211 protein-coding genes, 6 tRNA genes and 11 pseudogenes (1 of these 228 only partly in view) are annotated in these 230,686 nt (G+C 56.4%); 99 read left to right on the top strand and 129 right to left on the bottom strand.

The features are described 5' to 3' along the window. The first annotated feature begins 24 nt into the window (after positions 1-24). A complete protein-coding gene (locus MME58_RS07780) occupies positions 25-678 on the top strand; it encodes an HAD family hydrolase (RefSeq protein WP_054987917.1) in 654 nt (217 codons plus the stop codon). An 18-nt stretch (positions 679-696) separates the two neighbouring features. Here MME58_RS07780 and MME58_RS07775 read toward each other — a convergent pair whose 3' ends face one another. Further along, positions 697-1,659 (bottom strand): NAD(P)H-quinone oxidoreductase, encoded by a 963-nt coding sequence (locus MME58_RS07775; RefSeq protein WP_055005480.1) that lies wholly within the window; start codon positions 1,657-1,659, stop codon positions 697-699. A 138-nt stretch (positions 1,660-1,797) separates the two neighbouring features. Here MME58_RS07775 and MME58_RS07770 point away from each other — a divergent pair, with 138 nt between their 5' ends. Continuing rightward, positions 1,798-3,879, top strand: coding sequence for a carboxy terminal-processing peptidase (locus MME58_RS07770; RefSeq protein ID WP_174518979.1), 2,082 nt, complete (start codon positions 1,798-1,800; stop codon positions 3,877-3,879). 117 nt (positions 3,880-3,996) lie between these two features. Further along, positions 3,997-5,766, top strand: coding sequence for a bifunctional diguanylate cyclase/phosphodiesterase (locus tag MME58_RS07765; RefSeq protein ID WP_055005508.1), 1,770 nt, complete (start codon positions 3,997-3,999; stop codon positions 5,764-5,766). A 17-nt stretch (positions 5,767-5,783) separates the two neighbouring features. On the opposite strand, the gene MME58_RS07760 is transcribed toward MME58_RS07765, so the two are convergent. From MME58_RS07760 to MME58_RS07740, 5 genes are all read right to left on the bottom strand, one after another. Beyond that, positions 5,784-6,155 (bottom strand): hypothetical protein, encoded by a 372-nt coding sequence (locus tag MME58_RS07760; RefSeq protein WP_054987920.1) that lies wholly within the window; start codon positions 6,153-6,155, stop codon positions 5,784-5,786. After that, positions 6,152-6,493 (bottom strand): helix-turn-helix domain-containing protein, encoded by a 342-nt coding sequence (locus MME58_RS07755; RefSeq protein WP_055005481.1) that lies wholly within the window; start codon positions 6,491-6,493, stop codon positions 6,152-6,154. The genes MME58_RS07760 and MME58_RS07755 overlap by 4 nt, the downstream gene beginning before the upstream one ends. Before the next feature lie 100 nt (positions 6,494-6,593). Continuing rightward, the gene (locus MME58_RS07750; RefSeq protein WP_055005482.1) at positions 6,594-7,046 is read right to left on the bottom strand and encodes a YkvA family protein; all 453 of its coding nucleotides are present in this window, start codon (positions 7,044-7,046) and stop codon (positions 6,594-6,596) included. A 366-nt stretch (positions 7,047-7,412) separates the two neighbouring features. Continuing rightward, complete coding sequence (locus MME58_RS07745; protein ID WP_055005483.1) at positions 7,413-8,183, bottom strand: BamJ family beta-barrel-assembly machinery protein; 771 nt, start codon at positions 8,181-8,183, stop codon at positions 7,413-7,415. Positions 8,184-8,389: 206 nt separating this feature from the next. Continuing rightward, positions 8,390-9,799, bottom strand: coding sequence for a DUF4329 domain-containing protein (locus MME58_RS07740; RefSeq protein WP_054987924.1), 1,410 nt, complete (start codon positions 9,797-9,799; stop codon positions 8,390-8,392). A gap of 259 nt (positions 9,800-10,058) precedes the next feature. Between MME58_RS07740 and MME58_RS27580 the strand changes: the two are divergent. Further along, positions 10,059-10,578 (top strand): annotated as a pseudogene (locus tag MME58_RS27580) (hypothetical protein). 9 nt (positions 10,579-10,587) lie between these two features. On the opposite strand, the gene MME58_RS07730 reads toward MME58_RS27580, so the two are convergent. Further along, positions 10,588-11,508: a LysR family transcriptional regulator gene (locus tag MME58_RS07730; protein ID WP_054987925.1), complete on the bottom strand. Its 921-nt coding sequence runs from the start codon at positions 11,506-11,508 to the stop codon at positions 10,588-10,590. A gap of 135 nt (positions 11,509-11,643) precedes the next feature. Here MME58_RS07730 and MME58_RS07725 point away from each other — a divergent pair, with 135 nt between their 5' ends. Both MME58_RS07725 and MME58_RS07720 read left to right on the top strand, forming a co-directional pair. Continuing rightward, positions 11,644-12,699 (top strand): tartrate dehydrogenase, encoded by a 1,056-nt coding sequence (locus MME58_RS07725; RefSeq protein WP_054987926.1) that lies wholly within the window; start codon positions 11,644-11,646, stop codon positions 12,697-12,699. Between the two features lie 105 nt (positions 12,700-12,804). Further along, a complete protein-coding gene (locus tag MME58_RS07720; RefSeq protein ID WP_055005484.1) occupies positions 12,805-14,148 on the top strand; it encodes a dicarboxylate/amino acid:cation symporter in 1,344 nt (447 codons plus the stop codon). A 76-nt stretch (positions 14,149-14,224) separates the two neighbouring features. Here the strand turns inward: MME58_RS07720 and MME58_RS07715 are convergent, their stop codons facing one another. The 3 genes from MME58_RS07715 to MME58_RS07705 form a co-directional block, all read right to left on the bottom strand. After that, positions 14,225-14,614, bottom strand: coding sequence for a VOC family protein (locus MME58_RS07715; protein ID WP_054987928.1), 390 nt, complete (start codon positions 14,612-14,614; stop codon positions 14,225-14,227). A gap of 55 nt (positions 14,615-14,669) precedes the next feature. After that, a complete protein-coding gene (locus MME58_RS07710; RefSeq protein ID WP_055005485.1) occupies positions 14,670-15,860 on the bottom strand; it encodes a CaiB/BaiF CoA transferase family protein in 1,191 nt (396 codons plus the stop codon). 126 nt (positions 15,861-15,986) lie between these two features. Next, the gene (locus tag MME58_RS07705) at positions 15,987-16,382 is read right to left on the bottom strand and encodes a hypothetical protein (protein WP_054987930.1); all 396 of its coding nucleotides are present in this window, start codon (positions 16,380-16,382) and stop codon (positions 15,987-15,989) included. Positions 16,383-16,668: 286 nt separating this feature from the next. Between MME58_RS07705 and MME58_RS27575 the strand changes: the two are divergent. Further along, positions 16,669-16,925: pseudogene (locus tag MME58_RS27575) on the top strand (isocitrate lyase/PEP mutase family protein); the annotation flags it as partial. Between the two features lie 196 nt (positions 16,926-17,121). Here MME58_RS27575 and MME58_RS07695 read toward each other — a convergent pair. Together MME58_RS07695 and MME58_RS07690 are read right to left on the bottom strand one after the other, a co-directional pair. Beyond that, positions 17,122-17,198, bottom strand: a tRNA-Asp gene (locus MME58_RS07695). Positions 17,199-17,219: 21 nt separating this feature from the next. Beyond that, positions 17,220-17,295: transfer RNA gene (locus tag MME58_RS07690), tRNA-Val, on the bottom strand. Between the two features lie 171 nt (positions 17,296-17,466). Between MME58_RS07690 and rdgC the strand changes: the two genes are divergently transcribed. Beyond that, positions 17,467-18,387, top strand: coding sequence for a recombination-associated protein RdgC (gene rdgC, locus MME58_RS07685; RefSeq protein WP_054987931.1), 921 nt, complete (start codon positions 17,467-17,469; stop codon positions 18,385-18,387). Between the two features lie 87 nt (positions 18,388-18,474). Further along, positions 18,475-19,434 (top strand): bile acid:sodium symporter family protein, encoded by a 960-nt coding sequence (locus MME58_RS07680; protein WP_054987932.1) that lies wholly within the window; start codon positions 18,475-18,477, stop codon positions 19,432-19,434. A gap of 183 nt (positions 19,435-19,617) precedes the next feature. Here the strand turns inward: MME58_RS07680 and MME58_RS07675 are convergent, their stop codons facing one another. After that, on the bottom strand, positions 19,618-21,492 hold the full coding sequence (locus MME58_RS07675) for an MFS transporter (RefSeq protein WP_055005486.1): 1,875 nt from the start codon (positions 21,490-21,492) through the stop codon (positions 19,618-19,620). Between the two features lie 242 nt (positions 21,493-21,734). Between MME58_RS07675 and MME58_RS07670 the strand changes: the two genes are divergently transcribed. Further along, the gene (locus MME58_RS07670) at positions 21,735-25,208 is read left to right on the top strand and encodes a hybrid sensor histidine kinase/response regulator (RefSeq protein ID WP_055005509.1); all 3,474 of its coding nucleotides are present in this window, start codon (positions 21,735-21,737) and stop codon (positions 25,206-25,208) included. A gap of 55 nt (positions 25,209-25,263) precedes the next feature. Here MME58_RS07670 and MME58_RS07665 read toward each other — a convergent pair whose 3' ends face one another. After that, positions 25,264-26,202 carry an aspartyl/asparaginyl beta-hydroxylase domain-containing protein gene (locus MME58_RS07665; RefSeq protein WP_054987935.1) on the bottom strand — a complete coding sequence of 313 codons (939 nt, stop codon included), beginning with the start codon at positions 26,200-26,202 and terminating at the stop codon, positions 25,264-25,266. A 176-nt stretch (positions 26,203-26,378) separates the two neighbouring features. Next, positions 26,379-27,353 (bottom strand): cysteine synthase A, encoded by a 975-nt coding sequence (gene cysK, locus MME58_RS07660; RefSeq protein ID WP_054987968.1) that lies wholly within the window; start codon positions 27,351-27,353, stop codon positions 26,379-26,381. A 127-nt stretch (positions 27,354-27,480) separates the two neighbouring features. Here cysK and MME58_RS07655 point away from each other — a divergent pair, with 127 nt between their 5' ends. Then, complete coding sequence (locus MME58_RS07655; protein ID WP_055005487.1) at positions 27,481-28,548, top strand: DUF748 domain-containing protein; 1,068 nt, start codon at positions 27,481-27,483, stop codon at positions 28,546-28,548. A 529-nt stretch (positions 28,549-29,077) separates the two neighbouring features. On the opposite strand, the gene MME58_RS27765 is transcribed toward MME58_RS07655, so the two are convergent. From MME58_RS27765 to MME58_RS27570, 7 genes are all read right to left on the bottom strand, one after another. After that, a complete protein-coding gene (locus tag MME58_RS27765; protein ID WP_395514294.1) occupies positions 29,078-29,500 on the bottom strand; it encodes an HNH endonuclease in 423 nt (140 codons plus the stop codon). A gap of 184 nt (positions 29,501-29,684) precedes the next feature. Beyond that, positions 29,685-30,671 carry a hypothetical protein gene (locus MME58_RS07650; RefSeq protein ID WP_055005488.1) on the bottom strand — a complete coding sequence of 329 codons (987 nt, stop codon included), beginning with the start codon at positions 30,669-30,671 and terminating at the stop codon, positions 29,685-29,687. Positions 30,672-31,031: 360 nt separating this feature from the next. Continuing rightward, on the bottom strand, positions 31,032-31,889 hold the full coding sequence (locus MME58_RS07645) for a hypothetical protein (RefSeq protein ID WP_055005489.1): 858 nt from the start codon (positions 31,887-31,889) through the stop codon (positions 31,032-31,034). Positions 31,890-31,900: 11 nt separating this feature from the next. After that, a complete protein-coding gene (locus MME58_RS07640; RefSeq protein ID WP_147465850.1) occupies positions 31,901-32,161 on the bottom strand; it encodes a hypothetical protein in 261 nt (86 codons plus the stop codon). Between the two features lie 47 nt (positions 32,162-32,208). Continuing rightward, on the bottom strand, positions 32,209-32,568 hold the full coding sequence (locus MME58_RS07635) for a hypothetical protein (RefSeq protein ID WP_122243419.1): 360 nt from the start codon (positions 32,566-32,568) through the stop codon (positions 32,209-32,211). Positions 32,569-33,098: 530 nt separating this feature from the next. After that, positions 33,099-33,656 (bottom strand): recombinase family protein, encoded by a 558-nt coding sequence (locus MME58_RS07630; RefSeq protein ID WP_054987943.1) that lies wholly within the window; start codon positions 33,654-33,656, stop codon positions 33,099-33,101. 603 nt (positions 33,657-34,259) lie between these two features. Continuing rightward, on the bottom strand, positions 34,260-35,708 hold the full coding sequence (locus MME58_RS27570; protein ID WP_055005491.1) for a DUF6538 domain-containing protein: 1,449 nt from the start codon (positions 35,706-35,708) through the stop codon (positions 34,260-34,262). A gap of 285 nt (positions 35,709-35,993) precedes the next feature. Here MME58_RS27570 and MME58_RS07625 point away from each other — a divergent pair, with 285 nt between their 5' ends. The 3 genes from MME58_RS07625 to MME58_RS07615 all read left to right on the top strand — a co-directional run bounded on the left by MME58_RS07625 (position 35,994) and on the right by MME58_RS07615 (position 38,974). Beyond that, on the top strand, positions 35,994-36,839 hold the full coding sequence (locus MME58_RS07625; protein ID WP_055005492.1) for an AAA family ATPase: 846 nt from the start codon (positions 35,994-35,996) through the stop codon (positions 36,837-36,839). Between the two features lie 38 nt (positions 36,840-36,877). Next, positions 36,878-38,056, top strand: a complete 1,179-nt coding sequence (locus tag MME58_RS07620) for a vWA domain-containing protein (protein WP_054987947.1) — start codon at positions 36,878-36,880, stop codon at positions 38,054-38,056. Between the two features lie 201 nt (positions 38,057-38,257). After that, positions 38,258-38,974 carry a WbqC family protein gene (locus MME58_RS07615; protein ID WP_054987948.1) on the top strand — a complete coding sequence of 239 codons (717 nt, stop codon included), beginning with the start codon at positions 38,258-38,260 and terminating at the stop codon, positions 38,972-38,974. Positions 38,975-39,015: 41 nt separating this feature from the next. Here MME58_RS07615 and MME58_RS07610 read toward each other — a convergent pair whose 3' ends face one another. The 3 genes from MME58_RS07610 to MME58_RS07600 form a co-directional block, all read right to left on the bottom strand. Next, positions 39,016-39,540: a DUF2937 family protein gene (locus MME58_RS07610; RefSeq protein ID WP_054987949.1), complete on the bottom strand. Its 525-nt coding sequence runs from the start codon at positions 39,538-39,540 to the stop codon at positions 39,016-39,018. A 46-nt stretch (positions 39,541-39,586) separates the two neighbouring features. Further along, the gene (locus tag MME58_RS07605) at positions 39,587-40,387 is read right to left on the bottom strand and encodes a class II glutamine amidotransferase (RefSeq protein ID WP_054987950.1); all 801 of its coding nucleotides are present in this window, start codon (positions 40,385-40,387) and stop codon (positions 39,587-39,589) included. 76 nt (positions 40,388-40,463) lie between these two features. Then, complete coding sequence (locus tag MME58_RS07600) at positions 40,464-40,940, bottom strand: hypothetical protein (protein WP_055005493.1); 477 nt, start codon at positions 40,938-40,940, stop codon at positions 40,464-40,466. A 132-nt stretch (positions 40,941-41,072) separates the two neighbouring features. On the opposite strand from MME58_RS07600, the gene MME58_RS07595 reads away from it, so the two are divergent. The 7 genes from MME58_RS07595 (at position 41,073) to MME58_RS07565 (ending at position 47,929) form a co-directional block, all read left to right on the top strand. Continuing rightward, positions 41,073-43,133 carry a S9 family peptidase gene (locus MME58_RS07595; protein ID WP_055005494.1) on the top strand — a complete coding sequence of 687 codons (2,061 nt, stop codon included), beginning with the start codon at positions 41,073-41,075 and terminating at the stop codon, positions 43,131-43,133. Between the two features lie 80 nt (positions 43,134-43,213). Continuing rightward, positions 43,214-43,690, top strand: coding sequence for a cyclic nucleotide-binding domain-containing protein (locus MME58_RS07590; protein WP_055005495.1), 477 nt, complete (start codon positions 43,214-43,216; stop codon positions 43,688-43,690). A 66-nt stretch (positions 43,691-43,756) separates the two neighbouring features. After that, positions 43,757-44,131, top strand: a complete 375-nt coding sequence (locus MME58_RS07585; RefSeq protein ID WP_003317410.1) for a YajD family HNH nuclease — start codon at positions 43,757-43,759, stop codon at positions 44,129-44,131. An 86-nt stretch (positions 44,132-44,217) separates the two neighbouring features. After that, positions 44,218-45,996: a copper resistance system multicopper oxidase gene (locus tag MME58_RS07580; RefSeq protein WP_054987954.1), complete on the top strand. Its 1,779-nt coding sequence runs from the start codon at positions 44,218-44,220 to the stop codon at positions 45,994-45,996. 8 nt (positions 45,997-46,004) lie between these two features. Beyond that, entirely contained in the window at positions 46,005-46,904 is a 900-nt protein-coding gene (locus MME58_RS07575) for a copper resistance protein B (RefSeq protein WP_371913015.1), read from the top strand. A 66-nt stretch (positions 46,905-46,970) separates the two neighbouring features. Continuing rightward, positions 46,971-47,471, top strand: coding sequence for an RNA methyltransferase (locus MME58_RS07570; RefSeq protein WP_055005496.1), 501 nt, complete (start codon positions 46,971-46,973; stop codon positions 47,469-47,471). Positions 47,472-47,548: 77 nt separating this feature from the next. Then, on the top strand, positions 47,549-47,929 hold the full coding sequence (locus MME58_RS07565; protein WP_055005497.1) for a YgaP-like transmembrane domain: 381 nt from the start codon (positions 47,549-47,551) through the stop codon (positions 47,927-47,929). A 4-nt stretch (positions 47,930-47,933) separates the two neighbouring features. Here MME58_RS07565 and MME58_RS07560 read toward each other — a convergent pair whose 3' ends face one another. After that, positions 47,934-48,383: a YcgN family cysteine cluster protein gene (locus tag MME58_RS07560; RefSeq protein WP_054987956.1), complete on the bottom strand. Its 450-nt coding sequence runs from the start codon at positions 48,381-48,383 to the stop codon at positions 47,934-47,936. Between the two features lie 211 nt (positions 48,384-48,594). Between MME58_RS07560 and MME58_RS07555 the strand changes: the two genes are divergently transcribed. Beyond that, complete coding sequence (locus tag MME58_RS07555) at positions 48,595-49,188, top strand: nitroreductase family protein (RefSeq protein ID WP_055005498.1); 594 nt, start codon at positions 48,595-48,597, stop codon at positions 49,186-49,188. A gap of 66 nt (positions 49,189-49,254) precedes the next feature. Here the strand turns inward: MME58_RS07555 and MME58_RS07550 are convergent, their stop codons facing one another. The 8 genes from MME58_RS07550 to mntA form a co-directional block, all read right to left on the bottom strand. Next, complete coding sequence (locus tag MME58_RS07550) at positions 49,255-50,187, bottom strand: D-2-hydroxyacid dehydrogenase (RefSeq protein ID WP_054987958.1); 933 nt, start codon at positions 50,185-50,187, stop codon at positions 49,255-49,257. Positions 50,188-50,257: 70 nt separating this feature from the next. After that, positions 50,258-50,551 (bottom strand): YcgL domain-containing protein, encoded by a 294-nt coding sequence (locus MME58_RS07545; RefSeq protein WP_055005499.1) that lies wholly within the window; start codon positions 50,549-50,551, stop codon positions 50,258-50,260. Further along, positions 50,548-51,681 (bottom strand): ribonuclease D, encoded by a 1,134-nt coding sequence (gene rnd, locus MME58_RS07540; RefSeq protein WP_054987960.1) that lies wholly within the window; start codon positions 51,679-51,681, stop codon positions 50,548-50,550. The genes MME58_RS07545 and rnd overlap by 4 nt, the downstream gene beginning before the upstream one ends. 184 nt (positions 51,682-51,865) lie before the next feature. Continuing rightward, positions 51,866-53,509 (bottom strand): phosphoethanolamine transferase, encoded by a 1,644-nt coding sequence (locus MME58_RS07535; protein WP_055005500.1) that lies wholly within the window; start codon positions 53,507-53,509, stop codon positions 51,866-51,868. 234 nt (positions 53,510-53,743) lie between these two features. Next, positions 53,744-55,435, bottom strand: coding sequence for an NAD-dependent malic enzyme (locus MME58_RS07530; RefSeq protein WP_054987962.1), 1,692 nt, complete (start codon positions 55,433-55,435; stop codon positions 53,744-53,746). Positions 55,436-55,746: 311 nt separating this feature from the next. After that, entirely contained in the window at positions 55,747-56,229 is a 483-nt protein-coding gene (gene gvpU / locus MME58_RS07525) for a gas vesicle accessory protein GvpU (RefSeq protein ID WP_055005501.1), read from the bottom strand. 124 nt (positions 56,230-56,353) lie between these two features. After that, the gene (gene hepT, locus MME58_RS07520; protein ID WP_055005502.1) at positions 56,354-56,782 is read right to left on the bottom strand and encodes a type VII toxin-antitoxin system HepT family RNase toxin; all 429 of its coding nucleotides are present in this window, start codon (positions 56,780-56,782) and stop codon (positions 56,354-56,356) included. Then, positions 56,772-57,167: a type VII toxin-antitoxin system MntA family adenylyltransferase antitoxin gene (mntA, locus tag MME58_RS07515; protein ID WP_055005503.1), complete on the bottom strand. Its 396-nt coding sequence runs from the start codon at positions 57,165-57,167 to the stop codon at positions 56,772-56,774. Before mntA ends, hepT begins: the two co-directional genes overlap by 11 nt. Positions 57,168-57,939: 772 nt before the next feature. Here mntA and MME58_RS07510 point away from each other — a divergent pair. Both MME58_RS07510 and MME58_RS07505 read left to right on the top strand, forming a co-directional pair. Then, the gene (locus MME58_RS07510) at positions 57,940-58,236 is read left to right on the top strand and encodes a hypothetical protein (RefSeq protein WP_055005504.1); all 297 of its coding nucleotides are present in this window, start codon (positions 57,940-57,942) and stop codon (positions 58,234-58,236) included. Positions 58,237-58,592: 356 nt separating this feature from the next. Next, positions 58,593-60,149: an ATP-dependent nuclease gene (locus tag MME58_RS07505; protein WP_055005505.1), complete on the top strand. Its 1,557-nt coding sequence runs from the start codon at positions 58,593-58,595 to the stop codon at positions 60,147-60,149. Positions 60,150-60,171: 22 nt separating this feature from the next. On the opposite strand, the gene MME58_RS07500 is transcribed toward MME58_RS07505, so the two are convergent. Together MME58_RS07500 and tnpB (MME58_RS07495) are read right to left on the bottom strand one after the other, a co-directional pair. After that, positions 60,172-60,294, bottom strand: a complete 123-nt coding sequence (locus MME58_RS07500) for a DUF4113 domain-containing protein (RefSeq protein ID WP_082427241.1) — start codon at positions 60,292-60,294, stop codon at positions 60,172-60,174. A 71-nt stretch (positions 60,295-60,365) separates the two neighbouring features. Further along, positions 60,366-60,596: an IS66 family insertion sequence element accessory protein TnpB gene (tnpB, locus tag MME58_RS07495; protein WP_055005506.1), complete on the bottom strand. Its 231-nt coding sequence runs from the start codon at positions 60,594-60,596 to the stop codon at positions 60,366-60,368. 189 nt (positions 60,597-60,785) lie between these two features. On the opposite strand from tnpB (MME58_RS07495), the gene MME58_RS07490 reads away from it, so the two are divergent. Beyond that, positions 60,786-61,592, top strand: coding sequence for a hypothetical protein (locus tag MME58_RS07490; protein ID WP_055005507.1), 807 nt, complete (start codon positions 60,786-60,788; stop codon positions 61,590-61,592). A 296-nt stretch (positions 61,593-61,888) separates the two neighbouring features. Here the strand turns inward: MME58_RS07490 and MME58_RS07480 are convergent. The 4 genes from MME58_RS07480 to MME58_RS07465 form a co-directional block, all read right to left on the bottom strand. Further along, a protein-coding gene (locus MME58_RS07480) for an IS3 family transposase (RefSeq protein WP_103715205.1) occupies positions 61,889-63,051 on the bottom strand; the annotation gives its coding sequence in 2 pieces (ribosomal slippage) (positions 61,889-62,796 and positions 62,796-63,051; 1,164 coding nt in all). A gap of 211 nt (positions 63,052-63,262) precedes the next feature. Further along, positions 63,263-63,670 carry a hypothetical protein gene (locus MME58_RS07475; protein WP_055005558.1) on the bottom strand — a complete coding sequence of 136 codons (408 nt, stop codon included), beginning with the start codon at positions 63,668-63,670 and terminating at the stop codon, positions 63,263-63,265. A 252-nt stretch (positions 63,671-63,922) separates the two neighbouring features. Next, the gene (locus MME58_RS07470; RefSeq protein WP_055005559.1) at positions 63,923-64,237 is read right to left on the bottom strand and encodes a hypothetical protein; all 315 of its coding nucleotides are present in this window, start codon (positions 64,235-64,237) and stop codon (positions 63,923-63,925) included. A gap of 2 nt (positions 64,238-64,239) precedes the next feature. After that, a complete protein-coding gene (locus MME58_RS07465; RefSeq protein ID WP_055005560.1) occupies positions 64,240-64,494 on the bottom strand; it encodes a hypothetical protein in 255 nt (84 codons plus the stop codon). A 1,609-nt stretch (positions 64,495-66,103) separates the two neighbouring features. Here MME58_RS07465 and MME58_RS07460 point away from each other — a divergent pair. Then, complete coding sequence (locus MME58_RS07460; protein ID WP_055005561.1) at positions 66,104-66,592, top strand: hypothetical protein; 489 nt, start codon at positions 66,104-66,106, stop codon at positions 66,590-66,592. Between the two features lie 118 nt (positions 66,593-66,710). Here the strand turns inward: MME58_RS07460 and MME58_RS07455 are convergent. The 5 genes from MME58_RS07455 to dapA all read right to left on the bottom strand — a co-directional run bounded on the left by MME58_RS07455 (position 66,711) and on the right by dapA (position 70,405). Then, positions 66,711-66,800: transfer RNA gene (locus tag MME58_RS07455), tRNA-Ser, on the bottom strand. A gap of 91 nt (positions 66,801-66,891) precedes the next feature. After that, positions 66,892-67,602, bottom strand: a complete 711-nt coding sequence (gene purC / locus MME58_RS07450; RefSeq protein WP_003430849.1) for a phosphoribosylaminoimidazolesuccinocarboxamide synthase — start codon at positions 67,600-67,602, stop codon at positions 66,892-66,894. A gap of 28 nt (positions 67,603-67,630) precedes the next feature. Further along, complete coding sequence (locus tag MME58_RS07445; RefSeq protein WP_054985000.1) at positions 67,631-68,389, bottom strand: MBL fold metallo-hydrolase; 759 nt, start codon at positions 68,387-68,389, stop codon at positions 67,631-67,633. After that, positions 68,390-69,508: an outer membrane protein assembly factor BamC gene (gene bamC, locus MME58_RS07440; protein ID WP_055005562.1), complete on the bottom strand. Its 1,119-nt coding sequence runs from the start codon at positions 69,506-69,508 to the stop codon at positions 68,390-68,392. Positions 69,509-69,526: 18 nt separating this feature from the next. Next, the gene (gene dapA / locus MME58_RS07435; RefSeq protein WP_055005563.1) at positions 69,527-70,405 is read right to left on the bottom strand and encodes a 4-hydroxy-tetrahydrodipicolinate synthase; all 879 of its coding nucleotides are present in this window, start codon (positions 70,403-70,405) and stop codon (positions 69,527-69,529) included. 325 nt (positions 70,406-70,730) lie between these two features. Between dapA and MME58_RS07430 the strand changes: the two genes are divergently transcribed. Together MME58_RS07430 and MME58_RS07425 are read left to right on the top strand one after the other, a co-directional pair. Continuing rightward, the gene (locus MME58_RS07430) at positions 70,731-71,294 is read left to right on the top strand and encodes a glycine cleavage system transcriptional repressor (protein ID WP_003317383.1); all 564 of its coding nucleotides are present in this window, start codon (positions 70,731-70,733) and stop codon (positions 71,292-71,294) included. Positions 71,295-71,303: 9 nt separating this feature from the next. Then, the gene (locus tag MME58_RS07425) at positions 71,304-71,777 is read left to right on the top strand and encodes a peroxiredoxin (RefSeq protein WP_054985003.1); all 474 of its coding nucleotides are present in this window, start codon (positions 71,304-71,306) and stop codon (positions 71,775-71,777) included. Between the two features lie 54 nt (positions 71,778-71,831). Here MME58_RS07425 and MME58_RS07420 read toward each other — a convergent pair whose 3' ends face one another. Both MME58_RS07420 and MME58_RS07415 read right to left on the bottom strand, forming a co-directional pair. Continuing rightward, positions 71,832-72,902: an AI-2E family transporter gene (locus MME58_RS07420; RefSeq protein WP_054985004.1), complete on the bottom strand. Its 1,071-nt coding sequence runs from the start codon at positions 72,900-72,902 to the stop codon at positions 71,832-71,834. Positions 72,903-72,938: 36 nt separating this feature from the next. Continuing rightward, complete coding sequence (locus MME58_RS07415) at positions 72,939-73,190, bottom strand: sulfurtransferase TusA family protein (protein WP_054985005.1); 252 nt, start codon at positions 73,188-73,190, stop codon at positions 72,939-72,941. Positions 73,191-73,330: 140 nt separating this feature from the next. Between MME58_RS07415 and MME58_RS07410 the strand changes: the two genes are divergently transcribed. Beyond that, positions 73,331-74,764, top strand: coding sequence for a M48 family metalloprotease (locus MME58_RS07410; RefSeq protein WP_055007067.1), 1,434 nt, complete (start codon positions 73,331-73,333; stop codon positions 74,762-74,764). 51 nt (positions 74,765-74,815) lie between these two features. Here MME58_RS07410 and nadA read toward each other — a convergent pair whose 3' ends face one another. Continuing rightward, positions 74,816-75,874 (bottom strand): quinolinate synthase NadA, encoded by a 1,059-nt coding sequence (gene nadA, locus MME58_RS07405; protein ID WP_055007068.1) that lies wholly within the window; start codon positions 75,872-75,874, stop codon positions 74,816-74,818. A 395-nt stretch (positions 75,875-76,269) separates the two neighbouring features. On the opposite strand from nadA, the gene MME58_RS07400 reads away from it, so the two are divergent. Both MME58_RS07400 and pilM read left to right on the top strand, forming a co-directional pair. Further along, the gene (locus tag MME58_RS07400; RefSeq protein WP_054985008.1) at positions 76,270-77,868 is read left to right on the top strand and encodes a glycoside hydrolase family 28 protein; all 1,599 of its coding nucleotides are present in this window, start codon (positions 76,270-76,272) and stop codon (positions 77,866-77,868) included. Positions 77,869-78,142: 274 nt separating this feature from the next. Further along, positions 78,143-78,391, top strand: a pseudogene (gene pilM, locus MME58_RS07395) (type IV pilus biogenesis protein PilM); the annotation flags it as partial. Between the two features lie 570 nt (positions 78,392-78,961). On the opposite strand, the pseudogene MME58_RS07390 reads toward pilM, so the two are convergent. Next, positions 78,962-79,824 (bottom strand): annotated as a pseudogene (locus MME58_RS07390) (tyrosine-type recombinase/integrase). 242 nt (positions 79,825-80,066) lie between these two features. Here MME58_RS07390 and MME58_RS07385 point away from each other — a divergent pair. From MME58_RS07385 to MME58_RS28005, 3 genes and pseudogenes are all read left to right on the top strand, one after another. Further along, a protein-coding gene (locus tag MME58_RS07385; RefSeq protein ID WP_241409120.1) for an IS3 family transposase occupies positions 80,067-81,217 on the top strand; the annotation gives its coding sequence in 2 pieces (ribosomal slippage) (positions 80,067-80,301 and positions 80,301-81,217; 1,152 coding nt in all). A gap of 21 nt (positions 81,218-81,238) precedes the next feature. Beyond that, positions 81,239-81,460 (top strand): annotated as a pseudogene (locus MME58_RS28010) (recombinase family protein); the annotation flags it as partial. A gap of 9 nt (positions 81,461-81,469) precedes the next feature. Then, on the top strand, positions 81,470-81,604 hold the full coding sequence (locus tag MME58_RS28005) for a helix-turn-helix domain-containing protein (protein WP_443096886.1): 135 nt from the start codon (positions 81,470-81,472) through the stop codon (positions 81,602-81,604). A 49-nt stretch (positions 81,605-81,653) separates the two neighbouring features. Here MME58_RS28005 and MME58_RS07375 read toward each other — a convergent pair whose 3' ends face one another. After that, positions 81,654-82,523: a hypothetical protein gene (locus MME58_RS07375; RefSeq protein ID WP_054986935.1), complete on the bottom strand. Its 870-nt coding sequence runs from the start codon at positions 82,521-82,523 to the stop codon at positions 81,654-81,656. Between the two features lie 47 nt (positions 82,524-82,570). Here MME58_RS07375 and MME58_RS07370 point away from each other — a divergent pair, with 47 nt between their 5' ends. Further along, a complete protein-coding gene (locus tag MME58_RS07370; protein WP_055005983.1) occupies positions 82,571-82,912 on the top strand; it encodes a hypothetical protein in 342 nt (113 codons plus the stop codon). A 316-nt stretch (positions 82,913-83,228) separates the two neighbouring features. On the opposite strand, the gene MME58_RS07365 is transcribed toward MME58_RS07370, so the two are convergent. Then, positions 83,229-84,122 carry an alpha/beta hydrolase gene (locus MME58_RS07365; protein ID WP_054986937.1) on the bottom strand — a complete coding sequence of 298 codons (894 nt, stop codon included), beginning with the start codon at positions 84,120-84,122 and terminating at the stop codon, positions 83,229-83,231. Positions 84,123-85,211: 1,089 nt separating this feature from the next. After that, positions 85,212-86,543 (bottom strand): annotated as a pseudogene (locus tag MME58_RS07360) (IS4 family transposase). Between the two features lie 412 nt (positions 86,544-86,955). On the opposite strand from MME58_RS07360, the pseudogene MME58_RS07355 reads away from it, so the two are divergent. Beyond that, positions 86,956-87,455, top strand: a pseudogene (locus MME58_RS07355) (IS5 family transposase); the annotation flags it as partial. A gap of 337 nt (positions 87,456-87,792) precedes the next feature. Next, positions 87,793-88,635: a DUF1460 domain-containing protein gene (locus MME58_RS07350; protein ID WP_054986946.1), complete on the top strand. Its 843-nt coding sequence runs from the start codon at positions 87,793-87,795 to the stop codon at positions 88,633-88,635. Positions 88,636-88,769: 134 nt separating this feature from the next. On the opposite strand, the gene MME58_RS07345 is transcribed toward MME58_RS07350, so the two are convergent. After that, on the bottom strand, positions 88,770-89,750 hold the full coding sequence (locus MME58_RS07345; RefSeq protein WP_054986938.1) for a tyrosine-type recombinase/integrase: 981 nt from the start codon (positions 89,748-89,750) through the stop codon (positions 88,770-88,772). Between the two features lie 544 nt (positions 89,751-90,294). Next, positions 90,295-90,555 (bottom strand): hypothetical protein, encoded by a 261-nt coding sequence (locus tag MME58_RS07340; RefSeq protein WP_233590925.1) that lies wholly within the window; start codon positions 90,553-90,555, stop codon positions 90,295-90,297. A gap of 296 nt (positions 90,556-90,851) precedes the next feature. On the opposite strand from MME58_RS07340, the gene MME58_RS07335 reads away from it, so the two are divergent. From MME58_RS07335 to MME58_RS07290, 10 genes are all read left to right on the top strand, one after another. Next, positions 90,852-93,149 (top strand): DNA topoisomerase, encoded by a 2,298-nt coding sequence (locus MME58_RS07335; RefSeq protein ID WP_371913016.1) that lies wholly within the window; start codon positions 90,852-90,854, stop codon positions 93,147-93,149. A 195-nt stretch (positions 93,150-93,344) separates the two neighbouring features. Continuing rightward, positions 93,345-95,138 (top strand): hypothetical protein, encoded by a 1,794-nt coding sequence (locus MME58_RS07330; RefSeq protein ID WP_055006892.1) that lies wholly within the window; start codon positions 93,345-93,347, stop codon positions 95,136-95,138. A 210-nt stretch (positions 95,139-95,348) separates the two neighbouring features. Beyond that, on the top strand, positions 95,349-96,059 hold the full coding sequence (locus MME58_RS07325) for a hypothetical protein (protein ID WP_055006891.1): 711 nt from the start codon (positions 95,349-95,351) through the stop codon (positions 96,057-96,059). 8 nt (positions 96,060-96,067) lie between these two features. Continuing rightward, the gene (locus tag MME58_RS07320; RefSeq protein ID WP_054986942.1) at positions 96,068-96,814 is read left to right on the top strand and encodes a TIGR03759 family integrating conjugative element protein; all 747 of its coding nucleotides are present in this window, start codon (positions 96,068-96,070) and stop codon (positions 96,812-96,814) included. Continuing rightward, a complete protein-coding gene (locus MME58_RS07315; RefSeq protein WP_055006890.1) occupies positions 96,799-97,356 on the top strand; it encodes a lysozyme family protein in 558 nt (185 codons plus the stop codon). Before MME58_RS07320 ends, MME58_RS07315 begins: the two co-directional genes overlap by 16 nt. Then, complete coding sequence (locus MME58_RS07310; RefSeq protein ID WP_055006889.1) at positions 97,353-97,859, top strand: integrating conjugative element protein; 507 nt, start codon at positions 97,353-97,355, stop codon at positions 97,857-97,859. Before MME58_RS07315 ends, MME58_RS07310 begins: the two co-directional genes overlap by 4 nt. An 11-nt stretch (positions 97,860-97,870) precedes the next feature. Next, positions 97,871-100,036 (top strand): type IV conjugative transfer system coupling protein TraD, encoded by a 2,166-nt coding sequence (traD, locus tag MME58_RS07305; RefSeq protein WP_055006888.1) that lies wholly within the window; start codon positions 97,871-97,873, stop codon positions 100,034-100,036. A gap of 39 nt (positions 100,037-100,075) precedes the next feature. Next, the gene (locus tag MME58_RS07300) at positions 100,076-100,825 is read left to right on the top strand and encodes a TIGR03747 family integrating conjugative element membrane protein (protein WP_055006887.1); all 750 of its coding nucleotides are present in this window, start codon (positions 100,076-100,078) and stop codon (positions 100,823-100,825) included. 9 nt (positions 100,826-100,834) lie between these two features. Then, positions 100,835-102,298, top strand: a complete 1,464-nt coding sequence (locus MME58_RS07295) for a UvrD-helicase domain-containing protein (RefSeq protein ID WP_055006886.1) — start codon at positions 100,835-100,837, stop codon at positions 102,296-102,298. A 60-nt stretch (positions 102,299-102,358) separates the two neighbouring features. Next, positions 102,359-102,607 carry a hypothetical protein gene (locus MME58_RS07290; RefSeq protein WP_055006885.1) on the top strand — a complete coding sequence of 83 codons (249 nt, stop codon included), beginning with the start codon at positions 102,359-102,361 and terminating at the stop codon, positions 102,605-102,607. A 167-nt stretch (positions 102,608-102,774) separates the two neighbouring features. Here MME58_RS07290 and MME58_RS07285 read toward each other — a convergent pair whose 3' ends face one another. Further along, complete coding sequence (locus tag MME58_RS07285) at positions 102,775-104,688, bottom strand: methyl-accepting chemotaxis protein (RefSeq protein WP_054988089.1); 1,914 nt, start codon at positions 104,686-104,688, stop codon at positions 102,775-102,777. Positions 104,689-105,300: 612 nt separating this feature from the next. Between MME58_RS07285 and MME58_RS07280 the strand changes: the two genes are divergently transcribed. The 9 genes and pseudogenes from MME58_RS07280 to MME58_RS07240 all read left to right on the top strand — a co-directional run. Next, positions 105,301-105,663, top strand: coding sequence for an integrative conjugative element protein, RAQPRD family (locus MME58_RS07280; RefSeq protein WP_082427593.1), 363 nt, complete (start codon positions 105,301-105,303; stop codon positions 105,661-105,663). Then, complete coding sequence (locus MME58_RS07275; protein WP_055006882.1) at positions 105,660-105,899, top strand: TIGR03758 family integrating conjugative element protein; 240 nt, start codon at positions 105,660-105,662, stop codon at positions 105,897-105,899. Before MME58_RS07280 ends, MME58_RS07275 begins: the two co-directional genes overlap by 4 nt. Before the next feature lie 19 nt (positions 105,900-105,918). Beyond that, positions 105,919-106,284, top strand: coding sequence for a TIGR03745 family integrating conjugative element membrane protein (locus MME58_RS07270; protein WP_054988087.1), 366 nt, complete (start codon positions 105,919-105,921; stop codon positions 106,282-106,284). A 15-nt stretch (positions 106,285-106,299) separates the two neighbouring features. Continuing rightward, complete coding sequence (locus tag MME58_RS07265; protein WP_054988086.1) at positions 106,300-106,692, top strand: TIGR03750 family conjugal transfer protein; 393 nt, start codon at positions 106,300-106,302, stop codon at positions 106,690-106,692. Continuing rightward, positions 106,689-107,357, top strand: coding sequence for a PFL_4703 family integrating conjugative element protein (locus MME58_RS07260; RefSeq protein WP_054988085.1), 669 nt, complete (start codon positions 106,689-106,691; stop codon positions 107,355-107,357). Before MME58_RS07265 ends, MME58_RS07260 begins: the two co-directional genes overlap by 4 nt. After that, a complete protein-coding gene (locus tag MME58_RS07255) occupies positions 107,354-108,277 on the top strand; it encodes a TIGR03749 family integrating conjugative element protein (RefSeq protein WP_054988084.1) in 924 nt (307 codons plus the stop codon). Before MME58_RS07260 ends, MME58_RS07255 begins: the two co-directional genes overlap by 4 nt. Further along, positions 108,267-109,751, top strand: a complete 1,485-nt coding sequence (locus tag MME58_RS07250; protein ID WP_054988083.1) for a TIGR03752 family integrating conjugative element protein — start codon at positions 108,267-108,269, stop codon at positions 109,749-109,751. The genes MME58_RS07255 and MME58_RS07250 overlap by 11 nt, the downstream gene beginning before the upstream one ends. Further along, a pseudogene (locus tag MME58_RS07245) lies at positions 109,729-110,161 on the top strand (TIGR03751 family conjugal transfer lipoprotein). The gene MME58_RS07250 and the pseudogene MME58_RS07245 overlap by 23 nt, the downstream one beginning before the upstream one ends. After that, positions 110,161-112,491, top strand: a pseudogene (locus tag MME58_RS07240) (conjugative transfer ATPase); the annotation flags it as partial. The pseudogenes MME58_RS07245 and MME58_RS07240, both read left to right, overlap by 1 nt. 327 nt (positions 112,492-112,818) lie before the next feature. On the opposite strand, the gene gspD reads toward MME58_RS07240, so the two are convergent. The 6 genes from gspD to MME58_RS07210 form a co-directional block, all read right to left on the bottom strand. After that, positions 112,819-115,098, bottom strand: a complete 2,280-nt coding sequence (gene gspD / locus MME58_RS07235) for a type II secretion system secretin GspD (RefSeq protein WP_055006881.1) — start codon at positions 115,096-115,098, stop codon at positions 112,819-112,821. Beyond that, entirely contained in the window at positions 115,095-115,619 is a 525-nt protein-coding gene (locus MME58_RS07230; RefSeq protein WP_054988080.1) for a hypothetical protein, read from the bottom strand. The genes gspD and MME58_RS07230 overlap by 4 nt, the downstream gene beginning before the upstream one ends. Continuing rightward, positions 115,616-116,227 carry a type II secretion system protein GspM gene (gene gspM / locus MME58_RS07225; protein ID WP_054988079.1) on the bottom strand — a complete coding sequence of 204 codons (612 nt, stop codon included), beginning with the start codon at positions 116,225-116,227 and terminating at the stop codon, positions 115,616-115,618. Before gspM ends, MME58_RS07230 begins: the two co-directional genes overlap by 4 nt. Continuing rightward, a complete protein-coding gene (locus tag MME58_RS07220) occupies positions 116,202-116,414 on the bottom strand; it encodes a hypothetical protein (RefSeq protein ID WP_122239087.1) in 213 nt (70 codons plus the stop codon). Before MME58_RS07220 ends, gspM begins: the two co-directional genes overlap by 26 nt. A 213-nt stretch (positions 116,415-116,627) precedes the next feature. Further along, positions 116,628-117,323, bottom strand: a complete 696-nt coding sequence (locus tag MME58_RS07215; RefSeq protein ID WP_199727363.1) for a hypothetical protein — start codon at positions 117,321-117,323, stop codon at positions 116,628-116,630. Between the two features lie 202 nt (positions 117,324-117,525). Continuing rightward, positions 117,526-118,014 (bottom strand): hypothetical protein, encoded by a 489-nt coding sequence (locus MME58_RS07210; protein ID WP_054988078.1) that lies wholly within the window; start codon positions 118,012-118,014, stop codon positions 117,526-117,528. Between the two features lie 754 nt (positions 118,015-118,768). Here MME58_RS07210 and MME58_RS07205 point away from each other — a divergent pair. Continuing rightward, positions 118,769-119,734: a helix-turn-helix transcriptional regulator gene (locus MME58_RS07205; protein WP_055006880.1), complete on the top strand. Its 966-nt coding sequence runs from the start codon at positions 118,769-118,771 to the stop codon at positions 119,732-119,734. A 208-nt stretch (positions 119,735-119,942) separates the two neighbouring features. On the opposite strand, the gene MME58_RS07200 is transcribed toward MME58_RS07205, so the two are convergent. Next, the gene (locus MME58_RS07200) at positions 119,943-120,839 is read right to left on the bottom strand and encodes a LysR family transcriptional regulator (RefSeq protein WP_055006879.1); all 897 of its coding nucleotides are present in this window, start codon (positions 120,837-120,839) and stop codon (positions 119,943-119,945) included. A gap of 136 nt (positions 120,840-120,975) precedes the next feature. Here MME58_RS07200 and MME58_RS07195 point away from each other — a divergent pair, with 136 nt between their 5' ends. The 5 genes from MME58_RS07195 (at position 120,976) to MME58_RS07175 (ending at position 125,704) form a co-directional block, all read left to right on the top strand. Beyond that, on the top strand, positions 120,976-121,722 hold the full coding sequence (locus MME58_RS07195; protein WP_055006878.1) for an SDR family oxidoreductase: 747 nt from the start codon (positions 120,976-120,978) through the stop codon (positions 121,720-121,722). Positions 121,723-122,419: 697 nt separating this feature from the next. Further along, positions 122,420-122,893: a TIGR03757 family integrating conjugative element protein gene (locus tag MME58_RS07190; protein WP_082427592.1), complete on the top strand. Its 474-nt coding sequence runs from the start codon at positions 122,420-122,422 to the stop codon at positions 122,891-122,893. Continuing rightward, positions 122,890-123,828, top strand: a complete 939-nt coding sequence (locus MME58_RS07185; RefSeq protein WP_055006876.1) for a TIGR03756 family integrating conjugative element protein — start codon at positions 122,890-122,892, stop codon at positions 123,826-123,828. The genes MME58_RS07190 and MME58_RS07185 overlap by 4 nt, the downstream gene beginning before the upstream one ends. Further along, complete coding sequence (locus tag MME58_RS07180) at positions 123,825-125,216, top strand: integrating conjugative element protein (protein WP_055006875.1); 1,392 nt, start codon at positions 123,825-123,827, stop codon at positions 125,214-125,216. Before MME58_RS07185 ends, MME58_RS07180 begins: the two co-directional genes overlap by 4 nt. A gap of 11 nt (positions 125,217-125,227) precedes the next feature. Then, positions 125,228-125,704, top strand: coding sequence for a conjugal transfer protein TraG N-terminal domain-containing protein (locus MME58_RS07175; RefSeq protein ID WP_259642106.1), 477 nt, complete (start codon positions 125,228-125,230; stop codon positions 125,702-125,704). Between the two features lie 308 nt (positions 125,705-126,012). Here MME58_RS07175 and MME58_RS07170 read toward each other — a convergent pair whose 3' ends face one another. Beyond that, positions 126,013-126,237: a hypothetical protein gene (locus tag MME58_RS07170; RefSeq protein WP_054984765.1), complete on the bottom strand. Its 225-nt coding sequence runs from the start codon at positions 126,235-126,237 to the stop codon at positions 126,013-126,015. A gap of 119 nt (positions 126,238-126,356) precedes the next feature. Here MME58_RS07170 and MME58_RS07165 point away from each other — a divergent pair, with 119 nt between their 5' ends. Next, positions 126,357-126,824 carry a hypothetical protein gene (locus MME58_RS07165; protein ID WP_055006873.1) on the top strand — a complete coding sequence of 156 codons (468 nt, stop codon included), beginning with the start codon at positions 126,357-126,359 and terminating at the stop codon, positions 126,822-126,824. A gap of 83 nt (positions 126,825-126,907) precedes the next feature. Here the strand turns inward: MME58_RS07165 and MME58_RS07160 are convergent. The 5 genes and pseudogenes from MME58_RS07160 to MME58_RS07140 form a co-directional block, all read right to left on the bottom strand. After that, positions 126,908-127,027: pseudogene (locus tag MME58_RS07160) on the bottom strand (transposase domain-containing protein); the annotation flags it as partial. Continuing rightward, positions 127,005-127,193: an IS66 family insertion sequence element accessory protein TnpB gene (gene tnpB / locus MME58_RS27760; protein WP_054984764.1), complete on the bottom strand. Its 189-nt coding sequence runs from the start codon at positions 127,191-127,193 to the stop codon at positions 127,005-127,007. The gene tnpB (MME58_RS27760) and the pseudogene MME58_RS07160, both read right to left, overlap by 23 nt. After that, positions 127,190-127,522 carry an IS66-like element accessory protein TnpA gene (tnpA, locus tag MME58_RS07150; RefSeq protein WP_233590926.1) on the bottom strand — a complete coding sequence of 111 codons (333 nt, stop codon included), beginning with the start codon at positions 127,520-127,522 and terminating at the stop codon, positions 127,190-127,192. Before tnpA ends, tnpB (MME58_RS27760) begins: the two co-directional genes overlap by 4 nt. A 316-nt stretch (positions 127,523-127,838) precedes the next feature. Continuing rightward, positions 127,839-129,338 carry a cysteate racemase gene (gene cuyB, locus MME58_RS07145; RefSeq protein WP_055006872.1) on the bottom strand — a complete coding sequence of 500 codons (1,500 nt, stop codon included), beginning with the start codon at positions 129,336-129,338 and terminating at the stop codon, positions 127,839-127,841. 10 nt (positions 129,339-129,348) lie between these two features. Then, positions 129,349-130,632 carry a dicarboxylate/amino acid:cation symporter gene (locus MME58_RS07140; RefSeq protein WP_054984762.1) on the bottom strand — a complete coding sequence of 428 codons (1,284 nt, stop codon included), beginning with the start codon at positions 130,630-130,632 and terminating at the stop codon, positions 129,349-129,351. Positions 130,633-130,860: 228 nt separating this feature from the next. Here MME58_RS07140 and MME58_RS07135 point away from each other — a divergent pair, with 228 nt between their 5' ends. From MME58_RS07135 to MME58_RS07115, 4 genes and pseudogenes are all read left to right on the top strand, one after another. After that, positions 130,861-131,790, top strand: coding sequence for a LysR substrate-binding domain-containing protein (locus tag MME58_RS07135; protein ID WP_054984761.1), 930 nt, complete (start codon positions 130,861-130,863; stop codon positions 131,788-131,790). A 166-nt stretch (positions 131,791-131,956) separates the two neighbouring features. Beyond that, a pseudogene (locus MME58_RS07130) lies at positions 131,957-132,197 on the top strand (isocitrate lyase/PEP mutase family protein); the annotation flags it as partial. Positions 132,198-132,630: 433 nt separating this feature from the next. Then, positions 132,631-134,541: a TraI domain-containing protein gene (locus MME58_RS28000; RefSeq protein WP_162491472.1), complete on the top strand. Its 1,911-nt coding sequence runs from the start codon at positions 132,631-132,633 to the stop codon at positions 134,539-134,541. Positions 134,542-134,733: 192 nt separating this feature from the next. After that, complete coding sequence (locus MME58_RS07115) at positions 134,734-134,940, top strand: hypothetical protein (protein WP_054984759.1); 207 nt, start codon at positions 134,734-134,736, stop codon at positions 134,938-134,940. 2 nt (positions 134,941-134,942) lie between these two features. Here the strand turns inward: MME58_RS07115 and MME58_RS07110 are convergent. The 17 genes from MME58_RS07110 to MME58_RS07030 all read right to left on the bottom strand — a co-directional run bounded on the left by MME58_RS07110 (position 134,943) and on the right by MME58_RS07030 (position 148,605). Beyond that, positions 134,943-135,018: transfer RNA gene (locus MME58_RS07110), tRNA-Lys, on the bottom strand. 62 nt (positions 135,019-135,080) lie between these two features. Next, a complete protein-coding gene (gene queC / locus MME58_RS07105; protein ID WP_055006870.1) occupies positions 135,081-135,770 on the bottom strand; it encodes a 7-cyano-7-deazaguanine synthase QueC in 690 nt (229 codons plus the stop codon). Between the two features lies 1 nt (position 135,771). Continuing rightward, positions 135,772-136,419: a 7-carboxy-7-deazaguanine synthase QueE gene (gene queE, locus MME58_RS07100; RefSeq protein WP_054984767.1), complete on the bottom strand. Its 648-nt coding sequence runs from the start codon at positions 136,417-136,419 to the stop codon at positions 135,772-135,774. Positions 136,420-136,590: 171 nt separating this feature from the next. Then, positions 136,591-137,409 (bottom strand): tol-pal system protein YbgF, encoded by an 819-nt coding sequence (gene ybgF, locus MME58_RS07095; protein ID WP_055006869.1) that lies wholly within the window; start codon positions 137,407-137,409, stop codon positions 136,591-136,593. 6 nt (positions 137,410-137,415) lie between these two features. Then, the gene (gene pal / locus MME58_RS07090; RefSeq protein ID WP_002554651.1) at positions 137,416-137,916 is read right to left on the bottom strand and encodes a peptidoglycan-associated lipoprotein Pal; all 501 of its coding nucleotides are present in this window, start codon (positions 137,914-137,916) and stop codon (positions 137,416-137,418) included. 52 nt (positions 137,917-137,968) lie between these two features. Continuing rightward, on the bottom strand, positions 137,969-139,219 hold the full coding sequence (gene tolB, locus MME58_RS07085; RefSeq protein ID WP_216597196.1) for a Tol-Pal system beta propeller repeat protein TolB: 1,251 nt from the start codon (positions 139,217-139,219) through the stop codon (positions 137,969-137,971). Positions 139,220-139,266: 47 nt separating this feature from the next. Next, the gene (tolA, locus tag MME58_RS07080) at positions 139,267-140,337 is read right to left on the bottom strand and encodes a cell envelope integrity protein TolA (protein ID WP_054984756.1); all 1,071 of its coding nucleotides are present in this window, start codon (positions 140,335-140,337) and stop codon (positions 139,267-139,269) included. Next, positions 140,337-140,801, bottom strand: a complete 465-nt coding sequence (tolR, locus tag MME58_RS07075) for a protein TolR (RefSeq protein WP_002554654.1) — start codon at positions 140,799-140,801, stop codon at positions 140,337-140,339. Before tolR ends, tolA begins: the two co-directional genes overlap by 1 nt. A gap of 14 nt (positions 140,802-140,815) precedes the next feature. Then, positions 140,816-141,511, bottom strand: coding sequence for a protein TolQ (gene tolQ, locus MME58_RS07070; RefSeq protein WP_002554655.1), 696 nt, complete (start codon positions 141,509-141,511; stop codon positions 140,816-140,818). Further along, positions 141,501-141,968 carry a tol-pal system-associated acyl-CoA thioesterase gene (gene ybgC, locus MME58_RS07065; RefSeq protein WP_055006868.1) on the bottom strand — a complete coding sequence of 156 codons (468 nt, stop codon included), beginning with the start codon at positions 141,966-141,968 and terminating at the stop codon, positions 141,501-141,503. The genes tolQ and ybgC overlap by 11 nt, the downstream gene beginning before the upstream one ends. Positions 141,969-142,100: 132 nt before the next feature. Beyond that, entirely contained in the window at positions 142,101-143,162 is a 1,062-nt protein-coding gene (gene ruvB, locus MME58_RS07060; protein WP_054984754.1) for a Holliday junction branch migration DNA helicase RuvB, read from the bottom strand. Next, complete coding sequence (gene ruvA, locus MME58_RS07055; protein WP_004657901.1) at positions 143,163-143,771, bottom strand: Holliday junction branch migration protein RuvA; 609 nt, start codon at positions 143,769-143,771, stop codon at positions 143,163-143,165. 84 nt (positions 143,772-143,855) lie between these two features. Further along, complete coding sequence (gene ruvC, locus MME58_RS07050; protein ID WP_003364732.1) at positions 143,856-144,380, bottom strand: crossover junction endodeoxyribonuclease RuvC; 525 nt, start codon at positions 144,378-144,380, stop codon at positions 143,856-143,858. A gap of 130 nt (positions 144,381-144,510) precedes the next feature. Beyond that, positions 144,511-145,257 (bottom strand): YebC/PmpR family DNA-binding transcriptional regulator, encoded by a 747-nt coding sequence (locus tag MME58_RS07045; protein WP_054984753.1) that lies wholly within the window; start codon positions 145,255-145,257, stop codon positions 144,511-144,513. A gap of 115 nt (positions 145,258-145,372) precedes the next feature. Next, entirely contained in the window at positions 145,373-147,148 is a 1,776-nt protein-coding gene (gene aspS / locus MME58_RS07040; RefSeq protein WP_002554661.1) for an aspartate--tRNA ligase, read from the bottom strand. A 297-nt stretch (positions 147,149-147,445) separates the two neighbouring features. Continuing rightward, positions 147,446-147,790, bottom strand: a complete 345-nt coding sequence (locus MME58_RS07035; protein ID WP_082427589.1) for a ribbon-helix-helix domain-containing protein — start codon at positions 147,788-147,790, stop codon at positions 147,446-147,448. Positions 147,791-148,131: 341 nt separating this feature from the next. Further along, complete coding sequence (locus MME58_RS07030; protein WP_003314356.1) at positions 148,132-148,605, bottom strand: Dps family protein; 474 nt, start codon at positions 148,603-148,605, stop codon at positions 148,132-148,134. 457 nt (positions 148,606-149,062) lie between these two features. On the opposite strand from MME58_RS07030, the gene MME58_RS27440 reads away from it, so the two are divergent. Further along, the gene (locus MME58_RS27440) at positions 149,063-149,671 is read left to right on the top strand and encodes a cold-shock protein (protein ID WP_055006867.1); all 609 of its coding nucleotides are present in this window, start codon (positions 149,063-149,065) and stop codon (positions 149,669-149,671) included. 62 nt (positions 149,672-149,733) lie between these two features. Here the strand turns inward: MME58_RS27440 and MME58_RS07020 are convergent, their stop codons facing one another. Together MME58_RS07020 and MME58_RS07015 are read right to left on the bottom strand one after the other, a co-directional pair. After that, positions 149,734-149,940, bottom strand: coding sequence for a SlyX family protein (locus MME58_RS07020; protein WP_054984751.1), 207 nt, complete (start codon positions 149,938-149,940; stop codon positions 149,734-149,736). Beyond that, a complete protein-coding gene (locus tag MME58_RS07015; protein ID WP_055006866.1) occupies positions 149,937-150,368 on the bottom strand; it encodes an HIT family protein in 432 nt (143 codons plus the stop codon). Before MME58_RS07015 ends, MME58_RS07020 begins: the two co-directional genes overlap by 4 nt. A gap of 865 nt (positions 150,369-151,233) precedes the next feature. Between MME58_RS07015 and MME58_RS07010 the strand changes: the two genes are divergently transcribed. The 3 genes from MME58_RS07010 (at position 151,234) to MME58_RS07000 (ending at position 155,469) form a co-directional block, all read left to right on the top strand. Then, positions 151,234-152,556 carry an OprD family porin gene (locus tag MME58_RS07010; protein WP_055006865.1) on the top strand — a complete coding sequence of 441 codons (1,323 nt, stop codon included), beginning with the start codon at positions 151,234-151,236 and terminating at the stop codon, positions 152,554-152,556. Positions 152,557-152,727: 171 nt separating this feature from the next. Continuing rightward, the gene (locus MME58_RS07005; protein WP_055006864.1) at positions 152,728-154,443 is read left to right on the top strand and encodes a proline--tRNA ligase; all 1,716 of its coding nucleotides are present in this window, start codon (positions 152,728-152,730) and stop codon (positions 154,441-154,443) included. Positions 154,444-154,512: 69 nt separating this feature from the next. Further along, positions 154,513-155,469: a hypothetical protein gene (locus MME58_RS07000; protein WP_055006863.1), complete on the top strand. Its 957-nt coding sequence runs from the start codon at positions 154,513-154,515 to the stop codon at positions 155,467-155,469. 35 nt (positions 155,470-155,504) lie between these two features. Here the strand turns inward: MME58_RS07000 and dinB are convergent, their stop codons facing one another. Continuing rightward, entirely contained in the window at positions 155,505-156,566 is a 1,062-nt protein-coding gene (gene dinB, locus MME58_RS06995; protein ID WP_055006894.1) for a DNA polymerase IV, read from the bottom strand. 257 nt (positions 156,567-156,823) lie between these two features. Between dinB and MME58_RS06990 the strand changes: the two genes are divergently transcribed. The 4 genes from MME58_RS06990 (at position 156,824) to MME58_RS06975 (ending at position 161,660) form a co-directional block, all read left to right on the top strand. Beyond that, positions 156,824-156,900: transfer RNA gene (locus MME58_RS06990), tRNA-Met, on the top strand. Between the two features lie 356 nt (positions 156,901-157,256). Next, positions 157,257-157,333: transfer RNA gene (locus tag MME58_RS06985), tRNA-Met, on the top strand. Positions 157,334-157,683: 350 nt separating this feature from the next. Continuing rightward, the gene (gene mprF, locus MME58_RS06980; protein ID WP_055006862.1) at positions 157,684-160,326 is read left to right on the top strand and encodes a bifunctional lysylphosphatidylglycerol flippase/synthetase MprF; all 2,643 of its coding nucleotides are present in this window, start codon (positions 157,684-157,686) and stop codon (positions 160,324-160,326) included. Continuing rightward, positions 160,326-161,660 (top strand): virulence factor family protein, encoded by a 1,335-nt coding sequence (locus tag MME58_RS06975; RefSeq protein ID WP_054984530.1) that lies wholly within the window; start codon positions 160,326-160,328, stop codon positions 161,658-161,660. Before mprF ends, MME58_RS06975 begins: the two co-directional genes overlap by 1 nt. Positions 161,661-161,744: 84 nt before the next feature. On the opposite strand, the gene MME58_RS06970 is transcribed toward MME58_RS06975, so the two are convergent. Further along, positions 161,745-163,640: a potassium transporter Kup gene (locus tag MME58_RS06970; RefSeq protein WP_054984531.1), complete on the bottom strand. Its 1,896-nt coding sequence runs from the start codon at positions 163,638-163,640 to the stop codon at positions 161,745-161,747. Positions 163,641-163,959: 319 nt separating this feature from the next. Here MME58_RS06970 and MME58_RS06965 point away from each other — a divergent pair, with 319 nt between their 5' ends. The 6 genes from MME58_RS06965 to tsaA all read left to right on the top strand — a co-directional run bounded on the left by MME58_RS06965 (position 163,960) and on the right by tsaA (position 169,327). After that, positions 163,960-165,051: a catalase family protein gene (locus MME58_RS06965; RefSeq protein WP_054984532.1), complete on the top strand. Its 1,092-nt coding sequence runs from the start codon at positions 163,960-163,962 to the stop codon at positions 165,049-165,051. Between the two features lie 341 nt (positions 165,052-165,392). Then, complete coding sequence (gene rimO / locus MME58_RS06960) at positions 165,393-166,736, top strand: 30S ribosomal protein S12 methylthiotransferase RimO (RefSeq protein ID WP_054984534.1); 1,344 nt, start codon at positions 165,393-165,395, stop codon at positions 166,734-166,736. Positions 166,737-166,838: 102 nt separating this feature from the next. Continuing rightward, entirely contained in the window at positions 166,839-167,279 is a 441-nt protein-coding gene (locus MME58_RS06955) for a GNAT family N-acetyltransferase (RefSeq protein WP_055006860.1), read from the top strand. A gap of 92 nt (positions 167,280-167,371) precedes the next feature. After that, complete coding sequence (locus MME58_RS06950) at positions 167,372-168,082, top strand: rRNA pseudouridine synthase (RefSeq protein WP_055006859.1); 711 nt, start codon at positions 167,372-167,374, stop codon at positions 168,080-168,082. Positions 168,083-168,160: 78 nt separating this feature from the next. After that, the gene (locus MME58_RS06945) at positions 168,161-168,622 is read left to right on the top strand and encodes a YehS family protein (protein WP_054984537.1); all 462 of its coding nucleotides are present in this window, start codon (positions 168,161-168,163) and stop codon (positions 168,620-168,622) included. A 12-nt stretch (positions 168,623-168,634) separates the two neighbouring features. After that, complete coding sequence (gene tsaA / locus MME58_RS06940) at positions 168,635-169,327, top strand: tRNA (N6-threonylcarbamoyladenosine(37)-N6)-methyltransferase TrmO (protein ID WP_054984538.1); 693 nt, start codon at positions 168,635-168,637, stop codon at positions 169,325-169,327. Between the two features lie 79 nt (positions 169,328-169,406). Here tsaA and fpr read toward each other — a convergent pair whose 3' ends face one another. After that, entirely contained in the window at positions 169,407-170,186 is a 780-nt protein-coding gene (gene fpr / locus MME58_RS06935) for a ferredoxin-NADP reductase (RefSeq protein ID WP_002554680.1), read from the bottom strand. 123 nt (positions 170,187-170,309) lie between these two features. Between fpr and MME58_RS06930 the strand changes: the two genes are divergently transcribed. Then, positions 170,310-171,236, top strand: coding sequence for a LysR family transcriptional regulator (locus MME58_RS06930; protein WP_054984539.1), 927 nt, complete (start codon positions 170,310-170,312; stop codon positions 171,234-171,236). 7 nt (positions 171,237-171,243) lie between these two features. Here the strand turns inward: MME58_RS06930 and MME58_RS06925 are convergent, their stop codons facing one another. The 3 genes from MME58_RS06925 to MME58_RS06915 all read right to left on the bottom strand — a co-directional run bounded on the left by MME58_RS06925 (position 171,244) and on the right by MME58_RS06915 (position 173,298). After that, positions 171,244-171,609 carry a diacylglycerol kinase gene (locus MME58_RS06925; RefSeq protein WP_055006858.1) on the bottom strand — a complete coding sequence of 122 codons (366 nt, stop codon included), beginning with the start codon at positions 171,607-171,609 and terminating at the stop codon, positions 171,244-171,246. Between the two features lie 83 nt (positions 171,610-171,692). Beyond that, a complete protein-coding gene (erdR, locus tag MME58_RS06920; RefSeq protein WP_054986349.1) occupies positions 171,693-172,340 on the bottom strand; it encodes a response regulator transcription factor ErdR in 648 nt (215 codons plus the stop codon). Between the two features lie 247 nt (positions 172,341-172,587). Further along, positions 172,588-173,298, bottom strand: coding sequence for a tRNA-uridine aminocarboxypropyltransferase (locus MME58_RS06915; RefSeq protein WP_055006857.1), 711 nt, complete (start codon positions 173,296-173,298; stop codon positions 172,588-172,590). Between the two features lie 278 nt (positions 173,299-173,576). On the opposite strand from MME58_RS06915, the gene MME58_RS06910 reads away from it, so the two are divergent. Together MME58_RS06910 and MME58_RS06905 are read left to right on the top strand one after the other, a co-directional pair. After that, a complete protein-coding gene (locus tag MME58_RS06910) occupies positions 173,577-173,993 on the top strand; it encodes a quorum-sensing-regulated virulence factor family protein (RefSeq protein WP_002554685.1) in 417 nt (138 codons plus the stop codon). 192 nt (positions 173,994-174,185) lie between these two features. Further along, positions 174,186-175,307, top strand: coding sequence for an LOG family protein (locus MME58_RS06905; RefSeq protein ID WP_055006856.1), 1,122 nt, complete (start codon positions 174,186-174,188; stop codon positions 175,305-175,307). Between the two features lie 4 nt (positions 175,308-175,311). Here the strand turns inward: MME58_RS06905 and recX are convergent, their stop codons facing one another. From recX to MME58_RS06890, 3 genes are all read right to left on the bottom strand, one after another. After that, a complete protein-coding gene (recX, locus tag MME58_RS06900) occupies positions 175,312-175,779 on the bottom strand; it encodes a recombination regulator RecX (RefSeq protein ID WP_055006855.1) in 468 nt (155 codons plus the stop codon). 5 nt (positions 175,780-175,784) lie between these two features. After that, positions 175,785-176,849, bottom strand: a complete 1,065-nt coding sequence (gene recA / locus MME58_RS06895) for a recombinase RecA (RefSeq protein ID WP_024644417.1) — start codon at positions 176,847-176,849, stop codon at positions 175,785-175,787. Between the two features lie 93 nt (positions 176,850-176,942). Next, on the bottom strand, positions 176,943-177,443 hold the full coding sequence (locus MME58_RS06890) for a CinA family protein (RefSeq protein ID WP_082427595.1): 501 nt from the start codon (positions 177,441-177,443) through the stop codon (positions 176,943-176,945). 484 nt (positions 177,444-177,927) lie between these two features. Between MME58_RS06890 and mutS the strand changes: the two genes are divergently transcribed. Continuing rightward, positions 177,928-180,495, top strand: coding sequence for a DNA mismatch repair protein MutS (gene mutS, locus MME58_RS06885; protein WP_162838982.1), 2,568 nt, complete (start codon positions 177,928-177,930; stop codon positions 180,493-180,495). A gap of 248 nt (positions 180,496-180,743) precedes the next feature. Then, positions 180,744-181,067 (top strand): ferredoxin FdxA, encoded by a 324-nt coding sequence (gene fdxA / locus MME58_RS06880; RefSeq protein ID WP_004657930.1) that lies wholly within the window; start codon positions 180,744-180,746, stop codon positions 181,065-181,067. Positions 181,068-181,582: 515 nt separating this feature from the next. Here fdxA and rpoS read toward each other — a convergent pair. From rpoS to MME58_RS06840, 8 genes are all read right to left on the bottom strand, one after another. Next, complete coding sequence (rpoS, locus tag MME58_RS06875; RefSeq protein ID WP_054986414.1) at positions 181,583-182,590, bottom strand: RNA polymerase sigma factor RpoS; 1,008 nt, start codon at positions 182,588-182,590, stop codon at positions 181,583-181,585. A gap of 103 nt (positions 182,591-182,693) precedes the next feature. Continuing rightward, positions 182,694-183,560 carry a peptidoglycan DD-metalloendopeptidase family protein gene (locus MME58_RS06870; RefSeq protein WP_061447428.1) on the bottom strand — a complete coding sequence of 289 codons (867 nt, stop codon included), beginning with the start codon at positions 183,558-183,560 and terminating at the stop codon, positions 182,694-182,696. A gap of 208 nt (positions 183,561-183,768) precedes the next feature. Further along, a complete protein-coding gene (locus tag MME58_RS06865) occupies positions 183,769-184,404 on the bottom strand; it encodes a protein-L-isoaspartate(D-aspartate) O-methyltransferase (RefSeq protein WP_002554702.1) in 636 nt (211 codons plus the stop codon). Positions 184,405-184,445: 41 nt separating this feature from the next. Next, positions 184,446-185,195, bottom strand: coding sequence for a 5'/3'-nucleotidase SurE (surE, locus tag MME58_RS06860; RefSeq protein ID WP_054986416.1), 750 nt, complete (start codon positions 185,193-185,195; stop codon positions 184,446-184,448). Further along, positions 185,183-186,241 carry a tRNA pseudouridine(13) synthase TruD gene (gene truD, locus MME58_RS06855; protein WP_055006853.1) on the bottom strand — a complete coding sequence of 353 codons (1,059 nt, stop codon included), beginning with the start codon at positions 186,239-186,241 and terminating at the stop codon, positions 185,183-185,185. Before truD ends, surE begins: the two co-directional genes overlap by 13 nt. Beyond that, a complete protein-coding gene (gene ispF, locus MME58_RS06850; protein WP_055006852.1) occupies positions 186,238-186,711 on the bottom strand; it encodes a 2-C-methyl-D-erythritol 2,4-cyclodiphosphate synthase in 474 nt (157 codons plus the stop codon). Before ispF ends, truD begins: the two co-directional genes overlap by 4 nt. A 53-nt stretch (positions 186,712-186,764) precedes the next feature. Continuing rightward, on the bottom strand, positions 186,765-187,610 hold the full coding sequence (gene fghA, locus MME58_RS06845) for an S-formylglutathione hydrolase (protein WP_055006851.1): 846 nt from the start codon (positions 187,608-187,610) through the stop codon (positions 186,765-186,767). A gap of 75 nt (positions 187,611-187,685) precedes the next feature. Beyond that, positions 187,686-188,798, bottom strand: coding sequence for an S-(hydroxymethyl)glutathione dehydrogenase/class III alcohol dehydrogenase (locus MME58_RS06840; protein WP_054986420.1), 1,113 nt, complete (start codon positions 188,796-188,798; stop codon positions 187,686-187,688). 109 nt (positions 188,799-188,907) lie between these two features. Here MME58_RS06840 and MME58_RS06835 point away from each other — a divergent pair, with 109 nt between their 5' ends. Next, complete coding sequence (locus MME58_RS06835; RefSeq protein WP_199727365.1) at positions 188,908-189,798, top strand: LysR family transcriptional regulator; 891 nt, start codon at positions 188,908-188,910, stop codon at positions 189,796-189,798. A 1-nt stretch (position 189,799) separates the two neighbouring features. On the opposite strand, the gene ispD is transcribed toward MME58_RS06835, so the two are convergent. The 23 genes from ispD to rpsB form a co-directional block, all read right to left on the bottom strand. Beyond that, on the bottom strand, positions 189,800-190,510 hold the full coding sequence (gene ispD, locus MME58_RS06830; protein ID WP_055006849.1) for a 2-C-methyl-D-erythritol 4-phosphate cytidylyltransferase: 711 nt from the start codon (positions 190,508-190,510) through the stop codon (positions 189,800-189,802). A gap of 13 nt (positions 190,511-190,523) precedes the next feature. Next, a complete protein-coding gene (gene ftsB, locus MME58_RS06825) occupies positions 190,524-190,802 on the bottom strand; it encodes a cell division protein FtsB (protein ID WP_003314315.1) in 279 nt (92 codons plus the stop codon). 190 nt (positions 190,803-190,992) lie between these two features. After that, a complete protein-coding gene (eno, locus tag MME58_RS06820) occupies positions 190,993-192,279 on the bottom strand; it encodes a phosphopyruvate hydratase (RefSeq protein ID WP_055006848.1) in 1,287 nt (428 codons plus the stop codon). A gap of 139 nt (positions 192,280-192,418) precedes the next feature. Next, positions 192,419-193,264 (bottom strand): 3-deoxy-8-phosphooctulonate synthase, encoded by an 846-nt coding sequence (gene kdsA, locus MME58_RS06815; RefSeq protein WP_054986424.1) that lies wholly within the window; start codon positions 193,262-193,264, stop codon positions 192,419-192,421. 14 nt (positions 193,265-193,278) lie between these two features. Then, positions 193,279-194,910 (bottom strand): CTP synthase, encoded by a 1,632-nt coding sequence (locus tag MME58_RS06810; RefSeq protein WP_032616036.1) that lies wholly within the window; start codon positions 194,908-194,910, stop codon positions 193,279-193,281. Positions 194,911-195,173: 263 nt separating this feature from the next. Then, complete coding sequence (gene tilS / locus MME58_RS06805; protein WP_055006847.1) at positions 195,174-196,511, bottom strand: tRNA lysidine(34) synthetase TilS; 1,338 nt, start codon at positions 196,509-196,511, stop codon at positions 195,174-195,176. A 136-nt stretch (positions 196,512-196,647) separates the two neighbouring features. Continuing rightward, on the bottom strand, positions 196,648-197,595 hold the full coding sequence (gene accA / locus MME58_RS06800; protein WP_054986426.1) for an acetyl-CoA carboxylase carboxyl transferase subunit alpha: 948 nt from the start codon (positions 197,593-197,595) through the stop codon (positions 196,648-196,650). Positions 197,596-197,723: 128 nt separating this feature from the next. Continuing rightward, positions 197,724-201,245: a DNA polymerase III subunit alpha gene (gene dnaE, locus MME58_RS06795; RefSeq protein WP_055006846.1), complete on the bottom strand. Its 3,522-nt coding sequence runs from the start codon at positions 201,243-201,245 to the stop codon at positions 197,724-197,726. A gap of 67 nt (positions 201,246-201,312) precedes the next feature. Further along, positions 201,313-201,966, bottom strand: a complete 654-nt coding sequence (gene rnhB, locus MME58_RS06790) for a ribonuclease HII (RefSeq protein ID WP_055006845.1) — start codon at positions 201,964-201,966, stop codon at positions 201,313-201,315. Positions 201,967-201,977: 11 nt separating this feature from the next. After that, positions 201,978-203,120 carry a lipid-A-disaccharide synthase gene (gene lpxB, locus MME58_RS06785; RefSeq protein ID WP_055006844.1) on the bottom strand — a complete coding sequence of 381 codons (1,143 nt, stop codon included), beginning with the start codon at positions 203,118-203,120 and terminating at the stop codon, positions 201,978-201,980. Positions 203,121-203,122: 2 nt separating this feature from the next. After that, complete coding sequence (gene lpxA, locus MME58_RS06780; protein ID WP_054986430.1) at positions 203,123-203,899, bottom strand: acyl-ACP--UDP-N-acetylglucosamine O-acyltransferase; 777 nt, start codon at positions 203,897-203,899, stop codon at positions 203,123-203,125. After that, on the bottom strand, positions 203,896-204,336 hold the full coding sequence (gene fabZ, locus MME58_RS06775) for a 3-hydroxyacyl-ACP dehydratase FabZ (RefSeq protein WP_054986431.1): 441 nt from the start codon (positions 204,334-204,336) through the stop codon (positions 203,896-203,898). The genes lpxA and fabZ overlap by 4 nt, the downstream gene beginning before the upstream one ends. Before the next feature lie 109 nt (positions 204,337-204,445). Next, complete coding sequence (lpxD, locus tag MME58_RS06770; protein WP_054986432.1) at positions 204,446-205,501, bottom strand: UDP-3-O-(3-hydroxymyristoyl)glucosamine N-acyltransferase; 1,056 nt, start codon at positions 205,499-205,501, stop codon at positions 204,446-204,448. 2 nt (positions 205,502-205,503) lie between these two features. Continuing rightward, entirely contained in the window at positions 205,504-206,007 is a 504-nt protein-coding gene (locus MME58_RS06765) for an OmpH/Skp family outer membrane protein (RefSeq protein ID WP_003364839.1), read from the bottom strand. A 45-nt stretch (positions 206,008-206,052) separates the two neighbouring features. Continuing rightward, positions 206,053-208,440: an outer membrane protein assembly factor BamA gene (bamA, locus tag MME58_RS06760; protein ID WP_054986433.1), complete on the bottom strand. Its 2,388-nt coding sequence runs from the start codon at positions 208,438-208,440 to the stop codon at positions 206,053-206,055. Positions 208,441-208,514: 74 nt separating this feature from the next. Further along, the gene (gene rseP / locus MME58_RS06755) at positions 208,515-209,867 is read right to left on the bottom strand and encodes a sigma E protease regulator RseP (RefSeq protein WP_055006843.1); all 1,353 of its coding nucleotides are present in this window, start codon (positions 209,865-209,867) and stop codon (positions 208,515-208,517) included. Positions 209,868-209,978: 111 nt separating this feature from the next. Beyond that, a complete protein-coding gene (gene ispC / locus MME58_RS06750) occupies positions 209,979-211,169 on the bottom strand; it encodes a 1-deoxy-D-xylulose-5-phosphate reductoisomerase (protein WP_054986435.1) in 1,191 nt (396 codons plus the stop codon). Further along, on the bottom strand, positions 211,166-211,981 hold the full coding sequence (locus MME58_RS06745; protein WP_054986436.1) for a phosphatidate cytidylyltransferase: 816 nt from the start codon (positions 211,979-211,981) through the stop codon (positions 211,166-211,168). Before MME58_RS06745 ends, ispC begins: the two co-directional genes overlap by 4 nt. Then, a complete protein-coding gene (gene uppS, locus MME58_RS06740; protein WP_054986437.1) occupies positions 211,981-212,736 on the bottom strand; it encodes a polyprenyl diphosphate synthase in 756 nt (251 codons plus the stop codon). The genes MME58_RS06745 and uppS overlap by 1 nt, the downstream gene beginning before the upstream one ends. A gap of 16 nt (positions 212,737-212,752) precedes the next feature. After that, the gene (gene frr / locus MME58_RS06735) at positions 212,753-213,310 is read right to left on the bottom strand and encodes a ribosome recycling factor (protein WP_054986438.1); all 558 of its coding nucleotides are present in this window, start codon (positions 213,308-213,310) and stop codon (positions 212,753-212,755) included. Next, positions 213,307-214,050: a UMP kinase gene (gene pyrH / locus MME58_RS06730; RefSeq protein WP_002554728.1), complete on the bottom strand. Its 744-nt coding sequence runs from the start codon at positions 214,048-214,050 to the stop codon at positions 213,307-213,309. The genes frr and pyrH overlap by 4 nt, the downstream gene beginning before the upstream one ends. A gap of 205 nt (positions 214,051-214,255) precedes the next feature. Next, entirely contained in the window at positions 214,256-215,119 is an 864-nt protein-coding gene (tsf, locus tag MME58_RS06725) for a translation elongation factor Ts (RefSeq protein WP_055006842.1), read from the bottom strand. A gap of 190 nt (positions 215,120-215,309) precedes the next feature. Then, on the bottom strand, positions 215,310-216,053 hold the full coding sequence (rpsB, locus tag MME58_RS06720) for a 30S ribosomal protein S2 (RefSeq protein WP_002554730.1): 744 nt from the start codon (positions 216,051-216,053) through the stop codon (positions 215,310-215,312). 313 nt (positions 216,054-216,366) lie between these two features. Between rpsB and map the strand changes: the two genes are divergently transcribed. The 4 genes from map (at position 216,367) to MME58_RS06700 (ending at position 222,133) form a co-directional block, all read left to right on the top strand. Further along, entirely contained in the window at positions 216,367-217,149 is a 783-nt protein-coding gene (map, locus tag MME58_RS06715) for a type I methionyl aminopeptidase (protein WP_054986440.1), read from the top strand. 62 nt (positions 217,150-217,211) lie between these two features. Next, the gene (locus MME58_RS06710; protein WP_055006841.1) at positions 217,212-219,908 is read left to right on the top strand and encodes a [protein-PII] uridylyltransferase; all 2,697 of its coding nucleotides are present in this window, start codon (positions 217,212-217,214) and stop codon (positions 219,906-219,908) included. Positions 219,909-219,959: 51 nt separating this feature from the next. Then, positions 219,960-221,153, top strand: coding sequence for a succinyldiaminopimelate transaminase (dapC, locus tag MME58_RS06705; RefSeq protein ID WP_055006840.1), 1,194 nt, complete (start codon positions 219,960-219,962; stop codon positions 221,151-221,153). 131 nt (positions 221,154-221,284) lie between these two features. Continuing rightward, the gene (locus tag MME58_RS06700) at positions 221,285-222,133 is read left to right on the top strand and encodes a matrixin family metalloprotease (RefSeq protein ID WP_054986443.1); all 849 of its coding nucleotides are present in this window, start codon (positions 221,285-221,287) and stop codon (positions 222,131-222,133) included. A gap of 155 nt (positions 222,134-222,288) precedes the next feature. Here MME58_RS06700 and MME58_RS06695 read toward each other — a convergent pair whose 3' ends face one another. Beyond that, the gene (locus tag MME58_RS06695) at positions 222,289-222,519 is read right to left on the bottom strand and encodes a hypothetical protein (RefSeq protein ID WP_054986444.1); all 231 of its coding nucleotides are present in this window, start codon (positions 222,517-222,519) and stop codon (positions 222,289-222,291) included. 233 nt (positions 222,520-222,752) lie between these two features. Here MME58_RS06695 and MME58_RS06690 point away from each other — a divergent pair, with 233 nt between their 5' ends. The 4 genes from MME58_RS06690 to MME58_RS06675 are packed head-to-tail and all read left to right on the top strand — an operon-like array spanning position 222,753 to position 225,851. Continuing rightward, complete coding sequence (locus MME58_RS06690; protein ID WP_054986445.1) at positions 222,753-223,100, top strand: ArsC family reductase; 348 nt, start codon at positions 222,753-222,755, stop codon at positions 223,098-223,100. Between the two features lie 47 nt (positions 223,101-223,147). Next, positions 223,148-224,182 (top strand): 2,3,4,5-tetrahydropyridine-2,6-dicarboxylate N-succinyltransferase, encoded by a 1,035-nt coding sequence (gene dapD, locus MME58_RS06685; protein ID WP_055006839.1) that lies wholly within the window; start codon positions 223,148-223,150, stop codon positions 224,180-224,182. A gap of 59 nt (positions 224,183-224,241) precedes the next feature. Next, positions 224,242-225,447, top strand: coding sequence for an aminotransferase class V-fold PLP-dependent enzyme (locus tag MME58_RS06680; RefSeq protein WP_241409119.1), 1,206 nt, complete (start codon positions 224,242-224,244; stop codon positions 225,445-225,447). Further along, a complete protein-coding gene (locus MME58_RS06675) occupies positions 225,444-225,851 on the top strand; it encodes a SufE family protein (protein WP_055005336.1) in 408 nt (135 codons plus the stop codon). The genes MME58_RS06680 and MME58_RS06675 overlap by 4 nt, the downstream gene beginning before the upstream one ends. Here the strand turns inward: MME58_RS06675 and tcdA are convergent. Beyond that, a complete protein-coding gene (gene tcdA, locus MME58_RS06670) occupies positions 225,842-226,672 on the bottom strand; it encodes a tRNA cyclic N6-threonylcarbamoyladenosine(37) synthase TcdA (RefSeq protein WP_054986713.1) in 831 nt (276 codons plus the stop codon). The genes MME58_RS06675 and tcdA overlap by 10 nt on opposite strands. Positions 226,673-226,883: 211 nt before the next feature. Here tcdA and dapE point away from each other — a divergent pair, with 211 nt between their 5' ends. The 4 genes from dapE to plsB all read left to right on the top strand — a co-directional run. Beyond that, entirely contained in the window at positions 226,884-228,035 is a 1,152-nt protein-coding gene (gene dapE / locus MME58_RS06665) for a succinyl-diaminopimelate desuccinylase (RefSeq protein ID WP_054986712.1), read from the top strand. Further along, positions 228,035-228,844: a putative RNA methyltransferase gene (locus MME58_RS06660; protein ID WP_055005335.1), complete on the top strand. Its 810-nt coding sequence runs from the start codon at positions 228,035-228,037 to the stop codon at positions 228,842-228,844. Before dapE ends, MME58_RS06660 begins: the two co-directional genes overlap by 1 nt. Before the next feature lie 19 nt (positions 228,845-228,863). Next, complete coding sequence (locus tag MME58_RS06655; RefSeq protein ID WP_054986710.1) at positions 228,864-229,241, top strand: hypothetical protein; 378 nt, start codon at positions 228,864-228,866, stop codon at positions 229,239-229,241. Between the two features lie 171 nt (positions 229,242-229,412). Beyond that, positions 229,413-230,686: the 5' portion of a glycerol-3-phosphate 1-O-acyltransferase PlsB gene (gene plsB / locus MME58_RS06650; protein ID WP_055005334.1), read on the top strand. 1,216 nt of this gene lie beyond the right edge of the window; the window shows 1,274 of its 2,490 coding nt (coding positions 1-1,274); it begins with the start codon at positions 229,413-229,415; the stop codon falls past the right edge of the window.

The raw sequence follows: 230,686 nt of genomic DNA, 5'->3' as shown, positions 1-230,686 counted from the left end.
ACAACCCTCTAAGGAGAAGCACACATGCCCTTGGCAATTTTCGACCTGGACGAGACCCTGATCGGTGGCGACTGCGCCACTCTCTGGAGCGAGCAGATGGGTCGCCTGGGCTGGGTCGACTCAACCTCGTTCATGCAGCGCAATGACGAACTGATGGCCGCCTACAGCGCGGGCGAGCTGGCCATGGAAGACTACATGGCGTTCAGCCTCGAACCCATGGCGGGCCGTACACCTGAAGAAATAGACCATCTGGTCGGCCCTTGGGTAGAGGACGTCATCGAACCGATCATCTACAGCGACGCCTGCACGTGCATTGCAAAACACCGCGCCAGAGGCGACCGTATTCTGGTCATCTCCGCTTCGGGGGTGCATCTGGTCAAGCCCATCGCCGAGCGCCTCGGCATCGACGAAGTGCTGGGCATCGAGCTGGATGTGCAGCATGGTGTTTACAGCGGTGCCACCGTCGGCGTACTGACTTACCGGGAAGGCAAGATCACGCGCCTGATGGAATGGCTGGACGCCGAAGGTGAAAACCTCGAGGGAGCGAGCTTCTATTCGGACTCGCGCAATGACCTGCCGTTGCTGCTCAAGGTCGACCACCCCAACGTGGTCAACCCCGATTCGGTGCTGCTGGAACATGCGCAGAAAGCAGGCTGGCCGGTGCACAACTGGAGCTGAGCCCAGCGGCTTACCGGGTCAGACCAGGCTTTCGTCGATCACCAGTACGATCTTGCCGGACACCTTGTTGGTCGCCAGCTCTTCGAATGCTGCCTCGGCATCCTTGATCGCAAACGATTTTGCCAGCTGCGGCTTGAGGCGGCCTTCGGTGAACAACGGCCAGACGTGCTGGCCCAGATCGCTGATCAGATCAGCCTTGAACGTGTCGTCGCGACTGCGCAAGGTCGACCCCATCAACTGGATACGCTTGCCCAGCACGTGCTCCAGATCCACTTGAGCCTCGCGTCCGCTCATGACGCCGATCAGCACCCAGCGACCATCCAGCGCCAGCAGTTTGACGTTGAGTTCGGCGTAACTTGCGCCTACCGGATCAAGGATGACGTTGAACGGAGCAAAATCGTTCAGGCCTTCGAGACTTTCACTGCGCACTACGCCGCCCTGCGCCCCCAGTTCGACGCAATAGGCCAGCCGTTCGGTCGAACCGACGCTGACCCAGACCGGGTTGCCGAACGCCTTGCAAAGCTGAATGCCGGCTGAACCAACCCCACTTGCGCCAGCGTGCAACAAAACCTTCTCGCCAGGCTTGAGGCTTGCAAGCTCGAAGAGATTGAGCCAGGCCGTGGCATACACCTCGGGAATGGCGGCCGCCTCGTGCAGCGACAGCCCCTCGGGTACTGGCAAAACGTGTCGCCCGTCGACGACCACCTCTTCGGCCATCGCCCCGCCCGCCAGCAGCGCGCAGACACGGTCGCCAACCAGCCAGGAGGTTCCCGGACCGACTTCGGTGACCACTCCGGAGCACTCCAGGCCCAGTGTCGCGGTCACGCCAGCCGGCGGCGGATACTTCCCGGCGCGCTGTAACAGATCGGCCCGATTCAAACCTGCCGCAGCCACTTTGATACGTACCTGTCCCACATCAAGGGCCGGCGTCGGCTCCTCGACCCATTCCACATGTCCTTCAACGCCTTGCAATGCCTTCACGGTGCCTCCATAGTGAGTCCAGACTGAGCCCGTGGCTGTTTTGCCCGGGCTTTTGCATTATGCGGCCGGGTCCAAAGGAACCGGCGACCTCACAGACGGCCTAATATGCGTTATCAATTGTCCTCGCGTCGAATCAGCATGAAGCAATTATTCCCCAGCACTGCCCTCGCACTGTTTGTCGGCCTCAGCGTTTTGCCGATGTCAGCCAGTACCTTAGCCGCCAACAGCTGGGATAATCTTCAGCCAGACCGCGACGAAGTGATTGCCAGTCTCAACGTGGTTGAGCTGCTCAAACGACATCACTACAGCAAGCCGCCCCTGGACGACAAGCGTTCAGCCATTATTTATCAGAGCTATATCAAGCAACTGGACCCTGCGCGCAGCTATTTCATGGCCAGCGATATTGCCGAATTCGACAAATGGCAGTTTCAGTTCGACGATTTTCTCAAAAGCGGCGATCTGAACCCGGGGTTCACGATCTACAAGCGCTACCTGGACCGCATCAAGGCGCGTCTTGATTTCGCGCTGGCCGAATTGAGCAAGGGCGTCGACAAGCTCGACTTCAATACTAAGGAAACCCTGCTGGTGGACCGTAAGGACGCCGCATGGCCCAAGGATACCGCCGAGCTCGACGAGCTGTGGCGCAAGCGTATCAAGGATGAAGTCCTGCGCCTGAAGATTGCGGGCAAGGATCCGGCGAAGATTCAGGAAACCCTGACCAAGCGCTACAAGAATCAGCAGGCCCGCCTGGGTCAGACCCGCGCCGAAGATATTTTCCAGGCGTACATCAACACCTTCGCCATGTCCTACGATCCGCACACCAACTACCTGTCACCAGACAGCGCGGAAAACTTCGACATCAACATGAGTCTGTCGCTGGAAGGCATTGGTGCCGTGTTGCAGAGCGATAACGACAATGTGAAGATTGTGCGCCTGGTCCCGGCAGGCCCGGCAGCCAAGACCAAGCAGGTCGCACCGGCGGACAAGATCGTCGCCGTTGCCCAGGGCGACAAGGAAATGGTCGACGTGATCGGCTGGCGTCTGGACGAAGTGGTCAAGCTGATCCGCGGTCCGAAAGGCTCTGTAGTCCGTCTGGAAATCATCCCGGCCAGCAATGCGCCGAATGACCAGACCAGCAAGATAGTCGCCATCACCCGTGAAGCGGTAAAACTTGAAGAGCAGGCGGCCAAGAAGTCGATTCTGCACCTCAAACAGGATGGCAAGGACTACAAACTCGGGGTCATCGACATTCCGGCGTTCTATCTGGACTTCAAGGCCTACCGTGCCGGCGATCCTGAGTACAAGAGCACCACCCGTGACGTGAAGAAACTGCTCACCGAGCTGCAGGCCGAGAAGGTCGACGGCGTGGTGCTGGACCTTCGCAACAACGGGGGCGGTTCGTTGCAGGAGGCAACCGAGCTGACCAGTCTGTTCATCGACAAGGGCCCGACGGTGCTGGTGCGCAATGCCGACGGCAAGGTCGATGTGCTTGAAGACGAAGCCAAGGGCGCGTTCTACAAAGGCCCGATGGCACTGCTGGTCAACCGTCTGTCTGCCTCGGCTTCAGAGATTTTTGCTGGTGCAATGCAGGATTATCACCGCGCGCTGGTGATTGGCGGTCAGACCTTCGGCAAGGGCACCGTGCAGACCATCCAGCCGCTCAACCATGGCGAACTGAAGCTGACCCTGGCCAAGTTCTACCGGGTTTCCGGCCAGAGCACACAGCATCAGGGCGTAGTGCCTGACATCACTTACCCGTCGCTGATCGACACCAAGGAAATCGGTGAGAGCGCCCTGCCCGAGGCCATGCCGTGGGACAGCATCAAACCGGCGATCAAACCGGCCATCGATCCGTTCAAGCCGTTCTTGGCCCAGCTGCAGGCGCGTCATGAAGCACGTTCGGCAAAAGATGCCGAGTTCGTGTTCATCGAAGATCGCCTCGCGCTGGCCAAGAAGCTGATGAATGAAAAAACCGTCAGCCTCAATGAAGCCGATCGCCGTGCCGAGCATGCTTCCATCGAGAGCAAGCAGCTTGCACTGGAAAACACCCGCCGCAAGGCCAAGGGTGAAGAGCCACTCAAGGAGTTGAAGAAAGAAGACGAGGACGCGCTGCCGGTGGAAGACGAGAAAACCAAACCCGAGGACGATGCCTACCTGGCAGAGACAGGGCGTATTTTGATCGACTACCTGGGCCTGAGTGCTGCCGTGGCCAAAAAGTGAGGCAGGTTCATTGATGGCCATTTAGCTTCAACGTCATCAAACAGTCATGAAGCTGTCGTGAAATACGGGGCTGAACGCGCAAGCGCTCAGCCCTTTTTCATTCTCTTCGAGACGACCATGACCATAACCGAACAGCTGAGCGCACTGAGTTCAATTCTGGCTCGTGGTGATTTGCACAGCTTGTTCCAGCCCATCGTTTCGCTGTCGGAACGCAGGATTCTGGGCTACGAGGCCTTGACTCGGGGCCCGTCCAATAGCGCGCTGCATTCGCCCCTCAACCTGTTTGCCATCGCTCGGCAGGCAGGCCGCCTGAGTGAACTGGAACTGAGCTGTCGTGACAGTGCCTGTCGTCGCTTCAGTCAGCAGAAGTTGCCGGGCAAGCTGTTTCTCAATGTATCTCCTGAGTCTCTGCTCGAAACCTCACACCCGCCGGGGCGTACCCTGGAAATGCTGCGTCGCTACCGGATTGCGCCCAAGGACGTGGTCATTGAGCTGACCGAGCAGATGCCGACCGACGATTTCGACCTGCTGTACAACGCGCTGCACCATTATCGCGACATGGGTTTTTCCATTGCGCTGGACGATCTCGGTGCGGGTTATTCAAGCTTGCGGCTGTGGTCTGAGCTACGCCCGGACTACGTGAAAATCGACCGTCACTTCATAGACGGGATTCATCAGGATGCCGTAAAGCGCGAGTTCGTCGGCTCCATGCTGCAAATGGCCAAGGCTTCCCGAGCGACCGTGATTGCCGAAGGCATCGAATTGCCGGAAGAGCTGGCAGCGTTGAAAGACATGGGTGTAGATCTGGTTCAGGGCTATTTGCTGGCCCGCCCGCAGGAGCGACCGCCGCGCGACACCCGCGCCATGCTGCCCAAGGCAGAGACCACCAGCGCGCCGCTCAACGAAGAAGCCGCAGACCTTTCTGCCCTGCTCAACCCGCAACCCTCGGTCAGTCAGTCCACGCCCACGGCTGAGGTACTGGAAGCATTCCGCAGACAAGCCAATCTCAACTCGCTGGCGGTACTGGACGACGACGCCAGACCGTGCGGCATCGTCCATAGGCATTCGTTGTCCGAAGCCCTGCTCAAGCCATTCGGTACCGAACTGTTTGCCCGCAAGCCGATCAGCCGTCTGATGAGCGATGACTTTCTGGCTGTAGAAGTCAGCCAGTCACTGCAGCAAGTCAGCCGATTGTTGACCAGCCGCGCCCGGCAGCGCATAGAAGAGGACTTCATCATTACTGCCAACGGCGTCTATCTGGGTCTGGGACGGGTGATCGATGTCCTGAAGCTGATTACCGAAATGAAGATCCAGCAGGCCCGTTACGCCAATCCACTGACCCTGCTGCCAGGCAATGTTCCGATTCAACAATGCCTGACTCGTCTGCTGCAACAGGGCCGCGAGTCAATGATCTGCTACGTGGACATCGACAGCTTCAAGCCTTTCAACGATATCTACGGGTACGCCCGTGGCGATGAAGTGCTGCTGTGTCTGGCGCAGTGCCTCAACGACCGTGTCGATCCGAGCCGGGATTTTGTCGGGCACATCGGCGGCGATGATTTTCTGATGGTGCTGGGTTTCGAGGACTGGGAACGGCGCCTGAAAACCTTGCTGGATGATTTCCAGAATCAATGTCGCCGCTTCTACCGCGCGGAACACCTGGAAGCCGGTTGCTTCGTAGCCCTCAACCGTCAGGGTCAACGCCAGGAGTTTCCGCTGTTATCACTGTCGGTGGGCGTGGTGCACCTGCACGAAGAAAGCTGCACGCGGGTCGATGCCAGCCAGCTGGCCGACCTGGCTTCACAAGCCAAACACTTTGCCAAGGACGTTGCTGGCGCGAGTATTCATGTGATCGATTCGACGCGGCTGGATTTGTTGGAGGCGTAAGGGCCAGCCTGGCGGCCCTACTGCGTGTGCGCATCCGGATAGCTGTATTCGAACACACGAACCACTTCGGCGGCATGCCACGATGCGGCGGCGACGCCATCCGAAGGGCCGGTAAAGCGTCCAAGACGCTCTGCACACTCGAAGAAGCCAGGACGCGGCAGACGGCTGGCACCCTGGCTGATCACCAGCGAGCTGCGCAAAGGCTGCTCTGCGCGGGCGTCCATGGTAGCCAGGTGCTCAAGGGCTGCAGTCAGCGTCTGCATCGCCGGGCTGGGCAACTGCAAACGTTCCACCAGGGCACGATAGGTCAGCAAATGGCGCTGCCGGCGCGCCTGATCGAGCTCATTCAGCAATCCGTCCCAATGCTGGCGACTGATGCGCACGCTCACGACTCACCTCGCCAGCCCGGCACTCCAAGCTCCCATGCCAGACTGCGTTTGATTGCGCCGTCCGGTTGACGCGTACCGCTTTCGATCAACTCCAGATAGGACGGGCTGATACCGACCGTACGAGCCAGAATGGCCACTTCAAGACCTTTGGCCTCACGCAGCGCACGTAACTCATCGAATCCGGGAAGCTCGCTTTCAGGGGTGCCGGAAGCCGATGCTGTCGGCTCCAGAGGCGGCTTGCCGACCAGGCCGGCAGCCTTGAGCAGTGCCTGGTACTGAGCCCAGGGAAGCACTGCATATTCCGGCTCCCCGTCGCGGGATATCACTTGAAGATCCATAGCGTCACCTTGTACTACACGACCGCAGACTGATCAGGCTTGATTCATACGCTGGCATCTTAACAGTGGAACGCTACGGCGGGTGTTCAATCCTTGAGACTTACACCTTGCCTCGCTCTTTTTCCAGCAACGCCTGAGTCTTGGGCAGTTGCTCGACCACGATCAGCTTCTCGGGCGATTGCTGCGCACGCCAGGCGCGAAATGCATCCAGTTCATCGCTCAGGTGCTTGGTGACCCACGCCAGCACTGCGATGTCATCAAGCATTCCCAAGCCCGGAATCCAGTCGGGAATCGCGTCCAGCGGGCTGAGGAAGTACATCAAACCAGCGACAATGGACAAAATCGCCTTAGGGCTGATACTTCGGTACTCGCCACGCCAGTACGCCAGGCACAGGGCCTGAAGCAAACGCAGGTCTTCCTTGAGCTTGCCCAGACGATTACCTTCACTGTTGCCCTTGCGCGCCACCGCAAACAGCAGTCCAGGCAGTCGCCCGGCTGCCAGCAGACGCCGGGCTCCGGGCAGATAACGGATCAAATTCCACGGTGCTTTCATACCCACTCCCGTTCAGCAAAATGTCTCTCGATGAAGCAGGTTCTGTAAACCTGCATGGCCGGCGTCACAAGGTTATCCACAATAATTGTGGATAACCTTGTGAACAGCAGCTTTTTTCAAGCCTGAACTCCCCGTTTTCGGGGGGCCACAGTCAAATCGGGCGTTTTTTACTCACAAAAAAAACCACAAAAGCATTGACTGGATACGCCCGTCTGGACGCATGCATTGATCTTGCCGGACTGTCTGACAATATGCCTGCATACCGCCATGATAGTGGGACTGCCCGAATGGCCAAGCGTTCGGGAAATAAGCCGGACACAAAAACGCCCTGTCGAGACAGGGCGTTTTCTGTAGCCAGGTGTAACGTTACTTCTTGGCCGGAGCCGAAGCGGCAGGAGCTGCCTCTTCTTCATCGGCATCGGCGCCAGCCGCCGGTGCCGCTGCTGGGTCCTTGATACCGAGCAGTTCCAGATCGAACACCAGTACCGAGTTGGCAGGGATGGCCGGGCTCGGGCTCTGCGCGCCGTAAGCCAGATCACTAGGGATGAAGAGTTTGATCTTCTCGCCTACGTGCATCAGTTGCAGACCTTCGACCCAACCCGGAATGACGCCACCGACCGGCAGGTCAATCGGGCTGCCGCGCTCGACGGAGCTGTCGAACACCTTGCCGTCAATCAGCTTGCCTTCGTAGTGAACAGTCACAACATCGGTAGGCTTGGGCTGAGCGCCATCAGCTTTCTTGATGATCTGATACTGCAAACCGGAAGCCGTGGTGACCACGCCATCCTTTTTGCCGTTCTCTTCGAGGAATTTCTTGCCTGCGGCAGAAGCCTCTTCGCTCATCTTCGCCAAACGCTCTTCGGAGCGCTTTTGCAGCGCGGAGAAGGCTTCAACCAGCTCTTCGTCTTTCAGTTTCTGATCTTTCTTGCCGACAGCGTCTTCGATACCCAGAGCTACAGCCTTGGAATCCAGATCATCCATGCCTTCCTGAGCCAGGCTTTTGCCCATGTTCAGACCGATGCCATAAGACGCTTTTTGTGCCGGAGTTTTCAGCTCTACGGTGCTGGCTTGCTTGTCACAACCTGCGAGTACCAGACCGACCAGGGCAATCGCCGCTGCCAACCGATGCTGTTTCATGCTAATTCCTTGTTCATGCGCCAAAAGGGCAAACGAGTAAAGCCGCGAGCTTATCAGGCCGCCGCGATCAATGGCTACCGGCATGAGAGGGAGAAAACGCCGATAAGTTCAGGTATCCAAAGGTTTTCCCGGATCGGCACCGCATCGTTCAGTTGCAGTTCAGTTTGTGATTCCCATGGGCAACACGCAGGTTTGCTGCAGAGAGTTCAAGGCACAGGGCTGATCACACCGGCCTCAGGCCAGCGCGCGCTCGTCTGCAGCACCCGAAGACGCCCCGCGCGCGCGACTCTGCGTACAAAGTCGGGCACGCTCATGGCACCGGCTGAGAGCTGCGCCTGGATGGACTGGGTCCCCGAGTACACACGCGATACGCTTTGCAACAGTTGAAACTCCTCATCGGACTGGCTGGGCGTGTACCCAAGCAACGCACCATCGGCTGCCGAGAAATAAACCACCGACATCTCGAAGCCATAGCGAATCGGCAAGCCTTTACGACGCGGTACGGGCTTGTGCCGATAACTGAACATGCGATGCAAGTCGTCCGCTTCGAAGAAATCGCTGACTACTTCGCGCCCACCCTCCGCTGCAAGGTTGGCAGAGGAAAAATACATGCCGTCAATGCGATAGCCGTCAGGTAACGCAGGTCGATAGTACGCATCGGGGTGAAACGCCGAACAGGGCGCGTAAACCGGAGTGCCATCGTCAAGAAACGGCTCCGCAATCCGGTAGGCGCGTGTCACCGGGTTGAACAGCAGGAAGCCGATGATTTGCGAATGAATGCGAGTGCCGATCTGGCCGTGGGCGTAACCTGCAGCCTCATCGGCACTGCCAAACGGCGTACTCAGGCGCAGAGCCCTGGGTGGCCACTGCGCGGTACAGCTTGCGGGCGGTGTCATACGCGCTGCGCGAGCAGCCCTATCGTCCGGGTAAGGATGCCAGTCAGTCGACACTTTCCCGGCCCGCCCCCACAGACGGCTGGGCACTATCACTTCCAGATTTCCGGCACCTGCCAGCAACCGGACCACATCACTGGGCATCAGGGTCAGGTTCTGCAGGGCCTTGTGGATCTGGCTGAGTTCACTCAGGTGCGGCATGTTCGGCGGGCCGGCAACACGTGCAAACAAAGTGTCTTCGGCGGCAGAACGGGACAGCGTGTATTTGATCAGCGAACCGTCAGGCCCGGAAAGGTAGGTCGCCGGACAAATCTCCTGATCGTCGATCACCGCATAAATATCACCCGCTGAAAAACTGTTCGGGTAAGTGACCTTTTCACTCTCCGGCCACTCATCGAGCCCGGCCTGGAGTGAAGGGTGAGAATGGTAGACCGCATAGTCGTCATGCCCTTGCGGGTAGAGCACATAACCGTCTTCTTCGTTGCGTGGAAAGACTTCATTGGGGTCGAAGCTGAAGTGACTGCCGCTCATGGGCTCGGTCGCAACGTACTTGCCGTCCTGGCGAACCAGAATGAAGCCACCGTACTCGCGGTCACGGCGGTTGCCGATCCGCTCGTGAGCATAACGTGCTGCCTCGTCCGGATGATCGAACGGCGGGCTGAACGCAGGCATGCCGGAGTGATGATCAATGGATCGTTTTTCAAGCCTTTTTCTGTGGTGCATTCGGGGCTCCTGGAAGCCTGACTGATTGAGTCAGCAGCGTAAGGAAACCCGAGGCGGTGAATGACATAGATGAATATCACAACACGTGGACAAGCCGACGCTTGGCAGCGTGAAACTGGCAACATGAAACTAAAGATAATTTTTAACCGTTAATGAACGGTGATTCGATCCACGGCGTGGGCGATTCAGCCCAGCCCCTGATCGATCATCGCGACTGACAATCAGGGCTCATGCAGTTTGTCGTGCTCAGGAACGTTTTATGCATCCGAACAATCGTTTTCGCCCAAAGCGCTCGACGAGTCGTCATTTGGCAAGCCTGGCCGTAATTGCTGCAACAGTCATGTTGCCGCTCAGCGCCGCTTACGCCATCAAGAAGCCGCCCATCATTGTGACCGAGGGTCATCAAGGCATATCGGCTGTGCACAGGCCCCGACAACCTGTCACATGTCATCGAAGGCTCGATTGATCAGAAGGCCATGACCGATGTCAGTGCCCTGCACTTCAAGGAAACCCCGGCGCACTCTACTTATGAGTGGCATCCGGCACCCGAAGAGCAATATGTGATTACCTTGTCCGGCACACTCGAATTCTCCACCACTGGCGGAGAGAATTTTGTACTGCACCCTGGAGAAATATTGCTGGCGCAGGACACCACCGGTCCCGGCCATCGCTGGAAGCTGATCGACGGCCAGCCTTGGCGACGTGCTTACATCGTCACCAAACCAGGCGACAAGACTGCGTTCGTACCGAAGGACGGAGCTGTTGCGAAGGGCTGCTGACACTGAGGCTCATTGCGGGTCTTGCAGCGGCACAACCCGATCCAGACTGGCAAAACGCTCCACCAGAAAATCGATCAGACAACGCACCCTGGCGGACAGATGCAACTGCTGCGGATACACCGCGTAGACATCCGCCCGGGTGGGCGTCTGGTCTTCAAGCACCAGGCGCAAACGGCCGCTGCGCACGTACCGGGCAATGTCCCACTCAGCGCGCAGCAAGATGCCGAACCCTTCCAGCGCCCAGTTAAGCGCGACTTCACCGTCATTGCAGCCCAATGCGCCATGCACCTTGACGTTCTGTGTACGACCTCCGCTGTTGAAACTCCAGACGCCATAGGGCGTTTCGTTCTGACGCAGAAAAATACAGTTGTGGTGCTGCAGTTCTGCCAGCCGGGTCGGCGTACCGTGCTTTTCCAGATACAGCGGCGATGCACAGAGCAGACGTCGGTTAGACGCAATCTTGCGCGCATGGAAGGCTGCGTCAGGAAGACTGCCGAAACGAATGCCCAGATCGAAGCCGTGAGTCGCCAGGTCCAGCGGATGGTCACTGATTTCCAGCTGGATCTGCACCTCGGGGTAACGGGCAAAGAAAGCCGCCAGCGCAGGACCTATGTGGCGGCGGCCGAACCCCAGTGAGGCGTTGACCCTGATCAACCCTTTGGGGCTGGCAGAACTGCTGGTAATCAACTGTTCGACCTCATCGATCTGAGTCAGGATCCTTGCTGCATGGCTGAAGTACAGCTCGCCCTCGGCAGTCAGGCTCATGGATCGCGTGGTGCGATTCACCAGTCGTGTGCCGAGCCGTGCCTCGAGCTGACTCAAGCGCTTGCTGACGGCAGGCGGCGTGACGCCCAGTTCCCGGGCTGTCGCAGCAAGGCTGCCCTGCTGGGCCAACAGATGAAAAAAAGACAGGTCCTGTGTCTGGCTCATTGATAACCCAAAGTTAATTATGTAGTGATTTAGAGTAACTCATGCGCTTTGACTCACTACATATACTCCGTCCACACCCTGGCGAACAGCGCGTTCGCAGGCACAACAAAAAGCACCAGAACAGTGGAGTGGAGCATGAGCAGTTACAACATTGCAGCAGTACCCGGCGACGGCATCGGCGTGGAAGTGATCGCCGCAGGTGTCGAAATCCTGCAGGCCCTGTCAAAGACATCCGGTTTCGACCTGACCTTCAAGCATTTTGACTGGAATTCCGCCAATTACCTGAAGAACGGCCACTACATCCCTGACGGCGGCCTGGCCGAACTCAAGACGTTCGATGCGATTTTCTTCGGTGCCGTGGGTGCCTTGAACGTACCGGATCATATTTCCCTGTGGGGGTTGCGCCTGCCGATCTGCCAAGGGTTCGATCAATATGCCAACGTACGTCCGGCTCGCGTTCTGCCCGGCGTGAAAAGCCCGCTGCACAACGGCCACGAAATCGACTGGGTCGTCGTTCGGGAAAACTCCGAAGGTGAGTACTCCGGCAATGGCGGGCGCGTGCATCGCGGCTTGCCGGAAGAAGTCGCAACCGAGGTTTCAGTATTCACTCGGGCCGGTGTAGAGCGTATTCATCGCTTCGCTTTCGAACTGGCGCGTACTCGCCCACGCAAGCAACTGACCATGGTCACCAAGTCCAACGCGCAGCGTCATGGCATGGTGTTGTGGGACGAGATTTTCTACGAGGTGGCCAAGGACTTTCCGGATATCAGGATCGACAAGGAACTGGTCGATGCCGTGACCACGCGCATGGTGCTCAAGCCGTCGTCGCTGGATGTGATCGTCGCCACCAATCTGCACGCCGACATCCTCTCCGATCTGGCAGCCGCGCTGTCGGGCAGTCTGGGCATCGCGCCCACCGCCAATCTCAATCCAGGTCGCAACTTCCCGTCGATGTTCGAACCGATCCACGGCTCAGCCTTCGATATCACCGGCAAAGGCGTCGCCAACCCGATTGCCACATTCTGGACCGCCGCGATGATGCTCGAGCACCTGGGTGAATCGGCGGCAGCCAACACTCTGATGTCGGCTATCGAGGCGGTCACGGAAAGCGGTCTGCATACCCCGGATCTAGGCGGTACAGCCACCACCCGGCAGGTCACCGATGCCGTACTGCAACTGATCAATCGCTGAGGGGTATTCGCCAGATCATTGCGGTATCGCGGTACAACGCCACGGAGACCGGTCAGCCGAGTCTCCGGGCATTTCCTGACAACAATAAAAACTCAGGACCCGGTCATGAAAAGTATTCTAGGCAAGCTGTACGTACAGGTGCTACTCGCCGTCATTCTCGGCGCAATCGTTGGCGTCGTGGCACCGGAAACCGGCGCATCGCTCAAACCCATCGGTGACGCCTTCATCAAACTGATCAAGATGCTGCTCGCACCAGTGATTTTCCTCACTGTCGTGTCCGGCATTGCGCGCATGGAAAACATGAAAGAGCTGGGCCGCGTCGGGTTTCGGGCACTGATCTATTTTGAAGTGGTATCGACTCTCGCGCTGGTCATCGGCCTCGTTGTAGTGGATGTATTCAGACCGGGTGCGGGGATGAACATCGACGTGGCAACGCTGGATTCGTCCAGCCTTGGCACCTACACCAGCGCCGCAAAACATTCGTCGTTTATGGACTTTCTGATGGGCATCATCCCCGATACCATCATCGACGCCTTCGCCAAGGGCAATATTCTTCAGATCCTGCTGTTCTCGATCCTGCTCGGGGTCGCTCTGGCGCAGACAGGTCCACGCGCCAGGCCCTTTATCGATGCGCTGGACAGCCTGATGCAAGGCATGTTCAGAATCGTCAATATGGTCATGCGCCTGGCACCGCTCGGGGCATTCGGTGCGATCGCCTTCACCATCGGCAAATACGGTTTCGGCTCACTGTTTTCCCTGGGCAAACTGATGGCGTGTGTCTACCTGACCTGCGCAGTGTTCGTGATCTTCGTGCTCGGGCCGATATGCCGCTACAGCGGTTTCAGCCTTTGGAAATTCCTGCGTTTCATCAAGGAAGAACTGATCACGGTGCTGGGCACCAGCTCATCGGAATCGGTGCTGCCACAGATGATCTCGAAAATGGAGAAAGCCGGCGTATCAAAACCGGTTGCCGGAATGATCATTCCGTCCGGCCTGACCTTCAATCCGGACGGTCAGGCGATCTACTACACAATTGCCGCTATCTTCATCGCCCAGGCGACCAACACGCCGTTATCCCTGACCGACCAGTTGATCGTACTGGTGGTGTTGATGTTCACCTCCAAGGGTTCGGCGGGCGTCACGGGCTCGGGGTTCATCATTCTTGCCGCCACGCTGGCGTCTCTGGGCACCATTCCGGTCGCGGGTATGGTGCTGTTGCTGGGCGTGGACCGCTTCATGTCCGAAGCGCGGGCAATCACCAATACCATCGGCAACGGCGTCGGTACCATGGCCATTGCCAAATGGGTCGGCGCGCTGGACACGGAAAAGATGCACCGGGCGCTCAATGGCGAGGACGAGCCGAGGCAGCCCGATACATTGCCCCAGGCAAAAGACGGTCCAGCCAGACCCGCCACCATCAGGGACGGGATCACGCCCTCACCGACCTGAATCAGATTGGCTCTGATTGAAGTAACGTCCTGCCGATGATCAGTGGTCGGCAGGAATTTCTCTCAGAGCGCCTGGATCAGACGCCGGGACCTGCCAGCTCGGAGATTTCGATGAGGTTCAGATCAGGATCGCGTACATAAACCGAACGAATAGGCCCCGTGGCACCGGTACGCTCGACCGGGCCTTCCACAATAGGCCAGTCCTGCTCCTGCAGGTGCTCAATCACCTGCTCCAGCGGAATGCTGGCAATGAAACACAAATCCAGCGCACCAGGTACAGGCAGATGGGCCTTGGGCTCGAACTCTTTGCCACGCTCATGGACGTTGATTTTCTGATTACCGAAGCGAAACGCCAGGCGGCCCTGGCGAAAGCGTTCAGGGGCCATACCCATGATGCGTACGTAAAAGTCCTTGCAGGCATCGACGTCGGAAGTGGTCAATACCAGATGGTCCAGATGATCAATCACGGGATCAGCTCCGTTTGGAATAGAGTTCGTTTTACGACAACATTTACGATTCGGATCAGATGATGCCTAGTCGACGCCATTCGGCACGGGTGGCAGCGTCGATACCATGCGCTTCAAGAATGGTATCGGTGTGTTGGCCCAAGGTCGGCGCAGGCGTTCTTACCTGACCCGGCGTGCCTTGAAGTTTAGGCACAATCCCCGGGAGTGTAACGGGCGTACCGTCATCCAGAGCGCTCTGCAACAACATGTCCCGCGCCTGATAATGCGGGTCTTCGGCGATGTCGGCGGCATCATAGATCTTGCCGGCCGGGATACGCGCCTCGTTGAGCGCAGCGAGAACTTCGTCCAGCGAGCGTTCGGCGGTCCAGGTCGAAATGGCGGCATCAATGCGCGCCACATGCCTGACCCGCCCGTCGTTGTGCTCAAGCTCAGGGTCATTGGCCAGATCCATGCGACCTATTTTTTCCATCAACCGGCGGTAGATACTGTCGCCATTGCCCGCAATCAGCGTGTACTTGCCGTCGTTGCAGCGATAGGCGTTGGTCGGCGCGATGCCCGGCATGCTGCTGCCAGCGGGCTCACGGACCACATTGAATACTGAGTATTCAGGAATCAGGCTTTCCATCACATTGAACACGGACTCGTACAACGCAACATCGATCTGCTGCCCTTCGCCGTCATTCTGCTCGCGATGACGAAGCGCCAGCAGGACGCCTATCACGCCATGCAGGGCCGATAACGAATCGCCGATCGATACACCGACTCGCACCGGTGTGCGCCCGGCCTCGCCCGACAAATGCCGCAAACCGCCCATCGCCTCGCCAATGACGCCAAAACCCGGTCTGTCGCGATATGGACCCGTCTGCCCATAACCGGAAACGCGCAACATGATCAGTTTCGGATTAAGAGCATGCAGTTCTTCCCAACCCAGGCCCCAGCTTTCAAGCGTGCCGGGGCGGAAGTTCTCGATCAGCACATCGGCATCACGGATCAGCCGCCGAGCTATCTCCTGCGCCTGAGGCTGGTGCAGATCAAGCGTCACCGATTGCTTGTTGCGTGACTGCACCGCCCACCACACGGACGTGCCTTTATGTAGCAAGCGCCATTTGCGCAGAGGATCACCGGTCAGCGGCGGCTCGACCTTGATGACCTCGGCACCGAACTCGGCAAGGATCTTCGCCGCAAAAGGCCCGGCAATCAGCTGGCCCAGTTCCACCACCTTGATGCCCTGAAGAGGCAGGCTCATGACACGTCCTTTTCTTGTTGGGGAGTCAGGGTGATGATCTGCGCAAACGCAGAAGATGAACAGCCGGACAATGCAGGAAGTGGGCGGGTCACCGTAAAAAACCCCGCATCGGCGGGGTTCATTGGATCAATTGCTGCACGCCAACTGGAAACTCATCGAGGAATCACCCGAGGCACCGCGCTTGCCCACCAGAAGTCCCAATACATTGACTTCTTCTGCGGTAGCAGCGCCACCTAACTTGGCGTGGCCGTAGAACAAACGTTCATAGTCACTGGTATCAATGGACGATACCGAGCAAAAACCCGGTGCCTGTTTAAAGAGGCCGTCATTGAAAAGCACTTTATAGGTTGCGAAATAGTCATTCTGGCTACTGTAATTCACGGATTTTATCCAGGGAGAAGATTGCGCGACGACAACGCCGTGCTGATCGATGGTCGCGGTATGCAACGCCGTCGAGGCCAACGCGCTGACGGAGGTGGCCATGACAGATGCAGCCATTAACAGTTTAAGACGATTGCTCATACAAATTTCCTTATATATAACATTCAACCGCCTTGACCGGGCGATTGCATAGAATTCAAATAATCAGGCATTCGGCCGGCACACTAACGCTCCCAACCGATATAACCAGCTAATACCAGCAAAGATGAGAAATCAAGGACTTGACCCGACTAAATAAAGAGCGAGTCAGGAATTTCAACAAACAAGGAAATAACTTACATTAAAAAAGAGAACGTCTTACCTGGTGCTGTATTGATGCATACGACACTGCATCGCGTCAGGGGCAGTGCTTCTTGTGCAACAGCCAAGCGACATCAGCACTGCCTGCCTTGAACGCAAATTACCGGTCAACCTGCTGTTGCGGGAGGGGCTGCCATTGATACGCGAGCTGAAGCGTCTGGGTGCCCGGCGCCGGAGTGCGGGCTCCGGTATCGCCGAGTTTCTATAAGGCGCCATGGGAGTATTGGTCCGCAGTTTCCTGAACAGCGATAACTCGATGCCCCTGCGTTGAAAGCGCATACCTGCGGTGAGGTGAATGCCTTGATGGCCACTAAAACCGAATGATGCCTGGACGCTCTGAAGGCGAACCGCCAGCCACAACAGAAGACGTGAGGCAGGGACAGCCCCCGAAGAACCGATTCTTGCCCGCCGTCCTACGCTGAACGGACACTTCTCTTTTCAGGACAACAGAAAGCAGAAAGCCCGCACGAGGCGGGCTTTCTGTTTGCTTCAAGGAGTTCAAGGGCCTTGAAGAGAAATATGGCGCAGCGGACGGGACTCGAACCCGCGACCCCCGGCGTGACAGGCCGGTATTCTAACCGACTGAACTACCGCTGCGCGTAACACTAAAAGCGAGTTTGGTGGGTGATGACGGGATCGAACCGCCGACCCGCTGCTTGTAAGGCAGCTGCTCTCCCAGCTGAGCTAATCACCCTTCACTCTCGGTGTGGCGCGCATTCTACGGAGCGACCCGAACTCTGGCAAGCACTTTTTTAAATAATTTTTATAATCCTTCCAAAGGCTTACAAACGCTCTATGCAGGGTTGGCCGGAGCCGCCGAGGAGCGAATAATGCCCGCCTTTGTATAGAAAGAGAGACTCACCTCATGTGGTTCAAAAACCTGCTTGTCTATCGCCTGACCCAGGACGTGCCTTTTGATGCCGAAGCGCTGGAAACAGCACTGGCAACCAAACCGGCTCGTGCCTGCGCCAGCCAGGAGGTGGCCACCTATGGTTTCGTCGCTCCTTTCGGCAAGGGTGAAGACGCTCCATTGGTACACATCAGCCAGGATTTCATGCTGATTGCTGCACGCAAGGAAGAACGCATCCTGCCCGGCAGCGTCGTGCGCGACGCGCTCAAGGAAAAGGTCGACGAGATCGAAGCCGAGCAGATGCGCAAGGTCTACAAGAAGGAACGCGATCAACTCAAGGATGAAATCATCCAGGCCTTTCTGCCGCGTGCGTTTATCCGCCGCTCCGCGACCTTCGCTGCCATCGCGCCAAAGCAGGGCCTGATTCTGGTCAATGCTTCCAGCCCGAAACGTGCCGAAGACCTGCTGTCGACCCTGCGTGAAGTGATCGGCTCGTTGCCGGTACGTCCATTGACCGTCAAGGTTTCGCCGAGTGCGACCATGACCGACTGGGTCAAGACCCAGAAGGCGGCCGACCACTTCTTCGTGCTGGACGAATGTGAACTGCGCGACACCCACGAAGACGGCGGTATCGTGCGGTGCAAGCGTCAGGATCTGACCAGCGACGAAATTCAGCTGCACTTGAACACGGGCAAGGTAGTTACCCAACTGTCGCTGGCCTGGCAGGACAAACTGTCGTTCGTGCTCGACGACAAGCTGGTGGTCAAGCGCCTGAAGTTCGAAGACCTGCTGCAGGATCAGGCTGAACAGGACGGCGGCGATGAAGCGTTGGGCCAGCTGGACGCAAGCTTTACCCTGATGATGCTGACCTTCGGCGAATTCCTCCCGGAACTGTTCGAAGCGCTGGGCGGAGAGGAAATCCCTCAGGGGATCTGATAACGCCTGCTACTGTCTGCAACACCGCGCCGTCTCGTCAGACGGCGCATTCATTTCACACCCGTCATTTACAAAAAGGAACACGCCATGCGCGCGTTGGCAGCCTTGAGTCGGTTTGTCGGTAATACCTTCGCCTATTGGGTATTGCTGTTCGCCATCCTGGCGTTTCTGTTTCCACAAGCCTTCATCGGCCTGAAAAGCTGGATCGTGCCGCTTCTGGGCTTGGTCATGTTCGGCATGGGCCTGACCTTGAAGCTGGAAGATTTCTCTGAAGTGGCGCGCAACCCGTGGCGCGTTGCGCTCGGCGTGGTCGCGCATTTTGTGATCATGCCCGGTGTGGCCTGGTTGCTGTGCCAGGTGTTTCAACTGCCCCCGGAAATTGCAGTGGGCGTGATTCTGGTCGGCTGCTGCCCGAGCGGCACGTCATCCAACGTCATGGCCTGGCTGGCCAAAGGTGATCTGGCGCTGGCGGTGGCCATTGCGGCGGTGACTACCCTGTTTGCCCCGCTGCTGACCCCGGCCCTGATCTGGTTCCTCGCTTCGGCGTGGCTGCCGGTGTCCTTCCTCGATATGTTCTGGTCGATCATGCAACTGGTCATGCTGCCGATTGTACTGGGCGTGATTGCCCAGCGCCTGTTGGGCGCGCGGGTGAGCTATGCGGTAGATGTGCTGCCGCTGGTGTCAGTGGTCAGTATTGTGATGATCGTCTGCGCTGTGGTCGCCGCCAGTCAGGCGAAAATCGCTGAATCCGGTCTGCTTATCATGGCCGTGGTGATTCTGCACAACACGTTCGGTTTTCTGCTGGGTTATTTCACTGGCAAGGTCTTCAAGCTGCCATTAGCACAACGCAAGTCGCTGGCGCTGGAGGTCGGTATGCAGAACTCGGGGCTGGGCGCTGCACTGGCCAGTGCCCATTTCTCGCCGCTGGCAGCGGTGCCGAGTGCGCTGTTCAGTGTCTGGCACAATATTTCCGGTGCGTTGCTGTCGACGTATTTCAGGAAGATGCCGGAGGAAGAGAATACGTTCAGGTCGCAGCTCAGGCGCTGAGGACTATCATGGTCACGCTCTATACATGGCATGCAGTTCGTGACGCTCTGCGTCACACAGCGGTTCTGGGATGTCAGGGAGATTGGGTTTCGACTCGGGTCGGCTTTTGACCATCATGCCAACGCGGAGTGATTGATTATCGTGCCAACGCGGAGTGATTGGCACGTCAGTCATACGGGCGCGCTACTGCACTTTTCCTCTCAGCGCTTTCACTTCTTCACGCACATCCACGGGTGTTGCCACATCGGCTGCAATGGGCGAACCGGCAACCAGTACGACGCGCGACCACAGGCGGCGAAACAGGGTCTTGCTCGGATCACGGCTGAAGAAGCTGCCCCACAGGCCTTGCAATGCCAGTGGTATGACCGGCACCGGGGTCTCCTGGATAATGCGGCTCATGCCACTCTTGAAGCCGCTGATTTCGCCGTCGGTCGTCAGTTTGCCTTCAGGGAAGATGCACACCAGTTCGCCTTCCGCAAGGTACCGGGCGATGCGTTTGAACGACTTCTCGTAGATGTCCATGTCTTCATTACGCCCGGCAATCGGGATGGTTCCGGCGGTGCGGAAGATAAAATTGAGGACCGGCAACTGGTAGATCTTGTAGTACATGACAAAACGGATCGGACGTCTCACCGCACCGGCAATCAGCAATGCATCGACAAAGGACACATGGTTGCAGACCAACAGAGCAGCGCCCTCATCCGGAATCCGGTCCAGGTCGCGGTGTTCGACGCGGTACATGGAATGGCCCAGCAGCCAGATCATGAAGCGCATGGTGAACTCGGGGACGATCTTGAAGATGTAGATATTGACCGCGATGTTCATCAGCGACACCGCCAGAAACAGCTGCGGAATCGACAGTTTGGCGAAGCTCAGCAGCAGGATCGAAACAATCGCCGAAACCACCATGAACAGTGCGTTGAGAATGTTGTTGGCGGCAATCACGCGAGAGCGCTCTTTCACCGGCGTACGCGACTGGATCAGCGCGTACAGCGGCACGATATAAAAGCCGCCGAACACACCGATGCCCAGAATATCGAACAACACCAGCCAGCCCTGTCCGTAGGAAAGGACCGCCAGCCAGTCGTTGGCCCGCACGGTCTGCGGGAAAGCACCGGAATGCCACCACAGCAGCAGACCGAAAATCGTCAACCCCATCGAGCCGAAGGGCACCAGCCCGATCTCGACTTTATGTCCGGATAACCGCTCGCAAAGCAGCGAGCCCAGCGCGATGCCAATGGAGAACACGGTCAGGATCAGCGTAACAACCGTTTCATCGCCATACATCCACTCCTTGGCGTAAGCAGGGATCTGCGTCAGGTAGATAGCACCGACAAACCAGAACCAGGAGTTGCCGACAATCGAGCGCGACACGGCGGGCGTCTGCCCCAGCCCCATGCGCAGGGTCGCCCACGACTGGGTGAAAATATTCCAGTTGAGTTTCATCTCAGGCGAGGCGGCAGTCGCGCGCGGAATACCGAAGCTGGCAACGAACCCCAGGCAGGCGACCAGCACGATAGCGGCCGCAACCACCCAGGCATAGTGCGAAGAAGACATCATCACGCCCGCACTGATGGTGCCAGCCAGAATGGCCAGAAAGGTGCCCATCTCGACCAGCGCGTTACCGCCGACCAGCTCGCTCTCGCGCAGGTGCTGCGGCAGAATCGAATACTTGACCGGTCCGAACAGCGCCGAATGCGTGCCCATGGCGAACAGCGCCGCCAGCATCAATTCAAGATGATTGAACAGAAAACCCGCAGCGCCGACCGCCATGATGACGATCTCTCCGAACTTGATAATGCGGATCAACGTGTCCTTGGGATACTTCTCGCCAAATTGCCCGGCCAGCGCCGAGAACAGAAAGAACGGCAGGATGAACAGCAAAGCACACAGATTGACGTAGATCGAACGGTCGCCGTCGATGCTGAGCTTGTAAAGGATGGCGAGGATCAATGACTGCTTGAAGATATTGTCATTGAACGCCCCGAGGGACTGCGTGATGAAAAACGGCAGGAAACGGCGTTTCCCGAGCAAGCTGAATTGCGACTGTTGGCTCATCGTCCGTGGTCCTGAGAGGCTGGGGCGAACTGACGCAGCCGCCAATCCGAGGCACATTGAAGACGTAACTCTGCCGAATGTCGATAGGACATTTCTTTTTACAAAACGCCAATGCGCTTTTTTTATCGATCTGGGCGTTGTGCAACGTCTGCGACACCCTGCCACGCTCGACCTTGGTCGACAAAGACGAAGCGCGGCCATCGTGCGAGACTGCGCGCTATCGATACGGTGTGGATTTTTATATGTCGCTGTCCAGCGGGCTGATTGCGGCCGTTGCCCTTACCTATATGGCCATCATGTTCGCCATCGCCTTTTACGGCGACCGGTACAGCGCATCGCTGCGCCCGACCATGCGCGCCTGGGTCTACAGCTTGTCGCTGGCGGTTTACTGCACCAGCTGGACGTTTTTCGGCGCAGTAGGCCAGGCCGCCGAACAGCTGTGGTCGTTCCTGCCGATCTATCTGGGCCCTATCGTGCTGATGGTGCTGGCGCCCTGGGTGTTGCAGAAGATGGTGTTGATCAGCAAGCAGGAAAACATCACCTCGATTGCCGACTTCATCGCAGCACGCTACGGAAAATCCCAGCCACTGGCGGTCATGGTGGCGTTGATCTGCCTGATCGGCATGCTGCCGTATATCGCGCTGCAACTGAAAGGCATCGTGCTGGGCGTGAATATTCTCATTGGTGCGGTGGCCGACTCCACCGGCACCCGCGCTCAGGATACCGCGCTGGTGGTGTCGCTGATCCTTGCGTTGTTCACCATCGTCTTCGGCGCGCGCAATCTGGACGTCACCGAACACCATCGCGGCATGGTGCTGGCCATTGCCTTCGAGGCGCTGGTCAAGCTGTTTGCGTTCATGGCAGTCGGCGTGTTCGTCACATTCGGTCTGTATGACGGGTTTGACGACCTGTTCAATCAGGCCAGACTAGCGCCGCGCCTGGAGGAATACTGGCAAGACACGATCAACTGGCCGTCGATGTTCGTGCAAACCGGTGTGGCGATGATGGCTATCGTCTGTCTGCCTCGGCAGTTTCACGTCACAGTGGTAGAAAACATCGAGCCTCAGGACCTTAATCTCGCCAAATGGGTGTTCCCGGCCTATCTGGCGCTGGCCGCGTTGTTCGTCGTGCCGATCGCACTGGCCGGGCAGATGTTGTTACCAGCGTCCATGCTGCCCGACTCGTTCGTGATCAGCCTGCCACTGGCACACGCTCACCCGTCACTTGCCCTGCTGGCCTTCATCGGCGGTGCATCGGCGGCAACCGGCATGGTAATCGTTGCCTGCGTGGCGCTGTCGACGATGGTCTCCAACGACATGCTGCTGCCGTGGCTGCTAAGGCGCAAAAACACCGAGCGGCCGTTCGAAGCGTTTCGTCACTGGATGCTTTCGGTAAGGCGCATCAGCATTGTGATGATTCTCCTGCTGGCCTATGTCAGCTACCGAATGCTGGGGTCGACAGCCAGTCTGGCGACCATCGGCCAGATCGCCTTCGCCGCGATCACCCAGCTGGCCCCGGCCATGTTCGGTGCGCTGTACTGGAAGCAGGCCAATCGGCGTGGCGTATTTGCGGGACTGGCGGCGGGAATCTTCATCTGGTTCTACACCCTGGTGCTGCCGGTCGCGGCGCATGGCATGGGTTGGTCACTGAGCAATTTCCCGCTACTTTCCTGGCTGCACAGCAACCCGTTCGATCTGCCGATCTCGCCAATGACTCAAGGCGTCGTACTGTCGATGGCCGGCAACTGCACGCTGTTCGCCTGGGTGTCGATGTTGTCACGCACGCGAGTGGCGGAGCACTGGCAAGCGGGTCGTTTCGTTGGCCAGGAAACCCAGGGGCGCGACTTCAGCCGTCCGCTGCTGGCTGTCCAGATAGACGATCTGCTCAGCCTCTCGGCACGCTTTGTCGGTGAAGACCGCGCGCGCCAGAGCTTCATTCGCTTCGCCTACCGACAAGGCAAGGGCTTCAATCCCAGCCAGAATGCCGACGGTGAATGGATCGCGCACACCGAGCGGCTGCTGGCAGGCGTACTGGGCACCTCTTCGACGCGCGCCGTGGTCAAGGCGGCTATCGAAGGTCGTGACATGCAACTGGAAGACGTCGTACGCATCGCCGACGAAGCGTCAGAAGTTTTGCAGTTCAACCGTGCGCTGCTGCAGGGAGCCATTGAAAACATTACCCAAGGCATCAGTGTCGTCGATCAGTCCTTGAGGCTGGTGGCCTGGAATCGTCGCTACCTTGAGCTGTTCAATTATCCCGAAGGGCTGATTGGCGTCGGCCGGCCGATTGCCGACATCATCCGCTACAACGCAGAACGAGGTCTGTGCGGACCGGGAGAGGCCGAAGTTCATGTGGCGCGACGCCTGCACTGGATGCGCCAGGGCCGCGCTCACACCTCGGAGCGGCTGTTTCCCAATGGCCAGGTGATCGAGCTGATCGGCAACCCGATGCCCGGTGGCGGTTTCGTCATGAGTTTCACCGACATTACCGCGTTCCGCGCCGCCGAGCAGGCCCTCAAGGGCGTCAACGAAAGCCTTGAGCAGCGGGTGGCCGCCCGGACACGCGAATTGTCGCAGCTCAACCAGGCACTGACTGAAGCCAAAGGCACTGCCGAAGCCGCCAATGAATCGAAAACCCGGTTTCTGGCTGCCGTCAGCCATGACCTGATGCAGCCATTGAATGCTGCACGATTGTTTTCTGCTGCGCTCTCACATCAGCAAGACGGGATCTCCAGCGACGCTCAGCAACTCGTCCAGCATCTGGACAGCTCGTTGCGTTCTGCCGAAGACCTGATCAGTGATCTGCTGGACATCTCCCGCCTCGAAAACGGCAAGATCACCCCGGACCGCCAGCCCTTCCCGCTCAACGCGCTGTTTGACACCCTTGGGGCCGAATTCAAGGCGCTGGCCCAGGAACAGGGTCTGAATTTTCGTGTCAGGGGCAGTTCGCTTCGCGTCGACAGTGATATCAAGCTGTTGCGCAGGGTCCTGCAGAACTTCCTGACCAACGCTTTCCGCTATGCCAAGGGTCCCATCCTGCTGGGGGTCAGGCGCTACGGCGACAGCCTGAGCCTTGAAGTCTGGGACCGCGGGCCGGGCATTCCCGAGGATAAGCGGCAGGTGATTTTCGAAGAGTTCAAGCGCCTCGACAGCCACAAGACTCACGCAGCCAAAGGGCTTGGACTGGGACTGGCGATTGCCGATGGTCTGTGTCGCATCCTTGAACACCCCTTGCAGGTGCGTTCGTGGACCGGCAAAGGCAGTGTTTTCAGCGTACGGGTGCCGTTGGCAGCGGCCTCATTGACAATCCCTGACAAGACGTCTGATGTAAGAAGACCCACTCTGAACGGTACGCAGGTGCTGTGTGTCGACAATGAAGACAGCATTCTGATCGGCATGCACAGCCTGCTGTCACGCTGGGGCTGCCAGGTCTGGACCGCTCGCAATCGCCAGGAATGCGAAACACTGCTGAACAATGGCGTCAGGCCGCAGATTGCGTTGGTGGATTACCATCTCGATGAGGGCGAAACCGGCACTGAACTGATGGCCTGGCTAAGGACCCGCCTCGGTCAACCGGTGCCCGGCGTGCTGATCAGCGCCGATGGCCGTCCGGAGCTGATCGCTCAAGTGCATGCGGCAGGACTCGATTACCTGCCCAAGCCGGTCAAGCCCGCAGCGCTGAGAGCGCTGTTGAGTCGGCATGTGACTCTGGATTGAGAAAAAGCTGGCGGTTGTTCGCTGCGGCAGCGAACAACCGGATCAAGGCTGTTGCCTAACCGAACAACCAGTAGCCCAGCAACGTCAGTACCGCCACAGCCAGAACGGGGCGCAACACGCGATACGCCTTGGGGTTAGCCCGTTTGAACTGCTTGACCTTGCCACTGAAGCCATCGCTGAAACGCTTGCTGAATGCATACGCCTGATTGATCCCGCCCACCCGCTCGTCGTCCAGGTTCTGCGGAGCGGTTGCACGGCCCAGGAAGGCACTGACGCTACGGTTTACACGGGTCATGAAGCGGTTGGTCAGCGGACGCTCGACGTCGCAGAACAGAATGACCCGGGTCTGGGCCGTTTCATTCTTGACCCAGTGCACGTACGTCTCGTCGAACATGACGTCCTGGCCATCGCGCCAGGCGTACTCCTTGCCATCGACAAAGATCCGGCAGTCATCCGAGTTCGGCGTAGACAGGCCCAGGTGATAACGCAGGGAACCGGCGAACGGATCGCGGTGCGGGTTGAGATGACTGCCGCCCGGCAGAAGCGCGAACATCGCGCCCTTGACGTTGGGAATACTGTTGACCAGCTCAACGGTTTTCGGGCACAGCGCTTCGGCAGATGGCAGTGCCTTGTCGTACCACTTCAGGTAAAAGCGCTTCCAGCCCTTCTTGAAGAACGAGCCGAACCCCGCATCGTTGTTCTTCTCGGCCGCACGAATGTAACCTTCGTCGAACAGGTGCATGGCTTCGTCGCGAATGGTTTCCCAGTTGTCCTTGAGGACGTCCAGTTCAGGAAATTTGCTGCGGTCCAGATACGGCTCGGACGGCACGCGGGAAAACAGATACATCAGTGCGTTGTACGGTGCAAACAATGCCGAATGGTTGACGAACTGCCGCAACAGGGGCAGCCGGGCCCGACCGCGCAGATGAACGTAAAGCGTGCTGCCCAGGAACAGCATCAGGATCGATGCCTTGGCAACAAATGAAAGGGTCATGAAGCTCTCCTTGAAGCGGGCAGATAACGCCAAACGTCACGCGGGCAGCACTGATGCATGATTCTGAATGAAGGACCTCGAGCACGTGCGGACAGGGATAATCGTCCGGCGATGCGTAAGCTGGCCATCATAAACCCTTGCGTTGCCCGCATGAAGTACGCACTTGCGAAGATGTGTTACTGGGAAAGCTCCTGATCGGTAAACAGATCGCTGAACAGCATGCTCGACAGGTAACGCTCGCCGGAGTCGGGCAGGATCACCACGATGGTCTTGCCTTGCATCTCCGGCTTTTCAGCCAGGCGGACAGCCGCCGCCATGGCTGCGCCGCACGAAATACCGCAGAGAATACCCTCCTCCTGCATCAGACGCCGTGCCATGACCTTGGATTCGTCGTCAGTGACACGCTCTACCCGGTCAACAATCGACAGGTCGAGGTTTTTCGGGATAAAACCAGCGCCGATACCCTGAATCTTGTGCGGGCTCGGCGTGATCGTTTCACCCGCCATCGCCTGGGTGATGATTGGCGAACCGTCCGGTTCGACCGCGACAGACAGAATCGGCTTGCCTGCGGTGTGCTTGATATAACGGGAAATACCGGTGATAGTCCCGCCAGTTCCGACGCCCGCCACCAGCACATCGATGGCACCGTCGGTGTCCGCCCAGATTTCAGGGCCAGTGGTCTTTTCATGGATGGCCGGGTTGGCCGGGTTTTCGAATTGTGCCGGCATGAAGTAGTTTTCAGGGTCGCCAGCCAGCAGTTCCTCTGCCTTGGCGATTGCACCTTTCATCCCCTTGGCCGGCTCGGTCAACACCATTTCGGCACCCAGCGCCTTGAGTACCTTGCGACGTTCTATGCTCATGGAAGCCGGCATGGTCAACATCAGCTTGTAGCCACGGGCAGCGGCAACAAACGCCAGGCCAATCCCGGTGTTGCCCGAGGTCGGTTCGACAATAGTCATGCCTGGCTTGAGCTTGCCGCTGCTTTCAGCGTCCCAGATCATGTTGGCACCGATACGGCACTTGACGGAATAGCCCGGATTACGCCCTTCGATCTTGGCCAGAATGGTGACACCGCGCGGCGCGATACGGTTGATCTGCACCAGCGGTGTATTACCGATGGAATGGGCGTTATCAGCGTAAATACGGCTCATGAGGATGTCCTTGTGCACATCGGTTAAAGAGTCAAAGCCTATGCCGCCAGCCTTGGGGCGTCCAGTCTGACCGAACGGATGACGACGCGCGCAGTCCATCCTTTCATTGAAACAGGAGACTCACGTCATGAAACGTCGCTACAGCTGGCCGCTATGGACCCTGGCCGCTCTGGTAGTGCTGCTGATCGCTATCAATATCGCCCTGCCGTATCTGGTGCGCGACTATCTGAACGACAAACTCGCAGACATGGGTGACTACCGAGGCGAAATCGCCGATGTGGACCTGGCTTTGTGGCGAGGTGCCTATCGGATCAAGGGGCTGAAAATCGTCAAGACCGATGGCAAGGTCCCGGTGCCCTTCTTCGACGCACCGATGATCGAACTGGCGGTCAGTTGGCATTCACTCTGGTATGACCATGCCGTGGTGGCAAAAGCCTTGTTCACCGGCCCGCAAATCAACTTTGTCGACGGCGGCAGCAAACAAGCCTCGCAGACCGGTCAGGGCACCGACTGGCGTACGCAGATGAACAAACTGCTGCCCATCACCCTTAACGAACTGCGAATCGACAACGGGCGTATCACGTTCAATAACTTCAATTCCACGCCCAAGGTGAAAATCGAGGCGGACCAGGTCAATGCCAGCATCTACAACCTGACCAACGTGGTCGATGTAGAAGGCAACCGCGATGCCGAGTTTAAGGGCAAGGCGCGCCTGCTGGGCCACGCCGACCTGGAAAGCACGGCCAGATTCGATCCGTTCAGCAACTTTGAAGACTTCGATTTCAAACTGCGTGCCACTGGCATACAGCTCAGGAAGCTCAATGACTTCTCGTCGGCTTACGGCAAGTTCGATTTCAACGCAGGCGATGGTGATGTCGTGATTGAAGCGCAGGCCGACAAAGGGCAACTCAAAGGCTATGTCAAGCCGCTGCTGCGCAACGTGGACGTGTTCAACTGGCACCAGGATGTGGAGAACAAGGACAAGGGCGTGTTCCGTTCGATCTGGGAAGCGCTGGTCGGCACCAGTGAAACCGTGCTGAAAAACCAGCGAGAAAACCAGTTCGCCACCCGCGTCGACCTGAGCGGCAGTGTCCATCAGCAGGATATCAGCGGTTTTCAGGCGTTCCTGCAAATCCTGCGCAATGCGTTCGTTCAGGCGTTCAATGCACGTTATGAGAGCAGCAAGGGTTCCTAGGCCCTGCCCGACAGGGTCGGCGAGCGAAGGCCAGGCAAGGCCGAAACAGGCGAGCAGCGGTCGGGGTCTCGTCCGACTCTGCATGGTCTAAATGAGCACAGAGCGTGACTCTCTATTCAAGAAATAAACAAGGGATACGATAGAGAGCCTTATAAACCGGGGCTTTCAGCGGCGTTACGTACTGCGGTTGTGCGCCTGTGCCGCTGGCCTGTGCCCCAATTCTGAATAAGGAACTGCGCCTATAGTGGCATTATAGAATTGCAGCAGAGAACGCCCACGGCTAAAATGCGCGCTCTAATTAAGCATTCAACAGGGAACACACATGCGCGTGGTCGGATGGATACTTACGGTACTGGGCTGTCTCTGGGCTTTCTCCGGTATAACCAGAGTCTTAGCTGCGTTCACTGGCTATTCAGCGGCGAGTGTAGTGTCGCAACTGATTATAGGGCTGTTGACGCTGGGGCTGGCGTGGCTGGCGATATGGGGCGGCGGCAAGCTACGTGCGAAAGCGAATAAGGCATCGGCCTAATCACGCTGCTTGTCCAGACTCTCCGTGGTTGGTGAACTCCCTGTGCAGGGCCTCGCGGGTGTTGCGTAGCCAGCGTATCGCCTCGGCCTTCTGGTCAGCGGGGAATGACCGGGTAGCCCGTCTCCCGTTGACACCTATCTCACAGCGCCAACGGTTCCGCACAGCCCAGTAGCTCAAGCCCTTTACGCCGCTACGGTTGTGCCGGGCAAGCGTCTGGTTCTGCGTGTTCTGCGCAACACTGCAAAGGCGCAGATTCAGTGGGTCATTATTCGCCCTGTTGCCGTCGCGGTGGTCCACCAGCGCCGGGCCAGGGTCCACGCCGTAGTGAAGGGCGTACGCGATCCGATTCGACCGTAGGGAAACGCCACGGCAGCGAACCTGATAGTAACCCCACCCATTCGTACTACCTGCGATGGCCCCCATCATTTTGCTGTTGGTGGGAGACTTGATCCAGCGCAGTCCGGTGGGCGATGTAAGGTCGACGGCTAAGTGCTCACGCACCCATGCGACAGGTATAGGATGATGCTTCATGAAGGTACTCAAATTGCGGGCAGCCGCATACCTCCCCAGCTAGGGTGATAGTGGCTGCTCAGATGGTTGGACGTTACTAGTTCCCGCCGTACATGCGGCGACGGGCCGTGTCTAAGCTGCTGTTGCCGTCATTCGGCATATCATGGAAGCGGTGCGGCGTACCGGCCAACTCGTTATTGATCATTTTTTGGGCTGCTACAAGTGCCGCCTCGGATGCAGCCACAAGAGCTGTACGCGGCAACAAGGTGGTGCCCTGCTGGGGGGTAGTAGCTTCGCTGTACAGAACTGCCGCTTGTGCATCTATTTGCAACACGCTATTCCCTACGCGAATACTCAACGGCGCGTGGCACTGGCCGAAGCTCTTAAGACCCTCTGGATAGCTGGCGAAGCCCGCCAGTGCTGCTACCTGTTCCAGGTCTTGGTGCTGGAGGTCAGCGGGGGCAATGCCTGCCTGCGCCAAAGTCATCAACCCACGGCCTGCGGCAACTGTATTCAGCTCTGATGCAGCAGCGGCGTTGCTCTTCTCCCGTACCATCAAGTCTAATGCTACGGCCGCCAAGGTCTTGTTGCTGGCCTCGGCAGCGTCTTTAACAGCATCAACGCCGACAACATCACGGATGGCGAGTACGTCCAGTAGGTCTTGCAGCCACTCGCGGACCTGCTCGCCGAGGCGCTCGGCCCTAGCGCTAGACGAGCGAACGTAACCGTCCTGTATGGCGCGGGCAAGGTCCCTTTCTTTCCGGTAGGTCAGGACTTTTGCCAGTTCGGCGAAATCGAATCCGGCATTTTGCGCATTAGTGAATACCTGCAACAATTCCTGTTCTACATCGTCAGCACTAGTACGTCGGCCCTCTGCTCTTGCCGGATCAACGAACTGAGCAGTCATTCGCTCAATGCCGCGTTGTACATCAGGGTAAGAAGCGGGCATGTCAGGAACGACAATCTCTGGCGCACTCTCGCGGAAAAGTTCAACGGTAGTCGACATCAAAGCTAATAGAGCGCGTGCACGCTCGTTATCGATAGCAGTTACAGGGGAGTTAACAACGTTCTTTTTAGAAATCATGTGAGTTTCTCATTTGGGTGGCGCGATATGCGCGGGAAGATGTGATGTGTTTTACATTGGGGAGTACAGCGCTTACGGCAAGTGATCAAAGGTAAGCCTCTGGCCACTCATTTATTTGCGCTTTTCGATGTGTAGTGCGTTGAGCGGGATGGCTTTATGGCCGCAGCTTGATAGGCAAATACTACCCGAAGTTTTTTTCAAGAGTCAGACATGGATATTGGCCATTCATGTTACTTCCTTTTGCTACGCCCACGGCGGGTCTCTCTAGCGAGCGGTATAGTGTGGGACGGGTTATAAGATGTAGGGGACAGTGTCCCCAGCTATCGGGGACGGATTCCTGTACCCTAAAGGGTAGTGAACCTACTTTGGCAGTCGTTGAATAAACTTCTTAACCGTGTCCGGCTTCTGGCCGGTGGCAGTAGCGATGGTGCCATATGAGGCCCCGTCAGCACGCATACGCCTCGCCACATCATGCCAGTGCCCACACGCCTCGGTTATCTCGTGGCGTGCCTCAGACGCAGTTGTGCGGGCTTCCAACGCGGCCAAGCGTGCCTTGAGGTCTGCCACTTCCAGCACCAGCACATCTTGTTGTTCCAGGCGCTTGGCTACATCTGCGCGCCGGTATAGCTCTGCAACGCTACCTGCCATAGATGCTCCGGTGATTGCTGCAATATCACGTGTGCCACGTAATCCCTGCTTGTCCAGGCGCTTACTCGTTGGGTGGTTCTGTAATTCGCTCAAGGCGCGCCGGGTATGCTTCTTAGGCACGCGTTTGGCAAACGTCACAACTACCTCTTGGTTTGGATGCAAGCCTCGCAGTATCTCGCGGCCGCTCGGCCGCACCGCCTCGAACGCACTATCGTGGGCTGCCGTCAACATGTCCCTCACAGCATGGTAAGTCGGATACAACGATTTGTGTCCAATGGCAGCCAGCTCTTTCTGTGCCTGCTTACGGGAAGCTTGTTCCCGCTTGAAGTGCTCTCGGTAGACCGCCTGAGCATTGCCACCGCCGTTTACCGTCCAGCCTGCTAACTCGCCATGCTTGATTTTGTACTGCTCAGCCTTCGCCACGTAGTTACTAAGCTGCGCCAGAGAGATGCCCGCGTCTTTCAAGGCTCGTATTACAAAAGGTACGTCCGTTTGTTCGTTCCACTTGCAGGCTGAGAGTATAGGTGTTGCGGCGTGGGCTTGCTGCTGCAGCTCTGATAATTTTGTCATTGATCAATCCATCAACTGTTGCCTGCATACAAAGCAACAATGTCTTCGGGTGTGTGTTTGGTCTGAGTTGTTAGCTTGCGATCGTTGAATGCTTTACGCTGGGCAGCTAGATCGCCCGCTTTATCATCGTCAGTCAGTGAACCTTTCGCCTCAACCATTTTAAGCAATGCCACCGACGCACTAATTAAAGCAGCCTCACATGGGTAATCATCCCGCAAAGCATCTTCAAATCGTTTGTTAGTTGCCTTTAGTGTCAGATCGAGCAGTTCCAAGGCACTGGCCTTGACAGTCTCAGTAGTTATAGCTTTCTTCCTAGCCATTAGCTGAACACCGCTTTGGATTGTTCATGTTCGGAGAGCATCAGAAGTGCAGTGTTCTCCATGCGCGTGTAGTACCGAAGGTCGGTATCACTGAGCTTGACGCCAGCCCGATGAGAATACGTGGCAAGAGTGTAGGTGTTGATCGATGGGGCACCGTCAAGCGGCATAGGTATTAACCCAGCCGTGCGGACAAGTGACGCCAAGCCTGCCATCAACGTACTGCGTGACAGACTGGGTTCCTGACGACGGATTGCGCCTGCGGTAGCGGGCTCCTGACGCGCGTTTAATACACGCAAAGCCCTGATAATCATGGCTTGACCGACAGGTTTTCGCCCGCCAGAGAGGTAGTTAGCTTTCATCTTGGTGTACTCCTTAGTGTACTGATACTGCCGAAACGGCAAAAGGGAATCCCCCGACACGCCGGGGTCTCCGGACTAGCGGTGATGGGTTCAATGCAGGTTGTCCACAGGACATAGACGACTGACGTGGTAGTACAGGAACGGGCTTAAAGCGGGTAAGTACGAGGATGGGTGCTGGCGCTCTTGCTGGTCGCTTTAATGACCTTGCGAATGCAGACATTGCCCTGATCGGGTTCTGTACTGTTTCGTGATCGAGCTTCGGTTAAATAGTGCTGACAGCAGCCAGAACGTCCCAATAGCTGCTGCTTGACCGGCCCATGACAACCGGCGCACCGAAACTGAAAAGGGGCTGGGTCACTCACATACTGGTACGCGGCCTCTAGGTTAGGAGGACCGAACCACAGCATGAAGACTGGGCAACACCAGACTTGGATTGCCGCAGACCAACCGCCCCAGTTCATAGCCTTCGCGTTCTTACCACTGTATGTGACTTCAAACAGGACATCGTGTACGGAGTTCCAATTACAGGGTCAGGCAGCAGCACAGGCGCGCTTAACCGACGCAATCGAGATGCTGAAATGCTCGGCAGTCGCCTTGATACTGGCACCTTGGGCAACGCGCCACGCGCTAACCTGTGCATCGTCTATCACCTTCTCGCGACCTAGAGCCTTACCCTCGGCCTTGGCGCGCTCAATACCTGCCATCTGCCGCGCCTTGATATTTGAACGCTCCAGCTCAGCCACAGCAGCCAGCATGGTGAGCATCGCTTTGCCCATAGGCGTACCCAGGTCGAAGCCCTCGCGCTTGGAAATGATGCTTACGCCCTTTGCCTGCAATACCTCTACAGTGTTCAGCACGTCCAGCGTATCGCGCCCCAAGCGGTCTACAGCGCTCACCACGAGCGTATCACCACGACGTACGTACGCTACAAGAGCAGCAAAGCCAGGACGATCCAAGGCCTTCACAGCGCCAGATACACCGCTGTCCTCGTACCACTCCTCCACGTTGTATGTATCGGACAGCCCGTGCTTTTGGGCATCGACACTTTGGTCGTGAGTGGAGACGCGCACATATCCGATGGTAGCCATGATGAAATCCTGAGTGGGTGGCCTGAGTAGCTCAGAACCTATGGCTCACATAGTGCTGGGTAGCTCAAATTAAGTCAACACCTTTGAGCTACATTATCGCAGTCGTTTGTGCATAGCTCACAGCGTGTACCTTTTGAGCCTTGCATAATGGCATATGGCAACTACCCTTCCATCTCCAATCTCCTAAGGATATCCACTCATGGCGTCATACAAGAATGCTGCTCTCATGATTAAGTCAGACAGCACCGAGTTCGATAAGACACACCCACCTGGAACCCCAGCACCACATCCGGGAATCTATCGGTGCACTGCATGCGGTGATGAAATAGGTATTGCTGCGACACACCATCTACCGCCTCAGAACCATCGGCAGCATGCGGCGGGAATAGGTAAGATCGAATGGCAACTGGTCGCGTACGCGATCCAGCAGCCTTAATAGTAACTCGCACTTTCACGCTGGCATGCGAGTCTACAATCCCGAGGCCTTGTCGACATACACATGCGGCAAGGCCCCCACGGGGGATTCTGCGACGTGATTTAGTCGGAGAGCTACGCGCATGGAATCAGCATTTTTAGGCCGCGCATAGAACTCCACATCCCGAGTCAGTCCAGCAGGTTGCGTACCGCTGCCAGCAATGCCCTAGGTCGGTCGAGCGGTGCGCTCCCACCGTATATACTCGTTGCCCTGGAGCCTTTGCTCGTATGTCCAAGCACTGCTCCCACCTCTTCGCCTGACGCACCAACTGCACGTAACAGGTCAGCGCAAGTATGCCGGAGGCTGTACAGGCTCAATCCATCGGGCTGTCCTCGTAACCCGATACGAACGGCTGCGCTTAGTCGCGTGACGCGTTGTCTACCGCGCCGCTCCCTCTGGTGCTTCGTCGCATTCTCCGGCAGGTTCACTGCCGCTAGGACAAGCTTGAATGCTGTGATGTCATCATCGTGCACTGGCAAGTCTCTCCGGCTTGCAGAGTTCTTTGCACCTGACAACCCAGCACGGAACACTAGCTCACGCGTGCCGAGAATGTCTACACGTTCTGATAGCGCGTCTAACCCCTCTTGCAACAGCTCTATCGGGCGTAGGCCATACCGAACAAGCAACCGCGCTGCTGTCGCATCCACTTCATCGCCGCGAGCAGCCAGGCTCTTGTGCACATTGTCGAGAACAGCCAGCGGCATGGAGTCCCTCGCATCTTTGGAAAGGCCAGCCCCTGCCCTGACAGCTCTTGCGACCGCACCAGTCCTAGGCAAAGAGATGCCACTCCACCCCGGCAACTCACGCAGGATTGTGATCAACCCTGCTGCTTGTGTATGCACTGAACTTGCCTTACCACCGCTGGCGAGCTTTCCCTCGGCGTACTGCATGATGCGCTGCACTTGTTCCGCCTGGGTACTGGGCCAGCTGAGAACATCGCTACACAGCTTACGCATGATGGATGCACGACCGGAGCTGACACGCTGACAGTATCCGTCGAGAGCTTCTGCGAACTCTCCCCCTGTCCGGTGATCGTCATCAACTGCGCGCTGCTGCTGAGGCGCACGAACTTCCCCAGCCACGGGAGGCGCAGCTAGTGGCATAGGCGAGCCGTCACGCACTGCGCGTATTGCCTTGAGTGCGGCCATAGCTTCCAACGGGTGGTATTTAGCTGCGTCAATATGCGTACCATCTGCAACCGCCTGCCACGCCCTTTCCTGCCACTCCAGCTCAGCCTGCCAACTCTTAGCTAAGCGCTGTCCTCTTGGGTGCATTGCCTGCACTGCGGCCAATGTGACGCGCTCTACAACAGCCTGTAAGCCACTCAGAACTGCATTGGCATCTACGCCCGGCAACTCGTCGCCTATCGGTCTGACATCGCCACAGTGCCCCTGCACTGCCTGAGCACATATCTTGTCGAACTCGACTGACACCTGTCGTGCAAGCCTCAGCGCCTCTGCCCTATCAGCAGTGCCAAGCGCCTTACGAAACTCAGCACGTCCAACAATGAGAGCCACATCAGCAGGAAACCTGCGTCGGTAGTGATACCGTCCGTCGCGTCGGGACAAGTAAGACATTCATCTTTCTCCGGGGCACGTGTCACGGTCGTGTGTTGGCAGCTTGTGGACCATGCGGAACCTGAATATCGGGGCATGTGTCACAATCTGAATTCGCTATAAGCCTTATTCTACAAGGCTTGGAGCCGACCGAATGGTTTTTAAGTGTACCCATGAGTCAAGAAATGAATAAGGCTCCTGCGTTCACAGTCATCCGGCAGCCACGCTATAGTCGTGCATTGTTTGCCCCAATTACGGCGTGCGTGCCGACCCAGTTACGCGCGCCCATGCGAAAAGGATGGATCAATGAAGTTCGAAGGTACGCCGGCCTACGTTGCCACTGACGATCTCAAGCTGGCGGTCAACGCGGCGATCACGCTGGAGCGTCCGCTGCTGGTCAAGGGCGAGCCCGGCACCGGCAAGACCATGCTCGCCGAGCAACTGGCCGAGTCCTTTGGCGCAAGGCTGATTACCTGGCACATCAAATCCACCACCAAAGCGCATCAGGGGCTTTACGAATATGATGCCGTCAGCCGTCTGCGCGACTCGCAACTTGGCGTCGACAAGGTCCATGACGTGCGCAATTACCTCAAGAAGGGAAAGCTCTGGGAAGCCTTCGAGTCGGAAGAACGGGTGATCTTGCTGATCGACGAGATCGACAAGGCTGACATCGAATTCCCCAACGACCTGTTGCAGGAACTCGACAAAATGGAGTTCTACGTTTACGAGACGGATGAAACCATCAAGGCCAGGCATCGACCGATCATCATCATTACCTCCAACAACGAGAAAGAGCTGCCGGACGCCTTCCTGCGTCGCTGCTTCTTCCACTACATCGCCTTTCCGGATCGGGTCACGCTGCAACGCATCGTCGACGTGCATTACCCGGACATCAAAAAAGACCTGGTGAGCGAAGCACTGGATGTGTTCTTTGACGTGCGCAAGGTGCCGGGGCTAAAGAAGAAGCCTTCGACGTCCGAACTGGTGGACTGGCTCAAGCTGCTGATGGCCGACAACATCGGTGAAGCTGTATTGCGCGAGCGCGACCCCACCAAAGCCATCCCGCCGCTGGCCGGCGCGCTGGTCAAAAACGAACAGGACGTGCATCTGCTGGAACGTCTGGCGTTCATGAGCCGCCGCGGCAATCGCTGATCGTGTCTATTCAACCTGTCATGTAAAGGGCGACAGCCATGCTGCTCAACCTGTTCAACGAAATGCGTGCGGCCAGGGTGCCGGTGTCTCTGCGTGAACTGCTGGACCTGATCAATGCGCTTGAACAGCGTGTCATCTTTGCCGACATTGATGAGTTCTACTTTCTGGCACGCACGATTCTGGTCAAGGACGAGCGCCATTTCGACAAATTCGACCGGGCTTTTGGTGCGTACTTCAACGGCCTGGAAAAGCTCGACGACCATTTGCAGGCGTTGATCCCCGAAGACTGGCTGCGCAAAGAGTTCGAGCGCTCGCTGACGGAAGAGGAACGTGCGCAAATCCAGTCGCTGGGCGGCCTCGACAAGCTTATTGAAGAGTTCAAGAAGCGTCTGGAAGAACAGAAGGAACGTCATGCCGGTGGCAATAAATGGATCGGCACCGGAGGCACCAGTCCGTTCGGCTCGGGTGGCTACAACCCGGAAGGCATACGTGTAGGCGATGCAGGCGAGCGCAAAGGCAAGGCGGTCAAGGTCTGGGATCAGCGTGAATATAAGAATCTGGACGATCAGGTTGAACTGGGCACGCGCAATATAAAGGTGGCGCTGCGTCGCTTGCGCAAGTTCGCCCGCCAGGGCGCTGCGGATGAACTGGATATCGACGGCACCATCGATCACACCGCACGCGATGCTGGTCTGCTGAACATTCAGATGCGTCCGGAACGGCGCAACACCATCAAGTTACTGCTGCTGTTCGACATCGGCGGCTCGATGGACTCGCACGTCAAGGCCTGCGAAGAGCTGTTCTCGGCCTGCAAGACCGAGTTCAAGCACATGGAGTATTTCTACTTCCATAACTTCGTTTACGAATCAGTGTGGAAGAACAACCTGCGCCGCGGCTCCGAGCGGACCGCCACTCAGGACCTGCTGCACAAGTACGGCGCGGACTACAAGGTGATTTTTATCGGCGACGCCTCGATGGCGCCGTATGAAATCACCCAGCCCGGCGGCAGCGTCGAACACTGGAATGAAGAGGCAGGCTATGTGTGGATGCAGCGCTTTATGGCCAAATTCAAGAAAGTCATCTGGATCAATCCTTATCCGAAAGATGCATGGGACTACACCACGTCCACACACATCGTGCGGGATCTGATCGAGGGGCAGATGTATCCGCTCACCCTGCGCGGTCTGGAAGAGGGCATGCGTTATCTGGCGAAATGAAATAAAGAGGTTTCACATAACGTATAGGCCGGTCGTCGACCGGCCGCTACTGGCCGACCACCTGCATGACTATTCCAGAACCCCGAACTACGCTGATACTTCCAGACCACCAATCAGACGGGGAAGTGCTGATTGAGTAGATAGTGTTGCCGTTACTCCATCGTTTTGCCTGAGCAGCCGTCGCGACTTCGCGGGTTACTTATGAACGAAACGCTCGGGATCATGCAGCCTTATTTCTTTCCCTATATCGGTTACTTTCAGCTCATCGCTGCGGTTCAGCGCGGGCTTGTCTTTGACATCGTCAAATACAAGCGCAAAAGCTGGATGAACCGCAATCGTGTGCTCGGCAGTCAAGGCGACTGGCAATATATCAACGTTCCGGTATGTGCCAGCGAGGGAACACTGATCAAGGACGTGACCCTTATCGACCTCGCCTGTGCCCATCAGCGAATCAGGAGTCAACTCGAACATTACCGACGCAAGGCCCCCTACTTCCGGGAAACCTTGCACCTGGTCGACCAGACGCTCGGCGTGCCTGCCACTCACTTGTGCGAACTCAACACCCGGGGCCTGAAAATCGTTTGTGACTATTTAGGCATGAGCTTTGACTGGGAGAGCTGTGCAGCACTGAACCTTGATCTGCCCCCCATTCAACATGCCGGCCAATGGGCACTTGAAATAAGCACGGTAATGGAGGCCCGGCAGTACATCAACACCACCGGCGGACGCGAGATTTTCAAGCCTGGTGACTGGGAGGATAGAAACATACAACTAAGGTTTCTCGAACCCTCGTCCTTCAGCTATTCCACAGCACCCATGAACTTTGTCGACAACCTTTCGATCATTGATGTGCTGATGTGGAACGCGCCTGAAACAGTGCTTGCCTACCTGCGCAATGAAACAAGGGCGGCCCCATGAGCCGCCCTTTATGGTTCTCCGTTATGGCTACGGCCTTGCCGTCAACGCCAGTCCCGCTCGAGTTGCGGCTTGCGTCGCCCACCGTGGATCACCCAGCCGAGCAACAGCACGAAGCTTTCGATCACCAGCGCCAGCAGCAACGCGCTGATGATGCCCCAGGCGATGACTTCAGGAGCCAGCAGGACTTGCCACGTATAACCGTTGAACGTTTCGCGACGGATATCCGGATCGGAAGCAGTGGCGACGAAAAAGGCCTTGGAATACCAGGGCCCTTGAAGCCCGAGCCACTGGCGCTCCAGAATATGAGTGCGATTCATCAACGTATCGATGTTGTCCGCATCGCTGCGAAACACCGGGTCTTCGCTGCTCCGATAGTGCTGGATCAGCGCCTGGATATCGCCTTTGAAAAACTGCTGCGCAGTGGCGGTGTAGCCCTTGACGGCCTGCTGCGCCTCGATCAAATGAGCTTCGACACGCTTGCTGTAATCACTGATGAAACCGGGAATCTGTACCCCGAACAGCAGGCCCACCGTAAACAGGACCAATCGCAGATAACTTCGCAGCATCGATATCCCTCTTCTTTTTTATCCAGCAGGCAAGTGTACGGGTTTCTCAGGGCCTGGCGATATCCGTGGCGGTTTCAACCAGGCCTTGCGCCACGCACTCACCCTTGCGCCACAGGCTCCACTGACCCGGCTCATAGCGGTGCCAGTTTTCGTTCTCGGTCAATGGCTCGGTTGCAATGACTGTGACCACGTCGTGCGGCGTTGTTTCAGCCTGAAAATCGACAATCACGTCGACGTCTTTCAACCGTGCCGGACCGAACGGAGCACGGCGGGTAATCTGAACCAGTTTGGTGCTGCAAAAGCAGAACAACCAGTCGCCGTCACTCAGCAGGCAGTTGAATACGCCTTTGCTACGGTACTCGGCGCACGCCTGGATCAGTGACGGCAGCAACTCTTCGACTTTGACCGGCTCGGGAAACGCTTCGCGCACGCGATTGAGCAAATCGCAGAACGCCGCTTCGCTGTCGGTATCGCCCACTGGCCGATAAAAGGTAGCGCCCGGGGTAAAATTCGCTAACTGGCCATTGTGTGCGAAGCACCAGTTACGGCCCCACAGCTCACGTACGAAAGGATGTGTATTGGACAGGCAGACCTTACCGACGTTGGCCTGACGGATATGGCCAATCACGACTTCGCTCTTGATGGGGTAGCGCTGTACCAACTGTGCGACTTCCGATTCGCTGCTGGCTGCCGGGTCCTGAAACAGGCGCAGACCGCGGCCCTCGTAGAAGGCAATGCCCCAGCCATCGCGATGCGGACCGGTGCGCCCGCCGCGCTGCATCAGCCCGGTAAAGCTGAAGACTATGTCGGTCGGGACATTGGCGCTCATGCCCAGTAATTCACACATGCTCAGGTTCTCGCTTCAAGAGGTTTTGCAGCAGGTCATGCGCCGCAAAGGGCGGCGCTTGCCAACGAAGCGGGATTTACAACCGCGGTTCGACGCGCCCGCCTCTGGCGGGAGGAAGCGGCGCAGCGGATCGACGTGCGTAGTGATCGTCCTCGGCAAACGGTTCGTCGGCGGGGTCTGTGTCGACAGGCTGAGCAACCGGCACGGGCTGGCGAGCCTTGCGGCTGCGTTCGATCGGCCAGCGGATCAGTACGAACAGCACGTACGCGGCGAAGGCGAACATGCCATACATGGCCAGATCCGAGACAGCGGTCCAGACATTGCTGCCGACCTTGAACATCAGGTCAAGCGCAGTGATCGCCACGGCGGGCGCCATTGCATCCTTGGCAGGGTCAACCATGGTCGGCGTAAACAGCAGCACCGCGACCGCCACCAGCAACGGCTCCTTGAGGTACCGCCACATCCAGCGGGTCATCAGGAACCATACCAGCAGGCAACCCAACGCGGCGAAGGCGTAGACGCTCCAGGCGATCAGATAGTCGTTTTCGGTCATGACGTCCGTGGTAAGGCAGGTAAAGAGACGCTTATGATAACGGCTTTTGCCTGAGGCGGCTTGCCTCGCTTCAGTAATCGGTTCAGCGTGTACCGATATTTTCCGGATTAATGCCTTAACAGAGAGCCCAGCATGCCCGTCTCGAATGCAACCTCCAACGCCCCGATTGCGCGCAAGGCCGACGGTTCCGATCCCTATGCCTGGCTGCAGAACCGCGATACCGATGAAGTGCTCGACTACCTCAAGGCCGAAAACGCCTGGCAAGAGCAGCAATTGGCGGAGCAGACCGAGCTGCGCGAACACCTGTTTCAGGAGATCAAGGGCCGTATTCTCGAAACCGACCTGTCCCTGCCCTCCCCTTGGGGGCCTTACCTTTATTACACGCGTACCACACAGGGCGACGAGTACGCCCGGCACTATCGCTGCCCGCGCCCGGCTGACGATTCCAACTCGGTGGATGAACGCCGTGAGGAATTGTTGCTGGACCCCAACGCAATGGCCGACGGCGGATTTTTCTCGCTGGGTGCGTTCAGCATCAGCCCCGACCACCAGCGCCTGGCCTACAGCCTGGACACCAGTGGCGACGAGGTGTACCAGCTTTATGTAAAGGAACTGAGCACCGGTCAGGTCAGCAGCCTGCCGTTCGAAAACTGCGATGGCAGCATGACCTGGGCCAACGACAGCCAGACTCTGTTTTTCGGTGAACTGGACGAAACCCATCGTCCGGCAAGGCTGCATCGCCACACCTTGGGCAGCTCATCGGCCGAGCAGGTGTTCGACGAACCGGACGGCCGATTCTTCCTGCACTGTTTCCGCAGCAGTTCCGAACGCCAACTGATCATTTTGCTCAACAGCAAAACCACCAGCGAAGCCTGGGTGCTTGATGCCGATCACCCCTTGCAGGACTTCACTTGCCTCGCACCGCGCGCCGAAGGTCATGAATACTATCCAGACCACGGGCTGCTCGATGGCGTCTGGACCTGGTTTATCCGCAGCAATCAGAGCGGCATCAACTTCGCGCTGTATCACGCAGCGGCACAAGCCAGTGGCGCGCCGGTACGCGAGGACTGGCAGACGTTGGTCGCGCACGACGACAAGGTCATGCTCGAAGGCATCAGTCTCAACGCCAAGGGCATCAGCCTTAGCCTGCGCGAAGGCGGCCTGCCGATCATCGAGGTGCGCCCGCAAGACCTGCCGGTTTATCGCGTGCAACTGCCTGATGCCGCCTACAGTCTGTACGTGCAAGACACGCTGGAGTTCGACAGCGACAGGATTCGCCTGCGTTATCAGTCGCTGAATCGTCCGGCGCAGGTGCGTCAGCTGGCATTGGCGAGCGGCGAGCAAGTGGTGCTCAAGGAAACGCCGGTGCTGGGCACCTTCGATGCCGACGCTTACGTCAGCCAGCGTTTGTGGGCCACCGCCAGCGATGGTACTCAGGTGCCGATCAGTCTGGTGGTCAAGCGTGAGCTGGCCGGCAAAGCGACGCCGTTGTATCTGTACGGCTACGGCGCTTACGGCGAAAGCCTTGATCCGTGGTTTTCCCACGCGCGTCTGAGCCTGCTCGAGCGTGGCGTGGCCTTTGCCATCGCTCATGTACGCGGCGGTGGCGAGCTGGGCGAGACCTGGTATCGCAACGGCAAGCAAGAGCACAAGCAGAACACCTTCGGCGATTTCATTGCCTGCGCAGAACACCTTGTCGCACAGGGCCTGACCAGCGCCGAACAGCTGGTGATCAGCGGCGGCAGCGCCGGTGGCCTGCTGATCGGTGCGGTACTCAACCAGCGCCCCGAACTGTTCAAGGCGGCGATTGCCGAAGTGCCGTTCGTTGACGTGCTGAACACCATGCTCGACCCGGATCTGCCGCTGACCGTTACCGAATACGACGAATGGGGCAACCCGCAGGAACCCGAGGTCTACGAACGCATCAAGGCCTACGCGCCTTATGAAAATGTCACGGCTCAGGCTTATCCGTCCATGCTGGTCATCGCCGGTTACAACGACAGTCGTGTGCAGTATTGGGAAGCCGCCAAATGGGTCGCGAAATTGCGCGCCACCAAAACCGACGACAACCCGCTTCTGCTCAAGACCGAACTGGGCGCCGGACATGGCGGCATGAGTGGCCGCTATCAGGGGTTGCGTGACGTGGCGCTCGAGTATGCTTTTATCTTCAAGATATTGCAGATCGCCGAATGAACTTGGTGTGAAACACCTGTCTTACTAGGATCGAGGGGCACGGAGTGGCCCCTTTTGCATCAGGATCGAAAGACCGAACCATGTCAGAACCATTGTCCAACCTGAACAACGCCATACGCGACATGCTGCTGGATTGCGGCCTGTTCGACACCCTGCTGCCCGGCGATTTCGTGACTGTAGCCGGGTATTTCAGCATTACCGACATCGAAAAAGGCGAGACCATTTTTGCCGAAGGCGATGCCGGGACGTTCATGTGCATCATTCATCAAGGTACCGTGTCCGTGCAGAAACTTGCCGCTGACGGTCAGCAGGTTGAAATCGCCGTTCTGCGTCGCGGACGCGCGTTCGGAGAGATGGCCGTGCTGGACGGCGAGCGCCGCTCGGCCAGTTGTATCGCAGCCACCCATTGCCAGTTATTGAACCTGGGCCGTGATTCGCTGGACAAGATGCTCGACGAGGCGCCGAAAATCGCTGCCAAGATCATCCGCGCTCTTGCCATTTCGTTGTCCAGGCGCCTGCGCATGGTCGACGGGCAATTATTGTCGCAGCAGGTGTGAGTTTGCCCATCTGGCGCTAAACTTGCCCACATTCCGCTTTCAATGCGCACACGCACAGGTGACACCATGAGCACGGCCAACCCTCCTTCCCATACTGCCAAGCTGGACCGCATTCTGGCCGACGCCCAGCGCGACCGTGAAATGGGTTACCGCGACAAGGCGCTGCGTATGTACCCGCATGTCTGCGGCCGCTGCGCTCGCGAATTCGCCGGCAAACGCCTCAGCGAACTGACCGTGCATCACCGCGACCACAACCATGACAACAACCCGCAGGACGGCTCCAACTGGGAGCTGCTGTGCCTGTACTGCCACGATAACGAGCACTCGCGCTATACCGACCAGCAATACTTCGCCGACGGCTCTCTGGGCAGTCCGAAAACCGCAAAGGCGACCCATAATCCATTCGCCGCGCTGGCAGGGTTGATGAAGAAAGACGAGTGACCCCGGCACCTTCGACAACGAACATCCTCCACTCCTACCCGCATTTCCCCTAGCCTGCGGCCAAACGACCGACCGGATATTTCGCCATGCCCACTCGAACCTCAAGACGAACCTTTGTGAAAGGGCTTGCCGCCAGTGGCCTCCTCGGCGGTCTGGGGCTGTGGCGCAGCCCGGCGTGGGCGGTTCCGAATCCGGGGCAGCCGGCCGGGCTGTCCGGCACCGAGTTCGATCTGTTTATCGGCGAAACCCAGGTCAACATCACCGGTAACGCCAAAACCGCGATGACGATCAACGGTGGCATTCCAGGCCCACTGTTACGTTGGCGCGAAGGCGATACCGTGACCTTACGGGTAAAAAATCGCCTCGACGAGGCTACGTCCATTCATTGGCACGGCATCATCCTGCCCGCCAACATGGACGGTGTGCCAGGGTTGAGCTTCGACGGTATCGCGCCCGATGGCATGTACGTCTATTGCTTCAAGGTCAGACAGAACGGCACCTACTGGTATCACAGCCATTCGGGCTTTCAGGAGCAGTCGGGTGTATACGGGCCGCTGATAATCGACGCCAGAGAGCCGGAACCGTTCACCTACGACCGCGAACACGTGGTCATGCTTACCGACTGGACCGACGAAGATCCGGTCCGCCTGATGAAAAAGCTGAAGAAACAGTCGGATTACTACAACAATAACAAGCGCACCGTCGGCGACTTCATCAACGACGTCAGTGAAAAAGGCTGGAGCGAGACCACAGCGGATCGCAGGATGTGGGCGCAGATGAGGATGAACCCGACCGATCTGGCGGATGTCAGCGGCGCAACCTACACCTACCTGATGAACGGCCAGGCCCCGGACATGAACTGGACCGGCCTGTTCGTACCCGGTGAGCGCATTCGACTGCGCTTGATCAACGGCTCGGCGATGACGTATTTCGACGTACGTATTCCGGGCCTGAAGATGACCGTAGTCGCCAGCGATGGCCTGCACGTCAAGCCGGTGACGGTCGATGAGTTACGTATCGCGGTGGCAGAAACCTACGACGTGATTGTCGAGCCCGACGAAGGTGCCTACACACTGTTCGCTCAATCAATGGACCGAACCGGTTACGCTCGCGGCACCCTGGCCAGCAGGCCCGGCTTGCAGGCCGTCGTTCCACCGCTCGATCCACGCCCGTTGCTGAGCATGGACGATATCGGCATGGCGGGCATGGACCACGGCAGCATAGACCACAGCGCAACGCCGTCGATGGACGACATGCCGGGCATGGATCACAGCAAGATGGGCCACGACTCGATGCTCGGCATGGACCACAGCAAGATGCCGGCGAAAGAGACACCCGCCATGCAGTCACACCCGGGCAGCGAACGGGGTAATCCGCTGGTCGACATGCAAGCCATGAGCACCTCGCCAAAACTCAACGATCCGGGCATAGGCCTCAGGGACAATGGGCGCAGGGTACTGACCTACGCTGACCTGCGCAGCACCTTCGAAGACCCGGATGGCCGCGAGCCAGGCCGCACCCTCGAACTGCACCTGACCGGTCACATGGAAAAATTCGCCTGGTCGTTCGATGGCGTGAAGTTCTCGGACGCCAAACCCCTCCTGCTCAAGTACGGCGAACGGGTTCGGGTGGTGCTGGTCAACGATACGATGATGACCCACCCCATCCATCTGCATGGCATGTGGAGCGACCTCGAAGACGAAAATGGACAGTTCATGGTGCGCAAACACACCATCGACATGCCACCAGGATCACGCCGCAGCTATCGCGTTACTGCCGATGCGCTGGGTCGGTGGGCTTATCACTGTCACATGCTGTACCACATGGAAATGGGCATGTTCCGCGAAGTGCGGGTGGAAGAATGAGGACTCTGATGGTGAGCAGAACGTTGAATTCATCCCGCCTGCCGATGCTGTTGCTGACCGCCGGGCTGGCCGTCACACCGTGGACCCCGGCGTTGGCCGCGGAGATGATGGAAGGCATGGATCATGGCAGCCATTCGATGCATATGGATGCCAGCGACAGCGAGGGTACGCCCTCGACACAGACTGCGCCCGCCCGGAGCCGAACCCCGATCCCGCCCGTCACCGATGCCGACCGGGCGGAGGTGTATACCAGCCACGCAGGCCATCAGGTCCATGACAGCGCCATCAACAGTTATTTTCTGGCCGACAAGCTGGAATGGCAGAACGCCAACGACGGCAGTGCGCTGGCCTGGGACTTGTCCGGCTGGATTGGCGGCGACGTAGACCGCCTGCTGCTGCGCTCCGAAGGCGAGCGAACCAACGGCAAGACAGAGGAAGCGGAAATCCAGGCACTGTGGGGCCACGCGATCAGTCCGTGGTGGGACGTTGTCGCCGGCGCGCGCCAGGACTTCAAGCCCGTCGCGCCGCAGACCTGGGCAGCCTTTGGCCTGCAAGGTCAGGCGATTTCAAACCTTGATTTAGAAGCAACCGCCTTTATTGGTGAAGCAGGACAGACGGCCGCCCGCCTTGAAGCCGACTATGACTTTCTGCTGACCAACAACCTGATACTGCAGCCCACCGCAGAGCTCGACTTCTACGGCAAGAACGACCCGCAACGCGGCAACGGTTCGGGCCTGTCGACCAGCGAGTTCGGCCTCAGGCTGCGCTACGAGATCACGCCGCAATTCGCCCCTTATGTCGGGGTGAGCTGGGACCGCTCGTACGGCAAGACCGCCGATTACGCGCGTGAGGACGACGAAGACACCCAGGACGCGCGACTGGTGGTCGGCGTGCGCATGTGGTTCTGAACACAGTCGATAGCATTGCTCTGAGGCTGCCGTATAATCCCCGGTTTTCTTCAGAGCACCCTCCCCGTGGCCAACAAACGGTACGCCTGCATCGGTCTTTACAACCCCAAGTCCCCGGAAAACGTCGGCTCCGTCATGCGTGCGGCTGGCTGTTATGGTGTGGCGTCGGTGTTCTATACCGGTAAACGCTATGAACGCGCCCGGGACTTCATCACCGACACCAAGAAAATCCATCAGGACATTCCGCTGATCGGCATCGAAGACCTCAAGAGCATTCTCCCACTGGGCTGCATTCCGGTTGCCGTCGAACTCGTGGACGGTGCCCGTGCCTTGCCTGAGTACACCCATCCTGACCGCGCGTTGTATATCTTCGGTCCGGAAGACGGCTCACTGGATCAGGAAATCCGCGACTGGTGCGAAGACGTGGTCTACATCCCGACCGAGGGCTGCATGAACCTGGCGGCCACCGTCAACGTGGTGCTCTATGACCGTATGGCCAAAGGCATCAACACTCGTTCAGGTCCTCAGTTCGGCCGCGAGAAAATCGATCCGGCCAGGGACCGCTGACGGAAAAGCATTGAACCTGTGTCGCAGGCGGGTAGTCAGTTTCTCTGAACCGACCTACTACCTCATGGAGAGCCATCATGCGCGACACCCCGATCATCGAACGCATCGACACACCTGAACTGCTTCAGCGCAACCCGGATCAGAACGTCCAGGGCTGGGAGCGTATCGGCTCGCTGGCTGGCGGTGTGCTGCTGATGGGCAAAGGCGTCCGTCGTGGCGGTCTGCTGGGCCTGATTCAACTGGCAATCGGCGGCGCAGCGTTGGCCCGCGGCATCAGCGGTCAATGTTCGGCAAAAAGCCTGGTGGAAAAAGGCCGTAGCGACTTGCACAGCGCACGCTCGACCATCGAACGTGCCGGTGCGGAACTGAACAACCTCAAAGACGACGCTGAAAATGCCGTTAAGCAGGCAGCCGTCAAGGGTGTAGAAGCCCTGACCGAGCCCAAGCCGGTCGTCTAAGCGTTCAGCCTGCGCGAAAGATCAGGTAATCCTCCCAGTCGTCCTCGGCAACATTGTTCTCACTGAGCATGCGGCCGGACTGGGAGATACGTTCGTGATGCACAGCCGTGCGATCACCACACACCAGATGGTGCCAGAGCGGCAAATCCTTGCCCTCGCTGACCAGACGATAGCCGCAAGTCGGCGGCAGCCACTTGAATTCATCTGCCTGACCCGGTGTCAGCTGAATACAATCGGGCACCGAGGCACGACGGTTCGGATAGTCGGAACACTGACAGGTCTTCAGGTCCAGCAGCTTGCAGGCAATCCGCGTGTAATAGACGCTGTTGTCTTCCTCGTCCTCAAGCTTTTGCAGGCAGCACAAACCGCAACCATCGCACAACGACTCCCACTCCTCGGTGTCGAGCTGATCGAGGGTCTTGCGAATCCAGAAGGGTTCAACTTTAGCGGCCATGGTTCGGACAACGGTATCGACAATGAAAAGGCCGCCAGTCTAGAGGCACAACGGATGCGGGCCAAGCACTTGCGACTGCCGGTAGCCAAGGGCTTGTCAGCGAAAGGGCAAAACAGTAGCTTTGACGGGTTTTCAGCGCGTTCAAGCGATGCCTGCCGACCACGGCCCATCAAGCCACGCTCGTTTTCCACCTTCGCTATAAAGGACTTTCATGAGCACAAACCCTCGCATCGCCGATCATCCTATCGACCCGCAATTCACCGAACGCTGGTCGCCACGCGCCTTCAGCGGCGAAAGCATCGAGCAGGAAACCCTGTTGAGCTTTTTCGAAGCTGCGCGCTGGGCGCCGTCGGCCTACAACTCCCAGCCTTGGCGGTTTCTGTATGCACGTCGCGATACACCGAACTGGGAGCGTTATCTGGGCCTGTTGAACGAGTTCAATCGCAACTGGGCGCAACATGCTGCGGCACTGGTGATCGTTATCTCCAAGACCACCTTCGTCGCTCCCGGCGCAACTGAAGAAAGTCCGGCCCTTTGGCACACCTTCGACACCGGCTCGGCCTGGGGTTATATGGCGCTGCAGGCCAGCCTGAGCGGCTGGTACACGCACGGCATGGCCGGTTTCGATCAGGATCTGACCCGCAGGGAACTGAATATTCCAGAGGGCTACGCGGTGCACGCAGCCATCGCGGTTGGCAAGTTGGGCGACAAGTCGACATTGCCGGAATACCTGCAAGGCCGCGAAGTACCAAGCCCGCGCAAGCCGTTGACAGAACTGGCGGCTGAAGGGGATTTTTCCCTGTAACCGACCGTTTGCTCCAGGCAAGACCTGCGAGCCGACGCCTGAAACGTCGGCTCGTGTGCAAGCACGTCAGTAACCCCGCGAAAAATCGACCTCTCCGCGCAGCGCCTGTCCCGCCTGAAAAGCTTTCAGGTTATGGACGAAAAGCTCGGTCATGGCTACCGGCGATGTCGGGGCCGAACTGTGGCCGGTCAACAGCAGGCCGTACGCGGTCCAGAAAGGATGGCGCTGCGGCAGCGGCTCCTGGCGGCAGACATCAATGACTGCACCGGCCAGATGCCCTTCTTTCAAGGCTTCGACCAGATCCGCGTCCACGACCGCCACCCCACGCCCGACATTGATGAACAGCGCAGTGGGCTTGAAGCTGGCGAACAGCTTTGCGTTGTACAGATCGTGCGTCTCAGGCGTGTTGGGCAGCAGGTTGATGACGTAGTCCATCTCGCCCAGCAGACGCGCCATGTCTGACAACGCTGTTACCTCGATAAACGGCTTCTGGAGACGCGCACTGGAGGCCACGCCATAGACCTGCACACCGAACGGCAAAAGGAACTCGGCAACCCGCTGGCCAATATCACCGGCACCCACGATCAGCACCTTGCGACCCGACAGGCTCTGGCCGGTACGATTGTCCCACTTGCGCTCGACCTGACTCATCAAACGCGCCAGTACCTCACGCTCGTGACCGAGCATGTAGGTCAAAACGAATTCGGCCATGACCTGGCCGAAAATGCTTACCGCACGCGTCAGCCGATATTCCCGCGAAAGCGTATCGGCCAGCAGTGGCGTGATGCCCGCCCAGGTGGATTGCAACCACTGAGGCTTGTGCCCTTGACGCAGCAGGTTGGCCATCAGGTCCGGCTGTCCCAGCCAGACCGGACAATCGCTGGCCATACGCGACAGCTCGGCAGAGTCGCCGGTGCTGAGGACTTCCAGATCAGGCGCAGCCTTGCGCAACAGTTGGGTGTAAACGTGGTAATCGTGCTCGGCAATCAGAACGCGCATGTTTCAAAAACCTTAAAAACAGGACAGGCAACCCACGGCGATGTGGGCCGCTTTACAACGTGAGCAGCTATTACATGGGGTCGTTGCGGCGCAGCAGCTCTTCGGGCAAATGCTCGATGTAATCGTCTTCGGCCGGAGGCATCTGCAAGTGATAACCCTGGCTGTCGAGGTTCTCCAGCACCACGTTGATATCTTCGCGCGACAGCGCGCGCTCCGGGCTGAGGACCAGATCGAATGCATAAACCGGCTTGCCAAACGCGATCAACAGTTCAGGCGGTACGCGCTTGAGAACGTCACTCTTCAAGACATAAAGGTACATCTCGTTTCTTTTCGGGCTGCGGTAGATCGAGCAGATACGTTTCAAGACGCTTCTCCGGGGGCAGCCAGGCTGTCCAGCAGCGCCTGGCCCATCAACTCGCGGCGCCAGCCACGCAACGAGTCGGGCAATTGGTAAGGACCGTCGGGGTAGCCGCTCTTGAGCAGGGCTTCCAGGGTCTTTTTGCGCAGCATCAATTCTGGTGCCATCTGCAACTGTTCGGCGTATTGCTGACCGATTGCACGCAGACGCTTGATCGACCCGGCGGCATCAATGGGCAAAGGTTCGGGCAGTGCAGGCGGCCACTCTTCTGGAGGGAGCGCGCTTGCAGTCTTGATCAGCTCAAGCAGAAACTCGCCGTCATGACGGACCGTACGCGGGTGCATGTCTTCGATCCGCGCCAGCGCACCGAGGTTGTCTGGCTGGGTTTTGGCCAATGGCCACAGCGAATGCTCACGCACGATACGGTTGCGCGGCAGGTTGCGCGCGCGCGCCTCACGCTCACGCCAGGCACACAGCTCGCGCAGTACGGCCAACTGAGCACGCGACAGTTTCCAGGCCAGCTTTGCATCGCGATAGACCTCGTAAGGGTCAACTTCGCGGCGCAGGTTGGCAACCAGTTCAGCACCGTCGTCCAGCAACCAGGCGTATTTGTCATCGGACAAACGCGGACGCAGGAGGGTGAACAACTCGGCCAGGTGCACAGCGTCTTCGGCAGCGTAGCTGATCTGCGTGTCCGACAGCGGGCGTTGCAGCCAGTCGGACCGGGTTTCGCCCTTGGGCAGGTCGATGTCGAGGACCTCCTGCACCAGACGTGAATACCCCATGGAAAAACCGAGGTTCAGGTAAGCAGCTGCCAATTGGGTATCAAACAGCGGCACCGGCAGGCTGCCGGTCAGGCGCAGCAAGACTTCAAGGTCTTCACTGCACGCATGCACCACTTTGATGACGTCGGGGTTTTCGAGCAACGCGGACAATGGCTGCCAGTCGTTGATCAGTAACGGATCAATCAACCAGGCGCTTTGCCCGTCGCCGATCTGCAGCAACGCAGCTATCGGATAAAAAGTGTCGACCCGCATGAACTCGGTGTCGAGTGCGACAAAAGGCAGCGACTGCCATTGTGCGCAATGCCGGGCGAGGCTGTCGTCGTCGCGAATCCAGTGAATATCGATGGCCACACGGCTCTCCCTTCAACAATGGCGCGCAGTATATATCGTGATGGGAGATTATCGCGCGTCTGTCGTCCGGGTCTGGCGCATCTTCACGCAAATGAGCTTCAGGAGGGACCGTTGTCTGGCACAAGCAGTGCCGATGATCGCCCCTCGCCGCGGCGAGAGAACGGTCACGAACACACTGCGCACCTCAGTGTTTGTCGGCTGCCGACAACTCAGTCCGGCATCCGGCAAACATATCCAGGCTGGGGTCATAGACCTGAGTGTCGACTTTCAACAGGCCAAGCATGGAGTGAAAAAGATTGTCCTGGCTCAACGGTGCGTTGCGCTGTCTGGCCAGGCAATCCGGCGTGACCGCAAAAGACTTCTGATAGGTATCGGACAACCAGATAAGCATCGGTACATGCTTTTGCTGATCAGGGGCCAACACATACGGAGTGCCGTGCAGGAACAAGTTGTATTCGCCGAGCGATTCGCCATGGTCCGACAAGTAGATCATGGCCGTATCAACCTTGTTTTGATTCGTGCGCAACAGATCAATAAGGCTAGACAGCACATGATCGGTATACAGCAGTGTGTTGTCGTACGCATTGACAATGCTGTCCCGGCTGCAATTATTCAATGCATTGCTTTTACACACCGGCGTAAACTTTTCAAACGCTTCAGGGTAACGCTTGAAGTATTCAGGGCCGTGACTGCCCATCTGGTGCAGGACCAGAACCGTATCCTTGTCGAGGCTGTCGATAAAACCCTGCAGGTTCTGCAACAGTATTTCGTCCCGGCATTCATGATTGTTGCACAGCAACGGGTCCTTGAGATTACTCACATCCTGAAAGGCCACTCGATCACAGGTTCCTTTGCAGCCCGCCTGGTTGTCACGCCACACCACTTCTATACCGGCGCGGTTCAGGACATCCAGTAAACCTTCCTGATTACGGGCCTTGGTTGCGTTGTAATTCTTGCGCCCCATGTTGGAAAACATGCACGGCACCGACACTGCCGTTTCGGTGCCGCAGGAATACACATCGGTAAACGCCACCAGCCCGCTCTCCTTGTTCAGGTTGGGCGTGGTGTTGCGGCCATAGCCAAGAATCCCGAAGTTCTCGGCCCGGGCACTTTCGCCCACCACCAGCACGGTCAACGACTTGCGGGCGTGTGCAGCCCAGTCAGGCGAACGCTTGGCGTCCTCGCCAATCTTCACGAACGGGCGCCGTGCGGACATCACCTGTTCGCTCAGGTAGCCGATCGAGGCACCGATGTAATTGCTTGGCACCACCATCAGGCGCAATTCGTGATGGTTGCGAAACAATGAGGACAAGCCTTGATAATTTGCCAGCGCAACGCCGCCTATTGCCACGCAACAGACCACACCCACCACCAGTTTGCTGAGCAGTTCCAGGTGCCAGCGACGGTAACTGATCGGCAGCTTCCACAGGATCAGCGAAGGCAGTACGCCCAACAAAACAATGTACAACGCCAGCTTCAAAGACAGCAGACCCTGCACTTCCGTCACGTTGGTTTCGGCGAAGTTCCGGAACATGCCTGCGTCAATCATGACACCGTACTCGGTCATGAAATACACCACACCGGCGCTGATCATAAACAAGGTGATCACCACAGGTTTAAACACATGACGGAATGCCAACAACGTCAAAAAAATATTAAATACGCAGAAAATCATCAACCCAAAGGCAAAGCGCATGGCAAAGCCTTTCGCATCCGGACTGGTAATCGCGAAGAGGTGCTGCCAAAGATTTATATTGAAACCCAGTAATAGAAAGGCACTGGCAAGTACGGTAACAACCTCTGGACGAACAGTTCTGGGTGTCGGCATCGTGGTCTGCTTATCGAATTAATATGCATCGGGCATTCAGGAGCCAGGTCACTCCCCGATGGAGCGCACTGTAAGAAGCGCGTCATCAATTTTATGTGAAAACGGTGAGAGGATTGGGTTGAATGAAGCTTATTTCACCGTCAAGCAATTCGCTCGCGAGCACGCCCCGTTACTTCGCCAAAGAGGCGTCTCCGCAAACATCCTCGCGGAGACGCCATCATCCTGGGCGCTCGATCAGACCGAGCGACGGCGATAGGCACGATAGCCCGGCAGCCAGAAATTACGCTCGATGGCTTCAAGCAGCGCCTCTTCTGAGGTTTCCAGCGCCAGCCCCTCAGCCTGAGCCTCTTTGGCAACAGCCAACGCGATTTTACGGCTCACCTGCTGAATCTCCTTGAGCGGCGGCAAGACCGCATCGCCCTTCCCTGTGACCATCGGAGAACACTCGGCCAGTGCATTTGACGCCGCCATCAGCATCCGGTCGGTAATGCGCGATGCCTTGCAGGCCACCACACCAAGGCCGATGCCCGGAAAAATGTAAGAGTTATTGCACTGGGCGATATGCACGGTGCGACCGTTGATCTCTACCGGCGCGAACGGGCTACCGGTGGCCACCAGCGCATTGCCGTCCGTCCAGCGCAGGATTTCCTCCGGAGTCGCTTCTACCTTGGAGGTCGGGTTGGACAGCGGCATTACCAACGGCTTGGCGCAGTGCTTGTGCAGTTCGCGGATCACCTGCTCGGTAAACAGACCACGCTGCCCGGACACGCCAATCAATACGGTGGCACCGGCCTGTTTAACCACATCGAGCAACTGCGGAAAGGCTTCTGTACCGGCTGTCCAGCCCGCCATATCGGCAGTCTTTTGCGCCAGTCGCTTCTGGAAATCGAGCAGATTATCCATGCCCTCAGTCAACAAGCCGAAGCGATCAACCATGAAGATACGTTTACGCGCCTCGCTTTCGCTCAGGCCTTCGATACGCATTGCTGCGATGATGTGCTCGGCGATCCCGCAACCCGCCGAACCGGCCCCCACAAACACCACCTTTTGCTGGCCAAGGGTTTCATTCTTGGCCTTGCAGGCCGCCAGCAACGTGCCCACGGCAACCGAAGCAGTGCCCTGAATGTCATCGTTGAAGCAGCACAGCTCATCCCGATACTTTTCAAGCAGCGGCATCGCGTTGGACTGGGCGAAGTCTTCGAACTGCAACAACACGTCCGGCCAGCGACGCTGTACGGCGTCAATGAACAAGGCAATAAAGTCCTCGTATTCCTTGCCCGATACCCGCTCGTGACGCCACCCCATGTACATCGGGTCATCCAGCAGTTCGCGGTTGTTGGTGCCGACATCCAGCACAATCGGCAGCGTGTACGCCGGGCTGATCCCGCCACAGGCGGTGTACAGCGACAACTTGCCAATAGGGATGCCCATCCCGCCGATGCCTTGATCGCCCAGTCCGAGAATTCGCTCGCTGTCGGTCACGACAATGATCTTGATCCGGTCCTTGGTGGCGCTGCGCAGGATGTCATCAATGCGGTCGCGCTCAGGGTAGGAAATGAACAGGCCACGATGCGTGCGGTAGATCTTGGAGAACTCCTGGCACGCCTGACCCACCGTCGGGGTGTAGATAATCGGCAGCATCTCGTCCAGGTGGGAGTCGAGCAGGCGGAAAAACAGGGTTTCGTTGTTGTCTTGAATCGAGCGCAGGTAAATATGCTTGTCCAGGTCGCTCGCGCACTGTTTGTACTGGCTGTAGACCCGGGTGACTTGCTCTTCGATCGTCTCCACGTTCTGCGGCAAGAGCCCGATCAGATTGAATTCGACCCGCTCTTGAGGGGTGAAGGCACTGCCTTTGTTCAGCAGGGGCATTTCCAGCAGTGAGGGTCCTGCGTAGGAAATGTACAAAGGTCGCGAAGTTTTGGTCATTTTCTCTAATCGCCTTTTTCGTCTACTCATTGATTCTTTACGTCGACCGGGGCGGGCAGCCTGGCTCTTTTCTTGTTGTCTGTTCTTGTCGCCAGTTCTCTATCAGGCCATGCCGAAAACCATTCGGCGTGTAAGGTCAGGGCGAACATATTACTCGCCTGAGGGCCCATTGCGACATTTTGTCGCGCAAAGAATGGCTAAGTGACGCTATTGCAGGCGCAGCTCTCCACACCCAGCGAAAGCATGTCGCACGCTGGATGCATCAAAAGACCGGATGAAAAAGCCCCGACGGACGCCGGGGCCTGAACAGCTCAGGACGCGCTTGATTTTTCAGCGATGAGCCCGATGGTAAAACCATCGACCGCCGAGATCCTGCCCCGCCACAGCACACCCGCCTCACAGATCGGGTTGCCATCAGTGGAGTAGGTTCGGCAATCCTTCAAGTGAATGAAATGGAAAGCAGGCGTATCTTCAGACGACTCCCCAGGCTTGAAGGAAAGAATCATTTCTTTCATGGTCGCGTCAGTACCATTGGCAAACGAACTGAAGGGTGCCGAAATATCATCCGCCAGCTGCTCGAAATACGCATCGTGAGAAATCAGATGCCCGGAAACCAGATTCCCGCCCACAGACAGCGTCACGCCCATCTCCACCTTGGTATTCGCGACAAACTTGACCAGCCATTGCAGCAACCAGTCGATCTGCTTGCCCTGCCACTTGAACTGGGCAATCACGTCATCATGGCTCTGGCTGGGAGAAGGTTGCGCCTTTTGTACCTGATCTACGTCCGACATCTGATAGCTCCTCGCCTCACAAAACGTTGAACCCAAGGTATAGATCAGAAAGGGCGAAAGGGAAACCGGGAGGGGTGAATAGTTTGGGGATGGGTTGGTGGAGTCCACGCCGCGCTGACGTCGTTCAGCCGCTCGGGGTAGCCACATCCCTGCGTAAAATCGCCGAACTGAACAGAATAAAATCACCCAAGTGTTGGGTAATGATCGCCACAGTGATTGGCAACTGCAGCGCTTGATACTCGTGAACCGCAATATTTCTGAAGCCGACCATATTCTTCATGACCGGCAGCAGTGACGGAGCGAGCCACCCTCCGCGATGAAGCAGCTCAAAGACATCTCGCGCGCTCTGTGGCACTCCCAGCCCCTCACGCCTTATCAGATGCTGCCCCATATCAAGAGCGGCCTCGCAGGCGCGCTGGATATTGAGAATTGCAGCATCCTGACGAGTGAAATCGAATTCAAAGGTCGCAGGGTCTTTTTCGAACTCCTCTCGCACCCTTGCCACGCAGCGCTCAATGGAAGCGGCCTTGTTAATGAGCACATCATCGACCATGAACGACTCCTTTTTTCTGTATATCTTCGAGCAAACCTGCCCTCGCGCAGTCAAGTGAGGTCTTTTCGCTGAGCACAAACGCCTCGAAGATTCCCGCAGCCTCATTCTTACACCAGAGACGACGGCCTTTGGTGATGATCTGATATTGCATCACGGTCGAGGCGGTGCGCAGATCGATCAAGTCCACAGGCAAATCAGCGATGTCTGCGATTTCCCCCGCCAAACGCCACAGCGCTACAGGATCGAGAATGCCTTGCACAAGTACGGCCAGATCCAGGTCGCTTTCGGAGTTGGCATGACCGGTCGCTTGGCTGCCGAACAGGTAGACAGCCAACAGGTCAGGCAATCGGGATTGCAGGTGTGTGAGCAAGCTGTGGGTGTTCATACGCAACGTCTCAAATATTGCCGAGACAGACCCTAACAGAAGCCGGGGTCGGATTCTCGCTCAGGATTTGCGAAAACCAGTCTACAACCCAAAAAACGTATCCACGCCACGAGCCCCACCTGGCAAAAAATGAGGACTGGGGTTAGCGAGGCATCTCTGGCGAGCAGCTCCACGGCAGCAGAGCTCTGCGCGCCCACTGTTCGAGCTGCGAGCCTGGGATGTTGATACCTGTGAGTAGAATACAAGGTGTTATGCGCCATTTAGCAGAGGGTCGAAACAGGAAAGCACTTATATAGCTAGCGGATTGGTACTACATAAAACTGGCCGAGCATAATCCAGGATGGGCAACTGCATCAGTTGACCCGTTAGCCGAGTGCCTGAACAAAGCAACCCTTGATCTAATACAGCAAAACAAGGAGATCAGATTGACTTTATCAAATGCGATGCGACAGCGGGATAGGTCAAAGCGAACGGACGCCTAAATTTATACCGAAACGCCATTTAAACGCTGCGCCAGGCACAGTTCAATCCGATTATTTTTTGCGCGGGCAGCCTTTATGATCTAAAGTGCAGCGCTGAGGATGGACATAAACATTAACATGAAAGTAAAAAACTCATGGCTGTTGACGCTTATTTGAAAATAGATGATATCCCCGGCGACGCGTTTGACGCTCAATTCAACGAATGAGAAATAGGCCAGGACACAGAGTTTCTAGCACCTGCCAAAAACATCATGAATCTCCAAAGTTGTTGAACCGAGGAAAAGTAAATAATGGAAACCACCAAAGCCATTATTAGATCTATCTTGAAATTTCTTGCAGTTTTAGCAGTCGCCTCCCTTCTAGCAAGGATCGCTATAATTAGCGGCCTTGTGCGGGCTGGTTTGGACTCTTACATAGGTGACGCAGTTTATACTGGCTTACGGACACTTTTCAGCATCAGCGGAGCCGAAGAGGCAGAAACGATGATAATTATCGGGATACTTATTACTTGCATTTTTCTGGTTACTGCGTTGCACTGGCTGCTGTCAGAAGTCGTTTCCAGTTGGAAAGCGCGCAAATCTAATTGATATAGTCATACTACACCATTCTCGAAAACAATACTGAAACGAGGCACACCGAGAAAGTGCTTGATTGTTCGTGACCAGTATTGGTCCAAGCAGAACTGATCCTAAGCATCTACTCCATAGGTTTTTGAATAAGCGCCATACGATACGATGCAAACTCAGGGCGGCCTGGGGCCGATGCTCAAGGATCGTGGGGTAGAGCAGAAAAGGGACCTCTATTAGGCCGCAGGGGAGGTGGGGGGGGAAGGACGACGGCGCGCTAGACAAAGCTTTAAACTCTTGGTTGTACAAAATCGTCCGTGCACATAGACTGGCACTCAGCCACAAACCCCATAAAGCTCTATTTAACAGGGAAAAACATGAAGTACAGGGAGAGTTCCATCGACAAAAAGCTTCGTAACTGGTTCAAAAATGATAACAAAAAACAATTACTAAGAGGCATACATTTACAATCCGGAAAAATGAGAGGCTTGACGCCATTCAGGGTCGAACTAAACTTCCCTATAACAGCATTTGCCGGAGTTAATGGAGCTGGCAAATCTACGTTGCTAGCTATTTCAAGCTGTGCCTTTCACAATTTAAAAACAGGCTTCAAACTACCCAAGAGAAAAACAAGCTACTACACATTCTCTGACTTTTTTGTCCAACATCTGAATGAATCTTCACCTCACGGAATCCAAATTTATTACACCATAGCTCACGACAATTGGAGCAAATCTGAAACCGTCCCAACAGGCATAGGGATAGCGTCGCAGTTACGCAAAAAAAAGAAAAATGGCCGCTGGAATGATTATGATTTAAGAGTCAACAAAACCGTTATATTTTTAGGTATCGAACGCATAGTTCCACATGCAGAGAGAAGCCAGTCACGCTCATACTCCAGATCTTTTAAAGACGTCCCCCTTAAAGGCTGGGAAAACACTGTCAAAGATTTAGTTGGTAAAATTCTAGGAAAAACTTACGACGAGTTCAGATATTTAGAACACGCAAAATATAGCCTCCCAATAGTAAAGGTGGGCGGGATCACATACTCGGGATTTAATATGGGAGCAGGTGAAAACGCACTCTTTGAAATATTTTCAACTATCTATTCTAGTGGTGGAAACTCCCTACTGGTGCTTGATGAAATAGAGCTTGGACTCCACTCAAAAGCGCAACGATCTTTTATCGAAAAACTAAAAACAATTTGTTTAGAAACTGGAACCCAGGTAATTTGCACAACTCACTCTAGAGATATTTTCGAATCGCTTCCTGATGACGCAAGGTTTTTTGTAGAATCGATTGCGGGAAAAACAAAGATCACACCAGAAATCGCACCAGACTTTGCATTCTCAAAAATGAGCAATCAAAAGCAAAGTGAGTTAGATATTTTTGTCGAGGATGAAGTTGCTCGCAACATAATCCAGACATTATTACCTTCTGAAATTAGATCCAGGGTTAAAATATTGGTTATAGGATCAGCTTCAGCAATCTCCAGACAACTCGCAGCTCTGAATATACGTGGAGAGGAAAGAACCACTATAGCAGTTTATGACGCAGACCAGATGGCAAAGGCCGGTGACAATCTATCTCATGCAAAAAGAATGGTTGAAAATCCTCCAGCCAACTTCGACGCTTGGTACAATGAACGCGTGACCTACCTGCCTGGCGATACTTGGCCAGAAGCCTGGATAGTTCAGCAGGCAAAGGAACAAACTTTGCTAGTATCAGACGCTTTGGGGTTAGAAGCAGATAAAGTCGACGAAATTATGGAGTACGGATTACAGGCAGGGAAGCATAATGAATTTTTTGAAATCTCCTCTAATATCGGCCTAGACAAAGTTCATTGCCTACAGCTTTTAACAAAAGTTGTTTGTCAAACCTCAAAGACCGAACTGGAGCCGCTTCTAAATTTTATAAAAGACAAACTTACTTAGAATAAAGTTGCTCTTATTTAATTTACACGGCACAGATCCAAATCTGATCCAATCGTGCCGTACAGCTTCGACTCATCATTTCCTGACGCATCCCCCATTCGGGATCGACGGAAACACTCCCCAACCTCAACGACCGTCCCCCCAACTCGGTATCGCGCTGATGTCGTCATTCTGCGGGCAGTGCCTCAATAGCGTTGCTCATAGTGCAAAAATGCCCTAGCTCGAACACAAAGAACGAAAGTAAGCGCTCCATAAGCCGTTGCGCTCCCAGTACAAGATCTTCACGCGGTTGCGTGACTTGTTGAGGAAGACGAAAAGCACGGGGTCGAACACCGCGACCTTGATGTCCAACTCGACCAAGGCTGCCAGACCGTCGATGGATTTTCGGAAGTCGACGGGCTTGGGGTACAGATACACTTTTTCGACTTTTGCATCGGGACGCATCATGGTTGGCGGGCTCCAGAACGAAATCGGGAGCACAGCATCCGGGATTAAGCGGCGGCTTTGAATGTGAGGTTCATGGAGCGCTTACTCCCATTCTCCTTGTCCATGTAGTTTGAGTCAGTATCCATGATGGCGATCAGCCCAGCCAGTGCGGCTAAAATGTTGCCATCTGACCAAAAGGGACGCTGCCTCATGACGAAGAATGACAAGAAGAAGCGTAGGAAAGGTCAGGTAACGATTCCACGGGACCACTACGTCTACGGACACACTCCCGGCAAGGTCGAATCACTCACTGTGGAGATGGACCCAGTGACGCAGCAACTGAGTGTCCGTGAGGTTGATCCCAGCAGTATCAGGTATCAAATTACGTACGTGCGGGAGAAAAAGGATGACAAGGTTCTCTATTCAGCCCCAGCTGATGACTTCTCGATGTCCTTGGATCATTACGAAGAACTCAAGGCTCGCTTCGATTACCTGATGGCTGTAGATACCAATACGCTAAATGAAATCTATCAGGGTTATCGGGTCAGCGCTTGTTGCATTTACGTGGTGCAGGATCATCTCAGTTCTCTGAATGCTGAGAGTCGCTACGTTCACCACGCCACCTTCCTCATCTTGAACACTGATCATCACGCCAAGAGTGAGCCGATTGGATGGCACCTAGCGATTACACGGAGCATCCACCCGCTGATGCAACACAGCAGAATCGGAATGATCGTTGATAGTGAATTGGGTCAACATATCGACATCAACGCCGGGAGGGAGCCGTATTACGCAACAAGCCACCTGCCGCCCAACCTGAAATTCCTGTACGCCTCAAGTGATGGTTCAGCGACGTTTGCCAACGCAATGATTCAGAGCTGTGATACCGGTGCCAAGGCCGTGTTGAATGAGTTCAAGAAGAAGGGTGTAGCCGGTGTACTTAGGCACAAGCCAATCGAGGTTGGTACGGCGCTGTGCGTTCGGGTTGTATCCAGTCGGCCAGATGGAAAACCCTGAAAAAATCTCGATTAACTCAGCATATCCCCTACGGTTTTCACACGATTGACCTGGGGCGAAGTGGTGCCCACGTGTTGAGCTGGCGTGTCACCTCGGATTCCAGCAAGTGCTCTGAACTGGTCTAGGCTGCTGGTTCTCTCGATCAAGGATGAACACCATGCCTAACAGCTCAGATGCCAACATCGCCACAGCAGACGTACTAACTCTCTTGCTCCGCAACCAGCACGCCTTAGCCGCTGCAATTGAAGAAGTGGCCCTATGGGCTACGAAGCCCATGAAAACGCCGTTTGTAGTGGTCAACTGATCCCGGACACGACGTTAAGGTTTTTCTCGTACTGAGCGGGTGCCAGTCCATCATTGAACTGGTGTGGCCGAACCCAGTTGTAGCGATGCATCAGATAATGACTGATATCCCGCTGTGCCTCTTGGGCCGTCATGTAGCCCACGGCGGGTATCCACTCGGTTTTCAAGCTGCGGAATACACGCTCCATCGGCGAGTTGTCGTAGCAATTACCTCGGCGACTCATGCTCTGGCGCATGCGGTATCGCCAAAGCCGCTGGCGAAACTGTCGGCTCCCATATTGGGAGCCCTGATCTGAGTGAAACAGCAGGCCCTGAGGCTTGCCGCGTTGCTCATAAGCCATGTCCAGCGCCTTGATGACCAAGTCCGTGTCCGGTTTGTTTGAAAACGCCCAGCCCACCACCCGACGCGCATAAAGATCCATAACCACCGCCAGGTAATGCCATTTTCCTTGCGCCCAGATGTAGGTGATGTCGCCACACCAGACCTGATTGGGCGCGGGTACATCGAACTCCCGATTCAAAATGTTCGGAATGTCAGGCCTCTCCACTGTTGCTTTTTTATAAGCATGAGAGCCAGGTTGCTTGCTGATTAATCCCAGTTCCCGCATCAGGCCACGTACCTTGAACCGACCAATTTGCTCGCCATCTTCCTGCAATATCGAAACGATACTGCGGCTGCCTGCAGCGCTTCGACTTTGCCCGAACAGCTCATTGACTCGACTGAGTAAACGAACCCGCTCAGCGTCTGGAGCCCGACGCCGCTGGCAATGGTCGTAGTAGCACGAGCGAGGTGTCTCGAACACCTCGCACAGCAATTCGATCGGCTCATGGGCACCTAGCTGATCGATCAGCGCAAGCGCTCGTGTTCTTCCGACATCAAGAGCGCGGTAGCCTTTTTTAAAATGGATTTCTCCCGCTCAAGACGAGCGATCCGCGCTTCCAGCTCCTGAATTTTCTGCTGCTCGGGCGTCAGGGCTTTGCTCTGAGGCGTTACGCCATTGCGCTCCTGCTGGAGCTGGCTCACCCAGCGACGCAGCGCAGACTCGACCACCCCTAGTGAGCGGGAGGCCTCAATGTGGCTATAGCCCTGATCGAGCACGAGGCCTGCGGCCTCACGTTTGAATTCAGCAGAGAAGGTACGGCGTTGTTTGGTCATCAGACACCTCTATCTGGCGATATTCTCGCCTAAATGAGTGTCCGGAATCATTAGACCACTGCACTCACACCCAAAGGCCGGGCCTATGTACAGCACCCCCGACAGCCTTGCTAGACGAAATCAGAAGCTTGGATGAGTAAGTTTGATGCAGTCGCTGTCGAATGTGCAACCTGCTATCCGGAGGGAATTTGGGATTCCCCAGAAAACTACGTCACTTAAAAAAGATATTGAATGCGGCTGTTCCCATCGACACGGCCAGTGCGCATGAGGATATCCATGTGGCCGTTCTGAACTTATTAGCGTCTTCTTGGAGTCCAGCCAGCACCGAGGCCATCAGCGGAAAGTTGATAGAGAATCCTTCACCATTGGTGTTACCAAAGAACAGCACTTTGGACTCGTCTTCGTTGGTGTATCCATATTTCTTTTGAAGGTGATAGTAGAGACGTCCGAAAACGATATCACCGTCTACATCCAGTTCACGTGCGATCATCTGGCAGTCGATGGGTACGTAGATTTTACTGCGTCTCCCGCTCTCCACCTCGCGAGAATGGTTTTGAAATTCCTCGTAGTAGAGCTTGTAGATAAGCTCCAGTATCGTTCGATCTGAAGGCAGCTTCATTGTGCAGACTCCTTCCCTATGGGCGGATGCATTTATCATACCTGATGCAGCAGAATCCAATCTCCCGCACCGGTTTCAGCGAAGCCTTGGTTTGTCCGACTATATGTACGCCGCCGGATGTGCTAGCTGCTCGCGGTGCGGGCTTGAGATTGCAGTACGGACGCCCCACCGCAGAAGCTCCGTCAAAGTCATCAGTAGCAATCTGTTCGCGAGACGTGAAAAGCCCCACCGAGATGGGGCCTACTGCCTTTACTACTGGAACCGCAACAACGCATCCGCAAGAGAGTTTGTCGCGCCTTTCTTCCATTCAACCGGTGGCGACTCGCTGATTGAAACGAAGGCTTCGTAGGTGGAAATCCCTGCTGAAGCGGCCGCTGCATCAATACTGTCGCGGGTGAACCTGATTGCCCCCTCTCTCGTTGAAGCTGGTGTAAAGACCGCCGTCCAGAGAGTCGTAAGTTTGTGTTTGCTGAAGTTCTTTTTGCTCAGCTCCTGATTAAATCTCGTGCGAGCTGTTGAGCTGACGCCATTATCTAAATCGACCGTCACAACTGCATGAAAGGGCATAATTACTCCCCCCGCGCTTTATTGGCTTGAGACACGACCGAGCCCGCAAGAGTCTTCGTCTCTTCGCTGTATTTCTCACTCTGAAGCACGCGACCTGCCTTAGCCTCCATCTCAGCACTCGTTTGCTTACCAGTGTTAGCTTGAGCCAACGTAGAGGCCGCGAGGCTTTTCGCTATTGCAGATGCGTGGGGATCACGCAGGGTGTCAGATGCCAGTTTGGCCAGCTTTGCGGAGGATTGCTTGGTATTCGTTTTCATAGATGTCTCCTGATAATTGCGACTTGGTCGCACATATCCAGAAACGACCACCGATCAATCACAGTTGACTCAATCGCTGTGAATTGGCTTAAATGGCGTCCTTCTCCGAACAAGTGCTAACGCATGCGTAAGGGGTGCGAGTAGTCGCGTTACGTTTGGCGACAGAGCGTGACTACTCGTGAACATCTTCAGCGGAGCCCACCTACATGGTGGGCTTTTGCGTTGGTTTGAATACTATCCAGTTGCCACATCCTCTGCAACCGTTCTGTGAGCCTCGCCAGCAATTTTCTGCTTAAAGGGTATCGTTTCGGTAGGCCTATCACTGTAAAGCGCCTCAGAGGCGTTTATAAGGCCCCAAAGAGGCCCTCTAAAGCGCAGCACCCACCCCGTTTAAGTCTGCCATTCAACCGCAAGTGAAGTGTAAGCTTGAGCAAAAAGTGATCGCACCCCCTACATCTGCGGTAACGACTGGTGCGGGGACACAAGATAATGTGTTTCCCACGGTCTGGGTAGGCATCACCTGTGGATAACACTGTGCTTAATTTGTGTGTGAAGCGGGAGAAACCCACGTAGCCCGCACGGCGAGCGGGGCAGGCCATTTGTCGATGTTTTTTTGGAGACCAAGCATGCAGGGCTGAACCGCTAACCGGTCTTCGTTGGTGCCAGCTTAGGTACCGTGGGTGTCGACTCCTTGAAGTGCGTTCTTCCTATCACGGATAACGGAGGATCTGACCCAGCACCAAACGGCCCGACCCTATTTGCGTCGGATAGAAGAAGAACCTTCTGCACGGAAAGCGTGAGCTTTCAGATGACATACACGATGCCTCTGTAGTAGGCAGCGGCGAATGCAGCGTCATCCATTTCCAAGCTTCCAATTCGGCGACACGTGCAGCGAGCCGGGACAGAGCAGCAGGATTACAGACCCAATACATCTGGACACCTTCTAGCGAAAACGCTGGAACCTACGCAAGACGTTGGGCTTGGCGCTTGGACACTGGCAGAGATTTGTGGTTACGGATTAAGCCTTGCACGCCAGAGTGCGAACTCACTCAGCGAACACACTCACCGACAACCTCAACACGAACACCTAGTCCGCCGCTGAGCGGGCTCTCTCATGCCCTCAACTCAAACAGTGAACGCACTCTGTAACCCAGCTTCCTACAGCCCCACCAAGATACGCTGACACAACACCAAGCCTCGCCCATCACAAGCTGATCAAGGCTTACCAACAGCCTCACAGGCAGCCACTGAAGGCAGGCAGTGCGTAGGGTGCCCTTCACTTATTCTAGAGTCACTCAGCTTTTAAAACAGGGTGCCCGTGTTCGCGTTAAGTCGCTATGCGGATAACCTCGCTTTACAGATGCCACTCTCCATTATTATTTTCCCCAGCCAGAGTCGGATCTGTTCTCTGGGTGCAAGGTCTCTCCGGGCGGCGGCGGGCGTTTTGGCGGGAACGGAACGTGAATATTTCAACGAGTGGTACGCTCTGCCCTTCACAGAACAGGAGATGGTGCATGGCAACTACAGTTTGCACCGTTCGACTATGCGTCGTGCGTCACAAAACCTGCCCGTCGGCTCGGCCAGCATCTAGCACAAGGATAAGAATGCAATGCAAACCAGTGAAATCATCAGCACCGCAGGTCTGTTTCTCACCGCCTTAGTAGTAGTCGGTGGGTGGTTTTGGCAACGCTGGCAGGAACGCACAAGCGTGCGCGTAGCTATCGTTGCTGAGGTGTTAGCACTAAGGAAAATCGCCGTAGAACGAGGCTACCACGCCGATCTAACCGAAATGGGAAACGTGCTACTCGGAATACCGGAACACGAACGCCCAGAAGCTTCATTGCAGGTACGAATCCCACAGCATTATTGCAGGGTCTATGTCGCCAATCTTGGGAAACTTGGATATCTCTCGCCAGAGGATGCTCAACTGGTCGTCAGCTTCTACCAGTACGTCGATAGCGTCGTGCAGGACATCACAGAAGGCGGACTCATCTATAACGGCACGCGTGACCCAGGAGCCTTCACAGATGCCGCAAACATCCTTCAATTCGCGTTAGATTCTGCACAGACGCTAGCTGACAGACATTTGAAGAAATAAGTGTCTAGAGGGCGTGGGCTGCATGATTTGAGTAGTACAAACAAGTAGTACAAACAAGTAGTACAATCCAAAAAGAAAAAGCCCCGTAACTCATTGATTTACAGGGCTTTTCAAATAATGGCGGAGAGATAGGGATTCGAACCCTAGGTACCGGTGAAGGTACAACGGATTTCGAATCCGTCCCATTCGGCCACTCTGGCATCTCTCCAACGGCGCGCATCATAACAGTATCGGCGCAGAAGGCGAAGCCCTTCTGCTGATTTTTTTCGTGCTATCAAGCGCTTGCGTGTTTTTTCGGGTTACAGCGGTACGCCCAGACGGTTTGCGACTTCTTCGTACGCTTCGATAACGTCGCCCAGACCCTGGCGGAAGCGGTCCTTGTCCATTTTCTTGCGGGTATCCTTGTCCCAGAGGCGGCAGCCGTCCGGGCTGAATTCGTCACCCAGGACGATTTCGCCGTGGAACACGCCGAACTCGAGTTTAAAGTCGACCAGCAGCAGGCCGGCGTCGTCGAACAGTTTGGTCAGCACGTCGTTGACCTTGATCGAAAGCTCTTTCATGCGAACCAGTTGCTCGGCAGTGCCCCAGCCGAACGCCACAACGTGGGATTCGTTGATGAACGGGTCGCCTTTGGCGTCATCCTTGAGGAACAGCTCGAAGGTGTACGGATTGAGCCTGGTGCCCTCTTCGATGCCCAGACGTTTGACCAGGCTGCCGGCAGCGTAGTTACGCACGACGCACTCGACCGGGATCATGTCCAGTTTCTTGACCAGGCACTCGTTGTCGCCCAGCAGCTTGTCGAATTGGGTTGGAATGCCCGCTTCTTCGAGCTTTTGCATGATGAAGGCGTTGAACTTGTTGTTCACCATGCCTTTACGGTCCAGCTGTTCGATGCGCTTGCCGTCGAACGCCGACGTGTCGTTGCGGAACAGCAGGATCAAGCGGTCAGCGTCGTCGGTCTTGTAAACCGACTTGGCTTTGCCGCGGTAGAGTTCTTCACGTTTTTCCATGATGGGCTCCGCTTGCTAAGTAGTTGGGCTAGGCGATATGTCGCCAGTCGAGCCCTGAATCTTGATCGGCCAGTTGCAGCCAGTCCGGGTCGCACCCAAGGGTGTCGACAAAACATTGCCGGGCCAGATGCGGCAGGTTGTTCTTGCTGCTGAGATGCGCCAGCACCAGGTGCTGAAGGTCCTGCCATCCCAGCTCGCTCACCAGGCTGGCGGCCTGATGGTTGTTCAAATGACCGGTTTCACAGCCAACGCGCTGCTTGAGAAAGACCGGATACTGGCCTCGAGCAAGCATGTCGCGACAGTGATTGGCCTCGATCATCAAGGCATCCAGGCCTTGATAACGCTGCAATACGTTGGCGCAGTAAGACCCAAGGTCGGTCAGCAGGCCGAAGCGGCGCTTGCCGTCATTGAAGACGAACTGCGTCGGTTCGAGTGCGTCATGAGCGACCGACACCACATCGATATCCAGCGCGCCGATCTGCAAGCGCTCCCCGCCTGCCAGCAACCCGGCAACTTCAACCGGTTTGCGCATCCCGCGCAGCGTACCGCTGCTGAGGTAGACCGGTACATTGTAGCGCCGCGACAGCAACCCCACGCCATGCACATGGTCAGCGTGTTCGTGAGTGACCAGAATAGCGCTGAGCTGGCTTGCCGAGACGCCCAGACGTGCCAGGCGTCGCTCGGTTTCCCGCAGGGAGAAACCGCAATCGACCAGTACGTACGTTTCGTTGCTTGCGACCAGCGTGCCGTTGCCACGACTGCCGCTGCCGAGAACCGCGAAACGCACTTAACCCAGGTTGTCTTGAATAACGCTCAACACCCGACGCGCGATATCCGCAGGCGCTACAGTGTTGATGTTCTTCTCGACGGTCACTTGAACGTTGTCACCGACCTTGCTCAGGCGGACCTGATAGCGCTCGGCACGGGCATCAATCTCTTCCTTGCTCGACTTGCTGCCGAACATGCGGCCGAAGAAACCAGGCTCGTTTTCAGGCGTTTTGGCCTTCTCGGCCAGGTTGATGTAGTACAGACCCAGGCTGCGGTTGATGTCCTCGACGCGCCAGTCACCCTGATCCAGCGCACGGCCGACACTCGACCATGCACGGTCCAGATCGGCACCGAGGTTCAATACCGGGTTGCCACTGCCATCTTCAATGAGGGCTACACGGCTCGGGGTGTCATAGTCACGCGCAGCCAGCAGGGAAATCGAACCACCCTTTTCAGCGTTGCGGCCCATGCTGGCCAGCAGATCGTCGGTCAGCGCGGCATCAAGCCCCAGGTTGGTGGTGCGGGCAGGGAAAGCCACATCGGCCGTGCTGCCGGCAGGACGCTCGACGCTGACCACATAGACTTCGCTGGTATTGCGCTGCACGCCCGGCTCGATACGAACCCGCACGCGGGTTTCGGAGTCGGCCGACACGCCAGCGGCGCTCAGACGCTTGGCAACCGAAGCGGACAGCTCATCAAGGCGCTGCCACGAGGAGCTGAATTCGCCAGTCTGCGGACGCTCTTCAGCAATACGGAAACCGTTGTCTTCAAAATATTGATGCGCCACCGGCCAGACTTCGGCTGGCTGACGCTGAGCCAGAATCCAGCGCGCATCGCCACTTTTCTGCAGGCTGAAATCGCTGGACTCGGACGTCGTGCCCAACGGCAGAGGACGAGGAACGGTGTATTCGCCTTCTTTCTGGGTGCTGTCGGCCACATTGCGCGGGATAGGCAGCAGCGGGTCCAGACGCTTGACGCCGGAAACATCGGCAGGCACCTGCATGGGTGGGGTCTGGGTCGCCTGGAGGTAATCGCTGCCGCGATCACGGAAGTAACCATCTTCGCCCCAGAGCCAACCGCAACCGCTGGTGCTGGAGATGATAAGAGCAAGTGCGGAAAGTCCGGCCAATCGCTTCATTGCGTGATACTTCCTCAATTAAACCAGGACGCCGGACTGGCGCAGGGCCTGACGCAGCGGTTCGTGACAGGCTTCGCTGAGCCAGGTAAGCGGCAGACGGATACCGTCTGGCATCAAACCCATTTCATGCAATGCCCACTTCACGGGGATAGGGTTGGATTCGATGAACAGGGTGTTGTTGAGCGGCATGAGTTTTTCGTGCATCGCCCGTGCAGCCTCGGCATCGCCACGCATGGCCGCTGCGCACAGATCGCTCATGGCGCGCGGTGCAACGTTGGCGGTGACGGAAATATTGCCCTTGCCGCCCAGCAGCATCAATTCGACCGCTGTGGCGTCGTCACCGGAGTACACCAGAAAATCGCTGCTGACGCTGGCCAGGATGTCCTTGGCGCGTTGCAGGTTGCCGGTGGCTTCCTTGATGCCGATGATGTTTTTCACCTTCGACAGGCGCGCAACGGTCTCCGGAAGCATGTCGCAGGCCGTACGTCCCGGCACGTTATAAAGGATTTGCGGGATGTCGACTGCATTGGCGATGTGGCTGAAGTGCTGGAACAGCCCTTCCTGGGTCGGCTTGTTGTAGTAAGGCGTCACCAGCAGGCACGCATCGGCACCAGCGTTTTTGGCATTGGTGGTCAGTTCGACGGCTTCACGCGTCGAATTGGCACCCGTACCGGCGATGACCGGGATACGACCTGCAACCTGGGTGACCACCCGGCGAATGACTTCGATGTGTTCGTTCACATCCAGCGTCGCCGATTCACCGGTGGTGCCTACGGCAACAATGGCGTTGGTGCCCTCTTGCAAGTGGAAGTCAACCAGTTTGCTCAGGCTGTCCCAGTCCAGACGACCTTGTGCATCCATTGGTGTGACCAGTGCCACCATACTGCCCGCAATCATGCAACCGCTCCTGCCGGAAAAAGAGAGCCGTAATGGTACTGGCGCTATCAGCCTTGTACAAGCGAAGTACCGCGCTCTGAGCATTCCCCTGAGCGATGGTTTTCGCTACCCTTCGTCCTTTGATCGGTACTGGTCACCTGCGCACCTCGCTCAATCGGTCGAATTTGTCGCCAGAAGCCCTGCCCCAGTGCACTCCAGCCCAGTCATGGCAAGCCCATGCAAGCAAGGCGCTCCGGGACCCGACAAGGTATCTTGCGCCACCGATTGTCGAAACAGCCCCGCAAGGCCGAAAAAGTACCGACCGCTCATCGTCTAGGAATGCTGCATGTCGTCCACCCCCACAGTTCGCGAACAATTCCTTGTCATCAGTGCCCTTGGCGCCAACCCCATGGAGCTGACCAACGTCCTGTGCCGCGCCAGCCATGAAAACCGCTGCTCGGTCGTCACCTCGCGCCTCACCCGCCACGGCGAGTGCAGTGCGCTGATTCTTCAGGTGTCGGGCAGCTGGGACGCTCTGGCGCGCCTTGAAACCGGCCTGTCGAGCCTTTCCAAGAAGCATGCATTCACGACCAGCGTCGTGCGCAGCGCTACGCTGGAGAACCGTCCGGAAGCTCTGCCGTACGTGGCTTACGTCAGCTCGGCGTACCGCCCGGACATCATCAATGAGCTGTGTCAGTTCTTCATTGACCATAACGTCGAGCTGGAGAACCTGATCTGTGACACGTATCAGGCTCCGCAAACCGGTGGCACCATGCTCAATGCCACCTTCACGGTGACACTGCCGGCAGGTACTCAGATCAGCTGGCTGCGCGATCAATTTCTCGATTTCGCCGATGCACTGAATCTGGACGCACTGATTGAACCCTGGCGCCCGCAAGCCCCAATGTAAGGAGTTCCCATGACCGTCACAGTAGATCAACCGGTTCCCGATTTTCAGGCACCCGCTACCAGCGGACAGACTGTCGAGCTGTCTGCGCTCAAGGGTCAGCAGGTGGTCATTTATTTTTATCCGAAAGACAACACGCCCGGCTGCACCACGCAGGGCCAGGACTTTCGAGACCATATTGCGCAGTTTCAGGCGGCCAACACGGTTGTGCTGGGCGTTTCCCGGGACAGCCTGAAGACCCATGAAAACTTCAAGGCCAAGCAGTCTTTCCCGTTCGAACTGATTTCGGACAAGGAAGAGGCGCTTTGCCAATTGTTCGACGTCATCAAGCTCAAAAAGCTATACGGCAAGGAATACCTTGGCGTTGACCGCAGCACGTTTCTGATCGACAAGGAAGGCGTACTGCGTCAGGAATGGCGCGGCGTGAAGGTGCCTGGCCATGTGGCTGAAGTGTTGGCGCAGGCCGAAGCGCTGAACAAGGGCTGATGCGCAGGTGACCGCTGCGGCAGGCTGGCTGTCGCAGCGGTCCGGCCTCGCCCGTTAAAGCAAAGGCGCTACCGTTGGCTCGTTGCGTGGCCAGGCGTCAAGTACAGCCTTGAACAGCGTTGCCAGCGGAATCGCAAAGAAGATCCCCCAGAACCCCCACAGACCGCCAAACAGCAGAACGGCGCAAATGATTGCCACCGGGTGCAGATTGACGGCTTCTGAAAACAGCAGCGGTACCAGAACGTTGCCATCCAGCGCCTGAATGATCCCGTGGGCGATCATCAGGTAGATGAACTGATCACCCCAGCCCCACTGAAACAGGCCGATCAACGCCACTGGCACCGTCACCACCACCGCGCCGACATAAGGCACGACCACCGATATGCCCACCAGCATTGCCAGCAGCGCGGCGTAGTTGAGCCCGAGCGCAGCGAATGCGATATAGGTCACGCCACCGCAGATAAAAATCTCGATGACCTTGCCGCGAATATAATTGGCAATCTGGCGCTTCATCTCATTCGCCACCCGGTTGATCAACGCACGCTCACGAGGCAGATAGCCGCGCGCCCAACGGCCGATCATGTGCCGGTCCTTGAGGAAGAAGAACACCAGAATCGGCACCAGCACCAGATAGATCATCAGATTGACCAGCAACGGCAGGCTGGAGATCGAGAACGTCAGCGCCAACTGGCCGATCTTGCCCACTTCACCACGGGCGACTTCGATCGCCAGCAACACTTGCTCGTCGGAGACCAGGTGTGGATAGCGCTCGGGCAGCAACAGCAGTACCGATTGCCATTTGGCGAGCATGCCCGGTGCCTCGTTGAACAGCGTAATCAACTGATGCCAGAGCAGCGGCACCAGAACCAGCAGAAATAACAGCAACACGCCGATGAACAACGTGAACACCAGACCGACTGCGGCCATTTCCGGCATGCGCATACGCTCAAGAACACTGACCAGCCCGTGCATCAGAAACGCCAGAACCAGCCCGGCGATGACCGGAGCCAGCATGCCGCCCAGCGTCAGGACGAGGGTGAACGCCAGAAACAACAAAACCGCCAGTACCACCGCCTCCTCGTCAGAGAAATAGCGTTGCACCCAATTGCGAAGCACATTGAACATCAAACATCCTTTTCGGAAAAAAACGGCGGCAGTGGTTCAAGCCTTGCGTAGCCAGTAACGATAAATGCCGGCATCGACCTCTTCATGCAGCAACTCATGCCCGGCAAGTCTGGCAAAAGTTCGAAAATCCCGCTGCGATCCGGCGTCGGTGGCGATTACTTTCAGTACCGCACCACTGGCCAAGCGGTTGAGCTCCATCTTGGCTTTCAGCAACGGCAGCGGACAGTTGAGACCGCTGGCATCCAGTTCGGCGTCACAGGCCTCGGGGCGCGTTACAGCGTCAGACATTGTTTCTCTCCAGGCGGACACATCGAATTACAAAGCAGGTCCGAAAAGGCATGGCGGACAAGGCGGCAAGGATACCTCACTCTGGTCAGCACGCCATTCGGCCAGCTACAGTACAGGTTCTTCTGACCAGAGCTTCGTGCATGAATTTTTTGCGTCCTACACTGCTCACCCTGGCTTGCCTGTTCGCGACACACGGCATGGCTGATGATTTGCCCTCGCTGGGTGATGCCAGCTCCTCGATTGTCTCCCCCGAACAGGAACACCGCCTGGGTCGCGCATGGCTGGGATTGCTGCGCGGCCAGGTGGCGCAACTGTCAGACCCGCAACTCAAGGACTACGTCGAGACCTCGGTATATCGCCTGGCCGAGACCAGCCAGGTTCAGGACCGACGCCTCGAATTTATCTTGATCAACAGCCCGCAGCTCAACGCCTTTGCCGCGCCCGGCGGGATTATCGGCGTCAACGGCGGGCTGTTCCTCAATGCCCAGACCGAGGGCGAATACGCATCGGTGCTGGCCCACGAGCTCGCTCACTTGTCGCAGCGCCATTTCGCCAGAGGTATGGAGGCGCAGCAACGCATGCAGGTGCCGGTGATGGCGGCGATGCTGGCGGGCATTGTCATGGCAGCCGCAGGCGCGGGTGATGCCGGTATCGCAACCATCGCGGGCTCACAGGCTGCCGCGATCCAAGAGCAACGCCGCTTTTCGCGTCAGAACGAGCAGGAGGCCGACCGCATCGGCATTCTCAATCTGGAGAAGGCAGGTTATGACCCGCGCAACATGCCGACCATGTTCGAGCGCCTGATGCGTCAGTACCGGTTCGATGCCAGGCCACCCGAGTTTCTGCTGACTCACCCGGTCAGCGAATCGCGTATCGCCGACACACGCAACCGTGCCGAGCAAGCCAAGCCCGGTGGCAAGGAAGACAGCTTGCTGTATCAACTGATGCGCGCTCGCGTTGCGCTGATCTACGAAGAAACACCTGGCATCGCCGCCAAGCGTTTTCGTGCGCAACTGGTCGAGAACCCGAACTCGGATCCGGCCCGCTATGGCCTGGCCATCGCACAGATCAAGGGCGGACAGTTGAACGAGGCCAGGGAAACCCTCAAGCCACTACTCGAAAAAGCGCCGAACGACATCACCTACAACCTCACGCAGATCGACCTGGACATCACCAACAATCGACTGGCGGATGCCCAGCAGCGTGTCGATCGCATGCTGACGCTGTACCCCGGCAACTATCCGCTCAATGACGTGCGTATCGACGTGCTGCTCAAGCAAAACCGCACGGCCGAGGCTGAAAAAAGCCTTGAAGCGCTACTCAAGACCCGCCCGGATGATCCGGACATCTGGTATGTCGTGGCAGAAACCCGTGGCTTGAATGGCAACACCATCGGCTTGCATCAGGCGCGTGCGGAATATTTCGCTCTGGTCGGCGATTTCCGTCAGGCGATTCAGCAACTGGACTTCGCCAAACGGCGTGCTGCCAATAACTTCCAGCTGGCGTCACGCATTGATGCACGGCAAAAGGACCTGATCGAGCAAGAGCGAATGGTCAAGGACATGATGAACTGATCATCGGAATCGAAAAGCCCGGCGCTTGCGCCGGGCTTTTGATCACATCTGTCAGGCATTGCCTGCCTGACGCAGGCGCGCTGCCTGAGTGAAGTCCAGCATGCGCTGCAACGGGCGCACGGCGTTGGGGATCAGCGCCGGATCAACGAATATCTCGTTACTACCCTCGCGCAGGCACTGCAAGGTGCGCTCAAGCGTGTTCATTGCCATCCACGGACAATGTGCACAGCTTCGGCACGCAGCGCCGTTACCGGCCGTGGGTGCCTCAATGAAGACCTTGTCCGGGCACAACTGCTGCATCTTGTAAAAAATGCCCCGATCAGTGGCCACGATAAATGTCTTGTTGGGCAGGCGCTGCGCCGCCGCAATCATCTGACTGGTGGAGCCGACCACATCCGCCAGTTCTATTACCGATTCCGGCGACTCGGGGTGAACCAGTATCGCTGCCTCGGGATACAAGGCTTTCATGTCCTCAAGCTGCTTGGATTTGAACTCTTCATGGACGATGCAAGCACCGTCCCATAACAGCATGTCGGCACCGGTTTCGCGCTGGATATAGCGCCCGAGGTGCTTGTCTGGTGCCCAGATGATTTTCTCTCCGTTATCCATCAGGCTTTCGACGATTTCCAGCGCACAGCCAGAAGTCACTACCCAGTCAGCACGGGCTTTGACCGCTGCCGAAGTGTTGGCATACACCACGACAGTACGCTCCGGGTGTTGATCGCAGAACGCGGAAAACTCATCGACCGGGCACCCTATGTCCAGCGAACAGGTGGCTTCCAGCGTCGGCATGAATACGCGTTTTTCCGGGTTGAGAATCTTCGCGGTTTCGCCCATGAAACGTACACCCGCTACCAGCACAGTGCTGGCCGCGTGGTTATTGCTGAAACGCGCCATTTCCAGAGAGTCGGCCACACAACCGCCGGTTTCCTCGGCCAGGGCCTGAATGACAGGGTCGCAATAATAGTGAGCGACCAGCACGGCGTCCTGCTTTTTAAGCTCGGCAGCAATCTCGGCACGGTAGCGCGCCTGTTCTTCAGGGTTCAATGTCCTGGGCTGCTTCGCATCGAGATGAGCCTGCACCAGAAAGCGTTCGGAAATCTGTGTCATGTTCACGGGACCTGAAGGCGCTAGAGCGCGAAAGGCGAGTTTACACCCGAAATACAGGCAATAAAAAAGCCGGAAACCCTGATCGACGAAGGTCACTCCAGCGTTGCGCATACATCGCCCGACAAAGGCCGCGCTGTGTGCAGTCAAGCAGGTGACCGATGTTCAGCAACTATCGGCCCGGCACCTGAAGGCGCGCCGATTCTAACGGCAAAAACCTGATTTGCCAGAAGTTTCTGGCCTCACCTGCGGCAATGAGAACGGTTCTTCAAGCCCATCGGACAAGCACTTATTCCGTAACATGAAAAAGATATAATCTGTAATTATTTTCTAATTGACACATTCTTAAATTATCTTGTCTGACTCAATTTGAACATCCAATTTGACAGGTCTCACAAATGCCAGCCCCCCTGCACTTCGCCCGAAAAACTTTTCGGCAGACCATCTGGATAGCCACTTGCGCGACTATTTCGATCACCTCCGTCATGCCCGCACAGGCGGCCAGCGACGCCGCCGTGGTAACGCCCTGGGGCACCATCAACGAGCCACCCAGCCCGCCAGTCTGCAAGCAGATTCAAGCAACACTCTCCCCCAAAGACGGCTCGCTGGACAGCGTCGACGGTGCAGCGCTCGACTCCAGGCCTGATCAGGACAAAATCCAGAGCGCAATCAATGGATGCGCAGTCGGACAAGCGGTACAACTGATCAAGGGTGCGGGCGGTGCCTCGGCATTCCTCAGCGGCCCTCTGCAATTGAAATCCGGCGTAACACTCTGGATTGACGAGGGCGTTACGCTCTTCGCCTCACGCAACCCCAAGGACTACGACAACGGCAAAGGCACGTGTGGCGTGACTACGGTTGCCAATCAGGATGCCTGCAGCTCACTGATCTCCGCCAAAAACACCCACTCCAGCGGTGTTATCGGTAAAGGCGTCATAGATGGTCGCGGCGGAAGCGTGCTTACCGCCGGGGCAAACGCCAATCTGCGCAGTTGGTGGGACCTTGTTTACCAAAAGACTCTGTCCAACGTTTATCAGCAAAAGCCACGCCTCATACAAGTCAGCGGCGGAACGGACTTCGTCATCCAAGGGCTGACGCTGCAAAACGCGCCAGACTTCAACATCGTGACTGATGGCGTGACGGGGGTGACTGTGTGGGGGATCAGGATTCTGACCCCCAGTCGGGTCTACAGCGTAGAGGGCTACCATTGCCCGGCCGGTTCGACTCCCGACCAGAAGACCCCGGGCACCTGCTTTACTCCGGAAACCGTAAAGAACACGGACGGCTTCGACCCAGGCCAATCGAACAAGGTACTCCTGGCCTACTCCTATATCAGCACCGGCGATGACAACGTTGGCATAAAGTCCAGCAGAACCACTGGCAGTCGAGACCTGATGTTCGCACACAATCATTTCTACTACGGGCACGGCCTTTCCATCGGCAGTGAGACCAGTGGAGGCGTGCACAATGTCAACGTTGTGGATTTGGCAGCGGATGGCGCAGACAGCCAGGACGGCATTGGACTGAGAATCAAGTCGAACGCCAAAAGCGGCGGAACGGTAGAAGGTATTCGTTACGAAAACGTGTGCATGCGCAACGTCAAATTCCCGATGGTGTTCGACACCAACTATGGCAGCAGCAGTGGAACCTCGTACCCCGACTTCAGCGGCATTACCGTGAAGGGGTTTCATTATTTGGGTAGCCCACGATTCGGTGGTGGCAAGACGACCTTTGTCGGCTACAGCGACAACGGCCAGAAACGGCCGATTTCCATTACGCTGAATAACGTTGTTTTCGATGGAGCCCAGCCCAGCTTCACCGGGCTTACCGCGACCCACTTCACTTTGGGACCAGGGCCGTTGAGTTTCGCCAATAAGCTGGTGCCTTCGATAAAAGATGACGTCACGGTGTCCGGCAGTCCTGGAGACGGCACGCCGGTCGATTGCACGGCAGCGTTTGTTCCGATGAAATCCGTGGTGCCTGGAGCTCCGTTTTAACGGATATTATTTTCAGCCGAGGCTGCGGGGGGAATTGAAGTCCTCCGCAGACGGCTGCTCGTCTGGATGCGTATCTCACTCAAAAGATGACGCCTGCCCTCAGCTTCGAACGATTCATCGCTTGCTCTACAGATCACAGCCCCAACCAAACGCAGAAAGCCCAAAGCAGCAATCCACGCACCACAATCCGCAAAGCAAAAAAAATCCGGAAATCCTCATTTTCATGGGCCTTCCAGATTTTTGAAATGGTGGGTCGTGTGGGATTCGAACCTACGACCAATTGGTTCTGCCCACTTGGTACGCTCGTTACTCTGGAGTGGATGGAGTGATCGATGCTGGACGAAGTTACGCGTTCTTCGGATCACCTCCTCCCGGTCTTGTTTCAGAGATGATCAATTTGACTGAGGGATCGCTGTCCATCGGCACGGCGTCGTCTGGGAGCCTTGTCACTCCGTCATCAGGTAACGTAGGAATCGCACTGTCGGCGACAGTACCCAACGGCGCAGCCGTGGCTTACCAATGAGTCCATTGACGGATCGTCACAGATGCAAACACAAAGGTAGCAGAGGCGAATGCCCCTGCTGCTGTTACTTAGACTTGTTGAATTAGTCGAATCAGACGAATAGACCAGTACACGGTCTGCAGCGCTCTGATCAACTCTTCAGGTATGAATCGCAGCATGGCGATGTCCTCGCAGAGTGGATGGGATCAGGGTTAGGCTCCTGACATCTCCACACGACAGCGAGTAAACCCCCTAGAGGAGTTGACGCAAGGGGTTTACCCGCAATACTCTGAGATTTCCTAGGTCCCGTTGTATGTGTCATGTGTTGCATCGATGTTAATCGCAAGAAAATTGCATTGCCACCTGATATCGATGGTGATGCCACTAGCCCCCGCCTTGCGCGGGGGTTTTTCTGAACAAGCGTTTTTCGTAGAAATGGCGTTTTGAGGTAGCTGGAAGTATCCGGGACACCTCTACGAGCATTTCTGGCGATTTCCCATGCGCTGGCAGCAGTAGTCCAATCGGCCCTCACCAACTGACGAACGGTAGTACGCAGAGGGTCCCAAAACCAGCGGTTCTCAGTATTTGACCTTAAAAAGTCGGAGAATCCTCCGGCCGCTGGCCGCGCCGGTCATATAGCCTCGTGGTACTGATATTGGCGTGCCCCAGCCACATCTGCACCTTGGCGATATCCGCATCATGCTCCAGCGCGTTGGTAGCCGCCGTGGCTTGCAAACCATGCACACCTAACCGCTCTACTTTAATGCCCGCCACCCGTGCCCACTGGCCAACAATGGTGTAAAGGCCGTTCGCCGTGATACCAGCACCTGTGGTGGTCCCACGCATCGAGCGAAACAGCGCACCTGGCGCAGCGTCTCGTTCAACATCCCGCTCTAGATACGCTCGGCGGCCACTGGATGGAGCGGCAGAAAGCGGATCTTGCTGCCTTTGCCATGCACCCGCAGGTGTTTGATGCCACCTCGCTCCTGCAGGTCGCCGGTCTTTAGTTGCGCCGCTTCCTCCCGACGCAGGCCGTGGTACAGCAGCACGGCCAGAATTGCCCGGTCGCGCAGACCCTTGAGCGTTTCAGTGTCCGGAGCATCGAGCAGCTGCTTGGCCTGGTGATCACCAAGGGCCGGTGTCTTGCCTTCATTGCTCTCGACGCGAGGCCGTTTGACGCCATGCACGGGATTGCCGCCGGCGACCGCGTTGTTCTCCAGGAGATGATCGAACAAGCTGGCCAGCGCCGCCAGTTTGCGCCGGATCGTGGCACCGGCCAGGCCTCGCAGTTCCAACTGTGCGCGCCAGGCTAAAACGTGAGATCGGGTAACAGCGCGAAATTCCTCGGCGCCAGCCAGACCGACAAAGCTGCAGAAGTCCTGCAGGTCATTCTGGTACGCACGACGCGTGCGTGGGTTGTCGATATTGGCGAACCACTCCACTGCCGCAGGCATCGCAGCCAGGTGCTGAAACTCCGCAGCCGTCAGCCGACGCTCAGGTTGGATAACAAGCTGGGACATCTAAGCTACCTTCCAGTTTTTTGTGTGGATCACCCGGCAACGATGGACTACTTCCTCGACGCGAGGATGGCGCGGTGAGCTGGTGTAGATCTCTGTACCGTAGAAGGGAAGAGTGAATCGTCCCTGGTTTCCTAGACACCTCCAAGCCTCATAATGAGGCCCAAATAGGAGGTGCCATGAGTCGTCAGCGTTACCCCGAAGAATTCAAGATCGAAGCGGTCAAGCAAGTGACCGAAAAAGGCAAACCTGTCGCCGATGTCGCCCAGCGCCTGGGCATGTCCGTGCACAGCCTTTACGCCTGGATCAAGGTCTACAGCAAGCCCCAAGAGCAGCGTCAGCAAGACGACGATCAGCAGGCAGAACTGCGCAATCCACACGCTGAACTTAAGCGCGTGACTGAAGAGCGAGACATCTTAAAAAAGGCCGCCGCGTACTTTGCCAAGGAGTGTGGCTGAAGTACGCCTTCATCAAGAAGCACTCGACTGCTTACCCGGTGAGGCGCCTTTGCCAAACCCTCAAGGTGCACGCCAGCGGCTACTACGCTTGGCTGGCCGAGCCTCAATCTGCCCGAGCGAAAGAAGATCAACGTCTGCTTGGCTTGATCAAACACGCTTGGCTGGAAAGCGGAGGTGTATACGGCTATCGCAAAATTCACGATGACCTACGTGAGCTGGGAGAGGCATGCGGGCGAAATCGGGTCGGGCGCTTGATGCAGGCGGAGGGGCTGCGTTCGCAAACGGGCTATCGGCGGCGTCCAGGGTTTTACGGTGGAAAACCAACAGTGGCCTCGCCCAACCACCTCGCGCGGCAGTTCAAGGTCAGTGAGCCGAACAAGGTCTGGGTGACCGATATCACTTACATCCGCACCTATGAAGGATGGCTCTACCTGGCAGTAGTGCTGGATCTGTTCTCACGCCAAGTAATTGGTTGGTCAATGAAGCCAAGGATGTGCAGCGACCTGGCTATCGATGCGATGTTGATGGCTGTGTGGCGACGCAAACCACAGCAGCAAGTAATGATCCACTCAGACCAAGGCAGTCAGTACAGTAGTTCAGACTGGCAAAGCTTCTTGAAGGCCAACAATGTAATCAGCAGCATGAGTCGGCGAGGAAACTGCCACGACAATGCCGTAGCCGAGAGCTTTTTCCAGCTTTTGAAGCGGGAGCGAATACGACGAAAGATCTACACAACGCGTGAAGACGCCCGAAGTGATATTTTCGATTACATCGAAATGTTCTATAACCCTAAACGCCGGCACAGCAGTGCTATGCAGCTGTCTCCAGTAGAGTATGAGAAACGTTATTTCCTGAGCTTGGAGAGTGTCTAGGAAACCAGGGGCGATTCAGTTGTCTTGGTAAAAAAACTTGACCGATTAGGTCGCGATACTGCGGACATGATTCAGCTCATCAAAGAGTTCGACGACATGGGCGTGGCCGTCCGTTTTCTGGATGATGGCATCAGTACAGAGGGGACCATGGGAAAAATGGTGGTCACCATCCTGTCTGCGGTGGCTCAGGCCGAGCGCCTGCGCATACTGGAACGTACCAACGAAGGTCGTTTGGAAGCCAAGGCCAAGGGCGTGAAATTTGGCCGTAAACCTAAGGTGAATAAGGCCGATGTCTTCACCCTGCACGATCAGGGTGTCAGTGCGATGGAGATTGCCAGGCAGCTGAAGATCGGTCGTTCGACGGTCTACAAAGCGCTGGCATCGTGAATGAATGGAGCGCTTATTCTTAACGTACTTTAAAATGCGAGTTCAGGTTTCAGACATCTCGTCTCGCCAAGCCTTGAGGAGAGGCGACCTTCACTGCAAGCTCAACCAAAGGTCGGGCTTGTCGAGTAGCTTCCTTGACGCCCTTGGTGCCGAGCGACATTGCGACTCCGACCGCTTCAATATCTACCTGTAGTGCACGCCGCAAATCAGGGGAGGTCAACTTGTCGCTCACTCTGCGGACAAATGCATCATCAAGTACCGATTTTTCTGGTCGATAGCGACCACTTTTGATGGGCGAGACTTGCTCCTGCTGATCCGCCAGGCGTTTCTGCAATCGGGTTGTGACCTGCGTCAAAGCCTTCTCGGCTGTCTCACGCGTAATTTTGCCCGCTTCGGCTGCGGTTGAAAGATTAAACGTATCCATACGCTCTACAGCATTTCGATTTTTCGCAAACCTACTGTCCTCCGCAAATATGGCTGAACCATTTGACCACGGATCCATGACAATCGTTGAGGTGCCAGACTGGGATTCGTCGGTTTCAGCCCACACATGATCTTCCTCAGTCGATGCAGCCAAGTAGATGTTTTCATCTTCAGATCGTCCGTTTTCCTGGGCCAAAGCTCCATAGGCGAAGCTCGCTATACGAGCATGTTCGCCACAGTTGCCCGCGCCGAACACCTGGCCTGACATCGCAACAAGAACATGCCAGTTCATCTGCTCATTCGCAGGCATAGGCTCATGACCGGCGGCCTCGGCATCTTTTCTCAAGCACCTCGCTGCAAGGGTGCGGGCTCCACTTTCCAGATTGGAAAGTTGCGCATCCACATCAATATTGCCTCTTCCAAAGGGCAATGCACGGCGCGCTTCAGCCACAGCCTTGTCTGCCGGGATCAGACTTTTGGTACCTTCCTGATCCACAGGGCGATGGTCCAGCCTTCGCAACAGTAAGTAGCCGGGCAAAGAAGATGGTGTATCAGGCAGCGGTTTCCCAGCAGACGCAACGGGCGGCAACCGTGTTTGTACTGATGAATATGGATAGTTCGCACGCGCCCTATCAGGGCGAGTCTCAGAGCTTTCTGGTGGCAAGCCATGAGAGCCTTGCTGGCTCTGCGGTTGAGTTATTGATGATTGCGCCGCCTTTCCAACGTTTCCATTCGAAATGCCCGGCAAAGGTGGGGTTAGGCCAGCGTTATGTATTTTCATTTTATCTCAACGAATTAAATACTTTCATCATGCTAGCTATGTCGTCATTTGGCCGGGTCAGGTTCCCACCAAGCAAGTTCCCTAATCTATGCCATAGTCGCTGAAGCAACATTAATCTGCGCGCAGAGCTTTCACTGATGTGGAAATCCAGCTTTAGCGGCAACAGCGCGGGGAAATTCTGACCATTACGACGAGTGAAATCGCTTAGCGTACTTTAAAATCCGTTTTCTGAGGCGCCCCCCTGCATCATCGCAGGTTATTTTGCCGCTGATCCTAGGTGTGGACGCACCTTCCCCCTCTCAGGGCTTCACGTACCTCATCTGCGCGATCGTCTGAGCGTTGAGGATCGGTCCCCGCACCGTCAGCCCGTTGATTGAGCCTGGGCTCCATTGCCTGGCGCCTGACACGTGGCTGGTTCACTCACTGAGCCGGTGCTTTCGCGGCCGGGTGCTTGTGCGGCGTATTGTTGACGAACATCTCAACTTCGTCCGCAACCGGTGCCAGGCCGCTCAACACTTTGGCGAACGCGCCGACCAGCGTGCCGTGATTGGTGCGCGAGAAATACACGTCACGCGCAGGCACGCCTGCTGCTCGCAGCTTCTGCGCCAGGCCGCCGGTGTTGCGCTCTGGGTTGACCACTGTGTCGTTGCGCGAGGCCATCAGCAGCGCCGGTGGTGCGCTGGCGCTCACGTACTTGACAGGCTGCGACTCCGGAGGCGAGTTCGGGTAGAAGAACACTGGTCTCACTTCCTCTTCCTCTATGGGCAAGAAGTCGTAAGGCCCGGCCAGCCCGATCCAGCCGCTGAGAATCGACGGCGACAATCCTTCACGCACCAGCCAGCGAGGATCAAGGGCCAGCATCGCCGCGTTGTAGGCGCCCGCACTGTGACCCATCACAAACAGACGTTCGGGATCGCCGCCGTAGGTTTTGATGTGTTTGTACGTCCAAGCCACCGCCTGAGCCGAGTCATTAAGAAAGTCCGGGTAACGCACTTGTGGGTACAACCGGTAGTCGGCAATGACGGCGACGATGCCACGTGCCGCCAGTGCCTGGCCGACAAACGCGTAGTCAGCCCTGGACCCTCTTCTCCAGCTTCCGCCATAGAAAAACACCACCACCGGCGCATTGGCCGGTTTCGATTTCGGCGTGTAGATGTCCAGCATGTTGCGCGGGTCCGGACCATAGCTCAGGCCGGAAACATAGTCGACGGAGCCGTTCGGGTTCAAGTTGTTCAGCACCCTCAAGGGCGAACAGCCAGCCAGTGCAGCAAGTAATATCACGACTAGCAGTGTCAGTAAAATCGTTCGGGTCATGGTTCGGGCTCTTACAGATCATACGGATAGGGCTGAGACTACCGTAACAGGCCCCGGTTGCCACAGTGTTAACGCTATCATGGACTCGACTTTTTGATCGAGAGTCTCGATACGCTGCATCGGCTGCGCTGCGATAGCGCGCAGTTGTGCAGGGTTTAATTAGTCGAAATCAGGAAGCGAAGGCATGCTGCCGATTTTGCCAATGCTGCGTTTCTTTGCCTCGCCAACGCCTGCGCTCGCTCTTGGTAAAAATGATGCTGGTCTCTACATGCGAAGCGGACGTGAAAGTCGTCAGGCGCGGAAAGGCTGTCGAGGTTTTCGAAGTAACACGTCTTGTAAGCTGGCAGATATAGGTCCAGCGCACGGTTGATCAGCTTTTTGCGAGTGCGTGCCTGGATAACCAGACGCTCCACGTCAAACTTTTCTAGATAATGCGCTATGCACAAACCTATGAGGCAAGCTCCTACGCCGCCTCCGGTTGTCTGTGCTTTCGGGCCTTGGCCTACCGCTTGGCGCAAGGTGTGGCCTCTGATGGAGGAATGCCCCTACTGCTGAGGTTTCACTGACCCAGGTTGTGGCTACGTAAACCGTTAATGGCGCCGGCTTTTTGGTCGGATGACGTGCAGCAGCGATTCGCCGGCACGTAGGTCAATTCCACATGAGCGAAGACAAACTGATGGCCTCACGTTTGAATTCAGTGGACAAGTACGGCGTTATCATCAGACACCTCTATCTGGCGATATTCTCGCCTAAATGAGTGTCCGGAATCATTAGACCGCTACAACAGAAGGAAAACCCCTCAATTGCGCACTCTATATTGCTTTTTTTTCGTTTGCGGCATTGGCAGGCAATGCTTTTGCAGACTCAGTAACGGGCTCGGCGCCTAGCGGTGCACAGAGTTCGGCTGACCAGCGTGCCGCCGCCGAAGCGGCCGCTGCTGCCGCTAATAATCCGCCATGTACCTTCATCGTTGGACGAGGTCTGGTCTGCAATTAACTCGCTTGGCGGGTTCGTAGCGCAGAATTCTAAGTCGGCCGGGAACCACCATCTGCTCCTATCCAAAGGCCCGCCACATCGGCGTAATGCTGTTCACTTAAGCGGAGCAGCCTTACGTTCCACTGGGTACCGGGTTTTGGAAATCTTCACCGTCCTTGGCCTTCCCGGCCTTGGGCGGTGATCCAGAAACATTCATCCTACTCCTCCCCTCAGCTCGCTTAGCCTCCTTCCTGTTGCCGATACTGGATTAGCTGCTGCCATCACTATCAACTGCACCGCTATGTACTGGCAGGCAGGCTTGAACCGTATGTCCGAAGGTGCGCGGCCGAATGCTACGGCTGCTTGGCTGGCCTCCCGACGAATAATATTATAAGCCAGCAAAAGCCCCCAGACCTCCTGATAAATCAGCTCGACTTTCTTGCTGCGCAGCGTTACCGCGTTCTGTTGCATCGAGCTTTTGATATCCCTGAAGCCCAGCTCAATTTCCCACCGTTCCAGGTACAGCTTGGTTACAGCTGCTGTGTCATAGCTCTCGACAGACAGAGAGGTAAGAAGCGACCTGACTTTTCCATGGCTTTCATAGCTAACTTCACGCACCTCCCAACTCAAGGGCATCTCGGGATTTCGTTTGCGAGCCTGAGGAGAAACCTTCATCCGGACAAGACGATCATGCTCGCCGTAGCGCTCAACTTCCTCCATGACCAGATTCTTGCGAGCGGGTGTCAGCCAGTGTCGGTTCGCGCCGCCGCCAACCACGCTCAGCAGTAGATCCGCGCCCCAGAAGCCTTTGTCGAACAAGGTGATCGAATTGTCTGGAATTTGTCCCAGATACGTTTCGGCCAACCGCATTTCACTGCCCCGAAAAGGGCTGAGCTGCGCATCGAGGATGACATGCGAGCGGACATTCATCAGCGCAACGAGCCGCAGCATCGGGAACGGGGTCTGACGGTTGGTGCCGGTATTGCCGGAGCCAAAATGCTCTCTGAGCTCGGGTGAATCAGGGGTGCGCAGCAATGCACCGTCCACCGCGAAGACTTGTAGACCGTTCCAGTTATCTGCCTCGTAGCGCTCGTTGCCCCAATGCTTACCGGTCTGACGGAAAAGCGATTCAACGGGGTCAGCGCCTAGCCGTTTGCGAGCTTCAGTTACCCCACTTCGAGCCAGCAACTGATCAGAAGCCAAGCCTTGCGCGCAGATATTCAAACGCCTGGCGACTTCGTGGACGGGCTCATCACGAAACAAAGCCATGCCCAAAACGAGCCAAAGAACTTGATCTCTCGGCAAGCGGCGCCGCCGTATGGTGGCTTGCGCCGAGAGGTTCAGCGCACTCGCTACCCACTCGATTGGGATGTTCTGAGTGAAGGTGCTCAGGTCAGAAAAATTGAAGAGATCGCCGAGGTCGAGCAACTGCTGCTGAATGGGCATAAAAAAATCCGATGCCAGGGGGCCGACATCGGATTCTCTATAAAGCCCGGCTTGGACTCAAATGCTTAAGTGAACAGCATTAAGCCACATCGGCGGGCCTTTTCCATTTCTGGAGCAGTATATGCAGAGCCATGACTATGTAAATGGCGTTTCCGGTTGAAAAATAGATCAGGAGACAGGAGCCTTGTAACCGTCCGGCCAAGTCACCTAGGCGCTTCATGGTTTTACGTTCGTCCCTTATTGGTGAACGCGAAACGCGCTCCCCGGTACTGCCAAAGCCCGCGACTCGGCGGGCTGTCGCGCTACGGGATTTTCCTACGTCCATCAAGGCTTGGCGCGGACCACAGATAACTGGAGTCCCAGCCACTGTTCGTCAGCGTTCTGGATTACCTTCAAAAGAGCATCGTCCTCGGAAATGCACCAGACAAAGAAGGGCAACCAGTATTACTTTGGTGCCAAAGCGCACATTGGGGTCGACGATGAATCGGGGCTGGTGCACAGCGTGGTGGTCACTGCGGCCAATGTCGCGGACATAACCCAAGTCGACAAACTGCTACACGGTGCTGAGAACGTGGTCTGCGCCGATGCAGGCTATACCGGTGTCGAGACGCGTGAAGAGCATGCAGGACGCCAAGTCATCTGGCAGGTTGCAGCCCGGCGCAGTACCTAGAAAAAACACGGTAAACGCAGCGCGCTGTACAAAGCGATGCGCAGATCGAGAAAGCCAAGGCCCAGGTTCGCGCCAAGGTTGAGCATCCATTTTGGGTGATCAAGCGTCAGTTTGGTTATACGAAAGTGCGCTTCCGAGGCTTGGTGAAAAACACTGCTCAGATGGTGACGCTATTCGCCCTGTCGAACCTTTGGATGGCGCGTCGATATTTGCTCTCCAGCGCAGGAGACGTGCGTCCGTAATGAGGGAAATAGCTCCTGCGGGGCACGTGCAGCGGTAAAAATGGATGAAATAGGCGGCAGACTTGATCGATTGTGAACGACTACCGTTTTTTGAAAGCGGCTATGGCTCAGCAGCCTAAAAATAGCGGCCTACTTTAGACCATCCCTAGAATGCCAGTTATATGATGTATTTATCTTATAAAAGCAAAAGTTAAATATTTTTTAGTTGCATTCAGGTACATTATTTCTTAAGATTTAAGATTGCGCGCGTAAGGCGTTTGACTTAAACATAAGCTTAGGCGTTGGATCCTTTTTGGGCATGGTGCAGTAAGCATTCATTTGAATGATGGGGAATCAATTGCAAAAAATATCTGGATTAGTTTTGATTTTTTCCCTATTAACAGGCTGCGGAGTTTCAGAAGCGGAGATAAAAAATGTTATTTCTGACACCCGGATAGAGACAGAAGAGCCGATTTCAATAAACTTGGACGCTTACACGTCAGAAAAGCTGAACTCTATTTTGGAGGCCAAGGCCAAGAGCCTTTTTTTTGATAAAGGTCAGATGATTGACTTGATCTCAGCGAAATTTTTAGGAACACCGTACCGCGCCAATATGTTGCAAGGCTCAGAAAATATAACTGAGCAGTTAGTCATCGACTTTAGAGGCCTGGACTGTTTTACGTATCTGGACTACGTAGAAGCGTTACGAAAATCAACATCGCAGCAGGCGTTTGTGAGAAACTTGATTCAGACGCGCTATCATGATGGCGATGTCGACTTTTTGAAACGCAAGCATTTTTTCACCGACTGGGCTCACAGTAAAACACACGCTTTAGCGGATGACATCACTGCGCGGATTAGTTCAAATACAGTGAGTGTTGAAAAAAGGCTTAACGAAAAGTCCGACGGCCAAACCTATCTGCCTGGTTTGCCAGTAGTCGAGCGTAGTATCACCTATATCCCAAGCGATCTTGTCGATGACAAGGTTGTGAGTCACTTGCGAACGGGGGATTATATTGGTGTTTACACCAAGCTTCCGGGGCTGGACGTAACTCACGTCGGCATCTTTATAATGACGGACAAAGGCCCTGTTCTACGAAACGCATCCTCGCGAAAAGAAAATGAAAAAGTTGTGGACTCACCGTTCTTTGAGTATGTTGCGAGAACGCCGGGGATAGTTGTTTTCAGGGCAAAAAATTAACGCGCCAATGTACTGTCCCAGTGCTGAGGTGTTGATAGTGAAGTGATCGATCGCACGCCTGGTCCTGTCATTACTCATAGGCGTCGGTAGCGTTAGTCTTTCACCAAATAGCAGTCTATGGCATGTGGTGTAAGTCAGTACTTCACTTTAAACGTCGGCGAATCCTCCGGCCGCTGACCGCGCCGGTCGTAAAGGCGGGTGGTGCTGATGTTCGCGTGCCCCAGCCATATCTGCACCTTGGCGATATCGGCGTCGTGCTCCAGGGCGTTGGTTGCCGCAGTTGCGCGCAGGCCATGCACGCCCAGGTGCTCGACGACGATGCCGGCCTTCTTGGCATAGGCCTCGACCACGGTGTAGATGCCGTTGGCCGTAATGCCGGCACCGGTGGTAGTGCCGCGCAGCGAGCGAAACAGCAGACCGGGCGTCGTTGCGCGCTCACTGTCCTGCTCCAGATACGTGTAAATGCGCTCGGCGGCGACGGGATGCAGGGGCAAAAAGCGGATCTTGCTGCCTTTGCCGTGGACCCGCAGGTGCTTGATGCCGCGTCGCTCCTGCAGGTCGTGGGTGTGCAACTGCGCCGCTTCTTCGCGGCGCAGGCCGTGGTAGAGCAGCACGGCCAGAATCGCCCGATCGCGCAGGCCCTTGAGCGTTTCGGTGTCCGGAGCATCGAGCAGTTGCTTGGCCTGGTGATCGCCGAGGGCCGGGGTCTTGCCTTCGTTGGTCTCAATCCGAGGCCGTTTGACGCCGTGCACTGGGTTGCCGCCGGCGACTGCATTGTTTTCCAGGAGGTGATCGAAGAGGCTGGCCAGCGCGGCCAGTTTGCGCCGGATCGTGGCCCCGGCCAGGCAGCGTTGTTCCAGGTTGGCGCGCCAGGCCAAGACGTGCGAGCGGGTCACCACACGAAACTCATCGACCGACGCCAATCCGACAAACTCGCAAAAATCTTCCAGGTCATTTTGGTAGGCACGACGTGTCCGAGGGTTATCCAGGTTGGCAAACCACTCGACTGCCGCCGGAACGCGAGCCAGCGTCTGAAATTCGACCGCAGTAAGCCTGCGGTGATCGAGTGGTGCGCCTTTCGTCTTCTCTCTCCTGGCTGGCCGGATCGCGTTCATAAGCTGCCTCTCCAGTCACGAAAGCAACGTGGAATGCAGGGTTGTGGCTAAAATCGATGAATGGCGTAAAAGTGGTGATAACCTATTTTATCACCACTTTTCTCGAAATCGCCCCGTAAGCTTTTTTACCATTGAGTGGCTGCTTCCGGAGTATGGGAACGATTCAAAAAATTCGAGCTTCGTCTACCCTCGTATGGCCTAAGGCCTTCAGTCTCCCCCATCGAGCCTAGAAAGCCTGACTTCAACCCCGAAGAGACTGGAACAGTCGCTGCACCGGATGGGTTGCCAAATTTGGGCCGGCGGGACTGGAATCACTGCCTGACAATCAGCGCATTCAAAGATGATCGTCTCTACTTTGACAAGCAGCTGGGTCCCATCGCTCTCCGTCCATTTGCTCCAAAGCAGATTGCATCTTCTGTTACTGCATAGAACCAAATCCTCGTTATCGAATTCACGTTGACCAACATAAAGAACATTTCCACACTGACACGTACCGAACACCACAGCTTTAAACGCAAATACGGCTGTTGCCTTGGCAACTTCCTCAAGGCAATTTATTATTTTCGCAAAGTCTTCCTCTACAATCTTTTTGACCTTCTGCACAGTCTCTTGATTTACGGGGGTGTGGAGATAGGATCCGAGCTTGTTGTAATACTTCCCGAAAGTCTCTCCACGGAATTGCCTTGGTAGAACCAATGGCTTTAAAATCTGAGTCAGCAGGCCGCTCATCCCCGTTTTTTAGGGCAAATGCCAGCTCGCCACCGTTTTCATTCATAGGATCAAATGATATCAGCGCTTTCAGCATCTGATCAGGCTTCCACATACTGAGCACATTGCCAGGCAAGATATCCCCCGTACTGACGCATCTGTCTGTACACGACATTTTCCAACGCAAAACGCAACTCAAGAGCAGCATATCTTTTTGTGTGCTCGTCAGAGGCCTTCAATAGTTCCTTGGCACGGTCCAAATATGGTTGGACCCTATAAATATCCATAGCTTTAAATACCCTGATTTCTTTTATCTAACACAACTATCTTCTGTACATACTCAAGCAGGCCACCGAGCTCGTCATTGCGACAGATGCTGACCGTGAGGGGGAAATGATCGCGCGCGAGCTGATCGAGTATTGTGGCTACCGGGGACCGATTCAACGGCTTTGGCTATCAGCCCTCAGCGAAGCATCTATCCGCCAGGCACTTAACAGCGTCAAACAAGGGTCTGAAACCTACCCGTTGTACCTCTCCGCGCTCGCCCGCTCCAGAGCAGACTGGTTGATCGGCATGAACTTTTCACGCCTGTTCACCCTGCTCGGCCGACAGGCCGGGTACACCGGTGTGCTCTCGGTGGGCCGGGTTCAAACACCGCCCCTTCGCCTGGTGGTCGACCGCGATCGGGAGATCTCGAATTTCATTCCCAAACCGTTCTGGAGTGTCGAGGTTCTGCTCTGGACTGCAGGACAATCGTTCTTGGCGAAATGGGTCGCCGATGAGTACGTGGTAGATGAGGAAGGCCGTTGCCTTGATCAAGCTGCTGCAGCTGCCGCACTGGCCGCGCTGAGAAGTAGCCAGGCTGCCTCAACTGTTTCTGTTGATACAAAGCGTGGCAAGGATCCAGCTCCGCTCCCGTTCGATCTGAGCACCCTGCAGGAGGTGTGCTCTGCAAAGTTTGGGATGCGCATGGGATTCCACTGGCGTCTGGCCTTTTGGCAACGACGCGCCTCCGGTGGAAGGAGCCTGGCAGCGTGTCCAGATTGTGGACGCCTGCTCCAGGACCAGGAAGGCAATCTGATCACCGCTGAGGAATTTCAGCGAGAAGAGCGACGTCGACGCTGCGATCATTGTGATGCCGCTTTATGGACGCTGATGCGTCCGGGCAAATCGGATGGCGGCAGCCGCCGTAACACGATCCTAAAGTCGATGTGTCGCATCCCTACAATCGGACCTGTTCGTGCAGAACGGCTTTTATCTGACTTCGGCGAAGACTTTCTAGCCTCGATGCTTCTGGACAATGTCTCTGAGTTCATCAACCTGATGGACGCCAAAGGCAATTTCATCTTCAGCGACCGCCAGGCCAAGCGCATGGAGCGTGCGATGGCCAACATCGAGTTCGGGTTCGGCGAGGGAGGTTACCAACCCACCGAGTTCATCAAACGCTACCTACCTGATGGATGCTTCGACCTACTGGTCGTGGACGAGGGGCACGAGTACAAGAACAGTGGATCTGCTCAAGGCCAGGCTATGGGTGTACTTGCAGCCAAAGCACGAAAGACTGTGCTGCTGGCCGGGACTCTGATGGGCGGCTATGCAGACGATCTGTTCTACCTCCTGTTCCGGATCCTCACCAGACGTATGATCGAGGACGGCTATCAGCCCAACGCGCGAGGAAGCATGGCACCGGCGGCGATGTCCTTTATGCGGGATCACGGGGTATTGAAGGATATCTACACCGAGCGTGATGGCAGCACTCACAAGACGGCCAAAGGCAAGAAACTCTCCGTGCGGACGGTCAAAGCACCGGGCTTCGGCCCGAAAGGCATTCACCGCTTCGTTCTACCCTTCACTGTGTTTCTGAAACTCAAGGATATCGGCGGCAACGTGCTACCTGGTTACCGGGAGGAGTTCATTGATGTACCGATGTCTCCAGACCAGGAGGCGGCTCACTGTAAGCTTGCCCAGACATTGACCGTCGAGCTTCGGCAGGCGCTGGCCCGTAGAGATACGACGCTGTTAGGGGTGGTGTTAAACGTGCTGTTGGCATGGCCGGACTGCTGCTTTCAACCTGAGGTGGTGAAACATCCTCGATCCAGAGACACGTTGGCTTTCGTGCAATCGATCTTCGAAGAGGATGAGCTCATGCCGAAGGAACAGGCCCTTCTGGACCTATGTCTTGCTGAAAAAACCCGAAACCGCAAGGTTCTGGCCTACTCGGTTTACACAGGTACCAGAGACACCACAAGCCGCATGAAGCGGGTGCTCGAACAATCGGGACTTAAGGTGGCAGTACTACGTGCATCAGTGGACACCGCCAGGCGCGAGGACTGGATCCTTGACCAGGTTGATCGAGGCGTCGACGTACTGATCACCAACCCGGAGCTCGTAAAAACAGGTCTGGACCTGCTGGACTTTCCGACCATTGCGTTCATGCAGACGGGTTACAACGTCTACACGGTGCAACAAGCGGCGAGGCGGTCATGGAGGATCGGACAGAAGCAGGACGTGAGAGTGATCTTTTTCGGCTACATCGGCAGCTCTCAGATCACCTGCCTGCAGCTGATGGCCAAGAAGATCGCCGTGTCGCAGAGTACCTCAGGGGATGTTCCAGAATCCGGGCTGGATTCGCTGAATCAGGATGGTGATTCCGTAGAGATGGCACTCGCCAGACAACTCATCAACGCTTGACCATGGCCACCTTCGGGTGGTCTTTTCAGCTCTTGATATGCTAGAAAGCATCTTCAAACAAAAAACTTGACGATGATACCTGAGCAAAGCTATTGATACACCTCAGAGCCTACATGAGTCACTTGTAGGAATATTGAACGTTTTTTATGTCACGCAATGGATTATTCAGCGCCAACGCTGATCAAGGAGCGAGTTTTGAATTACGTGGAAAGAGTCAAAGATACCCTCAGAACATTCGCCACTGAAGAAGTTAACAATTCGATAGTATTGAAAGGGGCATGGGGAACAGGTAAAACTTTTTTATGGGAAGAAATTGTTAAGACCAATAGCAAGTATTTTAAAAATCGCAACTATAGCTATGTCTCACTATTTGGAATCAGCACACTTAAAGATTTAAAGCGTGCGTTATTTGAGAATAAAGTCTTTCGGGAAAGCGCCATTTCCAAGCCTAGCGCACATAGCTTTCGGGAAAGCTTAAAAGATCTTAAAGACGACTCCCCAGGCTGGATACGAAAAGGATCGTCCCTACTGAGCGATTTCACCGCATTTGGATTTCGCGGAGTAGGACCAGCGATTGAAGCCTTGCAGTTCTTTAGAGTAACAGATACACTAATTGTCCTAGATGACTTTGAACGAAAAAGTTCAACACTCTACGACAAAGAAGTTCTTGGATTGATATCGCTACTCTGCGAAAGCAAGAACTGCCGAGTACTCATGCTACTAAACGACCAAAACCTGAGTGATGAGTACATTACCTATCACGAGAAGGTATTTGACTATGAGATCAACTTTAAACCTGCACCTGAGGACGCAGTATCGATAGCATTCGAAGAACATGTACATGAATATGAAGTACTAAAAACTAACTGCATAGCGCTGGAAATCAACAACCTCCGCTTATTAAAGAAAATCAAACGTTTCGCGGATATAATTTTGTCATCTCTTAAACGGGGCGAAGCTAAGATCCTAGAACGGGCTTTTTTGGTATTGCCATTGGCGATCCTGGCGATCTATGGTGGCAGCACTGCAAAAATCGATTTGGATTTCGTTCTGTATGGACGATCTAAGCCTCTCCCCGACCCAGGAGATCCTGACCCAGTAGCACAACTGAAGCGGGCTGAGGGTCAAGCAAAGGCTCAACTTTTAACAGATTACGGCCTTACAACAATTGACGATTTTGACTTATCCATAATAGATCTTGTTCGAAATGGCTACCTGGAGCCAACCAAACTTGAAAAATTGATCGAACGGTTTAAACAAAAAATCGAGCACGAAAAACATGTTTATAAACTCCGCGATGCATGGGATCAGTACCACAAGTCTTTCCTAAACAATGAGCCAACAATTATAGAGGCATTCTCAGAAGCGATCCGCTCGGGCTTAAACTTCCTGACCATAGACGAGCTTAACTCTGTTGCAGATCTTTACTATGAGCTTAACCGTGCAGATGAGATTAACACAACAATAGATCAATATGTCCTGGAGATCATTCCTAAATCCGACCTTGAAGATGAGAATGATATATTTAACTGGCCGACAAACCCTCACTTCGCCCGAAAGCTAAAAGAGCACTTTAGCGGAGTGAATCGTCAGAACAAAGTCACTTTCGAGGAGTTAATTGAGCTAGCCATGCATGCGAAAAATGGCATGCAGACCAGGGGCATACTGGAGGGTATTTATCAAGCAAATGAAGAGGAATACATTTCGTACTTCGAGTCACTTGACAACTCGAACCTCACCAAAATCGTCCGCATGCTGTTAAAGTGCGGACAAGTAACCACATCGAATGAAATCACACAGGAAATGTACGAGCGAGTCTTCATCAAAACATATCGAAGTTTGTTAGAACTGGCTTCACGCTCACAGCTCAACAAATCAAGAGTGAGTAAGTATCAAAGTTTTGAAAAGCTCTATCGGAGTCTGGAGGATCAATATCAGAAGCGAGCTGCTGAGCGAGAAAGCTCATCTGATGCTCTCTCCGAGGATTAACTACCCGTACAGTAGGTCCGGAACTACCTTCCTTTCGAGCGCAATCAGAATACTTGGGGTCGGTCAAATCCATCCGGTTGCCGCGCAGGAAATCAGAAGGCTCATGCGCAACCCTCAAAATTTTAAACCCATTCAGACCGGGAAAGGGTTTCCTGCTGCTTCAGGTCTTCGTTTTTGCGAACGTGCCTCACATCTTGAGTGAGGTCCTCCATGAAGCTGCCATTGCGCCCTTCTCTTTCCAGCGCCACCGTACTGCAAATCCTGGCCGTGATCGTCCTGATCGGCATTCTGGTCTACCAGCAGTGGCAGATTTTCCAATTGAAAACAGGTTTTGAATCAGCTGCAAACCTGGAAACCGTCAACGCCATCACCCAACGCATCAACGGCGTGGATGACCGGCTCGATGCCGCCAGCCAGCTGAAGCCCGTAACCATCGATGATTTCAGGGCCGCCCAGCAGGCGCTGTCAAACCGCATCGATGCCGTTCAAGCCCTCCTGAAGCAGGTGCAGGAGGCGGCGAAGGACGCTGCCCAGCAGGGTGCCACAATGGAAGAAGTTGTGGTCATGGGCGCTCGGATCGAGGAGCTGCAGGTGAAACTCCAAGACCTGCGTGCGGCTAAACCAGCATCTGTGCAAATCACGGCAGCCAAGCCAAAGACTCTACCCCCCTCCCGCAAATCAACAGCAAAAACCAAAGTTCCGGAGGCTCCACCACCGTTTTCGGTCGTGGGTGTGGAGTACCGGGGAGGCGAACGTTTCTTGTCAGTTGCCCCGCCTGGCAGCACTCAGCTGAGTCAACTGAACCTGGTGCGCCCGGGCGACATGGTCGCGGGGAGCAACTGGCAGCTCAACAGCCTGGATGACTCGCGCGCCCTTTTCAGCATCAACGGCTCAACCCGCATTCTGCCCCTGCGCTCTTAGAGGTTCACATGTCCATTTACACCTTGCGAATGTTCACACTGACGGGAGTCATCCTGCTCATAGCAACTGGCATGGCCAACGCCGCAACCAACAGCTCTGCACAGTCCACCAGTAGAGAGCAACAGAGCGCCTTACTGGACAGCCAGTCGCAATCGAGCGACGAGATGCGGGCACGAGACTGGAACCTCAGCACTCAGGAATGGCAGCGCTATCAAACGCTGATGCAGAGTTCACGAGGTGTGTATTCCCCCGGGCTGGATCCGCTGACTGCGTTGGGTATCGAAGCCCGCAATGATGAAGAGCGCCGGAGGTATGCAGAACTCCAGGTCAAAGCCGAGGCGCAGCGCACTGCAAAAGAATTAGCGTATCAACGCGCATATGACGATGCCTTCAAACGCCTCTATCCCAATCTGATGCCCATCGCCAGTTCCGCGCCACAAGGGGCGGCCGCGAGCCCAGCCAACCAAGGCAACGGTCGATTGGCAGTATTCGTTAAGGACGACTGCCCGGAATGCTCAATTCGGGTGAAGGCCCTTCAAGCTCAAAAGCAGCCGTTTGACGTGTACATGGTGGGTAGCCAGAACGACGATGAACGAATTCGCAACTGGGCGATTGTCTCGGGGATCGACCCTGCGAATGTCAGAACCCGACAAATCACCCTCAACCATGACGGTGGGCGTTGGCTTGGCCTGAGCTTGGGTGGCGAGTTACCGGCCGTTGTGCGAGAGGTGAATGGGCAATGGCTGCGTCAGTGACGTGGGCAGGCCTTGCCCTGCTGTGCTTCGCGTTGACAAGCCATGCAGCCGAGCTTCCGCCGCCGGCTTATCAACTGGCTGCTCACGCCGCGAACATTCCGTCGGAAGTGCTCTACTCGGTGGCACTGCAGGAAAGCGGGACGCCACTGCGGGGCCAACTGGTCCCGTGGCCTTGGACGCTGAACGTTGCCGGCGCTGGTTATCGTTTTGCAACCCGTGCCGATGCCTGCACCGCACTTATCATCGCACTCGCGCAGACGGGTCCCAAGCGGGTCGACGTCGGATTAGGTCAGGTCAACATGGGCTGGAACGGCCAGAGATTTAAATCAAGCAATCCGTGCGACGCGCTCAATCCCTACAAGAACCTCGATGTAGCTGCACAAATGCTCGCCGAACTGCGCGCGCTTGGCGGTGACTGGATCACCGTAGCCGGACGCTATCACCGGCCTGCCGGCGGCGCTCCAGCCGCCAATTACCGCAAGGCCTTTGCCAAACATCTCAGCCGGGTAACCGGCATCCAAATGCTGGTGACCAATCCATGACCCGATCAGTGATCCTCGGCGCAGCGCTCTGCCTGCCATTTATGATCTGCCAAGCTGCAGAGCTCACCGTGGTTGAAGACAAAGGTGGCGACTCAGCGCTGCCTTACTATCGATCTCTCAATCCCGAGCCTTCCTCTTCTGTCTCAAATGACCTGACCTCGCAACTGGATCCTGTAGCAGCACAGGGATTGCCGGTACGCACCACTCGAATGACTCCGGGGACAGTTCAGGGCCGGATCATCAACGCGCCAGGCCTGCAGCCTTTGTTCCTGATCGGGGACGATGAAACTTCACGCCGATGGCTACAAGATCGCGGTGCGGTGCTGAAGCAGATGCAGGCCGTAGGACTGGTGGTCAACGTGGCCACACAAGAACGACTTGCCGTAGTCAGGAGTTGGTTGCCCGACGCGCTCGTGTCCCCCGCATCAGGTGACGAGCTTTCTCAACGACTCGGCCTGAATCACTATCCGGTGTTGATCACCCCAACCGCCATCGAGCAATAGGAGGTCGGGTTATGGCTCACGATTACGCCATTGAATCACTGCTCAGACCTGCCGTAGAACTGTACACCGTGTACGTGTGCGCTGCAGGTGCATTCCTATGCGTGTTCGCTCCTTGGGCGTTTGCGCTTACTCCGCTATTCGGCCTCGTGACCTCCGCAGGCTTTCTCGCTTTAGGTTTAGTGCGTCTGAAACAAGCATGGCAGGTGCTGCGCTATCGCCGAAACATCCGTCGACTGCCTCATTACACGATGACCAGTAAAGAAGTGCCGGTCAGCAATCAACGTCTCTTCATCGGTCTTGGCTTTCGCTGGCAGCAGCGCCACACCCAGCGGCTGATGGACACTTACCTGCCGAAGTACGCCAGCTACGTTGAAGCCACCCCACTATTCCGCGCCGCGCGTCGTTTTGAGGAAAGAGCTGAGTTCGCTCCATACCCGGTCCGGCTTCTGGCCAAAGCCACATCATGGGATGTACCCATCAATCCTGTGCGACCTCTGCCACCCGTCGGCGGCTTGCCAAGGCTGCACGGCATCGAGCCATACGAGGAGAATGTCTCTCTCCCTTTGGGTGAGCGAGTAGGCCATTCAATTGTCCTGGGCACTACCCGTGTCGGAAAAACGAGACTGGCTGAGTTTGAGTTGTTCATCACTCAGGACATTAGGCGTAAAAAACACGGCCAGCATGAGGTCGTTATCGTCTTCGACCCGAAGGGCGACGCCGATCTGCTCAAGCGCATGTATCTCGAGGCCAAACGCGCCGGACGCCTGAATGAATTTTATGTGTTCCACCTGGGCTGGCCGGATCACTCGGCACGCTACAACGCCGTTGGGCGTTTTGGCCGGATTTCGGAGGTGGCCACCCGGATCGCTGGCCAGCTCTCCGGCGAAGGAAACTCGGCTGCATTCCGTGAATTCGCCTGGCGTTTCGTGAACATCATCGCACGCGCCCTTGTCGCACTGGGCCGCCGACCAGACTACCTGCAGATCCAGCAGCACGTGATCAACATCGAAGGGATCTTCCAAGAGTATGCCTCTAAATACTTTGATGAATCTGATCCAAAGGCTTGGGAGGCGATCGTCGCCATTGAGGGCAAGCTCAACGAAAAAAACGTACCGTTCAACATGAAGGGCCGGCCGTTCCGTGTGGTGGCCATCGATCAATACCTGTCTCAGACGCGCGTGGCAGATCCAGTGATGGATGGACTGCGCAGTGCGGTCCGCTACGACAAGACCTATTTCGACAAGATCGTCGCTTCGCTGCTGCCGCTGCTTGAGAAGCTGACAACAGGTCGCATGGCGGAACTGATCTCGCCTGACTATCAGGACGTGAACGATCCTCGACCGATCTTCGACTGGATGCAGGTGGTCCGCAAAAAGGCCGTGGTCTATATCGGCCTAGACGCCTTGTCGGACACAGAGGTCGCCGCTGCCGTCGGCAACTCGATGTTCTCCGACCTGGTCTCAGTCGCTGGCCATATCTACAAGTTCGGCGTCGACGACGGACTACCGGGCGGCGTCCCTGGCACCAAAGTGCCTATTAATCTCCACGCCGATGAGTTCAACGAGCTGATGGGTGAGGAGTTCATTCCGATGATCAACAAGGGCGGCGGTGCCGGCATGCAGGTGACTGCGTACACCCAGACCATGAGCGATATCGAAGCAAAGATCGGCAACAAAGCCAAGGCCGGCCAGGTGATCGGCAACTTCAACAACGTGTTCATGCTGCGAGTCCGCGAAACGTCCACCGCCGAGCTGCTCACAAATCAGTTGCCCAAGGTTCAGGTTTTCACGTCGACCCCGGCCAGCTCGGCGAATGACAGTGCAACGGGCAATACCGCGTTCACGTCCTCCAGTCATGACCTGGTACAGCAGGTCAGCGTGCCGATGATTGAGCCAGCGCATGTCGTCGGCCTACCCAAGGGCCAATGCTTTGCGCTCATGGAGGGCGGCAATCTGTGGAAAATCAGAATGCCTTTGCCTGGGCATGATCCTGATGAGGTGATGCCGGCAGATCTGCAGGCTTTGGCGGAAAGCATGCGTCAGACCTATCAGGTGGGCAAGGTCGACGACACCGGTTGGTGGTCAGCGCCTGGTTATCAGACGCTCAACGAGTCCCTACCTGCAGATCTGCTCGACGACTTCAAAAAAATCGCTGTTGCACCTGAGGATGCGGCATGACTGTCGGCAGGTTGAGCGATTGGCAGGGAGGCATCTGATATGGCTGACGTTGCCGATCGCGCGAAACAGCAACAAGACCACGAACAGTCGTTCATAGGATCTCTCTTCACCCTGCCCTTCCGATTCGCGGCAGTGATGTTCCTCTCGCTGGGGGGAGCCATTATCGTCGAATGGATCTGCATGTACTTTTTCTGGCCAGAGGCAGGTTGGCAGCATGCTCGCGCAATGCTCGATCATGAACTCAGCTGGCTCTCTAAGGGGTTCCTGCAGAGTGTGGTTGTTCAAGAGCCTGGCCGAACAGCGACATGGCTGGTTCAAACTACGTATGACTGGCTGGTGGTCAAGACTGGGCTTCAGGACTGGGTTCAACACACCTCTGATTATGCAGCGGCAGGACAACAATCACGCGGTTTCGATATGCGCTACATGCTCGGCGTGGGAGTCAGCAAGTTTCAGGATTACGGCCTTGCGGCGCTCTACACGACACTGGTGTTTTGCGTGCGCCTGGTGATCCTGACCCTCGCAATCCCGTTATTCTTGATGACGGCGTTTGTTGGTTTTGTCGACGGGCTGGTGCGCAGAGACTTGCGGCGGTTCGGTGCCGGCCGCGAGTCCAGCTACCTGTATCACAAAGCTAGAGCAACGATGGTGCCGCTGGTGATCATCCCCTGGAGCCTCTACCTGGCTCTGCCATTCAGCGTGAGCCCATTGTTAGTGCTCCTGCCATGCGCGGCACTGCTCGGCCTGGCGGTCAGCATTACGGCGTCCAGCTTCAAAAAATACCTTTAGGTGCCCTCCATGCAATGGACAGAAGAACAACTGCCAGCTATTCACTCTTTCGCGAAGAAGCTACTGGTCCAGGCGTTTGCCGGTACCGGGAAGACAACGACACTCGTAGGTTACGCCACGCATAATTCGTCGGTCAAAATGCTGTACCTCTGCTACAACAAAGCCGTTGAGATCGCAGCAAAGAACCGTTTTCCACGCAACGTTACCTGCAAAACAGCTCACGGCCTCGCCTACGCTGTCTATGGCAGCCAGTACAAACACAAGCAGGCTGGCAATCTGCGTTTGACCGACATCGCGAGGACGATCAATACGCAGGATTGGGAGCTGGCCAAAGACATCGTTTCTACCCTCAATGCTTTCATGGCGAGCAAGGATCTGGAGCTGCTGGATGACCACTTTGTGCGATTCCAAAGCAATCGCACACTGACCTCGGTCCAGCAACAGTACATGAACAAAGCACTGAACCTTACTAAGAGCGTTTGGGAGAAAATGGTCGATATCCACGACCGCTTAGTCCCCATGACGCATGATGGATATCTGAAGCTCTACCAGATGAGCCAACCAGATCTGAGCCAGCGCTTCGGTGCGATCCTGCTTGACGAAGGGCAAGACGTGAACCCGGTCATTGCGAATCTGGTCCAGATCCAAAAAATCACACAAGTCACCGTCGGTGATCGACATCAGCAGCTCTATAGGTTCAGAGGCGCTGTTGATGCGTTGAACAGCCCCGCAATGAAGGACGCTGAGAGACACTTTCTGACTCAGAGCTTCAGATTTGGGCCGGCAGTTGCCTACGTGGCCAACGTCATCCTGTCCTTCAAAGGTGAAAAGATCCCCCTGCAAGGCCTGGGACAGCCCACGTTGGTGAAACGAGCCTTACCGGACGATCTCCCTCACCGCACCTACCTGCACCGCACTGTGAGCGGTGTGATCGAGAACGCGCTGCGCCTGGTCAACCAAAACCAGCGCATGCAGTGGATCGGAGGGATCGACAGCTATTCCTTGCGCGATCTGGAGGACCTGTTCTATTTCAGCCGGCATATGAATGACCAGGTCCAACAGCGCAAATTGCTGACCGACTATGCCGATTACGACCAGTATGTCGTGATCGCGAAGGCCACGCAGGATCCTGAGATGCTGCGGTCGATCAAAATCATCGAAAACTATGCAGATCTGCCCCAACGAATCGAGCAACTGCGTGCTGCATCTGTGACGTCGGAGCTCGATGCAACCGTGACCCTTACCACTGCGCACAGAGCCAAAGGTCTGGAGTGGGACTTCGTTGGACTTTATGACGACTTTTCTGCGGATCCGCTTTCCCCTGACATCGACGCCGGCAAACGCGACGATGAGCTGAACCTTCTGTACGTAGCTGTCACACGAGCCATGAAGATTCTGGCCGTCAACTCGTTGGTGATCGACATCATGCAACGCTTCAAAGACAACCGATCCGTAATCGCGGCCATAGTGTGAGGCTGCCCCACGACCACTTTTGAACACACCCAGACCTTCGTTCCCCTCCCCTACAAAACCGTGACCAGCGGCGTGTTTATGTTCAAGTCGACAGATGAGACAACGCAACCGGATGTTGAGAGGTATATGAGCGACCCAGAAACTCTGGCCGTATTGAATCGCCACGGCAGAGTAAGATGGGAGCTGGAGAGCGTTCAGCAAATCAATCGTGGCCATGAACAAATTGGCAATCAAAACGCACAGGGCTGGGCGTTTGGCTATGCAATAGGCTTCGGACTTCTGTTCATTTCCAAACGCAAAATTAATTAGTCATGCAGAACCAGTACTTTAATGTTGATGGACCGACAGCGTAACTCATCATTTATTGACTGCCCTTACAAGAAATCCAATCTATATTTGAGGGACGAGTCATAAATTATACCCGTCCAAATATAGTTACCAGCCCATGGGGAAACCCGTATAGCTGGGTAGCTTCGCTAGACTTTAAATCTGTTAGTCATTTCCTGCAAAGTCGCGCTGACTCTGGCTAATTCAACGCTCGACGTCGCCGTCTCTTCACTGGCAGCAGCCGTTTGGTCTGAAATATCCCTGACATTTGTTACGCCTCGGCCTATTTCTTCACCAACATTACTTTGCTGCTCAGTGGCAACGGCGATCTGTTCGTTCATAAGCTCAATCTCATGAACAGATGCAGTGATGTTCTGCAGCATCTCACTAGCTTGGTTAGATAGCTCAACACTGCTATCTGTAAGTGCAAGATTTTGCTCTAAAACTTGCCCCATATGATCGGTACTGGTTTGCAGTTCATTTATAAGCAAAGCGATTTCATCTGTTGAAGTGCGGGTGCGCACGGCTAAGCCTCTTACCTCGTCCGCGACTACAGCGAACCCGCGTCCTGCCTCCCCAGCGCGCGCAGCTTCAATGGCCGCATTCAACGCAAGAAGATTCGTCTGATCAGCCACTGTTTTTATTACATCGAGAACGCCACCAATGCTTTGAGTATTCCCTCTAAGCGTCGCCATTGCCGTTCTGGTAAGGTTCATCTCGAGCGCCAAAGCTTCTATCTGAGAGCGAGTCCTGTCAACGACTTGCCCACCTTTTTGGGCAAGTTGACTAGCGATTTGCGCAGTGTTTACTGCTTGAGCTGCATTACGGGATACCTCATGGGTAGTGGCTGTCATCTGCTGCATCGCCGTTGCAATTTGCTCAGTCTCCACTTTTTGCGCGCTCACGCCCGCGCTGGTCTGCTCCGTTACTGCTGAAAGCTGCTCTGCCGCGCTCGCCACCTGCACAATTCCGTCTTTCATCTCCCCTATCAAATTTCGAAGGCCGGAAGTCATGCGCAACATGCTGCCCTGCAACGCGCCTAGCTCATCGCCCCTAGTAACCTCTGCCTTGTAAGTAAAGTCCCCCTGTGCAACGATCTCAACGATCTCAACAGTTTCCTTAAGAGGATGAACAATTGATCTCGTGATCAGCCATGCAGCAAGAACACCTAAGAAGGCAGAGAGAGCTAGCCAGAGCAAAATTTTCTCCTGTGCGTTCTCTGCATCGGATGCACGAAGCTGCACTTGGATAGCTGTCATTTTATCAGTTATACCTAGAATGGTGGCAATGGAGGCTGTGATACCGCCTTGAGCCTCATCGACTTTGGCTTGAGCTGCGACTAAAGCTTCAAGGTGCGCACTGTAGTCAGCCAATCCTGCAGCCAACTCTTGAACTTCAGCAACGGAAAGACTTGTACTTTTGAGCGTGTCGATAATTATCGCCACCTGCCTTATTGCCTGACGAACAGTATCCTCCCCGCTTTTACTCGGAGATGCTGTGTAAGAGCGGAATGCGGTTTGCATCTTCTGGACAGAGATGAAAAGTGCCGGTAGTTTCTGACGATCCGCTGCATGTTCGCTACCATCGTTGGCTGCCTCTGCTATCTTCATTAATGAAACGTTAACAGCTTCACCCAAGCTCCCGACTACGGCCCGTAACTGCTCACGTTCTCGAGTCGACTCGACCGTTCTATTATAGAAGCCACGATAATTCTGCATCGTTATCTTGGCTTCCTGAATCAGCGCAACATTATTGGATGTTTTGAAACTCGGCGACATATCCGTCAACTGACGCTCGGTCTGCTCTAGTGCCCCCAACCATTTTGATGCCTGAGCGTCATCTGCCTTTAGAAAATAAACTAAACGCTCGATACGCATATCTCGAGCAAGAGAACTAAACTTACCAATCTCTCCAGACAATTCAGCACGACGCTTCAAAGTATCAGTGGCTACCGTACCGGTGTATGCCATAAGTATAACCATTATAAGCAGCAGTCCAAAACCGATGAGCAGCTTTGTTCTAACCGCGACACCACTTAACAAACCTGACGTTGAGCTCGACATCTACTTTCACCATTAAAAACTTATTAAAAAATATCTTTCTAATACCACATAGCTTTAGCCATCAGATCTTATCTAAAACATTCGTCCTGTAGGCAGCCTCCATGAACAATATTCCACGTCTATGAATATCAAGCACAGCGGCGTCAGCCGCACCAGCATCGAGGCATTTGAGTAAAAGCTCGAAAATATATTCATATTCCAGGCAGCAAGGGGCCGAGGCAGGATAAGCCTACACATAGTCGATTTCTCGCAATTTATATAAAAAAGCCGATCCTTGGCGATTCGCCATTATGTCGACAACCACGTTGTTTTCTATAATTTTTTTCAGATGTCGACGAACGGCAAAGCAATTTTTTCTAGCACAGATTATGAAGCTTCAAAAGCTTGAGCTCATAAATTTTTCCCAAGAAAATATTTGCAGGATTCAATTCAAAGTGCTTCCCATCAACCATCTCCGGACATTGATGTGCTCTACAAATAAAGCTTCGGAATGCGAGGGGAAAACCTCGCTCCTGAACCCCCCTCAGACCTAAAAAGGGTTTCGTACTGATTCCATCCGGGCCGATGGGCATGCTGTGGACATAGATTCCTACAGCTTCCAAGGCCCGCGACGTGAAAATCAAACTCCCTGCGATCAAACCAGCGTTTTCAAGCATGCAGATCTGCCTGTCTGCAGTCCTCATATGCACACCGCTGTTTTCCTCGCATGCCCGAACAGCCGGTACGGCTTCCGAGCAAGCCAATGTGGAAGTCATGATTCGCCAGCTCAATGCGCTAGAGGCCGTTGCGCAGCGCAGCGCTGACCTACCCAGTGAATCGGCCCAGCGCTATCACCTGGATTACTCCAGATTGGTCAGCGATATCGCGCGCATTCGCCAAGGTCTGCAGGATTATCTGACTCCCTCCCGGGCACAGCCCCGCGACCCAGTCGAGATATCAGGCCAATACAACGTCAGCGGTGATCACACGCGATGACGATGTCCTCCACCCAGATCAGTGCCTTTCAGGCCGCTGCCGGCTTTTCACCGGCCAACAGCAACACGCTGTGGGCCGGGCTTGCTATGGGCATCCTCATTCTCTGGGGTGTCTGGGTGTTTACAAGCATTTATCGCGGTTGGGCGACAAGAAACCTTGCAGCTCCAGCGGCTGCAGTAGCAGCAACTCGCTGGGCAGTCCTGTTCATGATTATGACTTTCATGCTGTTGAGTTGATTTTTCCAAGGAGACAAAGATGACGCTGTATCTATTATTTTCCCAAGCACGTGCCCTTTTTCAGTCCCGCCGCTCAATCGTCCTCATGGCGGTAAGCCCAAGTAGTGCTTTTGCAGCGCTACCAGGCGCGCAGGCCCCAACTCGCGGCACGGGGACCAGCTTCATACAGACGATTCAAAACTACGCGTTTGATGGCTTCACACTGCTGGGGTTGTGTCTCTGCGCTTACGGCATCGTGATGGTCGGACGCCATGCACTGGGCGTCTTCCACGAAATCCACATGGGCAAAGCCAAATGGGCTGACTTGGGCAGCACGGCCATAGTAGGTGTGTGCTTGATTGGCGTCACGATCTACCTGGTCACTACAGCTTCCAACATCCTTTGAGTCGCAGAGGCTTCCATGACTGAGCTCCAGCAAGATCAGCATGAAGACGGCACCCTGCGTTTTCTGCCAAGTCGCTTAAACAATCAGCCTGTGGTTATTGGCGGCCTTACGGCGGACGAGATGTGGGTGACCGTATTTGGCTGTAGTGGGTTTGGCTTTGTGATTGGTCTGCCGCTGGCCTTCATGATCACTCCATCCATGCCGGTGGTGTGCGCCCTCGTAGGAGGAGTATTGGGAATGCTCATCGCATCTCGGGTCTTACGACGTCTTAAACGCAGTAGACCGGAGACATGGGTCTACCGCAGGTTGCAGCTACAGACTGCAATGCTCGGTCCGACCTCATTCAACAATGCCAACCTGATCCTTCGATCAGGCAACTGGACTTGCCGTCGGAGCGAGCAACGATGAGCCGTTTTTTGAAGTTGGCGGACTCCCAACGTGCGCACATCAATAGCTTGAGGATAGCGATTGTATTGCTCGCGCTGGTGGCAGCAGGTCTTGGCGTCGGCTGGTGGAGTGCGCCGAAGCAATTGACCGTTCATGTCCCGCCAGATCTGCGTTCTGGAAGCACACGAATGTGGTGGGATGTCCCTCCCCAGTCGGTATACACATTCGGCCTGTACATCTTTCAGCAGATGAACCGGTGGCCGGTCGACGGCGAGCAGGATTACCAGGCAAACATCACCCGTCTGGATGCTTACATCACCCCGTCTTGCAAGCATTACCTGCAGAGTGATTTTGAACTGCGCAGGTCTAGCGGTGAGCTACGCAAGCGAGTCCGGGGCGTGTACGAAATTCCAGGTCGGGGCTATGGAGATTCGCCAGAGATCCGGACGGTGACCCACTCTATCGACGATTGGACTGTCACGCTCGATATCACAGCAGACGAGTATTACGGCGGGCAATTGGTCAAGCGTGCCCTCGCGAGATATCCGCTCCACGTTGTACGTATGGACGTCGACCCTGAAACCAACCCCTTCGGTTTGGCCTGGGACTGCTACAACGGCGCACCACAACGCATCGAGGGCAATGTTGAAGCTCCCGCAACTCCGTCGAAAGGAGTCTTCAAATGAGTGTTCTGCGAGTAATCACATGCTCGACATTACTGGCGGTGTTGGCTGGCAACGCCCAGGTCGCCTCGGCGGTCGAGATTCTCCGCTGGGAGCGATTGCCGCTGGCCATCCCTCTGCGCATCAATCAGGAACGCATCGTCTTCGTTGATCAGAATGTTCGTGTTGGACTCCCGCGCTCGCTGACTGAAAAACTGCGGGTGCAGAGTACGGGCGGCGCGATCTACCTGTTTGCGAAGGAAGCGATTGAGCCCACACGGCTCCAGCTGCAGAACGCCAAGACCGGCGAGATCATTCTGGTCGACATCGCTGCTACAGAGGCTCCTACGGGCCAACCAGCGTTGGAGCCGGTGAAGATTGTGGAAGGTGAAACATCATCCGCACGCTATGGAGGGGCTGCTACAGCACGCTCAGCCAAGGCCACCACGAAGAGCACGGACTCAACCAGCCGCTCAAGCGATGAAGACGATGAACCACAGGAAGTGGTCAAGCGAGAAACGCCCGTACCAGTCGTCCTCACCCGCTATGCGGCCCAGATGCTCTATGCGCCGTTGCGCACCGTCGAGCCTGTAGACGGCATCGCCCAGGTGAAGGTTGAGCGCAACCTTGATCTGGCCACCCTGCTTCCCACTCTACCTGTGAAGTCCACACCCTTAGGTGCATGGCGTCTGGATGATTATTGGGTGACTGCTGTGAAGCTGCAGAATCAGACGACGCAGCGCATCACGCTTGACCCTCGCGAGCTCATGGGTGAATTCGTCACTGCAGCGTTTCAACATCCTTACCTTGGATCACGCGGCGATGCCAGTGACACCACGACCTTGTACTTGGTCACGCGAGGGCACGGGCTGACACAGGCGGCCGTATTCTCGGCGACCCAAGCAGATCCGCGTGCAGCGCAAGGAGCGAAGCATGAAAGGTAATCCGCTGCTCAAATACCTGGTGATCCCATTCCTCCTGTTCGTGATTTTCGTCGGCATCAAGTCACTGGGAAGTGCCCCCGCACCTAATACTGAAACCCCTGCTCCAAAACTGACGGCTGAGCAAGCCAAAGCCCTTGGTGTGGAAGGCGACACGCCGAGCGACACGCTACGCACGGTCGTCGCTGAAGGACGTGAGCTCAAGCAACAAATCACCGACGTCATTGCACAGAACACTGCCTACAAACAGGACAACGAGACGCTCAAACAGCGGCTGGCAAACATTGACCAGACCGTCGACCAGCGCCTTAAAAACGCCCAGGAGCAGTTCAAGCTGGATAGTCAGCAGCAACAGCAGAGCGTGCTGGAGGGCTTGCGCAAACAGATGGATGAACTGACCCGAATGGGACAAAACAGTAATCCCAGTTCGGACCTACCGATTGGTTTGGGTGTTCAGCCTGGTGATGGCCAACAGTTCAAATCGGAAACAGGCGGTTCAGACATCGTGTGGATTGATCCACAGGACGCGACGGCCCTGGACAGTAACGGTAAACCGATCACTGCCGGCAATAGCGTCCCAGCCAGCGCCTACAGCTTTCCTACAGCCTTCGGCGAGTCCGTAGACCGAGGCCAGAAAGCGCTGACAACAGGCGCTCAGTCTGTCCGCGATGACATGGGTGGCCAGCAACAGGAACGTAAGAAGGTACGTCGTGCCTACACCCTGCCTCAGAACTCGACGTTGATGGGGTCGGTGGCCATGTCCGCGTTGATCGGCCGGGTTCCTGTTGATGGGACGGTTAATGACCCCTACCCGTTCAAGGTGCTGATCGGTCCCGACAACCTGACCGCCAATGGCATCGACCTTCCTGACGTAGCCGGTGCGGTGGCCAGCGGTACAGCATCCGGCGACTGGACCCTCTCATGCGTGCGGGGGCAGATCAAAAGTCTGACCTTCGTGTTTACCGACGGCACTGTCCGCACGCTGCCAGCACCGGTTCAGGGTGGGAGTCAACAGAACAACAACCAGAACAACTCTGGAGACCAACAACCCATCCAGGGTGGTCTGGGCTGGATCAGTGATCCATACGGCATTCCCTGTATTGCGGGCGAGCGACGCAGTAATGCTCAGCAGTACATCGGCTCACAAGCCCTCATTACCGCAGCCGGTGCTGGAGCAGCGTCGTTGATCAAGACCGAGGGAAGCACCTCCTCTTACGTCTCGAACGCTTCTGGGACGCTGGGTAGCACCGGTTTGTCTGGTAACGAGGCGATGGGAAAGATCCTGACCCAAGGAGTCACGGACGTTTCGAGCTGGGTTAACAAACTCTATGGACAAGCGTTCGCGGCCATTTATGTACTGCCTGGTGCGCAAGTCTCGCTGCACATCGATCAAGAGCTGGAAATTGACTACGAACTCAAAGGCCGCAAGGTCAAATACGCCTCAGGAGCGAACCATGCCAATGCCAACCTGGATTGATCACTTGGGGTCAGCGCGCAGCGCGCTGTTGTATTGCGTTCTCAGCGCGGGCTTGCTGACTGGATGCTCGACAAACAAAGAGCAAATGCTGCCGCATGGTCAAAACACCATGATGGATGTCTGGAACCAAGGCACGACCGGTTCGGCCGGGAGCGCTAGTGGCCGGCAGTTGCTCGATGCGCGTTCGGAGTTGCGCCGTCCAATCGATGTACGCGCTACCCAGGCCTTTCAGGACAGCGCGGCCTACACCCAGCCAGTTCAAACGACTGCCCAATCCGGATCTTGTCATGTATGTGTTTCCGCACCTTGCGGGCTCCGATCCAGCACCAGTCCCTGGCTACACCACTGTGTTCCCTCTCTATCAGCGTGTGCAATACGCCATGCCTGGCGAGCGGGTCGAGGACTACTGATGACTCTTTTTCAACGGTTCAAAAGCCGCGCGCCCCTCAATTCAGCTACGCAGACGGATATAGCGGGCGACCCTCTGCTGAGCGAGCCTTCAGCGGTCGAACTTGAACAGCCTGAGGATGATCTGGTAGAGGACTTGAAAGCTTCAGATCAAAACGATGTGGATGCTGCCCTTGAACGTTACCTGAAGCGACTGGAGGATCAGGGCATACCCGCGCCAGGCGATTGGAGAAACCCGAAGCAGAAGCCTGCCACAGTTGGCGACGTCGCCGCGCTGTACGACGTCAAGCCGAGCTTTGTCGACCTCCTTCCATGGATTGAGTATCTGCCAGTTGAGCAAGCGATGCTGCTTGAGGATGGCAAATCCTTGGCAGCATTCTTCGAACTGACTCCTATCGGCACTGAAGGCCGTGATCCCGAATGGCTTCGCAAGGTGCGCGATGCCCTGGAGAACGCGCTGCAAAACAGTTTTGACGAGCTCGATACCTCCCCTTGGGTTGTGCAGTTCTACGCCAAGGACGAAACCAGCTGGGATGACTACCTTCGGAACCTGCGTGAATACATCCGACCACAGGCTAAAGGCAGCCCTTTCTCGGAGCTGTACCTGGATCTTTTCAAACATCACCTCGATGCAATCGCCAAACCTGGTGGTCTTTTTGAAGACACCACAGTTTCAAAATTGCCTTGGCGTGGCCAGCAGCGCCGCGTGCGGGTGGTCGTGTATCGCCGGGTAGTCGGTGATGCAGCGTTCCGTGGCCAAACCCCTGCCATGCACCTGGACAACATTTGTCAGCGTTTCACAGGAGGTCTGGCCAACGCTGGCATCAACAGCAAACGGATGGACGGTTACGACATCCGACACTGGCTACTGCAGTGGTTCAACCCTCACCCTGATCACTTGGGAACGACGCTCAAAGACTTTGATCGCTTCTTTCAACTGGTGAACAAACGCACAGAGGATGCCGGCGAGGATCTCCCACTGGTCACTGGCGACGACTTCGCCCAGGGACTCTTTTATCGAGAGCCAAAATCTGACAGTCAAAAAGGCTTGTGGTACTTCGATGGCCAGCCTCACAGGGTCATCATGCTGGATCGGCTGCGCGAAGCCCCGAAGACCGGCCACCTGACTGGCGAAACACGTAAAGGCGGTGATGCCTTGCATGCCCTGTTCGACAAGTTGCCTGAGGACACTGTGTTGGCCATCACCCTGGTCATCACCCCTCAAGACGTGCTGGAGGCTCATCTTGAAAAGCTGGCACGCAAGTCGGTGGGTGACAACCAAGCTTCACTACTGACCCGCGAAGCGGTAAACGATGCCAGAAAACTGATCGGTCGTGAGCACAAGCTGTACCGAGGCAGCATCGCCTTTTACCTCAAGGGAAATGACGAAGCACAGCTCACCGCACGCAGCATGCAGTTGACCAACGCATTGCTGGGTGCCGGTATGGAACCCGTAGCCTCTGACGACGAGGTGGCCCCGCTCAACAGCTACCTGCGTTGGCTTCCTGGGAACTTCGACGTCAATCAAAAGCGAGCCATGGACTGGTACGTGCAGATGATGCTCGCCCAGCATGTTGCAAACCTGTGCCCGGTGTGGGGTCGTTCCAGTGGTACTGGGCATCCTGGCATCACACTATTCAACCGTGGTGGGGCTCCACTGACATTTGATCCATTCAACAAGCTGGACCGTCAGATGAATGCCCACATGTTTCTGTTCGGCCCCACAGGTGCCGGTAAGTCCGCCACGTTGAATAACCTGCTCAACCAGCTCATTGCGGTTTACGCACCGCGCCTGTTCATCGTCGAGGCGGGTAACAGTTTCGGCCTCTTAGGGGACTTCGCGAAAAAACTTGGCTTGACAGTCAACCGGATCAAGCTGGCCCCAAACTCGGGTGTAAGCCTGGCTCCGTTCGCCGACGCTATTCGATTGGTAAACACCCCGAGCCAGGTCAAGACCTTGGACGCTGATGACCTAGAAAGCTCTGACGAGGACATGAATGCCAAGCCCGATGAGGACGATGATGAACGGGATGTCCTTGGCGAGATGGAAATCGTAGCTCGCTTGATGATCACCGGCGGTGAGGAGAAAGAGGAAGCTCGGCTGACCCGGGCTGACCGCAGCGTAATCCGACAGTGCATCCTTGCAGCGGCCAGAATTTGTTCCGACGCCGATCGCACCGTCCTGACGGAAGATGTCCGCAATGCGTTGCGCACGGCCGGTGAAGACACCTCCATTCCGGAGGGGAGACGCAATCGGATGCTTGAAATGGCCGAAGCCATGGACATGTTTTGCATGGGCGCCGACGGGGAGATGTTCAACCGTACTGGTACCCGCGCCGACTTTTCGTACGAAACCTAGCACGGCATGTTCAGTGATGTCGCTGACGTGGCGTCCGAACTCAGCGAGAGCAATTGGGCCCGACGTACCCCTCACCACGACCGATAGGTACCGTGAACGAGAGCCTATATGTCAACGCCAACCCGAAACTGACACTTTACTCGTCGCTCCCCAGGTCAGCCCCCCCTTTGACTAATTTCGAACTTTATTTGCTGCCCGAATAGGGCAATATTTATATTGCATTCATACTTATTAAGACGCAGGAGCTGCACTCGTGCTTTGATTTAAGTGGTTTTCTGATAGGGTACTATTTCGAAAAACTCATTTTTTACCTGAATGGAGAAAAATCATTTGTTGCCGATAATCGTCAGTCAGCTGACGCGCCTGATTACTGCCATTGACAATACGCGGAGTAATTAAAACCAATAACTCTGTGCGATTTTTAGTCTTATTATTCAATCCAAACAACCATCTAACGCCCGGCAAACGACTTAAAAAAGGAACATCACTTGTGTTTAAGCTGTTACCCTGCTTAATTAGACCACCGAGCAATATAGTTTGACCACTTTGCGCGATTACTTGCGTAGCCACGGAGCGTGTCGAAATTCTTGGATTTCCATTTACAAGTCCTGTAAAATCAGCCTCGCTAACCTGCTGTTGTATATCCATATAAACTAATCCTTCCGAATTAATCCGAGGAACCACTTTCAGAATGATACCCGTCTGCAAGTACTCCACACTGCTTAGCGATGTGTCAGAGGTACCGGCATTAACTGTCGTCTGGCTGACCGGAATGTTCTCTCCCACTTGTATCTGAGCTTTCTGATTATTCATCACCACCAGTGAAGGTGCCGAAAGAACCTGCGTCAGGCCGCTGGTCTCAAGCGCGTGAATTGCGATCTGTAATTTATTGCTGACGAAAGAATAAAAGAGCGAATCGGTACTAGCTAAGCCAGCGCCGCCTGCGCCCAATGCCCCTTGTATACCTGGAGTGTTGGCTACGGTGGTACTTTTCGCGTTTCCAGCCAAACGTCCTAGATACCACTGAACACCTTGATGTAGCTCGCCAGTTAGTTTCACTTCCAGTATTCGCGTTTCAATTTGAACTTGCAGAGGCGTGGTATCTAAACGCTGGATCGCTGTTTCTATTTCTTTCCACTGAGCGGGACGAGTTCTAACTAATAATTGATTACTATTTTTCTGTGCAGAAATACGTGCGCTAGCCATAAGACTCTTTACACTCTTGCCAGAGTCTTGAGAGACAAAGTAGTCATTGCTGCTCTCTTGATCTTCGACCATGGTGGCTTCGGTGTCACTGGCTAACGCTTGTTGATCTGCCATGTCGCCGGGTATTCTGCTATCTCTAATCCCGCCGTCCATGATGCTGGTAGATTCGCCTGTAGAGCTGTCTCCATTCACCTGCGATGATAAAGAGTTTGCGCGCAACCCTGGCGCCACTTTCGCAGCAGCATCATCGTTTATTGCATCCCCCCCGTACATCTGACGCAGGTACCGGGCTAGATCTGTGGCTTTCATGTTGCGTACGTCATATACGTACATCTGTAGTTCATTACCGTCGCCTTCGTCAATGGTACGAATCCAGTTACCGACTTCGTCAAGGTAACGAGGTTGCGAAGAAAATGCCACAATTGTATTAGTTCGCTCCACGGGTAGAAACCGCACCATTCCAGCAAGAGGTAAACCGCTGACAGGACCGAAAATTTTTTGCAACTCAGGCATCAATTCACCAACAGATGCATGCTGCAAACCGAATATGCCTACTGACATTCCCTTGAGCCAGTCCACATCGAAGGTGTCGATGGTTGACTGATAGTTCGCGAGCTCGTCCGGCGTTCCTGCCAAGCTCAGCAAATTTCGCGCTGGATCCACCAGTAGTAGAGCGTTTTCTCGGGTAAACGGCTTGAGTAACTTCTGCATTTCAATAGCTGAAATGTAACGCAGTGGAAAAAGGCGCGCGGAAAGTCCAGCCATTGGCTGGGGCATTGATATCTGGGGGAATATGTTACCGCGGATCGCCTGACTGGCTGGCATAATCACGTAGCTACTGCCCTGACGGATCATTGCATTGTTTGTCCAAGACAACAGAGTCTCAAGAATTGATAGCGCTTGCAGCCTGTCAACAGGCTTGGATGTCGAGAAACTGACATCGCCCTCAACTCCATCAGCGATGCTGTAGTTTTCGTGCAGTAGGTCGCCCATAACGCTATTGACCACTGCCTGAATGGGTTGATTGGCAAAGTTAAATACAATACCGCCGTTTAGGTCATCCGAATTATTTGTATGGGGGGCCTGCTGGGCTATAAGCTCAACTGGCGTTGAACGCACGAACCTCTGCGTCCCTTTAATTACCTGCTGAGCCATAGCGTTACGATTATCAGCGGTTTTCGACATGATCGGTGGTTGTTCGCTGCTCAGGTACGCCGGCGGGCGCTGCACTCCTGTTCCTTTCAGTGCTTCAAGCAGCATCTCGCTGTCCGGACCAGAGGTAAAGGGAGTAGACACACAGCCGCTGAGGCCTGCGGCAATGGCGAGGCAGAGCACGGCTGGGCGTAACGCAGCGATATCTGAAGGAACCTTCATGGTGCGGACTCATAGGGTAGAGAGATCGGTGGTTCAGAAGAAGGCGATGGCAGTTTGAGCGCCGGAAGGCTAAGGGTTTCGGTACGACCATCTGAGGTAAAAACGGCTTGCAGCGGGGTCAGGGTTTGTAGGGTCCAGCCGTTGGGCAGGCTTTCACCCTGGCGGATTTTCAGCGCCGGGCCGTTGGTCTGCCGAATGAAGGCGACTTGCACATCACGGGTGAGGATCACACCGCTAAGGCCCAAGCCATTTAGGCTCGATGTCAGTTCTAGCTGGTATGGCGAAACATCGGGACTGCGGTCGGTACTGAACAGCGGCGTTTGCCATGTGTTTGCCAGGCTGGATAATTGCGCAACGGGTAAGCCCGGCACCTGCCGGCTGGCTTCTCTCTGACGCGGTATCACAGCGGGCAGCCAATTAGGCGAGCGAGCAACGCCGTCCAGCAAGCAGGCAATCAACAAGAGCAAAAGCATTGCAACGGCGATCAAGCCCAATTCAGGTGCTTTCAAAGAGGCGATCATGGTGCGACCAGGACAATAGTGGCCGGTTGCATGTAACCACTCACTAGCAATTGGGCAGCCAGCTTGCCTGCGCCGCCCTTGAGGGGCGCACTGGGGTTGCGGTGCAGGCTCATTTCCTCAACGAACAGATACGGCCGCTGGTACTCCAGCTCATGCAAAATCGCCATCAGCGGCTCAATGCCACACTCAAGGGTAAGGCGGACCTTGATCTGCAGATACGGCTCGCTGCCTTGCTGCTCGGGAGTGATTGGCATGAGCTGTTTCAGAGCGCAACCTGCACCGGTGTCGGCGTGGCTAGCGATTAGATCGGCGACTCGCTGCATCAAGTCAGCCGCTACAGCATTCGGATCTTGCCCTGGCAACAGGCTAGTACTTTTGTTCGAATCCTGCTGCGCCTGCGCGAGCTCTTTGCGCAGGGTATCGCCCTGCCGCAGCAGCCGTGCATAGTGCTCATGCTGAACACGCAATTGTTCGGCTTGCTCGTTGATGTCACGCAGCCGGCTAGCGAACCAGCTATCGATCAACAACCAGTAGGAAACGCAAAGCACCAGCGCCAGACCAATCAAGGCGGCGCCGCGACGCTCACAGGATGTCAGTGATCGGCGCATTAGCGGCCTCCTGATGCAAATGGGCGTACAAGGAAAAGTGTTCCGTTCCAATGTCGGCGTATGGCTGAATGACACCTTGGAGCGGCGGGTTTTCCAGCCAGTGGCATTCCGCACTGCGGACAATCAAGGCACCCGCCATAGCGCCTTGCCCACATATAGCAACTTCTGCGCTGCCATTAATTTCCATCTGGTCGACCCGAGTATCTTGGGACCGGCGAGTTTAAGCCCCGCATATTCCTTAAGCCTTGCGCAGAATTTTCGGAGTGAGCGATTTGGAACAAAATATCATCGACAAGTATCAGAAACATAAAACCAAAAACAAAACAAACATTGAGAAAACGGCCCTTAAATAATTAAAGAGCCGTTTGAAATATCAAAAATCAAAAGCAAGCTATCAATCTCAACCTTTACAACTAACATATACGGGCTTTATAACACCCAAGGCTGTTCCAGTGCCAACCTGATACAGCGGAGTTAAGGCAACAACATCCGAACTGCCTTTGCCGCTATAATACCAATAGTAATGACCATAAATTTTATGACCGTAATTCACTTCTAGCCAGCCAAATGAGCGTCGATATTTCGGAATAAAAGTTAGGAATGCCTTTTGATGTGCAGGGACATTTACAGTATACATCTGGGAAACCGTAGAGGTTTTCCCTGTTGTATATCCCTTGCTGCTACTGGTTGTGTTGCTGATGCCCAGCGTTGCACTGACAGCATCACTAAACTCCCCCTTAAGGTCAAAGCTTGCAGTCGATGACTGTGAGTGCTCAACAGTGACGGAAGAAGAGCTCTGGTACATATAGGTTATATTGAAAGAGTTTGCGACCTTAGAGTTGCAATTGTAATAAGTATCACCCACTACAACAGCTGGTCCTTCGGAATAATCATGACGCACCTCATGCCATATGCAGGAGCTCGGTTTGGTTCCGCCATTCCCCCCCAGACAGTCTCCTTGCGCATCCGGGCGCGTCCCGTCAGGTGCCCACAACGGTGAACGCCAGACGCCATCATAACCAGCAAGTGCAGACCCACTGCATAGAAGCGTCAATAAAGCTAATTTAGCCGCTACACCCTTAGTTTTCATTTTCATTTACCTGCCTCCGGGCATTAGTTACACCAACATTGTCGAAACGACGAATAAGCTTGAGTCACTATTAAGCTTTGATAGCGCTCTAGCGCGTAGGAAGAATAATTAACTTGAAAAAACGGTTGTATTTTTGCCCAACACCGTTTACGCACATCGCGCAGTTGGTGCGTGGCTGCTGGCTGGCCTCATTCTGCTAACCCGCAGGCTAGGCAAATTTGACCTCGGCTGCGTTCTGACCGGCGCGGTGCCGTGACTGCTCTCGGTGTTTGGGCGCAGCGGCAGAGTTCCAGAACGTGCTTACAACTACTTTTTGGTCATCGCTAGCACGGTGGAAAAACGAGCTGTGCTTGCTGAGCCTCAGAGTGCGCTTGTCCGGCATCAACAACATGACGCCGCTGAAGATTTTCTGACCGCCGTACTGATCGACCAGGCCTGGTAGCACTTTGTCAATGCCGTCGGTGTCAAGCAGCGGCACAGCCTGAGTGATTGCCCGAATCTGGGCCTCTAAACGGCTCAGGTCCGACAGAATACTCGTACCAATCCGAGTTACTCGACCCAGCAATACCTGCTTCTGTGCCGCACGGGCCTTTGGCGCGACCAACTGAACGATGCCGGAATGGGTGATAACTGCAATCACTAAAGCCAACACCGCAAATATTGCGGTGTAAATTGCCCCCACCATTTTAAAAAGCATCAATATATACTCCAGAGCTATCACCCTCCCGCATTTCGGCATACTGTCAGAAAACTACAGAAGATTTTAAAAAAAACCGCAGTTATAAAAAAATGCGCAGATCAATTTTAGACTTTAGGAATCTGGATAGGAAAATTGGGAGTATTCCAAAGTAAATTCAAGGCGGATTAATATCGTAAAAATAAAATTTGAGCAAAGCTATTCAATGTGACCGATGGAAAAGCAGCCCATTGATGCCATTTTGAAATGCGAATTACCCACCAAGGAGACTTTTTCCAAAGACTACAATGTAATTATTTTTATAAAATCTTGAACAAGACAATTCGCAAATTAAGAAATGTCGTATTGGACAAGTTTGAATCTATGCCTACCTATGGCACAACTTTTCATCAGCTACATATTTACCGGCGATTATTTAGGGAAGCTGGAAAACACGAACACACCAAAGCAACTAGAAAAGCCGTTAAAACACAACAACTTTCTACGATTGAACAATTCAGAGCCACCTTGACTAACTAGATAAAATTGAAAGCATCTTTCAGACAGCCTTTTGTTTGATTTTTGTTAAGCGCTAAAAAATTATACTGAGCGACTCCATCGTAGAACTGAAAAAAGCCACGATTAACGACCTATGAATCAATCGTAGTAACCGAAAACCAGTGATCAGCATGGATCCAACGCTGAGAGTCCGAGACTACATTTTTCACAATCATTGTGATATCGTTATGCCAGCACTAATAGACAAGGCCGCATTATGAGCGTGTACGAGTATGCTGATTATTCTTTTACAGAAGTTGAAGCTGTCGCAATTTTTCACAAAATGACTGGTGTCGACCTGGATATCATGAACTATCCACGCGGGAAATTTCTATACCGGCAAGAAATTTGTTCTTTTGATAACTCGTTCGTGTGCTCGTCGTCTAGCCTCACTGAGCGAAACTATGGGCTGAAAAATGAGCTCGATGGATTTTTGGTAACTTGTCCCCAAACCGGCAGCCTGACTTGGAAAACTATTTCAAGTACGTATAAAGCAAATCCCGGTACACTTGCGATCTACGACCAACGCGAGGTTCTAACTACAACATTTTCAGAGGGCATTAGGTCAAAGACCTTGCTCATTGACAACTCAGAAATCTTAAAATACTTGACACTTATTCTAGGACACGAACCTAAGGCAAGAATTCGCTTCCACAACTCCAAAGTCGAAACCTGGGAAATTCAGCACTTTATAAATCTTATTTCAATGTTTTTGACATACGTAAGAAACTCAAAAATCTCGCCGAAAAGCGTAGCCGACAGCCTGATGGAGAGCCTAGTAGGGTTTCTGTTACACAACGTTAGCAATAGTTACACGAGCATTATAACCGAGACAGAAAAATATCAGAAAACTACACCTTACGACATAAAGCATGCTGCAGAATTCATGGAATCTAATACGAATCCCGATTTAACAATCGGAGATGTTGCGACTTTCGCTGGTATCAGCGTACGTTCGCTTCAGGTGGGATTCAAGCGGTATAAAAACATGACTCCCATTCAATTCTTAAGACAACAAAGATTAGCGAAGGCAAGAGATATTTTATTGCAGACTGGCTTAGTGCAAACACCACAACATGCTGCTTTTCAAGTAGGCTTCTTGAACTACCAGCTATTCTGTAAATACTATCTTAAAAGTTTTGGAGAGCACCCTAAAACAACCTATCAGAGGGCAAATAGATGACTACCACTTATTCGCATGAACAATATTATTGAGGCTCAAAGTAATGTACCCAAAACTTTGGATCCTTTCTTGAAGTATAAATACATGTCTAACGGTTGCTACTGCGGTCACAGAGATGAGCCAGGCGGTCGACGATGCGGCTATTAACGGCACGTCTACCGCTACCGAATCGCGTTATGCGGTTGAAAAGCCTGGTCATGGGCAAGGGTTACGCTAGGCCTTCATGGAAAGAAGAGCTTTTCGCAAACACGTCCGCCATGAAGTCCATGAAAACGACAGCTCGCTTGGGCAGCAGCCTATTCGCTAGGTAAACGACTTGGATCGGCACCTGTGGCGCTACATAGTCACCAAGCAGCAACTGAAGATTGCCACTTCTTAGCCCTTCCTCGTAAAGCCATTGAGGGCCTTGCGCGATTCCTAATCCCGCATTGACGTACTCACGTATCGCCTCGGGTGAATTGATCCGCAGGCGACCGGAGACCGGGACGTCAATGTCTTTAAACCTCCAGTTCGCACCGGTAGATAGCAGAGTGTAAATAAGGCAGTCGTGTTCCTTCAGGTCATAAGGCGTAGAAGGAGAGCCACGTTTCTTCACGTACTCGCGGCTGGCTACACATACACGCTCGAACCACCCTAGTGGCCGAGCACGCATTGCGCTGTCCTCCAGGTGGCCAATGCGAATCGCGAGCTCGGCGCCCTCGTCGACCAGATTGACGTAGCGATCATTGATCTGAAGGTCTAGCGATACTTCTGGATAGATCTCCAGAAAGGTAGCCATATGGGGCACGATAAAGGTGTGCGCCAATGCAGTCGGACATGCAACGCGCAATAATCCAGACGGTGCCACATTTCCCCTCAGTGAGGACTCCGACTGCTCGACTGATTCCAGAATACGCCGCGCATCTGCGTAGTACTGCTCACCTTCCGGCGTGAGCGTCAGCTTTCTTGTTGAGCGGTGAAGGAGCCTGGTTTGTAGATGATCTTCGAGTGCCGCAACGTAACGGCTGACGTTTGGTTGTCCGAGTCCAAGATGACGTCCCGCAGCTGAAAAACTACCGGTCTCAACCGCGCGTACGAAACAGCTCATCAGTAACAACCGATCCATAATTTCTCCTCATTCATGCGGATTTAGCATGATATTTATTCTATATAGCCATCTTATCAGCGTCCTAGCATGAATTCACACTCACTCTCAGAAGTTCAGTCGCCCGACTGGTCGTCACAAATGAGAGGAAATTTACATGTCCCGTTTACAAGGCAAACGTACGCTCATCACTGGGGGTACAAGCGGTATTGGCCTGGAGACCGCAAAGCTATTCCTCGCCGAAGGCGCAAGGGTTATAGTCACTGGTGTTAATCCTGAGTCACTTGCAAACGCCCGAGCTGTTTTAGGCAACGAGGTTCTGGTAGTACAAGCCGACTCCGCTAGTGTCGCAGCCCAAAAAGAGCTGGCCCACGCCATTCAGTCTCATTACGGCCAGCTCGACGTTGCCTTCCTCAATGCTGGAGTCTCCGTCTGGAAACCAATCGAAGAGTGGAACGAGGAGATGTTTGACCGCTCCTTTGACATCAATGTCAAAGGCCCGTACTTCCTCCTGCAAGCGCTGCTGCCGGTCCTCTCCGACCCTGCATCGGTGGTTCTTAACACCTCGGTCAGCGCGCACCTGGGCAGCCCGCGGTCATCCATTTATGCCGCAACAAAGGCTGCTTTCCTGAGCATGTCCAAAACACTCTCTAGCGAGCTTCTACCGCGTGGTGTTCGAGTAAATGCGGTAAGCCCTGGCCCAATCGACACGCCGCTTTACGACAAGGCGGGTATCCCCGATGCCTACCGCGAGCAGGTGAACAAAGATATTGCTGCGACTATCCCATTTGGCCGTTTCGGCACACCTGAAGAAGTAGCTAAGGCAGTGCTGTACTTAGCGTCGGACGAGTCTCGTTGGACGGTGGGAACAGAAATTATTGTTGACGGTGGCCGCTCGCTTTAACGACATAGGCACGCCTTCAAAACTACACGTCCCGCTTCCTGTCCGGAAGCGGGTATCGTCGAAATAACAGTTAGTATTCAAATGTTCCAACCGCAGCTCATGCACATGAGCCACGAGTTTTGCTTCGCGTTGGGTCTACGACAGGCGATTAGTGTCCCATTAACCCGAGCTTGAAAGCCGCTTTTGGAATTTCGGCCTGCTTTATAGGTAAACGAATGGACGTTTAACTAAATTTGAAACGATCAATTATCGCCATTTGGCGCTCGTTGGACGCCTTCAGCGCATCTACGACGGCGTCGCTCTACTGACCACAGCCCACTGGCTCGCCGATGTGCCTAATGGCGATCGTGTTCTGGTTAAGCTCCTTGGTCGCAGCGATTTGCTCCTGTATCGCCGTTGCAATGTGCGTATTTACCCAAGAATACGCAGTACGGAACCTGCTGTGCCATCCAGACCTTGATTGACCCACGGCGTGCGATCGGCACTAGTCTGCCTCAGCACCACTAGCTCCTTTGTCGCCCGGTCCGTAATAGCCTCAACAGCAATCCCGTGTGATGCAAATAAGCTTGATGCTGCATGGCGGGAGCGCAATCCAAGCAGACTCCCTAAACCCCAACCGTCCCGATAACGGTTTCATACTGACGACAGCCCATGAATCACGTTTTCTGTACCTGACACCACCTGCAGGTACTGCCTCATGCCCCCCTCCACCCCCTATCGCTTCAGTTGCAAGAACCGCATGACCTTCCTGATCTTGATTGCGGCCATACAGGTCCCCTTCGTTAAAGCAGAGACGTGGATCGTTACTGACCGGAACCAGCCAGTCCAGGCACCGGCACGTGTCCGGTTGATCCTCCTGGACGAATCAGAAAGGCTTGAGGCCAAGCTCTCTGAAGGACTACCGGCTAATCAGCAACAATCAATCGCAATCATGCAGCAACGCCTCAAGAGCAGCGATGCGCAGCGCTTGCAACGAGATCTGGCTTTGGCTCAACAAGACCTCGTAGACGCTTGGAGCATGGGGGTAACGAAGGTGCCTGCAGTGGTGGTCGACCGCAGGTTTGTTGTGTACGGGGAAACCAACGCTACAGCGGCTGAAAATCGCATTGCCCAGTGGCGCGCCGCCGCCAATCATCAGAACGCATCTGGCCAGGGAGACGCCCCGCGATGAACCTGCGAAAGCCTCCAGCGTGGGCAGCCTTGGCCTTGTCGATCTCAACCTGGCCAGCAGCAGCGGGCACGGTGACATCTGCCACCCTGGTCGCCTCAACCCTGTCGCCTGACTGCCTGGAGTACAAGGTGGTCGGAATCTGCTACTGGCTGCTCTGCACCCCGTTTGGATGCAAGGTAAAGACGTCGACCAAGGTTCGTCACTTCGTCCCAGACGCAGTGGTCTCAAGCTACTCGAATACCGGTGAAAACCCGTGGGTTGAGGTCTCTTCGTTGAGCTCATCAACTTCGTTCGCCCAGGATGGCAGTGACGGAACCACCAATCACAACAACGAAGATAGCCTGGCTAAATTCAAAAACGCTGACGTCATAGGCCACCCCGGAGGAGCAACATTCAGTAAGTTTGCCAGCGCCTCGGGCTATGCCTGCCAGGGTGCTGCCACGCCCTACATGCCCTACCTGCTGAGCACTTTGGACACTGTCGCCTGGCGTTACGGCGTTCCAGAATCTGTGTATCCAGAAGCACTGATACCCGGCCGTCGAGAGGTGGGTGGTCTGACGTCGGGGGACATGTGGGGAAGCGTCTACCCTCGCAGTGGTTTTATCCATCAAGCCGACGATTACAAGGCGGCATCCGTGATAGCGCAGCGTGCAGGTGACGTGGTCACTCGCAGCGGTCAGGTTCATGTCTATCAACCGCTTCTGGCACAGCCGCAGCCAGGCTACTGGCCGGCAGGAGAATTGATCGAGACCGACGCCACCACCGGTAAGTGGCAAGAGCTCACGCCGACCCTCAGTCAAAGCTGTGCGGTATTTCCAAACTCACAGCCCCGTGTGCAGGCAACCGATGGTGGTTACGCCTGGGCGTTATGGCGCCCGTATTCCTGCTGCAAGCGGGAAGGACAAACCTTTCTTGGCAGTACGGACTTTCAATGATGATCAAGAGGACTTCAACTATGCGCCGCGCTGCTTTTCTGACTATTGCATTCATGAGCACTCTGGCAGCCCACAGTGCTTTCGCTGAAACGCCGGGAATCAATGCAAGCTCGGCAGGCAGTGTGATCGGTGACGATGTGTTGTACAGCGTCGGAGGCGGCAACGCAGTGACGATGGGATCGGCGGGGAACATGGATAGCATCAGCATCGGCGGAGGCTGGAACAGCAATCTGGTCTGCGGAAACATGAGCATGAACAACACGCTCCAAAATCAGTTGAACGGAGCAACTTCCGGATTTCAGACGATCATGGGGTCGATGATCTCTAACGCCACCAGCGCCGTTTCATCACTGCCAGGATTGATTATTCAGCGTGCTAACCCGGCTTTGTACAACCTGCTCACCAACGGCATTCTACAGGGCCGGCTTGACTTCGACCGCTCCAAAGGCACCTGCCGCGCCATCGCTGACAAGATGCTCGATGTCGCTGGAGGACAGATGGGCTGGAACAAGATCGCCGAAGGTCAGGCTATGAGTCAGGCGGTGAAAAACGGGAACACAGATGCTGTCTCAGCCGTTGCGCAGGTCGAAAAACAAGGAGGGAATGACGGGATTACGTGGCTCGGAGGAAATAAAGCAGGCGGATCTGGCCAGCAACCTATCAAGGTCGTAGGCGACGTTACTCGCGCGGGATACAACTTGCTGAACGGACGCGGCGCTGCGGATACATCGTCCATTAGTCCTTCGACCTGCAACAACGGCATGGTCTGCTCCACCTGGTCCTCGCCTCAGGCAGCCACGACGTTCGCTAACCGTGTACTGGGAGAACAACAACAACGCACCTGTGAGGACTGCACCAAAACAACCTCCACTGCCGGCGTCGGGCTCACCCCTCTCATCCAGGAATCCTACGACTCCAAGCTCAAGGCGCTGCAGGAATTGATCTCGGGCAGCAAAGCGCTCACCTCGGAAAACCTGACTGCAGCGAGTAGCGATTCTCTGCCTGTTACCCGTGGTGTGGTCGAGGCACTCAGGACTGAGCATGACCAGGATATCCTCGCAAAACGTCTTGCTTCGGAGGTCGCGTTATCTGAGGTCCTCGGCAAGGCGCTACTGCTTCAACGCACCATGTTCACCGGCAGCAAAGAGCCGAACATTGCCGCCAACGATGTGGCTCTGCAGGCGGTCAGTCAGCAGAACAGCAGCCTGCAACAGGAAATTGACAACCTCAAGACCGAGTTGGATATGCGTCGCAGCTTGGCCAGCAACTCACCGACAGCCATCCTACAGAGGGCTCAGAGCCGGAAGGACAGCTCCAAAGGCATCTTTCAAGGGGATCCAACGCCCGACCGCCTCGATCAGCTGCAGAACCCTGCGAAAGGTAACTGATCATGAGTTCATTGCCGGTTGCCAAGGGATGGCTAAGGCAAGCAGCGCCCATGGTGATGGCCTTCCTAAAGATGGCTCTCATCATTTGCATTCCGTTTGTACTGGTGATCGGGGCGTTCGACTTGAAAGTCGTGATGACGGTGACTTTCGCAGCATTTGCCTTGATTTTCGTGGACTTCTGGTTCCAGCTCGCACGATGGGTAGACAGTACGATTCTCGATGCCCTCTACGGTAACGGGATCGGCAGCAACGTTCCCCACACCAATTTTGACCCAGTATTCGGAGCGAGCAATGCGCAAGGAGATCTGCTGCTTGACTTCGTGATGGGAGCGATGTTCATCGTGCTCCCCAGCTTTTGGGTAGTCGCCTTGGGCTGGACCGGAATGAAGCTTGGCTCACTCATGAATGGGCTAAGCGAGGGAACAAAATCTGCCCAAGCCGCAGGGGGAAAAGGAGCTGGAGAAATTATAAATCAGGTAAAAAAGTAACAGCGCAGAATAAAGAAAGACCAGCGAAAGCTGGTCTTTTTTATTTGTATTCACTATCAGATTCAAACCATCCCTTGGTCTGTCCGAAGACGTTGGATGAATCGCCCTGATCGGCGCAGCATTGATCAGTTACCAGGTGCACAAGGCTCCGTACTCTCGCGGGCGAATTGAAAGCCTCGCCACACAGGCCAGCATCGCGTCGTTCTACATTCTTTCACGCAAGGTTTAGAGCCTCAACACGTGTGTCTAGCTCTGCAGCCTTGTCGGCAGATTACGCGCCGTCACGGACGAATTGCGTCATCCAACCCTTAAGCGTCGCACGCTATCAGACGAACCGCTCCGCAGAATGCGCCCCAATGCCACACAATATCTTTGAGCTGCACGTGATCAACAACGCACGCTTTGCTCACATCCACGACAACCCACAGGTCATAGATCTGTTGACCCAGTGGCTGGTGACTGACTCGCAGCTCTTCCCATTGCGGCTCAATAGATTCGGCCTCAAAGCTGGAGGAGCCGGCTCCTTTCGACATGATCACTCCTATTGTTTCACTAGGGTCTCCCGAGGGGTATTGTGTCAAACTATGCCGTTTTTACCCGTAGCCCCTAGTTCCATTAGGGGCGTTTTCATGCTCAGGACGAGTCATTCAAGATGTTGATGAAGCTGGCGCCGAAGAAGAGGCGCAACCCGCGTAATTTCTATCTGGGTATCGCTGCGGTGGTACTGATTGCCGGGATTGGACGCTATTTCGCGCTCAAGGCCGAGCAGGAGAAGGTGACCCAACAGGCGCTGCTGGTCCAACGCCTCGCCCAGTTGGACGCGACTCTGCCAAAGCAACTGGATACAATTACCACTCTTGAGTACGTGGGTTTGACGTACAGTGACACGATTTTCTACCGCTACAAGATTGACTTAGCAGCGAGCAGTCTCTCCGAGGAACGCAAGGCCGGCATGGAGGCGAGAATACGCCGTGATCTGGAGCAACTGGCCTGCAAGGAACCGCAGTTGCTGGCGATGATGCGCAGGCTCAAGCTTTATCAGGAGCATTACTACCTGGCCAGGAACAGCACACTCTTTTCCATTGAGCTTCACCCTGAACAGTTGAGCTGCCCAGGATGATGCCGATAATAGGCGTCGTCGCTCGTTCATCGCCTCACGTCATTCCCTAGACAGCAAGCGTCCAGCCACTGCGTCTTGCATGACTAGGCCGGCATCCACTTATGTGGCAGCAGTTGCTCAATCTCACTCGACCGCTGCGTCGGCGGACGAGTCAGAACGTCCTTCAGATAAGCATACGGATCATGCCCGTTCATACGCACGGACATGCACCAGCACTTTCATACGAGTGGCGCGGCGGTTGGCGAACAGATAAGCACAGTGCGGCTTCGCCGCACCGAACACCGCTATCACTCTGGCCAACGCGGTCTCGGTGCCTGCTCGCATGTCCATCGGCTCGGTAGCGAGCCAGATGGAGTCGATGCGAATCATCGCAGCAGGTCTCGAAGAAAGGTCGCGCACGCAGCAGCACTTTCAGTTGGCCAGTTCACTTTGACGGTGCCACGCGGGTGCTGGATCTCAACGCAGATATTCGATGATGCAGCTTGCGAATTTACTCCAGCTAGCTGCGTGGGTAACGGAATAAACGCAGATTGCGACGCCTTGTTTTTCTGCGCTTGTACCCGAATCCATTTATGGACGAGGTTTGCGTTGAGGCTATGGCTGAGCGCGATGCTGGCAATAGAACCGCCGGGCTGGGCACACTCTTGAATGACTTGGGCCTTAAAGGACTTGGAGTAGGGTAGGCGTTGTGGCTGCATGAAATACCCGCTTAAAAAGCTAGAACTGGTGTCCACCTAAATTAAAGTGTACACCATGTCTTGGCCTCGCAGGGCTGGGTAGATGACTTGGCCGGACGCATACAAACCGCCAGCATATTGATCGGTGAACGCGTCTTTTTTATGCGCTGCCACGTGAAATCTGAGTCCGAATACCTCTGCGCCGATTCTAGATTTTAAGCTAAGGCGCGTACTTTTCTGCTGTGAAAACCACTTCCGACTTTTTCAATAGAATCGGCCCAACAAAGGCCTTTTTTGACTAAAGCGGAATTTGACTTCAAAGAGGACCTTTCTAAGCCTAAAGGGCATCTTGCTGAGTTGGCTTTGCTGTATTTTCCTGTGCTATCTTAATGCATCTCAATGCCAAAATAGTTGTCGGATCAACTAATGCGACCTCGTAATTTTTGATCATGTAGGACTCGCTGTGCTCAAGCACCAGGGGTAGCTCTGTGCACCCCAGAATGAGTACGTCTGCACCCAGCTCACATAAATGCTCTGCGGCGGTCAGTAACTGATCTTTACAGATGCCCTCAGTGAAACCCGCCTTGATTCCGTAGTCTCCGTAAATCGACGCCATCACCAGCGCTTGGTAGTCTGTGCCTGGGATGATGATTTGCAGGCCACCCCGCCGGGCTGCCTCATGATACACCTGACTTTTTATCGTCCCGGAGGTCGCAAGCAAGCCAACGGTTTTGCCTGTGCCATACTTGTGTACGATTGCCTCTATCGTTTCAGTTAGCATGTTCACTATAGGCACACGCAGGTGTGCCTGGATGCGCTTAACAAATGCATGAGCAGTATTGCATGGAATTGCTATGGCATTGGCTCCAGCGCTTTCCAGTCGCTTACAGGTTGCGTACATCGCCATCGTCGGATCAGTTTCATCATGCAGCAAATTGGCTGTTCGATCAGGAATCTGGGGGTTTTGTTCCACCACCATTTTGATGTGCTCTTGATCACGACCTGCTGGTGTATGCGCCACGATCTTACCCATGAAGTCGACCGTTGCCGCCGGCCCAACTCCGCCCAAGATCCCAAGCTTGAATGGCGGGCGGGTTGACTGGCCTTTTTCCGAAGTGGCAAAAGTGGCATAAATCTCGTTGATATCTAGGACGGTCAGACCACGTCTTTGAAGATCACCGCAGACCAACGAGAGTTCCGTCATACCGGGCAGGATTATTGTAGCTCCCTGAGCTTGGAGCGAGAGGCATGCCTGATACACGCACTCCAATGGTAACCCAGTGAGGTGTCCGTCTTTAATACCGTCCACCCCATACATGGCGTCCATCAACCCAGACTGCTCGCTCTCATGGGGATAGACCAGTTTGAAGTCGGTACTAAAATATCGCTCAAACAACCCTGAGTGCCGAACGTAGTCAGAAGCGACGATGCCCAACGTGGTACCAGGCTCCGCGACATAATCGACGTGCTTGCGCAATGCCTTCATCATATCCAAGACAGGTATGCCTAGCTCTTCCTGGATCTCCTCTCGAAAGGTGTGGCTGGCGAAACAAGGCAGTAAGACTGCATTGACTTCGCTAGCCTCGAACGTCTGGCAAACCTGGAACACATAGAACTTCCTGGAGGTCATGTAGGCGGTCCGATCCAACGGCATCAGGACGTCCTTGAAAGGGTGCTGCTCAAATAAGAAGTGATAGCGGCCTTGATCTTCCAAAACCGCTCTGGACTTCACCAGTTTATAGAAAAGGTCGCCGCCGGCCAGTGAGCCAAGTCCACCGACGATACCTAGTTTGCGAGCAAACGACGACTTGCTGGACGGCTTCGATTTACCTTTCATCTCTAGGCTCTCAAGCGGTAGCTACAGTAGAAGTCTGGGACTCAATCTTTTCGGCTTGGTCTTCGACCTCTTCATCTGGTTCTGATTTGGCCACCACGGCTGTCGCGATACTGTTGCCAACCACGTTGGTTGCAGTCCTGGCCATATCAAAGAATTGGTCAATGCCAAGGATCAACAGAATTCCGGCTTCGGGGAGGTTGAACATCGGCAACGTCGCCGCCACCACAACCACCGATGCTCGAGCTACACCTGCCATTCCCTTGCTGGTGATCATCAACGTCAGCAAGATGAGAAGTTGCTGTGTGAAGCTAAGGTCGACGTTGTAAGCTTGGGCGATGAACATGATGGCGAACGCTTGATACATCATTGAACCATCAAGGTTGAATGAGTAGCCCAGCGGTAGTACGAAGCTGGAAACTCGTTTCGGCGCACCAAATTTCTCCAGTGCCTCCATGGTTTTGGGATATGCAGACTCGCTACTAGCAGTAGAGAACGCCAACAGGAGAGGTTCTCGAATCAGCTTACCCAACGTAAATACGGAGCGTCCTAGAAACATGTAGCCAGCAGCGAACAAGCCGCACCACAGAATCACGATCCCCAAGTAGAACTCGGCAATTAGCTTTCCGTAATCAACAATCAATCCGAGGCCTTGGGTGGTGATAGCTGATGCGATGGCTGCAAAAACGCCGACGGGCGCGAAGGCCATGACGAAGTCCGTGACCCTGAACATCACCTTGGCCAGCTCTTCAATGCCATCGACTATCGTTGTATAACCTGCTCGTTTAACAGTCGCCAAGGCAAAACCGAAGAACAACGAGAACACCACAATTTGAAGGATTTCATTGTTGGCCATTGCTTCAGCAATGCTGCGTGGAAACACGTGGCTGATGAAAATCTTAAGGCTGAAGTCCCCAGTGTTCAACAGGGGGGTTGCCGCGTGCTGGACGACCTCCATGTTCATTCCTACGCCAGGTTGGAACAGATTCACCAGGCCCATGCCGATTGCTAGTGAGATTACCGACGCGGTAACGAACCATGCCATGGCTCGCAAGCCAATACGTCCAACCGAGCGGGAGTTTCCCATGCTGGCAATGCCGCCGACCAAGGTGGCGAACACGAGAGGCGCGATGATCATCTTGATCATGCGTAAAAAGATGTCAGTGACCATCGAGAAGTAAGAAGCAATATCTTTAGCATTTTGTTCGCTTCCTGCGAAGTGATGGCACGCCCAACCGACAAGCACACCTGAGGCGATACCAATTGCGATCCGACGCGGAAGTTTATTTTTCTTCACAGAGCTATCCTCAAGTAGTTTTTTTGCTTTTTTACTTGGCAGGAGAAAAGTGTCATTCGATCGAAGCTCTTCGGTCTGGCTTCTACGTTTTCGATTCTATGGTCGGGTTTGTAGGGTCATGATGAGTAATCTTAATAGGCCCATGCGCTTTTGGAATAGTTTTCGAAATCGATCCCTTACCCGGACTGCGCGGCAGTAAACTGCTCATTCGGGATATGGGGTGACAATATGCAAATCAAATGGCTGGACGATCTTCTGGCGGTCGCAGAGTGGAAGAATTTTTCGCGGGCTGCGGAGATTCGATGTGTGACCCAGTCGGCTTTGTCGAGACGTATAAAGTCATTAGAAGAATGGGTAGGTGCGGAGTTAGTGGATCGAGGCACCTATCCTGTTCAACTGACCCCTGCTGGCCGTACATTTTGTGACGAAAGTCGCGAGGCATTGGCTGGACTAATGAGGCTGCGCTCAAGTCTGCGCGAGGTGGAACGGATGCCAGGGCGATCCATCCAGGTCACGGCAGGCCACAGCTTGTCGATGACGTTTCTACCGAAGTGGTTAACCCAGTTTCAGCAGCACAACGAGCAGTTCAACGCCCGAGTCGTCGCCGCGAATATTCATGATGCCGTTATTGCCTTGGAGGAAGGGGGATGCGACCTGATGATCGTCTACCATCATCCCCTGGCCCCCATACTTCTGGATCCAGCAAAATTCGCCAGCCTAACTTTGGGACATGACGCTTTCATTCCGTTGTGTGCCCCTGACGGCAAGGGACAACCGCTGTATCGCTTGCCCGGTACCTCAGTAAAATCTGTTCCACACCTCGCTTATACGGCCACAACTTTCTTAGGACGCGTTGCCGACATAGTCATCAAAAATGGGCCAAGTGTTACCTTGCTGGAGCGCTGTTACGAGGCAGACATGGCGATGCTTTTGATGCGCATGGCGATAGAGGGGTATGGCGTAGCATGGTTGCCACAAAGCGCAGTGATTAACGAGCTTCAGCGAGGTGAGTTGGTGAAAGCTGGTGGTGATGAATGGAGTACGCGACTGGAGATACGCTCTTACTGCTCCTTAAGCAACGAGAACCCCACAATGCGCAGCTTGTGGAAAACCCTCGAAGGCGCTTCCCGCGATCTCCACGACAAACCAGTCAGTTGATCGAAATTCCGAAACTCGAAATACCCCTCTAATGTATGGGTAATGACATCTGCGCATCGAGTCATTCTGAAACGTCATCAACCCCTATTTTTTGCGTCATAGTCTCGCCACACTTTTGAGTTGGCACTGATCGTTCACGCGATGAAGGCCAACGTGAGGATTGATCATGCCCAAAGTTTCCCACCAAGCATTACGCCTTTCGTTTCGCGTGCTACTGGCATCTAGTGGCCGTTAGTCTTCGATTCGATATCAGCACGCATTACCGCCAATCTCGGATTTGAAATGGGTGTCTGGGCGGATCTGCTGCATCCCCGCAGGTTCTAGATGCACCGGACTTCTCGCTAATTAACCTATCTGGGTTTGTCGAACAAGCGGCCAGGATAGGCCGCGTGGCGCAATTGCCTGTTGGGCTTTGACTGCCCCATGCTTTGCGCTTCGACTCGACCAGGGCTGTCCGCCTTCGTCTACCCACGTTCGCTCCGAAAGGGGCGAAATGGGCGAAATGGGCTGAAGCAAATGGCAAAGCCAAGGGTTTGAATGGAATGGGAAATAAGGGTAAGTGCCTTACCCGAAAAGGCCGGCGAGTCCGCCGAAAATGGATGGCTAAAGGGTACGCGAGGCGGCCTCCATAAAAATTAAACTCAAAAAAAAAAAATGTTACTTAACAGGTACTTGGAAGCTAAATTCTTATACGCAAGCATGGCAATATCCGATTACTAACACTCTTGGATCCCAACCAATCAAGTGGTGTCTTATGTATATAACCTTTCCAGGACGGATATAGGTTTCGACTTGTCACGCTGAGCCATATGAAGCAAAAGGCCCACCAATGACTTCATCATGGGTGCCTACATGCTTAGTTTCTTCACGCGAAGAAAAGCCTCTCCGATCTCGTCCAATGCTGCTGCAGGCTTTTTCAAACCAGAATCCCCCGACGCGTTGCTGTCGACTTCCCGACGGCGTCAGTTGATTGAAAACATCTGGCAGCGGACCTCTCTGCCTCGTGAGCAGTTCGAGACGCTTTACATGCAGGCATTCAAGAGCTACGCGGCCTTGGTGCAGCATCTCCCTGCCTCTGAGAATCATCACCATGCATATCATGGTGGCATGCTGGATCACGGTCTCGAGATCGTCGCCTACGCGCTGAAGATACAGCAAATGTATCTGCTCCCCATCGGAGCACCGCCCGAGTCGCAGGCGGCCCAGTCAGAAACATGGTCTGCAGCATCGGCCTATGGTGCGCTCGTCCACGACTTGGGCAAGATTGCGGTAGACGTCAAGGTTGAACTCGCCGATGGCACTATCTGGCATCCATGGCACGGGCCTCTGGATCAGCCATACCGATTCAAGTACGTGAAAGGTCCGGAACTGACCCAGGAGTACATCCTCACCCATGACCTTCATCCTGACACAGTGAAGATTTACAGAGCGGCTACGAAAGCGTACGTGAGCTTTTTTGGCGAATGCCTAGCCTGCGAAACCACTCATCGAGACATGCTCGAATGGCACCGATCGGAACTGGCAAGGATCTCCAAGCGGAGCTGGAATACTTACTCAAGCCATCTGCGGACGGTGTTCAGGTACGCAATGGAGCACGGGCTTGTCGAGCTGAAAGTAAATCCGCTAAAGGATACCCGTGTCATGCCTACCAAACGTCCGAAGAAGACGATTGGGAACGACGTCATTGTTCGGGCACGCAACTGGCTAAGGTTTCTCGTACAAGAGGAACTATCGACTGGAAAACGATCAGAGATCACTCCGGCATGGTTCTGGCTGGCAGTGTTTGAAACCTTCTACTACACAGGCATAAGACTCAACGCGTTGCTGTGCTTGAGGTACGAAAACGTAGATCTGGGACAGAGACGGATAAGAGTGAGGGGAGAAACAGAGAAAACGCACCGGGAGTTTATGATTCCAATACCTGATGGAATGATGCCGCATCTGGTGCGGGTGATGGACACAGCCAAGAAGATTGGCTTTTCTGGTACTGACCAAGTTTTCAATATCAACAGATTCTCCGGTCGTTACAAACGAGAGCATATGAACTCTGATCAGGTGGAAGCCATGTACAAAAAGCTGACCAATATGACTGGCACGCGCATGACACCGCACCGCTTCAGGCACACGATAGCCAGCGAACTGATGAGGCAGCCCGAGCGTAATATTCACATTACAAAGAATCTGCTGAATCATTCAAATATAGCGACGACGATGGAGTACATAGAACTAGACTACGATCTGATGCGAGAAGTTATGAATGAAAGAGGTCAACAACAGGCCAAGATAAATTATCTAGTTAGACCGGTAATCCCCAAAGGTTCAGGCCCTGCGGCTGGCAGCGCAGGATCGCGGTTGAGCTTGGTATCCGGGACAGAGCCGCAACCGGCGACAACCGAAACGAGTGAGGCCAAAAAAGCCGATGATAAAGTAGCGGAGCGTCTTGAGCTGATGTCGACCGCGCCTTTGATCAATGTATCAAACTCCACACCAGTTTCTGGTCATAACGAGCTCGTAACCTCACACGAGGCCAAAGCGCAGGCATTGAGTTTGATATCGGACGGACCGGAAATGGAATATGGGTTCGGCGAATTGGAGGATATCGGTCGCTGGATAAGTGAAAAGGCTGCTGGCGAAATTGTTGTTCAGATTGCAGCTGAGGAGGACACAGCCACAATAAGCGAAGGCAAGGCATCTATTCAATTGCCCGACGGCTATTACAGGATCCCTTGGAGCAGTGGATCTGTAAAGTGAGTCGACGGCGCGGCGGATCTCTAAATGCCATCATCATGAGCGCTCGCCAGAGCGATGTGTTCAGTTTCAATAAACCTGCAAGACAGCCGATAACAGCCACGCACGGCGTCATGATGAAAAAATATGCGCGGCCTCCAGTAGCTCTGAAGCAGCATTCCGACTTGCAATTTGACATCAAGGCTTGCCGGCGCTATGTTTTGCGACAGACGGCTGCTTGTCTGGGTGCGCATCGCGCTCAAACGGTATCGCCTGCCTTCGGCTTCGAAAGACTTACCAATTTTTACAGAGCGTTGCATCAGCCCGATGACGGATGCGCAGAGCCGCTATCCGACCATGACGATCCGCAACGCAAAAAAAAATCCGGAAATCCTCATTTTCATGGGCCTTCCAGATTTTTGAAATGGTGGGTCGTGTGGGATTCGAACCTACGACCAATTGGTTAAAAGCCAACTGCTCTACCAACTGAGCTAACGACCCTCTGTTGTGTGGCGCGTATATTACTGATTTTTATCAGTAATTCAACACCTTTTTTGAAAACTTTAAAAATAACGTGTCGGGTCTGCCATACCGGCAGCCGTAAAGCCGCCTGCGCGCAGGCGACAGCTGTCGCATTTGCCACAGGCGCGGCCCTGATCATCAGCCTGGTAGCAGGAAACTGTCAGTGAATAATCGACTCCCAAAGCAGTGCCTGCCTTGACGATGTCCGACTTGCTCATATTCTGCAGCGGTGCCCTGATCGTGAAGCCCTGCCCTTCCACACCGGCCTTGGTGGCAAGGTTGGCCATACGCTCGAACGACTCGACGAACTCGGGACGGCAATCCGGATAGCCCGAGTAGTCCACAGCATTGACCCCGATGAAGATATCCCGTGCACCCAACACTTCTGCCCAGCCCAGCGCCAGCGACAGGAACACCGTGTTGCGTGCAGGTACGTAGGTTACCGGAATGCCCTCGGAGGGCGACTCCGGCACGGCGATGGTGCTGTCGGTCAATGCCGAGCCGCCAATGCCGTTGAGGTTCAGGCCAATGACTTTGTGCTCGACCGCACCCAGGTCGCGAGCAACGCGTGCGGCCGCATCCAGCTCGGCGCGATGGCGCTGACCGTAGTCGAAGCTCACGGTGTAGCAGGCGTAACCCTCGGCACGCGCCATGGCGACGACGGTCGCGGAATCCAGGCCACCCGACAGCAGGATCACGGCTCTTTTTTCGGTGTTGGTGAATTCACTCATATCAGCGCCCCGGCTCGTCATCCCAAAGAATTTTATGCAATTGCATCTGCAGGCGTACCGGCAGGTTGTCGGCAACGATCCAGTCCGCAAGATCTCGACTTTTCAGTTCGTGGTGACTGGCCGAAAACAGGACTTCGCCAGCACGACCATCGAGGCCGTATTGGATCAGCTTGGAGACCGCCCAGTCATAATCCTCACGCGAGCAAATCACGAACTTGACTTGATCGTTTGGCGTCAGCAACGCCATGTTCTCGTAGCGGTTGCGTGCGACTTCCTTCGACCCTGGGGTCTTGAGATCGACGACGCGGCTGACGCGAGGGTCCACTGCCGAGATATCCAACGCACCACTGGTCTCCAGCGACACTTCATAGCCCGCATCACAAAGACGCTTGAGCAATGGAATAGCGTTGGGCTGGGCAAGCGGCTCGCCGCCGGTGACACAAACGTAGCGGGGACGATAGGACGCGACTTGCCCGACGATGTCATCCAGCGTCTGAATGGTGCCGCCACTGAACGCGTAGGCACTGTCGCAGTACTGACAGCGCAATGGGCAGCCGGTCAGGCGGACAAATACGGTGGGCAGGCCAGCCGTACGGGTTTCACCCTGCAACGAGTGAAAGATTTCGGTGATGCGTAATGTGTCTTGCATATCAGCCACGGGCGTAACAGCTAAACAGGCCGTCCGCCTCCGTCAGGCACTTCAAGGAACCCTGCAATCGCAGAATCCGGAAAAGCGTAAGGTGTACCGGAATTTCGGGTGCGAGATTCTAACGAAAAAAGCCGCGACTAGCGCGGCTTTCTTGATTAACGGGTCAGAACATCAAAGACGTTGAAGATCTCGTTGCGCCAATTGTGCAGCTGAAGTACCCGGATACTGGGCAACAACCTGCTGCAATATGCCTTTTACCTTATCGGTATGACCCAGGCGACGCTCGACGTCAGCCAGCTTGTAAAGCGAATCAGGCACCTTGGCGTGCTTCGGATACTGCTGACTGACCTTGGCGAACGCCTGACCGGCACCCTGAAGGTCGCCCTTGGCCAGATTTACCTCACCCAGCCAGTACTGGGCATTGCCCGCGTAGGAGCTGTTCGGGTATTTGCGCAGGAAAGCGGTGAAGGCCTGACTGGCCTTGTCGAAATCCTTTGCCTTGATCAAATCGAAGGCCGCTTCGTAATACAGCTTTTCCTTCGCCGGATCAGGAGGCTCGGTGCCTGCTGCAGGTGCCTGCTGAGCCGCTGAGGCCGCCGGCGTCCCACTGGCGTCGATAGCGCCACCAGAAGGTTGAGAATTATTGTTAGCCGGAGCGGCTGCGCCACTGGCTATACGTTGATCGAGTTCCTGATAACGCTCCAGAGCTTCCTGCTTCATACGCTGGATGTCATTCTGCTGGACCTCGACAACACCGCGCAAACGCGCGATTTCGTCCTGCATCTGCTGCAACTGCATGAACAGCTGACCTTGTGCCGAGGCAGGGGCCGTAACCCCTCCCCCGGCATAGGCGCCGGACGTGCCATAACCCGCTGGCGGATAACTGCTGCTGCCAGAGCCAGAATTGTTATCGACCACAGGTGCCGCACCCAACGCTGAAAACGGGAGGGCGAGGGCCAAAACGGTTAGAGCACGTCGGCACGTTCGCATGTCAAATTACTTACGCAGTTCGACGCGACGGTTTTGAGCCCAGGACTGCTCGTCGTTGCCGGTAGCAACTGGACGCTCTTCGCCATAGGAAACCAGTTCCAGCTGAGCTGGGGAAACACCTTGCAGAACCAGGTAGCGTTGAACGGCTTTCGCACGACGCTCGCCCAGTGCCATGTTGTACTCACGAGTACCACGTTCGTCGGTGTTGCCTTCCAGAACAACGCGAGCGCCGTTAGCTTTCAGGTCTTTGGCGTGCACGTCCAGGGAGCGCATGGCTTCTGGCTTCAGGTCCGAACTGTCGTATTCGAAGTAGAAGGTGGTGATTGCGCGCAGAGCAGCTTCTTCGCTCAGGGAGCCGTCAACTGCACCAGTGTTGGCGCCGTAACCAGCGTTAGGGTCAACAGCACCGCCTGCACCGGCGTTGTCGCCGCCTTTGGACGAGCAACCTACAGCTACAGCCATGGCCAGAGCCAGCGCAGCAAATTTACCAAACTTCAGCATTTCCATCTTGAAACTCCTAATGAACCCCAGTGTGTTAAGCAAATCGTGTAGCGCCGCGTCAGTTCAGGTAAGGGGACCAGGAAGGTTCTCTGACTTCGCCTTGAGCGGTAGGAAGCGGGAGCCTTACGCGTCCATTAATGGACACGAGCATCAAGACTCCCCGGCCCTGCTGGCGGGTGGCGTAGATTACCATGGTGCCGTTGGGCGCAACAGTAGGCGACTCATCAAGGTTGCTATCTGTGAGGATTTTTACGCTACCGCGGGCCAAATCCTGCACTGCTACCTTGAAATTAGTGAAGCCGTCCTGCCGGTGAATCATTACCAGCGTCTTTTCATCGGCTGACAATTTCGGGTTGGCATTGTAGTTACCCACGAACGTTACACGTTCGGCACCGCCGCCATTAATGTTTGTCTTGTAGATCTGTGGCTTGCCGCCACGGTCCGACGTGAAGTATAGCGTAGACCCGTCCTTACCGAAGAAAGGTTCAGTATCAATCGAAGAATCGTTGGTGACGCGACTCAATTGACGCGAGGCCAGATTGATTACATAGATTTCTGGGTTACCGTCTTTGGACAGAACGAATGCCAGCTTGCTGCCATCCGGCGACCAGGCAGGTGCACCGTTCAGGCCTTCGAAGTTGGTGATCTGCTCGCGGCGACCGGTATCGATATGCTGAACGAAAATGCGTGGACGCTTCTGTTCGAACGAGACATAGGCAATGCGCTTGCCGTCCGGGGCAAAGCGCGGCGACAGGATTGGCTCACGGGATTGCAACAGGGTTACCGCGCGAGCACCGTCGTAATCCGAGCGCTGCAGGGTGTAACGCGTGTTGTTCTCCGAGAAGCGTTCGGCCGTCACGTAGAGCATACGGGTCGAAAACGCACCCTTGATACCGGTGAGCTTCTCAAACGACTGGTCGGCGATGTAATGCGCCATGTCGCGCAGTTGATCGTTGGTGCCCGACACGTTACCGGTCAGAACCTGCTGCTCGGTGGCCACGTTGAACAGCGCGTACTGAATCTGCAGACGCCCTCCGGCAGGGGTAATGTTGCCGACCATGACGTACTGTGCACCCAGCGCCTTCCAGTCACGGAAAATGACTTCGCTGGCCTGGGTCGGCAAGCTGATCATGTTCTGCTTGGGAATCGGCGCGTAATAGCCGGAGTTGCGCAGATCGTTGCTCACGATTTCTGCCATGTCTTCAGGTAGCACGTTACCGCCCTGCCAACCGAATGGCACAACGGCAATCGGTGCTGCGCGGTCACTGCCGCTGGTGACCAGAATGTTCTTTTCTTCTGCCGACACCATTGCGGATGCGAAACAGAGAACGACCAGCAGTCCTCGAAAAAGGTTGATCACAAGGCTAGATCTCCAGGTGTGAATGTCATCTTGAATGAACGATAGGGAGCGAAGTCAGCCGGCTTCAGACCCTGCATTTCTGTCAAACGTCCAATGTTCTTCACCGCAGCAACCGCAGAGCTGTCGAACGGCCCGTCACCACTGGATTTGGCAATCGATACGGAAGCAATCGTACCGTCCGGCAACATCCCGATCTGCAACGTTACCGACATGTTGTTACGTGCCGATGGTGGACGACTCCAGCCTTCGGAAGCCCTGACACGAATCAGGTCATCGAAACTGCCAGCCGTTTCATCGCCCCGCTCGTCAGCCAGAGCCTGTTGCCGTTCCGGTTTATCGGACAGCAAATCGGCCAGTGCTTGCGCCTTCTTGTCTTCGGCGGATTTGCGAGCTGCTTCCTGCGCCTTCTTGGCGGAATCTGCAGCGGCTTTTTTCTTCGCGTCCTCGGCAGCCTTTTTCTTGGCGTCTTCTGCGGCCTTTTTCTTTGCCTCATCAGCCGCCTGTTTCTTGGCTTCCTCGGCAGCAGCCTTCTTGGCGTCTTCTTCGGCTTTTTTCTTCGCCTCGTCTTCAGCCTTCTTCTTGGCTATATCAGCCAGCTGCTTCTCCTCGAGCTTTTTGGCGTCGGCCACCTTCTTCGCTTCATCGGCTTTCTTGGCATCGTCAGCCTTTTTGGCCTCTTCTGCTTTTTGTTCGGCCTTTTTGGCTTCATCGGCAGCTTTTTGCTCTTCGGCTTTTTGAGCCGACTCTTCTTTCTTTTGTTCCGCAGCTTTTACAGCTTCCTGTTTAAGCTGCTCGATCTTCTTCTGCTCCAGCTGCTCGACTTCAGTCTGTCGCGCAGCAGTTTTCTTCGCCTCACCGGCAATCTTCTGGTTGGTCTGGGTAGTGGCCTGGCTCTTGGACTTGAGCTGATAGAGCGTTGCCTGAACGATAGGCTTGGCTTCGGGCAGATCCGGAGTCATGGCAAAGCTGACAAACAGCATGCCGAAAATCAGAATATGCAATGCCACGGCCCAGACACTGGGCCAGAAGTAGCTCTCCGAGGCGGACGGCTCTCGAATCGGCTGCATCAGGGTGCCTCGGTAATCAAGCCAACATTCCCGACCCCAGCCTTCTGCAGCCCGCCCATCGTGCCCATGACCGAGCCGTAATCAACGGTCTTGTCACCACGAATGAACACCTGTGTCTGCTTGCCTGCATCACGACCGGCAGCGACGATCTTGGTCACTGCGGCAGTCAGCTGCGGCAGGGTCATTGCCTTGTCCATCTGCTTGTCGGTATCGACTTCGCTGCCAAGGTTCCAGTAATAGGTCTTGTCAGCCTTGATCGAAATGGTCAGGACCTGATTGTTGTTGTCTTGCGGCAAAGCCTCGCTGGAGACCTTGGGCAAGTCGACTTTCACGCCCTGGTTGATCATGGGAGCCGTCACCATGAAAATGACGAGCAACACCAGCATCACATCGATGTAGGGCACTACGTTCATTTCGGCGACCGGCTTGCGTTTTCTGCGACGATCTCGAGCGATTAAAGCCATGGGGAATTACCTGCTCACTCTTCGCTGGTGTGCACTTTACGGTGCAGGATGGCCTGGAACTCGTCAGCGAACGTGTAGTAACGGCTGATCAAGGTCTCACTGCGCGCGGCGAAACGGTTGTAGGCAATAACGGCCGGGATGGCTGCGAACAGGCCGATCGCCGTTGCAATCAGCGCCTCGGCAATACCCGGCGCAACGGTGGCCAGCGTTGCCTGCTGGGCAGTCGCCAGACCGCGGAAGGAGTTCATGATCCCCCAGACCGTACCGAACAGGCCGACATACGGGCTGGTAGATCCCACGGTCGCCAGATACGGCAAACCTGCTTCGAGCTTTTCTTCCTCGCGGGAAATAGCTACCCGCATGGCGCGCGCCACACCTTCCATGACCGCATCAGGATCGACACCGGACTGCTGACGCAGACGGGAAAATTCCTTGAAACCAGCACGAAAGATCTGTTCGACGCCCGAGTCGGGATCGGGATTGCTACCCGCCTGCCGGTACAGCTTGGACAGGTCGATACCCGACCAGAAACGCTCTTCAAAGCTGTCCAGTGCGCGCCGACCTGCGCGCAGCATATTGCTGCGCTGAAAAATCACGATCCACGAAGTGACCGAAGCAGCCACCAGAATCAGCATTACCAACTGAACAACAATGCTGGCATTGCTGACCAAACTCCACATGGAGGAATGGTCGACGACGTTAGCTTCCACGCTTTATCTCCTGCTCTGAATGTATGCCCGCGCCGCTCTGGTCGGCAAGGGCCGCTCGCAGAGCTTCGGGAATGGCCCGGGGTTTAAAACTATCGGCGCGTACACACGCCACCAGGAACTGCCCTTCACAGAGCAGCGTTGCATCCGACGCCCGCCTGATCTGCTGTTGATAGCGCAGGCTGACACGGTTCAATTCGATTACTGCTGCACTGACGAGCAGCTCGTCATCCAGCCGTGCAGGCTTGTGATAACGCGCCTCACTGGAGTGCACGACAAATAAAAGGTTTTCCTGCGCCATTCCGGATTGGGCAAAGCCCAATTCCCGTAGTTGCTCGGTACGAGCCCGCTCCATGAATTTCAGATAATTGACGTAGTAGACGATGCCGCCGGCATCGGTGTCCTCGTAATAAACGCGACAGCGATGTGCGAACGACTGAACCCCGTTTTGCGCGCGCATACTCTAGAGCTTACTCCTCAGGTTGCCAATCGGGTCAGGCAACTGTTTTCAACGTTTTGCCACTTATTACCGGTATCGGCAACCGGACTGGCAATGTGACCACGCCGACCGCAAATAAATTGCAAACCATTGCTATAAATCCACAGGCTCGTCACCGAAATCGTCCGGTACCGGTATCTCCCCCATCCTCGAAGGGACATTCAACCCGAAATGCAGATACGCATGGCGGGTAACCACACGCCCGCGAGGCGTGCGCATGATATAGCCTTGCTGGATCAAATAGGGCTCAAGCACGTCTTCGATTGTATGACGCTCCTCACTGATGGCCGCCGCAAGGCTGTCGACACCTACCGGACCACCGTCGAACTTCTCGATCATGGTCAGCAGCAGACGCCGGTCCTGATGATCGAAGCCGTGCTCATCGACGTCCAGTAGGTTGAGGGCCTTGTCAGCGGTCTGCCGGGTGATCTGCCCATTACCACGCACCTCGGCGAAATCCCTTACCCGACGCAACAGACGGTTGGCGATACGCGGTGTACCACGGGCGCGTCTGGCGATCTCGAAAGCACCTTGCGGCTCGATGACCAGCCCCAGAATGCCCGCAGAGCGCGACACGATCGTGGATAGATCGGCGATATTATAAAACTCGAGCCGCTGAACGATGCCGAAACGGTCGCGCAGCGGATTGGTCAGCATACCCGCGCGAGTGGTCGCACCCACCAGTGTAAACGGCGGCAGATCAAGCTTGATCGAACGCGCAGCCGGGCCTTCGCCAATCATGATGTCGAGCTGGAAGTCTTCCATGGCCGGATACAGCACTTCTTCGACAATCGGTGACAGACGATGAATCTCATCGATGAACAGCACATCGTTGGGTTCAAGGTTGGTGAGAATTGCCGCCAGATCACCCGGGCGTTCAAGCACCGGGCCGGAGGTGCTCTTGATCGACACGCCCATTTCCTGAGCGATGATATTGGCGAGCGTGGTCTTGCCCAGACCGGGCGGGCCAAAGATCAATGTATGATCCAGCGCCTCATTACGGCCGCGGGCAGCCTGGATAAACAACTCCATCTGCTCGCGGACTGTCGGCTGGCCGATGTAATCGGCAAGGCTCAGCGGACGAATTGCACGGTCCATCTGTTCATCACGATCACGGCCGCCAGCGGCGGTTATCAGGCGGTCGGCGTCTATCACTTAACCCATCCCCTTCAACGCGCGGCGAATCAGGTCCGCACTGCTCAAATCTTTTTCCTTGATCGCGGAGACAGCCTTGCTTGCCTCCTGAGGTTTGTAGCCCAGCGAAATCAGTGCACTGACCGCATCGGACTCAGCCGACGCCACAGGCTCGGCCTGATTCGGGCCATTGGAAACCAGTGTAAAAGTGCCTGGCAACGACTCCCAGGCTTTGAAACGATCCTTGAGCTCGACCAGCAGGCGTTCGGCAGTTTTCTTGCCCACGCCCGGAATTCGCGTCAGCGCCGACGTGTCCTGCGCCTGGACACAACGCACCAACTCATCGACCTCCAGACCGGACATCAACGCCAGCGCCAGCTTGGGGCCCACCCCGTTCAGTCGGATCAACTCACGAAACAGCTCGCGCTCGCGCTTTTCGTAGAAGCCATAGAGCAGATGCGCGTCCTCGCGGACCACCAGGTGGGTATGCAATGTCACCGTCTCGCCGACATGCGGCAGCCGATAAAGCGTCGTCATCGGCACTTCCAGCTCGTAACCGACACCATTGACATCCAGCACCAGATGCGGAGGCTGTTTTTCGGCAAGAGAGCCGCGTAAACGTCCAATCACGTTTCAGATCCTTTCGTGTTGCCTGTCGCTCGCGCGAAGAAATTGAACACAATCATCGTAAAACCGTACTTATTCATGATGCAGTCACAGGCGCAACCGACCGCCGCGGCTCCGCGCAGTGCCCAACCCGTGCGGGATCAGGCTGGAACGTGTGTGCGCATGACACAGCGCAATGGCCAGGGCATCAGAGGCATCTATCTGCGGTTTCTGGGTCAGCTTGAGCAGGTGCATGACCATCATCATCACTTGCTCTTTATTGGCACCGCCGGTCCCGGCAACGGCCTGCTTGACCTGAGTTGCAGTGTACTCGGCAATTTCCAGCGCCTCTTCGGCACCCGCAACGATGGCCGCGCCCCTGGCCTGCCCCAGTTTCAGCGCAGAATCGGCGTTACGCGCCATGAAGACCTTTTCGATGCCCATCGTCACGGGCCCGTAGGTCTTTATGACCTCCCGCACACCGCGATAAACGATCTGCAAACGCTCGTGCAATTCGCCGCTGCCGGTACGGATGCACCCGGAAGCGACGTAGACACAACCGCGACCGGTGTCACGTACCACGCCATAGCCGGTAATTCGCGAACCGGGATCGATACCAAGAATAAGAGTCATAACGCCTGCAGCTTGAGGAGGTAACGCAAAGCAATAGGTGCAGCATAAAGGCAGAAGCCGGAGGCCGATAGCTGCGTGATGCTCACAGCGTCGCTCCCCCGGCTTCTGACTCGGTGTTACCTGTCGGCGATCAGCCCAACTGCTCCATGACTTCGTCCGGGATTTCCGCATTTGAATAAACGTTCTGCACGTCATCCAGATCCTCAAGCATGTCGATCAGCTTGAGTACCTTTTCAGCGGTTTCCAGATCAAGTACCGCACTGGTGGTCGGCAACATGACGATTTCCGCATCAGCAGCCTTGAAACCTGCTGCCTCAAGTGCGTTACGCACAGCGTAGAAGCCGGAGAACGACGTAAAGACATCGATCGAGCCGTCTTCGTTGGTCACGACATCATCGGCATCTGCGTCCATGGCAGCTTCGATCAGGGAATCCTCATCGACGCCAGTTGCAAAGGAAATCTGGCCCTTGCGATCAAACAGGTAGGCAACAGAGCCGTCGGTGCCCAGGTTGCCGCCGCATTTGGTGAACGCATGGCGCACAGCCGCGGCGGTACGATTACGGTTGTCGGTCATGGTTTCGACCATGATCGCCACGCCGCCTGGGCCGTAGCCCTCGTAACCCAGCTCCTCGACATCGTCACCGTCGGATGCCCCCACGCCCCGCGCGACTGCGCGATCAATGGTGTCACGGGTCATGTTTGCACCAAGCGCCTTGTCCAGCGCCAGACGCAGACGCGGGTTGGAACCTGGATCGCCGCCGCCCTGACGCGCAGCTACGGTCAGTTCACGAATCCACTTGGTGAAAATCTTGCCTTTCTTGGCATCCTGACGCTCTTTGCGGTGCTTGATGTTCGCCCACTTAGAATGACCTGCCATTTTTCGCTCCAGATTCTTTTTGAAACACCTTCACCTTTCGCCCTGAACAATCGGGCAAAAAGCTTCACTCAATAAGGGCAGAAGCAGGGCGTATCGAAATACGCCCTGCCCGGCATCACTCGGCCTTTGGCTGCTCGCGCAGACGGATGTGCAGCTCTCGCAACGCCTTGGCATCGACAACGCCAGGCGCCTGGGTCATGACATCGGCAGCGCTCTGGGTTTTCGGGAAAGCGATTACTTCACGGATCGACTGCGCTCCGGTCATCAGCATGACCAGACGGTCAAGGCCGAACGCCAGACCACCGTGCGGCGGTGCACCGTACTTCAGAGCATCGAGCAGGAAGCCGAATTTTTCCTGCTGCTCGTCTTCGGCGATGCCCAGCAGACGGAAGACCGCCTGTTGCATTTCCTTGCGGTGAATACGAATCGAACCACCGCCCAGCTCGGTACCGTTGAGCACCATGTCGTAGGCACGGGAAAGCGCCGTTGCCGGGTTGGCTTCCAGCTCTTCAGGCGTGCACTTGGGTGCCGTGAAGGGGTGATGCAGTGCGGTGAAGCTGCCGTCGTCGTTTTCTTCGAACATCGGGAAATCAACGACCCACATCGGAGCCCATTCGCAGGTATGCAGCTTGAGGTCGTTGCCGATCTTGATCCGCAGCGCGCCAAGCGCTTCGCTGACGATCTTGAACTTGTCCGCCCCAAAGAAAACGATATCGCCATCGACCGCACCCACACGATCGAGGATGACATTCAGGTTGTCTTCCGGGATGAACTTGACGATCGGCGATTGCAAGCCTTCCGGCCCCTTCGCACGCTCATTGACCTTGATGTAGGCCAGGCCTTTGGCACCGTAGATACTGACGAACTTGGTGTAGTCGTCGATCTGGCTGCGCGCCATGCTGGCAGCGCCCGGTACACGCAGTGCGGCAACGCGCCCCTTGGGATCGTTGGCCGGGCCGCTGAACACTTTGAATTCCACGCCAGTGAGCTGATCGGCAACGTCCACCAGTTCCAGCGGATTGCGCAGGTCTGGCTTGTCGGAGCCGTAGCGACGCATGGCCTCTTCGAAGGTCATGTGCGGGAAGTCACCGAACTCCAGGTCCAGAACTTCCTTGAACAGTTGGCGAACCATCTTCTCGGTCAGACCGATGATGTCCTCTTCATTGAGGAAACTGGTCTCGATGTCGATCTGAGTGAATTCCGGCTGGCGGTCGGCACGCAGGTCTTCGTCGCGGAAGCACTTGGCGATCTGGTAGTAACGGTCGAAGCCAGCCACCATCAGCAGTTGCTTGAACAACTGAGGCGATTGCGGCAGGGCGAAGAAGCTGCCCGGGTGTGTGCGGCTTGGAACCAGATAGTCACGAGCACCTTCTGGCGTCGCGCGGGTCAGGATCGGCGTCTCGACATCGAGGAAGCCGTTGTCATCCAGATAGCGACGGATGCTGGTAGTGATGCGCGAACGCAGACGCAGCTTCTCGGCCATTTCCGGGCGACGCAGATCGATGAAGCGATAACGCAGACGGGTTTCCTCGCCTACATCGGAGTATTCATTCAGAGGGAACGGCGGAGTCTCGGACTCGTTCAGCACTTCGAGCTCGTAACCCAGCACCTCGATGGCACCGGACGCCATGTTCGCGTTCACGGCACCCGCCGGACGAGCACGAACCTTGCCCACTACCTTGACCACGTACTCGCTGCGCACTCGGTCAGCGGCAGCGAAACTGTCGGCACGATCGGGGTCGAACACGACTTGAGCCATGCCTTCACGGTCGCGAATATCGAGGAAGATAACGCCTCCGTGGTCACGACGACGGTGGACCCATCCGCAAAGGGTGATTTCCTGGCCTTCCAGACTCTCGTTCAGTTGGCCGCAATAATGGCTGCGCATCATGATGGTGTTTTCACTTCTCGTAATTCGAATTCGGTGGCGCTTTCGCTCCTGGCTTGCGCTCAGTGGTACAAGGCACCGGCACAAGGCTGAATAAAGCCAGCCCTGGCCCACGCAGAGTCACGCCCGCTAGCAAGACGGAGGATTATATAGAGTTAATTGGCACCGTGCAGCCGAACGAACCCGTCACGCCCGGATAAGTTCATGACTCGCCTGGCGCAGCCGAGCTGCTCACTCGCGCCGCGCCGGGAAACGCAGGCACGCCGAAGCGGGCCTGCAGGAATGAGGATGAAGGCCATTCTAGACGCGGGAATTTTCCAGGCGATCGCCCTTCAACAGATGCGCAACACACACAACACGAATCAGACCACTGAAATTCTTTACACCCCCGTAGCGTAAGTGAACCTCCCGATCAATGTAGGACAATACCGCATTAACAGAGCACTCATTGGAAGTTGCGATACCTGAAAGAATGTTCCAGTACACGTTCTCCAGACGCAGACAAGTGGCCAGACCATTGAGCCGAACGGATTTGGAGTGAGGCTGTGCCAGCGTCATATTGAAATCCTCGACAAAAGGGTCGTGGCGTATTTCCACCTCCCGATGCAACAACTTAAGCTCTCGCTCAACACCGCGTAACATCATAACTGTCACCTTCGAATCATCGAATTTTAAACACCGAAAGAAATATTCAAAAACAAATAAATGTCCCGATGTATAAAACAGGATTCGAGATCTTATATCCAGCAGGCCCTATACCCCTTAATTGTAGGATACGGCCACAGCCATCAGCGGAATATCGTTTAACCCTGAAGGGACAATGAGAAAGAGCACGAGGAACTGCCGGGCAGCGTGCAGAGCAGCAGGCAATGACTAAACCTTGAGAGGCCCGAGAGCCGTGACGACCGGGACGATACAGAAAAGCTATAACGAGTAAACAGTTGAGAAGCAGGCGAGCGGCACCGAAGGCCGCTCGCCACGGGTCGTTACTTCGACTCGAGCATCGAACGCAACATCCAGGCAGTTTTCTCATGAACCTGCATACGCTGCGTCAGCAGATCAGCTGTCGGCTCATCGCTCACTTTATCCAGAAGAGGAAAGATACTACGAGCAGTACGGACAACAGCCTCTTGACCCTGAACCAGACTTTTGATCATATCTTCAGCGCTTGGCACGCCTTCTTCTTCCTTGATGGAAGACAGGCGAGCATATGTCGAATAAGTACCGGGGGCCGGAAAGCCTAGTGCACGGATACGTTCGGCGATGGAGTCGACCGCCAGTGCCAGTTCGTTGTACTGTTCTTCAAACATCAAGTGCAGCGTGCGAAACATCGGCCCGCTGACATTCCAGTGAAAGTTGTGAGTCTTGAGGTAAAGCACATAAGTATCCGACAGCAAATGCGACAGACCGTCCACGATCGATTTGCGATCCTCTTCACTGATACCGATATCGATTGCCATGTTTCATGCCCTTTTAGTGAGGATTGAAAAGCAGTAAAGACCACTACTCTATCAAGAGAACCCGACCGGCGCAGCTTTCCGTTGTAGCGATGCAGCGTGCAGGCAGTGATTCACGAGAAAACCGCAACGCTGCACCCCATCGCCGCAGCAGCGCATTCGTACACACCCCGGAGAGTCACCGATAAAGCCTGCCTGGATGCTCTGTTTCGGGCCCCGTGGGCATATAGAACGGTAATGTAAGGCCAGAGCCGGGCAGGCCCGACGGGCGTCAGCGATTGCTGATTTGAGTAGGATCAGGCTTTGCTGTTAAATACACCGCGTGCCGCCGACGATTTGCCTTTCAGCGTTGGCGCATAGGCTGGCCCAGCGCTCGTGCATCACGCCTCATCTTGTTCAGAAGCGTACCGGGCGTTACCCGCTATTTCTTGTAATCCTTCTTGCATGTGAGCTTTTTAAAATGTTGAAAATCGTCCACCTGGTAACGGGAGCCGCAGCGCTGTTGCTCTCTTTCATACCCAGCCTGCGTAGTGAAGCAGCATCTCTCTACCTGCAAAATCCTGATGCGATCTGCCTCGCCTTCCTCGGGCTGCTTAACCTGATACTCGCTCCGGTAATTCCTTACTGGAATCGAGGCCCACGTCACAATCTGCAAAATCTGGTCAGCGCCCTGCTTGTCATTGCAGTAATCGTGCAAACGCTGACCTTGCTTGTTCCTCTGCCTGGCATCGCAGGTCAACCCGCCATTCTGGTGAGCCTGGTCATTGCCATCGTCGCTGTCGCCCTGCACCTGGGCGTCAGCTTTTACAGGTCTTACACACCCTCGTCCGCACCTCAAAACCACGACATGGGAAATCGTGATACTGGCACCGTAAAATGGTTCAACACCTCCAAGGGCTTCGGTTTTATCTCTCGGGATTCCGGCGACGATATTTTTGTGCATTTTCGTGCCATTCGCGGTGAGGGTCATCGTGTGCTGGTAGAGGGCCAACGCGTCGAGTTTTCTGTGATGAACCGCGACAAAGGCCTGCAGGCCGAAGACGTCATTGCAGCGCTGCCGCGCCGCTGATTGTCTCAAGCAACAAAAAACCGCGACTTCCAACGAAAGTCGCGGTTTTTTATGGCCGCAGATCAGTAGTGAGGTGGCGGCGCATCTTCCTCGAAGGTCTCGAACTGGCTGCCCATTTCCTCCTGACGCTTGAGCATCGCCGCCATCTGCAGTTGCAGATGATCCAACTCGCGCCGCTGCTGTACCAGCACATCATTGAGCGCCTGGATCGTATCGTCCTGAAAGGCCATACGGCTTTCCAGTTCCATGACCCGCTCTTCAAGGCTCATGATTGGTCCTCCTCAAATCGAAAATCATTCGTCAACACAGGCTTGAGCTGCCGACAGATTGCCGAGAACTGCTCGCCGGTATAGGCACTGGCAGCATGCTTGCCCCACACGGGCGCTGGCCAGGCAGCATCGTCACGTTTGCGCACGATCACGTGCATATGCAGCTGGCTGACCACATTGCCCAAAGCGGCAATGTTGATTTTATCCGCATCGAACACCTCTTTCAGCACTTTGGCCAAGGCGCTGGTCTCCTGCCATAACTGCGCCTGATCTGCAGCGCTCAACTGAAACACTTCAGTGATATCAGCTCGACGCGGCACCAGAATGAACCACGGATAGTGACTGTCATTGGAGAGCAGCAACCGGCACAGTGGAAAGTCACCAATGGCCAAGGTGTCTTGTTGAAGACGAGAATCCAGAACGAACACGATAAAAACTCCTGACTGCCAGGTGAATGCACCTGCCCTGTCGGTAGCAGGGTGCTGCGAGACTCGCAGGATACTAGGGTTCGCGTGACGCATCACCTGCACACACGCATGCGCACCAGAATGAGCCCGGCAGGATACCGATCGCACCGATTTGACGCCCGGAAAAGTCGCCAAAGGGACAGGATGAGCTCATCCGTCGGCAGGCCGCCTGACAATGGTGTGCTTTAGGTACATGAAAATGAAACAACCGTGGCCTCACCATGACCACCAGCAAGAACGATGCTCCAGGTTCAGGCGAACCATGCATGCACTGCACCAAAAACACACACAGCTGTTGCGACAGCAACACCACGAATTCGTTTTCTACTCAAATGATGATGACCCGGGTAACGTTTTTGTCGGATAACCCCACACTCATGGATGGAAGGTAAAAACTATAGACATTTTAATAAAATTAAAATATCTATACAAAACATACAGATAGATATAAAAAGCGATGCTGATTCTGATTTTTCACAAATTTTTTTCATTTTCAGAAACTTTGTGCACGCTTGTTGCTTTATGACCCATATGATCACGCCACCCCTGGCGGAAAACAGGGGTGACAGAATCAAGGGAAACCCGGCTGGCGACCTTGGGGAATGTCTTGAATAGACTCGATAATCATCGATTCTGATCAAGTACAGAATGCCACTACGGACTGATCTGGCACTGCGTCGTAAAGATTCTGAAAGGATAAAGCTGTAGCTATAGCAACCAAAGTCAGCGTGAGATAGATTCCGCCGACAAAAATAGAAAGAGCCGCCCAGATAAAAAAACAGGTGGGACGGCAGAAAATCTTCTAAAAACCAAAGGAGCAATCACGATGAGAGTGATGAAGTGGAGCGCAATCGCACTGGCCGTTACTGCAGCCAGCGCCCAAATGGCAACCGCGGCACCTTTCGTCAGCGATCAGGCTGATGCCAAGGGCTTTGTTGAAGGCAGCACGCTTGACCTGAAGTTGCGCAATTACTATTACAACCGCGACAAGAAAGCAGGCGCTGATGACGATCGCGACTGGACCCAGGGTATCTGGGCCAACTTCAGCACCGGCTACACCCAAGGCACCATCGGTGTCGGCGTCGAGGCATTCGCCTACGCTGGCGTGAAACTGTGGGGCCCGGACAAGTACTCGGGTTCAGGCAACCTGGTGACTGATTCTGCCGGTAACAACGAAGACACTCAGGCCAAAGCTGGCGGCGCGGTCAAATTCCGCGTATCGAAAACCGAACTGAAAGTGGGCGACATGCAGCCGACCAGTCCAGTCTTCGCAGTAGGCGGTTCACGTCTGTTGCCGCAGACTGCAAGCGGTATCAGCCTGCAGAGCAGCGAGCTCCAGGGGCTGGACGTTGAAGCAGGTCATTTCTACTCCGGCACCAGCCAGGACGACACAAGCCATAGCGGCAGCATCTTTGCAAACTACGCCGGTGTTCGTGCGAACAGCGCTGACTTTGCTGGCGGCAAATATGCCATTACCGACAGCCTGGGCGTTGCATTCTATGCAGCCAAGCTGGAAGACATCTGGGATCAGTACTACGGTAACGTGAACTACGCCCTCCCACTGGGCGGCGATCAGTCTCTGGCATTCGATGCGAACATTTATCGCACCGTTGACGAAGGGAGCGCCAAAGCTGGCTCGATCAGCAACACCGCGTTCTCCGGTTCCGCAGCCTACTCGTTCCTTGCTGCTCATACCGTGACCCTGGCGTTCCAGAAAATCAACGGCGACACTCCGTTCGACTACATCGGTATTGGCGATAACAACCGCGGCGGCGACTCGATCTTCCTGAACAACTCGATCCAGTACTCCGACTTCAACGGTCCGGGTGAAAAATCCTGGCAGGCTCGCTACGACCTGAACATGACGCCATATGGCGTTCCTGGTCTGAGCTTCATGACCCGCTACATCAAGGGTACTGATATCGACGGCACCAAGACACCGACTGGCAGCGCTTACGCCGGTCTGTACGGTGCTGACGGCGAGCACCACGAAACCAACCTTGAAGCCAAATACGTAGTACAAACCGGTCCGGCCAAGGACCTGTCCTTCCGTGCCCGTCAAGCTTGGCACCGCGCCAACGCAGATCAGGGCGAAGGCGACGTCAACGAGTTCCGCCTGATTGTCGATTACCCGATCTCGATCCTGTAATCACCGCTCAGCACTCGTTAATAGAAGAAGCCCGGCTCATGCCGGGCTTTTTCGTTGAGCCTTGAAAGCTCCTTGCCATCCTCTGCAAGCCTGCCCCGCCCTGTACGCGACCGGAACACCGCCGTACAATGCCAGGTCAAATCCAGTCTCAGCAACCGACAACGGCCAACCATGCGCACCAGTCAATTTTTGCTCGCCACACAGAAAGAAACCCCTTCCGATGCGGTCGTGGTCAGCCATCAACTGATGCTGCGTGCCGGCATGATCCGCAAACTGGCATCCGGCCTCTATACCTGGCTGCCCATGGGCCTGCGCGTATTGCGCAAGGTCGAAGCCATTGTCCGTGAAGAAATGGACGCCGCTGGCGCACTCGAGATTCTGATGCCCGGCATTCAGCCCGCAGAGCTGTGGCAAGAGTCAGGCCGCTGGGAACAATACGGCCCGGAGCTGATGCGCCTGGTTGATCGCCACAACCGTGAGTTCTGCCTGGGCCCTACCCACGAAGAAGTCATCACCGATCTGGCACGCAATGAGCTCAACAGCTATAAACAGCTGCCAATCAACATGTACCAGATCCAGACCAAATTCCGTGACGAAATCCGTCCACGCTTCGGCCTCATGCGTGGGCGCGAGTTCGTCATGAAAGACGCCTATTCGTTCCACGCTGATCACGCATCGCTGCAGATCACCTACGACCGCATGCATCTGGCGTACAGCAACATCTTTACCCGCCTCGGCCTGAAGTTTCGCCCGGTCGAAGCTGACAACGGCTCGATTGGCGGCGCAGGCTCGCACGAGTTCCACGTGCTGGCCGAATCCGGCGAAGACGATATCGTGTTCAGCGATGGCTCCGATTACGCAGCCAACATCGAAAAAGCCGAAGCGGTGCCTCGCGAGAAGACTCGTCCGGCCGCTACAGAAGAATTGCGCCTGATCGATACGCCAAACGCCAAGACCATTGCCCAACTGGTCGAAGGCTTCGGCTTGCCGATCGAGAAGACCGTCAAGACGCTGGTGGTCCATGCTGCCGAAGAAGGCAAGCTGATTGCACTGATCATCCGTGGCGATCATGAGCTCAACGAAATCAAGGCCAGCCAGCAGGAACAGGTCGCCAGCCCACTGGTGATGGCGTCCGAAACCGAACTGCGTGATGCCATCGGTGCAGGCGCAGGCTCACTGGGCCCTCTGAATCTGCCGCTGCCCTGCATCATCGACCGCTCTGTCGAGCTGATGAGCGACTTCAGCGTCGGTGCCAACATCGATGACAAGCACTATTTCGGCGTCAATTGGGAACGCGACCTGCCGGTTCCGACCGTCGCCGACCTGCGTAATGTCGTGGCCGGTGATCCAAGCCCGGACGGCAAAGGCACGCTGGAAATCAAGCGCGGCATCGAAGTCGGCCACATCTTCCAGCTGGGCACCAAGTACAGCGAAGCGATGAAATGCCAGGTACTGGGAGAGAACGGCAAGCCGGTCAATCTGGCGATGGGCTGCTACGGAATCGGCGTTTCCCGCGTGGTTGCGGCCGCCATCGAACAGAACAGCGACGAAAACGGCATTATCTGGAACGACACTCTGGCGCCTTTCCAGATCGCCCTGATCCCGCTGCGCTACGAGACAGACGCGGTTCGTGAAGCGACAGACAAACTGTACGCCGAGCTGACTGCCGCCGGCTTTGAAGTCCTGCTCGATGACCGCGATAAGAAAACCAGCCCCGGCATCAAGTTCGCGGACATGGAGCTGATCGGTATCCCGCATCGTATTGTAGTCAGTGACCGCGGCCTGGCCGAAGGCAATCTGGAATACAAAAGCCGTACCGAGTCGCAACCGCAAGCCATTGCGGTCGCGGATGTGCTGTCGTTCATCCAGGGCAAAGTGAACCGCTGAGTCAAAGGCGCACCTGTTTTGCTTAAGGGTGCGCCGCTCGTCACTCGCCCAATCCGCATCAGAGATCTCATGCTCAAACGAAGCACCTTAAGCCTAGGCAGCGCCGTTCTGTGCGGCTCTTTTCTTGTCGGCGGCTGCGCCAACCAGCTATCACAACGCAGCGAGCACGAAGAGCGTGTCGAACGCAAACTGCTTGAACACACGCTGCAAGTCGATATTGGCGAACCCAAAACGCTGGAGTTACCACAACGTCGCGTGCGGATTCACGAGCACAAGTCGTTCGAGGTCACTGATTTTGAAGTCACCCGCCACTATGATCGCTATACCCCCTATCAGCCCTGGCGGGAAATCTACGAGATTCCGCTCGGCGCGGTCGCTGTTGTCGCAGGCGTCGGAGCGAACGTGGTCAACGTGATTGCGCTGGGCCATTTGCCGGACAGCATGACCCGGGACTGGATTCACTACGGTGTAGCAGGTCTGAATCCCTTCATGAATGCCCCGTCCCACGGTCGGGCCCAGCAGAATCTGGCGAGCATTGACGAAGTCCAGAAAGACAAGCGGATCGAGAACTCTACGCTACCGTGGAATGAACGTCCGGTGATGGTCAAGGCTGGCAACGAAACCCACGAAATGAGCACCGATCGCAACGGCATTCTGCGCCTGAACCTGCTGGACAGCCCGTTTGCCGAACAGGACCTGAGCCGTATCATACGCATTTATATCAACGTCGAAGACGATCAGGACAGTGCTCACGCCAATGCCAGTTTGCCGATCAGCCATTCCTTGCGCGGCAAGCTGCTCGAAGCCCACGCCCTGATCTACGACGATCTGGAAGATGACGAAGTCAGCCAGTGGGTGCATCGAGTCAAACGCCTTTCTGACCTTGGACTGGAAGAAGAAGCCAGCGAACTTGAACAGAGCCTGATCGAGCTGACACGAAACGATCCGCAGTTGCAGGGTGAGTTTCTCAAATCACTTGCCAGAGATGCCGGCCGTCTGGTCGCCGTTCCTGCTCAGAGCCAGTAATACAGACGGCTGCGGGATGTGCTCGCAGCCGGCCATTATCGCGAGAACAAGTCCAATTGCTCGTGGGCTGCACGCAGATCGTGCAGGCGTACACCTATGCCCAGCAGGCGAACCGGCTTGCCACCCCGGGCAAACGCCTGGGCCAGTAACTGCTCGTAACTGCCCAGATCCCTTCCTGCGCCGGATTGCTCAAGCGTCGTCTGAGTGAAGTCGTGAAACTTCACTTTGACGAACGGTTTGCCGGGCCGGTACTGCCCTTCCATTCTCGCCATCCGGTTACCCAAGGTGTCCAGCAGCGCGGGCAGCTTCTCCAGACAGGCAGCCAGATCGGGCAGATCCGTGTCGTACGTATTTTCAACACTGACCGACTGACGCCGACTGTCATTTTGCACGGGACGGTCATCCACTCCGTGCGCCAGGCTCCAGAGGCGCTCACCAAAGCTGCCAAATTCGCGGACCAGCGCCAGTTTGTTCCGGCTTCGCAAGTCAGCACAGTCGATAATACCGAGTCGGCCCAACTTGTCTGCGGTCACTTTGCCGACGCCGTGGAGCTTGGTGACAGGCAGCGAGGCGACGAAATCCTCGACCTGATCCGGAGTGATCACGAACAGCCCGTTGGGCTTTTTCCAGTCACTGGCAATCTTGGCCAAGAACTTGTTGGGGGCTACGCCCGCCGAAACCGTGATATGCAATTGATTCGACACCCGGCGACGGATGTCCTGGGCGATGCGCGTGGCGCTTCCGGAAAAGTGCCCGGCATCCGATACGTCCAGGAACGCCTCATCCAGAGACAAAGGTTCTATGAGATCGGTGTAATCCCGGAAGATCGTATGAATTTCACGCGATGCTTCTTTATAAGCCTCCATACGCGGCTTGACGATGGTCAGGTGCGGACAGAGCTTGAGCGCATGACGCGATGACATGGCTGAGCGCACCCCGTACGCACGCGCCTCATAATTACAGGTCGCGATGACCCCGCGGCGCTCCGCAGAGCCGCCCACCGCCAGCGGTTTACCAGCGAGGTCGGGCTCGTCACGCATTTCAATGGCTGCATAAAAGCAGTCGCAGTCGATGTGGATGATTTTGCGCTGCGTCATGACCTGATGGGATTTTGCAATCAATGGCCCAGCAGTATCTCATTGGTATCGACAAGTAACATCCAATGATGCGCCAGCCCCCTGAAATACCGGCAAAAGCCTTCCGGTCCATGAACGAAACAGCTGCAGCCCACGTCATGCAAGCGCCAAAGCCGAACAGATGCGCCAGCGGCGTCGCTAAGCATTTGAAGAAAAAGCACTTTTTAAAACTAACCATTGACACCCCGCCATCTCTCTGTAGAATGCCGCCACACAGACGCGGGATGGAGCAGTCTGGTAGCTCGTCGGGCTCATAACCCGAAGGTCGTCGGTTCAAATCCGGCTCCCGCAACCAAACATCAAAAAAGGCCACTCGAAAGAGTGGCCTTTTTTGTGCGCACCTGAAAAGTGCTTTGCTCAAGCACTGAACCAATCGCTATGCACGATGCTGAGCACTTCAATGCCTCACGTGACGATAACCCCCATCTTCACCAACTCTTCTGAAGACGCTGCACGGCGCAGAGCCATACCCAAGAACATCATGAGCGATACTCTCACGTGGCGGCGCGAGGAACGAGGGGCATCAGATGCGCTTATCGCATGCATGCGCTCTGAAGCGTGTGCATCGAGCACAATCTGCCACTCATTTGCCTGCTTTGCGGATTAAGGGTTGACACTTCGTCGTTCGGCTGTAGAATGCCGCCACACAGACGCGGGATGGAGCAGTCTGGTAGCTCGTCGGGCTCATAACCCGAAGGTCGTCGGTTCAAATCCGGCTCCCGCAACCAAACATCAAAAAAGGCTACTCGAAAGAGTGGCCTTTTTTGTTTCCGATGAAAAAACATATCGGGCGATAGCTAACTGTCTGACAAAAAAAGACTATTTCCCAAGCCGTTTGAAACCCTATCATCACATCTGTAACGTAATGCTTTCATTTACGACAGTTTTTGCATGCGCTGCCGATAGGTGTTACTAAGCTGAATCACGACTGAACCGCAGCTGAACAGCATCACCCGGCTCGATTCGCTATTCGCTCGTTAGACGTTGACGCGCTAACATCCTGAAATATTTTCTGCGTAGGGATTGGTAACTTGGCTGCATACCTCCATCCTGTCGCGCACGATCCAAGGAGTGATTGATGCGCGACAACATGTCCGATTCCAATGAAACAGTTGATGCAGAACAACCCGGCAGCCTGCCGCGCCAGAACTGGCGGGAACTGCTAAGCAAATACCGGCAGCCTATCGGGCTGGCGGTCATGCTGCTGTTGTTCAGCCTGGCCCTTATTGCCTGCCGCCACATGCTGGTCGAGATGGACTGGTATGCGCTGCACGACTCACTGTTCGCAGTGCCCCTGCCCGCTCTGGGCGGCGCGTTGCTCGCAGCAATAGTCGGTTATGTCATTTTGATGGGCTATGAACTGTCCGCCAGCCGCTACGCCAATGTAGATCTGCCCACCAGAACGCTGATCCTCGGCGGCTTCACCTCATTTGCCATCGGCAATGCGGTCGGCCTGTCGATGCTGTCTGGCGGTTCGGTCCGTTACCGCCTGTACTCGCGCTATGGGGTGGGGGCAATCGAAATCGCCCGCATGACCGTGTTCGCCAGTCTTTCGCTGGGCTGTGCGTTGCCGCCGCTGGCGGCACTGGCCACGCTGAGCAACCTGTCCGGCGCGTCACTGGCACTCAAACTTCCGGTCGACGTGCTGGCCGTCGTTGCCACAGCGGTGCTGCTCGGCAGCGTGCTGCTGGCGGTCTTTGTCTACCGCCGCCGCCTGCCGGAACAGGATATTCCGCACAATATTCTGGTTCGCCTCGGTCGCCGCACCTTACGCCTTCCAGACTTGAAGCTGACGCTGATCCAGCTGGTCATCACCGCGCTGGACGTCGCGGCGGCAGCGATGGTGCTTTATCTATTGCTGCCGCACGCGCCACCGCTGGGTGCATTCATTCTGATTTACCTGCTGGCGCTTGCCGCTGGCGTACTCAGCCATGTTCCTGGCGGCGTTGGCGTATTCGAGGCCATTCTGCTTGCAGCCTTTGCCAACGAGCTGGGCGCTGCCCCGCTCGCGGCCGCGCTCCTGCTGTACCGCCTGATCTATGTGGTACTGCCGCTGTTGCTGGCCTGCCTGACGCTGCTGTTTACCGAAGCCCAGCGCCTGCTGCCGACACGGCAAGCCATCCGTGTCGCCTCGGGGCTGGCGGCACCGATTCTGGCCCTACTGGTTTTCTTGTCGGGGGTGGTGCTGCTCTTCTCTGGTGCCACCCCTGAAATCGATACCCGACTGGAAAACGTCGGCTTCATGATTCCCCATCGGCTGATCGACGCGTCGCACTTCGGGGCCAGCCTGGTGGGCGTCCTGTGCCTGTTGCTCGCCCAGGGCTTGCGGCGTCGGCTGTCGGCTGCGTGGATGCTGACCTCCATTCTGCTGCTGGTGGGCGCAGTGCTGTCGATGCTCAAAGGTTTCGACTGGGAAGAAGCCAGCATGCTGTTGCTGACTGCCTGCCTGCTGCTGACATTCCGCCGTTCGTTCTATCGCCCCAGTCGACTGCTGGAGCTGCCATTCTCGCCGCTCTACCTGATTGCCAGCATTTGTGTTGTCGGTGCCTCGATCTGGCTTCTGCTGTTTGCTTATCAGGACGTGCCCTACAGCCACCAGTTGTGGTGGCAGTTCACCCTCGATGCAGACGCTCCACGCGGCCTGCGCTCGGCGCTGGGCAGCGCGGTGCTGCTGGTGGTGGTTTCGCTGACCTGGCTGCTGCGTACCGCCCGACCGGTGATCAAGCTGCCCGATGTGGCTGATCTGGACAAGGCTGCCGAGATCCTCAAGGCATCCAGCCAGCCCAATGGCGGGTTGGTGCTGACCGGCGACAAGGCGATCCTGTTTCACCCGGCCGGCAATGCGTTTCTGATGTACTCGCATCGTGGACGCAGTCTGGTAGCGCTTTATGACCCGATTGGCCCGACCCAGCAGCGTGCCGAGCTTATCTGGCAGTTCCGCGATCTGTGCGACGTGCACCACGCCCGCCCGGTGTTCTACCAGGTACGTGCGGAAAACCTGCCGTTCTACATGGACATCGGTCTCACGGCTATCAAGCTGGGCGAGGAAGCACGCGTTGATCTGCGACGCTTCGACATCGATGCCAAAGGCAAGGAGATGAAAGACCTGCGTTACACCTGGAACCGAGGTGGCCGCGATGGGCTTTCGCTGGAAATCTACGAGCCTGGCCAAGCGCCTATCGACGAGCTGAAAGTGATTTCCGATGCCTGGCTGACCGGCAAGAACGTCCGCGAAAAAGGCTTCTCGCTAGGCCGCTTCAGCCCTGAATACCTGAAGTATTTCCGTATTGCCATCGTGCACTTTCAGGGCAAACCGGTCGCGTTTTCCAACTTGCTGGAAACCACCAGCCCGGAACTGGCCAGCTTGGACCTGATGCGTTCTCACCCTGATGCACCCAAGCTGACCATGGAATTCATGATGGTCGGCCTGATTCTGCACTACAAGGCCCAGGGCTACGCGCGATTCAGCTTGGGGATGGTGCCCTTGTCGGGCTTGCAGCCAAGACGTGGCGCACCGATTACCCAGCGCCTGGGTTCGATGATCTTCCGTCGCGGCGAACAGCTCTACAACTTCCAGGGGCTGCGCCGCTTCAAGGACAAGTTCCAGCCCGACTGGGAACCTCGTTATATGGCCGTGCCTGCCGGACTCGATCCGCTCGTGGCGCTGGCTGACACCGCTGCCCTGATTGCGGGCGGCCTGACTGGATTGGTGAAACGCTGATGATTCGACGCTCCTGGCACCTTTTGCTCGCAGCTCTGGTAATTGTTCTTTTAGTCGTAGCGCTGGGAATATGGATCTGGAACCGCCCCGCCCCACCCGCCTCACTGGAACATGTGAACCTTGACGGTGGCGCGCCACTGACCAGCGTGACCCCGGCCACACGCATCAAGACCCGAATTGCGCTGGCCGTCACCGCCGAAGAAATGCTCACCGACAAGCAGTTGCTGGCGATCAGCAAGGACGCATCGGCACGCATCATTCAGGTCGTGCTGCCCAAGGACGACTGCGTGCTGCAACAGAAAACCTTTCAGGACGCTCTGGCGAAGCTCGACGGCCCCGCACAGGTCGTCGGCGGCATAGGCCCTGGCGCGACACTGGCCTGGCGCTGGCTGGCCGGACAGACCGATGACAAGGCACAGGCCATTTCCGTAGGGTTTGCGCTTGAACATGTGTCGAACCCGCCGCCTGTTCTGGAAGAGGACGAGAAACCGCCGCAGATCTGTGACGTGCCACTGCCACAAAAAGCCCCGCACGGGCACTGGCTGGCCGCCTGGAACGATGCGCCGGATGATCCGAGTGCCGCGTTCGTGCGGGATCAGACCAATGCGGACACCAGCATCAGCGACTACGAAATCCCATTGCCTCAGGTGCTCAATACGGAATTGCGTCACCTGCTGCTCGGCGAGAACGACAGCGGTGGCCTGGGTATCCCGGTCGTCGAAGTCCCGGCCAGCCAGCCTTCCGATACCGTGACGCTGTTCATGTCCGGTGATGGCGGCTGGCGCGATCTGGACAAGGTCGTGGCGGGCGACATGGCCAAGATGGGCTACCCGGTGGTGGGCATCGACGTGTTGCGTTACTACTGGGAGCACAAGACACCGGAACAGACCGCTGTCGACCTGACCGACCTGATGAACCACTACCGTCAGAAATGGGGCACCAAACGCTTCATCCTGGCGGGCTATTCGTTCGGCGCAGACGTCATGCCGGCGATCTACAATCGCCTGGCTGCGGATGATCAGAATCGGGTAGACGCGATCATTCTGCTGGCGTTCGCGCGCACCGGCAGTTTCGAGATTCACGTCGACGGCTGGCTCGGTAACGCAGGCAAGGAAGCCACGACCGGACAGGAAATGGCCAAGCTGCCTGCCGCGAAGGTGTTCTGTGTCTACGGTGTCGAAGAGAAGAAAGACAGCGGTTGCACCGACACCACAGCAGTCGGCGAAGCTGTTCAGTTGCCAGGGGGTCACCACTTCGATGAGGACTATCCGGCATTGGCCAAACGCCTGATCGACGCCATCAACAAGCGTCAAGGCAAGGCTACCGCGCAGTAAGCATCGTCTGCAGACACAAAAAATCCCGGCACCGTGAGGTCGCCGGGATTTTTTTGTCGACGCTGCCGGAGCCACCGGCGAACCTTACATCTCCACTTGCGTACCCAGTTCGATCACCCGGTTGAACGGCAGCTTGAAGAAGCGCAGATTGCCATTGGCATTCTTGAGCATGAAAGCGAACAACGCCTCACGCCAGCGCGCCATGCCGTCCATCTTCGACGGGATGACCGTTTCGCGGCTGAGGAAATAGGTGGTACGCATCGGACTGAAATCCAGCTCCGGCAGATGACACAAGGCCAGTGCAGCAGGCACATCGGGCTCGTCGATAAAGCCGAAGTGCAGGATCACCCGATAAAAACCTTCGCCATAGGACTCCACCTCAAAGCGCTGAGCGGCAGGTACACGTGGCGAGTCTTCATACACCACCGTCAGCAGAACCACTTGCTCGTGCAGTACCTGGTTATGCAGCATGTTGTGCAGCAGCGCATGGGGGACAGCATCCGATCGTGCCGTCAGGAACACCGCAGTGCCCTGCACGCGATGCGGCGGCTGAACGCGAATACTGCCGATGAAGATCGGCAACGGCAGCCCGCCCTCGTCAATCCGCTCGGCCAGCAATTGTTTGCCACGCTTCCAGGTGGTCATGAGGATAAACAGCACCGCACCTGCCAGCACCGGAAACGCCCCGCCCTGGAAAATCTTCGGTACGTTGGCAGCGAAGAACAGGCCGTCGACCAGCAGCAGACAGATCAACAGCGGTACGGCCAGCAATGGCGGCCACTTCCAGAGCATCAGCATGACTGTCGACACCAGAATCGTGGTGCAGAGCATGGTGCCAGTCACTGCCACGCCGTAAGCAGAAGCCAAGGCACCAGATGATTCAAAACCGATGACCAGCATGATGACACCTGCCATCAGCGCCCAGTTGACAGCACCAATGTAGATCTGGCCCTGCGCATCGCTTGAAGTGTGCTGAATGTGCATGCGCGGGATGTAGCCTAACTGGATAGCCTGCAGCGTCATCGAGAACGCGCCGGAGATCACTGCTTGCGACGCAATGATGGTCGCCATGGTCGACAGGCCGATCAGGGGCAGAAGTGCCCAGCCTGGTGCCAACAGGTAGAAAGGGTTACGAACCGTTTCAGGATTGCCCAACACCAGCGCACCCTGACCGAAATAGTTGAGCAACAGCGCGGGTAGCACAAGGATGAACCACGCGCGTGAAATGGGCTTGCGGCCAAAATGCCCCATGTCGGCATACAGCGCCTCAGCCCCCGTCAGGGCCAGCACCACAGCGCCCAGAATGGCGACGCCAATGCCCGGGTGGATGATGAAGAAGTTCAACCCCCAGGCCGGATTGACCGCTTTCAGCACTTCGGGCGATTGCATGATGCCGTAAATACCCAGCGCGCCCAGCACCAGAAACCAGGTCACCATCACAGGCCCGAACAGCACCCCAATCCGCGCAGTGCCGTGGCGCTGAATCAGAAACAGCCCCACCAGCACAATCAGCGCCATGGGCACGATCCAGTGATCCAGGCCATCGAAAGCCAGTTCCAGACCTTCCATCGCGGAAAGCACCGAGACCGCCGGGGTAATCATGCTGTCGCCGTAAAACAGCGCAGCACCGAACAGCCCGAACACCACCATCATCATTTGCAGTCGGGGATGTTTGGCCGATGCACGTCGTGCCAGTGCCATCAGCGCCATGATGCCGCCCTCGCCCTGATTGTCGGCACGCAGAACAAACGCCATGTACTTGAAAGAAACCACCCAGATAAGTGACCAGAAGATCAGTGAAAGCACCCCGAGGATCGCGTCATGTGTGACTTCCACGCCGTAACCGCCCTGAAACACTTCCTTGAGGGTGTACAACGGGCTGGTGCCGATGTCGCCGTAAACCACACCCACTGCCGCGATCAGCAACCCGATGGGCCTGGCAGTGCTTCCGGCCTCCGCATGACTGTTTGTTTGACTCATCCACTACTCCCGACAACCAGACATGAGGTTCAACACTGAGAACATCACAAGGCGTAACAATTCAGATTCAGCCAGACATTGACATGCCTCGGCGCGATGGCGCGAAGCATAACGCAGCACTCGGCGTAATTCTTGATGAAACGCAGATGACGAGCGTGATCAGGTCCACATGCCCAGCGTTCGAAGCGGTTTTCGCTGCACTATTTCTGATTGAACGACGCAAATACCGGCCGGTCATTAATTAAGCCTGCAGCCTCAAGGGTCTTCAAGAACCGCATCGACGCCCGGGCACCCTGAATCCTCTGACCGAGATGCTCTGATGACCACACACAACCTGACTGTCCAGCCCTTACGCTTCCAGCCCTCATTCGAAGTCGTCCCTGACGATGAAGCGCAGACCAGCAAAGAGCTGGTAGAAGCGATGCACTCCATTCTTGAAACTACTTTCCAGGACACCGGGCACGCCATCCGCAGTGTGCATGCCAAGGCTCACGGGCTACTGCACGGGCAGATTCAGGTTTACGGCGACCTGCCCGAGCCGCTGGCTCAAGGCGCTTTTGCGAAACCCGTCAACCTTCCGGTCGTCATGCGGTTCTCGACCAATCCGGGGGATATTCTTGACGACAAGGTATCTACACCTCGAGGCCTGGCAATCAAACTTGTGGGTGTCGAAGGCGCGCGGCTACCGGGCAGCGCCGGTGCATCGACCCAGGATTTTGTCATGCAGAACGCCAAGGCCTTCACCGCCAAGGACCCCAAGGCTTTTTTAAAGACCCTGAAGTTACTGGCCAAAACGACCGACAAGGCACCGGGCATGAAGAAAGCACTGTCCGCAGTACTTCGTGGCATCGAGTCGGTCATCGAGTCTGCCGGGGGCGAAAGCGGCACACTGAGAAGCCTTGGCGGGCACCCGATGACCCATATTCTGGGCGAAACCTTCAACACCGTCGTACCTTTTCTATATGGGCCTTACTACGCAAAACTGAGTGTGGTCCCCGTTTCTGCGGAACTGGTTGCACTGACCGGCAAGGCCGTGGACCTGAACGATAATCCGGACGGCCTGCGTGAAGCGGTCAAAGCGTTCTTCCTTGAAAACGACGCCAGCTGGGAGGTGCGTGTCCAATTGGCTACGGATCTGGAAAAAATGCCGATAGAGGACGCTTCGTCGATCTGGCCGGAAGACCTCAGCCCGTATGTCGCCGTCGCTCGAATCGATGTGCCCCGCCAGTCGTCGTGGTCCGAGCAAAGCATCCAGGAAGTCGATGAAGCCATGTCATTCAGCCCGTGGCACGGTCTTGAGGCGCATCGCCCGCTGGGTGGGGTCATGCGAGTACGCAAGCCTGCCTATGAGCACTCGGCGGGGTTTCGCAGTCAGCACAATGGGTGCCCGATCCACGAGCCGAAGGGCTGACCGACTACTGAGGTAGTTAAGGCCCGCAAACGCGGGCCTGAATGGACTGATCCAGTCATACGGCCGGCCTGAACCACGCAGTAAATGCGTGCCACCACCCTCGCCAACCCCGCTCACTTTCCTGAATACGCCATATATAGCCGTCCCCCGTCAGTCGGGATTTGTTCGACTCGGTCAGGTCTGCCCGCTCTCGCGTTTCACGTACGTCGTAATTCTCATCCAAACGCTGGTCATCCCGGCCACTCACCGCTAGAATTGCGCACTTTTTGATCAGAGGCGCAGCAAGCGCCCAGTCAGCGCCTGCGCTTTGCGCTCGGGTGCCCTTCACGCCGAGGTTTGCCATGTCCACCGTCACCACGCCGTCCGCCCCCAAGGTTGGATTCGTTTCACTGGGTTGCCCGAAGGCACTCGTTGACTCCGAACGCATCCTGACCCAGCTGCGCATGGAAGGTTACGAAGTCGTCGCGACTTACGAGGACGCTGACGTGGTCGTGGTCAATACCTGCGGCTTCATCGATACGGCCAAGGCCGAGTCGCTGGAAGTGATCGGCGAGGCAATCAAGGAAAACGGCAAGGTCATCGTCACCGGCTGCATGGGCGTCGATGCGAATGTCATTCGCGATGTGCACCCCAGCGTGCTCTCGGTAACCGGTCCGCAGCAGTACGAGCAAGTGGTCAATGCGGTACACGATGTCGTGCCGCCCCGCCAGGATCATAATCCGCTGATCGATCTGGTGCCGCCGCAAGGCGTCAAGCTGACCCCGCGCCACTACGCGTATCTGAAAATTTCCGAAGGCTGCAACCATAGCTGCAGCTTCTGCATCATCCCGTCGATGCGCGGCAAGCTGGTCAGCCGTCCGGTTGGCGATGTGCTGGACGAGGCCAAGCGCCTGGTCAAATCCGGCGTGAAGGAACTGCTGGTCATTTCTCAGGACACCAGCGCCTACGGTGTCGACGTCAAATACCGCACCGGCTTCTGGGACGGCCAGCCGGTCAGGACCCGCATGACCGAACTGTGTCAGGCGCTGGGCTCGATGGGCGTCTGGGTTCGCTTGCACTACGTTTACCCCTACCCGCATGTCGACGAACTGATCCCGCTGATGGCCGCTGGCAAAATCCTGCCGTACCTGGACATCCCGTTCCAGCACGCCAGCCCGAAAATCCTCAAGCTGATGAAGCGGCCAGCCTTCGAAGACAAGACACTGGCACGCATCAAGAACTGGCGCGAGCAGTGTCCTGACCTGATCATCCGCTCGACATTCATCGTCGGCTTTCCCGGTGAAACCGAAGAAGACTTCCAGTATTTGCTGGACTGGCTGACCGAAGCCCAGCTGGACCGTGTCGGCTGCTTCCAGTATTCGCCGGTTGAAGGCGCTCCGGCCAACCTGCTGGACGCCGCCATCGTTGCGGACGACGTCAAGCAGGACCGCTGGGATCGCTTCATGGCCCATCAACAGGCAATCAGCGCCGCGCGCCTGCAGATGAAGATCGGCAAGGAAATCGAAGTGCTGATCGATGAAGTCGATGATCGCGGGGCTGTAGGCCGCTGCTTCTTCGATGCACCGGAAATCGACGGTAATGTGTTTATCGGCCTGGAAGATGGCAGCACCGTTCAGCCCGGCGACAAGATCATGTGCCGCGTTACCGACGCCGATGAATACGACTTGTGGGCCGAGGTGCTGTAAATACGGGCCATTGTCGCAAACGAAAGCCCTGCCCTTGAACCGGCAGGGCTTTTTCGTCTCGGGCCGTTGTCTATGCAGGACTTGCCGAAAGGAGTACGCGAGATGCCGCTATATACCCCGGACACTGACGATTACCCGGAAATGACCGAGGTATGGGAGCGCTCGGTGCGCGCGACCCATGACTTTTTACCGGACGCCTATATCATCAGGCTCAAGGGGCTGCTGACGCAGTATCTGGACAGCGTCACCCTGTTCTGTACCCAGGACGAGCAGTTCAATATCACCGGCTTCGCGGGCGTCAACCGAAACAGGCTGGATATGCTGTTCATCGACCCTAATCATCGCGGCAAGAAGCAGGGTACGCAGTTGCTGACCCACGCAATCGAACACTTCGATATTCATGAACTGGACGTCAATGAACAGAACACGCAGGCTCTGGGGTTCTACCTCAGGCATGGTTTCGAGGTGGTCAGCCGTTCTGAAGTCGATGGCCTCGGCCAGCCCTATCCCATGCTCAGAATGCGCCTGATCGGCCGTAACTGACGTCGATTGCAGTGCAAATGCAATGTTGCCGCGATTAACCAGCGTCGGGCGGTTACAATGGCACCTTTCTAATCAGCAAACGGCTTTTCTTCATGACAGACCCCATTCGCCTTTCCAAACGCCTTATCGAGCTGGTCGGCTGCTCCCGCCGGGAGGCCGAACTGTTTATCGAAGGTGGCTGGGTCACTGTGGATGGCGTGGTTATCGAAGAGCCGCACTTCAAAGTCAGCACCCAGAAAATCGAACTGAGCCCTGACGCCAAGGCTGACGCGCCGGAGCCCGTCACGATCATTCTGCACAAACCTGCCTTGGCAAGTGCCGAAAGCGCCCTGCAGATGATCACGCCAGGCACTCTCTCGGTAGAGCACAGCTACAGCAAGCGCCCACTCAAAGGTCATTTCATGCGCCTTGAGGCCATTTCAAGCCTGCAAGCCAATGCCAGTGGCCTGATGGTATTCAGCCAGGACTGGAAAATCCTCCGCAAACTCACTGACGACCGCAGCAAGATCGAGCAGGAGTACGTGGTGGAAATTTCCGGCGAAATGGTCGCTCACGGCCTAAACCGGTTGAACCACGGCCTGACCTATAAGGGCAAGGAGCTGCCAGCGGTAAAGGCCAGCTGGCAGAACGAGAACCGTCTGCGCTTCGCAATGAAAAATCCTCAGCCCGGTATCATCGCCCTGCTGTGCGAAGCCGTTGGCCTGAAAGTCGTCGCCATGCGCCGTATCCGCATCGGCGGCGTGTCCATGGGTAAATTGCCCGAAGGCCAGTGGCGCTACATGACGACCAAGGAAAAGTTTTAATCATCGCGACACCCACCTTATCAACGCGCGCGTGACCACCGTCATGCGCTGCCATACGCTTATCAGGAAACACGCCCCATGATGAACAACGACGTACTGCGCAGCGTGCGCTACATGCTCGATATCAGCGACAGCAAGATCGTCGAAATCACCGCCCTGACCGGTTTTGAAGTATCAAAAAGCGACGTCATTGCGTTCATGAAGAAAGAGGAAGAAGAAGGCTACCTGGATTGCAGCGATGAAATCATGGCGCACTTCCTTGACGGCCTGGTCTACTTCAAGCGTGGCAGGGATGAAAGCCGTCCGCCGCAGCCGATCGATTTGCCAATCACCAATAATATTGTCCTGAAAAAACTGCGCGTGGCGTTCGAACTGAAAGAAGATGACATGCACGCCATCCTCAAATCGGTGGACTTCCCGGTCTCCAAGCCCGAGCTGAGCGCGCTGTTCCGCAAGGTCGGCCACACCAACTACCGTGCCTGTGGCGATCAGCTGCTGCGCAATTTCCTCAAGGGTCTGACCTTGCGCGTGCGTGGCTAAGCGGCCGACCCCATGAGTTACAACGTCTCCCCTGTCGGCTTTGTGCGCTCCTGCTTCAAGGAGAAATTCGCCATCCCGCGTCAGCCACACCTGGCTCCGGCAGCACGTGGAGTGCTGGAACTGGTGGCACCTTTTGATCAAGGTGAAGCTGTTCAGGGGCTCGAACAGGTCAGTCATGTCTGGCTATTGTTCCTGTTCCATCTCGCGCTGGAAGATACGCCGCGCCTGAAGGTGCGCCCTCCACGCCTGGGCGGCAACCAGTCAATGGGGGTGTTTGCCACACGCGCAACGCACCGCCCGAACGGCATCGGCCAGTCGGTGGTCAAGCTGGACAAAGTCGAAGCCGGTCGACTGTGGCTGTCCGGCATCGACTTGCTGGATGGCACTCCGGTACTGGACATCAAGCCTTACGTGCCCTACGCCGATGCCATCGCCGAGGCAACCAACCCTATAGCCAGTGCTGCGCCAACGCTGATACCGGTGCAATGGCAGGACAGCGCCTTGCTACAGGCCCGCGATCACGCGCTACGCCTGAATGAACCGGTGGTCGAACTGATCGAGCAATGCCTGGCGCAAGACCCGCGCCCGGCCTATCAGCGACCCACGCCGGAGCGCCGCTACGGTGCTCAGCTGTGGGATCTGGACGTGCGCTGGCACTACCCGCAGCCTGGGGTGATTTGCGTGCTTGAAGTTCAGCTCGTCTGAAATCATTCCAGTGACAAATCCCGCGCATAAAAAACCCGCCTGATCCCTTCAAGGACGAGGCGGGTCTTGTGAGGCTTACTTACTTTTCGACGAACGCACGCTCGATCAGGTAGTCGCCTGGCTCGCGCATGCGTGGCGAAACGGTTAGGCCAAAGCTGTTGAGCACTTCGCTGGTCTCATCGAGCATGCTCGGGCTGCCGCACAACATGGCGCGGTCGTCCTGCGGGTTGATGGGCGGCAGGCCGATGTCGCTGAACAGCTTGCCGCTGCGCATCAGGTCGGTCAGGCGGCCTTCGTTCTCGAACGGCTCACGCGTAACGGTCGGGTAATAAATCAGCTTGTCGCGCAGCGCTTCGCCGAAGAATTCGTTCTGCGGCAGGTGCTCGGTGATGAATTCGCGGTAGGCGACTTCGTTCACGTAGCGTACGCCGTGGCACAGGATGACTTTCTCGAAACGCTCATAGGTTTCAGGATCCTGGATGACACTCATGAACGGCGCAAGGCCTGTACCGGTGCTCAGCAGATAGAGATGCTTGCCCGGCTTGAGGTCGTCCAGCACCAGTGTGCCTGTAGGCTTCTTGCTGATGATGATTTCATCGCCTTCCTTGAGGTGCTGCAACTGCGAAGTCAGCGGGCCATCCGGCACCTTGATACTGAAGAATTCCAGATGCTCTTCCCAGTTCGGGCTGGCAATCGAGTAGGCGCGCATGAGCGGACGACCGTTTGGCTGCTGCAGACCGATCATGACGAACTGACCGTTCTCGAAACGCAAACCAGGATCGCGGGTGCACTTGAAACTGAAGAGGGTGTCGTTCCAATGGTGGACGCTGAGGACACGCTCGTGGTTCATGTTGCTCATGTACGTGAGGACTCCTGAAAAAATAGTGCGCGCAGAAGCACTGCGCTATTGCGCGACATTCTAGTGGCAGACACAATATCTGTTAAATGAATTATCAAGATATAGGTTATCGGTTATATAGATATGCGATTTACTCTCCGCCAGCTCCAGGTTTTCGTCGCCGTCGCCCGACAGGAAAGCGTGTCCAAGGCAGCCGTGCTGCTTTCGCTTTCGCAGTCCGCTGCCAGCACCTCCATCACCGAACTGGAGCGCCAGTCGAGCTGCCAGCTGTTTGATCGTGCCGGCAAGCGGCTCAGCCTTAATGCCACAGGCAGGCAATTGCTGCCGCAGGCCGTTGCGCTGCTGGATCAGGCCAAGGAAATCGAAGACTTGCTCAATGGCAAATCAGGCTTCGGCTCGCTGGCGGTCGGGGCGACGCTGACGATTGGCAATTATCTGGCGACCCTGCTGATCGGCGGGTACATGCAGCGCCATCCGGAAAGCCAGGTCAAGCTTCACGTCCAGAACACCGCGCATATCGTGCAACAGGTTGCTCACTACGAGATAGATCTGGGCCTGATCGAAGGCGATTGCAGCCACCCGGACATCGAAGTTCAGTCCTGGGTCGAGGATGAACTGGTGGTGTTCTGCGCCCCCCAGCATCCACTCGCCAGACGCGCCCATGTAACCTTGGAAGAACTGACCCATGAAGCCTGGATCCTCCGGGAACAGGGCTCGGGCACGCGTTTGACGTTCGATCAAGCCATGCGCCATCACCGTAACGGGCTGAATGTACGGCTGGAGCTGGAACACACCGAAGCCATCAAGCGAGCGGTCGAGTCAGGATTGGGCATTGGCTGTATTTCCAGACTGGCACTGCGCGATTCGTTTCGTCGCGGCAATCTTGTAGAACTGGCCACGCCGGAGCTGGATCTGGCGCGTCAGTTCTATTTCATCTGGCATAAACAGAAATATCAGACTTCGGCCATGCGCGAATTTCTCGAACTGTGCCGCGCGTTCACTGCCGGAGTGAAGCGCAGCGACGAGATCGTACTGCCGAGCCTGTACTGAAAAAGCCCTAACCCAACAGAATGATGCCCCACACCAGAGCAATGATGCTCAGCGCAATGAGCTGGGCAGCGCTGCCCATGTCCTTGGCGTTCTTGGACAACGGATGCAGGTCCAGAGAGATTCGATCAATGGCGGCCTCTACCGCAGAGTTGAGCAACTCGACAATCAAGGCCAGCAGACAGACCGCAACCAGCAAGGCATGCTCGGCCTTGCTGACGTGCAGGAAAAACGACAGCGGGATCAATACCACATTGAGCAGTACCAATTGGCGGAAAGCCGCTTCGCCTTTGAAGGCAGCTGACAGACCATCAAGGGAATAGCCTGCAGCATTGAGGATACGTTTCAGACCGGTTTGGCCTTTGAAGGGCGACATAGAGAGGCTGCTGTGTAAAAAAGATGAGGAAAGCTAAGGCACCAAAGGTCAAAAAAGCGTGAATGCTTGCAACCTGAAAGCCGTTAGCTGGACGAGATGGACTCGAGCTGCTGCAACAACAACGCAGCCTGAGTGCGCGTGCGCACGCCAAGCTTGCGGAAGATGGCCGTGACATGCGCTTTGATAGTGGCTTCGGAGACGCTGAGTTCTGAGGCAATCTGCTTGTTCAGCAAACCCTCGCAGACCATGGTCAACACTCGAAACTGCTGCGGCGTGAGACTGGCAAGGCCAGCGCTTGCAGCTTTCGCCTCATCGGAAACACTGACCACTTCATTGACCTGTGGCGGCCACCAGACATCGCCATCGAGCACGGTGCGTACCGCCTGCTGAATGACTTCGAGCGAACTGGATTTGGGAATGAACCCGCTGGCACCAAACTCTCTGGAACGCACGACGATCGACGCCTCTTCCTGCGCCGAGACCATCACCACCGGTATCTGCGGATACTGCCCACGTAAAAGGACCAGCCCGGAGAAGCCATAGGCTCCCGGCATGTTCAGGTCCAGCAGCACCAGATCCCAATCCGCCTTGTCTCCCAGACGAGACTCGAGCTGGGCAATGCTTTCTGCCTCGACCAGCCGCGCTTCAGGCCCCAGACCAATGCTCAGCGCCTGATGCAGCGCGCTGCGAAACAGGGGATGATCATCAGCGATCAGGATGTCGTAGGTCATGTAGTGATCCTGTTTTTATAGTGGATGGCCGACAGAATCAGCCACCCGGCAAGACTGGCGAACGGGCATCACGGCGCCCCGCAAAGGGCACCAGTGCCACGCCAGACAAGATGAATCGGCTTCCAGGCGGCGCCAAGCATGCCCAGCAAGACCATGACGGTCAAGCGCGAAGCGCCGATACCCGGGAACATAGGTGGCAATCAGCCCAAACCGGATAGATCAGCAGCATTTCGCTATCGAAAAACCCTCAAATGAAAGCCTTCAAATGGGTATGCGCAGCATCGTCTGGATCAATCGGCTTCAGGTACTTGGCACCCAGATAATGGGCGCTGAATACGTCCAGGTAAGCATCCAGCACGCCACTGGCGGTGGTGTCCCCGGCCAGTTCCAGACAAAGGGCAGCCACTTCCGCGGTGCAGAAGTGATCATCGCGCCTGGATCGACGCAAACGGTAACGCGAGATCTGCTCAGGCTCCAGACTCAATACCGGAAACCTCTCCAGATACGGACTTTTGCGGAACATCTTGCGCGCCTCGGTCCAGGTGGCATCCAGCAGAATGAACAGCGGGCGCTTGCCATCCGCATGCGACACGCGCGTCACTACGCGCTCTTCGGCAACGAACTCACCAGGAAAGACGATATAGGGTTGCCACTGCGGATCGTCCAGCAAAGCGAGCAACTGCTCGTCGACCTCGATCCGCGACCAGCCAAAGGCGTGAGTGTCCTTGATGACATCGGCAATCAGCCAACCGGTGTTGGTCGGTTTCAAGGGCTCGGTGTCATACATCAGCAGGCACATACCCGACTCGGCAGTAACAGCAGGTCGCCATGCGCACAGGCAATAACTGGAGATGATCCGACAATCCGGGCAGCGCGGCGCACGGGAGCCGCGAGCGATAAAGGGCCTGGTGCTACGGGCCAGACGCTCGTCGCGCAGGCGGGATACGGCATGGCTCATTACAGGACACGCCTGCGGGAGAAAGACATCGACACCACAAAGACTCGGCAGGATTAAAGTGCGCGCAGTTTATCAGAGCACCGGCCCTTCAACGCGCTTTCGGTCAAGCAGCTGCTGCCACTTCAGCACGGCCAGGCTGAAACGGCAAAGCCCCTAGGCCCGATGAAGGCTCCTGCTCTATACTGCTGCGCCATTGCAGCCCGCGCTATTGGCGGACTGACCGGAACGCACTTTGAAGTCGCTGGTCCAACGGCCAGCCACTTAATCAGGAGAGTTTGATGCTGCGCCTTATCGTACCCACCCTTACGCTTTTGCTCGTTGCTCCGCTGTGCGCCCAGGCGGCATCGAAACAGGAGTTCGAACTCAGCAAGATGCTGGAAAAAGTCGCTAAGGAAAGCAGTGTCGGCACGCCAAGAGCGATCAATGAAGACATCCTGGACCAGGGTTATACCGTCAGCGGCAACGAACTGATCAATCACCTGAGCGTACGCGAAGGCCAGGCGCAGCAAATGCGGGCCAACCCGGATGTGATGCGCAACCAGCTGGGTAATAGCGTTTGCCACAATAATGGTTTTCGCCAGTTGATGACCAAGGGTGCCGTACTCAAGTATCAGTTCACCGAGTACAAGACCAATCGACCGGTTGCCACCCAGACTTTTCAGGCCTCTGATTGCACTGTTAAGCCAAAGAAATAAGCGCCCCGAACACTTCCCCCCTTCCCGCGCGCCTGCCCCCCAGGCGCGTCAGCTCGATGCAGCTCAAGACATCCTGCAATCAATCCTCACTGCAAATGCACTGGGAATGGGTAGCCTTTCTCCGCAAACCGGGACATCATCGATTCAACACGCCCCAACGGGCCATTGATTCTGCAGGAGGATAAATCCCGAATGCCGTATGTACCTGACGATCTTCTATCCCGACACTTTCAAAGCAACGGGCTCGACCTGACCAGCAAAGTTGAAGAACACATCAACGTTGTCGCGCCGGACAGTAGAAACCTGCCGCTGTACCGCGACATGATTCTCACTGTGCTACGCATGGCGCAGGACGACCGGAACCGTTGGGACGTCAAAATAACACTGCAAACCCTGCGCGAACTGGACAAAGCCTTCCGGGTGCTCGAACGCTTCAAGGGCCGCCGCAAAGTCACCGTATTTGGCTCCGCACGCACACCCATCGAACACCCCCTCTACGCACAGGCCAGAGAGCTGGGCGAAAAACTGGCCCAGTCGGACATGATGGTCATTACTGGCGCTGGCGGCGGCATCATGGCGGCAGCTCATGCAGGTGCAGGTCTGAAACACAGCCTGGGGTTCAACATTACCCTGCCGTTCGAACAGCACGCGAATCCGACGGTAGAGGGCACGGAAAATCTGTTGCCGTTCCATTTCTTTTTCACGCGCAAGCTGTTTTTCGTCAAGGAGGCCGATGCGCTGGTGCTGTGCCCGGGCGGATTCGGAACCCTGGATGAAGCGCTGGAAGTGCTGACGCTGATACAGACTGGCAAAAGCCCGCTGGTGCCCGTCGTGTTGCTGGATACGCCTGGCGGCAGTTTCTGGCAAGGTGCGCTGGACTTCATCAGGAACCAGTTGCAGGACAATCACTACATTCTGCCAGCCGACATGAAACTGATGAGACTGGTCTACAGCGCCGACGAGGCTGTTGAAGAGATCAACCGGTTTTATGGCAACTTCCACTCCAGCCGCTGGCTGAAGAACAAGTTTGTGATCCGTATGCGCCACGCGCTCAGCGAACAGGCCCTTGAACACATGCAGGAGGCTTTCGCCGATCTGTGCGTCAATGAAAGCTTTCATCAGCACGGTTACCAGGGCGAAGAGCACGATGAAGCGCAATTCAGTCACCTGACGCGACTTGCATTTACGTTCACAGGACGTAATCAGGGCAGACTTCGTGAGCTGGTGGACTACATCAATCAGCAGCAGAACTGGGAGGAAGCTTCAGCGACAAGAGAGGCTGCGCAGGGCAACGCGCTACCGAAAGCTCGCTGATACGTCAGTCATCCCCGCCACGGCCGCTTAGCATGCGGCCGATCATGTCTAGCGGATAGCCGCGATAACTCAAGAATCTTCCTTGTCTTGCCCGCTCACGCGCATCGGCAGGCAGAACGCCAGCAAACTTTCGCTGCCAGAGTTCGTGAAGCTTCTCCTGCCAGTCCACGCCGCATTCCCTCAGCGCCAGCTCAATGTCGGCACGCTGCAAACCACGCTGACTCAGTTCTTCCCGAATACGAACAGGGCCATAGCCCGAGCGCGCCCGATAGGAAACGAAGCTTTCAAGGTAACGGGATTCGGAGAGCAAGCCCTCCTCGACCAGTCGGTCAAGGGCAGCATCGATAAGCTCTGAAGGAGCGCCGCGCTGACGCAGTTTACGCGTCAGCTCGACCCGACCGTGCTCGCGACGTGCGAGCAGGTCCATTGCGGTGCGCCTTACGGCGACGGGTGTATCAAGTACGACAGGCATGGCTATCAGATATCGGCATCTGCTTCGGCCACATCATCGGCAACAACTGCTTCACGAGAACCGACTGCTTTGGTGTCGACACCCGGGGTCAGCAGCTTGTCGCGGATCTGCTTTTCGAGCGCCTTGCAGATTTCCGGATTGTCCGCCAGGAACTTGGCCGAGTTGGCCTTACCCTGGCCGATCTTGCTGCCTTGGTAGCTGTACCAGGCGCCGGACTTCTCGACGAAACCATGCAACACTGCCAGATCAACGATTTCGCCGTTCAGGTAGATGCCCTTGCCATAAAGAATCTGGAACTCGGCCTGACGGAACGGCGGAGCCACCTTGTTCTTGACGACCTTGACGCGGGTTTCGCTGCCGACCACCTCGTCGCCTTCTTTAACAGCACCGGTACGACGGATATCCAGACGTACCGAAGCGTAGAACTTCAGCGCGTTACCACCGGTGGTGGTTTCCGGGCTACCGAACATCACGCCGATCTTCATGCGGATCTGGTTGATGAAGATAACCAGACAGTTGGCATTCTTGATGTTGCCGGTAATCTTGCGCAACGCCTGGGACATCAGACGCGCCTGCAGACCCACGTGCATGTCGCCCATTTCGCCTTCGATCTCTGCCTTCGGCACCAGCGCAGCAACGGAGTCGACAACGATGACGTCGATGGCATTGGAGCGCACCAGCATGTCAGTGATTTCCAGTGCCTGCTCACCGGTGTCCGGTTGCGAAACCAGCAGGTCGTCGACGTTGACGCCCAACTTGCCGGCGTATTCCGGATCAAGTGCGTGTTCGGCGTCGACAAACGCACAGGTAGCCCCCATTTTCTGGGCCTGCGCGATGACCGACAGGGTCAACGTCGTTTTACCGGAAGATTCCGGACCGTAGATTTCTACGATCCGGCCTTTCGGCAGGCCGCCGATGCCAAGCGCGATATCCAGACCCAGTGAGCCGGTCGAAATGGCGGGAATGGCCTGGCGATCATGGTCACCCATGCGCATCACGGCACCTTTACCGAACTGACGCTCGATCTGACCCAAGGCCGCAGCCAAGGCTTTCTTCTTGTTGTCGTCCATTGAAGTCCTCACGTAATCAAATTCAATTAGGGCCTTGATGGCCACAACACCTGTATAAGTAGACAGTATTATTCCACAGCGATGAGCGCGCGCCTACCCCTGTTTTGGCATTTCTCCACGAGCAAGCTGTATCAGCCCTTGCAGAGCGGCTTCGACTGCCTGTCGACGGACCTGATCCCGGTCGCCATCAAACTGGTGACGCCGTGTAACCAGTGCGTCATCCTTGCCCCAGCACAGCCATACAGTACCAACCGGCTTGTCCGGCGAACCGCCGCCGGGGCCTGCGACACCGCTGACCGCGACGGCAAATCGCGCACCACTTTCACGCTGCGCGCCCCGCACCATGGCCTCAACGACCGGCTGACTGACCGCCCCGACCTGCGCGAACAAGGCTTCGGGCACACCTAATTGTCGGGTCTTCTGGGCATTCGAATACGTTACATAACCCGCTTCGAACCATGCCGAGCTGCCGGCGATGCGCGTAATTGCTTCGGCTATCGCGCCTCCCGTGCAGGATTCGGCAGTGGTCACTTGAGCATTGATAGCGTCGAGGAGCCTGCCAAGCGTATCGGCAAGCCCGGTTATCTCGTCCACGGTGTCTTCGTTCATGCTGGAAGCCTGTGAAAGTCATTGCAGAGACAGTGCATACGCCGTTCAGCGGCTTTGCACGTGCCGATTCATTCAGTCATTTTTCCTGCGAGCAGGCTTTTTGACCGTTTCTACCGTCGTTTCTCTCGGCCTTTTTCTGGCTTCTTCCAAAGGGATGAAGCGTCCGTTGACAGAGTCCCTTGCCCGTTTGTTTTTCATATATAAGTCCTTTTTTATACAATGCCGCCCGACGATCGGGTGGCAGCGATGAAAGTCTATACGGCACATCGACGTTCATGGCGGCCGGGAAACGCCCGGTCACCAATAAGCAGTGCCACGCTGCAACTGCACCGCTTGGTCGAGCATGATAACCTTGCGGCCATCGCACATACCGGCAGACGCACCTTGGTTCAGGGACGGATCACCCGTCATGTCTCAAGGTTGCCTCACCCATCTCAAGAACTTGCCTAAGCCACTGATGAACAAAGCAATTTCCGACCTCTCCTCACATACGCCCATGATGCAGCAGTACTGGAAGCTCAAAAACCAGCACCTGGATCAATTGATGTTCTATCGCATGGGCGATTTCTACGAGATCTTCTACGAAGACGCGAAGAAAGCCGCCAAGCTGCTGGACATCACCCTGACCGCACGCGGCCAGTCGGCAGGTCAGAGCATTCCCATGTGCGGTATTCCTTACCACGCCGCCGAGGGCTATCTGGCCAAGCTGGTGAAACTGGGCGAATCGGTCGTGATCTGCGAGCAGATCGGCGACCCGGCCACCAGCAAGGGGCCGGTGGATCGTCAGGTGGTGCGTATCATCACGCCAGGGACCATCAGCGATGAGGCCTTGCTGGATGAGCGCAGAGACAATCTGATCGCTGCCGTGCTGGGTGATGAGCGCCTGTTCGGCCTCGCCGTACTGGATATCACCAGCGGCAACTTCAGTGTGCTGGAGATCAAGGGCTGGGAGAATCTGCTGGCCGAGCTCGAACGCATCAACCCGGTCGAGCTGTTGATTCCAGACGACTGGCCGCAAGGTCTGCCTGCTGAAAAGCGCCGTGGTGCGCGACGTCGTGCACCGTGGGATTTCGAGCGGGATTCGGCCCATAAAAGTCTGTGTCAGCAGTTTTCGACCCAGGACCTGAAAGGTTTCGGCTGCGAAAGCCTGACCCTGGCCATCGGTGCCGCAGGCTGCCTGCTCAGTTACGCAAAGGAAACCCAGCGTACCGCCCTGCCTCACTTGCGCAGCCTGCGTCACGAGCGTCTCGACGACACTGTAATCCTCGATGCTGCCAGTCGGCGCAATCTGGAGCTGGACACCAATCTTTCCGGTGGCCGCGACAATACCCTGCAATCCGTCATGGACCGCTGCCAGACCGCAATGGGGACGCGTCTGCTGACTCGCTGGCTGAACCGACCGCTGCGCGATCTGACGATTCTTCAGGCACGCCAGACGTCCATTACCTGCTTCCTGGAGCGCTATCGCTTCGAAAACCTGCAACCGCAGCTCAAGGAAATCGGTGACATCGAGCGGATTCTGGCGCGTATCGGCCTACGCAATGCCCGCCCACGGGACCTCGCTCGTCTGCGCGATGCCCTGAGTGCATTGCCTGAACTGCAACAGGCGATGACCGACCTGGACGCGCCGCACCTGCAGCAGCTTGCGCTGACTGCCAGTACCTATCCGGAACTGGCCGATCTGCTGCAGCGCGCGATCATCGACAATCCGCCCGCCGTGATTCGCGACGGCGGCGTTCTCAAGACCGGCTACGACGCCGAGCTGGATGATCTGCAATCGCTGAGTGAAAACGCCGGTCAGTTCCTGATCGATCTGGAAGCTCGCGAAAAGGCCCGCACCGGCCTCGCCAACCTTAAAGTCGGCTACAACCGCGTGCATGGCTACTTCATCGAGTTGCCAAGCAAGCAGGCTGAGCAGGCACCGGCCGATTACATACGTCGCCAGACTCTCAAGGGAGCCGAGCGCTTTATCACACCCGAGCTCAAGGAGTTCGAAGACAAGGCGCTTTCAGCGAAAAGCCGCGCTCTGGCACGCGAGAAGATGCTCTACGAAGCGCTGCTAGAGGACCTGATCGGACATCTTGCGCCACTTCAGGATACGGCAGCGGCGCTGGCTGAGCTGGACGTGCTGAGCAACCTCGCAGAGCGCGCGCTGAATCTGGACCTCAATTGCCCTCGGTTTGTCGCCGAGCCCTGCATGCGCATCGAGCAAGGCCGTCATCCGGTCGTCGAGCAAGTGCTGAGCACACCGTTCGTTGCCAACGACCTGGCGCTGGACGACAGTACTCGCATGCTGGTCATCACCGGCCCGAACATGGGCGGTAAATCGACCTATATGCGTCAGACGGCACTGATCGTGCTATTGGCTCACATCGGCAGCTTCGTGCCTGCCGCCAGCTGTGAGCTGTCGCTGGTCGACCGGATCTTTACCCGTATCGGCTCCAGCGACGATCTGGCGGGCGGCCGCTCGACATTCATGGTTGAAATGAGCGAAACGGCAAACATCCTGCACAACGCCACCGATAGAAGCCTGGTGTTGATGGACGAGGTCGGACGCGGTACCAGTACCTTCGACGGCCTTTCGCTGGCTTGGGCTGCAGCTGAATGCCTCGCGCAATTGCGGGCTTACACACTGTTCGCAACGCACTATTTCGAACTGACGGTTTTGCCGGAAAGCGAACCCTTGGTGACCAATGTGCACCTGAATGCCACTGAACATAACGAGCGAATCGTGTTCCTGCACCGCGTACTGCCAGGGCCGGCGAGCCAGAGCTACGGCCTGGCTGTGGCACAGCTTGCGGGCGTTCCGGGGAAAGTCATCACTCGCGCCAAGGAGCACTTGCAGCGTCTGGAAACCACCAGCCTGCCGCACGAGCAGCCGAAGGCCAAACCCGGCAAACCTGCGGTGCCGCAGCAGAGCGATATGTTCGCAAGCCTGCCTCACCCGGTGCTCGACGAACTGTCGAAGGTCAAAGTCGATGATCTGACACCGCGACAGGCACTGGATTTGCTATACACATTGCAAACTCGCCTGTGACGCGAAGCGTTACATGCTGTTAGAATCCCGCGCGGTTTGGGACGCTCTAGGCTTTTAGCCTGGCCGGGGCGTTTTCGAGCCGCGTGAAAATGCAGCGAACCTAAGGCAGGTAGCAGGCGACGCAGTTCCACTGCTTCAAGGCTGCCCACCAAAAGCACGTATTTTCATAGGGCCGGGAAACCTCCCGAACCTGGCAACCCTGTCTGGAAGGGCTCTGCCGCAGCAGCCGCCTGAGGAGAAAATTAGAAATGACCTTCGTCGTCACCGACAACTGCATCAAGTGCAAGTACACCGACTGCGTAGAAGTCTGTCCGGTGGACTGCTTTTACGAAGGCCCGAATTTCCTGGTGATCCACCCGGACGAGTGCATCGACTGCGCACTCTGCGAGCCTGAATGCCCTGCCGTGGCCATTTACTCGGAAGACGAGATCCCTGCCGGCATGGAAAACTTCATCGAGCTCAACGCCGAGCTTGCCGAGGTCTGGCCCAATATCACCGAAAAGAAAGACGCGATGCCGGATGCGGCCGAGTGGGATGGCAAACCCGGCAAGATCGCTGATCTGGAACGCTAGATTCCATACAGACAAAAAGGCCCTCGACGGGGCCTTTTTTTGTTGAACGCGGTTTTTTCGCAGGTAAAAAAAAGGGGCGGTATGACCCGCCCACATTTTATCCTTGATCCCTGTATTCCCTTGTCATCATCCTGATGAATCGCATCCCGCGATGTCCTTGACCGTCATCCTTGATGGCCTGTGCCTGTCCGTTGGCACAGCTTCGATATTAGAGATTTAGCCCTGCAGAGCAACACCTGAAACGCTCCAGGATATTTCCATCGTGTTGATCGATTAAAATATAATCCCTTCTAAAACAGATTCTTACCGACCAGGGAAGCCTGGTCTGGCGACAAGCCTCACGTATCTTGCCTGAATGACTTACAGCAAGTGTGCGCAATGACTTACAGGCTTTGAAAGCCGAAAGCCTGAGCGAGCGCATGGGACATCGGTATTGAGATGACGAAAGCCATATAAAAAGGCCGATATATGCACACGGTGCTTATATCGGCCCTGGATTGACACCAAGAGGGGGATTACTGGAAGAGAGACTCGCTGGACAGGCCATTCTTTTCAAGAATCTCACGCAGGCGCTTGAGTCCTTCTACCTGGATCTGCCTTACACGTTCACGTGTCAGACCGATCTCGAGCCCTACATCTTCAAGCGTGCTGCTTTCATGCCCGCGCAGGCCAAAGCGGCGGATGACAACCTCACGCTGCTTCTCGGTCAGTTCCGATAACCATTGATCGATGCTCTGGGAAAGGTCATCGTCCTGCAGCAGTTCGCAGGGGTCTGTCGGCCGGTCATCAGTCAGCGTATCCAGCAGGGTCTTGTCCGAATCAGGCCCCAGCGAAACATCTACCGAAGAAACACGCTCGTTCAGGCCGAGCATGCGTTTGACCTCACCTACCGGTTTTTCCAGAAGGTTGGCGATCTCTTCAGGAGAGGGTTCGTGGTCCAGCTTCTGAGTCAGCTCTCGGGCCGCGCGCAGATAGACGTTCAGTTCCTTGACGACATGAATTGGCAGCCGGATAGTCCGGGTCTGATTCATGATCGCGCGCTCGATGGTCTGACGAATCCACCAGGTGGCGTAGGTAGAAAAACGAAAGCCGCGTTCCGGGTCGAATTTCTCGACCGCCCGAATCAACCCCAGGTTGCCCTCCTCGATCAGATCAAGCAATGAAAGCCCACGATTGACGTAGCGTCTGGCGATTTTTACGACCAGACGCAGATTGCTTTCAATCATGCGTTTGCGCCCGGCCGGATCTCCACGTTGCGACAGGCGCGCAAAGTGAACTTCTTCTTCCGGGGACAGTAGAGGAGAAAAACCGATTTCATTGAGATACAGCTGGGTAGCATCAAGCGCCCGCGTGTAATCAATGTACTTGTGTTGTTTGAGCGATGTTGAATGCTTGGCCTTGGTGCGTCCCGAGGCAGCGGGTTGCTGCTTCTCGTTTGACGCTTCCTTCAGGACAATGCCGGCTTCCATAAGGAGCACTTCATCATCGATGTCAAACTCCGGCGCTTCGTTGCCAAGAGCCATTGTTTTAGTCCTTTGGTGAGTTCGACCTCAAGCTCCAGCGTCGCCTGGTTCCATGGCAACACTTGAGCCTGTTCCTATTACGCCAGGAACAGGCTGGCAACTATCAACGACGTGGCAAAAATCCCAATGGATCTACAGGTTTCCCTTGGCGGCGAATCTCAAAATGCAGTTTCACCCGGTCAGTTCCTGTTGACCCCATTTCGGCAATCGTCTGCCCTGCCTTGACCTGCTGCCCTTCCCGTACCAAAAGCCTGCGGTTATGACCGTAGGCACTGACGTAGGTATCGCTGTGTTTGATGATGATCAATTCGCCGTAGCCCCGTAATCCACTTCCGGCGTAAACAACTGAACCATCAGACGCTGCCAAAACAGGCTGTCCCAAATCACCAGCGATATCAATTCCTTTATTCAAACTACCGTTTGAGGAAAATTTTCCTATCAGAATGCCGCTGGAAGGCCAGGTCCAACCCGTCGGAGACTTGCCGGCCGGGCCTGTTGCGGTAGTTGCAGACGGGGGTATCACTACAGGCACAACTGCAACAGGCTTGGAAATAACCGTTGTCTTGACGGACCCGGAACTGCTGGTACTGGTTGATGTAGACGTTACCGGGCGTCCTGCACCCGAGGTCGATGCTACGTCCTGCGTTGAAGAGGAGCGCCCGTCAAAGCGAATTGTCTGACCTGGCTTGATGGTAAACGGCTCGGGAATCTGATTGCGGGCTGCGAGCGCTTTCCAGTCCCAGCCGTAACGAAATGCAATAGAAAAAAGCGTGTCACCGCGCCTGACCACGTATTGTCCGGTAGTCACCGTTGGACGCTGAGCCACCGCGTTACCGTTGCGATCAACGACACGAACGCCGCCTGAGGGCGTGCTGGAGCAGCCGACCAAAAGGACACTGAGAGCAATGCCAATCACCAGACGCTGATAACTTCTTGAAGACCTGAGCTGCTGAATGACTGTGAGACTCACCCGCCACTCCCTTTACTGGTGACTGAATTCAAAAAAGATGCCTATTGTGCCGTAATAGCGACGGGCAGCCAGTGATTAACCGCTGAAAAAACGTTGTTATGTATCAATCAGCTACATGAAATGATGCCATCAGGCCATTCAACATTCCGGGCCGCGCGCTGTAGACCGATGACTGACGCCAGAATTCACTGTTTACTGCAGACAATCTTCAAGCGATCGGTCCATTGAGCAGCGGCACGAAGCGCACAGCCCCCAATACATGACGGGAAAAACCGTTTTCTTCGCGGATAATCAGCATCAATTGCTGAACCTCACCCGAGCCTACCGGTATCACCAGCCGGCCCCCCGGCGCCAGTTGATCAAGCAGCGCCTGCGGCACGTCGGTTGCCACAGCCGTGACGATGATGCCGTTATAGGGCGCAAGAGCCGGCCAGCCCTCCCAGCCGTCACCCCAGCGGAAAACCACATTGCGCAAATTGAGCTCGACCAGGCGCTCTTTGGCGCGATCCTGAAGCACTTTGATGCGTTCCACCGAAAACACGCGCTCCACCAGCTGCGCCAGCACCGCAGTCTGATAGCCGGAACCCGTGCCGATCTCCATGACCTTGTCCAGCGGCCCCGCTGCTAGCAGCAGCTCGCTCATCCGCGCAACCATATAAGGCTGGGAAATCGTCTGGTTGTGGCCGATGGGCAAGGCTGTGTCTTCATAGGCGCGATGCGCCAGTGCTTCATCGACAAACAGGTGCCGAGGCGTCTTGCGGATGACGTCCAGTACCCGTTGATTGGAAATGCCCTCTTCGCAAAGGCGCTGAATCAGACGTTCGCGGGTGCGTTGCGAGGTCATCCCGATCCCGCGACGCAATAGATCATCCTGCTCGCGCGACATCAACGAAGTCCCTCCAGCCAGGTATTCAGACTGCTGAATCCATTCTGATACGTTCGATCCAGCTGCAACGGCGTAATCGATACATAGCCTTGTACGACTGCATGGAAATCGGTGCCGGCACCGCCGTCTTCGACATCGCCGGCAGCAGCGATCCAGTAGCCGGCACGACCACGCGGATCGACGACTTTGACCGGTGCGGCAGCACGGGCACGGTGCCCCAATCGGGTCAGTTGAATGCCGCGGATATGCTCAAGCGGCAGATTCGGAATATTCACGTTCAGTACCGTGCGGGGTGGCAGATCGAGTTGCTCATGAGCCTCGACCAGCAAGCGCGCGTAATGCGCCGCCGTCGCCAGATTATCCGGCTGACGTGACAAAAACGAAAAGGCAAACGACGGACGCTGCAAAAAGCGCCCTTCAAGCGCTGCAGCGACCGTTCCGGAATACAGTACGTCGTCCCCAAGATTGGCACCCAGGTTGATACCTGAAACCACCATATCCGGTGCACGCTCCAATAGCCCATGAATCCCCAGATGTACGCAGTCGGTCGGCGTACCATTGAGACTGATGAAGCCGTTGGCCAGTGTATGCGGGTGCAAGGGCCGGTCAAGTGTCAGGGAACTGCTGGCACCGCTTTTGTCCTGATCAGGGGCGATCACCACGCACTCGGCATAGTCCGCCAGCGCTGCATGCAGCGCGACAAGACCGGGCGCGTTCACCCCGTCATCATTTGATATCAGAATACGCATGAGCTGTCCGTCTGCCCAACCGGCACCAGATCAACGAGTTCGCGAACCAAAACAGTAGCGAAGCATCCGGGCGGAAGGACGAATTCCAGTTGCAGAATGTCAGACTCGGGATAATGCCACGTCAGCCGCCCAATGGGCAGTCGCAGGATGCGACGTTCGTGCTCCATGCCTGCTCTGACCAGCCAGTCACGCAGTGGGGCCTCATCATTGGCGATGGCATTTTCCAGCGCTGCCGTCGCGCCTCCAGCTGGCGAAAGGCCCTCGCCCCATTGAGGCCCGGTAGGGTGCAGATCAAGAATCGCCAGACGAGGATCGCTGCACTCGTCGATACCCGCCGGAAAAAAACTGCGGCTGTCAGTGAAAGCCAGCAAATCCCCGACTTGAGCCTTGTGCCAGCTGCCATCGGCAACACGAGCGGCCAGCACTCGATTGAACAGGTAGCTGCGCGCCGTGGACAAGAGCCGCGAGCGCACTGCGCGCTGCTCGGGCAGCGCTTTACGGGCTGCGTAATCACGTGCTTCGCCGAGGTTTCCACCCTGATAGCCGAAACGCTGGGTACCGAAGTAATTGGGGATGCCCTGTCGGGCGATGGTTTCGAGGCGCTCGTTCAACGCGTCCCTGTCGGCATCCAGTTGGGTCAGCCGCAGTGTGAAGCCGTTGGCTGCGTGGGCACCGCGTTGCAGCTTGCGCTTGTGTCGGCTGCTCTTGAGAATCTGCAGGGTGTCGTCCTGGGCGGCCGACAGATCGGGGTCGGCCTTGCCTGGCAGCTGGATGCTGAACCACTGGCGGGTCAACGCGTGACGGTCCTTGAGACCGGCATAGCTGACCGTACGCAGCTGAACGCCCGCCGCTCGGGCCAGCCGGCGTGCAGCCTCCTCGGTATTCAGGCCACGCTTCTCGACCCACAGCCACAAGTGCTCGCCATCGCCTGAAAGCGGAATGTCCAGCACCTCGTCGACCTGAAAATCTTCGGCGGTCGCCTTGAGGACTGCACGGCCCAATGCGTCGTCGTAAGCCCGAGGCCCAAGCAGTTCAAGCTCATTCATGCGCGCAATAACAACGCAACGGCATGCACCGCGATGCCTTCTTCACGGCCGGTAAAACCGAGTTTTTCCGTCGTTGTCGCTTTAACGTTCACCTGGTCAGGTTCAACCTGCAGATCCTCCGCAATCAAGGCACGCATCGCATCGATGTGCGGTGCCATTTTCGGTGCCTGAGCGACAATGGTGGCATCGACATTACCGACCTTCCAGCCTTTGCCGTGGATCTGCTTGAGGACATAACGCAGCAGCACGCGGCTGTCGGCCCCTTTGAATTGCGGGTCTGTATCGGGAAAATGCTTGCCGATATCGCCCAGCGCCGCAGCTCCCAGAAGCGCATCGCTCAGGGCGTGCAGCAGGACATCGCCATCGGAATGGGCCAGCAGCCCGAACCCGTGTGCAATCCGCACGCCGCCCAAGGTAATAAAGTCGCCTTCGGCGAAACGGTGCACATCATAGCCATGGCCAATACGCATAAAAAAACGCCCTGAAAAAAGTCAGGGCGTGATTCTACCTGCTTTGGCGCGCGTTAGCTGTTCAAGGCTTCAGCGTGATGCCTGAGATGGTCTTCGATGAAGCTGGCGATGAAGAAATAGCTATGGTCGTAACCTGGCTGCATCCGCAGAGTCAGCGGATAGTCCGCCGCCTTGGCGGCCTGAACCAGTGCTTCGGGCTTGAGCTGGTTGACCAGAAAATCGTCACGATCCCCTTGATCAACCAATGTCGGCAGCTTTTCCGACGCTTGCGCAATCAACACACTGGCATCCCACTCGCGCCAGCGCGAACGGTCTTCACCCAGATAACGGGAAAACGCTTTTTGCCCCCACGGGCAGTCAATCGGATTGCTGATCGGCGAGAACGCCGACACCGACCTGTAGCGACCGGGATTGCGCAGTGCGCAGACCAGAGCCCCATGTCCGCCCATCGAGTGCCCGCTGATACTGCGCGCCTCTGACGCCGGGAAGTGCTCTTCGATAAGGGCTGGCAGCTCCCTGACGACGTAATCATGCATCTGGTAATGCCGTGCATACGGCTGTTCGGTGGCATTGAGATAGAAGCCCGCCCCTTGACCGAAGTCCCAGGCACCTTCAGGGTCGTCTGCTACGTCAGCACCGCGCGGGCTGGTGTCAGGTGCCACGATAATAATGCCCAGTTCGGCCGCAAGCCGGTGAGCTGCGGCCTTCTGCATGAAGTTCTCGTCGGTGCAGGTCAGACCGGACAACCAGTACAGCACCGGGAGCTTGCTGCCCTGCTCTGCCTGGAGCGGCAGATAGACCGCAAACACCATGTCACAACCCAGTACTTGAGAATGGTGCTTGTAACGCTTGTGCCAGCCGCCGAAGCTTTTCTGACAGGAAATATTTTCCAAAGGCATGTCGTTTCCCCCAGTTGCAAGCGGCAAGCTACAAGCATCTAACAGATCTTCGTGCTTGCCGCTTGCCACTGCTCCTCAAAAATGAATGACGGTGCGGATGCTTTTGCCTTCATGCATCAGGTCGAACGCCTTGTTGATGTCTTCCAGGCCCATGGTATGGGTGATGAACGTATCCAGCGGGATTTCACCGGTCTGCGCCATGTCGACATAGCTTGGCAGTTCAGTGCGGCCACGCACGCCGCCAAACGCCGAACCGCGCCAGACGCGTCCGGTCACCAGTTGGAACGGACGGGTGGAAATCTCCTGACCGGCTCCGGCCACGCCGATGATGACCGACTCGCCCCAGCCCTTGTGGCAGGATTCAAGCGCTGCACGCATCAGTTGCACATTGCCGATGCACTCAAACGAGAAGTCCACGCCGCCATCGGTCATGTCGACGATGACTTCCTGAATCGGGCGGTCGAAATCCTTCGGGTTGACGCAATCGGTCGCGCCCAGCTGTCTGGCGATCTCGAACTTGGCCGGGTTGATGTCGATGGCGATGATTCGGGCCGCCTTTGCTTTGACCGCACCGATCACGGCAGACAGACCAATGCCGCCCAGACCGAAGATCGCCACAGTATCGCCCGGCTTGACCTTGGCAGTATTGAGCACTGCGCCGATACCGGTAGTTACGCCGCAGCCCAGCAAGCAGACTTTTTCCAGCGGTGCCTGCTTGTCGATTTTGGCCACCGAAATTTCAGGCAGCACGGTGTATTCAGAAAACGTCGACGTACCCATGTAGTGGAAAATCGGCTCGCCCTTGTAGGAAAAGCGCGTTGTCCCATCGGGCATCAGCCCCTTGCCCTGGGTTGCACGAATCGACTGGCACAGGTTGGTCTTGCCCGAGCGGCAGAACTTGCACTGGCGGCATTCCGGAGTGTAAAGCGGAATAACGTGATCACCGACGACCACCGAAGTCACTCCTTCACCCACTGCTTCGACAATCGCACCGCCTTCGTGGCCGAGGATGGACGGGAAAATACCTTCGGGGTCAGCACCGGAAAGTGTGTAGGCATCGGTATGGCAGACGCCGGAGGCCACTACTCTGAGCAGCACTTCTCCGGCCTTGGGCATGGCGACATCGACTTCAACGATCTCCAATGGCTTTTTGGCTTCAAAAGCGACAGCAGCGCGCGACTTGATCATCAATCTTCTCCGACGGGTAAAAACAGGTTTGCAGTGTAGTACAGTGCCAATTAGCGAGTAATACGGCTAAAAGCAAAACATTAATGCTGTACAGGGATAATCGATGTACATCAATCGCTGGGAAGGTCTGGACGAATTCGTTGCAGTCGCTGAATGTGGTCAATTCACCGCAGCGGCGCGACGGCTTGGCGTGTCTTCATCGCATGTCAGCCGGCAGATCGTGCGACTTGAGGAACGCCTGCAAACCCGTTTGCTGTATCGCAGTACGCGCAAGGTCACGCTGACCGAGGCCGGCCAGACATTTTTGCATCACTGCCAGCGCCTGCAGGACGGCCGGGAAGAGGCCTTGCGCGCCGTGGGCGATCTGGCCAGCGAGCCGAAAGGGCTGTTGCGCATGACCTGCGCTGTGGCTTATGGCGAGCGCTTCATCACACCGTTGGTCACGCGTTTCATGGATGTCTACCCGCACCTGCGGGTAGACATCGAACTCAGCAATGACACGCTCGATCTGGTTCATGAAGGCATGGATCTGGCCATTCGCCTGGGCCGGTTGCAAGACTCGCGTCTGGTCGCAACCCGCCTCGCACCTCGGCAAATGTACCTGTGCGCCGCGCCCTCCTACATCGAGCGCTACGGACGACCGCACAGCCTGTCGGAATTGAACCGCCATAACTGCCTGGTCGGGGGCAGCGATACCTGGCAACTGCAGCAGAACGGGCGTGAGTTTTCACAGCGTGTGCAAGGTAACTGGCGTTGCAACAGCGGCCAGGCAGTGCTCGACGCCGCGCTGCACGGCGTTGGCCTGTGTCAGTTGCCGGACTATTACGTGCAGAAACACCTCAACGACGGAACGCTGGTTTCGTTGCTGGAGGCGCATCAACCGCCCAATACGGCCGTCTGGGCGCTCTATCCGCAGCAAAGGCACCTGTCACCCAAGGTGCGCAAGCTGGTGGACTATCTGAAAGAAGGGCTGGCGATGCGGGATGAGTACCGTCAGTAGCCTAGCGGCCAAACTCGGTGCGGCGCTGGCGCAACCACTCCAGGTCCTCGGGGCGAGTGATCTTGATGTTATCGGAACGCCCCTCGATCAAGCGTGGCGACTGCCCTGCCCACTCGATGGCTGATGCCTCATCGGTGATGCGGACATTGGATACCAGACTGTCAGCCAGCGCGCGATGCAACGCACCAAGACGAAACATCTGCGGCGTGAATGCTTGCCAGATCAGGCTACGGTCTACCGTCTCAAGCACCCGACCATTGCTGTCGGCCCGCTTGAGGGTATCCCGAGCGGGTACGGCCAGCAGGCCACCGACAGGATCGTCAGCCAGCTCGCCAAGCAGATTATCCAGATCGCTGCGCGCCAGATTCGGACGCGCAGCGTCATGAACCAGCACCCAGTCATTGTCACTGGCACCCTGTGCATGCAAATGCAGAAGCGCGTTAAGCACCGAGCCTGAGCGCTCGCTGCCACCATCCACGCGCTGAATGCGGGTATCGTGCGCACAGGGCAACGCCGCCCAGTATGGGTCATCCACAGCCAGACTGATCACCAGGCCCTTGAGCCGCGGATGATCGAGAAAGCAAAGCAGGCTGTGTTCGAGAATTGTCAGGCCGCCCAGTTGCAGGTACTGCTTGGGACGGTCGGCTGCCATACGAGCACCGATGCCCGCCGCAGGTATCACTGCCCAGAAGGCAGGAAGAATGTCTTTCATTGCACCAACTTGATTATTGCGCGAGCTGGTAAAGGGTTTCGCCGTCCTTGACCATACCCAGTTCGTGTCGGGCACGCTCTTCGACGGTTTCAAGACCTTTTTTCAATTCCATGACCTCGGCATCAAGCACGCGGTTGCGCTCCAGCAACACCTGATTTTCAGCATGCTGGTCGGCAATCTGCTGAGTCAGGCTGGCCACTTGCGCAAGGCTTCCGTTACCGACCCATAGGCGGTACTGCAAGCCAGCCAGCAACAGAAGCAGGACGAGGAACAACCAGTTAGGACTGCGCATTGAAATATCGGGCACCCAGTAAAAAAGACAGCAGAGCCAACGTAAACAACAAATGACTGAGGGCATTGAGCCTGACATAAGCCAGGCTCAATCACTCCAGATTACCGCGGAGCGTCAGCATCGGAGCTGCACAGGCGAGTCAGCGAACTCGACGCCATGCAGCGCTCTGCGTCTTTTTACCATCTATGGCTTAGCCGCGAAACTCGGCACGCCCACGATACACAGCCTTGGAGCCCAATTGCTCCTCGATGCGCAGCAGTTGGTTGTACTTGGAAACGCGATCGGAGCGGCACAGTGAACCGGTTTTGATCTGACCGGCAGACGTGCCCACAGCCAGGTCGGCAATGGTCGAGTCTTCGGTTTCGCCGGAACGGTGAGAGATGATCGCAGTGTAACCGGCAGCTTTGGCCATCTGAATGGCTTCCAGCGTTTCGGTCAGGGAGCCGATCTGATTGAACTTGATCAGAATCGAGTTAGCGATATTCTTGTCGATGCCTTCTTTCAGGATCTTGGTGTTGGTCACGAACAGGTCGTCACCGACTAGCTGGACTTTCTCGCCGATCTTGTCGGTGAGAACTTTCCAGCCATCCCAATCGGACTCGTCCAGACCGTCTTCAATGGAAATGATCGGGTGCTTGCGCGTCAGCTCGGCAAGGTATTCGGCAAACTCGGCGGAGCTGTACTCGCCCTCTTCGCTGAGTTTGTACTTGCCGTTCTTGTAGAACTCGCTGGCTGCGCAGTCCAGCGCCAGGGTCACATCAGTGCCCAGCGTGTAGCCCGCATTGGCGACGGCTTCGGCAATAGCGTCGAGCGCTTCTTTGTTGGACGCCAGGTTAGGCGCGAAACCGCCTTCGTCGCCGACAGCGGTGTTCAGGCCACGCGCCTTGAGCACTGCCTTGAGGTGATGAAAAATCTCGGTGCCCCAGCGCAGGCCTTCAGCAAAGGTTTTGGCGCCGACAGGCTGGATCATGAATTCCTGGATGTCGATGTTGTTATCGGCATGCTCGCCACCGTTGATGATGTTCATCATCGGAACCGGCATGGAGTACACGCCCGGAGTGCCATTGAGGTTGGCGATGTGCGCGTACAACGGCAGATCCTGATCCTGTGCCGCCGCCTTGGCAGCCGCCAGGGAGACCGCGAGGATTGCGTTTGCGCCCAGACTTGCCTTGTTCTCGGTGCCGTCCAGCTTGATCATCGCGTGATCCAGCGCCTTCTGGTCAACCGGGTCCTTGCCCAGAAGCAGATCACGGATAGGCCCGTTGATGTTGGCTACAGCCTTCAGAACGCCCTTGCCCATGTAACGGCTCTTGTCGCCATCACGCAGCTCCAGCGCTTCGCGCGAGCCGGTTGAAGCACCGGACGGCGCGCAGGCGCTGCCGATGATGCCGTTATCGAGGAGCACATCTGCTTCCACGGTGGGATTGCCACGGGAGTCGAGAACTTCACGACCTTTGATGTCGACGATTTTTGCCATTGTTGTAAACACTCCAAGATTGACGAAAACGACGCAGCTGGGAAAACAATGCTCGCAGTCAGACGCAGAAAAGGGCAGGTCCGAATGCGACAACCCCGTCACGAATGACGGGGAACGGCACTTTACCGGAGAACCCTGTTCAAGCGGTCTCTACGATCGGAAAACTTTTTACAAGTTCATCCAGTGACTTGAGCTGAGCCAGGAACGGTTCCAGCTTGTCCAGACGCAAGGCACACGGGCCGTCGCATTTGGCGTTGTCAGGGTCCGGATGCGCCTCAAGGAACAGACCGGCCAGATTCTGGCTGATACCGGCTTTGGCCAGATCAAGAACCTGGGCACGACGACCACCGGCAGAATCGGAACGACCGCCCGGCATTTGCAGGGCGTGGGTCACGTCGAACAATATCGGGTACTCGAACTGCTTCATGATGCCGAAGCCGAGCATGTCCACGACCAGGTTGTTGTAACCGAAGCTGGAACCGCGCTCGCAGAGGATCAACTGATCATTACCGGCCTCTTCGCACTTGGTCAGGATATGTTTCATTTCCTGAGGCGCGAGGAACTGGGCTTTCTTGATGTTGATGACTGCGCCGGTCTTCGCCATCGCAACGACCAGATCGGTCTGACGCGACAGAAAGGCCGGCAACTGGATGATGTCGCAGACTTCGGCGACCACGGCAGCCTGATGAGGCTCGTGGACATCAGTGATCAACGGCACATTGAAGGTGCGTTTGATCTCTTCGAAAATACGCATGCCCTCTTCAAGGCCTGGACCACGGTAGGAATTTACCGAAGAGCGGTTGGCTTTGTCGAAGCTGGCCTTGAACACATAAGGGATACCGAGCTTTTCGGTAACCCTCACGTATTCTTCGCAGACCTGCATGGCCATATCACGGGATTCAAGCACGTTCATGCCGCCGAACAGCACCATTGGCTTGTCGTTGGCGATCTCGATCGAACCTACACGGATGATTTTCTGAGCCATGTCTGAAGTCCCTGTCAGGAGTTTTTCTGATGTTGTGCCAGTGCCGCCTTGACGAAACCGCTGAACAGCGGGTGACCGTCACGGGGCGTAGAGGTGAACTCGGGGTGGAACTGGCAGGCCACGAACCATGGATGATCCGGGGCTTCAACCACTTCAACCAGCGCACCGTCACCGGAGCGACCGGAAATCTTCAGGCCAGCCTCGATCAGTTGCGGCAACAGGTTGTTGTTCACCTCGTAACGATGACGATGGCGCTCGACAATCACATCCTTGCTGTAGCAATCGTGCACCAGCGAGCCGGCTTCAAGCTGGCACTCCTGCGCGCCCAGACGCATGGTGCCGCCCAGATCGGAGCTTTCGGTACGGGTTTCGACTGCGCCAGTGGCATCTTCCCACTCGGTGATCAGACCCACCACGGCGTGCGCGCTGGTACGGTCGAATTCGGTGGAGTTGGCGTCTTTCCAGCCCAGCACGTTACGAGCGAACTCGATGACGGCGACCTGCATACCCAGGCAGATGCCCAGGTAGGGAACCTTGTTCTCGCGAGCGAACTGAACGGCAGTGATCTTGCCTTCGACGCCACGCAGACCGAAGCCGCCCGGAACCAGGATCGCATCCACGCCTTCAAGCAGGCCGGTGCCCTGGTTTTCGATATCTTCAGAGTCGATGTAACGCAGGTTGACCTTGGTGCGATTGGTGATACCGGCGTGGCTCATGGCTTCGATCAACGACTTGTAGGCGTCGAGCAGTTCCATGTACTTGCCGACCATCGCGATGGTCACTTCGTGCTCCGGGTTGAGCTTGGCGTCGACGACCTTGTCCCATTCGGACAGGTCGGCACCGCCACACTGGAGACCGAAACGCTCGACCACGAAATCGTCCAGACCCTGCGAGTGCAGAATGCCCGGGATCTTGTAGATGGTGTCTGCGTCTTCCAGGGCGATAACCGCTCGCTCTTCGACGTTGGTGAACTGAGCGATCTTGCGGCGCGAGGAGACGTCGATCGGATGGTCGGAACGGCAGACCAGCACATCAGGCTGCAGGCCGATGGAGCGCAGTTCCTTTACCGAATGCTGAGTCGGCTTGGTCTTGGTCTCGCCAGCGGTGGCGATGTACGGCACCAGCGTCAGGTGCATCAGCATCGCGCGGCGTGCGCCGACTTCGAAACGCAACTGGCGGATGGCTTCAAGGAAGGGTTGCGACTCGATGTCACCCACCGTACCGCCGATCTCGACCAGCGCCACGTCGGCATCGCCTGCACCCTTGATGATGCGGCGCTTGATTTCGTCGGTAATGTGCGGGATGACCTGAATGGTCGCCCCCAGATAATCACCACGGCGCTCTTTGCGCAGGACGTGTTCGTACACACGGCCGGTGGTGAAGTTGTTGTTCTGGGTCATGGTGGTGCGGATGAACCGCTCGTAGTGACCAAGGTCCAGGTCGGTCTCGGCGCCGTCGTGAGTGACGAACACTTCACCGTGCTGGAACGGGCTCATGGTGCCTGGGTCCACGTTGATGTAGGGATCCAGTTTGAGCATGGTGACCTTGAGTCCCCGCGCCTCCAGGATGGCCGCCAATGAAGCCGAGGCAATGCCTTTCCCCAATGAAGAAACAACACCGCCCGTGACGAAGATGTAGCGCGTCATGAAAAACCCTAGAAGTCTGCGTTAAAGCGGTCAGAGCCGCCGGGGATAGCGAAGGAAGGCCGAAGCCCCCGATTACCGACAAAATTCACGGTGCACTCCCGAAACTGCTGCGTTGAAACCGACCGGCCGAAGCCAGTGTGGTGTGCGCTACATTTTAAGAATTACCCAGTAAACACTGGTTGGTAACCGGCAACTTGCGTTGTTTCAAAAGAACCAACAGAAGTTGTATCAAGAAGGGAGCGTAGTCTACCTGAAAGGGCCTTTCAGCTCAAACTTTGGTCGCCGGTCGGCGCAACCCAGCGCAAACGCCAGTTTTCATTGGGCGAACCGTCCAGTCCAGGCAGGTTGGCGACGGCCAACAGAATGTTATCGAGGTACAGCAGCGGCAATCTGCCGCGCAGAAATACCGGCACTGCCTGTTCGTTGAGCAGGCGTTTGAGATCGCGATTGCCACGTCCGCTGAGGTACATCGTTTCACCGCCCTGCCGGTAGCGGATTTGCAGGCAGCCCGACGGTGCCTGACCTTCGATGAGCACCCGACCGTTACCCGGCAGGTGCAGCGACACTTGAGGCTCGAACCAGTCTGTTACGTCATCACAGACCGCCCCCCAGCCAGCGGGCACCCACCAGATGCAGTCCTGCGCTCTGTGCAGTTCGCCATCGGCAAGCCGCCACAGTGGACGGGCGTCATGCGTCGCATCGCGCAATGCTTCCCAGCCGGCCCAGTGATCGGTGTCCGGCATCCGCGTAAGGGGCGCAAGCCAGTGGCGCAGTGCATTGCGCTGGCGTGCTGCGGACAGTCCGGTCAGCGGCCCCAGGCCCAGCACCGGCAAGTCCAGCCAGACAAATGGCGTGGAGACCTGGGCACGGACCAGATCCTGCACCGCAAGCTCGTCCAGCAGTTGCTGCGCTTCACCGAGATGACCTGCCGTCCGCGCCAGACTGGCAGCCGCCTGTGGCCATCTGGAGGTCAACAGTGGCAGCACCTCACTGCGCAGAAAGTTGCGCGAGAACTGCTGATTACTGTTACTGGGATCCTCAACCCACTTCAGGCCGTGCTGATGCGCGTAGCCTTCAAGCTCGGTACGAGACATTGTCAGCAACGGTCGCACCAGATGCCCACGCCCCAGAATTCGCTGCTCGGGCATGGCAGCCAGACCGCGCACACCTGCGCCTCGCAGCAAACGGAACAACAGGGTCTCGGCCTGATCATCGCGATGCTGCCCGGTCAGCAGGACCTCTCCATCCTCCAGCCGCTCGCTGAACGCGAGGTAGCGCGCCTGCCGGGCAGCCTGCTCGACACTCGGGCCGGGCTCGACCTGAACACGAACAGACTCGAATGCCACCCCAAGCGTCTTGCAAACCTGCTGACAATGCTCTGGCCAGGCATCGGCAACGGGCTGCAGACCGTGGTGCACATGGACTGCTTTGAGCGCAGGCAGGGTTTCGCGGCTGGCGAGTTCAGCCAGAAGATGCAAAAGCACGGTCGAGTCGAGGCCGCCGGAGAAACCGACATGCCAGGCAGGCGCATTGCGCCATGGGGCCAAGACCTGAAGAAGCCTGGCAGAAAGATCATGACCGGTGTGTGAGGGGGTGGTCATGGCTGTTTTTCACCGACCTGGCGAGTTCGCACACTGAAGGCTTCAGTGCTCAAACCAGCCTTTTCGCGAACAGGTTCGCTCCCACGTCCTTCGGGCGGAAGCCCGCAGGACGTGGAAACAATCGGGGCAGCGAAGCTTAAAGACCGTAGCTCATCAGACGGTCATAGCGACGAGCCAGCAGCGCTTCGTTATCGAGTTCCTTGAGCATCGCCAATTGGCTGCTCAGCTCTTCACGGATCAGAGCGGCGGCGGCAACCGGGTCGCGATGCGCACCGCCCAGCGGCTCAGCGATGACCTTATCGACGATGCCCAGGCCTTTCAGGCGATCGGCAGTGATACCCATAGCCTCAGCAGCATCAGGTGCCTTCTCGGCGGTTTTCCACAGAATCGACGCGCAGCCTTCTGGAGAAATCACCGCGTACGTCGAGTATTGCAGCATGTTCAACTGGTCGCAGACGCCAATGGCCAGTGCGCCGCCGGAGCCACCCTCACCAATAACAGTGGCGATGATCGGGGTTTTAAGACGAGCCATTACGCGCAGGTTCCAGGCAATCGCTTCGCTCTGGTTGCGCTCTTCCGCGTCGATACCCGGATAGGCACCTGGCGTGTCGATGAAGGTCAGGATCGGCATCTTGAAGCGCTCGGCCATTTCCATCAGACGGCAGGCCTTGCGATAACCCTCCGGGCGCGGCATGCCGAAGTTGCGGCGAACCTTCTCGCGCACTTCACGACCTTTCTGGTGACCGATAACCATGACTGGCTGACCGTCAAGACGGGCAATGCCGCCGACGATTGCCGCGTCATCGGAGAAGTGGCGATCACCGTGCAGCTCATCGAACTCGGTAAAGATGTTTTCGATGTAGTCCAGCGTGTAGGGACGACGCGGATGGCGTGCCATGCGCGCGATCTGCCAACTGGTCAGGTTGCCAAAGATGCTTTCGGTAAGCGTCTTGCTCTTGTCTTGCAGCCGGGAGATCTCGTCGCCGATGTTCAGCGAGTTGTCGTTACCCACCAAGCGCAGTTCTTCGATTTTGGCCTGCAAGTCAGCGATAGGCTGTTCGAAATCAAGAAAATTCGGGTTCATAGGCATCCGTCTTGGGTCGACGGCCAAGAGGCCGGCCGGTTGATCCGTCTGCGCCTTTCCTGTTCGGAACAGGCGCGGTCAGGTCGAAATTAAAATTCAGGGTTGAGCGCAAGTCGAGCCTGCGGCGTTCAACGATACTGGAGAAAGACGTTCTCACGTCCGAACTGGTCACGCAGAGCTTGAATCAAGCTGTCTGCGGGATCAATCCGCCATGCTTCTCCCAATTGCAGCAAGGCACGGGCATCCTGCCCCGTGTAGTCCACCGTGATCGGGCAGGCACCGCGATGGCGCTTGCACAGATCACCCAGCCAGCGTAGCCGGTCGCCCTTGAGCGCTTCGGCGCGCACCGTCACGCGCAGGCTTTCGGCCAGGTTGGTACGGGCGTCCTCGATGCTCATGACGCGCTTGGCGCGCAATCGCAGCCCTCCGGAGAAGTCGTCATTACTGACTTCGCCCTCGACCACTACCATAGCATCGGTCTGCAGCAGCGACTGAGCCGAATGAAATGCTTCGGCAAACAGAGACGCTTCGATGCGTGCAGAGCGGTCGTCCAGGGTAATGAACCCCATCTTGTCGCCCTTCTTGTTCTTCATCACGCGCAAGGCGATGATCAGGCCGGCGACCGTCTGGGTGTCTCTGGCGGGCTTGAGGTCGATGATCCGCTGACGAGCGAAACGACGAATCTCGCCTTCGTACTCGTCGATAGGGTGACCGGTCAGATAGAGGCCAAGGGTTTCCTTTTCACCGCGCAGACGATCCTTCAGGCTCAGCTCGCGGGTCTTGCGATGATTGGCGTAGACATCGGCATCCGCTTCGACGAACAGGCCGCCAAACAGATCGGCGTGCCCACTGTCGTGACTGCGTGCGGTTTGTTCTGCCGCCTGAATGGCCTCCTCCAGTGCCGCAAGCAGTACCGACCGGTTACGGTCGATATTGGCCTGATAGGCCTTGGGCTCCAGCTCGAAATAAGGTCCGAGACGATCCAGTGCGCCACTACGAATCAGGCCATCCAGCGTACGCTTGTTGACCCGCTTGAGATCGACGCGGGCGCAGAAATCGAACAGATCCTTGAACGGCCCGTTCTGACGCGCATCGGTAATCGCCTCGACCGGGCCCTCGCCCACCCCTTTGATGGCACCCAGCCCATAAAGAATCCGGCCGTCATCGCTTACCGTGAACTTGAACTCCGATGTGTTCACGTCCGGCGCATCGAGGCGCAGCTTCATCGTGCGCACTTCTTCGATCAAGGTCACGACCTTGTCGGTGTTGTGCATGTCCGCCGACAACACGGCGGCCATGAACGGCGCCGGGTAGTGGGTCTTCAACCAGGCAGTCTGGTACGACACCAGGCCGTAGGCCGCCGAGTGGGACTTGTTGAAGCCGTACCCGGCAAATTTCTCCACCAGGTCGAAAATGTTACCCGCCAGGTCAGGCTCGATATTGTTGGTCTTGCAACCCTCAATGAAACCGCCGCGCTGCTTGGCCATTTCCTCTGGCTTCTTCTTGCCCATCGCGCGGCGCAGCATGTCCGCACCGCCGAGGGTGTAACCGGCCATGACCTGGGCAATCTGCATCACCTGTTCCTGATACAGAATGATCCCGTAGGTCGGTGCCAGTACCGGCTTCAGGCCTTCATACTGGTAATCGACGTGCGGGTAGGACAGCTCTGCACGACCGTGCTTACGGTTGATGAAGTCGTCCACCATGCCCGATTGCAGAGGGCCGGGACGGAACAGCGCCACCAATGCGATCAAGTCTTCCAGGCAGTCGGGCTTGAGCTTTTTGATCAGCTCCTTCATGCCGCGCGACTCGAGCTGGAACACCGCTGTGGTTTCGGCGCGCTGCAACAACTGATAGGTCGGCATGTCATCGAGCGGAATGAACGCAATGTCCAGCGGCGCTTCGTTGACCTTGGCACGGTCGCGGTTGATGGTCTTGAGCGCCCAGTCGATGATGGTCAGGGTACGCAGACCGAGGAAGTCGAACTTCACCAGCCCCGCCGCCTCGACATCGTCCTTGTCGAACTGGGTCACCAGACCGTCACCGGCTTCGTCGCAATAGATCGGTGCAAAGTCCGTCAGCTTGGTCGGAGCAATAACCACACCACCGGCGTGCTTGCCCACGTTACGCACAATGCCTTCAAGCTTGAGCGCCATCTCCCAGATTTCTGCGGCTTCCTCATCAACCTTGAGGAAGTCGCGAAGAATTTCTTCCTGCTCATAGGCCTTTTCGAGGGTCATGCCGACTTCGAACGGGATCATCTTCGACAGGCGATCAGCCAGCCCGTAAGACTTGCCTTGCACCCGCGCGACATCACGCACCACCGCCTTGGCGGCCATCGAACCGAACGTGATGATCTGGCTGACCGCATTGCGACCGTATTTCTCGGCCACGTATTCGATCACCCGATCACGGCCGTCCATACAGAAGTCGACGTCGAAGTCGGGCATGGAGACCCGCTCCGGGTTCAGGAAACGTTCGAACAGCAGGTCGTACTCCAGCGGATCGAGGTCGGTGATCTTCTGCACGTAGGCGACCAGCGAACCGGCACCCGAACCACGGCCCGGACCTACCGGCACGCCGTTGCTCTTGGCCCACTGGATAAAATCCATAACGATCAGGAAGTAACCGGGGAACCCCATCTGGATGATGATATCCAGCTCGAAATTCAGTCGGTCGACATACACCTGCCGCCTGGCTTCGTAATCCTCCGTCGTGTCTTTGGGCAAGAGGACGGCGAGACGCTCTTCGAGACCATCGAACGAGACCTTGCGGAAATACTCATCGATGGTCATGCCATCGGGAATCGGGAAGTTGGGCAGGAAGTGAGTGCCCAGCTTGACGTCGATGTTGCAGCGTTTGGCAATTTCGACGGTGTTTTCCAGGGCCTCGGGCAGGTCGCTGAACAGCTCGGCCATTTCTTCCGGGCTTTTCAGGTATTGCTGATCGCTGTAATTGTGCGAGCGACGCGGATCGTCCAGTGCCCGGCCTTCGCCGATGCACACACGGGTCTCGTGGGCTTCGAAATCGGCCTGCTTGATGAAACGCACGTCATTGGTCGCTACCAGCGGCGCACCGTGACGCTCGGCCAGGGCAACAGCGGCATGCAGGTGCTCTTCGTCATTGTTGCGATTGGTGCGCTGCACCTCGAGGTAGAAACGGTCGGGAAATACCGCCATCCATTCGCGCAGCAGCTCGTCCGCCTCGCCGGGATTGCCACCGAGCAGTGCCATGCCGATTTCGCCTTCCTTGGCCGCGGAAAGCGCAATGACGCCTTCACTGGCCTGTGCGACCCATTGGCGCTGGATGACGATCTGCCCGTTGCGCTGGCCCTCAATGAAGCCACGGGAAATCAGCTCGGTCAGGTTTCGGTAGCCCTGGGCATTCATGGCCAACAGGCTGATACGACTGAGCGCGGCGTCTTCATCCCTGCCCGCCAGCCACAGGTCGACACCACAAATCGGCTTGATACCGGAACCTTGGGCAGCCTTGTAGAACTTGACCAGCGAACACATGTTGTTCTGGTCGGTTACCGCCACGGCAGGCATGTTCATGCCGGTCAGCGCCTTGATCAACGGTTTGACCCGGACCAGACCGTCAACCAGGGAGTATTCGGTGTGCAGGCGTAGATGAACGAAAGAAGCCGGCATGGTGATCCTATAAAACGCGAAAATACAAAAACGAAGGGCGGGATTGTAACGGGCCCGGGATGAAACGTCAGTCCTGCAATAAGCCGACTGGAAACGGCATCGCGCCGCCGATCATTATCGATGAACGCGCCTCATGGGCCGCACGCACTGGCGCAAAGGAGCGTCGATGAATGGGCGTAGGTCCGAGTCGGGCCAATGCCTCCAGGTGCACCGGCGTAGGATAACCCTTGTGCCCACCGATGCCATAACCCGGATAGATGCGTTCAAATGCCGCCATTTCCCGATCCCGGCTCACTTTGGCGAGAATCGATGCGGCTGCGATAGCTGGCACTTTGGAGTCACCCTTTACCACCGGAGCCGAGGGTACGGACAGCTGAGGGCAGCGGTTGCCGTCGATCAGGGCAAGCTTCGGCGTGATGCTCAGCCCTTCAACGGCGCGCTTCATGGCCAGCATCGTGGCGTGCAGGATATTCAACCGATCGATTTCTTCAACTTCAGCCCGGGCGATAAACCAGCACAGGGCCTTTTCCTGAATTTCGACGTACAGCTTCTCGCGCCTGGCTTCGGTCAGTTTTTTCGAATCGTTGAGCCCGAGAATAGGCCGGGCAGGGTCGAGAATGACAGCCGCCGTTACAACCGCGCCGCACAGTGGACCGCGGCCCACTTCATCAACACCCGCTACCAGATCCTCGACGAGGGTGAAATCCAGACCTGGCTGCATGATGGGCGACCTCACAACGAAGGCGACTGGCCAAGCAGGCTCAACACCGCATCGGCGGCCTGATTGGACGCATCGCGACGCAGCGTACGGTGAATGGCATCGAAACCAGCGGTTTGCGCACCGCCGTCTTCGATCAGTGGCAACAGCGTCCGGGCCAGCGCTTCGGGGGTGGCATCATCCTGCAGCAACTCTGGCACCAGTAGGCGCTGGGCCAGCAGATTAGGCAGCGACACGTAAGGGCTTTTGACCATTCGTTTGAGTATCCAGAAGGTCAGCGGTGCCAGACGATAGGCGACCACCATCGGTCGTTTGTAAAGCAGGGCTTCCAGGGTGGCGGTACCGGAGGCGATGAGTACCGCATCGCAAGCTGCCAGCGCGATATGTGACTGTCCGTCGAGCAGCGTGACCGGCAAATTGCGGTCTTGCAACAGTTGCTCTACCTGAACCCGTCGCTGCGGGCTGGCGCAAGGCAGCACGAAGCGCAAACCAGGGCGCTGCGCGAGCAAAAGCTCGGCAGCATCGAAAAACAACCCGCCCAGACGCCCTACTTCGCCGCCCCGGCTACCCGGCATCAGGGCGACGACAGGCGCTTCAAGGGCGAGGCCCAGCTCTGCGCGCGCAGAGGCACGATCGGATTCCAGAGGGATGGTGTCCGCCAACGGATGACCGACAAAACGCACCGGCACGCCCTTCTCTTCATAGAATCGGGCTTCGAACGGCAACAAGGTCAGCATCAGATCACAGCCTTCACGAATCTTCAGCACACGCTTCTGACGCCAGGCCCAGACTGAAGGGCTGACATAGTGCACGGTCTTGATTCCGGCGCGGCGCAGTTGCAGTTCGATGTTGAGCGTGAAATCGGGGGCATCGATACCGATGAAGACGTCCGGCTTTTCATCGATCAGGGTCTGGACCAGCAACTTGCGTCGCGCCAGCAACTCACGCAACCGACCGAGAACCTCGACCAGTCCCATTACCGACAAGCGCTCCATCGGAAAATAAGACTGCATGCCTTCAGCTTCCATCAGCGGGCCACCCACGCCGATGAAGCGCACATCGGGGTGGCGTAACTTGAGGGCCCGCATCAGACCGGATCCGAGGATATCGCCGGATGCTTCACCAGCGACCAGGGCAATACATAATGGCTTGGTCATGATTAGCGAATGATGCCGCGAGTCGACGTCTGGATGGACTGCAGGAATACGGCTACTTCCGGGAACCGAGCCGCAGGCTCGGCCAGATCGGACAGTGCCTGGGCGATGGTCAGCCCCTGACGATAAACCGTCTTGTAGGCTCTGCGCAGCGCATGAATGGCTTCTTCGGAGAAGCCGCGACGGCGCATGCCTTCGAAGTTCATGCTGCGCGCTTCGGCCGGGTTGCCGAAGACCGTCACGAACGCCGGGACATCCTTGCCGATCGCCGTACCCATGCCGGAGAAGCTGTGAGCACCGATGTGGCAGAACTGATGCACAAGGGTGAAGCCGGACAGGATAGCCCAGTCATCGACATGAACATGACCCGCCAGCGCGGTATTGTTGACCAGGATCACGTGGTTGCCGATCACGCTGTCATGCCCGATATGGGCGTAGGCCATGATCAGGTTGTGGTCGCCCAGCGTGGTTTCGGCACGGTCCTGAACCGTCCCGCGATGAATGGTCACCCCTTCCCGGATCACGTTGTGATCGCCGATGACAAGGCGGGTTTCCTCGCCCTTGTATTTCAGATCAGGCGTGTCTTCACCTACCGACGAGAACTGGTAGATGCGATTGTGCTTGCCGATCCTGGTTGGCCCCTTGAGGACAACATGGGGACCGACGACTGTACCCTCGCCAATTTCCACACCGGCTCCGACGATCGACCAAGGGCCGACCTCAACGTTGTCGGCCAGGATGGCCGTCGGATCGATGATTGCGCGAGGGTCAATCAAACTCATAGTTTACGTTCCGCACAGATGATCTCGGCAGAGCACACTGCCTTGCCATCAACTGTAGCCTTGCATTCGAACTTCCAGATCTGACGCTTGCAGCTCAGGAACTTCGCTTCAAGAACCAACTGGTCGCCCGGCAGAACCGGGTGACGGAAGCGCAGCTTGTCCGAACCCACGAAATAATAAAGTGTACCGTCGGATGGTTTCGCATCAAGCATCTTGAACGCAAGAATACCCGCAGCCTGCGCCATCGCTTCGATGATCAGGACGCCCGGCATGATGGGATGCTCGGGGAAATGACCGTTGAAAAAAGGCTCGTTGACGCTGACATTCTTGTAGGCGCGAATGTTCTTGTTCTCGACATCCAGCTCGGTCACACGATCCACCAGCAGGAACGGGTAACGGTGAGGCAGGTATTCGCGAATTTCTTTGATGTCCATCATTTCGAGGGGAAGCCTGTAGTAAAGATTAGGGGTGCGTCGCGACTGCGCAACACCCCTCTACATCAAGGAGGCAGTTTATCGACTGTGCACGCTTGATATTAAAAAGGTATCAGCCATCAGATGAGCGATTATCGGAGCAGGTCACCGTCTCGACAGCCTTTTCGAGCTTTTGCAGACGCCGCGCCATGTCATCGATCTTGCGCAGACGAGCTGCGCTCTTGCGCCACTCGGCGGCTGGCTGCATGGCCGTACCCGACGAGTAGGAACCCGGCTCGGTAATGGAATGCGTCACCATCGTCATGCCGGTGATGAAAACGCCATCGCAAATTTCGATATGCCCCACCAGACCGACACCGCCAGCCAGCATGCAGTGCTTGCCTATCTTGGTGCTTCCGGAGATGCCGACACACGCAGCCATTGCCGTGTGATCGCCAATCTGTACGTTGTGGGCGATCTGGATCTGGTTATCCAGCTTCACACCGTTGCCAATTCGCGTATCAGCCAGCGCACCACGATCAATCGCCGTATTGACGCCGATCTCGACATCATCACCCAGGGTGACGCCGCCGATCTGGGCAATCTTCTGCCAGACACCCTTTTCATTGGCAAAGCCAAAGCCTTCACCGCCCAGTACCGCACCCGACTGAATGACCACGCGCTTGCCAATACGAACATCGTGATAGAGCGTCACACGTGGTGCCAGCCAGCCACCTTCACCGATTTCACAACGAGCGCCGATGAAGCAATGCGCACCAATGGTGACATTGGCCGCAATACGGGCACCGCTCTCGATAACGACGAAAGCGCCAATACTGGCGGCAGGATCGACCAGAGCATCGTCGGCAATCACCGCTGTAGGGTGAACGCCGGCCACGCTCTTGGGCTTGGGGTCGAAAAAGTGCGAAATGCGCGCATAGGCCAGGTAAGGATCCGGGACCAACAGCGCGTCGCCGGTGTAGCTGTCGGCGTCTGCGGGCTTGAGCAACACGGCAGCAGCCTGGGCATCTACCAGAAATTTACGGTACCCGGACTTTGCCAGAAAACTGATCTGACCAGGGCCGGCCTCTTGCAAAGTGGCCAGCCCGGTAATGTCCTTGTCCTTGTCGCCACGAAGCGTGGCGCCAAGGAACTCGGCCAGCTGGCCGAGCTTGATGGTTATGCTCATGGTTACTTCAGCTGATTCATGCGCTCGATGACCTGGCGAGTAACGTCATATTGAGGCTTGACGTCAATCACCGCACCGCGCTCGAAAACCAGGTCAAAGCCGCCTTTCTTGATGACTTCTTCAACAGCCTGGTCCAGCTTAGGCTTGAGCTGCTTGAGCATTTCGCGGTCAGCAACGGCCTTGGCTTCGTTCAGTTCTTTGGACTGGAACTGGAAGTCACGTGCTTTTTGCTTGAATTCAAGCTCAAGACGCTCGCGCTCAGGCTGAGCCATTTTGTCACCGCCACTCACCAGACGATCCTGAATACCCTTGGCGCTGCTTTCCAGACTTTTCAGCTTGGTCAGTTGCGGGCCGAATTTCTTCTCGGCATCGACAGCGTATTTCTTGGCAGCGTCAGATTCCAGCAAGGCCATCTGATAGTTCAGTACCGCGATTTTCATGTCGGCGAATGCAGGGCTTGCGACCAGTACGGTTGCCAGCATTACCAATTGAGTCAACTTACGCACAATACAACTCCTACAAAATTCGTTGCGTTATCAAAGATCAGACGCTTAGAACGTCTGACCCAGGGAGAATTGGAAGACCTGCGTTTCGGCTTCGTCGTCCGGCTTCTTGACTGGCACCGCCAAGGCGAAGCTCAGCGGGCCGAGCGCGGTGATCCAGGTGACGCCGATACCCACAGAGCTGGCCATGCCGGAAAGGTCGATGTTGTTGCATTCGACTTTCTTGCCACTGGCGGTCGTCCTGGTGGAGTCACAGTTGGTATCAAATACGTTGCCGACATCCCAGAACACGGAGGTGCGCAGAGAACGCTGATCCTTGACGAATGGCAACGGGAACATGACTTCTACACCACCCTGAACCAGCGCATTGCCACCGAACGGCAGTGGATCCTGATCAGGGTCCGGATCAGTACCTTGATTTCCCGTCACAGCCGCACCGCGGCTTGGCGTACTACGTGGACCAAGCGTGCTGTCCTTGAAGCCACGAACCGAGTTGAAACCACCCGCATAGTAGTTCTCGTAGAACGGCAGACCCGAGGTCGAACCGTACCCGTCGCCATAACCCAGCTCGGTGTGCAGACGCAGGGTGTAGTTGTCGGTGATCGGGTGGAAGTACTGAGCACGGTAATCCAGCTTGAAGAACGACAGGTCGCTGCCCGGCAAGGTGGATTCGAACACCAGGCTTTGCGAGTGTCCACGGGTCGCCAGTACGCCTTTGTTCAGAGTCGATTCAGACCAGCCAATCGAACCCTTGAAGTTCAGGTACTTGTCGCCTTCTTGCTGTACAAAATCAAAGATTTCATCGACGGTGTAACGGCCAGTCTTGATCTCGTCCTGCTGTACGGTCAGGCCGTAGGTCAGGCGCGAGGTCTCGCTGATCGGGTAGCCAAGGTTGATACCGGCACCCAGACTGTCAACCGCATAGCTTGCAACATCAACGTCGAGGTCGTCGTAGTTGGTGGTGCGATAGAACGCGCTGTAACCCAGGCTGACACCGTCCGGCGTGTAGTACGGATCGACGTAGCTGAAGTTGTAACGGCTTTGGTATTCGCTGCGGGTCAGGCCGATGCTGACCTTGTTACCCGTACCCAGGAAGTTGTTCTGGCTGATCGAACCACCGAGGATCAGACCGGCGCTTTGCGCAAAACCCACGCTGGCGGTGATCGAACCGGACGCCTGCTCTTCAACGGCGTAGTTCACATCGACCTGATCGTCGGTGCCTGGAACAGGTGGCGTTTCAACGTTGACTTCCTTGAAGAAGCCCAGACGGTCCAGACGGGTTTTCGACTGGTCGATCAGGTAGGTCGATGCCCAGCCGCCTTCCATCTGACGCATTTCGCGACGCAGCACTTCGTCTTCCGACTTGGTGTTGCCGCGGTAGTTGATGCGGTTGACATAGGCACGCTTGCCGGGATCGACCACGAAGGTGATATCGACGGTGTGGTCTTCGTTGTTCGGGGTCGGCACGCCGTTGACGTTGGCGAAGGTATAGCCTTCGTTACCCAGACGACGGGTGATCAACTCGGAGGTCGTGGTCATGACCTTGCGCGAGAAGACCTGCCCTGGCTGCACCAGCAGCAAGGATTTGACCTGATCTTCAGGCACCTTCAGGTCGCCGCTCAGTTTCACCGACTTGACGCTGTACTTCTCGCCTTCGTTGATGTTGACCGTGATATAGACGTTCTTCTTGTCAGGCGTGATCGAGACCTGAGTCGAGGCGATATCCATATTGATATAGCCGCGATCGAGGTAGTACGAACGCAGACGCTCAAGGTCACCCGACAGCTTTTCACGGGCATATTTGTCGTCATTCTTGAAGAACGACAGCCAGTTGCTGGTCTTGAGCTCGAACAGGTCGGTCAGGTCTTCGTCGGAAAAGACCGTGTTGCCGACCACGTTGATGTGTTGAATGGAGGCTACAGTGCCTTCATTGATGTTGATTTTCAGCCCTACGCGGTTGCGCGGCTGTGGAACGACCTCGGCATCGACCTCGGCAGAGTAACGGCCCTGGGCAACGTATTGGCGTTGCAGCTCGTTACGCACACCTTCGAGGGTTGCACGCTGGAAAATTTCACCCTCGGCCAGACCGGACTGCTTCAGCCCTTTCATCAGGTCTTCGGTGGAAATGGCCTTGTTGCCCTCGATTTCGATACTTGCGACCGAAGGGCGTTCGACGACGTTGATGACGAGTACGTTGCCATCGCGACCCAGCTGGATATCTTGAAAGAAACCGGTTTTGAACAGCGAACGGGTAGCATCGACCAAACGACCATCGTCCGCCTGTTCGCCCACGTTCAGCGGCAGCGCACCAAAGACACTGCCGGCGGAAACCCGCTGCAGGCCATTGACACGAATATCGGAGATGGTGAAGGACTCGGCGTGAACTTCAGCGATCATCAGTGCGGAAAGAACCGCAGTTAGCAGCAGACGTTTCATGAAGTCCTTTCTTATTCCAACTGGCAATAAACAAACTGCCGCAAAATGCGGCAGATTCGCAACTCGGCAAAGCTTTACAGTCGGCCCAGATCGTTGACCAGCGCGAGCAACATAACGCCCACTACCAGACTGATACCGATCTGCGCCCCCCAACCTTGAACCTTTTCCGAAAGGGGACGACCACGCGCCCACTCGATCAGATAAAACAGCAAATGCCCCCCGTCCAGGACGGGAATGGGCAGCAGATTGAGAACGCCCAGGCTGATACTCAGATAAGCGAGGAAGTTCAGAAAATCTCCGATGCCCGACTGGGCCGAAGCGCCCGCCACTTTAGCAATGGTTATCGGTCCACTCAAGTTTTTTACCGAGAGCTCGCCGAACAACATTTTCTTCAGCGAGTCCAGGGTCAGTACGCTCATGTTCCAGGTACGCTTTATACCCTCGCCCATCGCGGCGAAAGGACCATAGCTGACCTCACGCAGCATTTCCGGTGGCCAGTCGACAGCTTTTACACCGGCGCCCAGGTAACCTGCGGCTGCTTTGCCTTCACCTTTGGCGGCGAGCGTTACCGGCATGTCCATTTGCACGCCATCACGCTCAACGCGCATCGATACTTTCGCGTCGGGACGCTCGCGTACCCGGTCGACAACCTGCTGCCATTCATTGAGCGGCTGACCGTCCATCGAAATCAGGCGGTCGCCGGTTTTAAGCCCGGCACCGTGGGCCGGACCTTTTGGATCGATCTCCGCCAGCACCGGCAACAAGGCCGGACGCCACGGACGAATACCCAGCGACTTGATAGGATCAGGCTCTTCAGCGCCCCTGAGCCAGTCGCTCAGTACCAGCTCATGAGGCGTGTCGACAGAAGCCCCTTGGTCCCTGACTTTCAGCGCGATAGTACCGCTTTCGCCCAGACGGCGTACCAGTTGCAGATTGACCCCGGCCCAACCCGATGTCGGTTCGCCATCGACTTCGACGATTTCCTGCCCGGCAGCCAGACCGGCCTGCTGTGCGATGCTCCCGGACTCGACCGCGCCGATAACCGGGCGCACCTGCTCGCTGCCCATCATCGCCAGCACCCAGAAAAATGCGATGGCCAGCAGGAAATTGGCGGTCGGGCCCGCGATTACGATCGCGATCCGCTGCCCGACTGTCTTGCGATTGAACGATTGATCGGCCAGCTCCGGCGGGACATTGCCTTCACGCTCGTCGAGCATTTTTACATAGCCGCCCAAGGGAATCGCAGCGACGACGTACTCCGTACCGTGACGATCACTCCAACGCAGAAGCGGCGTGCCGAAGCCTACCGAAAAACGCAGCACCTTGACCCCACACCGACGGGCCACCCAGAAGTGGCCGAATTCGTGGAAGGTCACCAGCACGCCGAGTGCAATCAGGGTGCCGAGAATCATGTATAAAGCGCTCATCAGCCTTCTCCGGGTACCGACTGGTCAGCCAGTGTGTTAATCATCACAGGCTTCCAAGCCCGCCACGCACCACCGACCCGTTCATTCATATCCTGACGGGTCGTCAGATCGCTATCGCCCACTTCTATCAAGCCATTGATCTGCCAGCAAACGCGCTTTCGCATCTGCGGCAAATACCGCATCGAGCCCTTCGACCGCAGTCACAGGCTCATGATTCAGAACCTCCTCGATCATACCGGCGATTTCCAGGTAACGGATACGCCCATCAAGGAATGCAGCAACAGCGACTTCGTTGGCAGCGTTAAGCATGGCAGGCGCACTGCCCCCAGCCTCCGCCGCCTGACGCGCCAGCCGAAGACAAGGAAAACGCTCCTCGTCCGGCTTTTGAAAATCCAGCTGTCCAATACGAAACAGATCGAGTGGCGCAACGCCAGAGTCTACACGTGCAGGCCAGGCCAGGGCATTGGCGATAGGCGTACGCATGTCTGGATTGCCCAACTGAGCCAGCACCGAGCCATCGACGTAATCGACCAATGAATGGATCACGCTCTGAGGGTGGATCACCACCTCGACCTGATCCGGGCGGGCGTCGAACAGCCAGCAGGCTTCGATCAACTCGAGCCCCTTGTTCATCATGGTCGCCGAATCAACGGAGATCTTGCGGCCCATCGACCAGACCGGATGGGCACAAGCCTGCTCAGGCGTCACATTCTGCAACTGCTCCAGTGGCGTTTCGCGAAACGGCCCACCCGAGGCTGTCAGCATTATTCGCCTGACGCCGACAGCGCCGAGCCCGCGTGCGAAGTCGCCGGGCAGACACTGGAAAATCGCATTGTGCTCACTGTCGATGGGCAGCAGCACTGCACCACTCTGCCGAACAGCCTGCATGAACAGGGCGCCGGACATGACCAGCGCCTCCTTGTTGGCCAGCAACACCTTCTTGCCTGCTTCTACTGCAGCCAGAGTAGGACGCAGACCTGCCGCACCGACAATAGCCGCCATCACTGCATCGACCCGAGGGTGCGCCGCCACTTCGCACAGACCGCCCTCGCCGACCAGAACCCGGGTATCGAGTCCGGCCACAGCGAGGTCGTCCTGCAACTTGCGGGCGACAGCCTGATCGGGAACCACGGCGTATTGCGGTGTATGCCGGATGCACAGGGCCAGCAATTCATCCAGGCGACTGAAGCCGGTCAGCGCGAACACTTGATAAAGCGCAGGATGGCGTGCAACGACATCCAGAGTGCTCAGGCCAATAGAGCCGGTTGCACCCAGAATGGTGATTTGCTGGGGACCACTCACATGACACCCCAGTCAGCAGCCCAGAGCAGAACGGCGAATACCGGAATGGCTGCCGTAAGGCTGTCGATACGGTCCAGCACTCCGCCGTGCCCAGGCAGCAGATTGCTGCTGTCCTTGACGCCGGACTGGCGCTTGAACATGCTTTCAGTCAGGTCGCCAATCACCGAAATGAACACGATCACTGCGGCACCCAGAAGCCCTGCGATGAACTGAACAACGGTCCAGTCGCGGGAAACGCCCACGGCTGCCGTAATACCCAGACTGACCGCCAGACCACCGTATACCCCTTCCCAGCTCTTGCCAGGACTCACCTTCGGAGCCAGCTTGCGCTTGCCGAAAGCCTTTCCTGAGAAGTAGGCGCCAATGTCGGCAGCCCAGACCAGCACCATTACCGACAAGATCAACCAGTTACCCAATGGCCACTGCTTGATCAGCACCAACCCCTGCCAGGCAGGCAGCAAGATCAGAAGGCCGATCACCAGCTTGCAGGCGGCGCTTGCCCAATGGCTGCTGGAGTCTGGATAGGTAAGAACCAGAAAGGTCGCCACACTCCACCAGATAACTGCCGCAACAAGCACCCAGGGCTCCAGCCCCGGCAGCAGGTACATGAAAAAAAGCAGCACTGCGACCACGGCCGCATAGCCGATGCGCATCGACTGCGCGGCAAACCCTGCAAGCCGCGCCCACTCCCAGGCACCCAGCACCACCACCACCCCGATAAACAGGGCGAAGTACATGCCGGTCAGCAGGAAAAACCCACACAGGGCGATCGGCAAAAGAATGAGTGCCGTGATGATCCGTTGTTTCAGCATTAAGCCCGGGCTCCAGCTTCTACCTGTTCGCTGGTTTTACCGAAGCGACGTTGGCGAGAAGCGAAATCTGCCAGCGCGGCGCGCATGGCATCGTGTTTGAAGTCCGGCCAGAACAGGTCGGAGAAGTACAGCTCTGCATACGCCAGCTGCCATAGCAGGAAATTACTGATGCGGTGCTCGCCCCCCGTGCGGATGCACAGGTCAGGCAACGGCAGATCACCTGTTGCCAGGCAGGTCTGCAGTAGATCAGGGGTAATGTCTTCCGGTTGCAAGTGCCCCGCCTGAACCTCGCGCGCCAGCCGCTGGGCGGCCTGCGCGATGTCCCACTGCCCACCGTAGTTGGCAGCGATCTGCAGCACAAACCGGCTGTTGCCGGACGTGCGCACTTCTGCCTCACGCATTGCAGCCTGAAGCTCAGGATGAAAACGCGAGCGATCGCCAATGATCCGCAGGCTGATGTCGTTCTCGTTCAAGCGCTTGGTTTCACGGCGCAGCGCCGTGAAAAACAACTCCATCAGTGCACCGACCTCTTCGGCCGGTCGCTGCCAGTTTTCACTGGAGAACGCGAACAGTGTCAGCACCTCGACCTTGGCTTCGGCACACACTTCGATCACGGCACGTACGGCGTCGACGCCCGCCTTATGGCCAGCAACGCCCGGTAGCAGACGCTTCTTGGCCCAGCGATTATTACCATCCATGATAATCGCGACATGGCGCGGTACCGATGACGGCACGGCCGGTTTTATCTTTTCCATGAAAGCGTCCGAAACCTTAAACAGCCATCAGATCAGCTTCTTTCTGCTTGACCGCAACTTCGATTTCCGCAACGAACTTGTCGGTCAGCTTTTGCACGTCGTCAGCTGCGCGACGCTCTTCGTCTTCGCTGATTTCCTTTTCCTTGACCAGGTCTTTCAACTGGCCAAGCGCGTCACGACGGATGTTGCGCACCGCTACACGAGCGTCTTCAGCAGCATCGCGCGCCTGCTTGGTGAAGCCCTTGCGGGTTTCCTCGGTCAGTGCCGGCATCGAGATCAACAGCAGCTCACCCAGGTTGGTCGGGTTGAAGCCCAGACCGGAGCTCTGGATGGCCTTGTCGACAGCCGCGAGCATATTGCGCTCGAACGCCACGACCTGAAGAGTGCGCGAGTCTTTGACGGTCACGTTGGCGACCTGGCTCAGCGGGGTATCGGCACCGTAGTAAGGGACCATGACACCACCCAGAATGCTTGGGTGCGCTTTGCCGGTACGGATTCGGGTAAACGCATGCGTCAGCGACTCCAGACTCTTCTGCATACGGGTCTGAGCATCTTTCTTGATTTCGTTGATCATTGTTGGGCTTCCTCGATCAGGGTTCCTTCAGCGCCACCATGGACGATATTCAGAAGGGCACCCGGCTTGTTCATGTTAAAGACGCGCAATGGCATCTTGTGGTCGCGACACAGGCAGATTGCGGTCAGATCCATTACACCCAGCTTGCGATCCAGCACCTCATCGTAAGTCAGATGATCGAACTTCTCGGCATTTGGGTCCTTGAACGGATCTGCGGTGTACACGCCGTCCACCTTGGTCGCCTTGAGCACCACATCGGCGTCGATCTCTATCGCGCGCAGGCAGGCAGCCGAATCAGTCGTAAAGAACGGATTACCCGTACCCGCAGCAAAGATCACCACCTCTTTGGCGCTGAGATGGCGCATGGCCTTGCGACGGTCATAATGGTCGGTCACACCCAGCATGGAAATGGCCGACATCACGATGGCCGTGATATTAGCGCGCTCCAGCGCATCGCGCATTGCCAGGGCGTTCATCACAGTGGCCAGCATGCCCATGTGGTCGCCTGTCACCCGATCCATGCCCGCAGCACTCAAGGCCGCGCCACGGAACAGATTACCGCCGCCGATCACCAGTCCGACCTGAACGCCGATACCGACCAGTTGACCGACTTCCAGCGCCATGCGGTCCAGCACCTTGGGGTCAATGCCGAACTCTTCCGAGCCCATGAGGGCTTCACCGCTGAGCTTGAGTAGAATGCGTTTATAGCGAGCCTGATAACCACTGCCCTGCTGAGCCATTGCGAATCTCTCCTGCGGCGTTTTCTGAAAAAAATCTGTGCGGGCTATCTCAAGCCTGCGATTACTTTAGCTTGACGCTTGGCACGCGTCGGGAGAATGCAGCCTTGTGAGCACAATCTCCAAGGAAAATTTCCTTTCCTCTTTCGACAAAGAGGCCGCACGCGCAAGCGGGCAGCCTCTTTGGGGCGACAGTTGAAAAACCGTCTTACTGCTTGGCGGCAGCCAGCTGTGCAGCCACTTCGTCAGCGAAGTTATCAACCGGCTTCTCGATGCCTTCGCCTACCTTGAAGTAGGTGAAGGAAACGATTTCAGCGCCGGCTTTCTTGGCCAGATCACCGACCTTGACTTCCGGATTCTTGACGAATGCCTGCTCAACAAGGCTGGCTTCAGCCAGGAACTTGGTGATACGGCCGCCAACCATTTTCTCAACGATTTCAGCTGGCTTGCCTTTGATCTTGTCTTCGTTCAATTGCAGGAAGACGTTCTTCTCGCGCTCGATCGCTTCGGCAGAAACTTCCGAAGGGAACAGGAACTCGGGGTTGCTTGCTGCCACATGCATGGCGATGTCTTTAGCCAGCTCGACATTGCCACCCTTGAGGGTAACAACCACACCGATCTTGTTGCCGTGCAGGTAAGTACCCACAACGTCACCCTCGATGCGCTTCAGGCGGCGGATGTTGACGTTTTCGCCAACCTTGCCGACCAGCACCAGACGCGCAGCTTCCTGAGCTTCGATCAGCGGAGCGACATCAGTCAGCTTGTCAGCAAAGGCTTTTTCAACGCTTTCAGTGACAAAGTTCTTGAAATCGTCCTGCAGGGCCAGGAAGTCGGTCTGCGAGTTGACTTCGATGATGACAGCAGCCTTGCCGTCGTCCTTGATAGCGATTGCACCTTCAGCAGCAACGTTGCCTGCTTTCTTGGCGGCCTTGATTGCGCCGGAAGCACGCATATCGTCGATTGCTTTTTCGATGTCGCCGCCAGCCTTGGTCAAGGCCTTTTTGCAATCCATCATGCCTTCGCCGGTACGCTCGCGCAGTTCTTTGACCAACGCTGCAGTAATCTCTGCCATTTCAAAATCCTCTTGGATAGGTCTTCAACCATTCCACCCGGCTTGCCGGGCGTGCAATTCTTGAAAAATCAGGGTGGCAGCAACACATGACAGCAAGGTCATGGCTACAGACCGACAAATCATTTCCTAGGTGGCAAAAAGGGGGCTAAGCCCCCTTTTCGCGTACTGAGTAAACGCCAGGCGTTTTTACTCAGCCTTCTACAGCGGCTGCAGCTGGAGCTTCTTCGACGAATACGTCGGTGCCGCCAGCAACATTGTTACGACCACGGATAACAGCATCAGCCATCGAACCCATGTACAGCTGGATGGCGCGGATTGCGTCATCGTTGCCCGGGATGATGTAGTCAACGCCCTCAGGGCTGCTGTTGGTATCGACAACGCCGATGACCGGGATACCCAGCTTGTTGGCTTCGGTGATCGCGATGCGCTCGTGATCAACGTCGATAACGAACAGTGCGTCTGGCAGACCGCCCATGTCCTTGATACCACCCAGGCTGCGATCCAGTTTTTCCAGATCACGGGTGCGCATCAGTGCTTCTTTCTTGGTCAGCTTGGCGAAAGTACCGTCTTCGGACTGTACTTCCAGCTCGCGCAGACGCTTGATCGACTGACGGATGGTCTTGAAGTTGGTCAGCATACCGCCCAACCAGCGATGGTCGACGTACGGCGAACCGCAACGTGCTGCTTCTTCAGCAACGATCTTGCCAGCGGAACGCTTGGTGCCGACGAAGAGAATCTTGTTTTTGCCCGACGCCAGGCGCTCAACGAAAGTCAGTGCTTCATTGAACATTGGCAGGGTTTTTTCAAGGTTGATGATGTGAATCTTGTTACGCGCGCCGAAAATGTACTTACCCATTTTCGGGTTCCAGTAACGGGTTTGGTGACCGAAGTGCACACCGGCCTTCAGCATATCGCGCATATTGACTTGGGACATGATAGTTCCTTGATAAGTCGGGTTAGGCCTCCACGTATCCCAATGACCAACCAGTGGCATCTGCCAAAGGCACCCAGGTCATCGTGTCGACACGTGTGTGGGTTTGTGCTTCAAGGACGGACCTTGGAAAGCGGCGCATTTTATATCACAAAAGGGAAGAGAACGGAACTCCCATCAAGTTCTTGTTTTGTGGTGCTTTTAGAGCCACATCGGTTGCCTTATAGAAGGAAGCGATGATTACCCCGCATCGACGGTCTGATAGAATTGCACCTTTGCGCACCAACCGCGTGCCTGCCACGTCGAGAGATTCTGTATGACCATCACCCTCAAAACCCCGGAAGACATCGAAAAGATGCGCATCGCCGGTCGTCTGGCCGCCGATGTTCTGGAAATGATAGCGCCTCACGTCAAGCCTGGCGTGACCACTGAAGAGCTGGATCGCCTCTGCCACGATTACATCGTCAACGAGCAACAGGCGATTCCTGCCCCGCTGAACTACAAGGGCTTCCCGAAATCGATCTGCACCTCGATCAATCAGGTGGTCTGTCACGGCATCCCGAGCGACAAGAAACTGAAGAACGGCGACTCGCTCAACATCGACGTCACCGTCATAAAGGATGGGTACCACGGCGACACCAGCAGGATGTTCCATGTCGGCACCGTTCCGGTATGGGCCGAGCGCCTGTCGAAGGTGACCCAGGAGTGCCTGTACAAAGCCATCGAAATCGTCAGACCCGGCACCCGCCTGGGCGACATCGGCGCAGTCATTCAGAAGCATGCGGAAAAGAACGGTTTCTCGGTGGTCCGGGAGTTCTGCGGTCACGGCATCGGCAAGGTGTTTCATGAAGAGCCGCAGGTCATGCACTTCGGCGAAGCCGGAACCGGTATCGAACTCAAGGAAGGTATGACCTTCACTATCGAGCCGATGATCAACCAGGGACGCCCCGAAACCAAGATCCTTGGTGATGGCTGGACGGCGATCACCAAGGACCGCAAGCTCTCGGCACAATGGGAGCACACGCTGCTGGTCACCGCCGACGGTTACGAAATCTTCACTTTACGCAGTGACGACACTATTGCACAAAAGGCTCCCTGACCGGAGCCTGCCCGAACACCCGATACATCACTTGCACAGCCCGACGTGAGGAATACTGCTCCATGCCGCAGGTAGATCCAGACTTGTTCGATCGTGGCCAGTTCCAGGCCGAACTGGCCTTGAAAGCCAGCCCCATCGCAGCGTTCAAGAAGGCTATCCGCAAGGCGAGAGACGTCCTTGATGATCGCTTCAGGTCGGGACGCGACATTCGTCGACTGATCGAAGACCGGGCGTGGTTTGTAGATAACATTCTGCAGCAAGCCTGGGACCAGTTCGAATGGAGTGAAGACGCCGATATAGCACTGTTGGCAGTGGGCGGCTACGGGCGTGGCGAGCTGCACCCGTACTCGGACATCGATCTGCTGATCCTGCTGGACAGTGATGACCACGAAGTCTTCCGCGAACCCATCGAGCGGTTTCTGACGCTGCTTTGGGATATCGGCCTGGAGGTCGGGCAGAGCGTGCGCTCCGTCAATGAGTGTGCACAGGAAGGCCGGGCCGACCTGACGGTGATCACCAACCTGATGGAGAGCCGCACCATTGCCGGCCCCGAGCACCTGCGCCAACGCATGCTGGAAGTCACCAGCACACGCCATATGTGGCCGAGCAAGGAGTTCTTCCTCGCAAAACACGCCGAACAGAAAAAGCGCCACCACAAGTACAACGATACCGAATATAACCTGGAGCCCAACGTCAAGGGCTCGCCCGGCGGCCTGCGCGACATCCAGACCATTCTCTGGGTTGCGAGACGCCAGTACGGCACGCTGAATCTGCACGCTCTGGCGGGTGAGGGCTTTCTGCTGGGCAGCGAAAACGCCCTGCTGGCCTCCTCCCAGGAGTTTTTGTGGAAAGTGCGCTACGCGCTGCACATGCTGGCCGGACGATCCGAGGACCGGCTTCTGTTCGATTATCAGGTTCGCATCGCCGGATTGCTGGGCTATGAAGACAATGATGCCAAGCTCGCCATAGAACGCTTCATGCAGAAGTACTACCGGGTGGTCATGAGCATCGCCGAACTCAGCGATCTGATCATCCAGCATTTCGAAGAAGTGATTCTTTCCGACGACAGCGGTACACCACAGCCGATCAATTCACGCTTCCAGCTGCACGACGGCTATATAGAAGCCACCCACCCGAATGTTTTCAAGCGCACCCCGTTTGCCATGCTCGAGATTTTCGTGCTCATGGCCCAGCATCCCGAGATAAAGGGTGTGCGCGCCGACACCATTCGCCTGCTGCGCGAACATCGGCACCTGATCAACGATGACTTCCGCAACGACATTCGCAATACCAGCCTGTTTATCGAGCTGTTCAAGTGCGAGATCGGCATCCATCGCAACCTGCGGCGGATGAACCGTTACGGCATTCTCGGGCTGTACCTGCCGGAGTTCGGCCATATTGTCGGGCAGATGCAGCATGACCTGTTCCACATCTATACCGTCGATGCGCACACGCTGAATCTGATCAAGCACCTGCGCAAGCTGCAATACACCGAAGTGTCGGAAAAATTTCCGCTGGCCAGCAAAATCATGGCGCGCCTGCCGAAGCCGGAGTTGATCTACCTGGCCGGGCTGTATCACGACATCGGCAAGGGCCGTGGCGGCGATCATTCGGAGCTCGGCGCAATAGACGCACAGGCGTTCGGCACACGCCATCATCTGCCTGCCTGGGACAACCGCCTCATTGTCTGGCTGGTGAGCAACCATCTGGTGATGTCGACCACCGCACAGCGCAAGGATCTTTCCGACCCGCAGGTCATTCATGATTTTGCTCAGTTCGTCGGTGACGAAGTGCACCTGGACTATCTGTATGTGCTGACCGTCGCCGACATCAACGCGACCAACCCGACGCTCTGGAACTCATGGCGGGCCAGCCTGCTGCGCCAGTTGTACACCGAGACCAAGCGCGCCTTGCGTCGCGGTCTGGAGAACCCGGTTGATCGCGAGGAGCAGATACGTCGCACCCAGACCGCAGCGCTGGACATTCTGGTCCGCAACGGCACCGACCCTGATGACGTAGAGCAACTCTGGTCGGCGCTGGGCGACGATTATTTCCTGCGGCATACCGCTGGAGACGTGGCGTGGCACAGCGATGCGATTCTGCAGCAGCCAGCCGACGGCGGCCCGCTGGTCCTGATCAAGGAAACTACCCAGCGTGAATTCGAGGGCGGTACGCAGATATTCATTTACGCTCCGGACCAGCATGATTTCTTCGCGGTGACCGTGGCGGCAATGGATCAGCTGAACCTGAACATTCATGACGCACGCATTATTACGTCCAGCAGCAAATTCACACTCGACACCTACATTGTCCTCGACAACGAGGGCGGCTCGATCGGCAACAATCCGGAACGCATTCAGGAAATCCGCGATGGCCTGAGCGACGCCCTGCGCAACCCGGATGATTACCCGACAATCATCAAACGCCGCGTGCCACGCCAACTCAAGCACTTTGCTTTCGCACCGCAAGTCACCATCCACAACGATGCCCAGCGCCCGGTGACCGTGCTGGAACTCCTCGCCCCTGATCGCCCCGGCCTGCTGGCGCGCATCGGCAAGATTTTCCTGGAGTTCGACCTGTCACTGCAGAACGCGAAGATTGCGACCCTGGGCGAACGCGTGGAAGACGTGTTCTTCATCACCGACGCTAACAATCATCCACTGTCCGACCCACAGTTGTGCAGCCAGTTGCAGGACGCAATCGTCAAGCAACTGAGCGTCAACTCAGAGCCCGGAAGCGATTTGCGGATCAGCATATGAAGGCTCGGCCAAACGAATCGACTCAACGCAGCCCATTGAGGAACACGCTCCATGAATAACGCCATGCAACTGCTTCAGCCCTACCCTTTCGAGAAGCTGCGCGCCTTGCTGGCCGGGGTAACCCCCAACCCGGAAAAGCGCCCTGTGGCATTGTCGATTGGCGAACCGAAGCACCGCTCGCCCGATTTCGTCGCCAGAGCACTGGCAGACAACCTCGATCAGATGGCGGTTTATCCGACCACACTGGGTATCCCGGCACTGCGCGAGGCCATTGCCGGCTGGTGCAGCCGTCGATTCGACGTACCACAGGGCTGGATTGATCCGGCGCGCAATGTACTGCCGGTCAATGGCACGCGCGAGGCGCTGTTCGCGTTCACTCAGACGGTGGTCAGTCGCAGCGATGACGGCCTGGTAATCAGCCCGAACCCGTTTTATCAGATCTACGAAGGCGCAGCGTTCCTGGCCGGAGCTCAGCCGCACTATCTGCCGTGCCTGAGCGATAACGGTTTCAATCCCGATTTCGATGCAGTCAGCCCTGACATCTGGAAGCGCTGCCAAATCCTCTTCCTGTGCTCGCCGGGCAACCCGACCGGGGCACTGATACCGGTTGAAACACTGAAAAAACTCATTGCCCTGGCCGACGAACATGACTTTGTCATCGCCGCGGACGAGTGCTACAGCGAGCTGTACTTCGACGAACAGACCCCGCCGCCGGGCCTGCTCAGCGCCTGTGTGGAACTGGGTCGCCAGGATTTCAAGCGCTGCGTGGTATTCCATAGCCTGTCCAAGCGCTCCAATCTGCCTGGTCTGCGCTCAGGTTTCGTGGCAGGTGACGCGGAAATTCTCAAGGCCTTCCTGCTGTATCGCACCTATCACGGCTGCGCCATGCCGGTCCAGACTCAACTGGCCAGCATCGCTGCCTGGAATGACGAGGAGCACGTACGTGCCAACCGTGACCTGTATCGTGAAAAGTTCGACGCTGTACTCGACATTCTCGCACCAGTACTCGACGTTCAACGCCCGGACGGTGGTTTTTACCTGTGGCCGAATGTCGGCACCGATGACGCTGCATTTTGCCGCGATCTGTTCATCGATCAGCATGTAACTGCAGTACCGGGCTCGTATCTGTCCCGCGAGGTCGATGGCGTCAACCCGGGTGCCGGCCGTATTCGCCTGGCGCTTGTGGCATCACTGGCCGAGTGCATCGAAGCCGCCGAACGTATTCGCGCATTCGTGAGCAAATAAGGCGAAGCCCCGGCAGAATGACCCCGCTGCATGCAATATGCGGCGGGGTAATTAATTACCACCTGCCCTCCCTTGCCGCACCGTACCTTCAACCTTCATTTTTCACGCTTCCTGACAGGAGGCGAACCACCATGAAGGTCACTCCCATGCCTGCCCCCACCAGCACCCAAAGCGTCAAGCTGCCTGCATCCTGTGCAATGCGCAGCGCAACTGATTATCAGGCCTCGTATGACGCCGCAATTCGCGAAAACCCTGCCAACGCGGCAATCACTCCCACCTACGAATCAGAAACGAGCTATGGCGTCGAGGCACCAGCACATCAGGCGCGCCTCCTGGTCTCGTTCACCCGTTACTGGGCACGAGGGCGAACCCTGAAGATTCTTTTTCAGAAAAACCCTCCAGCCATCCTTACAGCGCCCATTGTCGAAGCGGCAAAAAAATGGCTGCCTCACGTAAACCTCAAATTCGAGTTCGTGACGGACGGGGCAAGCGATATTCGAATCGGCTTCAACAAGCACCTGAACTGGAGCGCCATCGGGACCGACAGCCTGCTGAAGGGGCAGAATGAGCCCACCATGGAGTTCAACATCATGGAGCTCTATACCGCGGACCTGAAACCTCTGCCTGAATTGACGCGCATTGTGCTCCATGAGTTCGGACACGCGCTGGGGGCGGTTCACGAACATCAGCATCCCCAGGCCAACATCCCCTGGAACGAACCGCTTATGCGCTCTCTGCTTGCGCAGACCGGATTAAGTGATGACGAAATCAATGCCAATTTTTTCGACAGGTACGAGGCCGCCGACTTCCATTATTCAGCTTACGACCGTGACTCCGTCATGCACCTGGATGTCCCCAACGGCCTGACACTCGGCGACTTCGAGATCATCAACATCGGCAAGACGCTCAGCCCAAAGGACATCGAAGCGATGAGCGCCATCTACCCGGACCGCGAGAACTCGAAATTTGAAGCACCCTGAGAAGACATTTCATGAGGATCTGCCGATTTTCAGGCAGTGAATCAGAGCGATGACTGCGGGGCACGGGGTAGCCCAGCCAACCCCGTCAGTAACCGTCTGCACTCCCGCTTCATCCGCTTTGCCCGCGCAGCGCGATGGTTTTGCAGCAATGACGGTTACTGCCGGGTTCGCAATTTTTCCGCCACCCACCCGACCGCCCAGCTCACCGGGTCATGAGACTGCATGGGCAGCAACGGTTTTCCTTCGCGGGCGGCCAGCCTGCCTTGTGTCTCGGCCTCACCATGAATCCAGAGCGTACTCTGCTTGAATCCCTCGGCACGCTGACGTTCCCTGTAATAACGCTGCCGGACAAGCGCTTCTTGACGCTTCTTCTCTTGTTCAGACATAACGCACCCAGACTTTAAATGGAAACCAATAATTGCCCGCCACGGCCAGCCACTCAAGCGTGAGAGGGTGAAGTTTTCTTAATGGTGGTTAGCGTTATTATCTAGTTTTTGTTCAGTCTTTGTACCAACGCTGTCACAACACTGAATGGCCTGACGTGGCATAATGATGGGCTGGATTGCAAGGAGAGAACGTGGGGAGTATCGAGCAGAATCAGCCGCCCCCCCCGAAAACAATGACTTACACTCTATTTGGCATCAAAGCCTGCGATACCATGAAAAAGGCCCGTACCTGGCTCGACGATAACGCCGTGAGCTACGAATTTCATGACTACAAGACACAGGGCATTGACCGTGAGCACCTGAAGCAATGGTGTGATGAACACGGATGGCAGGTAGTGCTGAATCGCGCAGGCACTACTTTTCGCAAGCTCGACGACGGACAAAAGGCCGATCTCGACCAGGCGAAAGCCATAGAACTGATGCTCGCGCAGCCGTCCATGATCAAGCGCCCGGTGCTTGATCTGGGCAATAAAACCCTGATCGGCTTCAAGCCCGACCTGTATGCAGCGGCTTTACAGTAAGCCCGCGCGCTACTGAAAGCCCCTCGATAAAGCCAAGAGGTATTTACATGTCTACTACCCTGTTCAGCCTGGCCTTCGGCGTCGGCACTCAAAATCGCCAAGGCTCATGGCTTGAAGTATTTTACGCTCAGCCCCTGATCAATCCTTCTGCAGAACTGATCGCTGCCATCGCGCCTGTTCTGGGTTACACAAGCGGCAACCAGGCAATCACATTCAATGTGGATCTGGCGTACAAGCTGGCCGAAGCGGTCAAGTCCGTGGACGCTACCCAGGCCGCACTGCTGACCCGTCTGGCTGAGAGCCAGAAGCCGCTGGTCGCGACCCTGCTGGCTGAAGACGCCACACTGACGTCGACCCCTGAGGCTTACCTCAAGCTGCACCTGTTGTCGCATCGACTGGTCAAGCCGCACGACCTGAACCTGGCAGGTATCTTCCCGCTACTGCCGAACGTAGCCTGGACCAGCCAGGGCGCAGTCGACCTGACCGAACTGGCCGAACGCCAGCTCGAAGCTCGCCTCAAGGGCGAGCTGCTGGAAGTGTTCTCGGTCGACAAATTCCCGAAAATGACCGACTACGTCGTGCCGAGCGGCGTTCGTATCGCTGACAGCGCCCGCGTGCGCCTGGGTGCTTACATCGGTGAAGGCACTACGGTGATGCACGAAGGCTTCGTCAACTTCAATGGCGGCACCGAAGGTCCGGGCATGATCGAAGGCCGCGTTTCTGCAGGTGTATTCGTCGGCAAGGGCTCGGACCTGGGCGGCGGCTGCTCGACCATGGGTACATTGTCCGGCGGTGGCAACATCATCATCAAGGTCGGTGAAGGCTGCCTGATTGGTGCCAACGCGGGCATCGGCATTCCGCTGGGTGACCGCAACACCGTGGAGTCGGGCCTGTACGTGACCGCGGGTACAAAGGTCGCGCTGCTCGACGAAAACAATGAGCTGGTCAAAATCGTCAAGGCCCGCGACTTGGCCGGCCAGAACGACCTGTTGTTCCGTCGCAACTCGCAGACCGGCGCAGTGGAATGCAAAACCCACAAGTCGGCCATCGAGCTGAACGAAGCACTGCACGCTCACAACTGATGCTGTGTGCGGGTTCAAGGCTCCCGACCTTGAACCCGCCTCCACATGCTGGACGAACAATGCCCCTCATTTCTCCCTGGCGTGATGACTTTCCTGCCATCGCCGCTCTGCAACGGCAAGGCCAGACCTATCTGGACAACGCTGCCACCACGCAAAAGCCTCAGGCGCTGATCGATGCCCTGACTCATTACTACGTCAGCGGTGCCGCCAATGTGCACCGTGCCCAGCATCTGCCCGGCGCACACGCCACTCAGGCGTTCGAGGCCAGCCGTGGCAAAGCTGCCCGCTGGCTGAATGCGGCCGAGAGTGGACAGATCATCTTCACCCACGGTGCCACGTCGGCGCTCAACCTGCTGGCCTACGGGCTGGAACACAGTTTCACTGCGGGCGACGAGATCGCCATCAGTGCATTGGAACACCACGCCAACCTGCTGCCGTGGCAGCAACTGGCTCAGCGTCGCGGTCTTAAACTGGTCATTCTGCCGCTTGATCCAGACGGTGTGATCGACTGTGATGCGGCGGCCAGCCTGATCGGCCCACGCACACGACTGCTGGCGGTCAGCCAGCTCTCCAACGTGCTCGGCACCTGGCAACCGGTTGCCAGGCTTATCGCATTGGCCAAGGCACAAGGCGCGCACACCGTGGTGGACGGCTCACAAGGCGTGGTGCATGGACGCCAGAATGTGCAGGCGCTGGGTTGTGACTTCTATGTATTTTCCAGCCACAAGCTTTATGGCCCGGAAGCACTGGGCGTGCTGTACGGACGCAACGAAGCACTGCAGAGCCTGATGCACTGGCAGTTCGGCGGCGAGATGGTGCTGACCGCCGAGTATCAACACGCAAAATTTCGACCGGCACCTCTGGGTTTCGAGGCGGGCACCCCGCCCATCGCCAGCGTGATCGGTCTGGGCGCTACGTTGGCCTACCTGGACAGCCTCGATCCTCAGGCGGTCGCAGAACATGAAGCCAGACTGCACCGTCGCTTGCTTGAGGGTTTGCAACAGCGGGACGGCATTCAAGTCCTGGGCTCGCCGGACCTGGCACTGGTCAGCTTCGTCGTCGAAGGCATTCACAATGCCGACCTTGCCCACCTGCTGACCGAACAGGGCATTGCCGTCCGAGCCGGTCATCACTGCGCGATGCCGCTGTTCAAGAACCTTGGCCTGCCAGGCGCGATCCGAGTGTCGCTGGCGCTGTACAACGATTCGGACGATCTGCTGCATTTCTTCAGCGCACTGGATCAGGCACTGGAGTTGCTTCGATGAACCTGCCCGCATTGGCGCAAACTGCGCTCGACAGCTTCACCCGGCAGCAAGGCTGGGAGCAGCGCGCACGCCTGCTGATGCAATGGGGTGATCAACTTGCCCCACTGAGCGACGGAGAAAGGACCAATGACAATCTGGTGCACGGCTGTGAAAGCAAGGTCTGGCTGACTGGCGAAGTCAGCGACAACGCCTGGCTGTTTCGGGCAGCGAGCGACGCCCGACTGATTCGCGGCCTGGTGGCGCTGCTGCTGGCGCGTGTCAACGGTCTGTCTGACCGAGAGCTGGCAGCCGTGGATTTACCTGACTGGTTCAATCAGTTGGGCCTCGCCCGTCAACTCTCACCCTCGCGCAGCAACGGCCTGAATGCAGTACTGCAGAAAATGCGTCAGCTGACTCAAGCCTGATCGGGCGCGGTCACCGCTGGCTTGATCCGCTCTGAAGGGCGTCGCGTGCCTGCAACCAGTTTGTCCACTGCACGCGTGGCCGCCACCATGCCAAACGTCGCAGTCACCATCATCACTGCGCCGAAGCCGCCAGCACAGTCAAGTTTTACACCCTCACCAACGAATTTCTTTTCCAGACAAATGCTGCCATCCGGCTTGGGATAACGCAGCTGTTCGCTGGAAAACACACACGGGACACTGTAGTGGCGGTTCGGCGTGCGTGAAAAACCATAGTCCCGACGCAGGGTCGAGCGAACCTTGGAGGCCAGCGGGTCATTGAAGGTACGGTTGAGGTCGGCTATCTGAATCAGGGTCGGATCGATCTGCCCACCGGCGCCCCCGGTGGTGACCATCTGGATCTTGCGCCGCTTGCACCACGAAATCAGCGCTGCCTTGGCGTTGACGCTGTCGATGCAGTCGATCACGAAGTCCATGTCCGGGGTAATGCACTCGGCCATGGTGTCACGGGTCACGAAATCGGCCACAGCGTGCACGATACAGTCGGGGTTGATCGCGCGAATGCGCTCGGCCATCACCTCGACCTTCGGCCGCCCCACAGTCGTGTCCAGCGCGTGTAACTGGCGGTTGCTGTTGCTGACACATACGTCGTCCATGTCGAACAGTGAAATCTCGCCCACGCCACTGCGCGCCATGGCCTCCGCTGCCCAGGAACCCACGCCGCCGATACCGACCACCGCCACATGAGCCGCGCGCAGGCGCGCCAGCCCCTCAATACCATACAGACGGGCGATGCCGGCAAAACGTGGATCTTCTGCGCTCATGATCAATACCTCAAAAACCGGCGCGCATTATAGGGTTTTGTCGGAGGTAAGACACCCGGCTTGTTCTCTGACAATGCTCAGCACAACCCGCCCTGCCCCGTCCACTGTCCGACATATCCACAGCGCACAATAAACGACGGCCCCGGGTCGTCGTTTTGCTTTAAGATATCCGCCTTTTCGCGCCCGAAGTCTTGCTACCGGAGTTCTGTACATGACTGCCCCTACCGACCTGTCGCCCACCCTCCAACTTGCCTGCGATCTGATCCGCCGACCTTCAGTGACGCCGGTCGATGCCGATTGCCAGACGGTGATGATGCAGCGCCTGGGCGCTGCTGGCTTCAAGCTGGAGCCGATGCGTATCGAAGACGTCGACAACTTCTGGGCCACACATGGCACAGCAGACGGTCCGGTGCTGTGTTTCGCCGGCCATACCGATGTGGTTCCGACCGGTCCGGTGGAAAACTGGCAGAACGATCCGTTCGATGCTTTGATCGACGAGCAGGGCATGCTCTGCGGACGCGGCGCAGCAGACATGAAAGGCAGCCTGGCGGCCATGCTGGTAGCCGCCGAGCGTTTTGTTGCCGATCACCCGGATCACAAGGGTTCGGTGGCGTTCCTGATCACCAGCGACGAAGAAGGCCCCGCGCATCACGGCACCAAAGCGGTCGTCGAACGCCTGGCGGCACGCAAGGAGCGTCTGGACTGGTGCATCGTTGGCGAGCCTTCAAGCACCACACTGGTGGGCGACGTAGTCAAGAACGGCCGTCGCGGTTCGCTGGGTGCCACCCTGACCGTGCGTGGCAAACAAGGGCATGTGGCTTACCCGCATCTGGCAAAGAATCCGATTCACCTGGCCGTTCCGGCCCTCGCCGAACTGGCCGCAGAGCACTGGGACCACGGCAACGACTTCTTTCCGCCAACCAGCTTCCAGATCTCTAACCTGAACGCCGGCACGGGCGCGACCAATGTCATTCCAGGCGATCTGGTGGCGGTTTTCAACTTCCGCTTTTCAACCGAATCGACAGTCGAAGGCTTGCAGCAGCGCGTCGCCGCCATCCTCGACAAACACGAACTGGACTGGCACGTGAACTGGGCGTTGTCGGGCCTGCCGTTCTTGACCGAGCCAGGCGCGTTGCTGGACGCTGTTTCGTCCAGCATCAAAAGCGTCACAGGCCGCGATACCAAAGCCTCTACCAGCGGCGGAACCTCTGATGGTCGTTTTATCGCGACCCTCGGCACGCAAGTGGTCGAGCTGGGGCCGGTCAACGCCACGATCCATCAGGTCAACGAGCGAATTCTGGCCAGTGATCTGGACGTGCTGACCGAAATCTACTACCAGACCCTGGTCAAGTTGCTCGCCTGATGCTGACCTGCCCGATCTGCTCAGCGCCACTCAGCACCGCCGATAACGGCGTAGTCTGCCCGGCCAATCACCGCTTCGACCGTGCACGCCAGGGTTATCTGAACCTGTTGCCGGTGCAGCACAAGAACAGCCGCGACCCGGGCGACAATCAGGCCATGGTCGAAGCACGGCGGGACTTCCTCAACGCCGGGCATTATGCGCCAGTGGCCCGACGGCTGGCTGAACTGGCCGCCGAGCGATCTCCTGCTCACTGGCTGGACATCGGCTGCGGCGAAGGTTATTACACCGCGCTAATAGCCCAATCCTTGCCTCACGCCGACGGCTATGCACTGGACATCTCTCGTGAGGCCGTGAAACGCGCCTGCCGTCGTGACCCCAGGCTGACCTGGATGGTCGCCAGCATGGCTCGCGTTCCTTTGCCGGATGCCAGCTGTCAGTTTCTGGCCAGTGTGTTCAGCCCGCTGGACTGGCTCGAAGCCAAGCGGTTGCTGACTCCGGGCGGCGGACTGATGCGGGTAGGCCCGACCAGCGAGCACCTCATGGAGCTGCGTCAGCAGCTGTACGATGAGGTACGCGATTATGCCGACGACAAGCATCTATCGCTGGTGCCACCCGGCATGCAGTTGCAACACAGCGAAACCCTGCGTTATACGCTGAAGCTGATCGATGGCCAGTCCCGCGCCGACCTGCTGGCCATGACGCCCCACGGCTGGCGAGCCAGCGCCGAACGCCGAACGGCTGTCATCGAGCAAACAGGACCTTTCAAGGTTACCGTTTCCATGCGCTACGATTATTTCGTGCTGCAATAAGCATTCAACAGAGGCACCCATGCGCCAACCCGATATCGAGATTTACCTGAAAGACGAAGACGTCGACCACAAGGCCATTGCCCAGTGGCTGAACGTTGCACTGGGCCCTTGCAGCGACTGGAAGCAGAAAGGCCAGACCTGGAAGTGCACGGCCGGCACTGTCGCCGTGACCTGGCTGCCCAAAGCTGTCGGCAAATGGAACAGCCTGCACCTGGACAGTGACCAGACCCCGTGGGAAGACGACATCGCCTGCGCTCGCGCAGCATTCAAGGCGCTGAATGTCGAAGTGCGCTGTGCACCCGGCACCTGGGTTGAAGAAGAAAGCGATGAAACCGCCGACCGCTGGATACGCGTCAGCGCCGATGGCGAAGAAGAGATCACCTGGCGCACGTCGTAAACCGTTCGCTGTGACGGCATGAATGCATGCCGTCGTCGCTGCGCGCAAAGGTCGCCATTCAGTCGTTGTCTCTTCCCCGGAAACACCCGCCACTTTTGCCGATCGCGTCGGGATACGTCACACTGACGCCCATCTCGGGCAGCCGCCCGTCCCTCACTCAGCAGAAGCCGTATGACCCGTTCTCCGTTCCGTCGTCTTGTGTTCGGCACCCTGCGCCGGTTGTTGTATCTCTGGGTTCGCTCGGAAACCATCAATCAGTCGTCTTTTACGCTCAACCTGGACCGCAGCCGTCCAGTGTTATATGCCTTGCAGTCGCCGTCGATCAGTGATCTGGCGGTGATCGACACAGAGTGTCGCAAAGCCGGCCTGCCTCGCCCGGTACTGTCGGTCGCGGTCGGCAACCTGATCGAGCCCGCTGCTTTTTTTTATCTGACCCCCGCACCCGACTGGCTCGGCCGCCAGGACAAACGCGGCGCACCGCCGACCCTTGAGCGCCTGGTCGCAGCCGTCAGCCAGAACCCCGGCGAAGATGCGCAGATCATTCCGGTCAGTGTGTTCTGGGGCCAGTCGCCTGACCGCGAGTCCAGCGCCTGGAAGCTGCTGTTTGCCGACAGCTGGGCCGTGACGGGTCGACTGCGCCGCCTGGTCAGCATTCTGATTCTGGGCCGCAAGACCCGCGTACAGTTTTCCGCCCCCATTCACATGCGCGAACTGGTGGGTGAAAACAAAGGTTACGAGCTGACGCTGCGCATGACCCAACGGCTTTTGCGCGTGCATTTCCGCAACCTGAAAAGTGCCGTGATCGGCCCAGACGTTTCACACCGGCGCACAGTGGTCAAAGGCTTGCTCGACGAGCCACTGGTCAAGCAGGCGATCATCGAAGAAGCCGAGCGGGAAAAGATCACCCAGGAAAAGGCTCGGGAACGGGCGCTGGGTTACGGCAACGAGATCGCTTCAGACTATACCTACTCCGTCATCCGCTTCATGGAAGTAGTTCTAAGCTGGTTCTGGAACAAGATTTACGACGGTATCAAGGTCAGCCACATCGAAGGCGTTCAGGAAATCGCGCCGGGCCATGAGGTCATTTATGTGCCTTGCCACCGCAGCCATATCGATTATCTTCTGCTGTCCTACCTGCTGTTTCGCAATGGACTCACGCCGCCGCACATCGCTGCCGGTATCAACCTGAACATGCCGGTCGTCGGTAGCCTGCTGCGCCGTGGCGGGGCATTTTTCATGCGCCGCACGTTCAAGGGCAACCCGCTCTACACAGCGGTGTTCACCGAGTACCTGCACACGCTGTTCATCAAGGGTTTTCCGGTCGAGTACTTTGTCGAAGGCGGTCGCTCGCGTACCGGGCGCATGTTGCAACCCAAAACAGGCATGCTGGCCATTACCCTGCGCAGTTTCCTGCGCAATTCGCGAATGCCCATTGTGTTCGTTCC

It is taken from the genome of Pseudomonas syringae pv. tagetis, assembly GCF_022557255.1.
Lineage (GTDB): Bacteria > Pseudomonadota > Gammaproteobacteria > Pseudomonadales > Pseudomonadaceae > Aquipseudomonas > Aquipseudomonas caricapapayae.
Note: the sequence above shows the minus strand (reverse complement) of the source record. Positions and strands in the feature narration are given on the sequence as shown.

Bases quoted from the DNA above. Each gene is read 5' to 3' on its own strand.
- MME58_RS07595 (WP_055005494.1), top strand. From the start codon at position 41,073: ATGCCCGTCTCGAATGCAACCTCCAACGCCCCGATTGCGCGCAAGGCC.
- accA (WP_054986426.1), bottom strand. From the start codon at position 197,595: ATGAACCCGAATTTTCTTGATTTCGAACAGCCTATCGCTGACTTGCAG.
- MME58_RS07255 (WP_054988084.1), top strand. From the start codon at position 107,354: ATGAGTGTTCTGCGAGTAATCACATGCTCGACATTACTGGCGGTGTTG.
- rnhB (WP_055006845.1), bottom strand. From the start codon at position 201,966: ATGCAGCCAGGTCTGGATTTCACCCTCGTCGAGGATCTGGTAGCGGGT.
- MME58_RS07045 (WP_054984753.1), bottom strand. From the start codon at position 145,257: ATGGCAGGTCATTCTAAGTGGGCGAACATCAAGCACCGCAAAGAGCGT.
- gspM (WP_054988079.1), bottom strand. From the start codon at position 116,227: ATGCGCCGATCACTGACATCCTGTGAGCGTCGCGGCGCCGCCTTGATT.
- purC (WP_003430849.1), bottom strand. From the start codon at position 67,602: ATGGAAAAACGTGAAGAACTCTACCGCGGCAAAGCCAAGTCGGTTTAC.
- aspS (WP_002554661.1), bottom strand. From the start codon at position 147,148: ATGATGCGCAGCCATTATTGCGGCCAACTGAACGAGAGTCTGGAAGGC.
- MME58_RS07285 (WP_054988089.1), bottom strand. From the start codon at position 104,688: ATGTCGAGCTCAACGTCAGGTTTGTTAAGTGGTGTCGCGGTTAGAACA.
- MME58_RS07605 (WP_054987950.1), bottom strand. From the start codon at position 40,387: ATGTGTGAATTACTGGGCATGAGCGCCAATGTCCCGACCGACATAGTC.
- MME58_RS07610 (WP_054987949.1), bottom strand. From the start codon at position 39,540: ATGCTGCGAAGTTATCTGCGATTGGTCCTGTTTACGGTGGGCCTGCTG.
- MME58_RS27765 (WP_395514294.1), bottom strand. From the start codon at position 29,500: ATGGGGGCCATCGCAGGTAGTACGAATGGGTGGGGTTACTATCAGGTT.
- rseP (WP_055006843.1), bottom strand. From the start codon at position 209,867: ATGAGCGCTTTATACATGATTCTCGGCACCCTGATTGCACTCGGCGTG.
- MME58_RS06865 (WP_002554702.1), bottom strand. From the start codon at position 184,404: ATGACCTCGCAACGCACCCGCGAACGTCTGATTCAGCGCCTTTGCGAA.
- rpoS (WP_054986414.1), bottom strand. From the start codon at position 182,590: ATGGCTCTTGGCAACGAAGCGCCGGAGTTTGACATCGATGATGAAGTG.
- MME58_RS07565 (WP_055005497.1), top strand. From the start codon at position 47,549: ATGCGCGACACCCCGATCATCGAACGCATCGACACACCTGAACTGCTT.
- MME58_RS06965 (WP_054984532.1), top strand. From the start codon at position 163,960: ATGACCACACACAACCTGACTGTCCAGCCCTTACGCTTCCAGCCCTCA.
- tnpB (WP_054984764.1), bottom strand. From the start codon at position 127,193: ATGATTCGCATCGACTCCATCTGGCTCGCTACCGAGCCGATGGACATG.
- MME58_RS06810 (WP_032616036.1), bottom strand. From the start codon at position 194,910: ATGACGCGCTACATCTTCGTCACGGGCGGTGTTGTTTCTTCATTGGGG.
- MME58_RS07315 (WP_055006890.1), top strand. From the start codon at position 96,799: ATGGCTGCGTCAGTGACGTGGGCAGGCCTTGCCCTGCTGTGCTTCGCG.
- MME58_RS07620 (WP_054987947.1), top strand. From the start codon at position 36,878: ATGCTGCTCAACCTGTTCAACGAAATGCGTGCGGCCAGGGTGCCGGTG.
- MME58_RS07310 (WP_055006889.1), top strand. From the start codon at position 97,353: ATGACCCGATCAGTGATCCTCGGCGCAGCGCTCTGCCTGCCATTTATG.
- MME58_RS07600 (WP_055005493.1), bottom strand. From the start codon at position 40,940: ATGACCGAAAACGACTATCTGATCGCCTGGAGCGTCTACGCCTTCGCC.
- MME58_RS06910 (WP_002554685.1), top strand. From the start codon at position 173,577: ATGCTGCGCCTTATCGTACCCACCCTTACGCTTTTGCTCGTTGCTCCG.
- fabZ (WP_054986431.1), bottom strand. From the start codon at position 204,336: ATGATGGACATCAAAGAAATTCGCGAATACCTGCCTCACCGTTACCCG.
- MME58_RS07730 (WP_054987925.1), bottom strand. From the start codon at position 11,508: ATGAGCCAGACACAGGACCTGTCTTTTTTTCATCTGTTGGCCCAGCAG.
- erdR (WP_054986349.1), bottom strand. From the start codon at position 172,340: ATGACCTACGACATCCTGATCGCTGATGATCATCCCCTGTTTCGCAGC.
- MME58_RS07745 (WP_055005483.1), bottom strand. From the start codon at position 8,183: ATGAAACAGCATCGGTTGGCAGCGGCGATTGCCCTGGTCGGTCTGGTA.
- MME58_RS07615 (WP_054987948.1), top strand. From the start codon at position 38,258: ATGAACGAAACGCTCGGGATCATGCAGCCTTATTTCTTTCCCTATATC.
- ybgC (WP_055006868.1), bottom strand. From the start codon at position 141,968: ATGCGCGCGCAAAACGGGGTTCAGTCGTTCGCACATCGCTGTCGCGTT.
- MME58_RS27440 (WP_055006867.1), top strand. From the start codon at position 149,063: ATGTTGAAAATCGTCCACCTGGTAACGGGAGCCGCAGCGCTGTTGCTC.
- MME58_RS07645 (WP_055005489.1), bottom strand. From the start codon at position 31,889: ATGACAAAATTATCAGAGCTGCAGCAGCAAGCCCACGCCGCAACACCT.
- MME58_RS07680 (WP_054987932.1), top strand. From the start codon at position 18,475: ATGCGCGCGTTGGCAGCCTTGAGTCGGTTTGTCGGTAATACCTTCGCC.
- dinB (WP_055006894.1), bottom strand. From the start codon at position 156,566: ATGACGCAGCGCAAAATCATCCACATCGACTGCGACTGCTTTTATGCA.
- MME58_RS07010 (WP_055006865.1), top strand. From the start codon at position 151,234: ATGAGAGTGATGAAGTGGAGCGCAATCGCACTGGCCGTTACTGCAGCC.
- MME58_RS07115 (WP_054984759.1), top strand. From the start codon at position 134,734: ATGTTTTGCGACAGACGGCTGCTTGTCTGGGTGCGCATCGCGCTCAAA.
- MME58_RS07415 (WP_054985005.1), bottom strand. From the start codon at position 73,190: ATGTCTGACGCTGTAACGCGCCCCGAGGCCTGTGACGCCGAACTGGAT.
- MME58_RS06950 (WP_055006859.1), top strand. From the start codon at position 167,372: ATGACAGACCCCATTCGCCTTTCCAAACGCCTTATCGAGCTGGTCGGC.
- MME58_RS07465 (WP_055005560.1), bottom strand. From the start codon at position 64,494: ATGAAAACGAATACCAAGCAATCCTCCGCAAAGCTGGCCAAACTGGCA.
- tolB (WP_216597196.1), bottom strand. From the start codon at position 139,219: ATGGTGTCGGCAGAAGAAAAGAACATTCTGGTCACCAGCGGCAGTGAC.
- uppS (WP_054986437.1), bottom strand. From the start codon at position 212,736: ATGGAAAAGATAAAACCGGCCGTGCCGTCATCGGTACCGCGCCATGTC.
- MME58_RS06975 (WP_054984530.1), top strand. From the start codon at position 160,326: ATGATTCGACGCTCCTGGCACCTTTTGCTCGCAGCTCTGGTAATTGTT.
- MME58_RS07575 (WP_371913015.1), top strand. From the start codon at position 46,005: ATGGTGAGCAGAACGTTGAATTCATCCCGCCTGCCGATGCTGTTGCTG.
- MME58_RS07630 (WP_054987943.1), bottom strand. From the start codon at position 33,656: ATGGCTACCATCGGATATGTGCGCGTCTCCACTCACGACCAAAGTGTC.
- MME58_RS07000 (WP_055006863.1), top strand. From the start codon at position 154,513: ATGCTCAAACGAAGCACCTTAAGCCTAGGCAGCGCCGTTCTGTGCGGC.
- MME58_RS06695 (WP_054986444.1), bottom strand. From the start codon at position 222,519: ATGTCTGAACAAGAGAAGAAGCGTCAAGAAGCGCTTGTCCGGCAGCGT.
- MME58_RS07555 (WP_055005498.1), top strand. From the start codon at position 48,595: ATGAGCACAAACCCTCGCATCGCCGATCATCCTATCGACCCGCAATTC.
- MME58_RS07490 (WP_055005507.1), top strand. From the start codon at position 60,786: ATGACGAAGAATGACAAGAAGAAGCGTAGGAAAGGTCAGGTAACGATT.
- gspD (WP_055006881.1), bottom strand. From the start codon at position 115,098: ATGAAGGTTCCTTCAGATATCGCTGCGTTACGCCCAGCCGTGCTCTGC.
- MME58_RS07535 (WP_055005500.1), bottom strand. From the start codon at position 53,509: ATGCCGACACCCAGAACTGTTCGTCCAGAGGTTGTTACCGTACTTGCC.
- MME58_RS06700 (WP_054986443.1), top strand. From the start codon at position 221,285: ATGAAGGTCACTCCCATGCCTGCCCCCACCAGCACCCAAAGCGTCAAG.
- rpsB (WP_002554730.1), bottom strand. From the start codon at position 216,053: ATGTCCCAAGTCAATATGCGCGATATGCTGAAGGCCGGTGTGCACTTC.
- MME58_RS07625 (WP_055005492.1), top strand. From the start codon at position 35,994: ATGAAGTTCGAAGGTACGCCGGCCTACGTTGCCACTGACGATCTCAAG.
- MME58_RS07170 (WP_054984765.1), bottom strand. From the start codon at position 126,237: ATGTCGAAAGGAGCCGGCTCCTCCAGCTTTGAGGCCGAATCTATTGAG.
- mntA (WP_055005503.1), bottom strand. From the start codon at position 57,167: ATGAACACCCACAGCTTGCTCACACACCTGCAATCCCGATTGCCTGAC.
- MME58_RS06955 (WP_055006860.1), top strand. From the start codon at position 166,839: ATGCCGCTATATACCCCGGACACTGACGATTACCCGGAAATGACCGAG.
- map (WP_054986440.1), top strand. From the start codon at position 216,367: ATGACCATCACCCTCAAAACCCCGGAAGACATCGAAAAGATGCGCATC.
- kdsA (WP_054986424.1), bottom strand. From the start codon at position 193,264: ATGGCTCAGAAAATCATCCGTGTAGGTTCGATCGAGATCGCCAACGAC.
- mprF (WP_055006862.1), top strand. From the start codon at position 157,684: ATGCGCGACAACATGTCCGATTCCAATGAAACAGTTGATGCAGAACAA.
- dapE (WP_054986712.1), top strand. From the start codon at position 226,884: ATGACTGCCCCTACCGACCTGTCGCCCACCCTCCAACTTGCCTGCGAT.
- tsaA (WP_054984538.1), top strand. From the start codon at position 168,635: ATGAGTTACAACGTCTCCCCTGTCGGCTTTGTGCGCTCCTGCTTCAAG.
- hepT (WP_055005502.1), bottom strand. From the start codon at position 56,782: ATGGTCGATGATGTGCTCATTAACAAGGCCGCTTCCATTGAGCGCTGC.
- surE (WP_054986416.1), bottom strand. From the start codon at position 185,195: ATGCGTATTCTGATATCAAATGATGACGGGGTGAACGCGCCCGGTCTT.
- MME58_RS07720 (WP_055005484.1), top strand. From the start codon at position 12,805: ATGAAAAGTATTCTAGGCAAGCTGTACGTACAGGTGCTACTCGCCGTC.
- MME58_RS06925 (WP_055006858.1), bottom strand. From the start codon at position 171,609: ATGTCGCCCTTCAAAGGCCAAACCGGTCTGAAACGTATCCTCAATGCT.
- MME58_RS07530 (WP_054987962.1), bottom strand. From the start codon at position 55,435: ATGACCAAAACTTCGCGACCTTTGTACATTTCCTACGCAGGACCCTCA.
- MME58_RS07740 (WP_054987924.1), bottom strand. From the start codon at position 9,799: ATGCACCACAGAAAAAGGCTTGAAAAACGATCCATTGATCATCACTCC.
- MME58_RS07220 (WP_122239087.1), bottom strand. From the start codon at position 116,414: ATGGAAATTAATGGCAGCGCAGAAGTTGCTATATGTGGGCAAGGCGCT.
- MME58_RS07400 (WP_054985008.1), top strand. From the start codon at position 76,270: ATGCCAGCCCCCCTGCACTTCGCCCGAAAAACTTTTCGGCAGACCATC.
- ftsB (WP_003314315.1), bottom strand. From the start codon at position 190,802: ATGCGCAGTCCTAACTGGTTGTTCCTCGTCCTGCTTCTGTTGCTGGCT.
- MME58_RS06660 (WP_055005335.1), top strand. From the start codon at position 228,035: ATGCTGACCTGCCCGATCTGCTCAGCGCCACTCAGCACCGCCGATAAC.
- MME58_RS07300 (WP_055006887.1), top strand. From the start codon at position 100,076: ATGGCTGACGTTGCCGATCGCGCGAAACAGCAACAAGACCACGAACAG.
- MME58_RS07420 (WP_054985004.1), bottom strand. From the start codon at position 72,902: ATGTTCAATGTGCTTCGCAATTGGGTGCAACGCTATTTCTCTGACGAG.
- MME58_RS07755 (WP_055005481.1), bottom strand. From the start codon at position 6,493: ATGGATCTTCAAGTGATATCCCGCGACGGGGAGCCGGAATATGCAGTG.
- MME58_RS06675 (WP_055005336.1), top strand. From the start codon at position 225,444: ATGAACCTGCCCGCATTGGCGCAAACTGCGCTCGACAGCTTCACCCGG.
- MME58_RS07345 (WP_054986938.1), bottom strand. From the start codon at position 89,750: ATGAACGCGATCCGGCCAGCCAGGAGAGAGAAGACGAAAGGCGCACCA.
- MME58_RS07670 (WP_055005509.1), top strand. From the start codon at position 21,735: ATGTCGCTGTCCAGCGGGCTGATTGCGGCCGTTGCCCTTACCTATATG.
- MME58_RS07295 (WP_055006886.1), top strand. From the start codon at position 100,835: ATGCAATGGACAGAAGAACAACTGCCAGCTATTCACTCTTTCGCGAAG.
- MME58_RS07205 (WP_055006880.1), top strand. From the start codon at position 118,769: ATGAGCGTGTACGAGTATGCTGATTATTCTTTTACAGAAGTTGAAGCT.
- tnpA (WP_233590926.1), bottom strand. From the start codon at position 127,522: ATGCAGCCACAACGCCTACCCTACTCCAAGTCCTTTAAGGCCCAAGTC.
- MME58_RS07765 (WP_055005508.1), top strand. From the start codon at position 3,997: ATGACCATAACCGAACAGCTGAGCGCACTGAGTTCAATTCTGGCTCGT.
- MME58_RS07210 (WP_054988078.1), bottom strand. From the start codon at position 118,014: ATGCTTTTTAAAATGGTGGGGGCAATTTACACCGCAATATTTGCGGTG.
- MME58_RS06655 (WP_054986710.1), top strand. From the start codon at position 228,864: ATGCGCCAACCCGATATCGAGATTTACCTGAAAGACGAAGACGTCGAC.
- MME58_RS07185 (WP_055006876.1), top strand. From the start codon at position 122,890: ATGAACCTGCGAAAGCCTCCAGCGTGGGCAGCCTTGGCCTTGTCGATC.
- MME58_RS07030 (WP_003314356.1), bottom strand. From the start codon at position 148,605: ATGGCAATCGATATCGGTATCAGTGAAGAGGATCGCAAATCGATCGTG.
- gvpU (WP_055005501.1), bottom strand. From the start codon at position 56,229: ATGTCGGACGTAGATCAGGTACAAAAGGCGCAACCTTCTCCCAGCCAG.
- MME58_RS07270 (WP_054988087.1), top strand. From the start codon at position 105,919: ATGACGCTGTATCTATTATTTTCCCAAGCACGTGCCCTTTTTCAGTCC.
- lpxB (WP_055006844.1), bottom strand. From the start codon at position 203,120: ATGACCAAGCCATTATGTATTGCCCTGGTCGCTGGTGAAGCATCCGGC.
- MME58_RS07325 (WP_055006891.1), top strand. From the start codon at position 95,349: ATGAAGCTGCCATTGCGCCCTTCTCTTTCCAGCGCCACCGTACTGCAA.
- MME58_RS07180 (WP_055006875.1), top strand. From the start codon at position 123,825: ATGATGATCAAGAGGACTTCAACTATGCGCCGCGCTGCTTTTCTGACT.
- MME58_RS06915 (WP_055006857.1), bottom strand. From the start codon at position 173,298: ATGAGCCATGCCGTATCCCGCCTGCGCGACGAGCGTCTGGCCCGTAGC.
- recX (WP_055006855.1), bottom strand. From the start codon at position 175,779: ATGCCTGTCGTACTTGATACACCCGTCGCCGTAAGGCGCACCGCAATG.
- bamA (WP_054986433.1), bottom strand. From the start codon at position 208,440: ATGAAACGTCTGCTGCTAACTGCGGTTCTTTCCGCACTGATGATCGCT.
- MME58_RS07750 (WP_055005482.1), bottom strand. From the start codon at position 7,046: ATGAAAGCACCGTGGAATTTGATCCGTTATCTGCCCGGAGCCCGGCGT.
- MME58_RS07135 (WP_054984761.1), top strand. From the start codon at position 130,861: ATGCAAATCAAATGGCTGGACGATCTTCTGGCGGTCGCAGAGTGGAAG.
- truD (WP_055006853.1), bottom strand. From the start codon at position 186,241: ATGAATGAGCTTGAACTGCTTGGGCCTCGGGCTTACGACGACGCATTG.
- dnaE (WP_055006846.1), bottom strand. From the start codon at position 201,245: ATGCCGGCTTCTTTCGTTCATCTACGCCTGCACACCGAATACTCCCTG.
- MME58_RS07230 (WP_054988080.1), bottom strand. From the start codon at position 115,619: ATGATCGCCTCTTTGAAAGCACCTGAATTGGGCTTGATCGCCGTTGCA.
- tolR (WP_002554654.1), bottom strand. From the start codon at position 140,801: ATGGCTTTAATCGCTCGAGATCGTCGCAGAAAACGCAAGCCGGTCGCC.
- rdgC (WP_054987931.1), top strand. From the start codon at position 17,467: ATGTGGTTCAAAAACCTGCTTGTCTATCGCCTGACCCAGGACGTGCCT.
- ruvC (WP_003364732.1), bottom strand. From the start codon at position 144,380: ATGACTCTTATTCTTGGTATCGATCCCGGTTCGCGAATTACCGGCTAT.
- MME58_RS07335 (WP_371913016.1), top strand. From the start codon at position 90,852: ATGATCGCGCGCGAGCTGATCGAGTATTGTGGCTACCGGGGACCGATT.
- MME58_RS07410 (WP_055007067.1), top strand. From the start codon at position 73,331: ATGAATTTTTTGCGTCCTACACTGCTCACCCTGGCTTGCCTGTTCGCG.
- MME58_RS07635 (WP_122243419.1), bottom strand. From the start codon at position 32,568: ATGAAAGCTAACTACCTCTCTGGCGGGCGAAAACCTGTCGGTCAAGCC.
- lpxD (WP_054986432.1), bottom strand. From the start codon at position 205,501: ATGAGCATAACCATCAAGCTCGGCCAGCTGGCCGAGTTCCTTGGCGCC.
- MME58_RS07340 (WP_233590925.1), bottom strand. From the start codon at position 90,555: ATGCTGAAAGCGCTGATATCATTTGATCCTATGAATGAAAACGGTGGC.
- MME58_RS07215 (WP_199727363.1), bottom strand. From the start codon at position 117,323: ATGAAAATGAAAACTAAGGGTGTAGCGGCTAAATTAGCTTTATTGACG.
- rimO (WP_054984534.1), top strand. From the start codon at position 165,393: ATGTCCACCGTCACCACGCCGTCCGCCCCCAAGGTTGGATTCGTTTCA.
- recA (WP_024644417.1), bottom strand. From the start codon at position 176,849: ATGGACGACAACAAGAAGAAAGCCTTGGCTGCGGCCTTGGGTCAGATC.
- cysK (WP_054987968.1), bottom strand. From the start codon at position 27,353: ATGAGCCGTATTTACGCTGATAACGCCCATTCCATCGGTAATACACCG.
- MME58_RS07320 (WP_054986942.1), top strand. From the start codon at position 96,068: ATGTCCATTTACACCTTGCGAATGTTCACACTGACGGGAGTCATCCTG.
- MME58_RS07470 (WP_055005559.1), bottom strand. From the start codon at position 64,237: ATGCCCTTTCATGCAGTTGTGACGGTCGATTTAGATAATGGCGTCAGC.
- tsf (WP_055006842.1), bottom strand. From the start codon at position 215,119: ATGGCAGAGATTACTGCAGCGTTGGTCAAAGAACTGCGCGAGCGTACC.
- MME58_RS06745 (WP_054986436.1), bottom strand. From the start codon at position 211,981: ATGCTGAAACAACGGATCATCACGGCACTCATTCTTTTGCCGATCGCC.
- MME58_RS07200 (WP_055006879.1), bottom strand. From the start codon at position 120,839: ATGGATCGGTTGTTACTGATGAGCTGTTTCGTACGCGCGGTTGAGACC.
- MME58_RS06970 (WP_054984531.1), bottom strand. From the start codon at position 163,640: ATGAGTCAAACAAACAGTCATGCGGAGGCCGGAAGCACTGCCAGGCCC.
- fdxA (WP_004657930.1), top strand. From the start codon at position 180,744: ATGACCTTCGTCGTCACCGACAACTGCATCAAGTGCAAGTACACCGAC.
- MME58_RS07250 (WP_054988083.1), top strand. From the start codon at position 108,267: ATGAAAGGTAATCCGCTGCTCAAATACCTGGTGATCCCATTCCTCCTG.
- MME58_RS07505 (WP_055005505.1), top strand. From the start codon at position 58,593: ATGAAGTACAGGGAGAGTTCCATCGACAAAAAGCTTCGTAACTGGTTC.
- ispD (WP_055006849.1), bottom strand. From the start codon at position 190,510: ATGAAAGACATTCTTCCTGCCTTCTGGGCAGTGATACCTGCGGCGGGC.
- MME58_RS07655 (WP_055005487.1), top strand. From the start codon at position 27,481: ATGAAACGTCGCTACAGCTGGCCGCTATGGACCCTGGCCGCTCTGGTA.
- MME58_RS07365 (WP_054986937.1), bottom strand. From the start codon at position 84,122: ATGACCCGAACGATTTTACTGACACTGCTAGTCGTGATATTACTTGCT.
- queE (WP_054984767.1), bottom strand. From the start codon at position 136,419: ATGCAAGACACATTACGCATCACCGAAATCTTTCACTCGTTGCAGGGT.
- MME58_RS07510 (WP_055005504.1), top strand. From the start codon at position 57,940: ATGGAAACCACCAAAGCCATTATTAGATCTATCTTGAAATTTCTTGCA.
- MME58_RS07665 (WP_054987935.1), bottom strand. From the start codon at position 26,202: ATGACCCTTTCATTTGTTGCCAAGGCATCGATCCTGATGCTGTTCCTG.
- MME58_RS07005 (WP_055006864.1), top strand. From the start codon at position 152,728: ATGCGCACCAGTCAATTTTTGCTCGCCACACAGAAAGAAACCCCTTCC.
- MME58_RS06905 (WP_055006856.1), top strand. From the start codon at position 174,186: ATGCCGTATGTACCTGACGATCTTCTATCCCGACACTTTCAAAGCAAC.
- MME58_RS06930 (WP_054984539.1), top strand. From the start codon at position 170,310: ATGCGATTTACTCTCCGCCAGCTCCAGGTTTTCGTCGCCGTCGCCCGA.
- MME58_RS27570 (WP_055005491.1), bottom strand. From the start codon at position 35,708: ATGTCTTACTTGTCCCGACGCGACGGACGGTATCACTACCGACGCAGG.
- MME58_RS07020 (WP_054984751.1), bottom strand. From the start codon at position 149,940: ATGAGCCTTGAAGAGCGGGTCATGGAACTGGAAAGCCGTATGGCCTTT.
- MME58_RS07550 (WP_054987958.1), bottom strand. From the start codon at position 50,187: ATGCGCGTTCTGATTGCCGAGCACGATTACCACGTTTACACCCAACTG.
- MME58_RS07590 (WP_055005495.1), top strand. From the start codon at position 43,214: ATGTCAGAACCATTGTCCAACCTGAACAACGCCATACGCGACATGCTG.
- MME58_RS06945 (WP_054984537.1), top strand. From the start codon at position 168,161: ATGATGAACAACGACGTACTGCGCAGCGTGCGCTACATGCTCGATATC.
- pyrH (WP_002554728.1), bottom strand. From the start codon at position 214,050: ATGGCTCAGCAGGGCAGTGGTTATCAGGCTCGCTATAAACGCATTCTA.
- MME58_RS07710 (WP_055005485.1), bottom strand. From the start codon at position 15,860: ATGAGCCTGCCTCTTCAGGGCATCAAGGTGGTGGAACTGGGCCAGCTG.
- eno (WP_055006848.1), bottom strand. From the start codon at position 192,279: ATGGCAAAAATCGTCGACATCAAAGGTCGTGAAGTTCTCGACTCCCGT.
- tolA (WP_054984756.1), bottom strand. From the start codon at position 140,337: ATGCAGCCGATTCGAGAGCCGTCCGCCTCGGAGAGCTACTTCTGGCCC.
- bamC (WP_055005562.1), bottom strand. From the start codon at position 69,508: ATGAAGCGATTGGCCGGACTTTCCGCACTTGCTCTTATCATCTCCAGC.
- MME58_RS07460 (WP_055005561.1), top strand. From the start codon at position 66,104: ATGCAAACCAGTGAAATCATCAGCACCGCAGGTCTGTTTCTCACCGCC.
- MME58_RS07425 (WP_054985003.1), top strand. From the start codon at position 71,304: ATGACCGTCACAGTAGATCAACCGGTTCCCGATTTTCAGGCACCCGCT.
- MME58_RS07725 (WP_054987926.1), top strand. From the start codon at position 11,644: ATGAGCAGTTACAACATTGCAGCAGTACCCGGCGACGGCATCGGCGTG.
- MME58_RS07165 (WP_055006873.1), top strand. From the start codon at position 126,357: ATGTTGATGAAGCTGGCGCCGAAGAAGAGGCGCAACCCGCGTAATTTC.
- tcdA (WP_054986713.1), bottom strand. From the start codon at position 226,672: ATGAGCGCAGAAGATCCACGTTTTGCCGGCATCGCCCGTCTGTATGGT.
- queC (WP_055006870.1), bottom strand. From the start codon at position 135,770: ATGAGTGAATTCACCAACACCGAAAAAAGAGCCGTGATCCTGCTGTCG.
- tnpB (WP_055005506.1), bottom strand. From the start codon at position 60,596: ATGATGCGTCCCGATGCAAAAGTCGAAAAAGTGTATCTGTACCCCAAG.
- MME58_RS28000 (WP_162491472.1), top strand. From the start codon at position 132,631: ATGGGTGCCTACATGCTTAGTTTCTTCACGCGAAGAAAAGCCTCTCCG.
- MME58_RS07580 (WP_054987954.1), top strand. From the start codon at position 44,218: ATGCCCACTCGAACCTCAAGACGAACCTTTGTGAAAGGGCTTGCCGCC.
- MME58_RS07475 (WP_055005558.1), bottom strand. From the start codon at position 63,670: ATGAAGCTGCCTTCAGATCGAACGATACTGGAGCTTATCTACAAGCTC.
- traD (WP_055006888.1), top strand. From the start codon at position 97,871: ATGGCTCACGATTACGCCATTGAATCACTGCTCAGACCTGCCGTAGAA.
- ybgF (WP_055006869.1), bottom strand. From the start codon at position 137,409: ATGCGAACGTGCCGACGTGCTCTAACCGTTTTGGCCCTCGCCCTCCCG.
- MME58_RS07190 (WP_082427592.1), top strand. From the start codon at position 122,420: ATGCCCCCCTCCACCCCCTATCGCTTCAGTTGCAAGAACCGCATGACC.
- MME58_RS07275 (WP_055006882.1), top strand. From the start codon at position 105,660: ATGACGATGTCCTCCACCCAGATCAGTGCCTTTCAGGCCGCTGCCGGC.
- fghA (WP_055006851.1), bottom strand. From the start codon at position 187,610: ATGCCTTTGGAAAATATTTCCTGTCAGAAAAGCTTCGGCGGCTGGCAC.
- MME58_RS07650 (WP_055005488.1), bottom strand. From the start codon at position 30,671: ATGATTTCTAAAAAGAACGTTGTTAACTCCCCTGTAACTGCTATCGAT.
- cuyB (WP_055006872.1), bottom strand. From the start codon at position 129,338: ATGAAAGGTAAATCGAAGCCGTCCAGCAAGTCGTCGTTTGCTCGCAAA.
- MME58_RS06680 (WP_241409119.1), top strand. From the start codon at position 224,242: ATGCCCCTCATTTCTCCCTGGCGTGATGACTTTCCTGCCATCGCCGCT.
- nadA (WP_055007068.1), bottom strand. From the start codon at position 75,874: ATGACACAGATTTCCGAACGCTTTCTGGTGCAGGCTCATCTCGATGCG.
- ispF (WP_055006852.1), bottom strand. From the start codon at position 186,711: ATGCGTATTGGCCATGGCTATGATGTGCACCGTTTCGCCGAAGGCGAC.
- MME58_RS07195 (WP_055006878.1), top strand. From the start codon at position 120,976: ATGTCCCGTTTACAAGGCAAACGTACGCTCATCACTGGGGGTACAAGC.
- fpr (WP_002554680.1), bottom strand. From the start codon at position 170,186: ATGAGCAACATGAACCACGAGCGTGTCCTCAGCGTCCACCATTGGAAC.
- MME58_RS07370 (WP_055005983.1), top strand. From the start codon at position 82,571: ATGGTGTATCAGGCAGCGGTTTCCCAGCAGACGCAACGGGCGGCAACC.
- MME58_RS07780 (WP_054987917.1), top strand. From the start codon at position 25: ATGCCCTTGGCAATTTTCGACCTGGACGAGACCCTGATCGGTGGCGAC.
- MME58_RS06840 (WP_054986420.1), bottom strand. From the start codon at position 188,798: ATGATCAAGTCGCGCGCTGCTGTCGCTTTTGAAGCCAAAAAGCCATTG.
- tilS (WP_055006847.1), bottom strand. From the start codon at position 196,511: ATGACCACCCCCTCACACACCGGTCATGATCTTTCTGCCAGGCTTCTT.
- MME58_RS07585 (WP_003317410.1), top strand. From the start codon at position 43,757: ATGAGCACGGCCAACCCTCCTTCCCATACTGCCAAGCTGGACCGCATT.
- dapC (WP_055006840.1), top strand. From the start codon at position 219,960: ATGAATAACGCCATGCAACTGCTTCAGCCCTACCCTTTCGAGAAGCTG.
- frr (WP_054986438.1), bottom strand. From the start codon at position 213,310: ATGATCAACGAAATCAAGAAAGATGCTCAGACCCGTATGCAGAAGAGT.
- MME58_RS07035 (WP_082427589.1), bottom strand. From the start codon at position 147,790: ATGATGTTACGCGGTGTTGAGCGAGAGCTTAAGTTGTTGCATCGGGAG.
- MME58_RS07560 (WP_054987956.1), bottom strand. From the start codon at position 48,383: ATGGCCGCTAAAGTTGAACCCTTCTGGATTCGCAAGACCCTCGATCAG.
- MME58_RS07265 (WP_054988086.1), top strand. From the start codon at position 106,300: ATGACTGAGCTCCAGCAAGATCAGCATGAAGACGGCACCCTGCGTTTT.
- pal (WP_002554651.1), bottom strand. From the start codon at position 137,916: ATGGAAATGCTGAAGTTTGGTAAATTTGCTGCGCTGGCTCTGGCCATG.
- dapD (WP_055006839.1), top strand. From the start codon at position 223,148: ATGTCTACTACCCTGTTCAGCCTGGCCTTCGGCGTCGGCACTCAAAAT.
- lpxA (WP_054986430.1), bottom strand. From the start codon at position 203,899: ATGAGTTTGATTGACCCTCGCGCAATCATCGATCCGACGGCCATCCTG.
- MME58_RS06710 (WP_055006841.1), top strand. From the start codon at position 217,212: ATGCCGCAGGTAGATCCAGACTTGTTCGATCGTGGCCAGTTCCAGGCC.
- dapA (WP_055005563.1), bottom strand. From the start codon at position 70,405: ATGATTGCGGGCAGTATGGTGGCACTGGTCACACCAATGGATGCACAA.
- MME58_RS07675 (WP_055005486.1), bottom strand. From the start codon at position 21,492: ATGAGCCAACAGTCGCAATTCAGCTTGCTCGGGAAACGCCGTTTCCTG.
- MME58_RS07770 (WP_174518979.1), top strand. From the start codon at position 1,798: ATGAAGCAATTATTCCCCAGCACTGCCCTCGCACTGTTTGTCGGCCTC.
- MME58_RS07705 (WP_054987930.1), bottom strand. From the start codon at position 16,382: ATGAGCAATCGTCTTAAACTGTTAATGGCTGCATCTGTCATGGCCACC.
- MME58_RS07430 (WP_003317383.1), top strand. From the start codon at position 70,731: ATGTCGTCCACCCCCACAGTTCGCGAACAATTCCTTGTCATCAGTGCC.
- MME58_RS07260 (WP_054988085.1), top strand. From the start codon at position 106,689: ATGAGCCGTTTTTTGAAGTTGGCGGACTCCCAACGTGCGCACATCAAT.
- MME58_RS06690 (WP_054986445.1), top strand. From the start codon at position 222,753: ATGACTTACACTCTATTTGGCATCAAAGCCTGCGATACCATGAAAAAG.